This window comes from Trinickia sp. EG282A (assembly GCF_040965455.1).
GTDB lineage: Bacteria > Pseudomonadota > Gammaproteobacteria > Burkholderiales > Burkholderiaceae > Trinickia > Trinickia symbiotica.
In genome coordinates this window covers 115064-341883 of record NZ_JBFRCC010000003.1, presented here as the reverse complement: position 1 = coordinate 341883, position 226820 = coordinate 115064, and the positions used below count along the sequence as shown (strand labels likewise).

The following is a 226820-nucleotide window of genomic DNA, read 5'->3' as shown; positions in this document are numbered from 1 at the left end:
TTCGGACGAGCACGTGAAATATCAATGAAAGGCGCATGCCGGGCGCTGCGCATGACTGGGAGAATATATGTTCATTTTCTGGGGCCGAAAACTCGTCTATCGCAAGCACGGCTATGTGGCGGACTTTTGTCCAATCTGCCGGGAGCCGCGTGCGTTCAAATTGCAACGGGTCGGCTCAGCGGGCCACGTGTACAACATCTCGGTGGGCGAGGGCCGATTGGTGGGGTACCACCGGAGTTGCCTGACTTGCCGCACGCCGGTCGAAAGCGAATTGTCCACCTATGCCAGCGTGGCGAAGGCGCGCGCGGCGTTGCCCGAACTGATGGCCCAGACCTACCCCAACCTGGAATCGGCTTGGCGCGATCGGCTTGCGCTGGAAGAGCGGGTTCGCACTGCATTGCCTTCTCTGCAACCGGAAGAGCGCCGGGAATTGATTCGCGATCCATTCATTGCGCTGTCGACCAAGGTCGAGCGGTACTTCGCGTCCAGCCGTGTCAATTTGAGGGACATTCTGATGATACTGGTCGCGTTCGTGGTAATGATTATTGGATCGGTGACGGTCGGCATGATTGAACCGGCGGATTCGAACTACGGCATTTACTTCTTCATGGCGCTAGGTCTCGCCATGGTGGTCTGGCAGATCAGATCAACGTCGCGGCGTTACATGGTGCGACAGATCGTGCCGGCGCTCGCCTCGGCGCTCGCACCGTTGAAGCCGACGCGGGAGGAAATTGACGCGACGCTCAGCGAACTGCATAAGGAGCAACTCCGACTTGCAAGCAAACTGCCAGCGAAGGCCTTGTTTTCGAGGCTGGGCGAGATTGGCAAATCTACTGCGTCATAAGCCGCTCCGGCGTTGGCGGCGTGCCGTGCCAGGCGGTATTGTCCCCGCGTGCAAGACCCGACGGGGACGATCGAGGTTGATCAAAGAGCGAACAACGCTCGTACTTGAACGATAGCCGCCGCTTGTCCGAGCCGCGGATTCAGTGCTGCGGCGCACCCTCCCATGCCGGAAGTGTCGCACCGCGATAGACGGTCAGGATCGCCGACGCGACGTTGGGTTGCTGATAGCTATCCACGAGCGCCTTAACCCAGGGCGCCTTTGCATCTTTCCCATTGACCGCGATGAAATTTCGATAAGGATTGCGCTCAACCTTTTCCTGTGCGATCCGTTCCTGTGGAATTCGGATGCCCGCCTTGATCGCCCAGTCCGTATTCACGACGGCCGCGTCCACGTCGTCGATCGCGCGGCCGACGATACCGGCGTCGAGTTCCCTGATCCGAATGTGCTTCGGATTGTCGGCGATATCGCGCGCGGTCGGCAGCAGGCCGACATCGGGTTTTAGTTTGATGAGCCCGTTCGCTTGCAGCAACAGCAGCGCGCGGCCTTCGTTGCTCGGGTCGTTCGGCACGGCGATCGTCGCGTTTTGCGGCAGTGCGGTGACCGATTGCACCTTGCGTGAGTAAAGGCCGATTGGTTGCACATAGGTGAAGCCGACGGGCACGATCTCATAGTGGCGTGCTGCAATCTGCGCGTCGAGGTAGGGCTTGTGTTGGAACGAGTTGGCGTCGAGATCGTGTTGGGCGAGCGCTTCGTTCGGCTGCGTGTAATCGGAGAATGTCGTGAGCGTGACGGTGACTCCGTGCTTCGCGGCGTTGGCCGCGACCACTCGCCATACGTCCTCGTCTTCGCCCGACATGATGCCGACACGCACCGTTTGTCCATCGGCCTGCGCCGATTGCGCGCTCACGATGCCGCAAGTCAGGAGCAGGGACAGGAATGCGGCCTTGAGCGTCTTCGTTGTTTTCATACGCAAATGCGATCGAAGTGAAGGTCACGAGATCGTAAAAAGACGCGCGTTGCGGCGCAAACAATATCGAGCGCTTTTGTTATCGCGGATCAGCGCAAGCAATGAGTCACAGCACCGGCGACCGATACCACGATGCCGTCATGCCGCGATGGGGTCGCCCGCACGGCTCGCATATCGCTTATCGCTGCTTTAGAAATGAAAATTCGTTGTTTCTCCTTCGCGAGCGGGCAGCGCATCATCGCCTCTTGATGGCTATAGACGGCTTGCGGCGAATCAGCCGCGGAACGGAAAGGAGGCGCAATGGCAGCAGTGCTCGAAGAACGGCCGCTCCAAGCAGTGCTCGAGACAGCACGTGAATCGGCGGCGGCGGCAGGGTTGGGTCATGCCGGCGGCGTGGCCCCGCGCGATGCGTGGGCCATGTTTTCGGAAGGCAGCGCGGTGTTAGTCGATGTGCGAACCGCTGAGGAGCGCAAATTTGTTGGCTATGTGCCGGGCAGCGTACACGTGCCTTGGGCGACCGGAACGAGCCTCACGCGCAACCCTCGCTTCGTGCGCGAGCTCGAAGCGAAAGCCGGCAAGGACGCGGTCGTGCTGTTGCTCTGCCGCAGCGGCAATCGCTCGGCCTTGGCGGCCGAAGCCGCGGCGAAAGCGGGGTTTGCACAGGCGTTCAACGTACTGGAAGGATTCGAAGGCGATCTCGATGACGCGCAGCATCGCGGCGGCAAAAGCGGCTGGCGTTTCCATGGGCTGCCGTGGGTGCAGGACTAGAACGACTGTTGGACGGTTATTGCAGCCCAAACGTATTGGGCAGGCGTGCGTCTCGCTCCGCGTACCACGTAATTGAATATCAGACGCATTCCGGGGTGAACGCTATCGACCGCTAGCCCATGATGAACAAATAGGAGTGAGGCCGGTGGCCCTATTCGATATCGAGCCAATCCTCAGATCGCTGCAGGCGGTCCGGCAGCGATGGCGCGACGAACAAAAACGTGCAATCGAACCGGGCGGACGCGATTTGCCGTCGCGTGATGCGCTATCGGAAGTGATCAGAGCGCTCAAAGGCGTTTTGTTCCCGATGCGGCTCGGGCCGACCGATCTTCGTCAGGACAGCGAGAATTTCTACGTCGCCCATGCACTCGACGCTGCATTGCATGCTTTGCTTGCGCAAGCGAAGCTCGAGTTGCTCTATGTCGCGCGACGCGAGACGGCGGATAGCGAGCCCGCGCCCCACGGGGACTTCTTTCGGGGGGTTGACGCGCATGCGATTAAAGCAGTGCAAGCCTTCGCGCAGCGACTCCCCCAGATTCGCGCGCTCCTCGATACCGATGTGATCGCCGCCTATCACGGCGATCCGGCGGCGGGTAGCGTCGACGAAGTCCTGCTTTGCTATCCGGGCGTGCTCGCCATGATCCATCACCGGCTGGCGCACGAGTTGTACCGGCTCGGCCTGCCGTTGCTCGCACGGATCGTCGCGGAGCTTGCGCATGCGGAGACGGGCATCGACATTCACCCGGGCGCGCGGATCGGCGCGGGCTTCTTCATCGATCACGGCACAGGCGTCGTAGTCGGCGAGACGGCGATCATCGGCGAGCGGGTGCGTCTGTACCAGGCGGTGACGCTTGGAGCAAAGCGTTTTCCCCGCAACGCCGACGGTCACCTCGAAAAGGGGCTCGCGCGTCATCCCATCGTCGAAGACGATGTGGTCGTCTATGCGGGCGCGACGATACTCGGCCGCGTCACGATCGGCCGCGGCGCGACGATCGGCGGCAATGTATGGATCACGCACGACGTCGCGCCCGGCAGTCACGTCACGCAGGCCAGCCTGCGCAATGAGTCTGCCCGTTCGTCTGAGATCGCCGTGGGACTGACGATAGGAGCGCATGGATGACTGCGCTCGTCCGCAATTTCGGCGCGGCCGTGCGCGCACTTCGCGAAGCACATGGGTGGTCGCAGGAGGAACTCGCCGAGCACGCCGGGCTGAATCGCTCTTACGTCGGCGAAATCGAGCGGGGGATGGCGATTGCCTCCATCGTGACCGTCGACAAGCTCGCACGTGCGTTCGGTGTCTCGATGGCGACGCTCTTGCCCGCGCCAAGCGTCGAGAGTCTGCCCGTCCACGATCACAGTTAAAGCCTGGCGCTCCGTGTTCGAATCGACGTATCCCAGCATACGTGCATGCGGGGCCGTCACGCGTTGCCGGTTCGGCCGGACGGTGACGGCTATAGCATGTTGAGCGGTTTGTTCGGGCTCCTGATAATTCTCAGCCGTTATAAGCATTCCCGTTTTTCTTCTATCGACCTGGAGCTTACCGAATGTCGACGATAGTGAGCGGCCCGACCGCGCTCGGCGATAACGCAGCACGGCAACTTGCCAATGCCACGAAGACCGTACCTCAGCTTTCGACGATCACGCCGCGCTGGTTGACTCATTTGCTTCAATGGGTACCGGTCGAGGCGGGCATCTACCGCTTGAACCAGGTGAAGAACCCGGAGGCCGTGCGGGCCGCGTGCACGGCTCGCGAAGACGAGGGCACGCTGCCGACGACCTTCGTCCCCTACGAAGAAAACCCGCGCGAGTACTTCCTCAATGCGGTGAGCACCGTGCTCGACGTGCATACGCGCGTGTCGGATCTCTATAGCAGCCCGCATGACCAGATCAAGGAGCAACTGCGCCTGACGATCGAAACGATCAAGGAATTGCAGGAAAGCCAGCTGATCAACAACCCCGACTACGGCTTGCTCGCGAACGTTGCTGACGACCAGCGCATTTTCCCGCTGACGGGCGCGCCGACGCCCGACGATCTGGATGAACTGCTGACGAAGGTCTGGAAAGAACCGGCGTTCTTCCTCACGCACCCGCTTGCGATCGCCGCATTCGGCCGCGAATGTACGCGCCGTGGCGTGCCGCCGCCGACGGTCAATTTGTTCGGCTCGCAGTTCATCACGTGGCGCGGCATCCCGCTGATCCCGTCGGACAAAGTACCCGTCGCCGACGGCAAGACGAAGATTCTGCTGCTGCGCGTCGGCGACAAGCGCCAGGGCGTGGTGGGCCTTTATCAGCCGGGCGTCGCGGGCGAGCAGGGCCCGGGACTGTCGGTGCGCTTCATGGGCATCAACAACCAGGCGATCGCGTCGTATCTTATCTCGCTCTATTGCTCGCTTGCGGTTCATTCGCCCGATGCGCTCGCGGTGCTCGAAGATGTGGAAATCGGCAAGTACCATGAATACCCCGACACCTACCGCTAACGGACGCACGGGCGCTGCGCTGCCCGACGTTCCCGCCGCTTCCGTGCCGGCGGGGCTGCCCGACGCGGATACGCTCACGCGTCTCGCGAACGCGTTCTTTTCGACGCTGCCGGGCGCGGCCGCGCCGCATGATGGTGCTTCCGCCGTCGGCGGCCTGCCGTCCGCGTGGCCTGCCGCAGCGCCCGTTCTTCTTGCGATGTCGAACGCGGCGCCGGCCGGCTCGCCGCTCGCAGGGCCGGGCGGCACAGGCACGGGCGTGCCCGGCGCATCGCTGCCGGCGGGCCGCGTGCCGGGCGGAAATCTGCTGCCGGCCGCGCCGACGCACGTGCTGACGCTTGGCAATCGCGCACCCGCGCTTGCACCGCATGCGGCAGCGCAGAACGGCTTGCCCGACAACATGGTGACGATTGCTCCCGCGCTGGAGCCGCGTGTCGGTGGGGCGGCGCTGGGCGTGCCGCCCTTGCACGCGCACGTACCGTCGTCCGCGGCTGCGGCTGCGGCGAACGGGGCGAACTCGATCACATCGCCGACTGCAGCGCGCGACACGTCTGCAGGACAACCGTCGCCGTACTATTTTGTCGGCACGCCGGAACAGGGTTGGCAACGTCCCGCTCAGGACATCGCCCTGCCGGCAGGTGCGGGCGTGACCCCGCGGTCGTTCGGATTGCCGGGAGAAGACGATCTGCGCTCGATGCTTTCGATTCACCGTTTTTCGACGAGCGCCGAGCCGTATCGTCATGAGCAGAGCGCCGCGCCGTACTTCCTCGACGATGCCCACGCCACGCGCGATCCGCGCGGCCTAGGTCCGGCGATGCCCGTTGCTCGCCCCCCGTTCGACGTCAATGCGATTCGTCGGGATTTTCCGATCCTGCAAGAGCGAGTGAACGGCAAGCAGCTCGTATGGTTCGATAACGCGGCAACGACGCAAAAGCCACAAGCCGTGATCGATCGCCTCGCGCATTTCTATGCGCATGAAAACTCGAACATCCATCGCGCCGCGCATGCACTCGCGGGTCGCGCGACGGATGCCTACGAGAATGCTCGATCCATTGTGCAGCGTTTCATCGGCGCCGCGTCGCCGGACGAGATCGTCTTCGTGCGTGGCGCGACGGAGGCGATCAATCTGATCGCGAAGACGTGGGGCGCAAGCAACGTCGGTGAAGGCGACGAGATTATCGTGTCGCATCTCGAGCATCACGCGAACATCGTGCCGTGGCAGCAGCTCGCCGCGCAAACGGGCGCGAAGCTGCGCGTGATTCCCGTCGACGATTCAGGCCAAGTACTGCTCGACGAATACCGCAAGCTGCTTTCAGCCCGGACGAAAATCGTTTCGGTTACGCAGGTGTCGAATGCGCTCGGGACGGTCGTGCCGGTAGACGAGATCGTCGAGCTCGCGCACAGTGCGGGCGCAAAGGCACTGGTCGACGGCGCGCAGTCGGTATCGCACATGCGCGTGGACGTGCAGGCGCTTGATGCTGATTTCTTTGTGTTTTCGGGCCATAAGATCTTTGGGCCGACGGGTATCGGCGTGGTGTATGGCAAGCGTGCCATTCTCGACGACATGCCGCCTTGGCAGGGCGGCGGCAACATGATCGCGGACGTGACGTTCGAGCGGACGGTGTTTCAGCCGCCGCCGAATCGCTTCGAGGCGGGCACGGGCAATATCGCCGATGCCGTCGGCTTGGGTGCCGCGCTCGAGTATGTCGAGCGGATCGGCATCGAGAACATCGCGCGCTACGAGCACGATTTGCTCGCATATGCGACGAGCAGGCTCGTTCCGGTGCCGGGTGTCCGGCTCATCGGCACGGCACGCGACAAGGCGAGTGTGCTTTCGTTCGTGTTGAAGGGTTACGAGACGGAAGAGGTTGGCCGGGCGCTGAACGAAGAGGGGATCGCGGTGCGCTCGGGGCACCACTGCGCACAGCCGATTTTGCGGCGTTTCGGGCTCGAAGCCACGGTGCGGCCGTCACTCGCGTTTTACAACACCTGCGATGAAGTCGATGCGATGGTGTCGGTCATCCGGCAATTGTCCGCACGCAGCGGTTGACGAGTGCGGACGTCGCGCGGGCGCGTGTGCCCTCGCACTGGAAGGACCTCGTGCGCACGTGCACGCGCTCGTCGGCGCGAAAAGCATATGAGAAAACGTTGCTTCGTGCGATGCGGCGCGTTGGCTAGCATGCGCCATTCGCTGCCATCCGGGGCGGTACGACATCGATGCGGAAGACTATACTTCGGGAAGCCCGCGAGTCGTCGAGCTTCGGTAGCGGCCGTCATGCACTAATCTCATCTCGTACCATGCTTATGACGCATCGATTCTATCGGTTCTCTACGCGAATCGAGCGCGCGTTTGCGCGTTCATCCCGATTTGCTTTGACGCTTGGCGTACTCGTAGCGCAGGCAATCAGCCTCTTGCTGCAACCTTCGACGGCTTGGGCGGCGCCTTCGGGAACGCTGGTGGTTTGTACCGAAGGCAGCCCCGCCGGCTTCGATCCCGGCCAGCACACGACGAGCACCGATTTCGACGCGAGCACCTACACGGTGTACAACGAGTTGGTGCAATTCAAACGCGGCACGCTCGATCTGGAGCCGGCACTCGCCACGAACTGGGAAGTATCGGCCGATGCGCGAGCCTATACGTTCCATCTCCGAAAGGGCGTCAAGTTCCAGACGACCGCGTGGTTCCGTCCGACCCGCGAATTCGATGCCGACGACGTGCTCTTCACGTTCAATCGCATGCTTCATGCGGACGATCCGTTCCGTAAGGCTTATCCCGCCAGTTTTCCGTATTTCACCGACCTTGGCTTCGACAAGAACATCGATGCGATCGACAAAGTCGACGACTACACGGTGCGCTTCCGGCTGAAACAGCCCGACGTCATCTTCGTGCGCAATCTGGCGATGAGCTTCGCGTCGATTCTCTCGGCCGAATATGCCGCGAAGCTGAGCGCGACGCATCGCGAGGCCGATATCAACCAGTTGCCGGTCGGTACAGGGCCGTTCGTATTCCGCTCTTACCAAAAGGATGCACTGATCCGCTATGACGGAAACCCCGATTACTGGCGCCCGGAGGACGTCAAGCTCGCGCACCTGGTGTTTTCGATCACGCCTGATCCGGCCGCGCGTATCCAGAAGCTCGCAGGCGGCGAATGCCAGGTTTCGGTGTTCCCGCGTCCCGGCGACCTCGAAACGGTCAAGCGCAATCCGTCGCTCACGCTGATCTCGCGCATCGGATTCAACGTGGGCTTCGTTGCCTACAACACGCAACACTCGCCGCTCGATCGGCTCGACGTTCGGCGCGCGCTGGACATGGCCATCGACAAGCAAGCGATCATTCAAGCGGTGTTCTCGGGCAATGCGAGGCTCGCGACAAATCCGATGCCGCCCGCGCAGTGGTCCTACGACGATCAACTGAAAGATGCGCCGCGCGATTTCGCCAAAGCGAAGGCGTTGCTCGCGCAGGCCGGATTCCCGAACGGCTTCGATTTGTCCTTGTGGGCCATGCCCGTTCAACGCCCATACAACCCGAACGCTCAGCTCATGGCGCAATTGATCCAGCAGGACTGGGCGAAGATCGGCGTGCGCGCGAAGATCGTCAGCTACGAATGGGGTGAGTACAATCGGCGCGCGAAGCAAGGCGGCGAGCACGACGCGATCCTCTACGGATGGTCGGGGGACAACGGCGACCCGGACAACTGGCTCGGTACTTTGCTTGGTTGCGATGCGGTGCATGGCAGCAACGTGTCAAAGTGGTGCGACAAGTCGTTCGACGCGCTGATCGACAAGGCGCGGGCGACATCGAACGTCGATGAGCGCACCGCGCTGTATCGGCAGGCGCAGGTCATCTTCAAGGAGCAGGTGCCCTATACGCCCATCGCCCATTCGATCGTCTCGTTGCCAGTGTCGAAGCGGGTGAATGGAATGCTGCTTTCGCCGTTGGGTAGTCACCGGTTCGACGGCGTTTCGCTGAACTGATCGGCCGGCATACTCGACGGCCCGCTGCATGACGCAGTGGGCTGATTTGAATTCCACTTTTCCTTCGTTGTACGGTGCGCCAATGCGAGGTAGCGTGGCGTTTCGACCCTTGGTTCGGGAGAAACGACATGTCATCGTGCAGCACCCGGTGGCCCCCGCGAGTTGTCATCGTGCCGGGCCTGCATGGCAGCGAGGACGCGCATTGGCAAACATGGCTCGCGCGGCAATTCGCCCGGCCGATCCGCATCGTGCAGCGCGACTGGGACAATGCCGATCTGCAAGCGTGGTCGGCGACGATATGGCAACAGCTCTCGTCTGAACGCGGACCTTTCGTGCTCGCTGCGCACAGTTTCGGATGCCTCGCCGCTGCGCAGGCCATCGGGCAGGGGCTGCCGGGCGTGGCTGGCGTCCTGCTGGTTGCACCGGCTAGCCCTGCGCGCTTTGGCGTCGAGAACGAGCTGTACCGGTGGCGTCTGAACGTCGGGTCGATCGTCGTGGGCAGTGAGAACGATCCCTGGATGCCGGCCGACGGTGCGCGCGCGCTTGCGCGCGCCTGGGGCGCGGCGTTCATCAACCTCGGGCCGGCAGGACACATCAACGTGACATCCGGCTTTGGCGCCTGGCCTCGCGCGAAATACTTCGTCGATACACTCATTCACTGGGCAGCACCGCACTTCATCGAGAGCAAGGAGCCGCGCCGCGAGGAAAAGGCGGACGAGCGCGAAGCGCCGACGAATCTTTTGCCAATTGGGATGGAGTAAACTCGGCGCCTAACAATAAGGAGGGATGCCGGTTGCTTCGCGCGGGCGAGCTGCCCATGCTTCCTTCGTGGAATGGAAACGCATGGTCCCTTTACATAGCCTTGCCTCCTTTTTGCTCGCGGTGCTCCTCGTGCTCGCGATGCCAGGCCCGACGAACACGCTGCTCGCGACGGCGGGCCTTGAGTATGGCTTTCGCCAATCCGCCCGGCTCACGATAGCCGAATGCGGCGGGTATGTGATTGCAATCTCCATTTGGGGGTTGTTCTTGCTTGAGCTCGCACACAAACTGCCCTGGCTTCCATGGGCGCTACGCTTAGCGAGCGCAGTCTATATCGGTTATCTCGCCGTTCGCATGTGGAGCGCGGCGCTCGACTTGGCAGGCGGACATTCGAGAACCGTGGGCATGCGAGCACTGTTCGTTGCAACGCTATTGAATCCGAAAGCGGTACTCTTCGGCGGAACGCTCTTTCCGGCGGAAGCATTCGCCAGCGCGGCTGGCTATATGGAAGTCATGGGAGTCTTCATCGCCTTGCTCTTTCCGATTGGCTTGCTGTGGGTGGCATTCGGCGCGCAATTGAGAAAGGGGCGACTTGCATGGCTCGAGCCGACGTACCTCCTTCGAGGTGCGTCTATCGTGCTTGCTGCGTTTTCCGTCACAGTGGCTTGGTCGGCAGTTCGCTAGCTGCTTCGCCCACGCGCCATTCCTGTTTCTTTCCCGTTGTCCGCTCGGTTGAGCACGAACGTCAAGTCGGCTCGGAGTGCGCGTGAGTGCGCTCTACGCACTGTGCTGGCCGGAGATGCAGTCCCGCAACGTTCGCCGCTGCATGCCTCGCGCGTCGAAATTCGCTTCATCGAGCCATTCCTCGAAGCCTGCACGCAGCGGGGGCCATTCGTTATCGGTGATCGAGAACCATGCCGTGTCGCGGTTGCGTCCTTTGTAGACGACAGCCTGCCGGAAAATGCCTTCGAACGTGAAGCCGAACCGCGCCGCAGCGCTACGCGATGGGGCGTTCAGCGCATCGCACTTCCATTCGAAGCGCCGGTAGCCGAGTTCGTCGAATACGCGCCGCATGAGCAAAAAGATCGCTTCGGTTGCCATGCGCGTCTTCTGCAGGCGCCGCGAAAACACGATGAAGCCGACTTCGATTACGCCATTGGCTTTGTCGATACGCATCAGCGCGAGCGTGCCGACGGCCTTGCCTGTCGATAGGTCGATGACGGCGTAATGCAGCGGGTCGGGCGATGCGGCGAGGGCGGTGAGACAGTCGAGGTACGCTTCGCGGCTTTCGAATGGCCCGACTGACAGATAGGTCCAATCGCGCGCATCGGGCGCGGCACGGTAAGCCTCGTACAGATCGTCCAAGTGACGCTCGACGTTCACCCGCTCGAGCCGGCAATACCGTCCCGTTATCGGCTGATCGCCCGGGGCCCTGGCTGATTGCCAGTAGGACATCGGTTCGCCGATCGCTTGCCCGTATTCGTTGAGACGTTGGCCCACATCGTTCTCCGGTTACCTGCCTGATCATGTGTGTCAAGAACACAAGATACGGGAAACGCGGTCACTTCGTAAGAGCCACAGCAAACCTGTTCGATGGGACCAGCGTCCGATCACTCGACCAACCCGATGCGGCTGGGCGCAATAGGACGGGGCGCGGGGCCGGCGCATGGGTTATCTTGCACCGTAGAAATGGCGGTACTGCCACGCGGCCTTGTTGATCAACTCGTCGTCTGGCCACGGGCCGTTTCCAAACCGGCCTATCGATAGCGGCGCGAGATCGATAGGAGGAGCACCGTCGATGATCCACGCGGCGAGCATTTCCCCCAACGCCGGGGCGATCGAAAGTCCCGCAACATTGCAGCCGCTCGCAAAGTAAAAACCGCGAACCACGGGGGAAGGGCCGACGATGTGCTGACCATCGGCTGTCATCGTTGGCAGCCCGCCACGATGCTCGCGGACCGCCGCCTTCAAAAGGATCGGCAGCTGAGCTTCGACGTCACGAGCGTAGTGCCACAGAATCTCCGCGTCGAGCGGCAGATCCTTGACGTCAAAGTTGGCGCCCAAGCCATCCATGTCGAAGAATTTCGGATTCTCTTCGTAGACTCCCCAGAGAAATCCTCCATCGCAAGGCCTCATGTACACCGCGGCATCCATAATTCGGACCATCGGCAATTCGGCTCGGGCATCGTGCACGGGCTCGGTGACGAACAATTGCTGCGCTGTCGTTACAAGGGGAATTCGAATGCCGCTGGCTTCGGCCACTTGTCGCGTCCAGGCGCCGGCTGCATCGACGATGACTGGTGTTGCGATGTGGCCGCGTGCGGTATCGACCCCGGCCACTTGGCCGTCTTCAATCAGGACGCGCGTCACTGCGGTATTCGGCAACAAGACCGCTCCGTTTGCCTCCGCTGCGCGAGCAAAGCCGACGGCCAGTTGGGCGGGATTGAAATACATGTCGTCGCCGATGCGCATCACTGCGCCGATCCCTTTTGGTTGCAGAAACGGGTTCAGCCGGTGGGCCGCATCGGCGGAGAGTTCTTCGACATCCAGGCCGTGCCGTCGGCCGCGAAGGATGTCTTCTTGGATGACCTCCACATCCACCGGACGGCGCGCTACTTTGAGGCTTCCCGAATGCACCCAATCGAGGGGTTGACCGGATTCGTCGGAGAATCGCCTGATCTTGTGAGCCGCCAGCTTGATCAGGTCGATCATCAAGTCGCTCTTGCGCAAGCAACTGACCATGCCAGCCGCTCGCGGCGACGTCTGTGAGCCGATTTCGAGACGCTCGATCATAGCGACCCGGAGGGCGCCTCTCTTTGCGATGTGGAACGCTGTCGCCGCTCCTAGCCCGCCGGAGCCAATGACGATCACGTCTGCCGATTCGATCATCATGCTTCTCCTGTCGGCCAGAGTTGGCGCTTCAGCGCTTGCTCTGGTCACATGCAAAGCGCCGTCTGCGAGGCCAGCCGAGTTGCCTCTCGATCGACCGCCCGCCCAGGCCCGACGACGTCGATCAGCCGTCGTTCTCCACGACAGCCTGTGGCGTGTTGCGAAAGCTGATCGCCATCCGGTTGAACGCGTTCATTAAACTAATCGCAATCGTAAGATCCACGATTTCCCGTTCGTCGAATACTCGACGAGTGGCTTCATAGGCTTCGTCGGGTATGCCGGTCTGCGCAACGCGCGTCACGGTTTCCGCCCAGGCGAGGGCAGCCCGCTCGCGCTCGTCGAAGAGACTGCCCGCCTCGGCCCATGCCTGGACCAACGTCAGCTTTTCAATCTTCTGCCCTTTGGCGAGCAGTGCCCGCGTGTGCATATCGAGACAGTACGCGCAATTGTTGATCTGCGAAACGCGCAAGTAGACCAAGTCGACCAGCACCTCGGGGAGGTCGCTTTTTGCCACGTACCCGTAAACGGTGCCGAGGGCCTTCACGCCCGCCGGCGCAATTTGTGCGTAATCGAGACGTTTGCTCATTTCATTCTCCTTCCTTCAAGGGTTGCGTCAGGTTGCGATCGTTCGTATCGACGACGAATACGGCAAGCAGCTTGGCGGGTTCCGTGGAGCTGGCATTCCGGCTCACCCGATGCACCGATCCTGGCTGCTCGTAGAAACTCTCGCCAGCGTGCAACACGCGCTTGGGTCCATCGTCCACCTGCGTTTCAATGGCGCCCGATACGACGTATGCATAAATGAACGCCGACTTGGCATGCATGTGGGGTGGTGACGCTGCGCCGGGGGCATAGTCGACGACGACCGCCACCAGCGACTTTCCCGGAATATTGGAAATCGCATGCTGAAAATTCGGCGTCACAGTCTCGCCGGGAGCGCGTGCCACGGCGGGCGCCGCGATCGCGACGGCGATCGCGGCGGCCGTCGCGATGCGAGCGGAGAAGAGTAGTAATCGTAGCTTCATGTCAGTGAATCTCCTGGAAGTGCTTGTCATTCTGAGTTCGGTCTAGGCCAGAAAAAAGAACCAAGAACGAACAATTTTTCTGTACCATGCTTCGATGGTCACGCCGCTCTCTTTCAAGCTGGATCGGTTCGCGAAGACATCGCTGACCGACCAAATTTGCAAAGGCATCAGCGCCGCAATCGAAAGCGGGGTGCTCGTGCCGGGAGCACGCCTGCCGTCGTGGCTCGATCTCGCGGCTCAATTGGGGGTCGCCCGCGGTACCGTGCGCGCCGCCTACGAGAAGCTCTCCGATGCTCAACTCGTCGTCGCATCGCGCGCCGGAGGAACGCGCGTCGCGGATCGGCCTCGCATAGCGATGCAGCTGGACAAGGCGCCCGATCCCGGATCGTTCTTTGAAACGTACCTGGAGCTCACAGCTGGCCCCGCAATTTTTCAGATGGGCGTGCCGGCACAGGAAACATTGCCCGCGAAGCTCTTCACGCGGGCACGGAACTACGGCGTGCTCGCCAAATCGAGCAGATCGACGCTGTATCCGGATCCTCGCGGCGAACTCGAGCTGCGACGCGAAATCGCGGCGTACCTTGCGATATCGCGCGGCATCGTCTGCTCGCCGTCGCAGATCGTGATCACGAGCGGCTTCAGTGGCGGGCTCGGACTAACGCTTGGCGTACTCGGCCTGGAAGGACAAAAGGCATGGGTCGAAAACCCCGGGTTTCCGTTCACACGATATGGATTGGGACTCGCGAGGTTGCAGCTCGCACCGATCCCTGTCGATGCCGACGGGATCGACGTCGACTATGGCATGCAGTATGAACCGGATGCGGCGCTGGTCGTAGTGACGCCAGGGCAGCAGGCGCCGCTCGGTGTCACGCTTTCACTTGAAAGACGTCTGCGGCTTCTACAGTGGGCCGCTCAAGAGCGCGTGTGGATCATCGAGGATGACTATCTGAGCGAGCTTCAACTGAAAGCGCGCGCCGCACCTGCGCTTGCCTCGCTCGACCGCGGCGGGCGCGTGATCCATATCGGATCCTTCAGCAAAACAATCAGCCCGGCATTACGCCTCGGCTTCCTGGTCGTGCCTCCAGCGTTGGCATCGCGGTTTGCCGAAGTGACCGCTTGCCTTGCTCCGGCACCTTGGCCCTCGATACAGCTCGCAATGGCGCGATTCATGGGCGACGGGCAGTATATGCGCCATCTGCGCCGCACCAAGCGTTTCTATCTGGCTCGACGCGAGGCGTTGCTCGAGCACCTTCAGCGGCGCGGCATGGAGACGGTGACCCCCGGGCTGGCCGTGCTCTTGCGATTGCCCGACGGTGCATCGGATGTATCGATCGCGAGGGATATGTTCCAGTTCGGACTGGCGCCGGTGCCGCTGTCTCCGTGGTACGCCGTACCGGCATCGGCGCGATCGGGTCTGTTGCTTGGCGTGGCAACGGCGCCCGAACGACATCTGGTACGTTCGTGCGACCAACTGCAAGCTGTCATCGAGCGCCACATCGGCCATCAGTCCCTGACGTCGGGCTAGCTCAACGCCGTCTCCTACGTTTCTTCCGTTTCGGCGGGGGAAGCGCACCCGACCAAAAGGTCGCTATTTGGCGCTTCGCCTCAGCGGTAGCCCGGCCGCGAACCGACCCGAGCACCGCGTTCGCGCCGCTTAGCCACATGCTCAAGAACGGATTCTTCTTTGTCCAAGGGTTTTTCATGCGATCACTCAGACGCCATATCCGGACGCACGCATCAACTGCCGCGACAGCTCGCTATCGGGGCCTTCCGCGTCGAACTGCGCGCGAAGTCTCTCATCTTCCCTGCGGGTGATGCCGCGCTGCATGGCGACAATAAGCGCAAAAAGGGCCACAAAAAACATAGTTGTAAGCATCCCATTGCTCCTGGTAAGTCAGACCGGAAATATGCCCGTCGCCGGTCGAGCGCGATCGCATCGCAAGCACCGGTCTTCGTGCTCTATCCCAATGAGGCGCATAGCCCGGGCCCGGACGTGTTCAACGGCAGCTTGGCGAAGTCGGGCGGCAGGACATGCGAGCCGCCGATTCGAACCGCCCGCCAACGGTTCTACGGTAGGCCAGTCACGCGCTGCACCATCGCGTAGAGCACCGACATCTGCAAGCCGCTCTTGAGTGCATAGTTCGGGTCGTATTGATTCGAGTAGCCCCACCAGTCGAAGCACGCGTTCGGGTTCGTCGGCCCCGGCGCTGACGACGGGATCGTGTCGGGATAGACGACCACCAGTTTGTTCGTGTCGGCCCATTCATCGATGCCGGCCTCGGTGACCCAGCGGTTGCCGATGAGCGATGCCTCCTGCAGACAGCCGTGGAGGGCGAGCACGAATCCGCAAGTGTCCCCTTGCGCACAGGCTTTCGGAACGAACACGCTCCCCGTCGAGCTCATCGAAACATTTTGCGATGCTCCGAACTCAGTTTGATCGAATGTGGACAGCGTCCCGGAAAGCTTGCCGTCGTTGCGCGGTTTCAACGAGCCGAGGAACATCGTCAACCACGTCTTTACGGAATCGTAGACGGCCCCGTTCACCGAACAGCGAATCATGTAGGGGCTCCCGAGCGTGCCGCATGAAAGTTCGCCGTCAGGCGATTCCCAGCCGTGCTCGGCGGGAAACGTATTATCGAAGCGAACATTGGCCCCGTAATGCTGGTATTCCGAGTTGAGGTCGGCCATCTCGAGCGGATTGACGACTTCGTCTTGCGTGCCAGACCAGAGATAGACGGGCTGCCCGCGCAGATTCGTCGATGGATCGATGGTGCCGAGGGACGATTGCGTGTCCAGATACGCCTCGGATTCCGTGAGCGTGCTGTTGTACGACGCCTGATTCGACGGAAGCGTCAAACCGCCGCAGTTTGCCAACGCTGTCGCGGCTCCGCCGGTGCGGGCACACCAGTACACCCCGCCAGCGTAAATCGCGGCCCCTTTGAAAGTCGAAGAGTGGGCAATGTGCATCTGCACTGCCGCGAAACCGCCAGACGAAATGCCGGCAACGAAGACCTTCGCCGGGTCGATCTGGTAGCGCTGAAGTTTTATGACCTTGGCTGCAGCACGTGCGGATGCGCCGACATCCGTACTGGCCGAATCCCCACCACCCCCGCACCCGGCGAGGGCGATGGCCAATACCATTGCGGACGCTAACCGTAGGCCTAACGCCATCGTCCTCATTGTCGTCTCCTCTGCGCGCGCAACAAGACAAGCAACGTCGTCGCACCGCCCGTCGAACTACTGGCCGTTTTCAGCGTCCCACCTTGGACTCGATAATCGAAGCTATCCGCAGTAGCTGCTTGATGATTGCGGCGTGCGATATCTAGCAAGATTCGATCCTGTGGCGCGAGGCCTCCTGCTGCCCGAGCCCCATCTGCAGCGATCGACCATGGCTGCCACGCAATCTCAAAACTACTGATCAAAACTGCTAATCTACGCGGCTGACGACGCAGCTGTTCGGAGCGCGCCTGACAGGCGTGCTCGGTCCCTCATTGACCACGATCGATTCACCAGACAGACGACGATGAGCACTCCCGCATCCTCTTTTGCGCCCGACCAGTCCCTCGATATGGTCATTTTCGGCGGCGCCGGTGACTTGTCGGCGCGCAAGCTTCTTCCGGCGCTCTACATGGCGCATCTGCACGGCAGTCTGCCTGCCGACACGCGGATTGTCGCCGTCAGCCGCAGCGACTGGACGCGCGAGCGGTACCTGAAGTTCGTCGAGGACCGTTCGCGTCCGTTTGTCGACACTCACGCGCTGGATGCGCGGACTTGGGAAAGCTTCCTCGCCCGTTTCGATTACGCCTGTGTCGACATCGGCGTCGCGGCCGACTACGAGCGTCTCGTCGCGGCGACGCGCCGCGACGCGTTGCGTGTGTTCTATCTTGCGACCGCATCGAGCCTGTTCGAAACGGTCTGCGACAACCTCGCCGCTTATGGGCTCGTCGACGAGCGTGCGCGCGTTGTGCTCGAGAAGCCGCTCGGGCACGACCTGGCGTCCGCGAAGGCGATCAACGCGGCGGTCGGGCGTCACTTCTCGGAAGACCGGATCTATCGAATCGACCATTATCTCGGCAAGGAGACGGTGCAGAACCTGATGGTCTTGCGCTTCGGCAACTCGATCTTCGGGCCCCTATGGCAGGCGCCGCATATCAAGAGCGTGCAGATCACTGTCGCGGAGTCCGTCGGTGTCGGGAGCAGGGCGGGGTTCTACGACGGAACGGGCGCGATGCGAGATATGGTCCAGAACCACCTGCTGCAACTGCTCTGCATCGTCGCCATGGAGCCGCCCGTATCGCTCGATCCGGATGCTGTCCGCGACGAAAAGCTGAAAGTGCTGCGCTCGCTGCGGCCGATGACGGCCGAGACGATTGCCCGCGATACGGTGCGCGGCCAGTACGCCGCCGGCGCCGTGGACGGCGAGACGGTCAAGGGGTATCAGGACGAGGCGGGCGTACCGGCGGGCAGTAGGACGGAAACCTTCGTCGCATTGCGAGCACAAATCGACAACTGGCGCTGGGCTAACGTTCCATTCTTTCTGAGAACCGGGAAGCGCATGCGGGAGCGACGCTCCGAGATCGTCATCGATTTCGCCGACATGCCGTTTTCGATCATTCCGCGCGGCCCCTACGGTCACGCGAACCGCCTCGTGATTCAGATCCAGCCGGAAGAATCGATCCAATTACAGATGCTCGCGAAGGAGCCGGGCAGCGGCATGCACGTCCTGCCCGTGAGCCTGAATCTCGACCTTCAGCAGGCGATGACCGGGCGCAGGCCCGAAGCGTACGAGCGCCTGCTGATCGACGTGATCCGGGGACGACTGACGCATTTCATGCGGTGCGACGAACTCGAAGCAGCCTGGAGCTGGGCGGAGCCGATCCTCAACGAGTGGAAATCACTCGGCGACAAGCCGCGCAGCTATTTCGCCGGCACCTACGGGCCAGCGGCATCGTCGGCGTTGGTTGCACGCGAGAACATCGCATGGGCCGAGGATGTTTGAGCGTCGCCGAGGCTGGTTGCCAAGCGGCGTGAGCCGGCCTCAGCCTCCTGTCGCAAAGCCGGGGTACAACGCCATTCCGCCATCGACGAAGAGCGTTGTGCCGACCACGTAGTCCGCCGCATCCGACGCCAACCAAGCCGCTGCTTCGGCCACATCATCGGGTTCTCCGATCCGGTCGTAGGGAATGAGCCGCAACAGCCGATCGGCCGCATCCTGCTCTTCCCACGCTGACCGATTGATATGGGTTTTGATGGCGCCCGGCGCAATCGCATTGACGCGGATGCGTTGGGGCGCGACTTCCTGAGCGATGCTCTTGGTCAGCTGCATGATGCCGCCCTTGCTTGCGGCATAGTTGGCATGGCCAGCCCAAGGTATCAGCTCGTGAACGGAGCTGACAAAAATGAGCTTTCCCGCGGCGCGCGAAACTGAAGGATCGACGCGCTGACGAGAGAAGTATCGGACGGCTTCCCGGGCGGCCAGAAAATAGCCCGTCAGGTTCACATCGATGACCGCGCGCCATTGATCGAGCGTCATGTCGGCGATGGCCGCATCGCGTTGGATTCCGGCATTGGCCACCACGATATCGAGCCGGCCAAAGCGGGCGGCACACTGCTCGAATAGCTGCCGCACCTCTGATTCGTCGGCGACATTGGCGCGTACGGCGAAGGCCTGGCCGCCCTCGGTCACGATGGAACGTACGACGTCATCGGCCCGGTCGGAACCGCTGTAAAAGTTGACACAGACTGAGGCCCCGCATCGCGCCAGCTTCCGCGCGATGGCGGCGCCGATCCCTGAACTCGAGCCCGTCACGAGCGCCGCCTGCCCCTTCAAGGTCGTGTTGCTTTCGCCCATTTTTCGCCTCGCTTGCTGAACACGGCGTGTAGCCGATGTGGACTATCTGCTTTGTTCGCAACCTATGGGCCAGGGTGCGGTACTACGTCGCGGGCGTACAGGTACCCGCTGCGGCCCCTGCCGCACAGGATTTCATCGAGAAGCAGAACAACGCTGATCAAGCGCTGTAACCGCAGCAGGCTTCGAAACGAACTTACGGTGTGACCGCGCGAGCGCACTGCGACCCAGAGCGATGCCGGTACACGAGGTGCAGGACTATCCACTAGTGTTTGGCCGGCTCGCTCTAGGAACTGGTGCCGCGTTTCGGTGAAACGCCGCGGCCGGTGCCGCTCGTCGGGACGGCACAGGAGACTGATCATGAAAGCTTCGACTCATTTGAGCTCGCACGCCATTCCGGTGCTTCGCGCCATGATTCCACTGCTTACCGTTGGGGCATTCGCCGTCCCGGTAGCGGCGCAGCAGCAGGCGACCGTCACCCGCGCGCAGGTACGGGCCGAGGTAGCCGAGCTCATCGGGGCCGGCTACAACCCGTCGGACCGGAATCATTATCCCGACAATCTGCAGGTGGCCCAGCAGCGAGTTCAGGCGCAACGCGGCGAAAGCGGACAATCCGTTACTGAGAGCGCACCTGTCGCCGATACCTCGGGCGCAGCGATGACCAATGAGGCGGTCGGTGGCGCGAAGAGCGGGACATCCATGTCGGGCGGCCCGCAATCCGACGTAATCTCGTCGACCTGCCACGGATTCCCTGTGTGCACGTCAGCTTTCATTGGGAGATAGCTCAACTTTTCCGGGCTCCAGTTCCGCTGACATCAGACCCATCGACAGCATGGCAATAGCCATGTCGGGAGGGTTACACTCGGGTGCAGGATTCACTTCTTTCGAATTGCACTCGATTGCACCGACCGACGCGCGCGTTGGCGCGTCGGTTCGGGTCCTGGGAGTTCCAGCTGATGAGGCCCGGTTTCCAACGTCCGGTCGCGGCCCTGTACTGCCTGATCGCCCTGCTGGTCGCTCTGCTTTCGGGCTGCAGCTTCACGCGCGTTGGGCCGCCGGCGCCGATCGTGGAAGAATCCGTGATGCTGCAGCCCGAGGTGGCGGCGAGCGCGCCGCCTCCGGCCGAACCGGTCGAAGGGGCAAGCACGACCGAGGAAGCGAAAGCGCCCGCGCCAAAGAAGCCGAAGCACGTCATTTTCCATCCACGCAAGCCAGAGGAGGTGACGCCGCCGGCCCCGCCACCTTCACCGCCGCCGCCGCCACCGGCGCCTGTACCTAAGCCGCTCATTACGACAAGGCTCATTGACCGCGCCAGCACGCGGGCGCTCCTCGGCACCGAAGTGCAAAAGCCCGACGGCAAGGTGGTCGGTCGAGCCGTCGACATGGTGGCCGACGCAAGCGGCAATCCAGTCCAGATCGTGGTGAACTTGCAGGGCTTTCTCGGTGTCGGCGATCGCAAGGCGAGCTTTCCATGGTCTGCGATTCGCGTGAATCCGGCCGCCAAGACCGCGCCCATCACGATCAACCCCGTGCCGGACCACCCGAACTCCGCCCCCACGCCGGCCGAGCTGCCCATAATCGACGCGATAGTGCAGCGCCCGAACGGTTCGGAGGTTGGCCGCGTGGTCGACGTGTTCATCGACGCTGCCGCGCACCCGCAAGCGGTGGTGCTGGATGTCAGCAGCGGGATAGCGCCGCGCCATATGATCGCCGTCAACTGGTCGGCGCTGCGTTTCGTCACGAAGGAAAAGGCGCTGCATGCGCAAACCGACATGAATGAAGCGCAGGTCAACGCCTCGCCGCCGTACGCGGCCGATAAGCCCGTGCAGGCGGTATCGCCGTTCATCGCCGCCGCACCGCAACCGCCGCCGTCCCCTGCATCGCCCGCGTCGCTTGCCGGCGCCAGCGAGAAGGCGGCGGCCGTCGCGAGCAGTCCGAGGTGATGGGGGCAGTGTTGGGGGCACTTCTCAGACGGTGACGATCAACATCGATCGGAAAGCCAAACAATCACCCCTTGAGCACTTGGGAAGGGCGCGCGGCAGTGGACGCCCGCGAGCGACGGATCGACCGTGTACGTCGGCGGTTCGTCTGGAAACCTCGCGTCCGCGGGGACTATCACTCAATAGCAGCCGTGCCGGCCCATCGCGGGGCAGGCCGGCCGCTATCCACGCGCGACCGCCGGCAACGGCTGAAGGCGAGCACAAACCGCGTCGCATCGCGATGCGGCTTTGCTCGCGTACCGGGGCCTCAGCGTCTGACCAATCCCATGATCAGCGTGACGACGAAGATGATGACGAAGATGAAGAACAGGACTTTGGCAATGCTCGCCGCGCCAGCGGCGATTCCGCCAAAGCCGAATACCGCGGCAACGATGGCGATGATGAAAAATATCAGAGCGTAGTACAGCATGATGCTTCCTCCGTTCCGGTCCCATTCGATCGGGCGTACTTGGTAGTGAGCAAACGCTGTTCCCCCCGTCGATTTGGCCATTTCGGAACCCGTGCAGCGCTGGCATAATGGCGTTGATGCAGCGCACATAATCGGGGTCGCAGTTGTTTTATTTTCCCTCCGTTTTATCAGACCTTAATGTTGGTCCAAAGGTCTAGAAGTTCTGGAAGTTCTCGTAATGAAACCGGCAACAAATTCGTGGTGGTCACGAATCGGCAGATACGTGACATTCGGCGTGATCGCGGCGGTGCTCGCGGCAGCGCTGGTATGGTTCCATTGGCAACAGCACGAGCGCTACATTCAAGGCAGTCCTTCCTTGACGGGAATGGCGAATGAAATGCGAAACGATTCGTCGGCTTGGACGCGCGACGAAAAAGACGCGTCGACGGTGTTGCGCGATATTCAGGGGCACCATGTCGTTGCAATCGGCGCGGGCCGGAACGCGATTCTCGTTTCGACGACAGACGGCCGAAAGTACTTCGTCGCGGACCAAAACGCCGCCTTCGCGAGCGCCTTGATGCCCACGATCATGAAAGCGGCGAGCGACTCGTCGTTTCAACTGATCTTGCTGCCGGATGTCGACGTCGATATCGGCGCCGTGCGCTGGTCCGATGTCATCGACAGGACACGCGACGCATTGACGCTTCTCTTGCCGGTCTTCATGATGGCCGGTCTTCTATGGTTCATGCGCCGCGAGATGAAAGGCGGTGCGAGCCTGCTTCAGCAATCGCCCGAATTGAGCTTCGACGACGTGATCGGCGCGGGCGAAGCCAAAGCCGCCCTCGCCGACGTCAAGGCCTGGCTGACCGATCCGATGCAGTTCACCGGCATGGGGGTGCGCGCCCCCGGCGGCGTGCTGATGACGGGTGCTCCAGGTGTCGGCAAGACGCGCCTCGCACAGGCGCTTGCCGGCGAATGCGGGGCGAGCTTCATCGCTATCACCGGAAGCTACTTCAGCGCGAAGTACTACGGCGTCGGTATCCAGAAAGTCAAGCACCTGTTCCAGCTCGCCCGCAAGAACGCGCCGACCGTCATCTTCATCGACGAAGCCGATGGTCTCGGCAAGCGCACCGATGCCGGCGCGGGTCCCGTCGAAGCGGAGAGCAATCGCATCATCAATCAGTTGCTTGCGGAGATGGACGGCTTCGAATCGAACGCGGGCGTGATCGTGGTCGCCGCGACGAACCACCCGGACAATCTAGACGAAGCGCTGCGCCGGCCTGGCCGTTTCGATCGCACGGTGCAGGTTCGCCTGCCCGACCTCCACGATCGCGTGCACATCCTGCGCTTTTACGCTACCAAGCTGAAGTCGAAGGCGGATGATCTCGATTTCGAGCAGCTCGCGCGGCTGACGACGGGCTTGTCGCCCGCGGCGCTCTCGACGATCGTCAATCAGGCGGGCCTGATTGCGCGTAAATGCGGTGACGACAAAGTGAGCTCGACGCATTTCATCGAGGCGATCAAGATTGCGCGCATCGGCGATGTGAACGGGGCTGAACGCGCGTTGTCGGACGAAGAGCGTACGCGTATCGCGGTCCACGAAGCGGGCCATGGCCTCGTGGCTGCATTGCTCGGCACGGGCGTGCTCGAGGAGATTACGATCATGCCGAGAGGCGGTGCACTCGGCGTGGCGCTGGTGACCAAGCGCCAGGACAAGCACCTCTACCGCGAGACGGAAATGCGCAACGAGATCCAGGTGCTGCTCGGCGGGCGTAACGCGGAATTGCTCGTGCTCTCTGAGGCGTCGAGCGGTGCCGCGCAGGATCTGCAGGAGGCATCGCGGATCAGCCTCGACATGGTTTCAAAGTTCGGATTCAACGTCGACGGCAATCTGTTCAGCCTCGCGGCGCTCCCGCAGCAATATGCCGGTCTGCAACTGAAGAATGCGATTCAACACGCCAATACCCTGCTGAAGGAATTGAACGACGAGTGTTACTCGCTGCTTCGCGCGAACGAACCGGTGCTTCGTGCGATTGCGGACCGGTTGCTCGAGTGGGAGACTGTGGCAGGGGAAACCGTCTATCGCCTGATCGAAGACCATGCGGCAGCCGTGAAGGGAACGGAGCGGGTATTGACGGTGTAGCGCTGGTTCGTAGTCAATGTGGGTTAGCGATGATCAGCAGACGCCTCAAGGAACGCGATTCGGCGAGTCGTTTCAATGAAGCTGAGCTACCAGCGCGTCAGCCCCCTTGTCGATGCCGGTCTTCGCGGCGCCCAATGAGCCGAAGGCTGCCACGAGGTTCATTGCGTTGGGATATTGCTTGGACACATAGGCTTTCAGCAACTGGCCGTTGCTGCTGTCATAGATTTCCACTGCGTAGGAAACCGAACCGCTGAACGCTCCCTGTCCGCCGCGGACCGACTGCACGCCGTTATAGAGATTGCCTGCCAGGTCGAAGTGCATGAACTGCCCAACCAGCGGTTTTGTTTTTTCCGCGCCGGTCAAAGTCAGCTTGATTCGCAGTGTATTGGGGCCCGACTGTTGCGCGATTTGGAAGCGAGTGCCCAGCTTTTCCGCGAACGTCTTTCCCATGTAATCGGCAAGCTCGGTCCGGTCCTCCGCCTTCATGTCACCGAACTGGTTGTCACTGCCCTGATAGACGACGACCGGGTCCACGAGCACTCGCGTGTATCGCGACCAGGCCGCGGGGGCACTGTATTTGTACGGCACCTTGCCGGCGTCGTCGTCGCGGTTTTGCTGCATGTGTGACGACGAGGAAATACCCGTGTAGGGGACCGGCTGCACACCGGCGCATGCCGACAGCGCCAACACGGTGGCCGCAGTGAGAAGAAGCGGGACGACGTTTTTCTTGAGCATTTTGCCTTCCTTGAAAGGGCAGTTCGAGCCTAGGAAACCCTCTGTTCCGGGCGGATTCGACGAGACCGGACAGTAGCATTGCCGTGCTGCTTTGTAAACCGTCTAGACGGATTGTTTTTGTGGAACTGCGACGGTATAATTTCCTGGTCGGCTTCGCGAGCCCCCAACGCCCCGCCGCAATCGTCGCAACGCCACCGATATCGACAATGGACAATCAGACTCGCTCGGAGATCTCCCGCAGAAAAGCAATTGAAGCCGCGCTTACCATCCTGACGCGGGATGGTGTCGGTGGACTGACGTTCGATTCGCTGTCGCGCGAAAGCGGCATCAGCAAGGGCGGGCTCCTGCATCAGTTCCGTACGCGGCACGGCGTGCTGTGCGCGCTGCTCGATTATCAGCGGCAGCAGTTCGAGCAGATCGCTCGTGACTATCTGCAGAAGGAAGGCTCGACCAAGGCTGAACCAATCCTCGCGGCGCGGATCGCGATTTACCGGGAAGCCATCAAGCAGCCGCGTTCCGTGGCGCGGGCCGGTCTCGCCGCGCTGATCGAGAGTCCGGCCCTGGTCGAAGATATGAAGACGTCCGACGAAGCGATCATGCAGGCCGTGCTCGATGGCGCGTCCGACCCGGACCTGTCACTGCTGCGATACTTCGCGGCCAGCGGTATCGCATTTCACGCTTTGATGGGCATGTGGACGTTGAGCGAATCGGCTCGTACGCGGCTCTTCGACAGGCTCCTCGACGAAAAGAGCTGGGAGGTGCCGACGTCGCCCAGGAAACGTCGTTCCGCGCGGTCCTGAAGACACCCGGCCGGCAACGTTCGGCCGAGTTGCCAGTGCGGAATTCAATCCGACGTTTAGCCAATAAACAAACCGTCTGTCCGGATTTTAGTCGCTTTCCAAGCAGAGTGAGTCTGGTGCCTGCAATGAGCTGCCCGTAGTGGGCCGCGTCCGAAGCCGGAATGTCAAAGATGAATGAAGCCAAGCTTGTCGCATGTCACGAATGCGATCTGCTCCAGTGGAGGGCGCAGCTACCGGAACGCGGTACTGCCCGCTGCCGACGCTGCGATGCGGTCCTCTATCGCAGCCTGCCGGCGACGTACGATCGCGCGCTGGCGCTAACCCTGGCAGCCGCGGTTTTGTTTGTGGTCGCGAATTGCTTTTCGATCATCGAGCTGTGGGTCAAGGGCGCATTCGTCGAAACGACCTTGCTCGGGACGGTTGCCTCGCTGTGGGGCGACGGAATGTGGCCTTTGGCAGCTCTCGTCTTTGTGACGACGATCCTCATGCCTTCGTTGAACATCGGGGCAGTGATCTATCTGCTTTTACCGTTGCACATGGGGCGTTCGCCTTACCGTCCCGCGCTCGCTCTTCGGGTGCTCAAGCACGTTGCGCCCTGGGCAATGATCGAAGTACTCATGCTCGCTATGCTGGTCGCGCTCGTCAAGCTCGAGCACTTCGCGACCGTCATTCCCGGTTTTGGGATGTGGGCCTTCGGTTCGGTGATGGTGCTGCTCGCAGCCGCGGGGGTCTCGTTCAATCCGGCCGATAGTTGGGCGTGTATCGTCAGCGTCACGGATAGCAATGCCGAGTCGCTCGTATCGAGGAAGACCGCGACGGCGCCAACCGCGGCTCGCACGGGGCTGTTCATATGTCACGACTGCGGCCTTGTATCGAAGCCTTTCGCTGACTTCCAGGGTGGGATATGTCCACGCTGTGGCGCGGTGTTGCACCTTCGCAAGCCTCACAGTCTCGCCCGCACCTGGGCATTTCTATCGGCCGCGATGGTCCTCTACATCCCGGCTGTACTCCTGCCGGTCATGATTACCAGTACGGTGCTCGGTGCACAATCCGACACGATTCTGAGCGGCGTCGTATTTCTCTGGACCTCCGGGTCGTGGGTGCTTGCCATCGTCGTGTTCATCGCCAGCGTTGTCGTGCCGATGGTCAAAATCCTGTTGCTCACCTATCTCGCCTGGAGCGCTCAGTTGCGGTCTTCCGTCGTCCCGCGAATGCGAGCCCGCATCTACCGGGCGGTGGAATTGGTCGGCCGGTGGTCGATGCTCGATATCTACGTCATCACGATCCTGGTTGCGCTCGTGCAGTTCAACACGCTGGCCACGATCGATGCCGGTCCTGGCGCGATTGCATTTGGGGCGGTGGTCGTGTTGACCATGCTTGCCGCCTTGTCGTTCGATCCCCGGTTTATCTGGGATGCAGTGGAGTGGGAAGGTGAATAACTTGTCGGAACGGAAAGAGAACGAAAACGCGGTCGATTTTCCGACAGCAGTCGCTGCGAAGCGGTCGAGACGCCGTATACAGATTGTGTGGATTGTGCCGCTCGTGGCCATTCTGATTGCGGGCGGCCTGCTCGTGCAGTCGATCATGCAAACGGGGCCGACCATCATGATCCGCTTCGCGACAGCCGACGGCATCGAGGCCGGCAAGACGAAGATCAAATTCAAGAACGTCGACATCGGCGTCGTCAAAAGTCTTGCGCTTTCCGACGATCACAAGACCGTGCTTGCCAGTGCGGAAATGACTCGCAGCGCGGCCAGCATGCTAGTCGACGATACGCGCTTCTGGGTCGTCCGACCGCGTATCGCCGGCGGCACGGTATCGGGCATTAGCACCTTGCTATCCGGTTCCCATATCGGCATGGACATCGGCAGATCGGAAAAGGCTCGGCGCGATTTCGTCGGTCTCGAGTCACCGCCAGTCCTCGCCACTGGCACGCCCGGGCGAGCGTTCGTGCTCAAGAGCAAAAATATCGGCTCGCTCGATATCGGTTCCCCGATCTTCTTCCGGCGGCTGCAGGTGGGGCAGATAGTCTCGTATGCACTCGACCCCGACGGCGCGGGAATGACGGTACAGGTCTTCATCAATGCGCCTTACGACAAATACGTAACGGGCGACACACGTTTCTGGCATGCGAGCGGCGTGGACGTCAAGTTGGACACGACCGGCGTAACGATCGACACGGAGTCCATGGTGTCGATTCTTATCGGCGGCCTTGCGTTCGAGAACCCGCCTGAACCGACCAAGGGCACGAAGGCCGAGGCGCTGCACGAGTACGAGCTTTTCGCCACGCGCGCCGAGGCGATGAAGCCGCATGACACGATCGTGGACAAGTATGTGTTGAACTTCAAGGAGTCGGTGCGCGGGCTGACGGTTGGCGCCCCCGTCGACTTTCGAGGGATCGTCATTGGTGAGGTCACGGCGATCCGTGCGCACTTCGATTCGGCCACCCGGGAGTTCAGCGTTCCCGTCGAAGTGAAAGTTTATCCCGAGCGCCTGATTTCGCGCGATAACTGGCACGGTAGCGCTGGGAGCACATCGGCGGAGGGAAAGCAGTTCGCGGACTACCTCATATCGAGAGGGCTGCGGGCACAGTTGAGGACAGGAAGCCTGCTTACCGGACAACTGTATGTGGCGTTCGACTTCTTTCCGGCTGCCCCTAAGACGACGGTTGACTGGAGTAAGAAGCCGCCGCAATTACCGACGGTGCCGGGTAACCTGCAAGGCCTGCAGGAATCCATCACGAGTCTCGTCACCAAGCTCAATGCGATTCCGTTCGAGGGGCTCAGCACGGACCTGCGCAAGACGCTCGGCCATGCCGACGCGCTGCTGAAAACCATCAATACCGATATCGCCCCCGACGCAAAATCGACGCTCGCCGCGGCCCGAGAGGCGCTGTCGTCGGCGAATCGCACGTTGCAAAGCGACTCTCCCTTGCAGCAGAGCACTGCCGAGACGATGCATGAACTGTCGCGGGCGGCAGTCTCCATCCGCTCGCTGGCGGAATATCTCGAACGTCACCCCGAGGCGCTGATCCGCGGCAAGAGCGAGGACAAACCATGAACCTGTTACGAGTGTTCGCTTTGGCGATTGCTCTGGATGTTTTCGCAGTGGCTTGTACGACGTCCCCGGCCGCACGGTTCTATACGCTGAGTCCAGTCCAACTTGCTGAGCCGCGGCGCGGTGTCAAGCCGATTGCGATTGCGATTGGTCCGGTTACGGTTCCGGATTTGGTCGATCGGCCGCAAATCGTCTCCACCATCGACGCGAACCGCGTATCTATCGACGAGTTCGCTCGCTGGGCCGATCCGCTGAAGAGTCAGATTGGACGCGCGCTGGCCGAGGACCTCATGCAACTGATCCCAGGGTCGGTCGTGTCGGTCTATCCGCAGCGCGCGAGTGGCAGCGGCTACGGGGTGTCCGTTGACGTACAGAGCTTCGATTCACCGATGGGCGGTGGTGAAGTGACACTGGCAGTGATCTGGTCGGTGCGGCCGCCGAGGGGCAGTGCCGTTGATGGACGAAGTGTGGTACGAGAGGCAGTAACAGGGGTGGGCTACGATGCGCTGGTCAACGCACATAGTCGAGCCCTCGCGTCCGTGGCGAAGGATATTGCCGCGGCTACGCAGTCCGCTTTGGCGCAGCGGAACTGATGTGGAGATCGAAACCGGCAAGCAAGTGCAATCGCGGTTGCCTTTACAGCCCGTGTGCGGCCACCAAGTAGCTCATAGACTGTCACGCCGAGCGGCTTTGCCCGAAAAGCTGACGAACTGTCGAAAGCAAAAAAGCATTGGCTTAAAAAGGCATTGGCTTATATTCCGACTCCGCGCTGCCGTTCCCTTTCGTGAAGCAACTCGACAAAGGCACGCACCTTGGCCGTCCGGAACCTCGCAGCCGGAAACACTGCGTGGATGCCGCCCGAAGGCAAGCTCCAGGCAGGCAGGAGGTGGACGAGCCGGCCGGCAGCCAGGTCGTCGGAGACGGCAAAGTCGGGCAATACCGACAGCCCCGCGCCTGCGAGCACGGCCGCGCGTACCGCCAGCGTCGCATCGAGGAAGATCGACGCCTGCATATTGACCGTCTGGCGTTCGAGCTCACCTTTGGAAAAATGCCAGCGCAGGTGTTCCCGCAAGACAGTGTTGGCCACGAATGGCAACCCTTCAATCTCCCGCGGCTGCGTCAGATGCTCTATCTGAGCGCGCATGGCGGACGGTGCGACGAGCAGTTGTCGGAAGGTGCCGATCCTGCGTGCCTGCAAACCGGACTCGGTCAGCCAGCCGACCCGGATCGACAATTCAATGCCTTCGGAAACGATGTCCAGCGACTGATCGCTCAATACCGCATCGACCTTGCATTGTGGATAGCGTCGAGTGAACTCCGCGATGGCGGGGACGACGACGCCAACTCCGTAATCGAAAGGCGCAGTCAGGTGCAGCGTGCCGATCGGCTCTTCGGATGTACCGGCCAACTCATCGAAGGCGTCCTCGGCCTCGCGCAAAATCAATGAGCAACGCTGGTAGAACGATTGCCCCGCCTCAGTCGTCCTGACCGTGCGGGTCGTGCGAACCAGCAGCGAGGTGCGGAACTCGCGCTCCAGCCGCGCGACCTGCTGGCTGACCACTGCCTTGGTAATCCCCAGGCGCTCCGCGGCAGCGGTGAACGAGCCGGTTTCAACTACGGCGGCGAAATACGCCAGACGCCGCAGATTGCTCAGGTCCGCACCTATGCCGGGCTCATGATTGTTAGTCTTAGGCATACGGTATGTCAGTCATGTGTGTATTTTATTTTCAATAGGGTACTCCTAAGATGCATTAACGAACGAGATATTGCTGATGGCGAAGACTCTCTACTATCTTTTCGATCCTCTGTGCGGTTGGTGCTATGGCGCGATGCCGGCCGTAGCTCATTTGCGCGCGACAACGGATGCGGCCGTCGAACTGCTGCCTACTGGCCTGTTTTCGGGCGCGGGCGCACGGCCGATGGACGACGATTTCGCCGCCTACGCCTGGAACAACGATCAGCGCATCGAGCGACTGACCGCCCAGCGTTTTACCCAACGCTACCGCGCCCAAGTGCTGGGCGACCGCCAGCGACTGTTCGATAGTGGCCCTGCCACCGTGGCTCTCACGGCCGTGGCCCTCGCCGAACCGACTCGGGAGCTGGACGGGCTCAAAGCCCTCCAGCAGGCGCGCTACGTGGACGGGCAGGATTTGACGTCGCTGGAGATGCTGGCCGCGCTCCTGCGCTCACTGAAACTCGATGCCGCCGCTGACCGACTTGCCGCGCCTGACGTGGCGCTGCTGGACGCTGTGCGCGCCCGCATCGGCCGCGCCCGTGTACTGATGCGGGGGCTCGGCGCGCGCGGCGTGCCCGCCTTCGTCCTCGAGGCGGATGGGCAGCGTCGGCTCCTGCAAACCTCGACGATCTACACCGACCCGCAGGCACTGGCCAAACAACTTGAAACGGCCTGACCCCGCTCCCTTGTACACCGCACCTTGTATGGAAAGATGATGATGAGCCGCCGAGACGTTATCAAAACTATTGCCGCCGCTGGCATCGCAACGACCGGCGCCGCTTGGGCTCAGGGTTCCTCGCTGGCATGGCAGCACTTCCCGGCCGGCGAACACGGCTTCTTTCGCGCGCCGGTGCTGCTGTCCGCGCAGCGCGAGGCTATCCTGATCGACGGTGGCTTCACCCTGTCCGACGGTCGCGCGCTGGCCGAGGCGATCCGCGCCACCGGCAAGAAACTGACGGCAATCTACATCAGCCAGAGTGACCCGGACTACTATTTCAGCCTTGGCCCCGTCAAGGCAGCTTTCCCTGATGCCCGCGTTATCGCAGCCTCCGCAACGCTTACAGCCATCCAGGGCAACATCGAGAAGAAGTTGGCCACTTGGGGGCCACAGCTGAAGGGCAACGGCCCGCAGACCCTCGCTGACGTAGTACTGCCCACTGCGTTCGACGGTGCATCGCTCGAGCTCGAAGGCCACGCCATCCAGATCGTGGATGCAGAAGGTCTAGCCAATCGCCGCTATCTGTGGGTGCCGGATCTCGGCGCGGTGTTCGGCGGCGTACTGGTGTTCTCCGGCTTGCATGTCTGGACGGCCGACACACCGAGCGCTGAGGCACGTGCGGCGTGGATTAAAACCCTCGGCGTGATCGCAGCGCGCCAGCCCGAGGTGCTGGTGCCTGGCCACATGGCACTGGATGCTCCCACGGGCCTGGAAGCCGTGCGCTACACGCATGACTACCTGCTAGCCTTCGAGGAAGAGCTCTCCGCGGCGGCCGACAGCGCCGCGTTGATCTCCGCCATGACCCGCCGCTATCCGAACGCCGGCATGGGCGTCGCGCTGCAAATCGGCGCCAAGGTCGCCAAGGGCGAGATGAAGTGGGGGTAAGCGATGAGCGTCAACCTGGAGATCATTGGGGCTACCTAACAAACACCAGGAGCACCCGGTGGTCCAATGGTCTGGGCGAGGTTGCGCTTGGCACGGGCGAAGCTGGCGACGCTCAAGGCGGCCTATCTGTACGGCTTGCGCCAGACGCTTGCGAGCCAGGGCTGCTGCTCACGCGGTAGGCCAGCGGGCCGGTAATAGTGCTCGAGTTCGACGAAGCCCGCGTCCGCCATATATCGGCGCCACGCTTCGAGATCATGGTAAGCGCCGTAACGGCCGAGGCTCCAGCCCTCTTGATTCGCGCCTCGTGGGTTCGAGCTGAATAGCACACCCCCGGGCTTCAGCGTCGAGTACAACTGCCGAAGTACGCGCGGCAAGTCCTGACTCGGTACATGAAACAAGGCGGCGTTAGCGAAAATGCCGTCAAATTGTGCGTGCGGTAAGTCGAGGCGCAGAAAATCCTGCTGCCACACGTCGCAGCCGGTCTCGGCGCGCGCCATTGCAACGAAGCGCTCGGCCCCATCGAGCCCGACCGCGCGATGGCCCAGCGCGCTGAAGACTTTGAGATCCCGCCCCGGCCCGCAGCCAAAATCTAGAATCGCAAAAGGCGGCTCGGCATCGATGTGGCGCAGCAACGCCGCAATGTTCTGCGAGACATCGTGGTCGCGCGTGCCTTCAAGGAACTGTTCCGCATGCGCGTTGTAGTGCTGCAACGTGATGACGCTGATGTCTTCGAGTTCGCGCGGGTTGAGTTTCACGGAAATGGATCTCCAGCGCAAAAAGGGGCAAGCAAAATCTTGCGGTCCTCCTCGGCCAAGTATCATCAGCAGCATACTGTACTCCTAGTGGGATAGCCGCTTTCTCTTGGCTCACTTTCTCTAGCGCCGATCCTTCGCATCACCCGCCGCGAGCCCTTCGAGCAATGGCCGTAGCGCATCGAGCTCGGAGCCGAAGCCGCTCCAGTCTCCGGCTTTGAGCCGTTCGATGGCGCGGTTGTAGTGCGAGAGTGCCGCACGGGCGCGCGCGTCCGCGGTACCCTCGTGCGGTATCGCCATCGGAGCGGCTTCCTTGAAGAGCGCCGCCAACGCTGCACTCAATGTCTCCTCCATGACGACACGATCGCCGTAAGCAGCAATGACGCGCTTCAGCTCGGGAAGTTGCCCCGCGGTTGAACGCAAGTAAAGCGGCGAGACATAGAGGATCGCATTTCCGATCGGCACCACCACGAGATGTCCGCGGATCACACGCGAGCCCATCTGATTCCACAGCGAGATTTGCTGCGAGATCTCTGTGTCTTGTTGAATGCGTGCTTCGATCTGGAACGGCCCATAGATGAGCTTTTCCTTGGGAAAGGTGTAGGCGATGAGCTTGCCATATTCGGCTGAATCGCATCGCGCGGCCAACCACGCAATCATGTTCTCCCGTTGGCTCGGCACCATTGGCAGCATCAGCACGAACTCGGGTTCGCGTCGTCCTGGCAGCCGCATGATCGTGTAGTAGGGCGCCATCGTGGTGCCCTGCGCGCTCGCTTCATCGATACTTGCCGGCACTCGCGGGAAGTTCCAAAGATCCTCGCGGTTGTAGAACACTTCCGGCGAGTTCATGTGGTATGCGCCGTAGCGTTGCGCTTGGATCAGGAAGAGGTCTTCTGGATAGCGGATGTGTCGTTGTAGGTCCAGCGGCATTGCCGACAGAGGCTTGAACGAAGTCGGAAATATCCGCACGTAGGTGCGCACGATCGGATCAGTCGGATCGCTGACATACAAGTTGACGGTGCCGTCATAGGCGTCGATCACGATCTTGACCGCATTTCGGATGTAGTTGATGCCGTGGTCGGTACTCGCTTTCGAATAGGGGAACCAGCGGCTGGTGGTATATGCATCTTGTATCCACAGCAGTCGCCCATGACTCACTGCCATATAGGGATCGTGATCGAGCGCGAGAAACGGGGCGATCTTGCTCACTCTTTCTTGAATGTTGCGATAGAGCAGGATGCGGCTCGCGTGGGTGATGTAGCTGGTGAGCAGAATGTTGAGGTCGGCGAATCGCCAGGCGAAGAGAGCGCGTCGCGCGATGTTGCCGACCGCAACACCATCGCGGCCGTTATACGTCGTATAGGCATTTTCCATTCCCTTCGGATAGTCGAATTCGGGCACGCTGCCTTTGACGATGACATAGCCGGCCTCGCCTTCACCGAAATAGATCCGAGGCTCGTCGATGGAGGGACCCCCGTTTGCCACGGGCGGAATATCCCGCAAATAAAACGACGGCAAGCCTTCCTTTGATTTTTCGGTGACGGGCGACATCACGACCCCATTGCCGTGGGTGAACAGCAGATGCTGGTTCACCCAGGTCTGGGCATTCGCGGGAAGCAGTGCGGGCTCCAATTCGCGCGCTGACAGCATGACTTGTCGATAGCCGGTGTTGAGTTGATAGCGATCGATGTCCACCGAGAGAAATTTGTAGTAAGTCCTGATCTCCTGCAATTGCGCATAGGTGTCCATGAGCGGTCGCACATCCCAAAGGCGGATGTTGTCGATGGTCGCGCGATTGGCCGCAAGCGTTGCGGGATCCAGGTCCTCTTCGGCCGGAAACTGTGTGACCTCGATTTTGTCGAGGCCGTAGGCCGCTCGCGTCAACGCGAGGCTGTGCTCGATATACGGCGTCTCGCGCTGCAGTTCGCTTGGCTTCACGTAGAGGCTCTCGAAAAGCGCCGGATAGATGAACAAAAGCAGGAACGAGCCGCCGAAGACCGCAAGTAGAGAAATGGCGGGCACACGGTGGGTGCGCCAGCGCATGTTTGCCAGTGAGGCGACGGATGCCAAGGCAGCGACGGCGGAAAGCACCCACAGGACAGGCAACCTGACATGGACATCGGCGTAAGCGGCACCGGAAAGCACGCCGTTTTCGGCGTAAAGCAATAGAAAGCGATCGAGCCAGTAGGACCAGGCCTTCAACGCGAAGAAGAGACCAAAGAGCACGGAGCCGTGCCCCATTGCAGCGGGGGAGAACGCAATTGGCGCCGGTTCGAAGGTGATGTCGCCATGTGCGATGTAAAGCGTGCCAGCGATGAGCGTGCATCCGAGTGTCAGCAATAGGAGCCAGTTCTTGACTGCAAGGTACGCCGGCAGGGAGAAGAGATAAAAACCGATGTCGTGGCCAAAGATTGGATCGCGCTTGCCGACGGGGACTTGATGGAGATAGCGAAGTGCGATATCCCAGTTGGACACCTCGATAGCGGCGATGAGCGATCCAAGCACCACGGCGCCGCCGAGGAGGGCCAAGCGCCAAGGGGTGCGCGAGGCGATTAGATCGACGACATCGGAGAACGGTTGCGCCTCATCGCGCGGATAGATCTTCGCCGGATGCGGGTCGCGGGAGGCCGCAGCATAGTGGAGCGCCAATTTTCCCGATATCCAAAGCGCGGCGGTCGTTGCGGCAAAGGCTGCGACGAAGAGCAGTACCTTGGCGTCGACGATCGTCCAGAAGACGTCGACATAGCCGATCGATGAAAACCAGAGCCAGTCGACCAGCACGCTAACCAGGCGTCCGGCGATGATGAGGACGCCTATGATGACCGCAATCGTGATCGCATTAAGTCTTAAGCTCACGAACGTCGCTCGCGAACGCATCGACCATGCTCCTTTACCGAAGCGCGGCGTTGGTCGGCCGCGATGGGACTATTGTGCACCCTTGGGACGGCCCGGGAGTGGAGCGGCCACCGCCGGTATCGCGCTCGGGCCTCAGCTGCTTGCGCCGATTACCTCGTGGTCGTGGGACAAGGGCCTCGCGGTTTCCGGGCCCAAAAGCCCTGTGGCCCCGATCATCAGTATGCGCATCGCCGCCTCCTATACTCGAACGTACTCGGCCGAGGATGATGGGTGAATTTGGAGCACGGCTTCGCCCCACGCAATGCTCGCGCGAACATACCCGGATGCGCGGGGGCGGCCTGCAAAGACGGGTAGCCGTATCGCAAACAAGGAGGAAGAGAACGATGGCGGAATTCAGTTTGACCACCTTGTGGTGCATCGAGGCGCCGGTGCAGCCGGTGTGAACGTGGTTTGCTGGCGGACACGGATGACCGGCGATTGCTCGATCCTGCCGCACTGAGGGACGAGTGGGCTATCAACTATTCGCTTCGCCTGCTGCCCAAGCTCAACGTACAACGGTTCGCAGTGGGCGATCCATCGTGGCGGCAGCAAGCGGAACTTCCTGCGGGGCAAGCATGGTGGAGCGGGGAAGTGGCGTACGAGGGAACCTCGCAACGCGGCGGCGGCGTTGATTCACGACCAATTGGAGCAGGGCGAATGACGGCGATACATCTAAAGAGGCCGCTGCCGGGCCGGAGTGCTGTTCCCGATGTACGGTATCAATGGACAAGGCCGCCGTCCCAAACATGACTTTGGGCTAGGTTGTGAGCGTCAGCCGCGCCGAGCCGCTTCAATCGCAGCTATGTCGATCTTCCCCATGCCCATCATGGATTCGAACGCGCGCTTGGCCGCGGCTCGATCAGGATCGGCGATAGCGGTCATCAGGGCGCGTGGAGTGATCTGCCACGACAACCCCCACTTGTCCTTGCACCAGCCACATGCGCTTTCCTGGCCGCCGTTTCCGACAATCGCGTTCCATAAGCGGTCCGTTTCGGCTTGGTTATCGGTCGCAACCTGGAACGAGAAGGCCTCGTTGTGCTTGAATGCCGGGCCTCCGTTCAGGCCGAGACAAGGGATGCCCATCACCGTAAACTCTACCGTCAAGACATCGCCCAGCTTGCCCGCGGGATAGTCGCTAGGCGCGCGATGGACAGCTCCCACCGCGCTGTCCGGGAACGTCTCGGCGTAGAACTTCGCGGCGTCCAACGCGGTGCCGTCGTACCAAAGACAAATCGTGTTCTTGCTGACCATCTTGGTTCTCCTGACTTTGGACAGATACATGCATTAAAGCCGCGTACGCACTCGATATCTCGGAGCAGACCGAGGTCTAGCGCGGGCATACTGGCCGCATGAAACGACGCGGCATCCGAGTTGATGCGGCTGCCTTCTGATTTGAGCGCCCGTGACGCGAGAGGTAGAGCAGCGAAAGAGCAATGCAGCCGAGGAGCACAAGGTACTTAAGCATAAACCCACATGGCAGTGACCGTGCGCTCTCGGTTCCGGCAAATATCCGGACAAAAAATTGCGGAGCAAAAAAGCGAAGGCACGGGACGCCCCTTTGACGTTTGGCACCGGGAAGATGAGATCCATCTCAGCGACGGCAAGGCAAGGCAGCTGCCGACGTGCGAGCGCGTGCCGACTAATCTGCCGAGTGATGTTGCAGTTTGCCTACGATGCACCGACCGGCGCGTCATTACTGTAGGATACAAATCCTAGAACGATAGTTGCTGCTATCCGAGACTTTGTATCAATGCCAGTGCCCCGGACACAACGCGAGATCGCCCGCGCCTTGCTGGAGGCGCAGGGGATCGTGCGTCTTTCTGAATTTCGGGATGCCGGTATAACTGCAGCGACAGTGAGCCGCATGGAGCGAGCCGGGGAAGTGCTCCGCCTTGATCGCGGACTTTATCAGCTGCCGGACGCTGCGCTCGATGCAAATCATACGTTGGCGGAGGTCGCGAAGCGGCTACCAAAAGGGGTGGTTTGCCTGGTGTCTGCGCTTGCATATCACGGGCTCACCGACCGTCTTCCGAGCAAGGTATGGATGGCGATCGGTGTGAAAGACTGGGCGCCCACGGCTGGGGACACGCCTCTGCGCATCGTGCGCTTCACTGAAAGCCTTCTTACTCAGGGGGTGGAGATCCACGTAGTCGAAGGCGTCCCCGTTAAGGTATTCGGCGTTGCCAAGACCATCGCGGACTGCTTCCGACACCGGAACAAAATCGGCATTCCGGTGGCGATCGAAGGGCTGCAGGAGGCACTTCATCAACGCAAGGCAACTCCCGGTGCAATCGCTCGCGAGGCGGAGCGTGGGGGCGTCGCTACGGTGATTCGGCCATATCTGGAGGCACTGACCGCCAATGGCTAAGGAGCTCAGGAATATTGCGGCGTCGGTCCGCGCGAGATTGCTGCAGTTTTCGAAGGCGAACCGCCAGAGCGTACTCATTAATGTACTCAACGGCGAGACGCTGGAATTTTCGTCGCATTGTTGCGAAAGCGCCACATTCAGGCGATCGGGCTACGTCGGCGCGGCAGGTTATAACTATTTGCCAAAAGGGCCGACAACCCGAGCACAAGAGCAATCATTCCTCACCGTAATGCTCGACACTGCGGTGCCCATCGCCTACCCGGGCAAGGTCATCCTGCAATCGGGCAATACCCGTCCGCACGTCGCCCTCGCCTCCGAACAGCAGCCGTTCGAGGTGGTTGCCGAGCACCTCGGTGAGGTCGTGATAGCGCCGGCTCGGCGCGGAGGGAAACGACGAAACCAGTCTTGTCCCGGCGAGTTCATCCATTACCGCAATGACGCGGTTGCGCTGCAGGACGTAACGGTCTTCGGCAACGGAATGGCGTGCGTTTCCGGCGGCGCCGTGCAGCACGAAGTACTTCATCAGTTCGGGAGAGGTCAGTGTCTCGATCGCCTGCCACGCACGCTCGGTAGCGCTTGCTCCGTTTCGCGATGGGATTGCGAGCAGCGCGCCGCCAAGCGGCGATATCGGCGTCATGTCGCGCGTGATCGTCGGATGGAACAGCAGCCCGATACGGCCGCCTTTCTGCAATAGCGTGTGACTGTCGAGGAAACCGTAGCGATTCGACCAGTGGTAGCACATCGCTGCCTTGCCGCCTCCGAACATCTTTGCATTGCGCGTCCAGTCCATGCTGCGCAGATTGTGCGGTGACCAAGGAATCAGCGCGCGCAGATACTCGATTACGTTTCGTCCGCTTTCATTGTCGACGAGTAGCACGCCTCGTTCGTCGTACGTCATCTGTCCTTGCGCGCCGAGAATCTGCAGGAACGATTCGGCAAGTGGTAGCCCCGGCGCTGCATTCCACGTGATGCCCGCGCGTTCAAGGCTTGGGCGTTGCAGACGGCTCGCGCAGCGGATCACGTCGTCGAAGGTCCTCGGCGGGTCGAGTCCTTCCGCTTCAAAAAGATCGCGGCGATACCAGAGAAAATTGAGCGTTGGCTGCAGTGGAATCGCATAAAGCTGCCCGTCGACCCAGCCCGCCTGCCAGACGGCATCGTAGAAATCGGCCCCAGAAAAGCTCCCGCCTGCCTGCAACGGTTGCAGTTCGCACAGACGGCCGTCTCCGCAAAGTTCCGCGAGCCACGGAAACGGAATCGCGACTAGCACGGGCGCGTTGGCGCCCAGTTGGCTCCTGTCGTCGAGCGTGAGATCGAGTGTTCGGCGATACGCGTGCTGCGGCCAGGTGAGCACCCGCAGGCGATGGCCGAGAAAACGCTCGATGTCCGGACGGTTGCGCTTGAGGATGTCGAATACCGGGTCCTCGTACGCGACGAGCGTCATCTCTATCGTGTCGTCAAAACCCTCGGCGGCGGCACGCGGCCAGGCGATTTCCGAGGCAGGCGCGAGTGTCTCGGCATCGAAGCGATCGAACGATGATGTATCGCTTGCGCTGATGATAAGCCGCACGGTTTGCTCGGTGATCCGGTCGAAACGGGCCAGCAGCGCCGTCGAGGGCGTGATGCAGGTGCGATTGCCGCTTCCCGGCAGCGCGCGAAATTGCAGCCATCCTTTCGCCTTTAGCGCGAACACGATCCGGCGTGCACTCGTGCGTGCCAACCCGGACCGATCGGCGAGCGCTGTGATGGTCGTGTCCTTGCCGTCCAGGTGGTTCTGAAGGAGCGCCGCGAGGACCGGCCATAGCGTAGAAGCGTCCGCGCCGAGTTCGGCGCGCAGCAGGCCAGCCAGCGTATTCACGACAGCGAGCGTCGCACGACGGTCACGTGCATGCATTTGGAGTTCCCTTTCCGATCGCCGTCAGTGTAGCAGCGACGGCCGCCGGAATGCCCATTAATTATTGGACAACTGATTGATTACATTAAAAATAACCAAAATGGACATTGAGCGATGTGGGCTCTTGCCGGGTGTCGACATACGATGCAATCACGCCGTGCCTTGACGGTCGGCAACGACACCAAAAATGGAGACGACGATGAAACGACTGTTCCGCCTCATGGCCGCGGCGGCGTGGCTGCTTTGCAGTGTCCACGCACTGGCCGCCGGCCTCAGGTTTGTCGTGGTGACCCACGCCCCCGACGGCGATCCGTTCTGGAACGTCGTGAAGAATGGCATCGCGGACGCACAGCATGATTTCGGCGTGACGGTCGACTACCGCAATCCGTCCAACGGCGATCTCGCCGAAATGACACGTTTGCTCGAGCAGGCCGGAGCGCGTCACTATGACGGCGTCGCCACGACGATTGCCGACTTCGACGTCATCCAGCGGCCAGTGAAGACGATCGTGGAGAAGGGCGATCCGGTCATCACGTTCAACTCGGGAACGGAGCAGCAGAGCCGCCAGCTCGGTGCGCTGCTGCATGTCGGGCAGCCCGAGTACGAAGCCGGCAAAGAGGCCGGCGAGCGCGCCAAGGCAGCGGGTGTGAAGAGCTTCCTGTGCGTCAACAACAACGCAACAAATCCGCTTTCGTTCGAACGATGCCGCGGCTTCGGTGACGCAATCGGTGTGGACTTCAAAAAAGCCACGCTCGATTCCGGCAACGATCCGATCGAAGTCGAAAACAAGGTGTTCGCGGCGCTTCATGCGCATCCGGAAACGCAGGCCGTGCTCGCGCTCGGCCCAACGTCGGCGGTGCCTTCGCTGCGCGCGATCCAGAAGCTCGGCCTCGCGGGCAAGATCTACTTCGCGACGTTCGACCTCACGCCGGAAGTCGATGGAGCGATCGAAGCCGGCACCGCCGCATTCGCGATCGACCAGCAGCCCTATCTGCAGGGCTATATCCCGGTCGCGCTGCTCGCCATCATGAAGCGCGACCACACGCGCGATGTCGCCAAAGCATGCGCTGCACTCAAGGCCGATCCGAATTTCGAGCAACGCGTGCGAACGTACGGACTCGCGCCGCATTTCGTCAGCAACGGAGTGGACACGGGCCCGGGATTTGTGACCCGCACGAACGTTGCGCTCGTCGAAAAATACGCCGGCAAGTACCGCTGATCGGCTCACGACCGCGGTCAGCCGATGGGCGCCCGCTGGCCGTTCCCCATCCACGCAGCCTCTCCAAAGGATGTTTTATGTTCCAACTAGCCGTATGCGCGGAAATGGTGTTTCGCGAGCTCCCGTTCGTCGAGCGTGTTCGCGCAATTGCTCGACTGGGCTTTCAAGTCGAGATTTGGGACTGGACGAAGCACGACATTGACGCGCTCGTTTCGACCGGCGCGGTGTTTTCGTCGATGACAGGCTATATAAGTGGCGACCTCGTCACGAGGCCGGGTGCGGCGCAATTGCTGGAGACTGCCGAGCAGTCCATCGAGGTCGCGAAGCGGTTGCGCTGCCCGCGCCTGAATCTGCATGGCACGGGACTAGGCCGGCAGGGATTGCCGATGACCCCGGCCGCGGCAACGACCGGCGACATGTGGCTGGCGGCATATCGCACGCTGAGCGACGTTGCGCAGCTCGGGCGGCGTGCGGGCGTCACGTTTTGTCTTGAGAATCTGAATACCGATGTCGATCATCCGGGGGTGCCGTTCGCACGCGCCGCGGACACGCTCGCGCTCGTCGCGGCGGTGGACAGCGCGCATCTGCGGCTCAACCTCGATCTGTATCACGCGCAGATCGGCGAGGGCAATTTGATTGAACTCGTGCGGCGCGCGTTGCCGTACGTCGGCGAGATCCAGGTGGCGGACGTACCCGGCCGCTGCGAGCCGGGCACCGGCGAGATCCATTATCCGGCGATCGCACGGGCGCTGGCCGAAGCCGGCTATCGAGGAACGATCGCGCTCGAGGCTTGGGCAAGCGGCAGCAACGAGCTGTCGCTGCAGCGGTTCCGGGACGCATTTACCGTCTGAAGCGACGCCAGACAAGTAAAGAGCGCGCTCCTTCCTGTTATATCGGACTACTAATCATCAATGCGGAGTGCAACGCTCCGACGTACCTAATCATCGCCGAGGTCGTTCATATGTTGAAAATTGCGCTGCTGGGGGCTGGCCGGATCGGCCAGGTACATGCTCGATCGATCGCTGCCCATCGGGATAGCCAACTCGTTGCCATAGCGGATATCGTTGCCGGTGCGGCAAGTAAGCTTGCCGCCGAATACGACGCACAGGCTCGCTCGGTCGACGACATCCTTGCCGACTCCACGATCGACGCCGTGCTGATCGCAACATCGACGGACACGCATGCAGACCTGATCGAGCGTGCGGCGGCAGCGGGAAAGGCTGTGCTGTGCGAGAAACCCGTGGACTTGTCGCTCGAACGCGCGCTGGCGTGTCAGGCGAGCGTGAACCGCACCGGCGCCACGGTCATGATTGGCTTCAACCGGCGTTTCGATTCCAACTTCGGTGCGTTGAAAGCCGCGCTGGATGCGGGGGAAATCGGCAAGGCCGAGCTGTTGACGATCACGTCGTTCGATCCGGCGCCGCCGCCGTTGTCGCATATCCAGGTATCGGGCGGCCTCTATCAGGATATGATGATCCACGACTTCGACACGGCCTGTTGGTTAATGGGCGGTGCGCCCGCGCGAATTTTCGCCAGCGGGGCATCGCTCGTCGACCCGCAGATTGGTTCAGCGGGTGATGTCGATACCGCCGTCGCGACGTTGTCCTGGGCGGACGGGCGGATCGCCGTGATCAAGAATTCACGCCGCGCCGGCTATGGCTACGACCAGCGCATCGAACTGCTCGGCTCGGGCGGTCTGCTCACAGCGCAGAACGTGGTTGAGAATACCGTCGAAAGGATCAGCGACGCGGGCACGTTCTCGGCCAAGCCAGTCTACTTCTTCCTTGATCGTTATCTGCGTGCATACGAAGCGGAGTGGGGTGCCTTCGTCGATGCAGTGAGGGGGGGAACGTGCGCCGCCGTGACGCTGGAGGATGGCGTGCTGGCCCTCGCTTGCGCTGAAGCTGCCGCGCGGTCAGCGCAGTGCGGCAAAACTGAGTCAATTACGCCGGACTTGCGTGGCACGTGACACTGTGTCGCCGGCGCACGACGCCGCAAAAACATGTTCACGTTTGTTCGAAAATCGCTCCACGCCTCGTCCTACTGATGCCGTTCGCCTTTGCGGTAACCGCATACGCCGTCATGACGCTTTTATGGCCGCCGCATCTCGGCCTCATGGTGTTGTTTGTCGATGTGGCAGCCGGCGCTGGTTATCTCGCCGGGATGCTTGTAGTGGTCGCGATACGTCGCATCGTCACTAGCCGGTGATCGTGTTGGTGTCCGGGAGAGGACTCGGTCACACGAGAGCGACCCCGGCTGCGCTTGCAAGCGCAGCCTTTCGAGTCCTCACGCAAGGTGCGCAGGCACCTTGCAAGAGTGGGCTGACTATCTCAATAGTCTTGCGAAAGGCGATGCCACCGGCGATGGCAAGGCGGTGTGCCCGGATTTGCCTCCGAATGGACGAATAAGAAGGGCAGCAGAAGTCGATCGCTCTCAAACTCCGTTCCGCCGCCTTAACCAAGATACCGCCTCGTCCACCATCGGATGATGGCGGTTCGTATTCCACACCAGCGCCGCCGTCATAACCATCACCTTTTCCTTCAACGGCCGGACGACGACATTCTCCGGTGCCAGCTTGCGCATCGACGCCGGTACCAGCGCAACACCCTGACCGCAGCCGACATACGCGATCTGCGACGTGACCGATCGGACTTCGTGAATCACGCGAGGTGTCAATCCATGCGAGCGGCAGACGGACGTCAGCAGGTCGAAGTAGACAGGGCTGACCTGCCGAGACGACATCACCAGATGTTCGTCTGCGAGCGTCCGCAGCCTGACCCTCGGCAGTAGGGCTAGCGGATGATCCTTCGGCAGCGCGACGGCGAGCCGGTCCTCGGCGAGCGGCATCGTCGCGATCCCATTGCCGATCTCGCCGTCGACGCGGACGAACGCGAGGTCGAGCTCACCGGCCTCCAGCGCGGGAATCGCATCGACGCTGTCGATCTCGCGCACGAACACCGTGAGCTGCGGATGCGCGTGCTTCAGCGCATCGAGCAAAGGTGGCACCGTTTCTAGCATCGCGGATGTGATCGCGCCGACGTGCAGCACGCCCGACTGGCCCGCCGCGACTTCCCGCACGACGCGTTCGAGCCGCTCGACCTGGCTTGCGAACTGCCGCACGGCGGGCAGGATCGCCGCGCCCGCGGGACTTAACTGCGTGCCCTGACGGGAGCGATAGAACAGTTGCAGCTTCAGTGATTGCTCGAGCACCTTGATCTGCTCGGTCAACGGCGGCTGCGACATGTTCAGACGTTTAGCCGCCCGTCCGAAATGCTGCTCCTCGGCCACCGCGAGGAACATCCATAGCTGCCGAATCAGCCGGAAATCGATCGTATTGCTCATGTGGGTGGGTCTCTATACCGAATCGCGCCGCGGCCGCTGACCGCGGCGCCGACGCCATTATCAGGCGGCCGCGTGCCGGACCTGTGTTCCTGAAATCGTATCAGCAAGATACGAAATACAAAATTTACATATCAAATCGGCGACGTGACCATTGCCGCACCTGTCAAAAGAACTCGGCACGATGAACCAGACTTCTCTTCTCGATCGGCTAGTGTCGCTCGATACCAACACGGTCTCCGATGCGCTCGATTTCCTCGGCCTGCCGGGCGCAACGTACGGGCTACGCCCGCTGTGGGACTGCCCGAAGATCGTAGGGCGTGCGAGCACGATCCAGCTCGGCCCGAAGGCGGACTCGAAGCCGACGGTGCATCTGATTTCGCCAGTGATCGACGCAGTGACCACGGATGATCGCGTGCTGGTGATCGCCGGCGGCGCCGACGGCATCTCGTGCTGGGGCGACATCCTCGCGAATGCCGCGACCGCGAAACAGGTCCGCGGCTCGATCATCGACGGCCTTAGCCGCGACATCGAAGGCAGCGAGTCGATCGGCTATCCGGTCTACGGACGCGGCATCACGATGATCAGCGCGCGCAACCGCGTGATCCAGATCGATTCGGGCAAGCCGGTCCAGATGGCCGGTATCACCGTGCACGAGGACGACTACGTGATCGCGGACCGTTGCGGCACGGTCTTCGTGCCTGCCGAGCGCATCGAGGAAGTGCTGGCCCTGGGCGAACGCATCGCGAAGCGGCAGGACGGGATGGTCGCCGCCGTGCGCGCTGGCCGCTCGGTGGCCGAGGTCATGCACGACAACGAATTCGAAGCGATCGCGGTTCGCTGACCGAAAATTGATTTCGGAGCTCTATAGATGACAAATGTGAGAGCAAGCGCCGAAGACCGGGAACTGGTCGAGGGCTTCGCCGGCCTCGACACGCCGGGCGTGTCGGACGCAATGGACAAGCTGGGCCTGCACGGTCAGGCGCTGGGCATCATGCCGCTGACTGACTATACGAAGGTCGTCGTCGGTCCCGCATTCACGGTCAAGTACGTTCCGGCGACCATGCCGCCCGGCACGGTAGGCGACTTCATCGATGACGTCGCGGAAGGCGACGTGGTCGTGATCGACAACGACGGCCGCACCGACTGCACGGTCTGGGGCGACATCATGACCCAGTACGCGGGACTGCGCGGCATCGCAGGCACGGTGATCGACGGCGTTTGCCGCGACGTCAACAAGGCGCTCGGTGACAACTACCCGCTGTTCACGGCCGGCCGCTTCATGCGAACCGGCAAGGATCGTGTGCAGGTCGAATCGGTGAATACCACGGTAGCGATCGGCACCGCGCGCGTCGCGTCGCGCGACATCGTGGTCGCGGATGCGAATGGCGTCGTCGTCGTGCCGCGTGGCCGCGCGCGCGAAGTCGCGCAAATCGCCCGCCAGATCGAGGAAGTCGAATCGCGCATCCGCGAGCAGATCGCGCAGGGCAAGTCGCTGGGCGACGCGCGTGCCGCGCTGGGCTATCACAAGCTGCAAAGCAAGGACTGAACGATGACCGCTGCTCACGCCTATAGCAACACCGAAGTGGTGCAAGCCTGCAAGCTCGGTACCTCGACGCTTTACGAAGCGGCGGGCCTGTCCACCAGCGCCGTCGATCCGGCCATCCGCACGGTTTGGCCGGGCGCGGCGGTCGCAGGCCCAGCCTATCCGCTCGAATGCTCTCCTGGCGACAACCTGTCGATCCACATCGCGATGGAGAAGGTGCCGCGCGGCAGCGTGCTCGTCATCTCGACCGGCGGCTTCGTCGCCGGCTACTGGGGCGAGGTGCTGACCGTGGCGGCGGAAGCGGCGGGCGTCGTCGGCCTGGTTATCGACGGCGGCGTGCGCGACATCGCGGCACTCACCGCACGGCGTTTCCCGGTGTTCACGCGCGGCATCTGCATGCGCGGCACGATCAAGGCCAGCGCGCCGTCGGTCGGTCAGCCGATCAGCTTCGCCGGCACACCGGTGGCGGCCGGGGATCTGGTCGTCGCGGACGATGACGGCGTCCTCGTGATCCCAGCGGCCCACGTCGGGGAGACGCTGGCGCAGGGACAGGCCCGTGCCGACAAGGAGGCGAAGATGATGGAGGCGCTGACGCAAGGCAAATCCACGCTGGAACTGATGGGCCTCACACGCTGGAGGGACGCGTAATGACCGCGCCGGCTCAAGGTCTGAACCGTTTTCTCGCCGCGGCACGCCCGTCGGCGACCTACAAGGTCATGGATCGCGTCGCGGCGCGGCGCGCGAGCGGCGCCGCAGTGATCTCGCTGAGCGCCGGGGAGCCGGATTTCGACACGCCCGAACACGTGCGCGAAGCCGGCATCGCGGCAATCCGGGCGGGCCATACGCGCTATACGCAGGTCGCGGGGCTGCGCACGCTGCGCGAGGCGATCGCCGCGAAATTCCAGCGCGAAAACGGCCTCGACGTCGACTGGCGCGATACGCTCGTGTGCAGCGGCGGCAAGCAGGTGATCTTCAACGCGCTGGCCGCGACGCTGAACGAGGGCGACGAGGTTATCGTGCCAGCACCGTATTGGGTCAGCTACCCGGAGATCGTGCAGCTGTGCGGTGCCAAGTCCATGATCGTTCCGTGCGGCGCCGACAGCGGCTTCAAGCTCACCGCCGATGCACTGCACGCGGCGATCACGCCGCGCACGCGCTGGCTGATCCTGAACTCGCCGTCGAATCCGACGGGCGCGGTCTACGGCCGCGCTGACCTGCAGGCGCTGGCTGAAGTGCTGCTCGCGCATCCGCAGGTGCTGGTGCTTTCCGACGACATCTACGAGCACCTGATTTTCGACGGCATCGAGTTTTTCACGATCGCCCAGGCCGAACCGCGGCTGCGCGAGCGCGTGCTGACGATGAACGGCGTGTCAAAGGCCTACGCGATGACGGGCTGGCGTATCGGTTTCGGTACGGGTCCCGGCTGGCTGATCGAAGCGATGGAGAAGCTGCAGGGACAGCAGACGTCCGGCGCGTCGACGATTTCTCAGCATGCGGCGCTCGCCGCGTTGACGGGGCCGCAGGACTTCATCCGGCATTCACGTGTGGCATTCCAGCGACGGCGTGATCTGGTCGTCAAGCAGCTCACCCAGGCGCCCGGGCTGCATTGCGCATCGCCGCAAGGCGCGTTCTACGTGTTCGCATCGTGCGAAGGCCTGATCGGCAAGACGACGCCGGCCGGCACGCGTCTGGACGGCGACGAGGCCGTGGTCAACGCATTGCTCAACGAGGCTGGCGTGGCAACCGTGCATGGCAGTGCGTTCGGCCTCGGGCCACATATCCGCATCGCGTATGCGCTGGATGATGAGTCTCTGTCGCGTGCGTGCACGGCCATTCAGGGTTTCTGCAGGACGCTGGCGGATTGAGCTTCGCCGCGGCTCCGGCCTCGGTTGCCTTCGATGAATCGAAGCCGGGTTGCGGGGTACCTATGTGCAAGGTGATTTCAATGACTCTGGAATTTATCCGGTCGCAGTTCCGGCTCAACGTCGACGGCACGGCGCTGGACGTCTCGGCCATTCATCGCGACGGCGACAAATCGCCGATCGTGTTCCTGCATGGCTTCGGCTCTACGAAAGAGGACTATGCCGACATCGTGCGCCACGCGGCATTTGACGGGTATCCGTTCATTGCTTATGACGCACCGGGCTGCGGCGAAACCCGTTGTGCCGATCTGTCGCAGATCAGTATCCCGTTTCTGGTGAAAACCGCGCGCGCCTTGCTCGAACAGGTCGGTTTCGACCGCTTCCATTTGATCGGGCACTCGATGGGCGGGTTGACCTCGTTGATGCTCGCACACCAGCAGCCTGAGCGTGTGCTGAGCTTCGTCGATATCGAAGGAAACATCGCGCCCGAAGACTGCTTTCTCAGCCGACAGATCACCGATCATCCGCGGGATGACGCCGAACGGATCTTCGATGACTTCATCGAGCGGACCCGGCACGCGCCGGCGTATGCGAGTGCTCTGTACGCCGCGAGCCTGCGCCATAAGGTCCGGGCCGGAGCGGTAAGCGGAATCTTCCGTTCGATGGTCGATCTGTCGGACAACGGCGACCTGATGAACAAATTTCTTGGCCTGCCGTTCCCGCGAATGTTCATGTACGGCGAGCAAAACGCGTCGCTTTCATACCTGAGCCATATCCGCGAGCAGGGCGTCATGCTGGCCGAGATTCCTGACTGCGGACATTTCCCGATGTATTCGAACCCCGTGCTGATGTGGAACGCCATCGCCGAGTTTCATGAGCGTGCGGGCTGATCTGACCGAGCGTGAGACGGCTTGGCCGATCAGTCGTATTTTTCGCCGTTTGCGTCACTAACGTATCCCGAGCGGCCGACCACCGAGGCTCGATCGACGAGGCGGTGTCGGTGTAGAGGATGAACATCAATTTCAGACTGCTGGAGGAGACTACGATGAATTTCAAGACACAACAGCCGGTAGCTATTGCCGCGGCAGCCACGCTCTTCGCGCTGATGGCGACGAATGCGATGGCCGATCAAATCGTCAAGGTCGGCCACGTCGCGCCGCTGACCGGGCAGATCGCCCATCTCGGGAAAGACAACGAAAACGGCGCACGACTCGCCGTCGAGGAGATCAACAAGAAGGGACTCATCATTGGCGGTCAGAAGATCACGCTGCAGCTCGATGCGCTAGACGATGCGGCTGATCCGCGGACGGCGACCCAGGTGGCTCAAAAGCTGGTCGACGATCACGTCGTCGCGGTGGTTGGCCACCTGAACTCGGGCACGTCGATTCCGGCATCGAAGATTTATAGCGACGCGGGCATCGTGCAGATTTCGCCGTCGTCGACCAACCCGGTCTTGACTCGGCAGGGGTTCAAGACGACGTACCGCATGGTAGCGACTGACGCACAGCAAGGTCCCGCCCTCGCCAATTACGCGGTGAAGAACATGAAGCTCAAGTCGATCGCGATTGTCGACGACTCCACCGCATATGGCCAAGGGCTCGCGAACGAATTCGAGAAGACTGCGAAGTCGCTCGGGCTGAAAGTGATATCGCATGACGCGACCAACGACAAGGCGGTGGATTTTCGCGCAATTCTGACGAAGATCAAGGGCGAGAATCCAGATGCGATCATGTACGGCGGCATGGACGCGACGGGCGGGCCATTCGCCAAACAGGCGATGCAACTCGGGATGCGCGCGAAGGTGCTCGCCGGCGACGGCGTGTGCACGGAAAATCTGTCGGACTTGGCCGGCACGGCGACCAACAATATCGTCTGCTCTCAAGCGGGCCTCGCGCTCGAGAAAATGGCGATGGGCAAGGAATTTGAGGCGAAGTACGAAGCACGTTTCCATCAGCCGATTCTGATTTACGCACCTTTCACGTATGACGCCGTGTACGTCATCGTCGACGCAATGAAGCGCGCCAATTCCATCGATCCCGCGAAGATCCTCGCGAAGATGCCGGGCACGGATTACACCGGGATCATCGGCGAAACGACCTTCGACTCGAAGGGCGATCTCAAACACGGCGTGATTTCGCTGTACGACTACAAGGCAGGCAAGAAGATGCTGCTCGACACCGTCAGGATGTGATGCCGCTGCGAGTCGAAACGTGAAGACGGGCCACCATGTGCGCGACCCGCGCAGCCCCGTTACTCATGCTACCTTTTTCCGGAGGCCGAATTTCGGCAAGCTCTAGCCGACCGCTGACCGTTGGCGATCACGTTGGCGGCGCGCCGGCAGTCTCGTACGCCATTACGCCAAAATGACGCCAATCGCGTGATCGCAAAGAACAAGGACTGCTGCAAGCCCTTGAAAACAAAAGGCCCAGTCACGCTGAACTGCACCCCAAAAGTTGGACATCGATCCAACCTTTGGGGTGTTTTTCAAGTACAGTGAGCAGCTTCGCCAACGAGTGGTTGATGAGTACCTCGCCGAGGGTGTTGGTACGGCGACGCTGGCAGCGCGACATGGCATCGCGCGTACGGTGATTCGTGATTGGATTGGGCGCTATCGGCAGCATGGCAGTGCGGGATTGCGCAAGAAGTTCAGTCATTACGACGCGTCGTTCAGCAAAGGGTAGGCGATGACGGACCGGCGGTTTGTCCTCGCGGTCAAAGACGCCAGCTTTTGACAAGACATCGGCCCAGAGAGCGACGCCACTGCTTCACGCAGTGTCTGCATCTGATCGGGCCGGCGTAAGGCTTCCACTCCTCATCAGCGCACACTGCCCGCGCTTATCGGGCAGACTGGCATGGTATTTCGAAATCGTTGGTGGTGCGCCGGTCCGGCTTGAAAGAGAATTGCCTCGTGCTAACTTCTTTCCGACATCTATGACCGAAGCCAACCCCATTCGAAGCGAAATCGATCTGAATGCGGACGGCCTTCATACCGGCTATTTGCGCTTGCCGCATTCGGTGCACCGGTCCGCGTACGGCTGGATTCCGGTCCCGATCGCTTCAATACGCAACGGCAAGGGCCCGAGTGTGCTGCTGATGGCGGGCAACCACGGCGACGAATACGAAGGCCAAATCCTTGTCTCGCAACTGATGCGCGAAATCGACCCGCAAGCGGTGCGTGGCCAGATTATCTTCCTGCCGATGGCGAACTTTCCTGCTGCGGAAGCGGGCCTGCGCACCTCGCCGCTAGATGGCGGCAACCTGAACCGCAGCTTTCCGGGTGATCCGGCGGGCACGCCTACCCAGGTCATCGCCGACTACATCGAGAACACGCTGCTCTCCCGCGTGCAGTACCTGATCGATCTACACTCCGGCGGCAGCTCGCTCGTCTATGACGGCGCGAACATGCTGGCGATCGAGCCGCGCGACGCCGAAGAGCGCGACCGGCTGCATGGCTTGCTTACGGCGTTCGGCCTGCCGCGCGCGTTCCTGCATCCGCCCAATCCCGTGCATGCCTCGACGGCGGCGCGCCGCCAGGGCGCGATCTCGATCCTGACCGAACTGGGCGGCGGCGGCGCAGTGCAAGCTGCGCTGCTGCGCGAAGCGCGGCACGGCTTACTGCATCTGCTCGGCCATATCGACGTGCTGACCGGGCCGCTTGTGCCCGCACGGCCGCCGGGCGAGACGCGCTTCATGCGCGTCTCGGGCTCGCGGCACTACGTGTACGCGTACGAGCGCGGCGTCTATGAGCCGCTTGTTGAACTGGGCGAAGCAGTCGAAGCCGATCAGCCCGCCGCGCGGATTCACTTTCCGGATACGCCATTGCGCGAACCGGTCACGCTGCATTTCGGGGCCGCTGGGCTCGTGGTTTGCAAGCGCGCAACGGCGGCCGTGCAGCGTGGCGATTGTCTGCTCCATCTTGCCGAGCCGGACGAGTGATGCTCGCCATCCGAACCCCCGTATCGATGCGGATGCAACGAAACCGGAAACATGCAGTCGATATGGGGCAACGCGCGAAATCGATATCGAAAAAAGTTGGTTAATTGGCGAGTAACGCTCGGGTATTGTTTCTGAAAACTTACTGCAAATTCACTGAACCAGCAATTAAGAAACGATGAATAAAACCGGGCGACTCGGATGATTTCCGAACGGCCGGCTCATCCTGGGCGCTTAAACGATGGCCACGAATGACCACATTGTCGATGTTTCCCCGCTCGATCCGGCCGCACGGCCTCTAATCAACGCATTGCAGTACGAATATGCGACCCGCTACCGCGAATATCGCGCGGATAGCGATACCGCCGCAGCCGCCGAGCTTGCGCGTTATCCGGCCGAATTGTTCGCGCCGCCGGATGGCGCGTTCATCGTGCTGGTGCGCGACAGCGAAACCATCGGCGGGGGCGGATTCAAGCGCAAGGACGCGCATACCGCCGAGTTCAAGCGGATCTGGACGCATGTCGACCTGCGCCGCCAAGGCCTCGCGCGCCGCGTCGTCGATGCGCTCGAAGTGCGTGCGCTGCGCCAGGGATATCGGCGCATCTACCTGACCACCGGATTCAAGCAGCCGGAAGCCTGGGCGCTGTACACGAACGCCGGCTACACTCCCTTGTTCGATCGTTCGATTGCGCCCGAGATTCATCTGGTGTTGCCGTTCGGCAAGGATCTGCTCGAACCTGGACGGACCGATTCGCTCGACGATCTACGCCCGCTCGAGCCGCTCGGCTTCAATAAGTAACGGCGGCTTTGCACCGCCTCGGTCCGCCTTCTCCACTCGCCTTCACACCATCATGAATCCTGGTCACTACTTGGCGCGCAGGCTCGCGCCCGCGTTCTTCGCGCTCGCACTCGGCGCATCGGATGCCGCGTTGGCGGCGCATCCGCTGGACCTCAGTCCGCAGCAGGTCGGGCGCGTACGCGCGGCAACCGATGCGGCCGCGATCGGCGCTGTCCCGCAGGCGTTTCCGTTTGTCGGCAAGGATGCGCTGACCGTCGGCGTGGTGGCGGGCTTGCCACCGCTCGGCACCTATGCAACCGATGCGAAGACGCTCGTCGGATTTGATCCGGACTTGTCGCAGCTCGTCGCGGATGGCCTCGGACGCAAGCTGAAGATCGTCGCGCTGTCGTGGCCGGATTGGCCGCTCGCGCTTCAGTCGGGCAAGGTCGACGCCGTGATCGCGAACGTGACGGTGACGGAGGAGCGCAAGGACAAATTCGACTTTTCGACCTATCGGCGCGATCAGCTCGGTTTCTACGTCGCGAGCGGCAGCGCAATCAAGTCGATCCGGGAGCCGAAAGACATCGCGGGCTTGCGCGTGATCACCGACGCAGGCACGAACCAGGAAAAGATCCTGCTCGAATGGGACAAGGAGAACGTCGCGCGCGGATTGAAGCCGGTGCAGGTGCAGTACTACGACGACGCCGCGGTGCGCACGGTGGCCTTGCTGTCGGGGCGGGCCGACGTGATCCTGAGCGTGAACGCGCTGCTCGCCTACGAGGAGGCGCAGCAGGGCAAGATCCGCTCCGTCGGCGCGATCAGCGGCGGCTGGCCGCGCACCGCCGAGGTCGCGATCGCGACGCGCAAGGGCAGCGGCTTGGCGGCGCCGCTGACGATCCTGCTGAACGACTTGATCGAGGACGGCAAGTATCGTCAGGTGCTCGAGCGTTGGAATCTCGACTCGGAAGCACTCGAACGCGCGCAGACGAATCCGCCGGGTCTGCCCAAGACCTGACGGCTCGACGAGTTTCATGACGGCTGCCATGCAGCCGCCCATCCGCCATTGATGATGAGGTATGCAAATCAATGCCGGTGGGACGACGGCCGCTGCAGCGCCGCGAATTTCCCTTCAATCACAGCGAGATGCCGTCTTTTTCCGGCAATGGTTTGACGCGTCCGCGCGTATCGAAATCGAGTGATTCCAATGCAAAAATTGACAGAAATCAGGGGGCGCGTGCGCACCGGCGGGCACGCGCAACGCAAGACAGCACTCGCGCTGGCTGCGTTTATGCTGGCAAGCGGGGCCGTGCGGGCCCAGACGGCCGCTGCTCCCGCTGCGGCGAGTGGCGCGGCCGCAACGAAACAGCAGTCGACCTTCGCGGGCACGGTGCAGGATGTCGTCGTCAGCACGGGCACGCGCGAGACCGACAAGAAAGCGGCGCAAAGCTTGAGCCCCGTCGACGTGATCAGCGGCAAGGCGCTGCAGGCCACAGGTCAGACCAACCTGCGCGACGCGCTGGTGCAGCTGTCGCCGGCCATCGCGCGTCAGCAGTATGCTGGCGATGCTGCCCTGCTGACCGATGCGCTGACTCTGCACGGACTCTCCCCCGATCATGTGCTTGTGCTCGTGAATGGCAAGCGGCGCCACAGCACGGCGAACATCTCTCTAGACCCCGGACCACAGCAAGGCTCGACCGGCGTCGACATCGATATGATTCCGGTCGGCCTGATCGATCACATCGAGATTCTGCGCGACGGCGCTTCGGCGCAGTACGGCTCGGATGCGATCGCGGGCGTAATCAACATCATCCTGAAATCGAACACGCATGGCGGCTCGATCGACAACACGACCGGCCAAACCTACAAAGGCGACGGCCTGAAGCAGAGCAATTCGGCGAGCACCGGCATCGCGCTCGGCGAGAACGGCTTCGTCGATCTGAGCGCCGAATACGACCGGCAGAACCACACGGTGCGCACGGGGTTTGACAACGATTTCGGCACGGTCCCGAATGGCTTGCCGAACCCGATCGAAGGCGACCCGTCCAGCACCCGCGAAGTGGTTGGCTTCAGTGCGGGCTACTTCGTCAGCGACAACGTCGAGCTTTACGGCTTCGGCACCTACGCACACCGCAACGCTGCCGCGTATCAGAACATCCGTTCGCCGAGTTTGCTGCCCGCGGTGTATCCGAACGGTTTCACGCCGCAGGAAACCATCAACGAGAACGACTACTCGGTCACTGCAGGCGCGAAGGGCGAGCATCTGTTCGGCTGGTCGTGGGACTTGAGCACGACGTATGGCGGCGACTACATTGGCCTCGGCATGGTGGATTCCGCCAATACCGGCCTGTTCGCGGCCACCGGCTCGACGCCGACGAGCTTTCGCCTGGGCAGCCTGCAGAACACACAGTGGACCAACAACCTCGACCTCTCGCGGCCATTCCATTTCGCGTTGCTGCCGGCGCCGCTAAACGTGTCGGTGGGCGTGGAGCACCGACACGAGACCTACGCGGTCGGCGCGGGCGAGCCCGCTTCGTATCTCGACGGTGGGGCGCAGGCGTTGCCGGGCTTCGCGCCGGTCAGCGCCAGCAACAACTCGCGCGACGTGCTCGGCACCTATATCGATCTGTCTACGCGGATCACGCCGAAATGGCAGATCGAGCTCGCGGGCCGCTATGAGCATTACAGCGACGTCGGCGATACGACCAACGGCAAGATCTCGACGCGCTACGACTTCACGCCGCAGATCGCGTTGCGGGGCAGCATCAGCACGGGGTTTCGCGCGCCGTCGCTGGCCGAGGAGTATTTCACCAACTTGAATGTGTCGCCTCAATCAGCACAGGGACTTCTCGCCGCCAACTCGGTGGCGGCGCGGCTGATCGGCGCGACGCCGCTCAAGCCTGAAGAGTCGACCAACTACGACCTCGGGCTCGTGCTGAATCCGGTGCAAGGCCTGAACGTGACGATCGACGCGTACCAGATCAATATCCGCAATCGCATCGTCGCCGGCGGCACGGCGTCGGGCGCGGCAGCCATCGCCGCGATGCAGGCGGCGGGCATCGCGATTCCGTCGACCGTGCCCGCGAGTGCGGTGTCGGCGAGCTACTTCACGAACGGCGCGAGCACGCGCACCACGGGCCTCGATTTGACGAGCACCTATCACTCGAGCTTCGGTCCCTGGGGGCAGGTCGACTGGGATCTAGGCGTGAACGTGAACAACACGTCGGTTACGAAGGTCGCGACCGGCGTCAACGGCCAGTCGACGCTCAACGCGCAGCAGATCGCGTGGCTTTCTACCGCGACGCCGAAGAACAAGATCATCGTCGGCGGCACCTGGCGTCTCGATAAGTGGGCGGTGAGCCTACATGAAACGCGCTATGGCCCGACCACGACGCAGGCCACGTATTTCAGCGGACCGAACGCGTTCTCGACGACAAACTTCCTCGAGTTCCACAATTCGGCGAAGTACATCACCGACCTTGAAGTGCGCTACGACATTACGCACCACTTCCAAATCGCGGTCGGCGCTAACAATCTGTTCGACGCCTATCCGAACAAGCTGCCGGTCATCGCGCAATTGGAGGGTCTCCAGTACGACGGCACGGGTTCACAGATCAGCCCGAACGGCGGCTTCTACTATTTGCGCGCGCGATATCAGTTTTAATTGAAGAAACGATGCGCGCCATGCGCTGCTATCGATAGCACGATTTATCGCAACGCCGGGAAGAGCCATTCACCATAATCGGTATTGCTCTGTTGATGCGGTGAATCGTACCCGTTCAACCTCTTGTCGCGCGGATTCGCGTGCGCAATTTGGATTTCATTCCATGTCCTATTCGCTTTCGATTCTCGACAAAAGCCCGCTCGCGGAAGGGTCAAACGCGCACGATGCGCTGCGCTTTTCCGTGCGACTCGCTCAGCGCGCCGAGGCGCTCGGCTACCGACGTTTCTGGCTCGCCGAACATCACGGTGCACCAGGGCTCGCGAGTTCCGCGCCGGAAATCGTTGTCTCGCACGTGCTCGCGCATACGTCGCGCATCCGCGTTGGCTCCGGCGGCGTAATGCTGCAGCACTACAGCCCGTTCAAGGTGGCCGAAACGTTCAAGGTGCTCGCGGCGCTCGCGCCGGGCCGCGTTGATCTCGGCGTCGGAAAGGCGCCTGGTGGCCTGCCGCTGACGACGCGCGCGCTGCAATGGTTCCACGACAAGACAAAGAAGTCGGACTTCGAGCATCAGTTGGCCGAGCTCGACGCGTTCTTGAAATTGGGTGTCGCCGAGGATCATCCACTCGCCGGCGCCCTCGCACTGCCGGTGCCGCCGGAGGCGCCGCAGCGCATCGTGCTCGGCGGCAGCCCGGAAAGCGCGGCGCTCGCGGCGCGTTACGGCTGGGACTTCTGCTACGCCGGGCATTTTAACGGCGACGAGGCGAACATCGAGCGCTCGCTTGACACCTTTCGCAGTGCCACCGGACGCGCGCCGCTGCTCGCGCTCTTTGCGTTCGCGGCGGCGTCGCAGGCCGAGGCCGAACGTCAGATCGGACCGCTGCGTATCTTCAAGATGCGCTTCGCGAGCGGGCAGAGCGTCAATCTGCCGAGCCCGGAAGTCGCCGCGGAATTCGCGCGGCAAGCCGGCATCACCGACTACCGCCTCGACGAAACGCGCCCGCACGTGATCGCGGGCACGCCGGACGCGGTGCGCGCGCAGCTCGACGCGTTGCAAGCGCGCTATGGCATCGACGAGTTCGTGATCGATTCGCCGGTGACTGACTACTCATTGCGGCTCGCATCGGTCGAGCTGCTGGCCGGCGCGGTCCATGCCGCGGCGCTTTGAATTCCGTTCAGCCCCAATACCCGCTACCAGGACTCGACCATGTCTACTCAGCGCAACATCAATTTCGGCATCATGCTGCACGGCCCGGGCGGCCATATGAACGCATGGAAGCATCCGGCCGGCCCGGCTGATGCGAGCGTCAACATCGATTTCATGGTCGGCATTGCGAAGAAGGCCGAGGCGCATGGCTTCGCCTTCGGCTTCGTGGCCGATGGTCTTTACATCAACGAGAAGTCGATACCGCACTTCCTGAACCGTTTCGAGCCGATCTCGATCCTCTCGGCGCTTGCCACCGTCACGAAGACGATCGGTCTGGCCGGCACCGTCTCGACGTCGTACAGCGATCCGTTCACGGTCGCGCGCCAGTTCGCCTCGCTCGATCTGATCAGCGGCGGGCGTGCGGGCTGGAACGTCGTGACCACGCCGCTCGAAGGGACCGCTAAGAACTATGGAGGCTCACATCCCGATCACGCGCTGCGCTACGAGATCGCCGACGAATATCTGAGCGTCACGCAGGGCCTGTGGGACAGCTGGGACGACGACGCGTTCGTGCGCGACCGCGAGAGCGGCCGCTTTTTCGATCGCGACAAGCTGCACACGCTCAATCACGAAGGCAAATTCTTCCAGGTGGCGGGGCCGCTCAATATCCAGCGCTCGCCGCAGGGGCAGCCGGTGATCTTCCAGGCGGGCTCGTCGGACGCCGGCATCGCGCTCGCAGGCAAATACGCGGATGCTGTGTTCACGCATTCGCCGTCGCTCGAAGAGAACCGCGAGTTCCGGGAGCGCGTGCGGCAAAGCGCGGTCGAGCATGGCCGCTCGGCCGACGACGTGAAGATCTATCCGGGCATCGGGCCGATCGTCGGCGCGAGCGCTGAAGAGGCCGAGGCGAAGCACGACGCGATCCGCAATCTGCTCTCCGTCGACGAGGCGCTGGCCTATCTCGGGCGCTTTTTCGATCACCACGATTTCACGCAATATCCGCTCGACGCGCCGTTCCCCGAGCTCGGGGATCTCGGCAAGAACAGCTTCCGCTCGACCACCGACCGCATCAAGGCCGATGCGCGCAAGGACGGCCTGACCTTGCGCGAGGTCGCGCTCAACGTCGCGACGCCGCGCTCGCAGTTTGTCGGCACGGGTGAGCAGATCGCCGACAAGCTAATCCGCTGGCTCGACGCGGGCGCCGCCGACGGTTTCATTCTCGGCTTCCCGGTCCAGGCGCAGGGGCTCGACGATTTCATCGCGCACGTGCTGCCGGTGCTCGAAGCGCGTGGCCGCTACAGCCGCTCGCCGGCCGGCAAGACGCTGCGCGATCACCTCGGCCTGCCGCGACGCGAAAGCCGCTACGCGCTCGCGGAAACGGCCTGACGGCGCGCGCGAGAAGGAGCGGTTCATGAGCGATTCCCTGCTGCACACCACCGCGCCGGCCCATCTGCTCGGCGCCGACGCGCGCCAGCCCGACGACTACGCGCACTACCGGATCGTGCCCTCGCGCAATCGCGCGCGCACGGCAGGCACGCTGCTCGCAATCGCGCTGATCGTGATCGTCGGCAGCTCGGTGCTCGGCAATCCGCGCTGGGGCTGGGGCGTGTTTGCGCAATGGTTCTTTGCTGAGCCGGTGCTGTCGGGGCTCGGCCGCACGCTGCTGCTGACCGCGCTCGGCGCGAGCTTCGGCTTCCTGCTCGGGGTGCCGGTGGCGCTCGCGCGCGTATCGCATTCGCCCTTGCTCGCGGCGTGCGCGTGGGCGTTCGTCTGGGTGTTCCGCTCGATCCCGCTGATCGTGCTGCTCCTGATCCTCAACAATCTCGGCTATCTGTACGAGCACGTGTGGCTCGGCGTGCCGTTCACGCACATCACGTTCTTCGAGCAGCCGACCACCGAACTGATCGGACCGTTCCTCGCCGCCGTGCTTGGGCTTGCGCTCAATCACGCGGCGTTCTCGTCGGAGGTTATTCGCGGCGGGATTCTGTCGGTCGATCAGGGACAGCTCGAGGCGGCTGCGGCACTCGGCCTGCCGCGCGGCCGGCAAGCGTGGCGCATCGTGCTGCCTCAGGCGATGCGCTCGATTCTGCCGACCGCGTTCAACGACGTGATCGGCCTCGCGAAGGGTACCTCGGTCGTCTATGTGCTCGCGATGCCAGAGCTGTTCTACACCGTGCAGATCATCTATCACCGCAACCTCGAAGTGATTCCGCTGCTGATGGTCGCGACCGTTTGGTATCTGATCATCCTGACGGTGCTGTCCGCGATTCAGGTGCACGTCGAACGCTATTTCGCGCGCGGCGCCACTCGCAATCCGGCTCGCTCCCGCCTCGGCGCAGTTTTCGCGGGCTGGCTGGGCCGTCGAGCCGCGCTGGCGAACCCGCCAGAGGCCGCGCAGCCGGAGAGGACCGCGCCGGCGAACGACGCCGCGGACGCGGCCCGCTGGGCCGAGCGCCGCACCGGTGGCGCGGTACGCATCCATCGCGTGTCGAAGCGTTTCGGCACGCACCAAGTGCTCGACGATATTTCGCTGACGGTGCCATCGGGCAGCGTCACCGTGATACTCGGAAAATCGGGCTCGGGCAAGTCGACGCTGCTGCGCTCGATCAACCATTTGGAGCGCGTCGACGACGGCTTCATCGACATCGACGGCGAACTGGTCGGCTACCGCCGCGAGGGTCGCACGCTTTACGAGCTCAAGGAGAAGGACATCCTCGCGCGGCGTGTCGAGGTCGGCATGGTGTTCCAGGGCTTCAACCTGTTTTCGCACTTGAATGTACTCGAGAACGTCGTCGAAGCGCCGATCGCCGCCGGGGTGCCGCGCGCCGATGCCGAGCAGCTCGCGCGCGAGTTGCTGGCGCGCGTCGGTCTCGTTGACAAGCCCGATGCCTGGCCGCGCCAGCTGTCGGGCGGCCAGCAACAGCGTGTCGCGATTGCCCGCGCACTTGCGCTCAAGCCGAAGGTCCTGCTGTTCGACGAACCGACTTCCGCGCTCGATCCTGAGCTCGTCACCGAAGTGCTCGACGTGATCCGCCAGTTGGCCCGCTCGGGCACGACGCTCGTCATCGTCACGCACGAGATCGGCTTTGCGCGCGAAGTGGCCGACACGATCGTGTTTATGGATCGTGGCCGCATCGTCGAGTCCGGCTCGCCGGGGAAGGTGCTGGGGGCGCCGGAGCATCCTCGCACGCGGGAATTTTTGTCGAAGGTGCTCTGACACCGATCCGCCCGGGTTGCCGAACTACTGAACCTGATCGTCCGCGTAAAGGAATCATTTATGAGCACGCTCGAGTCTTCTGCTCTCTTGTGGCCGTTACCGCCTTCCGCGTATGCGCCCGCGCGGCCCGAGCCCTCGCCGTGGCGCGATCGGCGCGGCCTGCTGGCATCAGTCGCGCTGCACGCCGCCGCGGTCGCGGCGCTGGTCGCCTGGTCCTCGTATGTGCCGAAGAGCGCGCCGTCCGAGAAGGTGGTCACGCTGGTGCTGGAGCGGCCCGCGCCGCAGCCCCTGAAAATTGTGCCGCCGAAGGTGGAGCCGCTCAAGGAAGTGCCCCACGCCCAGCCCGAGCCGGTCCATCGCAGCGTGCCACGTGTCGTGCCGCAGCCTTTGCGCAGCGCGCCCGCGCCGCAGCCGCGAATGGTGGCCGCGCCGGCCGAGACCGCGCAGATCGGCGACGCGCCGCCCGCGCAATCGGCCACGCCTGCGCCCGTGGCCGCGCCGTCCGCTCCCCCGGCGTCGCGCGTGATCGGCCAGGAGGGCATTCCCTCCGATTACGTGAACCAGGTGTTCCAGCGCATCAACAGCAGCGCCGCCGCGCACTATCCGCGCATCGCGCGCTTCAACCACCTGGAGGGACGCGTCGGCTACCGGCTGACGCTCGCGCCCGACGGGTCGCTTCTGCACTGCGAACTGCATTCGTCCGGCGACGCAACGCTCGACGCCGCTGCGAACGACGCCATCCGCGCCGCTGCGCCGTTCCCGCGCTTGCCCGATCTGGGCGGCTCGTCGTATGTGCTGCAGGGCGCCATCGTTTATCAGGCCGATTAACCGACCAACCAACCAACCAACCGTCCAACGGCCTGCCACGCATCATCGTTGAGGACTTCACTTCATGAGCACTGTTCAAATTGCGCAGCACTTGTCCCCGTGGGGGCTTTTTTTGCAGGCCGACGCAATCGTCAAGATCGTCATGGTGCTGCTTGCGCTCGCCTCGCTCGCGAGCTGGGCGGTCATCGCCGACAAGCTGTGGCGCTTTCGCGAACTGCGCGCCCGCGCCGCGCGCTGGCAGACCGCGCTCGCGCAGCCTGACGGACTCGCCGCGCTGTCCGAGGCGCTCGCGAACGAGCCGGCCGACCCGTTCGCGCGGGTCCAAACCGCGATCGCCGCCGAATGGGACCGCAGCCACGCCGCGCAATTGACGCATACGCCCGCCGCGCGAGACGCGCTGAAGGAGCGCATCGCGCGCGTCGCGCAGATCGCCGCCGGCGTCGAAATCGAGCAGCTGCAGCGCGGCTTGCAGCTGCTCGCGACGGTCGGCTCGGTAGCGCCGTTCGTCGGGCTGTTCGGCACGGTGTGGGGGATCATCAACTCGTTCCAGGGCATCGCCTCGACCAACAACACGAGCCTCGCCGTGGTCGCGCCGGGCATTTCGGAGGCGCTGTTCGCCACGGCGCTCGGGCTGGTCGCCGCGATTCCCGCAGTGGTGGCGTACAACCGCGCATCGGGCGATCTCGGCGCGTATGCGAACCGTCTCGGCACCCTCGCGGGCATCGTCGAGGTCGAGCTGTCGCGCGCGCTCGAAGCGGGTGAGGCGCGGCTTGCGCATGCCGCCGGCGCGCCCGGCGTGAACCCGGGCGGCGGCGCGCGCAACGAGCATGCCGGCAGCGGCGTGGCCGCCGCGCACGCGGCGTTCGTCAACGGTGGCGCGGCCGTGAGCGGAGCCTGACATGGGTGCGCGACTGCGAAATCCGGGTCATCGGCCGGGCGCCGCGTTCGGCGCGCCAGTCAGCGAAATCAACGTGACGCCGCTTGTCGACGTGATGCTGGTGCTCCTGATCGTGTTCATGGTCGCGGCACCGCTGATGGCGTCCGGCGTGAAGGTCGATCTGCCGACGAGCAATGCGAAGCCGCTCAACGAAGAAAAGCCGCCGATCGCGGTCAGTCTCGACGCGCACGGCCAGGTGTACGTCGACAAGACGGCGGTCAGCGACCAGGCGCTCGTGCCGGCGCTCGCGCAGGCATCGGGCGGCGATCGCGAGCGGCGCATCTATCTGCGCGGCGACCAGTCGCTGCCGTACGGCAAGGTCGTCGCGACGATGGGGCAAATCAACGACGCGGGCTACGCGAAGGTGGCGCTCGTTTCCGAGCCGCCGCAAGCGCATTGACGTCGCGCCAATCAACATCTGAGAGGAGTTATTTCGAACCATGAGTCGAGACCTGCTGTTGCTGCTTGAACCGGGCTTTACCGATCCCGCTCATCCGGGCGAACGTTTTATCTGCCCGCATAGCGCGCCGATCGAAGGGCTGCTCGCGAGCGACCCTGCGCGCACCGTACGGCTCGATATCAAGCGCGTGCCGTTCGCGCGGCCGAGGCCCGATGTGATCGCCGCGCTCGACGAAGCGCATCAGAGTTTGCCGACCCTGGTGTTCGGCAATGAGCATCCGATCCCAGACGACGCTCAGGCCCTCGGCGACAAGCGCTTCATCACCGATACGAACCGGATTCTCGAGCTGCTGGCCGCGCGTTACGGCTTTCCGAAGGTGCATTGATACGGCAGCACGTCCGGTCTGTTGTGCAACAACTCCGGTGGAGCTCTAGTGCGCCGAGGGCCGGCATACACGGAACTGGCACTTTTCGCCAGAGTCGAGGCCGATGGCGGATCCTGCGCCGCCGCCGTTGTCGTACATCAAGGTATCGGGCGGCCTCTATCGGGATATGATGATCCACGACTTCGACACGGCCTGTTGGTTAATGGGCGGTGCGCCCGCGCGAATTTTCGCCAGCGGGGCATCGCTCGTCGACCCGCAGATTGGTTCAGCGGGTGATGTCGATACCGCCGTCGCGACGTTGTCCTGGGCGGACGGGCGGATCGCCGTGATCAAGAATTCACGCCGCGCCGGCTATGGCTACGACCAGCGCATCGAACTGCTCGGCTCGGAGGCGAGGGCCGGTTCGCCGCTATTTCAACGGACTCAGCGAACGGTTCATCGCGATTACGTCCTCGTGGCTGGGGTTTGCTCCCAGCTTCGCGAAATGCTCTGGCATCTGGTCACGCTTCTCTGCGGCTTGCCCTTTGATTGCAGCGGCGAGTGCTCGGCGCATTGTTTCCGCATCATAATCGCAGCAATACGCTGGCGTGGAGGGCTGTTGGCGCCACGAATCCTCGAGTGAGCCCGCATCGATCGGGTCAAAACCAGCCTGGTTGACGAGTGACATAACGATCTGCTTCGATCGAGGGTCGTCCCCGGCGACGGCCATGGCTAAACGGCCCGGATGGCCTTCCGGCAGCCCAAGCTTCTGGAGCGAGTACGCCAACACATTGTTGAACGCCTTGATCACGGGCCGCCCGAGTTGCCTGGAAACCCAAACGCTTTCCGTCATTCCGTCGTCAATCTCGGGAATCCGGGCGTCACGAAGGCCCGGATAGTAATTGCTGGTGTCGACGACGGGTACGTCCTGCGGCACGGCATCGAACAGACCGGACGGAAGTTCGCTCATTGCTGGCAGCGGGATGGAAAGGACGACGACGTCGACGCCAGCGACCGCCCCGTATAGATCCGCCGCTTTTGCGCCGATCTCGTCAGCAATTTTGCGCACACCTTCCACGCCATCTGCGTTTGCGACACATACCTCATGCCCTCCGGCTTTCATCTTGCGTGCAATGGTGCCGCCAATGTTACCGATTCCGATGATTCCAATCTTCACGAGAACTCCTTGAGTTTCTGCGTTTGTCAAAAAAGCGGCTTTGCACTGCGGCCCTCGATTGCGTCGTTAATCGAATGGGCGGAATCGAGGCGCGAGCAAGCGGCTGAACCTCCCCGCGACGCCAATGCGTGATTGTCGACCAAGGGGAGTGGGGTGGTCATTGCCAGGCGGTGGGCGCGGGTGACGCCTGAACGATCATTGTGACGAAGTCGGCAATGTCCTCCATTGCGCTAACGGAGTGCTGCAAGCCCCCGTCCATCGTGAGAAACCCGTGGATCGTGCCGTCGTAACGCTTGACGCGCGTGGGAACGTTGGCTTGGGAAAGCCTCTGCGCATATTGCTCACCCTCTGCGCATAGCAAGTCATATTCGGCAGTAAGCACGAACGCCGGCGGCAGGTTGTGCAGATCATCAGCATATAGAGGCGCGAACCGCGGGTCTCGCCGCTGTGTTTTTTCCGGGATATATTGGTCAAAAAACCATGCGATCTCATCTCGAGTCAGAAACGGTGGCTCGAACTTACGCATAGATTCGGAGTCGATGTCGCCGGCGACGCTCGGATAGACGAGAACCTGCGCGGAGATTGTCGGTCCCGCGGCATCTCGAGCAAGTTGCGACACTACTGCGGCAAGGTTACCGCCCGCACTATCGCCCGCCACGATGACCGGCACCGTCTTCCCGGCGATGCCTTCCATGTTGTTTGCCGCCCAGCACAACGCAGCGTAAGCATCGTCAACAGCGGCGGGAAACGGGTGTTCAGGAGCGAGCCGGTAGTCGACCGAGATGATCGCGCAGTTTGTGCGAGTGGTCAGTTTTCGGAGGACCGCATCGTAGTCCTCAAGCGTCCCTACGGTCCAGCCCCCACCGTGGTAATAAACCATTAGCGCGGAAGGCTGCTCGCAAGGCAGGTACTTCTTGACGGCAATTGCCCTGTTTGCGGCGGGCACAGTGCAGTCTTTGACGCTACAAAGCTCAGGCCCATGCAACGCGCGAGCGCTGAGGCTCCGCGTGAGCTCTCGAAGCGCGGCGACAGAAATGCTGCCGACCTTTGGTACACCGGCGGCGGCCATGGCGTCGAGAAGTTCTTGCACACGAGGATCAACCGGCATGGATCTCTCCTTCAATGATTTTGCTAGACCGGAATCTGCATCGGATCCATGTATTCGCGAATAGACGACACCTTGTTATCGCGAATCTGAACCAGGAAGTGGTACCGATTGCGATACGTTCGGCCATCGTGCCACTCGCCTTCCGCTTCCAACTCAACGGCGACTCGGTCAGCTTCTGCAGTGAGGCCAAGCACTCGGTGCTCCATTCCGTTCGGTAACACTCGATGCATATTGGTCATCATGCGACGCGTTCGTGCAGCATCCTTGGGGCCCGCGACCTTTATGCGCTCAGGGTCGCCGATGACCCACCAGGTTGCATCATCGGTGAGCAACGAGATCGCTTCCTGCATTTTCATTTCGAAGGCAAGTGCAAGGAAACGAAGTGCTGTTTGTTTGTTTGCATCAAGTTCATTACTGGGCATGTTGTTCGACGCTCGCAGATATATGTTGCAGGGGGCTCGACAGAAGGCATACCGTCTGCATTAACATTCAGTCGAAGTTGCTACGTTGCTTTCCCAACGCTGCCTCGACGCCCTTGCGCAAGTCGTCAGTGGCGGCACAGTGAGCAATGGCCGTCGCTTCCTGGGCCAACTGGTCGTCAAAACTGCCGTAGGCAGCACGGTTGAGAAGAGCCTTTGTTTTGGCCATGGCGGTGGCGGGCCCCGCGGCTAGGCGCCGCGCTAGCTTTTGGGTTGCGTCTTGTAGCTCCGATTCACCTACTACTTGCGTGACAATGCCTAACTCCATGGCCTGCCTTGCATCGAGCCGCTCTCCGAGGAGCGCGAGCCGCTTCGCGGCCTTTATGCCCATCGCTGCCGTAAGCATCCCACTCAGACCACAGTCCAACGACAAACCAACGAGCACGTGCGCGGCAATGAAATATGTGCTCTCGGCGCTGATGACGAAATCAGCCGCCAAGCATAGCGATAGCCCGGCGCCAGCCACCGCTCCACGCGTGGCAACGACGATCGGTTTCGGCGAGTCGAGCAAAACCTTGGGCAGCCGGTTGCCGATCAAGAGTTTTTGCTCGAAGGCATCGAATCGCCTTTCGGAGGAGAGGTACAGGAGCTCGCTGAAGCCTTTCAGGTCTCCACCAGCACAAAAGGCTTCACCTTCTGCCTGCATGACGATGCATTTGACCGCTGGGTCGGCGCTAGCCAAACGCACTTTATGAATCAGCTCGCTCGTGAGCTCGGGGTTTAAGGCATTGCGCGCCTCGGGACGATCCAACGTGATAGTTGCGACCCGTTCGTTGACAGCAAACTTGACGTATTCGAGCATGTTCAGTTCCTCTTTCGAACCGGAAGATCTGGCTGCAACGGCACGGGTTGCGATAGTGTTGAAGGTCTTCTTGCAGCCGGTAGCCTGTTGATCCGTAGCGTGCGGTCACAGCCGATCGAAATCACGCTGCTTCGACTTCGGCGCGCCCGTTGATGAGCACGACCACATTGCGCTCCGCTACACGCGACCTGAAACTGAAGATTTCACTGTCTCGCCAAATTTCGGTAACGACTGTCTCCCCGGGGTAAACCGGCGAGGAGAAACGCAATTGCATTGCGCGTAGCCGTTCAGGGCGGTTGTCACAGCATGTTTGCAAAATGGCGCGCGTGGCGACACCGAACGAGCATAGTCCGTGGAGGATAGGCCGCTCGAAACCTGCCTTCTTGGCTAGTTCAGGGTCGGCATGGATCGGGTTGTAGTCACCCGACAAGCGGTAGATAAGAGCGGCTTGGGGCAGCGTATCAACGGTACATTCAAAGTCTGCTGGACGCTCCGGGATCGAGTGGACCGGTGGAGCGTTGGCAATGGTGCTCCCGCACCCCCCGTCTCCGCGCAAGACGTATGTGGAGGTGACTGTGCTGACGATGTCGTCGCGATCCTTTTCGCGCAGCTGCTTTTCGAGGTACAGCATGGCACCCTTGCCGGCCCCTTTATCGATGACTCCGCTGATGCGATAGGAGCCAACGTAAGTCTTCCCCGGTTCGAGCGGACGGTGAATCGTGAATGACTGTTCGCCGTGCAGAATCTTGACCCAATCTACTTCCAGCTCGGGTTCCTTGAGCCAAGCCCCTGGATGGCTGATTACGTTAACCATGGATGGGAATACTTTTAGCCCATCCTCGTAAGTGAACTGCAGATGGTTCCTGTCACTGGCTGCTGCGCCGATACCTATGCCGAGCGAATAGAGAATGCAGTCCTGCGGGCTAATGTGCTGAGCAATCGGCGAAAACCGCTTGGCAAGTAATCTTTCGAGGTTCATAGGTCACGGTCCCTTTAGAGATCAGACTGGGTCCCAAGTGAATACATCGCGCGACCGGTCTAAGGGAGAGAACGATCCACTCAGCATCGGAATAGCGCGCTCGACACAACTCTCGACGGTCCATCCGTCGCCGGCGTGCGCCGTTCGAATAGGGCGAGGCTGCGAGAACAGATAAATTTCGTTGCTACGCACCCCGAATATCTGACCGGTGACGTCCTTTGCGCCGTCCGTAAGAAGCGCGCAGGTGAACGGCGCGATCTTGGCGGCTTCCATGCGCATGTTGATCTTCGTGCGCTCGATCCCCTCCGGAGTGTCGGTGGGAATGGTTCCTACCATACGAGTGAAAGCGAACGGAGCGATACAGTTTGAGCGGACGTTGAATCGCTGCATGTCCAGCGCGATTGCCTTCGACATGCCCACGATGCCCATTTTCGCAGCGCAATAGTTGACTTGCCCGAAATTTCCAATCAAACCGGATGTGGAGGTCATGTGTACGAACGCGCCCCCTTCTTGAGCCTTGAAATGCGGGGCGGCGGCACGTGACATGTTCCAGCTGCCCTTCAGATGCACTCGGATTACCGCATCGAAATCATCCTCGCTCATCTTGTGAAAGATGATGTCGCGGAGGTTGCCCGCGTTGTTCACAATGCCATCGAGACGTCCATATACGTCTATGGCTTGTTGCACGATTGCCTGCGCCGCATCCCACTCGGCCACACTATTCGTGTTGGCGGTCGCTATGCCGCCGAAGCTTTGAATCTCTTTAACTGTCTGGTGCGCTGGGCCGGTGTCGCTTCCCGAACCGTCGATGTTGACGCCGAGATCGTTGACGATAACGCTCGCGCCTTGGCGAGCCGCTTCAAGGGCAATGCATTTGCCGACGCCAGCTCCGGCGCCGGTGACGATGATGACTTTTCCTTCCAGAAGACGTTCCATAGGAAGATGCTCTCGACTTTAAGTTGCGGTTAGGCGGAAGCTTCCCCGGGTCAGGGGAGTCTTTGATAAATGTGCTGTATGACTATAGTATGCTTCAATACTAAGTATGCAGCGCGACCTTGGAGGCGTCAACCACGAAGTTGATGTCATTCGCAGCGCTCGTTCGCCGGGACGCCGCGGCGATGCGAGCTACCTCTATCGGAGGAGCCGCGGACGGTGCTATTTAAGGCCAGTCGCGCTTCCCGATCAGACATCGCCCGTAAGCGATCTTTTCAAGCCGTAGCCCGACGCAATGTCTGCACATTGGTCCACGTCGCAAATATCGACCATCGCCCGACAATTGCAGATGCTTGCATATCGTCTGCAACCATACTATAGTCGGGGTGACAGTCGACCGCCCGTCTCGAGTACTCGTGAACCTCATGGTCTAGGTCGCGACCCGTTTCGCGCACTGTGATTGGTGTGATGCTCGGATCCGCGTGGAAGACAACAGAAAGTAGTCGGTTTAGGAGCGACTTGGCGACGGAACTCGTCGGAAAGTTATCGTGGATCGGCAAGGAGTTCGATCATGAGTAAGATTGGATGCATCGCGGCGGTTGATCGAGAAGGTCCGCGGGTCCTGGGGCGCACATCGAGCGATCTACCCGTGATGTTTCGAGTAGTCAATCGCGTGGCGATCATTACACTGAATCGACCGTCCGCGCTCAACACATTGTCGCCAGAAATGGTGCGCGAATTGACGCTTCACATCGAGCACTGCGGGGTCGACAGAGACATAGCGGCAGTTATCGTGATGGGGATGGGCGATACGTTTTGCGCGGGCGTCGACCTTCGGACCTTGTATCTAGCCGCCATGGCAGGCGATAAGAAGTGGCGTCAGCTTATCGCCGACGAGTACCGGCTAATGTTTACCTTCCAGCAACTGAAGAAGCCGCTGGTGGCTGTAATGGACGGCTTTTCAACAGGGGGCGGCATTGGCTTGGTGCAATGCGCGTCGCTGCGCATTGTCAGTGAACGAAGCAGGTTTCAGGTAAACGGACCACGCATTGGGTTCGTTCCGGATGGAGGTGCCACATGGTTCCTGGGCAAGCTGCCGGTCGAGTTGATGCTGTATATCGGGTTGACGTCAGCAACGATAACCGGTGCCGATGCGATCGGGTGCGGTCTTGCGGACGCCTATGCATCCAGTTCGTCCCTGCGTGGATTTGAAAGGCGCTTAAATCTGCTGGATGCAAGCGACCTTCGGCAAAGCCTAAGAGAGGTATTCGTGTCTCCATCGGACGTTGCTCCGGACACCTCCTTGGCGGCTTTCCTGCCGTTGATTCGAGAACACTTCGCTGCTCATTATTCGGTTGAGCAGTGCATTGGATCGCTCTCAAATGGGTTCAGTCGTGAATCGGACGCGGCCAAGCGGGCGTGGTTTCAAGCAACGCTTGATTCCCTTCGAGCACATTCTCCACTGATGCTGAACGTGATGCGTGAAGCTTTGCTGCGCGGACGGAAAATGACGCTTGCCGAAAATTGCCGCATGGAATTCGACCTGACCATGCGCGCTATAGAGGTGGGTGATTTTTGCGAGGGGGTTAGGGCGCACGTGATTGATGGCGACAACGCTCCGCGCTGGATGTTTCCTACGCTTGAAGACGTCAATTCCGCTGTTCTGGACAAGTTCTTTTCGCCGTGGACGTGTTGCGCGCCACATCCGTTAGCGGCGCTCGCGGCATGAGAGAGGATCGGGTCGCGACACGGAAGCTCGGCCTATCTGTTGGGGGCATGGGCAGAGTGATCTATCGCAGTCATTGAATGGAATGTGAAATGAAAATACTGGTGGCGGTCAAGAGGGTCGTTGACTACAACGTCAAAGTGCGAGTCAAGTCAGACGGCACGGGTGTCGACATTGCAAACGTGAAAATGTCAATGAACCCCTTCGACGAAATTGCGACTGAAGAAGCGGTTCGTCTGAGGGAAGCCGGGATTGCAACAGAAGTGGTTGCGGTGTCCGCAGGGGGACCTCAATCGCAGGAAACCCTGCGTACCGCTCTGGCGATCGGCGCAGATCGGGCGGTTCTGATCGAGTCTGAAGAAGACCTGCAGCCGCTTGCCGTTTCCAAACTGTTGAAGGCTTTAGTGGACAAGGAGCAGCCGCAACTCATCATTCTTGGCAAACAGGCGATCGACGACGATTCGAATCAAACGGGCCAGATGCTTGCAGCCTTGGCGCACCTGCCGCAAGCGACGTTCGCGGCGAAAATCACTGTTGCTGACGGCAAAGCCACGGTGTTGCGTGAAGTGGATGGCGGCGCGGAAACGCTGTCGCTGACGCTTCCGGCTCTCATCACGGCAGACCTGCGCCTGAATGAGCCGCGCTACGTCACGCTGCCGAATATCATGAAGGCGAAAAAGAAGCCACTCGAAACGATCAAGCCTCAAGACCTTGGTGTCGATGTCGCACCGCGACTGAAAACCCTGAAGGTGGTGGAGCCGCCGAAGCGGTCCGCCGGCGTGACGGTGCCGGACGTGAAAACGCTGGTCGGGAAGCTAAAGAACGAAGCTAAGGTGTTGTGAGAGGGGACTGAGAAAATGACGAAACCGGCTAATCTGGTATTGGCAGAACACGACAACGCATCCATCAAGTCCGCGACATTGCACACCATCGCCGCCGCTCAGAGGATCGGTGGCGACATTCACGTGCTAGTGGCCGGCCACAACGCCCAGGCTGCGGCGAATGCCGCTACGGCAATCGCGGGCGTCAGCAAGGTCTTGCTCGCCGACGCGCCGCAGCTCGCCGAAGGCCTCGCGGAGAACGTCGAGGCAACGGTGCTGAACATTGCAAAGGACTATTCGCACATCCTCGCGCCTGCAACGGCATACGGTAAGAATATCGCGCCGCGTATTGCCGCGAAGCTCGATGTCGCACAAATCAGCGACATCACCGCAGTGGACAGCGCGGACACATTCGAGCGGCCGATCTACGCAGGGAATGCTATTGCGACGGTGCGATCGACCGACCCGATCAAAGTCATCACCGTGCGTACGACCGGCTTCGACGCGGCAGCGGCGGAAGGCGGCACCGCGTCGGTGGAAAACATCGACGCAGCGGCGGATGCAGGCATCTCGCAGTTCGTAAGCCGTGAAGTGACGAAGCTTGATCGTCCCGAGCTGACGTCGGCGAAAATCATCGTCTCCGGTGGTCGAGGTCTCGGCAACGGCGATAACTACAGGCAGGTGCTAGAACCCCTTGCCGACAGGTTGAATGCGGCGCTCGGGGCATCGCGCGCGGCTGTCGATGCGGGCTTCGTGCCGAACGACTTTCAGGTCGGCCAGACGGGCAAGATTGTCGCGCCGCAACTGTATGTCGCGGTCGGAATTTCTGGTGCGATCCAGCACCTCGCGGGCATGAAGGATAGCAAGATCATCGTCGCGATTAACAAGGACGCCGAGGCCCCGATTTTCAGCGTCGCCGATTATGGCTTGGTCGGAGACTTGTTCACGATCGTACCGGAACTCGTCAAAGAGCTTGGTTAGAAAAAAGCAGCTGCGCTTGCATGCGTCAATGTTTGGCGGCATGTGAAGTCCACATCAAGACGAAACCCTTATGAACTTTGCTCTTACTGACGATCAGATTGCCATACGCTCAGCCATTGAAGAAATCTGTCGGGATTTCGACGATGACTATTGGCTCAAGCGTGACAGGGATGGGGGGTTTCCTCACGAGTTCCATGCGGCCATGGCTAATGCCGGATGGCTCGGGATAGCGATGCCGGAACAATTCGGTGGCGCAGGGCTGGGCATTACCGAGGCGGCGCTGATGATGGAGACCGTTGCGGCCTCGGGCGGAGGTCTATCGGCGGCATCAGCTATACATATGAACGTGTTCGGTCTTCATCCAGTCGTTGTCCATGGCACGGATGAACAGAAAGCGCGGTGGCTGCCATCGATCATCGACGGACATCACAAAGCGTGCTTCGGGGTGACGGAGCCAAATACGGGCCTGAATACACTCAAGCTGAAAACGGCGGCTGTTCGTCAAGGTGATCGCTACATTGTGAATGGTCAGAAGGTCTGGATTTCGACCGCCCAGGTCGCCGATAAGATCATGCTTCTTGCGCGCACGACCCCCGCTGATGAAGCGGCGGCGGCAACACATGGGCTGAGCCTTTTCTATACGGATTTGGACCGTAGCAAAGTCGAAGTGCGAGAAATCGAGAAGCTTGGCAGAAAGGCCGTGGATTCAAATCAGCTGTTTATCGACGGACTGGAGATTCCGGTGGAGGATCGTATTGGCGAGGAGGGGCGGGGATTTGAGTATGTCCTGCACGGCCTCAATCCAGAGCGCATCCTTGTCGCAGCAGAGGCGACCGGTTTGGGCAAGGCCGCGCTGCGCCGGGCGTCGACATACGCAGCGGAGCGCGTCGTCTTCGACCGCCCTATCGGCATGAATCAGGGCATCCAGCATCCTTTGGCCGAGCGCTGGGTGGATCTCGAGGCAGCAACCCTTCTATATCAACGCGCGTCGTTTCTCTACGACGAAGGACGATCCTGCGGGGCGGAAGCGAACGCAGCGAAGTTTTTCTGTGCGGAGGCGGGGTTTCGGGCCTGTGAGACCGCCGTATTGACGCATGGCGGTATGGGGTACGCAAAGGAATATCACGTTGAGAGATATTTCCGCGAAGCAATGTTGCCTCGTATTGCTCCGATCTCGATTCAGTTAGCACTCAGCTTTATCGGGGAAAAGGTCCTCGGATTGCCGAAGTCTTACTAACCGTCGAGTCGTTCATCTATATCGCTTCCCATTCGACCGGCGGCGAGCCGCTCTCGCGGCTCGATCAGTGTTGATGCATTTTCACCAACGAAAACGGAAACGGAGACACAATGCACATCGGAGTGCCTGCCGAGACGCATGCGCGCGAAACACGCGTCGCCGCAACGCCCGAAACGGTTAGGAAGTTCGTGGCGCAAGGCCATAGGGTCACTATTGGTAGCGGCGCAGGAACAACCGCCAACTTTCAAGATGAGGCGTTTGCTGCTGCTGGTGCGGAAATCGTTGATGCAGCTACAGCTTTCAGTGGCGACCTGGTTCTCAAAGTCCAGTCGCCGACCGAGTCGGAACTGTCCTGGCTCAAGCGCGGCGCGGTTTTGATCGGCATGTTGGATCCATTTAACGCCGAAAGTGCGCAAAAGCTTGCTGCAGCCGGCGTGACCGCCTTCGCTCTCGAAGCGGCGCCGCGTACAACGCGCGCGCAAAGCCTGGATGTGCTGTCGTCGCAGGCAAACATTGCGGGCTACAAGGCAGTGCTCGTCGCCGCGTCGTTGTATTCGCGCTTCGTGCCGATGCTAATGACGGCGGCGGGCACCGTGAAGGCTGCGCGCATGCTGATTCTCGGCGCAGGCGTCGCGGGCTTGCAGGCGATCGCGACTGCAAAGCGGCTGGGGGCGGTGATCGAAGCGTCCGACGTACGCCCGGCGGTCAAGGAGCAGATCGAATCGCTCGGTGCGAAATTCCTCGACGTCCCGTACGAAACCGACGAAGAGCGGGAGGCTGCTCAAGGCGTAGGCGGCTATGCCCGGCCGATGCCGCAGTCTTGGCTGACGCGGCAGGCTGAACTGGTGCATGAGCGTGCGAAGCAAGCCGACATTGTGATCACCACGGCGCTGATCCCCGGGCGCCCCGCGCCCACCCTGATCTCCGTGGAGACTGTCCAGTCGATGAAGCCAGGCTCGGTGCTCGTCGATCTCGCGGCTGGCCGCGGGCCGGACATCGACGGAAGGAAGGGAGGCAACTGCCCGCTGACGGTCGCCGATCAAGTGATCGTGCACAACGGCGTGACCATCGCCGGCTACACGAACCTCGCATCGATGGTCGCATCGGACGCCTCCTCGCTGTATGCGCGCAACGTGCTCGATTTCACAAGGCTGATCATCTCGAAGGAAGGCGCGCTGACCGTCGACCTGACAGACGACATTGTCGCCGCGACGCTGCTCTGCCGCGACGGCGAAGTGACCCGCAAATAACGGAGGAGACCATGGAAGTCATCAATCACACGGTGATCAACTTGATCATCTTCGTCCTGGCGGTGTACGTCGGCTACCACGTGGTGTGGAACGTCACGCCTGCGCTGCATACGCCGCTGATGGCCGTGACGAACGCGATCTCCGCAATTGTGATCGTCGGCGCAATGCTCGCGGCGGCGCTCACCGTCGGTGCGGCCGGCAAGGCCTTCGGCACGCTCGCGGTCACTCTCGCGGCCGTCAACGTGTTCGGTGGTTTCCTCGTGACGAGGCGCATGTTGGAGATGTTCCGCAAGAAGGAGCCCAAGCGTGTCGAGCGCGGCGAGGAGGGCGCGCGATGAGCATGAACATTGTCACGTTGCTGTACCTTATCGCGTCCGTGTGCTTCATTCAGGCGCTCAAGGGCCTGTCGAATCCGCGGAGCGCGCGGCGCGGCAACGTTTTCGGGATGGCGGGGATGACCATCGCCATCCTCACGACGGTCGCACTGATCGTCAAGCAGGCGGCCTGGCTCGGCGCGAATCTCCCGCTCGGCATAGCGCTCGTGCTCGGCGCGCTCGTGGTCGGCGGCGGGGTTGGCGCGTTCGTCGCCGCGCGAGTCGAGATGACGAAGATGCCGGAACTCGTCGCGGCGATGCACTCGCTGATCGGTCTCGCGGCGGTTTGCATTGCGTATGCGGTGGTGTCGGAGCCGGAAGCGTTCGGGCTCGTGCCGCGGGACGCCATCGCATTGAACTTCATCCCGTACGGCAACCGGGTCGAACTGTTCATCGGCACCTTCGTAGGCGCGATCACGTTCTCCGGGTCCGTGATTGCGTTCGGCAAGCTATCGGGTAAGTACAAGTTCAGGCTGTTCCAGGGCGCGCCGGTCGTCTATGCGGGCCAGCACCTAATCAATCTGATGCTCGCGCTCGCGATGCTCGGCTTCGGCATCCTGTTCTTCATCACGCAGTCGTGGCTGCCGTTCGTCATCATGACGGCGATCGCATTCGTGCTCGGCGTACTGATCATCATCCCGATCGGCGGGGCGGACATGCCGGTGGTCGTGTCCATGCTGAACTCATACTCAGGGTGGGCCGCGGCTGGCATCGGCTTCTCGCTGAACAACGCGATGCTGATCATCGCCGGGTCGCTCGTCGGCTCGTCGGGTGCGATCCTCTCGTACATCATGTGCCACGCTATGAACCGGTCATTCTTCAACGTGATCCTCGGCGGCTTCGGTGGCGACGCGGCCGCTGGCGGAGCGGCCGCTGCGCAGGAGCAACGCCCGGTGAAATCGGGCTCGGCGGACGACGCGGCGTTCATGCTCGGCAACGCGGAATCGGTCGTCATCGTGCCGGGCTATGGTCTTGCCGTCGCCCGCGCGCAGCACGCCCTGAAGGAATTGACGGACAAGCTGATCGAGAAAGGCATTGACGTGCGCTATGCGATCCACCCGGTCGCGGGGCGAATGCCGGGGCACATGAACGTGTTGCTCGCGGAAGCTGAAGTGCCGTACGAGATTGTGCTCGAGATGGAGGACATCAACGGCGAATTCGGTCAAGTGGACGTGGTGCTGGTGCTCGGGGCGAACGACGTCGTGAACCCGGCCGCGAAGAACGATCCGCAATCGCCGATCGCGGGCATGCCGATCATCGAGGCGTACAAGGCGCGCACGGTGATCGTCAACAAGCGTTCGATGGCGGCGGGCTATGCGGGCCTCGACAATGATCTCTTCTATATGGACAAGACGATGATGGTCTTCGGCGACGCCAAAAAGACCATCGAGGAAATGGTCAAGGCGGTAGCTTGACCCTACGACCCATATCGAGTCCGCGCAGTAACACGCTAACCATGGAGTGAGGAAGGCATAATGCCTAGCGACACGCTTGTCGACCAATACGGCCCACGCGATTCAATGGAATACGACATCGTGATCGTCGGCGGCGGCCCAGCCGGTCTTTCGGCCGCGATCCGGTTCAAGCAGTTAGCCGCTGATAGTGGAACCGAGATCGCCGTGTGCGTGCTGGAAAAGGGATCCGAGATTGGCGCCCACATTCTGTCGGGGGCCGTAATGGATCCGCGCGCGATCGCCGAGCTGTTCCCCGACTGGAAGGAACGGGGCGCGCCGCTCACCGTCGAAGTGACGGAGGACCGCTTCCTGTTCCTGTCCGAGAAGAGCGCGGTCGCGACGCCAAACTGGGCGCTGCCCGGCAACTTCAAGAATCATGGCAACTACGTAATCTCGCTGGGCAACGTCACGCGCTGGCTTGGGCAACAGGCCGAGGCGCTCGGCGTCGAGATTTTCCCCGGCTTCCCGGCCGCCGAAATTCTCTACAACGATGACGGCTCCGTGAAGGGCGTTGCGACTGGCAATATGGGTGTGGCCAAGGACGGTGAGCCGCTCGATAACTTCCAGCTCGGCATGGAGCTACACGCAAAGTACACGCTGTTCGCCGAAGGCTGCCGCGGCCATCTCGGTCGTCAGTTGATCTCGAAGTTCGAACTCGACGCGAACGCCGATCCGCAGGCATACGGGATCGGCATCAAGGAATTGTGGGAAGTCGATCCCGCGAAGCACAAGCCGGGCCTCGTGATCCACACGGCCGGCTGGCCGCTCAAGTCGGATACGTATGGCGGCTCGTTCCTGTATCACATGGACAGCAACCAAGTGGTGGTCGGCTTTGTGGTCGGTCTCGGCTACACGAATCCGTACCTGTCGCCGTTCGAGGAGTTCCAGCGCTACAAGACGCACCCGTCGATCCGTGCGTTCCTCGAAGGCGGCAAGCGTGTGTCGTACGGCGCGCGAGCGATCACGGCCGGCGGCCTTTTGTCGTTGCCCAAGCTCGTATTCCCTGGCGGTGCGTTGCTTGGCGACGAGGCAGGCTTTCTAAACGCATCGCGCATCAAGGGCAGTCATGCGGCGATCAAGACGGGGATGCTGGCTGCCGAAGCCGCGTTCGCCGCGGTTCGCACCGGCCGCCGGGCGGACGAACTGAGCGCATACCCCGACGCATTCATGCAGTCCTGGCTGTATCGGGAGCTGTATCGCGCGCGCAACTTCAAGCAGTGGATGGCGAAGGGACTGTATCTTGGCACGCTTATGGTCGGGCTCGAGCAGAAGGTGATGCGCGGTAACGTGCCGTGGACGCTACATCACAAGCATGCGGATCACGAGATGCTGAAGCCGGCTTCGCAGTGCGAGCCGATCGCTTACCCGAAGCCCGATGGCAAGCTGACATTCGACCGCCTATCCTCGGTGTTTATCTCTAACACGAACCACGGGGAGAACCAACCGTCGCACCTGACGCTCAGGGACGCGAGTGTGCCCGTAAATGTAAACCTGCGAATATACGCGGGGCCAGAGAGCCGGTTTTGCCCGGCGGGCGTGTATGAATTCGTAAAGAACGACGACGGCAGCGACCGGCTGGTGATCAACGCCCAGAACTGCGTGCATTGCAAGACCTGCGACATTAAAGACCCGACGCAGAACATCGTGTGGGTTCCACCCGAAGGCGGCGGCGGGCCGAATTATCCCAATCTATGATCTCAGTGGGGCCGAACAGTGAACGCCATCCACATCCGATCGGGTCCGTAGGCGGCGTAATTATCTATCCAGTGCAGGCTGTCGGCGCCACGCGACATGCGCAAATCGGTCAGCCGTCGGGTCAGGGTTTGAAACGCGAGGCGCAGTTCGCCGCGCGCAAGCTGATTGCCGACGCATAGGTGGATGCCGGCACCAAAGCTCAGATGACTCGCACTGTTCGGGCGATCCAGGTTGACGTCCGCCGGACAGCCGAATTGGCGTGGGTCGCGGTTCGCTGCGCCGAACCGTACCTCGACCATCGAGCCGGCAGGAATGGTCACACCCCCAATCTCGACATCGATAAGCGCTCGCCGAAACAGTGTCTGCAGGGGTGCGGTCACACGCAACGTCTCTTCGACGAACGCACGCGCCCGATCGGGGTTTAGGTGGATTTCATCGACGAGTTCAGGGCGCTCGATCAGCGTCTTCATGCCAAGCGCGAGGGTCGTCGTGGTCGTCTCGTTGCCCGCGACCAAGATCTGCAAGATCAAGCTCTGCAACTCGCGCATGTCGAGCCGACGCCCATCGGTGTCGAGGTTTGCCAGACGGCTCAGGAGCTTGTCGTCGGGCGTCGCGCGCACACGTTCGATTTGGCGTGCCATGTATTGCTGCATTTCAATCAACTCGCGCGCGAGATCGACCTGTTGTTCTGGCGTGAGCAGCGGGTCAAGGCTTTGCATGGCGACGTCCGACCACCGCTTGAATCGCTCCCGGTCTTCGCGTGCCACGCCCAACTGCTCGGCAATCACGTACATGGGTAGCGGCACTGCGAACGCGTCGAGGAAGTCAATCTCGAACTGGCCTGCGAAGCCGTCGATCAGCTCGTCAATGAGCTCCTGAATTCGGGGCTCCAGGCTCGCTACCTTCTGCGTCGTGAAGACCTTATCGACGAGTGTGCGATAGGTGCGATGGCCTGGCGGGTCGTTCGACACCAGCGTGTTCATGGGCAGCCAACCTTCCGTCTCGAACAGACGGTTGGCTTCCAATGCCCAACGATCGCCCATCACCCCCGTGTTGTTGCTCAGCGCAGCGACATTCAGCATCGCTTTGCGCACGTCGTCGTACCGCGTGAGGATATAGTGGCCGGACTTCGGATCGCGGTACACCGGCTGCTCTTCGCGCAGACGGTCATACGCCGCAAACGGGCATGCATAGACTTCACGGTCGGCGAAGCTGATCGGCGGGTTACTGGCTTCGATGCTCATTATTTCTCCTTGCACCCGAGCTTCGGGCGATGGGTCACGCAGGCCTCGTCGAATGGCGCGGGCCTCGTCTGGTCGGCCTTCAATTCGGCCGTTACAAAAATGTCAAGAGCGCGTCGTTATGGACGCCGATGACTTCAACTCCGTTGCATGTCAGCGTGCGCGCTCGTCCACCGGCAGCTCAGATCAGCTGGCCGTAGGCGAGCGCTTCGCCCGCCGCGGCCCGCACCGTGCGGTCTTAGTTTGCGGCGGTGTGAACGTCTGCCGCTGCAGTCAGGCCAGCCAGTCTGCCGAAAATTAATGCATTGGCGATACCAATCCCCCCACCGACGTAGCGGCGTCCCATGGTGCATCCAAGCACTTCGCCTCCCGCGTAGAGGCCAGGAACCGATCGACCATTCGCGTCCAGCACCCTGCCGAAATTGTCGATATCCAGTCCGGCGTGGCATGAGACGATGGTCGAAGCCCGAATCTCCAGTGCATAGAACGGCGGGGTCCGGAACGAGTACATCTTTTTCGTCTTCTTGAAAAACTCGGGATCATCGCCCGTTTCAGCGTATTCGTTGTAGCGATCTAGCGAAGCGCGTAGAGCCTCAGCGGAGATATCTGCGCGGTGCGCGAGTTCTTCGATCGAGTCGGCCACTTTCACTCTGCCGGTTTCCACGTGCCTGCGGATGACATTGACGCGCCAGCTTTCCGATCCAGGATCATTGATGTAGTGTTTCACCACATTCTCGTCGGCGCAGGCCTCGGCAAGTGCCGGCTCGTCGAAAATCGCGAAACATCGCATTTCAGGCTGTTCGTTCACCAGGTAGCCCGAGACCGCATAGGAAGCATCCTCCGCAATGAAACGGCGACCGTCGCGATTGACGACCATCGCCCAGTCGGGAAGAAACGCTTCAGTATCCTTGACGAAATTCGGGCTACATACGAGTAAGCCGTTGTCAATTCCGGTAACATTGGCGCCCGCGCTCTCGCCGAGCTTGATACCGTCGCCCATATTGAACGGCACCTTTTCATAGAAGGAATACACACGGCTGCCGTGGGCCGCGGCGGTCGGCCAAAGCCGTTTGATCATCTCTGAGTTGTTTCCAAATCCGCCCGTGGTGACGATGACTGCCTTTGCACGCAATTCCGTTCCTGCAGCGCGAACCCCGCACACGCGCCCCCCCTCGACGATCAGTTCAGAAACTCGCGACCCCAGCGCCACTTCCACGCCGTTCGCGCCCGCATCGTTGGCAAGCGACTGTACGATGCCAATTCCTGCGCCAATGCTTTGATGTCCACGCGGGCACCCGCCCACACCGGATTCCACAACGGCGCTTGGCGGGAACTCATTGCCAAGTTCAATCAACCAGTCGATGATGGAAGCGCCACCCTCGCACATGATTTTTGCGAGCGCGGGCCGTATTGACCATTGATTAAGGGACATCATGTACTGGAACATCGCCTCCGGTGAGTCGACAATGCCGGCATCCCGTTGGACACGGGTACCCGCCGCATAAACAACGCCGCCCGCAAGCGCGGTGGCGCCTCCCAGCATCTTGTCGGCTTCCAGGATCATCACGGACGCACCATTCCTTGCCGCATGGCACGCCGCGGACAATCCGGCACCTCCACCACCGATCACAATCACGTCAAAGTCAATTGCCACAGTCGGTTACCTCGTTTAGGTATTTGTGAAGTGCAGCTCAATTCAAAAGGGATCTGCGGGCGGGGCTCGAGTTCTACCTCAGTCGGGGTGTTGGTTCATCGTGGCTCCGGATCAGCGGTTTTACGGGCTCGGAAAAAAGGAGTAGTGGAAAGCCGCGAGCATCTGTTCACACCGGTGTAGCGGGCGCTTGCTTGAGGGGCAGGGAAGCGTCCGCCAGCAGGGCCGGCTCGATCTTTGCGCCATTGGCGACCAACGCGCGCCCTTGCACGAAGTCGCGAGCGGCATTGACGCAGTCGAGCGCGATCACTCGCCCGCGCCGCAGGTAGACAACCGAGAAGCTCCGTGTCGACATGTCGCCGCGGACCACGGTCTGGTCGTAGTCCGTCGACAACCCCACGGTCTGCAACTTCAAGTCGAATTGGTTCGACCAGAACCACGGCACCGCGTGGTATGGACGTGGATCGCCGACGATCGTGCGCGCCGCTGTGGTGGCCATGTCCACCGCGTTCTGAACCGATTCGAGACGAACGTGAGCGCCGTCGGCGAACGAGTTCGGGTGGAGCGCGCAGTCACCAACGGCCAGGACGTCGAGCAGACTGCTGCACGCGAACGCGTCGACTGTGACGCCGTTGGACCCCGCGGCGCCAGCCGCGATCAGGGGCTCGACGGCAGGGTCGATGCCGATGCCCACCACTACCATCTCCGCAGGTAATACGCTGCCATCGGCGAGCCTGACACCGGTGGCCCGGCCGTCGCATGTCTCGACGGCATCGACCATCGCGCCGAGCTTAACGACGACGCCTCGCGCGCGATGTTCAGCCTCATAGAACCGTGACAGCGCTTCACCGGCCACGCGTGCCAGCACCCTTTCGCGGGCCTCTAGCACGGAGACCGACTTGCCTTTCGCCACCAGCGCCGCGGCTACTTCCAGGCCGATGTAACCGCCACCGACGATGACGACATGCTGAACGCCGGTCATTGCGCGCTGGATTTCGTCCGCATCGGCACGCGTGCGCAGACCATGGACACCCTTGGCCTCCGCGCCCGGGCAGTTCAGAGGGCGTGGCCGTCCACCGCAGGCCCATACCAGCCGACCGTAACCGAAGGTCTCGCCGCCCGCCGTCCGCACAGTGTGTGCGGCAGGGTCGACGACGACGACACGATGGCCGCTCAATACCTGCACATTGCGTTCAACCCAGAACGATGCCGGACGGATCAGCAGCCGGTCGAATGGCTTTTCTCCGCTGAGGAATTCCTTCGAAAGCGGGGGCCGCTCATAGGGCAGTTCGGGCTCGTCACCGAGCAGGGCGATGCTGCCGTCGAAACCCTGCTGGCGCAGCGCCAGTGCCGTGTGGGCACCGGCATGGCCCGCCCCCACGATCAGCGCGTCATACGAACGGCCCATGTCACGCCTCCTCGGCGATAGTCACGCGTAAGCCATCCAGCGCCTCGGTGAACGGAATCTGACACGACAGGCGAGATGTCGCGTCGCGTGATCGGGCACTGTCGAGCAGATCGCTCTCTTCGCCGCTCATCGGCGGCAGCCGGTCTGCAAACGCCAGATCGATGTGCACATGGCAGGTTGCACACGAGCAACACCCACCACACATCGCGAGCATTTCGTCGATGCCATGATCGCGTATCAGTTCCATGACTGAACGGCCATCACCGGCCTCGATGACCGACTCGGCGCGATTGCGCTGGATCACGACGAGGCGGGCCATCAGGCGCGCCTCACCGGTTGAGCGTCTGGACAGACGCCGAACCGCTTTGGGCGGCCGGGTAGAACTTGGCTGGCTAATGGCGTCATTGGCATCGTGTCTCCTAGCCCGCGCAACTGTGAGCGCATCTGGTTATAAATCGTACCGTACAGTACGATATGGTATCGTACATAGCGAGCGGGCCGATTGTCAAGGTGGCGCATAGCAAGCCGAGCTCGCGGCGCGATGGTGAAAAGGAGACGGGAACAGTGGCGATCAGAAACTTGAAGAAACGACAAGCGATCCTGCAGGCGGCGTACCAGTTATTCCGTGCAAACGGCTTCGAGAGGACCTCGATATCTGCGATAGTGGCCGTCGTCGGTGGGTCCAAGGGGACGATCTATGCCCACTTCGGATCAAAGGAGAAGCTTTTCGTCGATTGCATGTTCTCCGTACCCGAGTACTCGATGGCCCGCATGCTCGAAGGCCTGCGCGCCGAAAGCAACGATCTGGACGCGCAGTTGCGGGAGTTCGGCGAATCCTTTCTCCGCCTAGCGTGCACTTCAGAGGTAGTCTCGGTTCGGCGCCTGATGATCAGCGAGGCGCAGCGCGGCGGCGTTGGCCGGATGTTCTACGAAAGATTCCAGACTTTTCAGCAGGAACTCGCGTCCTTCGTTTCGAGGTGGATGGCACACGGGCGGTTGCTCCGAGCCGACGCGCACATTGCCGCCACGCAGCTGCGCCTGCTCCTCGAGGCGGAGGTGATCGACCCGCTGCTGCTATGTGCGACCGACGGCCCGATTGCCGACGTCGATGTCCGGCGCATGTCCAGCCGTGCCATCGACACGTTCTTGCGCGCCTACGCACCGAAAGCTGTACAGACTACCGAACCGGCGCCCCAAGGCGCCCCGGCTCAGTTCGCGCCCGGTGGCTGATGCTGATACAGGCGTTCGCGCAACTCGCGTCGAATCAGCTTGCCCGTTGGCGAACGGGGCAACTGATGCACGAATTCGAAGCGGGCCGGAGCCTTGATGCGGCCCAGCCGCGCCTCGCACCACGCCGGCAGATCGCGTCGAAGCGCGTGCTCGTCGTCTCCGGCCACGGCGACAACGAACGCGACAGGACGTTCGCCGAACTTCTCGTCCTCGGTGCCGATTACGCCCACGTCTGCCACGCCCACCATTTCCAGCAGTGCGGCTTCGATCTCCTGTGGATAGATATTCACGCCACCGGAGATGATCACGTCGTCCATGCGGTCGGTCAGGTATAGATAGCCTTCCGCGTCGAGGTAGCCGATGTCGCCAAGCGTCTGGTAGCCCTGCGGGCTCGTTCGATCCGCCGTCTTGTTCGGATCTCCGAAGTATTCGAACGGTGTCACGCCAGAGAAGTAGATGCGTCCCGTGCAACCTGGTGCCAGCTCGCGGAATTCTTCGTCCAACACGTGCGGCACGCCCTTGACGGTGCGCCCGACCGAGCTTGGATGGGTCAGCCACTCCTGCGTGCTGATCATCGTAAGGCCCACGCCTTCCGAGCCCGAATAGTATTCGACCAGGATCGGCCCCCACCAGTCGATCATCGCGCGTTTCACTTGCGGTGGACACGGCGCGGCCGCATGCAGCGCCACGCGGTGCAAGGGCGACCGGAAGTCCCGGCGTGCTGATTCAGGCAGTTGCAACAAGCGCTGGAACATAGCAGGCACCCATTGCGAGTGCGTGATGTGCTGCGTCGCGAGCAGCTGGAGCGCCTCGGCCGCATCGAACTTGCGCATACCGATTACGCAGCCGCCCGCAGCGGTAACCGCCAGTGCCGCCCGTAATGGGGCTGCGTGATAAAGCGGCGCCGTGGACAGATAACGCACGCCGTGGTCGAAGCCGAAGAGCGGAATCAGGTCGGCCGCAAAGGTCGGGGTTGCCCGTTGATCGGCCGGCGGTAGAGGACGCCAGACGCCCTTTGGCGCCCCCGTGGTGCCTGACGTGTAGAGCATCAAGGCGCCAGGTGCTTCACCGACTCGCGGTAACTCGCTTTGGTCTGCCATGTCCTCGCTCAGCGATCGGAAGCCCGGCACCGCATCACCGTGCCAGAACCAGTGCGCCACCGCAGCGCAGTGCGCAGGCAGTTTCGCCACATGGGTTTGCACCGATCGGTCGGCAACCACCAGACGGGCTCTGCAATTTGTGATGATGGCGGCCGCATCGGGCAGCGCGAGCGTGGTGGCAATCGGCGTGTAATACAGACCGCTGCGCCAGGCGGCCCAAGCCATGACCAGCGTGAACGGCGAGTTGGTCAGGCTGGCCGCGACATGGTCGCCACGCTTCAGCCCTAGGGCGTCGAAAAGCCGCGCCAACTGATTTGCCTGAAATTCCAGCTCGGCATAGGTGAGCACGGTATCGCCGATCTGAACGGCAATTTGCTCGGGGTGGCGCTGTGCCCAATGGCGTAGATCATAGATCATGGCGGTAAATTGTAATGGAGAGGGGGCTGCGCCACGTCAGGCCGATCCTAGGCGATCGCGATGCACACCGCCCCCCCGTGCGAGGTCAGCTCAGGTACTGATTCAGTTTGGCCAGGTATTGCCGGATGCGACTTTCCGCCCCACGCAGCCGATCGCCTCGTAGCTGCTCCATCGCACGCCTCGCTAGTAGCGGTCTGCGAAGCTTCATTGCCTGCAAGAGGCGGACAGTGTCACATATTTCTCAGGGATCGCGGCGAAACGCTAGGAATCTACAATATGGTATTGTACGATACGATTATCGCTATCGCGCAACCGATGCTTTATAAGGCGCCGGCGGATCGAATGGGATGGTGCTGACTTTGGGCGAGGTGTCGTGCGGACCTCGATTCGCTCGAATCTGCGCCGCCCTTTTTCTGAACAAACGGTAAGTGAGGGCACTGATGAGCATGGGACGTCTGGCTGGAAAGGTCGCGATTGTCACGGGCGGTGCGTCGGGGATGGGCGCTGCCACAGTAAAACGATTTCGAGCCGAAGGTGCGGAAGTGTTTGTGGCCGATATTCAGGAAGATCTTGGCGGCGAAGTGGCCAAGGAAACGGGGGCGACCTTCGCGCGCCTCGACGTTGCGAGCAATGAGGACTGGATAAGCCTGGCTGCTCAGGTGGAGAAACGCTTTGGGCGCCTTGACGTTCTATTCAACAACGCGGGAGTTGTAGGCGGCGAGAACACCGTGGATCGAATCGATCTCGCTGTATGGAATCGTCTAATTTCGATCAATCAGACTGGGGTGTTGCTCGGTTGCCACCACGCCGTCAAGTTGATGCGCCGGAATCCGGGGGGGTCTTGCGGTTCTATCATCAACACGGCGTCTACCGTGTCATACGTGGCGTTGAGTCATGACATCGCGTACAGCGCGACTAAGGCAGCGGTGCGGAATCTCACGAAGTCCGTCGCTGTTTGGTGTGCTCAGGCCAAGACAAACATTCGGTGTAATTCCATTCATCCTGGGCCCATCGACACGGCTATTTTTTCGCATGCCGTGCCCGCGGGGACCGATATGGCCCCGATCATGAAGGCGCTGAACGCGATGGCCCCCGTGGGGCGCATGGGTCGGCCCGAGGAGATTGCCGCGGCTGCAGTCTTTTTTGCGTCGGACGAAGCACCGTTCGTCACAGGCGCCGAATTGGTCGTCGACGGGGGCATGATGTCGGTGCATCCCGACCTTCCGCGAGAATAACCGTCGTTCAGCGACGCGTCGATAGGGGCAGGCCTGATGGCCTGTTCGCGTCTCGCGATGGGCGGGGGCCCACACAATGACCATTGTCGTCACTGATTTCATCAAGGCGCCTATCGAGCGAGTGTGGATGATCGTCGCCGACTTTGGCGGGCTCAAGCGGTGGCACCCGGAAGTCATACGGTGCGAGACCGTTGGCCACGGTGTGGGCGCCTTACGGACGGTGCACTTCCATGACTGGTGGGCGACCGAGCGGCTTGAGCGACTGGACGGTCTCGAGCACGTCATCAAGTACACGGTCGTCGAATGCAGTCTGGTGGCGAACATTGGCGTAAAGGGTTGCATTACGCTGACACCCCTTAGCGCGGAATCCACTCGCATCGACTGGGTGGCCGGCTTGGATGCTCGTAGTGAACATGCCGCGGATGTCAACATGGCGCTCAAGGCCTACTATCCCACCCGCATTGGTCATCTGAAGGCAGCGCTTGGCTTGCTCGGCTAGATTCAACGACGTCATGCGATGCGGCTATCGCCCTACGTGTGAGCGGGCTCTCATCTCGTAGTCCCGTATCGGCGCCAGTCCAACGGTAGGACATTCAGCGATCGATTTTTGTCGCGCGTACACAAGGAACGAAATGGATCTCGGTATTCGAGGGCGAAAAGCGATTATCAACGGGGGGAGCGCCGGGCTTGGTCTGGGAACAGCCTATGCGCTGGCTCGCGAAGGCGTCGACCTTTTCATCTCGGCTCGTAACGAAGCAAGGTTGAACGATGCCTGCGAAGCGATCCGTCGCTCCACCGGCGCGAAGGTTGTAGCTGTAGTCGCAGACCACGCGACGACGGAAGGCCGAGCGCGAATTCTAGCTCGCTGCCCGGAGCCGGATATCCTCGTTGGCACCTGCTCGCCACCGCCCTACATTGAGGATTTTCGCTCGATCTCGGAACATGACTGGCGTCGCAATTTCGAGCTCACAATCATTTCTCCGGTCGAGTTCATGCGATGTGTGGTAGACGGCATGGCTGAACGCAAGTGGGGGCGCATCTTGAACATTGCTACAGCAGCGGCCAAGTTCCCCCACCCTTGGCGAATCTTGTCGGGCGCACCGCGGTCCGCATTGACTAATTACTCTGTTGCGGTGGCTCGACAGGTTGCTCAGTACAACGTCACCATAAACACGCTGCTTCCTGCGATGCACGATACAGACGGGATTCGAGCTATCTACGGTGCTAAGGCAGCCGAAAACGGCACGGATGTGGATTGGGAGATAGCCGAGGCAGTGCGATCGATACCGATCCCTGCGGGCAGGTTTGGTTCGGCGGACGACTTTGGTTGCATCGCGGCGATGTTTTGCGCTGAGCAAAGCAATTACATCACCGGGCAAAGCCTGGTTATCGATGGCGGTGTGACGAATTCTGTGTTCTGACGCGCTCGTCGCGTCAAAGACGACTTCACTGCTGGGCTAGCATTAGCCAGCGAGGCCGGGATGCGGTGGCGACCGCATGGGCGGATTTTCCGTTATTCAATGGACGAGGAGAGTAACCGTGAGCAAGCGTGACGTAGTGGTCCTTTCGGCGGTCCGGTCGGCAATCGGAAGTTTCGGCGGATCTCTCGCCGACATGGAGCCTCCCGAGCTTGCCGGCATCGTAATGAAGGAAGCCGTCGCGCGCTCCGGTGTCGACCCGCTTGCGGTCAACTACGTGACGGTAGGCAATACGATTCCCACCGACAGCCGATTCGCCTACGTGGCCCGCGTGGCGGCCATCAACGCGGGACTCCCGATGGATTCCGTTGCGATGTCAGTTAATCGGCTTTGCTCCTCCGGCCTCCAGGCAGTTGTGACGAGTGCCCAGAGCGTGTTGCTCGGTGACTGTGACTTCGGCATCGGCGGCGGCGTCGAGGTGATGAGTCGCGGCGGCTATTTATCCACCGCGATGCGCTCGGGCGCGCGCATGGGGGACACGAAACTAGTCGACACGATGGTCGCCACGTTGACCGATCCGTTCGGCGTGGGTCATATGGGTATCACGGCCGAGAACCTGGCGGCCAAATGGAGCATAACGCGTGAACAGCAGGACATGCTGGCCGTTGAGTCGCATCGTCGTGCGGCACGGGCAATCGCGGAAGGGCGGTTTGAATCGCAGATCGTTCCCATCGTTAAGAGAACAAAAAAGGGGGAAACGATTTTCGACACCGACGAGCACGTGAAACCGAACACGTCGCTGGATATCCTTGCCGCGATGAAACCGGCGTTCAAAAAGGACGGGTCGGTTACCGCGGGCAACGCCTCGGGCATCAACGACGGAGCGGCCTTTCTCGTCATTGCTGATTCCGCGGCGGCGGCCGCGGCCGGCCACAAGCCGATCGCCAGGCTGGTGTCTTACGCTGTGGCTGGGGTGCCCAACGACGTTATGGGCGAAGGCCCGATTCCCGCTACGCGGCTGGCGCTGAAAAGGAGCGGACTTGAGCTCCATCAGATGGACGTGATCGAGAGCAATGAAGCTTTTGCCGCGCAGGCTATTGCGGTGGCACGCGCGCTGGAACTCGACATGGAAAAGACAAATCCGAATGGGGGTGCCATCGCGTTGGGTCACCCCATCGGCTGCTCTGGGGCTTTCCTTGCCACCAAGGCGATCCACGAGCTGCATCGCACTGGCGGCCGATACGCGCTAGTCACGATGTGCGTCGGTGGGGGGCAGGGAATCGCGGCCATCTTCGAACGTGTGTAGGGCTCAAGAGGAGACGGAATCCGAACTACGCGCGACGACGTCGCGCTGAGTGCTGACCAGCCCTTGCTCACGGTAACAGATGACGAGGCGATGGGGTCATCAGAACGCGTATATCGATGCACTTGCCTTGATAATAGATGCATGGTTCCTCGGGTAGGGCGGGCCGAGAGAAGACCGCGAAACAGACGGCGCTTACAATACCTGCCGCCACAATCATCACAATTGCTCGAGTGCGTCGCTTCATTGCAGTCTCCTCCTGGCTTTTCCGGAGTTTCACAATCTTTGCGTCCTGTCCTTCGCGTATGCGGGATGGGATGATCCGAACCGTGCAGGGTGACGGTTTGCCGCGTTCCTTGCGGTAAGCGCTTATCCCTCGGAGGCGGAAACTGGGATCACCTTGCTGCTGATTGAATCGCTCGGACCGGCGTGGGCTGCGCTGGCCGCAATCCGCTCTTCCGGCGCCGTACCGTAGATGGTGGTCCGCTGTCGAGGCAGCCGACCCGCGGACGTGATGAGCGCCGACAGCGCTGCAGGCGTCATCTCCTGGCCGTGGACGGCACCAGCGCTGCGGGTGATCGACTCATTCATGAGCGTGCCGCCCATATCGTTCACACCCGCCCGGAGTGCGGCCTGTGCACCGAGCGGCCCCATCTTGACCCACGATGTCTGAATGTTCCCAACGTGCGGATGGAGCACGAGTCGCGATACGGCATGCATGAGCAACGCTTCGCGAAACGTCGGGCCCTTGCGCGATCTGCCTTTGCGATAGATCGGCGATTCCATGTGGACAAACGCAAGCGGGACGAATTCGGTGATGCCCCCGGTGTCGGCCGCGAGGTTCCGCAGCCGGAGAAGATGGCGGGCCCAGTGTTCCAGCCGCTCGATGTGGCCGAACATGATCGTGGCTGTGCTCTTTAGGCCCAGACTATGAGCAACGGACATCACTTCCAACCATTGATCCGTCTTCAGTTTGTCGGGACAAAGCGTAGCCCGCACTTCGTCGTCAAGGATCTCTGCGGCCGTCCCCGGGAGCGTGCCGAGGCCGGTATGCTTCAAGCGCGACAAATATTCTTTGAGCGGCAGGCCGAGCGTTTGAGCACCTTGCCAGATCTCGAGTGGCGAGAAAGCGTGAACGTGAATGTCGGGCGCGGCCGCTTTGACGGTCTTAAGAATCGAGAGGTAGCTTTCCCCCGTATACGACGGATGAATGCCGCCTTGCAGACAAACCTCCGTCGCGCCTCGTTCCCATGCTTCGCGAACGCGATTGCCGATCTCGGCTTGATCGAGGTCATATCCGGCGCCGCGGTGGGCGCGTTGGCCTTTGGAGAACGCACAGAATTGACAGTGGAAGTAACAGATATTGGTGTAGTTGATGTTGCGCGTGACCACGTAGCTCACCGTATCGCCGCAGTGGGCTCGCCGCAATTGATCTGCCGCGTGGCAGACGTGTGCAAAGTCCTCGCCCCGTGCCTGGAACAGTCGGATCACATCTTGCTCGCCTAGCGCGCCTCCATTGGCTGCGCGCCGGACGATCTCGTCCAGATCCGGGCTGACCAGTGCACGATCGGCTTCGCGCAAGTAAGAGAGGTCGGCGGCCGGCGGGGGCACCTGGCCTCCCGCCACCCAATCGTCAATACGCGCAAAACCCTCGGTGTCGATCTTGCGGAGCACGGCGGTACGCAGTCCTTCGTCGACCCAACGGGCGATGTCAGCGGCGAATCGAGGGTAGATAGTCAACCGCTCTTGCAGGTACTTGCCGCTCGCCAGTGTTTCCCGGGTCAGCTCTTCGAGATGAGGCCAAGGGGCTTCGGGATTGACGAAATCCGCAGTCAAAGGCGACACGCCGCCCCAGTCGTTGATGCCGGCTTCCAACAGTGTGCGCAGCACGCCTGGGGAAAGATTGGGAGGCGCTTGGATCCCCATGTCCGAGCCGAAAATGATCCGGGCGACTGCGATCGTCCAGCACAATTCATCGAGGCTTGGCTCGCTGGTACCGGCCATCGGAGTGCCTGGTTTCGCTCGGAAATTTTGAACGATGACTTCCTGTAGATTGCCGTGGCGAGCGTGTATCTCGCGTAACGCTAGCAGCGCTTCGACGCGCTCGCGCCGGGTTTCTCCGATACCTATGAGAATCCCGGAAGTCATGGGCACGTTTTGCCGTCCTGCAGCCTCGAGCGTGGCGAGCCGCGCGGCGGGGATTTTGTCGGGACTACCGAAATGGGGCATCCCACGCTGGCAGAGCCGATCGGACGCGGATTCCAGCATGATGCCCATCGAAGGCGCCACGCGGCGTAGCTTGGTGATCTCCTCATCGGAGAGACAGCCGGCGTTGACATGCGGAAGCAGTCCGGTCTCCCTGAACACCGCTGCGGCAACGTGCACCACGTAGTCAATGGTCGTTTCGAAGCCCAGCTTATCTAATGCTTCCCGCGCAGCGGGATAACGCAGTTCCGGTTTTTCTCCAAGGGTGAACAGCGCTTCGTTGCATCCCATGCGGGCGCCTGCACGGGCTGTCTCGAGCATCTCGTCGAGCGTCAGGTATGCTGTATGGACGGATGGAGACTGCCGTGAAAAGGTGCAGTAGTGGCAGACGTCCCTGCAAAGCCGCGTGACCGGCAAGAACACCTTACGGGAATAGGTGACAACATTACGCGCGCCACGGTCGCGAATTTCCGTCGCCGCGGCCAACAGCAGTGGCATGTCATCGCAGGCGGCGAGCATGAGCGCCTCCCTTGCGGACGGCAGAGCCCCGCTCGCGGCGGCGCGAATCAAAGATTGAATATCGGTCATGGTGCGGCCTCGATTTCATTCCCGAATACCGGGGTGGCGATTTTGGCGAGAAATGCGGCAGTGTGTGGACTGCACGCGTTCGTTCGTGCAGCGGCCCTGAGTATCTCGAGATCGTCTGCGGTGTCCACGTCGAGCGCGGTAGCAGGCATCTCAACGTTGGCGACGACGCGATGCTGCCGAACGCATTCGTCGACGTGCAGAGCATGACTATTTGTCCCGTAGTGGTAAGTGAATGCGTCTGGCCGCTCAGCTAGACAAATATTGGTACCGCCATCGCGCGAACGGGCAAGCACGACGCGCCCCTTGCCGCTGAGATTGCTCCAGGTACCGAGCACACGTGTGAGGGCACTTGCAGTCAGCAGCGGCAGGTCGGCATGCACGACCAGCAGCGCGGTCGCGCCTCTTGCGGCCGCGACTCGCGCGGCGCCGGCGATCGCGGCATTCAATCCCGGTGCCCCAGCGACGGTCCTTTCGTCAAGCCAGACCGCGCCGTTGCGGGCTGCCAGTTGCTGAACCGCAGGCGAATCCGACAGCACGCAAACGTGCTCAGCAACCTTCGCGCTTTGCAGGGCGGAGATCACGTCTTCGGACATGGCGCGAGCGAGTTCGGCGCGGGCGGCGGAACTCAGGGTGGCCGCCAGCCGACTCTTCGCCATGGCAAAGTCTTTGACGGGCACGACGGCCCAAATCACGTCAGCGCGAGAGCTCATGGGAATATGCGATCACGGACCGTGCGAGACGCAGTTTGTCGTCGTCGTTGTTCATCAATGTCGGCATAGCCTCGCACGCGAGGCCCAGCTCGCGAATGCGAGCGACCTCATCACTGTCCGTCTCGTCGACGATGAAGGCGGTGACGAGATCGCGGTAGTGCTTTGCTACGGCAAGCGACGAGATCGGCAGTCCGAGCTCGCTCATCATCTTTGCAGCGGGGCCCTTGACGGCCTTGCCGCCGATGATGGGTGACACCGCGACGATAGGTGTGTGGATGGACCGCAGCGCTTCCTCGATGCCGGGAATGGCTAGCATGGGGGCAATACTGACGAAGGGATTCGACGGGCAGAAGATCACCGCGCGAAGATGGGGGGAGTCAAGTCCGGCACGCAGCTCGGGATGCATGGCGGCGCTGTCCGCTCCAGCGAAGTGGAAACCCGTGACGCGAGGTTCGCAGCGACGACGTACGAAGTAGTCTTGAAAAGGCAGTTCGCCTTCCGCTGTATGGACGATGGTGCTCACAGGGTCGTCGGACATGGGCAACAAGCGCTGCGCAATGCCGAAGGCGGCGCACATCTCGGCTGTGACCTCGCTCAAGCGTGCCCCTTCGCGCAGCCGCTGAGTGCGATATAGATGCGTTGCGATGTCGCGGTCGCCGAGACGGAACCAGTCCGGGCCACCAAGCTCGGACAGTGCCTCCAGGCAGCTCCATGTCTCGCCCTCTACGCCCCAGCCCTGTGATCGATTCGCCCTGCCGCAAAGGGTATAGGTGATGGTATCGAGGTCCGGGCAAATATGTAGACCGAGGTGGTCGAAGTCGTCGGCTGTATTGGCGACTATAAGCAGTTCGTCGGGCGGTAGAGCGCGTGCAAGGCCGAGCGCGAGTTTTGCGCCTCCGACGCCGCCGGAGAACGCAATCGTGCTTATTTTCTTCATCGGAACAAGTCCTCACTCTTCGGGCGAATCAACGCCTTGCCGTCAGCGCGGCTGCAGCGGAAGCGAACGCCACGTGCGAGTACGACCGGCGTGCCTTCGTCGGCCTGCCCCATCAAGAGGGAGCCGGCGGCAGCTAATTCATCGACGATGGCAATTTGCGTCCGTTCAAGTTTGCGCCCAAACAGGTCGGGTTGGCCCACCATGTCGCGCACCGGCTCGATGCCCGCACACCCGATCGCGAAGCCCACGACGCCGTTGCGCCAAGCTCGTCCGGCTGAGTCGTTGATGATCACGGCAATATCGACGTTGCAGCGTGCGCGCACCGTATCGCGCAGAGCTTGAGCCGACATATCGGGATCTACCGGCAACAGCAGCACGCGCGGATCTTCATTGTCATCGGACGTGATGTTAGAGCGGTCAATGCCTGCGTTCGCGTGTACATACCCAAGCCGATGTTCGACGATGATCACGCCCGGCCGTTGGCGCACCACCTCACGCGATTCCTTCAAGATCAGCTCCACCACTCGTGGATCCTTCTGGGTAGTGGTGGCGAGTTCGAGGGCCGCGGCAGACGGCGTGATTTCCGACAGCCGTGCGTAGCGGCCCTCCGCTTTGGACACCACCTTTTGCGCGAGGATTACGACGTCGCCATTGCTCGGTTCAAGCCTGGCTCGCGCGTAGCCGTCTAATACGATCTGTGCGAGATCGTCTCCTGGCTCAATCGCGGGGATTTCCGGCAGTGCGGTTAGCGTCAATTGGGTCGGCACGGTTGACTCGCTTTGGTACGGTTTCCGCAGATAACGGTCGTGGGACGTGCCGGCTAAACACCCGTAATACGGATCCCGGCATGGCATTTGAACTGGCGATTGATCGTGATCAGCACCGATGTGAGGGCTTCCGCCGCCGCAGCGTTGTTGATCGGGCCGGCCTGGAAGCCGCGCATGCCGCATGCTTCGACAAGTTTCACGACCGCCGCCCGGGCCTCAGGGTCGTTGCCGCAGACGAGCACATCGCAGTTGAGATCGTGCCCCGACTGCAGGTGATCGGCCGCAACGTTCTGAAATGCCGATACCACGCGCACGGCATCGCCAAGAAAGGCCTGCGCGGCCTGGCCGGCGGAGCCGGACGGTGGCAACTGGACGGTGCCGACCTTGGGCGGCACGAGCGGTACTGTAACGTCGACCAGAATCTTGCCGTTGATATGTTCTTTGATAGCCGCTAACGTACCCTGCTGATGGCTGAACGGAACAGTCAGCACGACGATATCGGCAGCGTCGGCTGCGGCAACATTGTCCATGTCCGTCAAGTGCGCGCGAGCGACCCCTCGCTCGGCGAGAACGCTGCGCAGGCGGTTGCAAGCCGCTGCCGCCTTTTCACGATCGCGTGAACCGATGATCACTGGGTATCCTGCCTCGATCCATCGAAGCGCAAGCCCTGATCCGAGGTCACCGGTGCCACCAATGACGGCTAAAGAAGGTTTGGTTTCCATGCTTCAACTCCTGACATAGTCCGAGGGTTGACGCCGTCGTCTGCTGGCTCGCGTTTCTGACGAGCGGTGTTCAGCGCCGTTCGTTTTCCGTTACTCGAGGTGCCGAAGCAGGACATCGTCAGACATAAAGGTCTGCGTAGCCGTCGACATCACGTTGGCACGGCCTCTCCGTGGACAACGATCGAATCGGTCTCTGGGAAAGTGGGTCGCATATGCGAAACGACAGTGTGTCTCCGATGCAGGCTGCGCTGTAGCGGATCAACCGGATGCGACTACCCACACAAAAAACATAATGGCGCCCACGATGCTTCCGAGGAAGGCAAAGAAGTCCTGCTGTTCGCCGATTTTTTTGCCGATGGCGAGGCTCACGAATCCTCCGAGTGCGGTGACTCCGAAACAGACGAACAACGCCGCGCTCACGGAGATGACGAATTCCATCAGACCGTTCGAAGGATTGTCTGCCAGGTACCATCGGACGCCTGCACCCAAGATGCCCAAAGCAGCGAGGACACCATACAGCGGGGCGTCGCCATGTCGAAGTGTCATCTGCATCGTCTCCATCGATATAATTTATAAGCGCCGCCTTCGACTATTAACCGTACTACCTACTACAGTCGAGGTTGCCGAGGCACTTGCGATATGCACCTCAAGTTATGGACATGTGCATACCGTATGTACACATACAATACTGTCGGAGAACCATGACGTCAAGGCGATATTCGCTTGACGTTCCTGATGGTGGAGGAGCTTTGCGGGTGATTGATTGGCTGCGTACGAGGGGGCGTGGCCCGGGCTTTTGCAGCGTGCGACCGCCAATCGGCCATGTGAGCGACGTCTGAGACGGAGAGCGCCGAGGGAGAGCGTTGTGGCGGGACGTCGGAAATGCCTGCTAACATATGGTAAACACGTATGTCATGGTTTCCGTGAAGGGCTCGAACTTCGGCCCGGAACGGGGTAAGCGAACATTCAAGGATGACGGATGAACCAAAAGGCAGAGTTGCCGGCCCGCAAGAAGAAGACGAGCGCGCCGGCAAACAATAGCGTGCAGCAAAATCGGGAAGAAGGCGGCTGGGATCAGAGGCTCGGTTTTTTGATGCACGATGTCTCACGATTGCGCCGCACCGCCTACGACGGCTATATGAAGCCGCTGAATATTACGCGCTCGCAGTGGTGGGTGCTGATCTATCTCGCTCGCCACGACGGCATGATTCAAAGTGACCTGGCTAAGTTGCTAGAGTTGGGGAAGGCCGCTCTTGGGGGACTGATTGACCGGCTCGAGGCTTCTGGCCTGGTCCGCCGTGGCGCGGATGACGCTGATCGGCGCGCCAAGCGAATCTATTTGTCGCCTGCGGGCGCGAAACTGATTAAGGAAATGCAGGTACGCAGCGATCAGATGAACGAGCGTATTCTCGAAGGGTTGAGCGCTGAAGACCGCGAAAATCTGACGAACTTGCTAACCCGCGTTAAACGAAATCTGCAAGCTATCGTCCGCGACAATGAGTGACGCTCGGCCATTTCAGATCTCATTACAAGTTGCGATGCGTGAACGTCGGCGCCTCGCAAGGCCACGTCGAAGTGAGTCCAGAAAGCTCGCCGCGCGCGCTGAGCAAAGAAAAGCTTGAGGGTTAACGCGGAGATTTCCGCAATCGACGTGGCCTTCGGGCCGGCGTCGTTGTTATTCATGTCGGCGTTCCCAGTTCGCTCCTCAAGGACACTTTTAGCCAGGTTCGAACGTCTTTCTCAAGCAGTTCCAATCAACGGGGCTGGCCGGCATAAAGCGCCGAGGGCATGGACTCGCTCGGCCGCGCTCGAGCGGCTTCATTCGCGGCCTATCAAAAAGGTGCTGTCAGCCTAATCGAAGTCTCGCAGGCGGAGGAAAGCTTGTTGTGCACGTCCGATGGGCGGGTCCAGGCACAAGCGGAATCGGCTCGCGCGGCGGTCGCTGCGTTCAAGGCGCTCGGTGGCGGCTGACAACCGAATGAATCCATGACCGTAGCAACCCAGTAAGGACCGCGTACAACGCGCGTCGCCGAAAATACTACCCTGCTCGATCAAGACGCGTTCGCGATGCGACTGGGGGCAAGTACGTCCGACATGCCAAACAATGCCTTGCAGTTGGTATGGCATTGATATAGTATGCAAGCGAACTGTTATGCCGATGATCGGTGCTCGAGCCGTTCCCGGCCACTGCTACAGCGTGCGGCGAACATTGCGGAGGGGCCTTAGACATGGCCGGACTATGGTTTGACGAGTTTGAGGTTGGGCAAGTGTTCAGGCACGACGTGCGGAGGACTGTCACAGAGACGGACAACGTCATGTTCAGCGCAATGACTCATAATCCAGCGGCAATTCACTTGGATAGGGAATACGCGAGTACAACGGAGTTCGGCCGCCCGTTGATGAATAGCATCTTCACTCTGGGGCTTATGGTCGGCATTTCCGTCAGTGACACGACGTTAGGTACCACGGTTGCAAACCTCGGGTGGGACGAAGTCCGCTTCCCAAAGCCTCTCTTCGAGGGCGATACCGTTCGCGTCGAGACCGAAGTGCTTGATTTGCGCAAAAGCAACTCGCGTCCGGACAATGGAATCGTTGTCTTTCGGCACATGGCTTTCAATCAGCGGGAAGAGATCGTGGCCACCTGCAAGCGGTCAGCGTTGATGTACTGTCTGAGCGCGAAAAAGTCGTGATCGCGAGAAAGAAACAAAAATTGAGGCACAAATGATTGAAAGATCTCTTTTCTCGGCGGATCACGAAATATTTCGAGAGTCGGTGCGGAGGTTCATAGCGACTGAAATTGCTCCGTTTCATATGGAGTGGGAACGCCAAGGTATTGTCCCGCGTAGCATCTGGGAGGCCGCCGGTCGGGCAGGTCTGCTCGGGTGTTCAATCCCCGAGGAATACGGAGGGGCGGGGGGCGATCACCTCTTTGATTTTGTATTGGTCGAAGAACTTGCACGCGCGGGCGTTACCGGACCCGGTTTTGCAGTGCATAACGAGATGGTGATGCCCTACGTCCTGGCGTTCGGGACTGAAGAGCAAAAGCGCCACTGGCTGCCAAAGATGGTTAGGGGCGAGGCGATTGGCGCCCTAGGTCTCACAGAGCCGCACGCCGGCAGTGACCTGAAGAGTATCCGGACCCGCGCAGTACGCGACGGCGACTCATTCGTCATTTCGGGACAGAAGGTGTTTATCTCGAATGGCCAACTGTGCGATGTGATCGTGTTAGCAACGAAAACCGATCCAAAGGCCGATACAGGTGGCATCTCGCTGTTCATCGTTGAGGCCTTTCGCGAAGGGTTTAAGCGTGGCCGCCGGTTGGAAAAAATTGGCCTGAAGGCTCAGGATACCTCTGAGCTTTTTTTTGAGGATGTCCGTGTTCCGGCGACCAATCTGCTTGGACCTGAAAACGGCGGCTTCAAGTTGCTGATGAAAAATCTCGCTCAGGAGCGTCTCACCCAGGCTGTCCGCTCTGCGGCGGTGGTGGAGGCTGTTCTCGATTGGACTGTCGAGTATGTCGCCGATCGTAAGATGTTCAATCAGACTTTGGCAGAGTTTCAAAACACTCAGTTCAAGCTTGCCGACTTGAAGACGGAAGCCACCGTCGGACGGGTCTTCGTCGATCGTTGCATGGAGTTGTTCATGGCCGGCAAGTTGGATGGCACTGATGCTGCGATGGCCAAGCTGTGGCTTTCGAATCTCCACGGACGTGCCGTCGACGAATGTCTTCAGTTCTTCGGTGGCTGGGGTTACATGTGGGAGTATCCGATCGCGCGCGCGTTCGCGGACGCGCGCGTCACTCGGATCGCCGGCGGCTCGATAGAGGTTATGAAGCACATCATTGGCCGTAGTCTCTTCTCCGTCTCCAGTAAGAGCGCAAAGTGAAATCTCATCTAGCGAGCGGGTCAGATCTGCAGCAAGAGCCTGTAGGCGAATGCGCGGGCAAGGTTGCCGCGCTGCGTTCCATGCTGTTCGTGCCCGGCGACAGCGAACGAAAGATTGCAAAGGCGATTTCATCGCATGCCGATGCGCTCATTCTCGATCTGGAAGACTCGGTCGCGTCGTCTAGGACTCACGTCGCTCGCACTATCGTGCTCGAGTACCTGCAATCTCGGCCGCAATCGCAGCGCAAGGGGCAGCAAATTTGGGTTCGGATTAATGCCCTGTCGAATCCCTCCGCGCTTCACGACCTTGCGGTGGTCGCGGGGGCGCCGGACGGTATCGTTTTGCCTAAAGTCCATTCGTCGCACGACGTGACTCGCCTTGGGCATTATCTCGATGCCCTTGAACTGCGCGAAGGCGTCGCTGCGGGATCGATTCGAATACTACCGGTGGCGACCGAGACGCCTCAGTCGCTGTTCACGCTGGGCGGATACAAAGGGTGTGGCCCGCGGCTTACCGGCTTGACGTGGGGCGCGGAAGACATAGCCGCGGCGCTTGGCGCGAGCAACAATCGGCGGCCAAACGGCGAATACGATACGGTATATGAGTTGGCGCGAGCGCTCTGCCTTATCGGTGCGGCCACCGCGGACGTGCAGCCGGTGGATACCGTATTTGTCGACTTCCGTGATTCCGCGGGCTTGGAGGCAGAGGCGAATTTGGCTAGACAAGCCGGGTTTACCGGAAAATTGGCGGTTCATCCGAATCAGATTGACATCATCAACCAGGCGTTCACCCCAAGCGATGATGAGATATCTTGGTCACGGCGCGTGGTGGAAGCGTTCGCGAGCAATCCGGGTGTAGGAACGATAGGCCTGGATGGAAAGATGCTCGACATGCCGCATCTAAAGCGAGCACATAAAATTCTGGCGGTGGCCGCGAGTTTGCATGGTGGGGGCGACGACCGGAGCTAAGTGCCCAGTTATTTACGAGCGCCGTCACGATGACAAGATTGCTTGAGCATTCAGCGCCGCCTGGTGAGTCGGTGATACCCAAAGCGAAGCATGCAGCGCGGCAAGTCATTCATCGGCGCTGGAGGCCGATCCCGTGCCCTCGCTTTCGCGCTTGAGCACAAGCAAGTTTCGCTTCACTTGCTGCAACAGCTCGGCGAGTTGCTGGCGACGGCTGTGATCGAGATCGGCCAGAATTCGCTCGTTCATCTCATGGCTCATGGCACGCATCTGATTCACGAGACCGTTGCCGGAGGGCGTTAGGTAAACGCGCTTGACGCGTCGATCCCACCCGTCTGCGCGTCTTTCGATAAAGCCCGACGCTTCTAGTCGGTCAACAAGCCCACCCAAGGCTGCTTTGCCCAGTTCGAGAACGTTAGCCAAATCGCTTTGCATCATGCCGTCATGACGAGAGAGATGGGCGATGACCCACCACTGCGAGCGAGTCACCCCAAGGGGTTCTACGAATGAGTCGAAAACGAGCCGCCTCAATCGTGAGACGTCGTGCATGAGGAACCCTAGCCGTTGATCCCAGTTTTCCTCGTCCCTCGACCCTTCCGCATATGGCCGGGTCTTCTCGCGCGTGGTATCGGCAACGGTTGACGTCGTTCTGATCGCGGTCTCGTTATCCATTCCTCTTTCCCTGGCAGGTCAGCCATTTACTAGGTAGTGACACCTACGTGTCAGGCGTAAACAGTATAGTACCATACGATATCCTTTAGATAAAGTATGACCCTAGAGTCGGCCGTTCAGCGGGACGACCGTCAGACTCTCCGATGAAAGATGCCTCGGGTAGAGGCACGGGGTTTCGCAAAACGGTTGCGCAGCACCCTGTATTGGATATGAGGACACGCCAATGCGATCGCGGCGTAGGGACCCCAGGTTGGAGATCTCCTGCACTCGCGCAGCTGCTCTCGTCGGCTCAATCATCTTTTGACATTAGCGTATGGTATGCTAGCATACGTATAGCACTGGAGGAGACGTCAGTGCATGGCGGGAAACGTTGCGTCATAGACGATCGATGTACCGCACAGACGGAAAAATATAACTTGGTACAGGAGGCGGTCCCATGTTGAGGAAAGTCGCTAGACGCTCCAGCGGTTTATTTGGAGCATTGTTCGCAGTCTTAACGATTTCCGCCGCAGTCTGGCCAGGGATCGCCCATGCGTATAAGTTCGACACTGGTATTCCAGACCTTAGCGTCCAATGGGATAACACCTTTAGCTACAACCTTGGAATTCGCGCGCAGGACTGCGACCCCGACATCTGCGGAAACGGGAAGGGGGCGGGCGATGTTTCAGCGCACCAATCGGATCGGAAGTTCGCGAAAGCCGGGGATATCGTTACCAATCGGTTCAGCCTGTTATCCGAATTCAGCGTCATCTACAAGGGTGACACCGGCGTCCGTTTCAGCGGGGACGGCTGGTACGATGCGGCTTACACTGGCGGCCCGAAAGGCGATCCGTTTTTCCTGTCACAGGGCATAAACGCGTTTCGAAACAATCAGTACACAAGCTATATCGATCGCTGGAACCGGGGGCCATCTGGCCAATTGCTCGATGCGTTTGGCTTCACCAGGCTCCACTTGGGCTCGGTGCCGGTCGACGTCAAGGCCGGCCAGTTCAACCAGTTTTGGGGTGAGTCGATATTCTGCTTCGTCTGTGGCGTTGCATACAATCAGGGTCCCGTTGACATACGGAAGGCCCTGACGGATCCGAGTGCGCAAGCCCAAGAACTCTTCCTTCCCCGGCCTCAACTTTCGTTTTCTGCAACCATCAATCCTGAGCTTGCGCTTGCTGCGCAATATTTTCTCGATTGGTCGCCTTCTCGGCTCCCCGATGGTGGAACGTACTTCGGCGCCGCAGACCTTCTGACCCTTGGGGGTGGGACTCTAGTGCCGTTTCTTGGTGCTCCCGCGGTCTTTCAAGGGCAGCAAAAGCCTGCGCACATGGCAGGTGATTTTGGCGTGGCTGTGAAGTGGCGTCCGGCCTGGCTTGATGGGACGGCCGGATTTTACTATCGGCAATATACCTCGACGTTTCCCCAGTTGGTCATTGATAGTGCTTCCGGCGGAAACTTGAATGTCGGTGTCGATTATCGTGCGCCGCGCGAGCGAATGTATGCATTCAGTCTTTCGAAGCAGATCGGAGGGATTTCGTTCGCAACGGACCTGACTTATCGCAATAACGCGGAGCTGGCAGCAACGCCGTTCTCAAATGTCGTTGCTGCTAATGCTGCCGGTGCTGACTGGATTCCGAGGGGGAATGTGTTTTCAGGCGTGGTGAACATGATTGACTATTTTGGGAAAACTCCGCTATTCGATTCGGCGACGTTTATCGCAGAAGTCAATTATGCCTGGTTGCAAGGTGTTACTCACGATCCATTCAATCTGTACTACGGGCTGAAGCAAAACTGCGGGTCTGACGGCGTCGCAACGCACCATGGCTGCCCTACGCGAAATGCAGTAGGCATCTCGGCCCAGTTCGAGCCCATCTGGTACGAGGTTTTCTCAGGTGTAAACCTGAGCATGCCGATCTTCTTCAGCACAGGCCTTTCCGGAAATTCACCGGTGCTTTTCGGGAGTAATCAAGGCGAGGGATCGTATAGTGTCGGACTCACGTTCGATGTTAAGTCGAAATATAAAGTTTCGCTAAAGTATATCGGCTATCTCGCGCTGCATAGTAACGATAACTTGGGCGTCGCCTCAAATAGCAATTCAAGTCTCGGCAAGTATTGGGATAGAAACTGGGTTTCGTTGACATTCCAGTCTACCTTTTGAGCGGAACGATATGGTGCGACCGGGATTCCCTCCGAAGGGGGAGCGGTCGCACTCGAGCTAGGACTTTATAGGATCACAGACAAGTGGTGCGGGCAAACGTCAGTGGTACTTCGGACGGATAAGCTGAGCGCTATTGGTGCGCAGTTGCTCGACAACACGCTGTTGTTTCTTAGCCATCGGTCGAATAGGTTTTCAGGTTGAACACGCCCACTGGCGGTTTAGTGATCCGGTAGCGATTGACAAAAGGACGATCAATGTCAGTTTCTAGCAGCGTGTGGGATGTGGCCATACGAAATTGGAGCAGTAGCTTGATGCGCATTTGCTCGGGCATCGTTGTCTTTCTTATGGTCACATGCGCGAGCGCGCGCGCATTCGAAAATCCGGTGGACGTCCCCGCCATGCCGACGTCAATGGCCGCCCATGCGCCGCTTATTGGCGTGGCTCAGGCGGGGCATCGGATCGTGGCAGTGGGGCTTCGGGGGATTATCGTCTATTCGGACGATGGCGGCCGGACATGGGTCCAAGCAAGGGTGCCCGTGAGCGCTGACCTAGTCGCGGTTTCGTTTTCGGACGCGAAGGACGGATGGGCCGTCGGTCATGGCGGTGTTGTTATTCATAGCGATGACGGCGGAACAACCTGGGTCAAGCAGACGGACGGTAAGCACCTTTCGGAACTGGCGGTGAATTACTACAAGCGGATGATTGCCGACAACCAATCCGCGGAAGTAAAGCGGGCTTTCGACGATGCTAAGGCGTCTGCTTCTGACGGTAGCCCCGAGGCTCTGCTCGACGTTTTTTTCGAGAGTAAGAAGAGTGGGTTCGTCGTCGGTACGTTTAATCGCGTGTTTCACACGGAAGACGGCGGAAAGAGTTGGATTCCATGGATGGAGCGCACAAGCAATCCGGACGATTTCCATTTTTATTCCGTCCATGGCGGCGGCGGTCGAATTCTCTTGACCGGAGAGCATGGCATGGTTTGGGAACTGAATCGCGACAAGCAATTGTTCGAACCGAAGCCGACACCCTATAAGGGAACGCTATTCGGTTCCGTCGAATCGGGAAGCGATATTGTCGTCTACGGCATGCGGGGTAGCCTCTTTCGGAGCTCCGACGGATGCACGACATGGGAGAAGGTCGAGGTACCTAGCCGCGCGGGCATCACTGGTGGCGTGGTGCTTTCGGACGGTTCGTTCCTTTTAGTCGATCAGGGCGGAACTGCGCTACTTAGCCGGGACGGTGGGAAATCGTTCCGATCGGTGAAGCTTAAGTGGCCCATGCCCTACTTTGGGGTTGGCGGAGTTGTCGATGACAAGGTTGCGCTCGTGGGTCTGAATGGCGTGGTCGTCGAGGATGTTCCTCCGTCTTCGGGCACTGCGGCACGCAGCGTGAATTGAGCGCAAGCCGGCAAAGTTCTAACGGAAAGGCTCTAGATATGGTCGCAATCTCAAAGACCGATGCGATGGCAGTGGTCGCGGATCCGAGTGACTTCAACAAGAGGTCAGGAAACTTTCTGGAGAGGTTGATATTCAACCACCGAGGGTGGGTGATCTTCGGTAGTGCGTTGTTGACGGCGTTCTTTGCGTTTCAGTTGCGCGGCCTAACTATTAGCGCTAGCTACGACAAGATGCTGCCCTTGTCTCAACCGTACATCAAGAATTTCATCGCCAACCGGGGTGAGTTGCGGGGATTGGGTGATAACGTGCGTGTTGCCGTCGAGAACCCCCGTGGCGACATTTTCGATCCCGCATACCTTCAGACGCTGGGAAAGGTAAACGACGAACTGTTTTTGTTGCCGGGCGTCGACCGTGCGTGGATGAAATCAATTTTTACGCCCGTTGTGCGCTGGACGGAGGTGACGGAGGAGGGATTTGTCGGGGGACCGGTGTTGCCCGATATCTTCAACGGCTCCCAGCAGTCGATCGCACAATTGCGCCTGAACATCGTGCGGGCAGGCGTAGTCGGAAGCTTGGTCTCCAATGACTATCGATCGAGCATGATCGTCGTCCCTCTTTTGGCGAAAGATGCGGAAGGCAAGCCACTGGACTATCACGCGCTTTCCTCGAGGCTGGACGAAATTCGTAAGCGGTACAGCCGGGTGGAGGCTGATGGCCAGCCGCAGGTGAGAATCCATATTACCGGCTTCGCGAAACTAGTCGGCGACCTGATCGATGGCCTCGGGAAAGTCATGTACTTTTTCCTGGCGGCTGCATTCGTCGCAAGCGTCGTTATCTATTTGTTCACCCGCTGCATTCGCAGCACGGTGCTGGTGGTAGCGTGCTCGTTGATTGCGGTTGTCTGGCAGCTTGGAATTGTGGCCGTGCTGGGCCACAGCATTGACCCTTTCTCTGTTCTCGTGCCCTTTCTGGTGTTCGCTATCGGAGTCTCTCATGGTGCCCAGAAAATGAACGGCATCATGCTCGACGTCGGGCGGGGAACGCACAAGTGGGTCGCAGCGCGCTACACGTACCGTCGGTTGTTTCTCGCCGGCATGACGGCACTGCTGGCCGATGCGGTTGGCTTTGGCGTGCTGATGATTATTGACATTCCGGTAATCCGTGAGTTGGCCATGACCGCAAGCCTCGGTGTGGCCGTGCTTATTTTCACCAACCTGATACTCCTGCCGGTCTTACTTTCCTATCTGGGTGTCAGCAAGTCCGCGGCCAAGCGGGCAGTGAGGCAGAGTCAGGAGGAGAACCGTGGCCAGGGATTTGGGAAGATCTGGAGCGTCTTGGACCGGTTCACGGAACGTCGATGGGCAACTGCCGCTTTAGTAGGCGCGGTGGGCCTCGGCATTGTGGGCTATTTGGGCAGCCGTGGCCTTCAGGTGGGTGACCTCGACGCCGGCGCACCCGAGCTGCGGCCCGATTCCCGCTACAACAGGGACGACGCGTTCATCACGTCCCACTACAGCATCTCGAGCGACGCTTTCGCTGTGATGGTGAAAACACCACCGGGTCAATGCCGCTCATTCGCAACGCTAGTAGAAGCGGATCGGCTCGGGTGGACTCTCGAACAGCTGCCTGGCGTGCTGCGTACGGCGTCGCTGGCCGATACCGTTCGCCTCTATACCATGGGTGATTTCGAGGGTAACCCTAAATGGATGACGATCAGTGAAAGTCAAGGTTTGATCGATCCCCAGGTCACCAATGCATTGCTCTGGAATTCGGAATACTTGAACAACGACTGTTCTGTATTGCCGGTTGTCGCCTATCTATCGGACCACAAAGCCGCAACACTCGATCGGGTCACGGAAGCCGTGAAGTCATTTGCTGCCGCTCACGATACGCCCGATCGAAAGTTTCTGCTCGCGGCTGGAAACTCGGGTGTTGAGGCAGCGACCAACATCGTCGTTAGGGAAGCGAATCGCGCAATGTTGTTCTACGTCTACGGAGCTGTCATTTTGCTGTGCCTGATTACCTTTAGAAATTGGCGGGCCGTTGTCGTAGCGATACTTCCTTTGGCACTCACATCAATTCTGGCTGAGGCCGTCATGGTTGGGCTCGGCATTGGCGTAAAGGTGGCGACCCTGCCGGTCGTAGCCTTGGGTGTCGGCATCGGCGTCGATTACGCGCTCTATCTGCTCAGCGTACAGCTGGCGCAGCAGCGCCAAGGATCAAGTTTGCAAGAGGCATACAAGAATGCCGTTGCCTTCACGGGCAAGGTTGTGGGCCTTGTCGGTGTGACGCTTGCGGCCGGTGTGGTTACGTGGGTTTGGTCGCCGATCAAGTTCCAGGCTGACATGGGCATCATGCTTACCTTCATGTTCCTGTGGAACATGCTCGGTGCACTTGTGCTCATCCCGGCACTGTCCCACTTTCTCCTCAAGGATGTTCGAGTGAAAACCACAATTTGCACCAATTCATCTGAGGCATAAGGAAACCACCATGAACCAAGCTCGACTTCAACCAGACCGGAGTACGCTGGTGGAGATTTATCGGCGAATGGCACTCGTCAAGATGAACGATGAGAGATTCCGCGCGGTCATCAAGTCCGGTAAATTGGCAATGACCTACTACTCCCCACGAGGTCAAGAAGTAATCCCATCCGCATTGTCGGTGCACCTCACGAACGACGATTATCTTTGTACGATTTATCGCGGCATTCACGACATGCTGGCGAAGGGCGTTCCCTCGAAGCTGCTGTGGGCAGAACTCGCCGGCCGTGAAACGGGCACCTGTAAAGGAAAGGGCGGCCCGATGCATGTGACTCATCCGGCGAGCGGGGTCATGGTGACGACCGGTATTGTCGGCAGCAGCATGCCGATTGCGAATGGCTTGGCCCTTGCAGCGCAGATTCGTGGCGAAAAACGCATCGCCGTGGCGACGTTTGGCGACGGGGCGAGCAACATTGGTGCATTTCACGAGGCGCTGAATCTGGCTTCACTATGGAAATTGCCGGTCGTCTTCCTCTGTCAGAACAATCGCTTCGCGGAACACACCCCGTACGCTACCGGAACATCGATTGGTCGCATCTCAGATCGCGGAGCCGCCTACGGCATGCCGTCGATCCACGTTGACGGCAACGATCCGGTCGCCATGTGGCAGGCTGCCGGTGAAGCCGTTGCGCGAGCTCGAGAAGGAGGCGGACCGACCCTCATCGAGGCGATGACGTTTCGCTTTCATGGTCATGTGTTCGGCGACGCCGATGGTTATATGGATCCGGCAGAGAAGGCTTCCGCCATCGAGAACGACCCCGTCCCGCGCTACAGGTCTTGGCTGATTGAGCACGCCCACGCTAGTGAGAACGAACTGACAGGCATCGAACAGGCCATCGAAGCCGAAATCGACGCAGCGATTGAATACGCGCTTGCCAGTCCGTATCCCGACGTCGCTGAATTGCGCCGCGATGTCTATGCTCAGGAGATCGAAGTATGAATGCTCCAAAAATGAACTTGGTTCAAGCTGTGAACCTCGCCCTTGACGATGCGCTGTCGTCCGACCAGAACGTGATCGTCTTTGGCGAAGACGTCGCGGACCGCCAAGAGGGTGGGGTGATGGGTGTGACGAAGGGTTTGTCGACGAAGCACGGAGATGTTCGTGTGCGGTCGACGCCGATTTCGGAGCAGGCGATCATAGGCGCCGCGATCGGGGCTTCGCTTGTCGGCATGCGACCGGTAGCGGAAATCATGCTCATGAATTTCACTACCGTGGCGATGGACATGATCGTCAATCACGCGGCGAAGCTGCGGTTCATGTCCGGTGGCCAGACACATGTGCCCATCACGATCCGCACGATGACGGGTGCCGGATTCGGTGTTGGCGGTCAGCATTCCGATTTTCTCGAGGCCTGGTTTGCCCACACGGCTGGGCTAAAGGTGGTGGCGCCGTCCACGCCCGCTGATGCCTACGGTCTTTTGTTGTCGTGCATCGAGGACGACGACCCATGCATTTTCATCGAGAACATGGTGACCTATTGGAACGATGGGCCAGCTCCCGAGCGCGGCGTTCGAATTCCGCTTGGTAAGGCCAAGATTGTTCGCGAGGGCGCTGACGCAACGATCATCGCGTACAGCCGCCAGGTGCTGGACGCTTGTGCGGTTGCCGAAAAATTGCAGAACGAGGGGATCTCCGTCGAGGTCGTCGACCTTCGCACAGTGGCACCGTTCGATGCTGAAACGATACTTGATTCGGTTGCGAAGACTCGGCGAGCGATCGTCGTGCACGAGGCCGTAAAGCCGTTCGGCGTGGGTGCGGAAATTTCCTCGCGTATTCACGAAGAGTTGTTCGGCCAATTGAAGGCACCCGTGCAGCGGGTCGCGTCGGCCTTCTGCCCAGTGCCGTTCACCAAGCCACTTGAAACCGCCTTTGTCCCGAGCGTCGGCCAGATTGAGGCAGCCGTTCGCAAGACACTTGGCTAATCCGAATTCAACACGCTCTCAGGGGGACTGTCTATGAGTACCGATGTTCTTATGCCCAAGCTGGGCTTTTCGATGAACGAGGGAACGCTCGTCGAATGGCTGGCGGCCGATGGGGCAGCAATCAGCGAGGGGCAGCCGTTGTATGCGTTGGAAAGCGACAAGTCGGTTCAGGAAATCGAGGCACCTGCTTCTGGGACGCTGAAGATAATTGCTAGCGTCGGCGAGGTTTATCCGGTGGGCGAGCTGCTCGCCCAGATCGGCTGAGATGAGAGTATAGAACTGATGAGCCCATCATCTGGACTTTACGGCGATCTACCGCCTTGGCCTGAGGTGGATTTCGCGGCTTTCGGAGAAACCGAAACCGTACCGCTGTCGCGAATCCAAAAACTGACGGCTGGGTACCTATCGCGGAATTGGTTGGCGATTCCGCAGGTGACGCACCACGACGAGGCCGACATCACTTCCCTGGACGCTTTTCGAGCGCGGCTAGCGGAGGACGCCGGCGCACGAGTGACCCCTTTGGCATTCATCGTCAAGGCATTGGTGGAAGCGCTGCGACAGTTCCCGCGCTTCAATGCCTCTCTCGATGCAAGCGGCCAGAGTCTGATCGTCAAGAAGTATTTCCACATAGGCGTCGCCGTGGACACGCCATCAGGTCTGCTGGTTGCCGTGATACGCGACTGCGACAAGAAAGGTGTTGTGGAACTCGCTGGTGAGATCGGTGCGGTTTCTTCGCGCGCACGTCAGAAGGGGCTGCCGATGGGCGACATGGTCGGGGGATGCATGACGGTCAGTTCACTAGGCAATATTGGTGGAACCGCATTCTCTCCGATCATCAATGCCCCTGAGGTGGCGATCCTAGGCGTCACCAAGGCGCAATGGAAGCCACTTCGCGACGGTGATGCGATCGACTGGCGGCTGATGTTGCCGCTATCGCTCACTTACGATCACCGTGTTATCAACGGCGCAGACGCAGCACGGTTCGCTGTGTTCGTTGCCGATGTGCTGAGCCGGCCGGAGTCATTGATGAAATAGGCGCAGCGAAGGAACATAGATGGGATGGTTCCGCATTTATCAATTCAAGTGATTTGCAAGGAGTTTTTATGTCTTCCAAATGGGTGCGCGACGCTAACTGTTTTGTTTCGAGATTTACTGTGGATCCGGAGCGGAGAGCTGAATTTCTCGCTGCACTGGATGAACTGGCTGGCAATGCCGCGAACTGGTACGACGAAGGCTGCAATTTCGCATTTCATGGATGGGGCCGAAACCCTAACGAATGGGTGGCGATCGCTTCATGGAAGTCGGAGGACTACGTGAACAAGATGCGCCAGACGGCTTGGTACAAGGACACTCAGCAGCGGATGCTCGAGTGCAGCTCGCATCCGATGATCATGGAGCAGTTCAGTGGCATGAACGTCGATCGCTCGGTATTTACGCGATACCCCGCCGGAAGCTCTCAAGTGCACATGAAAACGAAGACCCTCGACGTGATCTTTCTCTAGCCATTAGTCGCCATCGAGCTCGCGCCTCGAATGTCGGACGCGAGCGACGCGTGGCGGTTGCGTCAATGCATACAAATAGTTTTGGAGGAAATGAGCATGCGCAAATTCAAACGCGGTCACGCCGAGGTGCGAGGTGTCGTAGATGCTCCGGCTGAACAAGTTTGGGAATTGCTAACCGACTGGGATGCCCTGCTGACTTGGTGGATCAAGCCCGAAGAGGGAGGCCGCCCGGGTCCGGATCTCGCGAGCGTCGAGTTGGTGGGAGGGCCGCACGACGTGCCTCGGACGCGCGTCGTTCGCCATGTAACGGGGTCGACTGTCGACGAAACCCTGCTCGTTCAGAACGATGAGACACGGCGCATCTACTACAACATGGTGTACCGGCCGAACCCTGGCGGTGCGGTGCTGCGTAGCGAATTCGAGAACTACTTGGCGACCACGATGGTGGACACCTTGCCCGATGGCAAGACCTTGATGACATTCAAGGCCGAGTTCGACGTTGTAGAGCCTGCCGATCTCGATCTCATGCGTTCGATCATTGAGAGAACGTGGACAGATGCGATCTTGCAAGGTTTTCGACGTTTTTTTGCGAGGACCAAGGCGTCGTAGCGTGGCGTCCGTGTGAAGCCTGTTGGGCAAGTTAATCCATATCAAAGGGCGTGCAGTTTTGAAGAAGGCCGCCGCCTTGGAGGAGGCATAGAATGATCCGCAAGACAACCCATATCGTCTCGGCCTTGCTCGCCGTGATCTTCTCCGGCCAGTGCATGGCCGCAGTTAGCGCGGCAGAAGCGCAGAAACTGAAGGGCCCCGAGCTGACACCCATTGGTGCAGAGGCCGCCGGCAATAAAGAAGGTACTATTCCGGCATACACGGGCGAAGGTCTTAAGACGCCCGCGGAATTTGGTAGCGACAAATCGGACCCGTACAAACGTCCCGATCCCTTCGCTAACGAGAAGCCGCTATACACCATCACCGCGCAAAATGCCGCGCAATACGCAGACAAGCTCGACGGCATGATCGATATGTTTAAGAGATATCCCAATTTCCGGATGGATATTTATCCCACCCATCGCACGATCGTATATAACAAGACGGTGATCGCCAATACGATGAAGAACGCGACCGAGTGCAAGGGGGAAGACGGTGATCTTCGACTGGAGGGGTGTTGGGGAGGATTCGCCTTTCCAATTCCTACCAACGGCACACAGGTTATGTGGGACCACCTAACGACTTATATTGGTTATGCATGGGGGGGATATTCGAATTCCTACGTGGTGTCCGCGAATGGTTCTTCTTATCTTGTGCAAGGCAACAAGGTTTCGGAGCAGTCTCCGTATTTTGATCCAAAGGCCACGGCGCCGGCGACGGGAAAGACTATCTATTGGGCGTTTAGAGACGACACCGACGCGCCGTCGAGCCAATCCGGACAGAAGCTCGTGCTGATCGATTCTCTCGATCATGTTCGTCGGGCTTATCAGTACATTCCCGGCCTGCGCCGCGTTAAGCTCGCTCCGACTCTGGCCTATGACACCCCGAGTCCAGCCGCCGGGGGAGCGGCAACGATGGATGATGCCGAGGTCTTCCAAGGTGCCGTCGACCGCTATGACTGGAAGCTGATCGGCAAGAAAGAAAAGTACATCATGTATAACAACTTCAAGCTCGCCGACCATACGAGCTGTGATGACAAGAAGCTCCTAACCAAGAACTTCGCGAATCCAGATTGCGTGCGCTGGGAGTTGCATAGGGTTTGGGTGGTGGAAGGAAAACTTAAGCCGGGGTTCCGCCATATCTATGCGCGCCGGATGATGTACTGGGATGAAGATAGTTTCAGTGCGGGCTTGTCTGAAAATTACGATGCGGCCGGAAAACTCTATCGTATCGTTACGGCCCTCAGTATTCCGTTCTACGTGAGCGAGGGGGGCGGGGCGCTGGGCGACGATACGTTCAATTATGATCTCCAAACCGGTGTTTGGTCAGCGCAGGGCGCCTTAGGTAACGTCGGCGCAGGAGTCGTGCACCAAGAGCCGAAGGATATGAGCTTCTTCTCCCCCGACACCATGGCCGGCGAGGGCATCCGCTAGCTTGGCGCATATTTTGGTGCCCCTCCCGCAGAATCGCGCTACGGGTGGGGTTTTATGCCACAGCGCTTTCGTGGATATGCTCGCCGTGCGGCCCTCGGCCTCGGGGCAGACGATGCGAACGATGGGACGCAGATATATCGGAGGCGAAATCGGCATCGCTAATGCGTTGACGTTCGGGCGTCTTGCCGGGTTGAACGCTGCCCGGGACTGCTCGACGTTGTAGGGTTTCATACTTATGGATCACGTACCTGTAATCGATTCTCCGGACGGCCCGACTGTTCTTTCGTTCGATGGCTCCGGCCGACGTTCCGTAAGGCGATACAAGCCAGACGCCGTTAGCCATTACACGATTGAGCGTCTTCTACGCGCCGCGATCGCCGCGCCGTCCGCACACAACCGGCAACCGTGGCGATTCGCCGTGATTGATGCGTTCGACCGAAAGGCGGCATTGGCTACATCAATGGGCGAGCGTCTACGGAGCGACCGCCTGCGGGATGGCGACAAGGCAAGCGACGTGGAGCGTGACGTCGAGCGATCCTATGCTCGAATCACTTCTGCTCCGGTAATCATCGTCGTATGCATGACGATGGAAGATATGGATACCTATCCGGATCCGATTCGCAGCCGGTGCGAACAGTTGATGGCGGTACAAAGTACGGCGATGGCGGGCGCTAACCTGCTGTTGGCCGCCCACGCAGTCGGCTTAGGCGCGTGTTGGCTATGTGCTCCATTGTTCTGCCCCGACGTTATAGCCGAGGTTCTAGGTTTGCCGGCGCACTGGCAAGCGCAAGGGCTGATCACTCTTGGGTATCCCTCGGCCCCGGCCAAGCCGTTCCTAAGACGCTCAGTCGACGAAGTCGCTATGTTCGTTCGCGGCGACACTGACGAAAGACGTAGTAAGTGAGCGTCAAGCTAAAGGCAACCGGCAATCTCACGCCAGGAACGCGATAAACCCTCGCGGAACGCGGGGGCTGCAACATCGATCAACGCCTTGGCGCGTTCGTGGACACTTGCGCCAACCAGGCGGGCGACCCCGAATTCGGTGACGATGTAGTCGACGTCGACGCGCGAGAGTGTCGCGATCGACCGCTCGCTCAGCTGAGGCACCACGCGTGATCCCGTTCCGGCACTGTGTGTCGCCGAAAGCGCGACGATGCTCCGCCCGCCGTTGGAAAGGCGTGCCCCACGCGCGAAATCGGGTGCGCCGCCGGGCCCGCTAATGGAGCGGCCATCAGCATGCTCGAGATTGCATTGCCCGAACAAATCGACTTCAAGTGCCGAATTGACCGAGATGAAACAGTCTTTGCCGGCCAACGTCTGCAGGTTGTGCGTCACCTCGCAACCGACGACCTGAAGAGCTTCACATTCGGCTGCCCATCGGTAGAGCGATTCGGATCCTACCAGCACGCAGCAGGCGTGGATAACACTTTCATCGATTGCGCCCGCCGCGGCCAGATCGACGAAACCATCGGAAAGCATGCCTGAATGAAATCGGAGGTTGCGACGGTCTTTGAGCTGAAGGCAGAGGGCCGCCGGCACTCTACCTAGCCCGATCTGAACTGTTGATCCGTCGTCGATTAGGGAGGCAACGTGGCGCGCTACCAATATCGAGCTGTCGTCGAGTGGCGTGACGTACTGCGGGAGCGCCGAATCAACCTCGCATACGTAATCGAACCGCGAATATGGAACGGTCGCTGCTCCGGACACCCGCGGCGTGCGTTGGTTTATCAGGGCGAGGATACGTCGGGTTCTACCGATCACGGTCGGGACAAATTCCACGGCCGGCCCAAGGGAGCACAACCCTTGCTCATCGGGCGGCGAGACCTGGAGCACCGTCAAGTCCAGCTCGACGTTTTCCCTGATGTGGCGAACGAATCCCGCATACGTGACAGGAAGGAAACGATAGCGCTCGTCGCGTTGTGCATCGTGCAACCCTGGCTGCATGAACAAGCCGCTAACGGCTGCGGTGGGATGGAATCGATCGATGTCCAGCTTGTTGATTCCGGGAACGTAGCTCGTGAGAATGTGCGCGTGCTGTGTACGGTTGGGCTCGCGCAGCAACGCAGACATGAACGCGGAAGGTTCGCCGCTCGACCCCGGAATGAATATGTGGTGCTGCGGCTTGACCAGTTGGGCAAGCTCGGCCTCCGCGATGTACTCAGCCATAGTTGTTGTACCTGCCCGCGCACCGGTTCCCGCTGCCCTGCGGCAACCGGCCACGCGGGTCGTTAGAGAAGACCGAGAATCGAGATCGCCGCAACCCCGAGGTAGGGAACGCCGCCTAGGTTATGCGTGAGTCCGACAGTTGGATTGTCCAACTGGCGCTCGCCAGCGCGATGCAGCAATTGGTTGTAGATTTCGTAGGCCATGCGCAGTCCCGATGCGGCGATGGGATGGCCGAAGCACTTCAGGCCCCCGTCGATTTGACAGGGGACACTTCCATCAGCATCGTAAAAGCCATCGAGAACGTCGGTTACGGCTCTGCCTTCGCCTGAGACGAACAGATCTTCCATCGTAACCAGTTCGGTAATCGAAAAGCAGTCGTGAACCTCCATCAGGCTCAGCTGCTCGCGCGGGTTCGTAATGCCCGCTTCCTCATAGGCACGTCGAGCTGCGTGGCGCGTCGTTCTGACGTAGCTCCCATCCCACTGCGTTGTGTGCGACTCAATACCGGAGCTGCTGGCGAGTTGAATTGCCTTGATCGCCACCAGATCCTGTTTCCCCAGAGACCTGGCGATCTCGGGTGTAGTGACGATTGCGCACGCCGCTCCATCGCTCACACCGCAGCAGTCGAATAGGCCAAGCGGCTCCGCGATCATCGGCGCACCGAGGATCTGGTCCATCGTTACCTTCTTGCGGATGTGCGCCTTTGGGCTCTTGACGCCGTTCTCGTGGCTCTTCCACGAGACATGGCCGATCGCTCTCTTTAGATCTTCGTGCGATACCCCGTGCCTGGCGCGATATCCGGCCGCCAATTGGGCAAAGCCGGCTGGCGCGGAACCCAGAGGCAGCCAAAGGTCGTTCAGCGTTCCTTTGTAGGGCGCAGGAAGGCCGCCATAGCCAGTGTCCTTCAGCTTTTCCGCGCCAATCGCTAGGGCGATATCTACCGCGCCCGATGCCACCGCGTAGACGGCACCGCGCAACGCCTCGGTGCCGGTAGCACACATATTCTCCATGCGGCTCACCGGCACGCCTTCCAGACGCAGTGCAAGAGACGCCGGAATCGAGGAATTGCCTACGTTGATTTCGTCGAGACAGGATCCGTACCACGCGGCGTCGATTTGCTTCCGTTCAATCCCGGCATCGACCAGCGCTTCTTCAAAAGCCTCCGCCATGAGCTGATGCGTGCCTACATCCCAGCGTTCGCCAAATTTCGTACATCCCATGCCAAGAATGGCGACCTTGTCCTTGATGCCAGATGCCATGATTGCGCCCCTTATGCTTGTACCGGTGAGGTTTTCCAGAAATAACGCGGATATCCACGGTCTTTGTCTACGTCTTTGATCCGGAATACCACCTTGAGCGGGGTGCCCACCTCGAGCCCGGCTGCGCCGACGTCGACGGTCTCGGTCAACAGGCGAGCGCCGTTCTCGAATTGCGTGAAACCGACGTAGAGTGGCGGCGCTGGATGATACGAGAGCCAATCGGCGGTATAAGTGAGCACGTGGCACTTCTCATCCACTAGAGAGAGTTGGTGGAAGTTTTCGCTCGGTGCTGCGCACGAAGCATTGACGCAGTAGGCTAATTGAGGGAATTGGATTGTCCCGCATTTGGCACATTTGCCCGCCATGAAGTGGGCCAGTTGAAAACTGGACCGGTATTGTTCGGTTAGGGCTGTCTTAAGCACCTTCTCGCCGCGCATGCCCCACTCGAGTTCGATGGCTTCATCATAGGAGAGCATGCGCAGATAGGCATCGTGGGATTGTGCGTCGGCCAGCGCGCCGTTAATGCCACGGCGGGGTGAGAAGGACTTTAACGCGTCCGTTGTCCGCAGAACGAGCACATCCACGCCTTGGCCGAAACTGGCTATTACGATGACTTCGCCAGGGGCGGCGCGCTCGAGCACGTGCGCAAGCATGAGCAACCCGTGAGCGGTACCGGTGAAACCACAGTTCTCGCTAAGGTTGTCGGCTTCTGCTTCAGGAGGAATGCCGAGACTCTTTGCGATCATCGCGGCGATGCCCTTCATTGGTGTTGCCAAAATGAAATGGCTGACCTCGGCAGCAGGGATACCTGCTTGCGTCAACGCGGCGCTTACGGCTTGCGGAACCAGCTTTGCGTAGCCTTCGTCGCGAATCCAGCGCTCTTCCCAGACATAGTCGTATTTGGCGTTCGCCGCGCGGAAGTGATCGACGAACATTGCGTTGCGGCTAGAAGATCCGATCACATGCGCCAGAACGTTTTCGCTACCGAGAGTGAATGCCGCGGCGCCGGCTCCGTAGCCGATCTCCTGCGTGCTGGCCGGTTTGCCGCGAGGGCGGTCGCTTGCGACAAAGAGCGCGGGCCCCGATGCTGATTGCAGGGCTGCAAGAAGACCGGCAGTACCGGCGCGCTGCGAATAACCTAGGTCCATTGTCCTTGCGTCGGCAGGCAAACCGAGGGCTCCTGCGACGATGGCCGAGTTCTGCAAATCGGCAAACGGCATGGTGGTGGACGCCATAGACACAGCAACAAAATGGGACGTTGGCTTGGTGTCGAGCGCATCCCGTGCCGCCTCGACAGCCATCGTTACGGCGTCTTCGTCCCAACTGCAGAATGCCCGCTGGCCCTTGCTCAGGGAGCGAAGGCTAGGCGCCATCCATTTATGCGCGGCGGCGATGGCGGCTCGCTGCATCCGGAGCCGCGGTATGTAGCCTCCGAAGCCCGTGATTCCATAGGTGTTGTTCATCGACACTTGTCGCCCTTCACGTTGATTGGCCAGTTCCTGCTGCGGTAGGAGCAAAAGAAGTATGCAAGGATACGATACACTACGAGAATAGATGGGTCAACCGACGTGGAGTGATAGGTGCCCCGCTGCTGAATTCGTTCGACGTCTGCAAAGTGCTAACTGCCAGCGTCATATGTAATGTGCCAAGGGTGCACGACTTGGTGCGCCGGTTGGCCGGTCGAGGTGCAGGAGGGCGCTGCAGAATCGGAGGGGTGCATGGTTTCCGGTGCCAGTGCCATGCCGACTGCGGTCCTTGACAGCGCCCTCCCGTGCATTAATCTTTACAGAATATGCAGTGCCAGATAAAGTATGCATCAACACGGTATGATTGCATACCAAATTTGAGTGCTGGCGATCAAAGGCCGGGTGGGGATCGCACCCGTTCAGATGTTGTCTCCTGAGGTGGTTATGAGTTCTCCGTTGGACCGCGAATCGAAGAGCATTATCGAAAATACGTTGCTCCGCTTCATCGCAGAATCTTATGAGCCAAGCGCACGGCATCAGCGCGTGAGACAAGGCCACGTGGATTGCTTGCTGCACTGGGGGCTCTTGGCGCAGCTCGGCGTGCTCGGGCTACCTTTCGAAGAAGTTTTCGGGGGCCTCGGCGGAGCCAGTGCCGATATCGCCGATGCTGTGACAGTATTGGCTAAAGGCTTGATCTTCGAGCCCTTCATCGAATCAGCGGTGATTGCTGGCACTGTACTCGCGCGTGGTCGAGATCCGGAGCAACGGGGGCACGCTGTCACGCAAGCGATCGAGGGCGCGAGCGTGACGGCGATGCTTGGCGGCCGCTCAGGCGTGCCGGACCAGCTCTCTTTCAAGAAAACCCAAGAGGGTTACCGCTTATCTGGGAATTTGTCGCTCATTCCCTTCGCGGAACAGGCTGATTTCTGGCTGCTGATGGCGGTTGACAGCGATGGCACACCTGCGATTTTTCGGGTTCCCCGTTCAGAGACACGGGCGCATGTCGCCGGCTATCGCCTTATGGACGGTAAGCCGGCTGCTGACATTCGTTTCGATGACACGGCTATTCCATTATCGACCGCATGGGTTCAAGGGGAGGCTGCTCGAGAGGCCATGGACCTCGCAAGCCGGCGGGCCGTGAGCGCTTACTGCACGGACGCGGTCGGTGTTATGGCATTGCTTTTGGAAGTGACAGGCGAATATCTACGTACTCGGGTCCAGTTCGGCGTCGCTATCGGGACGTTTCAGGCATTACAGCACCGGTATGCAGATATGCACATGGGTCTCGTTCAGGCCCAAGCCATTACGCGCGAGCTTGCCGGCCGCGTCGATGCGGCGACATCGGGGGACCACGCTTGGCTTTGTTTTGCTGCATCCTCGGTGGTCGAGCGGGCAGCGAAATTGGTTGGTCAGGAAGCCATTCAGATGCATGGGGGCATGGGCGTGACCGACGAACTGATCGTCAGTCATTGCAATGCAAGGCTGGTGGTCTTGACGCGGCTGATACGCGCTTGGGTCGACCAAAGCGCGGCTTCGGGTAGCTAGGCGAAGCCGTCTGCTGGGTAGTGGCCTGGACGAGCGTAGAAACATCAGGAGAGTGCGATGGAGAGTGGTGTAGATTCGGAATTCGACGAGGCCGCGTTTCGGCGAGAGGTCAGGGCGTTCGTGCGTTCCGAACTTGCTGCCGAGACCAGGTACCGGGTAGAAAACGGCCTTTACCTGGAGAAAGCCGACTACGTTGGCTGGCAAAAGGCGCTGCACCGTCGCGGTTGGTTCGCGGCGAATTGGCCCGTGGCGTTCGGCGGACAGGGCTGGTCAATGCGAAAGGAGCACGCCTTTTTGCAGGAGTGCGCTCTCAATGCGGCGCCCATGATCATTCCTTATGGCGTCAGCATGGTCGGCCCCGTGCTCTACACCTTCGGCAATGAAGAACAGAAACGTCGATACCTGCCAGGTATCCTCAGCAGCGACACGTGGTGGTGCCAAGGATACTCGGAGCCGAATGCCGGGTCGGACTTGGCCTCGTTGTCGACGGCGGCAGTGCGCGATGGGGAGTGCTACGTCGTCAACGGTACCAAGATGTGGACGACAGAAGCGCATTGGGCGGACATGATGCATTGTCTCGTTCGCACAGATGGTTCCGGCAAAAAGCAGCAAGGCATTAGCTTTCTTTTGATCGACATGCGCACGCCCGGCATCACGGTCGAACCTATCGTGACGCTGGATGGCGAGCACCATACGAATCAGGTGTTTTTCGACAACGTTCGTGTGCCCGCCGAGAACCTGGTTGGTGCCGACGGCGAAGGCTGGAAGATTGCAAAATTCCTGTTGTCGCGAGAGAGAACTTCAATTGCGGATACTGGAAGCAGGATCCGGCAAATGCGGCAGATCAAGGAGACCTTCTCCAATTATGCCGCTCGAATGCCGGATGTGGAGCGAACGCTTGCGCGGGCGCGGATGATGGAGATCGAAGCCAGTCTCACCGCGTTGGTCGCCTTGGAGCGCCATTACTTCGATGAATGGGAAGCTGGGCGCGATGACGGCGTCGGCGCATCGGTTCTTAAAGTGCTCAGCACGGAATTGCTGCAGCGGATGACCGAGTTCTGGCGAGATGCGCTTGGTGTGTACGGGGCATGCTATGACCCGACCTGTCGCAGAGACGGAGGGCTTGGCGCATCAGAGCCATGGCGACAGGCCGCGGCAATCAACTACGCCTACCTCTACGGCCGATGCTGGAGCATCTTCGGCGGTTCCAACGAAATTCAGCGCAACATCATTGCGGGCGCGTTGTTGCGCCGGTAGTTCATTGCAAGAGGATGTGAATATGAGCGAACCCCTTGTGCTGGCTTCGGAATCCGATGGGATTTTCGAACTGGTATTGAACCGCCCGTCCAAACTGAACGCCATCAACGGTGAGATGTACGATGCGTTGATCGTACAGACGGAGCGCTTTGCTACCGAACCTTCGCTGCGTGTGATGCTGATTCGCGCGCGCGGCAAGTACTTCAGCGCGGGTGTCGATCTCAACAGCGAACTCGGCCCCGATCCTAGTCTGGCGAGCCCGACGGCGTTCCGCCAATGGTACCGAGAAGGCCGTGGCAGCTTGCACCCGCTGCTCGATCGCTTCGAGGTCATCGAAAAGCCTATTGTCGTTGCTCACCATGGTCCATGCCTTGGTGGTGCGCTGGAGATGTCGCTATCCTGTGATTTCCGCCTCGCGGCACAAAGCGCCCGTTATGGTTTGCCGGAGACAGCATTCGGCAATATTCCCGGGTCTGGCGGTACGAGCCGGATGGCTCGGCTGGTGGGGCCTCAGTGGGCGCGCTGGTTCATCATGGCGAACCTGCAAATGGATGCTGCCAAAGCCGAGCGTATCGGCCTGATCCACGATGTCTATTCCGACGAGGAATTCGAAGCGAGGGTACGGGAGTTCTGTCTCAATTTGGCAAAGCAACCCGCCGAAGCGATCGGCGCCGCCAAGCTCGCCATCGAATTGTGCGCTGACCTTGACCGGGCTCAGGCGCGCAACGTGGAACGCATCGTGGCCAGCGGCCTGTTTTTCGGCGATGAATTCCGCAACCTGTTCGCCGCACTGCGCGAAAAACTTGGCAAAAGGTCTTAAGCGGAGTTCCGGTCAGACAACTGGTTGGCGAGCGCGTTCATCAATCGGCTCGCGCCAAGCCGGAACCAAGCAATGAAGCGCTCCTTTGGAGGCGACAGGAGGGACATGAAAGGGAACGAGGGTGGTTCGTCTCTGGCGGAAAACATCGCGAACGTTGAAGTTAAGCTGTCGCGTACCGCCACGTGGAGTGGTCTTGAAACGAACGCGAGTTACGGCCCGGCAGACGCCGCGAAGGTTGACTACGAACGTGATCTCGGTGATCCGGGACAATATCCGTATACGCGTGGTGCGTATCCTCAGATGTACCGAAGCCGCATGTGGACCCTGCGCAATATTGTTGGCTTCGGGGCGCCGGAAGACACGCGCGGTGGAATCGAACGTGCGCTGCAAATGGGCACGGCGGGTATCAATATCGTTGTCGATACGCTCGGACAGGAGGCGATCGACGCTGACCACCCCGCGCTAACCAACGACGCCGGCCAGGAGGGCTGTTCGATCTCGTGCGTGCGAGACATGGAGGTGTTGCTGCAAGGTATCGACGTGACCCAGCAGGACGTTGCATGGCATAGCACCATGATGACTTATCCGCTGGTCGCGGCGCTGGCACAGAAGCAGGGGAAGGACATGACGAAGCTGCAAGGTTCGCACATGCCGGACCATCTGCAACTGAGACTTGCCGGTTGGAGCGAAAAAATCGTTCCCGCGGAGCTGGGCCACCGGACGACAGTGGACTGCATCGAGTACAGCGCCAAGAACAGTCCTCGCTGGGCTCTGGGGTGCCCACAGGCGTACGACATGCGCGAGCGAGGCCTCGGTGCAGCCGGCGAAATCGCCGTAGGCATGGCGATCGTCAACCAGACGCTTATGGACCTTGGCGCACGCGGCATGACAGCGGATCAGGTGTGCCCGAGTATGGCCTGGGTGTCGCCGTCGGACATCGACTTCTTTGAGGAAATAGCGAAGTTTCGCGCTTTACGACGGATTTGGGCACGCACCATGAAGGAACGTTTCGGAGCGAACGATCCCCGCGCGCAACGGCTACGGATCGCATGTCATACCTCCGGTCGCTCCCTGGTGTACCAGCAACCGCTCAACAATCTGTCCCGTGCCGCCGTGCAGACGCTGGCAGCACTGCTCGGTGGGGTGCAATCAGTCGAAACCTGTACCTACGATGAACCGGTCTGCATTCCCACTGAAGAAGCCCGGGAACTGGCTACGCGCACCCAACAAATTTTGGCGCACGAAATCGGGGCGGCGCGCGTCGCTGATCCGCTCGGCGGAAGCTATTACATCGAGAGCCTCACCAATCAAGTCGAAGCCGACGCGTTGGCGATGCTTGGAAAGATCGAGGATATCGGGTTGGTCAAGGCCATCGAAGATGGCTACATCGAAGGTTTGATGGATGAGTTCAACTACAACCAGAAGCAAGAACTCGACAGCAAAAAGCGGATACAGGTTGGGGTGAACGCATTTGTTCCGAAGGACGAGCCGCCTCCAAAGCGCTTTTCGTTCGACCAGCGGATGATGGCGAGCCATCTACAACGGTTCAAGGAAATGAAGGCGGCCCGCGACCAACCGCAGCTCGCGGAAAGAATCCAAACACTCTACCGCGTGGCGAAGCGCCGCGAGAATTCACACCAAGCCATGATTGACGCGTTGATCGCGGATGCTTCCATTGGCGAGGTTTGGGGTACGGTGCGTGTGGCGAATGGCCTGCCGTACGATCCCTTCAGGCTGATCGAATCACCTTTTACCTATACCGAGAGCTGAGTGAGATATGACCGGTGAAAGGAAAATTCGCTGCCTACTTGGAATGCTTGGCACGGACGTGCATACCAAGGGAATCCGCACGCTGGCGCAGCTGTTTCGAGACAATGGGATCGAGGTGGTGTACCTAGGTGAGCACAACACTGTCGATGGTATGGTGAACGCAGTGATCCAGGAAGACGTCGATCTCGTCGGCATCAGTTTCTCGATCGCTACCTATCTGCACTACGCAAAAGAGCTCATCGACGCAATGAACGCGCGTGGTGTCGGCAACGTGCCAGTCATGGTGGGTGGCCTCGTGCATCCGGATGACCACGAGCAGCTGCGGAAAATCGGCGTATCAGGAATATTTGGTCCCGGGTCCGCTACGTCGGAGATATTGGCCTTTGTTCGCAGCGCTTGCCTGCCACCTGTGCAATGAGTGAACTTGAACGGATGTCAGTTGCTCAACAGGTCGACGCCGTCCTGTCGGGGAATCTACGTGCCGTTGCACGGCTCATCACGAGAGCTGAAAACGGAGATCCATCTATCCGTGACGTCGTGAAGCAGCTTTACCGCCATGGAGGGCGAGCGCAACTGATTGGGATCACTGGTCCTCCAGGAGCAGGCAAGAGCACATTGCTAGATCAGCTCATTGCGACGTATCGACGACACGGAAAGCGAGTTGCAATCCTCGCCGTGGACCCGTCGAGTCCTTATTCGGGCGGTGCATTATTGGGCGATCGGGTCCGTATGAATCGTCACGATTCGGATCCGGCCGTCTTCATTCGAAGTATGGCGTCGCGCGGAGCGCTCGGTGGCCTCGCAATGGCGGCAGGCGACGCCCTGACTATCATGGACGCGATGGGCTGGGATGTCATCGTCGTGGAGACGGTGGGCATAGGCCAAAGCGAAATGGGCGTCATGCGCTACGCGTCATGCATCGTTCTTTTGCAAACTGCTTTGAGCGGTGACGAGACGCAGTTATCGAAGGCCGGCGTTCTCGAGATCGGGGATATCTTCGTTGTCAACAAGGCCGACGTTGCCGGAAGCCATCGAATGGTCAACGCACTTAGGGAGATGGTCCACTCGCGCAATGACCAGAACACTTTGAAAGGGTGGTATCCCGATGTCGTCGCAACCGAAGCTACCACCGGACGCGGAGTCGATGAGTTGTACGAAAAGATTCAGCGGCGCTTTGACTTCCTGAGCGCGCATCCCGCGGCCGCGCAGGAATTGTCTTTGACTCAATTAAGAGCTCGCGCGTTCGAGATTGCAAAGGACGTCATAGGTCGTCGCATCGAACGTGAACTAGACGAACATGGCGGCGATCCTCAGCTGCTGTTGGACGCATTGAATAGAGAGATCGATCCCTATGATCTCTCGGACCGATTGTTTAACAAAGCCTCGGCTTGATGCAATTCCTGCACGGACTGATGGGTTGCCACTGATGCGGTCTCCCGCAAGGCATTGCCGTTTGCGGGATAGAGCCGGCCCCAAGGCCGATAAGTCGTCTTGCAACATACGTGGCCCTGCTGGCCGCCGGCTACCGGCTTTGGCCGAAGATTTCGAGTACTCAATAGACAGGACGGAAAATGGACGTGGAACAGACCTGGCTTGCGCAAGAGCCACGATTCAAGGAAGGGGTGGCGATCGTTACCGGGGGAAGCGGCGGTATCGGCCGCGAAATCGCTCTGACGCTGGCGCGCGCGGGAAGCGACGTCGTCCTGACGTACGGGCGAAATAGAAAGGCGGCGGAAGAGGTTGCGGGACAGATAGCGGCCATGGGGCGAAAGGCGGAGGTCGCAGGGCTGGCGATTCAGGATGCGGCAGGCGTGTCCAGGTTCATCGATGATGTGACGTCGCGCCATGCATCTTTGCACTCCGTCGTCTACGCCTCGGGCCCCGGGTTGCACATGGAGTTGATTGGCGATATCGATCCGGTCAAATGGGCAAATATCATGGCCGTCGACGTCAACGGCTGCTTCAACCTTGTGCATGCCACGCTGCCGCACGTCCGCAAAGCTCGCGGCGCTTATGTTGCCATAATCACCGCAGCGGTTGAACGTGTGCCGGCCAGAGATATCCAATCCGCAGCACCGAAGGCCGCTATCGAAATGCTCATGCGCGGTGTAGCGAAGGAGGAGGGACGCAATGGCGTACGAGCCAACTGCGTTGGCCCCGGTTGGGTGGCCGCGGGCTTAGGGCAGCAGGTCATCGAACAGGAATTGACGCCCGAAGCGGTGGCGATGATCAAGAAGAGCATTCCGCTACGTGCCCTGGGCGAGGCCCGCGATATCGCGGACGCCGCGCTGTTCTTGCTCTCTTCGCGTGCGCGCTACATCACGGGTCAGTCGCTCGCTGTCGACGGCGGCATGCAAATCTGATCGAGACGGGAGCGGCCGCGACCGGTGAATCGCGGCGGCGCCCCGTTATTGACAACTGATCCCGCCGTCTACGACAAATTCAGCGCCCGTCGAAAAACGCGATTCGTCGCTGGCCAGAAGAAGCACGATATTCGCGACCTCGTCAGGTTCACCCCACCTCGCAGCGGGCGTCGCCGCGATAAAACGAGCGATGCTCGCTTCCGATTCTGGTGTGGGGGTGGTCATCGGCGTAGTGATCATACCGGGATGGACCGAATTGACCCTGATGTTATGCGGTGCGAGTTCGATAGCAGCTGATTTGCTCATGCCGCGCACGGCGAATTTCGACGCCGTGTACGGTAGAACGTGACTTGCGCCGAACAGACCCGCGACCGACGAAATGTTGATGATGGATCCTCCGCCGGCGCGCTTCATCGATGGAATGACGGACTTCATGCCAAGGAAGACGGAGACCTGATTGACGTCGATAACGCGTCGATAGTCGCGTTCTTCCATTTGTTCGATAGCGCCATAGGCCACAATGCCGGCATTGTTGACCAGCACAGAGACGGGGCCAAACGTTTCCTCTGTCGCACGGACAACCTGCTTCCATTCGTCTTCCTTCGTTACGTCCTGGTGAAGGTAGCGCGCGTTTTCTCCCAGCGAAGAGGCGGTCGCTTCTCCGATCGCGTCGAGCACGTCGGTCAGGACGACCTTTGCCCCTTCCTGAACCAATCGGCGTGCGTGAGCGGCGCCCATGCCCTGCGCCGCGCCCGTCACGATAGCAACTTTCCCACTCACTCGACCCATTTGAGTCTCCTTCAGATATATGCGTTGGCCAAGGGCGCGGCTTGGCGCTGCGCACGCCCCGGCGGCACTCCCGATATCCTCTTCAGCCCGTTCGGGCGGGAGTCCGTTGGTTCTTCACGCCGCCGTGCGTCGCTTTGCCAAATATTTGTTGAGTCCGTCGAAAATCGCATCGTAGACTGCTTCGACGGTGTTGCGCACCGCGTCCCCATTGCCTGGGTCGACAACGTCAAAGGTAGATGTAATCGTCATGCGGCACCGATCTTCCGACATAGGATCCACATGCCATGAGGCGAGGTAATTCCGCACCCCCAATAGGAACCCATCGCTAGCGTTGTAGTAGAGCCGGTGTGCCAAATGATCTTCATGAATCAGCGTCTCGCGATTCACGACAGGGAGGCCGGCACCATCGGCGTTCGATCGCTCGATTACCTTCGTACGTGGCACCTTGCCTTTCTCACCCTCGAGGTAGGCTCTGCCGGCCTTCATCCCTTCCTCGGCGACATCGTTGCCCCACCAATCCAGGTTTCCCCAGTCGGTGAGCAATTTCCAGAGTGGCTCCACGTTGCTTTCGATGATTCCCTCTCGCATGCCGGAGCCACGTTGCACCTTAGACATTTTGAAAAATCCTCCTCGCTGAGACCACTTCATACTGAGAGACAGCCGACGCGGGCATCGCACGGCCGCTTGTTGCCAATTTCGCTCGCGATCGCTCTGCTCGGAATCAAGTGCTGACGGCTTCAGGCGGAAGAGTCGGTCGAACCTTCCGCCTCGCAATCTTCCAACAACCACTGATTTTGAGATACTCGTCCTCGTACTTGATTTGATAGCGAGTTCGCTCGTCACTTTTGGACAGCACGTCAACGATGCTGAAGGCGGTCCCGCGAGCCGCATCGCGCTCGAGCGACCAAATGATGTGATTGCTCATCAGGTGCACCACATGCTGTGTCGTACTGACGATTTCTCGACCGTAGCGACGGATGGCCTCATGGCCTTCCAAGAGACCGGTGCCTAGCTCTGTCTCATCGAGGATCGCAGTTGGAGTGAAAACGTCTACCCAGCTATCGATATCAAAACAATCGATGAAATAGGCGTAACGGTGAGTCAATTCCTGGATAGCCAAGTGATCTTCTACGTTCATTGGAACCTCGGGGAGATGTTAACTAGCTCGAAGAGAAACCGCGTTATCCGGGAAACTGCAATGATTTCAAGTTCGCAGCGTGGCTATGGGCGGCCACCGTCAACGCGGATCAGCGCTCCTGTCGTGAAGCTCGCGTGTGCGGATGCAAGATACATGACGGTCGATACAATCTCTTCGGGTTCGCCGTACCGCTTGATTGCCGACTTGATGTTCTTCTCTTTGTCCGGCGACCACGACTTTGCAATGTCGGTTCGAAAGCTGCCCGGAAGTATCGCGTTGACGCGAACTTTCGGAGCATATTCGAACGCATGCGCGACGGTGATCGCATTCAGTGCGGCTTTGGCGCCCGCGTAAGGTGCATATTCGGGTTGTGGGCGGATCGAGCCGATGGAAGAGATGTTGATAATGCTTCCTCCGTCGCCTTGCACCATACGGCTCCCAACCAGTGCGGTCATTCGGAAGGGGCCCTTTAAATTGACACCGACTACCTTGTCGAACAGTGCCTCGGATGTTTCGAGCGAGCTGTCGGAGAGGGGGGACATTCCAGCGTTGTTGACCAAAACATCGACCTTGCCGAAGCGCTCGTAAGCGGCATTGACGAGCTGCTCGCAATCATCCCAATGACCCAGGTGCGCGCCGATGCCTAAAGCGCGCCGGCCTAATTCCGCTTCTATCTGCGCGGCCAGCCGCTCGCAGTTGTCTGCGTTACGGCTAGCGATAACGACGTCGGCGCCTTGTTCGGCGAACGACCGGACGATGGCTGCGCCCAGGCCGCGGCTACCGCCGGTGACCAGAGCAACCTTGCCGCCGAAATCGAAATATTGCTTCATGCTGGGCACCTATTCGGGAGCGGTAAGCGTTCTTCGCGCGAGAGCGGCGATAGCAGCCACGCGATCCTGGGTATGTACGATGCGTCGGTTCGCGTTCGTTCCCGCCGATGCACGCTTCAAGATGCCCTGGATCATCACGGCATATCTGAATTGAACGAAGCTCAGATAGAACTTCAGATTGGGTATAGCGCTGATACCGGAGCGACGACAGTAGCGCTCCAGATAGCTTTCCATACTGGGAATGCCGAGCTTACTCAGGTCGAGCCCGACTAGCGTCGTTGCGGTGCCTTCCACGTAGCCGGTCGGTTCCCACCAGGCACGTGTGTTATGTGCTAGGTCGACATAGGGATTCCCCAGTGTCGAGAGCTCCCAATCGAGCACCGACCGAACTTTGGCCTCCGTCGGGTGAATCATGGCGTTGTACAAGCCAAAGTCGCCGTGCAGGATGGCCGTCGGTTCATTGTTAGGAAGCCGATCGTGGAGTGCCTTCATCAACCAGTCGATATCGGGCACATCCTCGAGCTTGGATTCCTCGTAAATGGTGCACCAGCGCTTCAGATTGCGGGCGGTAAAGCCGCTCTCTCTGCCGAACGTCTCTAGGCCGAGCGCTCGATAGTCGAGCTGATGTAGGTTGGCGAGAAAGTCGTTCAACGAGTCATAGATGAGCGTTCGATGCGCTTTGTCTACGCCCGGCAGATCGGCGTTCCAGAATACTCGTCCCTCGACGAACTCGGTAACATAAAACGCTGAGCCGATGACACCTTCGTCCTCGCAATAGAGGGCGGGGCGGGGTACCGGAAATCCGATTTCCGACAGCGCTTTCGTGATTCGGTACTCGCGATCGATCGCATGAGCAGACTGCAGTAATGGGCCTGGCGGGCGCCGGCGCAAAACGTAGCTCTTGTCTCGTCCGCTCAGCTTATAAGTGGGGTTAGACTGTCCACCCTTGAACTTTTCGACGCGGAAGTCTTTTCCCAATCCTTCCAACTGCGGGGCGAGGAACGCCGCGAGCCTATCGACGTCCAGCGCAAGATGTTCGGGGGGCGCTTCTGTGCCGCTCAGCATTTCCTGACGATCATTCATGCGCGCATACCTCGTTCGCTTTCGGCGAGGCGTACTTCTTCAGTTCGTTGCGTGCAACAACTCGGTTGTGGACTTCGTCGGGCCCATCGCCGATACGCATGACCCTCAGGCGCGCGAAGGTGTACGCCAAGCCGAAATCGTCGCACATGCCCGCTGCGCCGTACGCTTGCTGGACGACGTCACACAAACTTTGAGCCAGTTCGGGAACGATCACCTTGATCTGCGAAATCTCGCTGCGGGCATTCTTGACGCCGACCGTATCCATCAGCCAAGCCGTCTTATATACGAGAAGCCTGCTCATTTCGATGTTAATGCGAGCGCGCGCAATGCGGTCTTGCCAGACGCCTTCGTCCGAAAGGCGCTTGCCGAATGCCACCCGCGAAGAAAGCCGCGTACATAACTTTTCGAGGAGCCGTTCCGAAACGCCGATGATCCGCATTGCGTGATGTATACGGCCTGGCCCCAGGCGGCCCTGCGCGATTTCGAAGCCTCTTCCTTCACCAAGTATGACGTTCTCGGCGGGCACACGGACATTCTCAAAGACGATCTCGCCGTGCCCGTGCGGGCGGTCGTAGTAGCCGAAGATCGGCAGCGGCCGGACGATCTTCACACCGGGCGCGTTGGGTTCCACCAAGACCTGCGTCTGTTGCTTATGGCGTGGAGCGTTCGGATCGCTTTTTCCCATCACGATCATGATTTTCATGCGCGGGTTGAAAGCGTTGGTGATCCACCACTTCCTGCCATTGATGACGTACGTATCCCCATCGCGCTCTATCCGGGTCTCGACATTGGTGGCGTCGGAAGACGCCACAGCCGGCTCGGTCATTGCAAAGCAGGATTTGATCTCACCGGCCAGCATGGGCTTCAGCCACTTTTCCTGCTGCTCAGGGCTGCCGAATAGCGACAGGACGTCCATATTGCCGCTGTCCGGAGCGTTGCAGTTGAACACTTCGGATGCCCAGTGGACTCGACCTAACGCCTCCGCAATCGGCGCATAGTCTACGTTGCTCAGGCTTGGCCCGTGGCGCGGGTCATGGATATGCATGTTCCATAGCCCGGCTTCTCGCGCCTTGTTCTGGAGTTCCAGCATGATGGGGGGAACTCGCCATGGATCGTCGCACTCATGCCCGAGCTGTTCCTCGTAGAGTTCCTCGTTCGGATAAACGTGCTCATCGAGAAACGTCTGTACTCGTGCGAGCCACTCTCGCCCGCGCGAACTAAAGCCGAAATCCATGTAGGGCCCCCCTTCGTCGACCTGTGCGGAATAGCGCGTTAAACGAATTCCACTCCAAGGGACTGAGTCGGAAGGTGAACCTGCGACTTCCCAGCCGGATAGAGATCAAAGACGCTCCGATCCACCTTCATGCCGCTGAATTGCTCAATGATCATCGGCCCGGTGCAACATTCGAGCATGCGCACGCTATGCTTTTGGAACTCGGGCTCCTTCCGCAGCCTCTCAAGGATTTCCTCGCTCTTCCACGCAGCGATGACCACCCATGTATTCGGATCGCGGGCCCATCCGTGGAATGCGAAATGAGCATGCTCCTCGTACCAAGGTTCTGCGAACGTGAACATGTCATTGAGTGCCGACAAAAACTCTTCACGGCGAGCCGGATCCACCGGGTAACGCGCCAAAAAGCAATTCGAATTATGAAACCAACCTTTCGCCATTTTTTGTCTCCGAGTATGAGGCATGCCAACTGCAGTGCCCCTAATTAAGAAACCAAGTATTTGTGCTCGGCCAAGGATCATTTGCGACCAATGAGCCGATCGATCTCGGCATGGTAGTGCCGGATACGGCACTCCGATTCCGATAGCACGTAGCCGTCAAACGCCATGGACTCGATACCTTTTTGAACTTCCGGCACTCGCACGGCGTCTTGCGCCAGCACAGAGCCGAAATCGGCAAGGGTTTGCGGAATGATCTTTGCCGGTCGCTCCGATCCATCCCAGCCCGGCGGCGACATGGCCTCGGGCCCGAATTGACCAGGGTCCATGACCATGTCCTGCGTTCCACCGACGGGCAGACATAGCGAGATCGCCCGGTAGTAACTTTTGCTCGGATCGCTCTCGTGCGGCGAAAAAATCTGGATCAGAAGCGCATCGCTGAATGCGTTGATGGTGATGTTAGGGAATACAAAATAATTCCAATCGTCGTTGATTTGCGCGTCGCTGAGATCGTCGAAATGCGAGTACCCGTGGCGCTTGGCCCACTTCCTCCGGACATCCACTAGCGCCTTATAGTACTCGTGGCCTTTCAGGTGGACGTAGTCGTCCGGGTTGCCGCCATAGAACTGCAGGAAGCCTTTGAGCGCATCCGTCACGGTTTCGCGGTCCTCGTTCCTGCTTGTCACGTATCCGACAGGAATGATCATCCGACTGTTCCCGTTGGCGTAAAGGTCGTACTGGCACTCGAGGGTCTCAGTGAAAGTCAGCAGCTGCGGATGGACGTCGTCGGCGTGATAGAACTCGATAAAAGCGTCGAGCGCTGTTTTCCAGTTCGCGTTCCAGCAGGTTTCGATGTCGCGGATTACACGGTACTTTTCGAAGGGGTAGGGCGCCAAGTGCTTCGGAATGTTATCCAAATGCTCCGCGAGCGACTTGCCGGAGGGAGCTACACTGATGAAAACGAGGCTGTTCCAGACGCCACAGCGGATAGGCTTCAGTCCCGGGCGATGCGCGACGGCTTCCTTGCGGAAGAGAAACTCGTCACGGATTTCGACATTCTTGCCATCGAGACCAAACTTCCACCCGTGAAAGTCGCATTGAAAGCAGCTTCCGCTACCGGCATTGCCGAAATCGGTATGAACGATACGGTTGCCGCGATGCGGGCACAGATTGAAATACGCGGCAATACCGTCATCGCCCTCCGCGTTGCGGACGACAATGAACGATTCCTTGCCGAGTTCGACCTTGAACCAGTCGCCGATGTTCGGGATGTCGTGCGCGAGCCCGGCGAACACCCAGCTCTTCGTCCACATATGCTCCCACTCGAGCGCCGCTTCCTCATGCGTGTAGTAACGGCGCGGGTCGATGCGAGCCTTACCGTTATCGACATAGGGCGCCTTTGCGGCGGGGCTGCCGGGTTCCGCGTCAGGATAAGCCACAAAGCCCGTTTTGTAGTCGTAATTCATTGTCCCCTTCTCCTCGCAAAAAGCAGTTACTGGCTGCCAAGTGATCTCACCTGCGCCATGAAGTTCATGTCCGAGTTCCTTCCTCAGCTACGAGTCCCGGAAAAGTGCGCAGGTAAGCGATAAACTCTTGACCCACGCCCTGATCCTGCAGGTGCTGTACAGCGATTGGCTGAGACGGAGAGTCGTACTCTGGATTACGCCGCACTTGTTCAGGGAAGTCGTGACGCAAGATGCCCGCGCGGCCGATCGTGACAAAATCGCAGCCGGCTTCGATCACGCTTGCCGCCAGAGCCGCGCTCATCACCTTGCCGGCGGCGCCGAGCCGCACGTTCCCACGCGGTAGTTCCGTGAAGTAACTCAACAACGTGCGCCCCTGGAATTCCTCCTCATGGGGTTGCTTCGTCACGTCCCACAATGACAGGTCCAGATAATCGATCTGCTCCTTCCGCATGATTTCCGTTGCGAGGTCCCGCACCTCGGCAAGGCGCATTCCGAAGCGCTCCGGCGATAGCCGAAGGCCAATCTGAAAATCGTCGCCGCACTGACTGCGGATCCCGTCGATGACTTCCAACATGAGCCGCGAGCGATTTTCGAAGCTTCCGCCGTAGCGGTCATCCCGCTGGTTGATAGTCGGAGACAGAAATTGCGCCAAGATGTAGCCGTGAGCGCCATGTATCTCGACCCCATCGAATCCTGCCGTTTCCGCACGGAGGGCGGCCGCGATGAAGTCATCCCGCAGCTGTTCGACTTCCTTCAAGTTCAGCGACCTGGCGCCGTTACGCGAGTTTTCCGAAGGGGAGACAGGGGTGCCAATCAGTTCGGGTGAAGCGCGATCGCCACCATGATAGAGCTGCACTGCTGAAAGGCTGCCGTGCGCGCGAACGGCGCTCGCGAGGCGGGAGAGTCCCTCAATGTGCAGATCCTCGAAAACACCGAGCTGCCCCGGATACCCTTGCCCAACCTGTTGGACAGGCGCAGCCGCGGTCATCACCAGTCCAAAACCCCCTTCGGCGCGCATCTCCAGCCAGCGGATCTCGTCGTCGGACAGGCGACCGTCAGGGAAGCTTTGCTGGTTCGTTAGCGGTGCAAGCATGAAGCGATTCTTCATGGCCGGGCCCCGCGTCAGTGCCAGGGGCTCAAAGAGTCCGGCATGCGACATCTGCATCTCCAGTTCGCGTCAGTCCGCTGCCTTGAGCGGTTTGCCCAGCGGTGATAGGCGGCGTCCGCATCGAGAACAATCGCACGTTGCCCAGATTGCGATCCCCGGCAGTCAGATCAAAACCCGGCACCGTCGAATCTCCGTTGGGCGGATGACCCTGCCCTGTCGCAGAAGACAACTCGATTGTCCATACGTGATACGGTAGCATACGATACGTAGACGTACAATGTGATTTTGGCCCGCGAGTTTCGCTGTATCAGTGCTGCTCACGCTCGGCTGTTCAGTCCTACCTTCTCATCGGGCGAAGCAGCCAGAGCGATAGGGGGGCCGCTGGTCTCCGGAGTGCCGATGGAGCAGCAATGCACAACTAGACCGGTCGCTCATCATGCTTGGGCCTTTACCAGGTCGCGCAGGACGAACTTTTGCACCTTGCCTGTGGCGGTGACCGGCATCGCGTCGAGGAAGCGCCACACCCGCGGTACCTTATGGCGTGCGATGCGGCCATCCAGAAATGCGCTGAGCGCGTCCGCATCGCAGTTGTGCCCTTGCTTGAGAACAACCGCGGCGGCTACCTGTTCGCCCCATCTTTCATCGGGCACGCCAAAGACGGCCGACTGCAGCACTGCCGGATGTTGTGCCAGCAAGTCCTCGATCTCGCGAGGGTAAATGTTTTCGCCGCCACGGATGATCATGTCCTTTAGACGGCCTGTTATTTGAACGTAGCCATTCGGGAGCAGGATGCCGACGTCGCCTGTATGCACCCAGCCATCCGCATCGATTGCCTCCCGCGTTTTTTCCGGCATACGAAAGTATTCCAGCATGCGACAGGGCGTCTTCACGCAGATCTCGCCCGGCTGCCCGACCGGCACTGCAGCACCGTCGAGCCCGATGATTTTCACTTCAGACATCGACAGGGGGGCGCCGACGCTCTGCGTCAACAGTTCAATGCCGTCGCCCCGGCGCGAAAGGCACATCGCGCCGCCGGCTTCGGTCTGGCCGAACACGACCATCGGTTCGCAGCCAAAGCGTTCATGTATCAAGCGGATCAATTCGGGGACGACGACGGTGCCGCCGGTGATCAACAGCTCCAGCTGCGAGAGGTCGGTCCGATCGAACTGCTCGCTTTCTATCGCGGCGAGAATCATCGTCGGCACAGCCATTGTCATTCGGACGCGGTAACGCTCGAGCGCATCGAGCATCGCTTCGGGATTAAACTCGGGCAAGAGTACCTGTGTTCCGAGGCTTGCCATGCAACCGAGCGTCATGGTCACACTTCCGCCGACATGGAACATTGGCATCACCGTGAGCCAGGCGGAGCCCTCGGCCATGCCCATGCGCGCTTGCGTAAACCGGGCGTTGTTCACGACACCCGCATGGCTGAGGACGGCGCCCTTTGGTTTTCCCGTTGTGCCAGAAGTGAAAATAATCAATGCAGGCGCTTCGGGCTGCACCGTCGGAAGCAATGGTGACGCGTCGGCTGCGCTCGCCACGAAACTCGACCAGGCGTCAAGATAGAACACCGATTCGAGTTTGGGGAGTTCTGGCCGTACTGCTTCCAGCACAGCGACGTTGTCCATCTTTCGGAATGCGCGCTCAAGAAAGATGCCGCGCACCTCGGCCTGCTCGAGGAGATACTTCAATTCTTGGCCGCGGCATGCCGGATTTAGTGTGACAAGAACGATGCCGGCCAGAGCAGCACCTAGGTGCAACATCAGCAAGTTGGAACTTGCGCCCGCCCAAGTGGCGACACGGTCGCCAGGGGCGAAGTGGACGAGGAGCGCGGCAGCTGCTCGTTCGGCCTCGGCCTGTAGTTCGCTATACGTCCAGCGCTGTTCCTCTCGCCCTTGCGTGGATGCCGGGACGATTAGAGCCGTTAGTTCAGGCCGCTGCCGGCTCGCAGTGCGCAGCAGGTCGCCGATCGACCAGGGCAGTAAATCCAGCTCGGGCTCGCCGATCATATGAGGGTGTCTCCGTATCTTGTTCGATGCGCCAGATTGCACTTGGTAATGTACAACAAGGTATGGTTGGATACAATAATTAAGTGTTGATTCGGCGGAACGATGCTGAGGGCATGACGTTTCATGTCGGATCCGTTCCGGGATTTGGGCTCGCCCTGCATGCGCTGCTCGGCGCAGCCATGTGGTCAGCTGTACTACCACCACCTATACATGGGGGCGTGCGGTTGCCGGGCGAAAAACGACCATCGCCTCGTGTGGTGCGCTCGCGCGAGTCGGGTTGAGATCGATTGACATGATCGTACTGAGTATATATGGTATTGTTGCATACCATGTTGACGGTGCTGCTCGAAGCACGGCAGTGCATATTTCGCCGCCCGCCACGCGACCGAAAGATCCAGGCTACTAGGAGATCGAACTCATGAAAATCGGCATTATCGGCACGGGCCACATCGGGAAGACGCTAGTCCAAAGGTTGAGCGCAGCGGGGCACGACGTGAAGGTTGCAAACTCGCGCGGCCCGGACAGTATCGGGGCCGACGTGCTGGCCTTCGGGGCGCGCCCGGTCCTGTCTGCCGAAGCTGTGACCGATGTCGACGTCTTGATCCTCTCGATTCCCCTAATCCGCATTCCCGACATCGCGCCGGTTATCGCCACCGTTTCGGCGGAAACAGTAGTCATTGACACGTCGAACTACTATCCGGCGCGAGATGGCAACATTGGCCCCATCGAATCCGGCCAGGTGGAGAGCCTTTGGGTTGCGGAGCGGTTGGGCCGTCCGGTCGTCAAGGCGTGGAACGCCATCGGTTCCGACTCTTTCGCGAAGAAGGACAAACCTGCGGGGAGTCCCGGACGTATCGCTATCCCGGTTGCCGCCGACAGCGACGCGGACCGCAAGGTCGGAATCGCGCTCGTGGAGGACACGGGGTTCGACGGATTCGATGCCGGCACCCTTGCGCAATCGTGGCGACAGCAGCCCGGTGCGCCGTGCTATTGCACGGATCTCTCGCGCGAGGAGATGCCTGCCGCGCTGGCCACCGCGGAAGTAGCGAGATTGCCCAAGCGCCGCGACCTGTCGTTCGCCGCGGTCATGGAGCGGATTGAGGGAGTCGCAACGAACCCGGATGCCGCATACCTCGTCCGCCTCAATCGTGCGTTGTTTATGTGATCACTCGTCACACGCCCTCATGAGGCACGGCGCTGCATGTTTGGTCCGACGGTTGGACGCTCCCGACAGCGAATTCCGATTTGGCGCTGACCTGATCTGAGGCAAATGGAAGCAGCTCGTTTTCTCGAGCGTGCATTGCGCACCTAGGCAAAATTCTGAACGGAGTTCCCATGCCATTGATCGGCCTTACTCTTGATCGCACGACTCACCAATTACCGGCTGAAAAGCTTTCCGATTTGGTTAAGAAGATAGAGCGACTGGGTTTCGAAAGCGTTTGGTTGCTCGACTCGTTCGGGCGTGAACCGTTCCTTGCGTGCGGATTCATGCTTTCGCAAACCCACACATTGAAGGTCGCGACAGGGGTTGCAACCGTCTATGGCCGCGATCCGACCGGAGCTGTGCAAGCACTTCAAACCTTGTCCGAGTTTTACCCTGGCCGATTCATCATGGGCCTCGGCGCCTCGAACCCGATTGTGATAGGCAAGCGCAAGGGCGAGTGGGTGGCACCACTGCCGAAGATGACCGCATATCTTGAAGAGATGGCGGAGGTCAAACTCATTTCCGCCAAGCCGGAGCTGATGGCGCCCTTGTACATCGCGGCCCACGCGCCGGGTTTGCAAAAACTTGCAACCAAGCATGCTCAGGGCATGGTCACATGGATGATGCCCACCGCCGTGATCAAGGAAGCGCGCGAACGTGTCGGGTCTGGCCTGAACATCACCTCCCAGATTATGTGCGTGATGAGTTCGGATGCGAACGAGGCCCGAACAATTGCCCGCACATATCTATCGATGTACCTCGCGCTTCCGTATTATCAGGCCGCGTTTGAGAAGGCCGGCTTTGAAGCGAGTGATTGGAGCGAGGGAGGAAGTGATCGACTCATCGATTCCCTCACTGCTTGGGGAAGCCCTTCCGACATCCTTGCACGAGTTGAGGAGTTCGGAACGGCCGGCGCGGACCGGGTGGTCCTCAACGTAGTTCGCGAAGACGAAACTCAACGCATAACAGGGAAGCCGCCCGTCATCATCGGGGAGTGGGACGGTATTGAGGCGCTTTCCGCAATTCTTCATAAGACGCAGTAGGGGCAGCCGTCTTACCGTTTACAACATCGACATTCACCAAAGGCGATTCCATCGGTCTCGGCTGCTTGGATTTCTGCCTGGAGACATGACGCCTGCAACGTTATGCCTCGACCAGGAGGTAATAAGAATGGGACGTTTGTCTGGAAAGGTTGCGGTTATTACGGGAGGCGCGTCGGGGATAGCTTACGGCGTTGTGGAGATGTATGTGTCCGAGGGCGCCAAGATCATCGTTGCAGATATCCAGGCGGAGAAGGGTGCGCAGTTAGAGCGGCGCTTTCCTGGGACGGTCTGTTTCAACGCCTGCGACATCCGCAACGAAGAGGACATTGCCCGGACGATGGCGATGGCAGAGGAGAAGTTCGGCGGTCTTGATGTCGTCGTTCATGCAGCGGCCTCGGTGGATCACAAGCAAAAGATCGCCGACATGACGGTTGAGGATTGGGACGACGGACAGGCGAATCTTTTGCGCAGCCACGTGATGTGCATAAAGCACGCAGTCGGCCCGATGCAACGGCGTGGCGGGGGCTCCGTGATACTGGTTTCGTCTGCTGCCGCGGAGAACTTCTCGCCAGCTGCAAGCGTGCTGTACGTTGTTTGCAAAGGCGCCGTGCTTTACTTGGCGCGCTGGGCCGCTTTTGAACTCGCCAGCAGCAAAGTCCGAGTGAATGCGATCGTTCCTGGCCCCTTTGCGACGTCGATGTGGGGGCAGCTTGTCGGGGCGAGCAGGGAGGTGGCCGATGCCATGCCGGTGCATCTCGACGAAATGATGGCGGGTTCGCAGCCGCTGCCAAGAGCCGGCAAACCCCAGGATATCGCCTATGCGGCGACCTACCTCGGTTCAGACGAGGCCAGGTTTGTGACTGGGGCGCAGCTTGCGGTGGATGGCGGCCTCTCGGTCTTCCGACCCGCTGTGCCGAAAGAAAAGATCATGGATTACCTCCAGAGAGCGAAGGTGCAGGCCGAGGAGGATTTGCGATCCATGGGGAAGTCGGCCTAGCGCGTCTTGCATTGAATGTCGCTATCCAAGTTACCGGGAGTAGCGCACATGCACTCGCGGCTGATGGCGAGATGTGTTGTTGAATCTTACTAATTGCGCGACGAACAGCCCCCCGCGCGGCGGAATTGGCGGACATTCTCATGTCGAGACAGCACGTGCGCGATATGAAGCGCGAGATCAAGGTTGGAATGGTTTCCGGCTGCGCGCCTGAGGCAGGTGCTGCGGCTCGGACTGCAGCATTAAAGCTGTTGGATCGGAGTATTGCCTTTGGTCATTGCCGCCTTGCCGTTATCCGGTTTTTGATCGCTGCGGAGGTTGGGGCAGCCTTTACGCTGGATCGCGTCAGATACTGTGAGGTCGCAGTGACGAAATGTAACGATGCTTCGCTTAGTCAGTCGTTTTCGACGGCCTTGAAAACGATTTTAGTTTTTAAACCGGCAGATTCTTTGTGAATGGGAATTGCCTGACGAGGACGATATGGGTAACCGTCTCAGCAAAATTGCGACGCGCACAGGTGACGACGGGACTACCGGGCTGGGTGACGGTAACCGAGTTCGTAAGGACAATGCACGAATCGCGGCGATTGGAGAAGTTGACGAACTTAACTCGCACATTGGCATTTTGCTATGCGAGGGTATGCCCGATGACGTACGGAAGGCTCTCATTGCCGTTCAACACGACCTTTTCGATCTGGGCGGTGAGCTGTGCATACCAGGTCACGCCATGATATCGGATGAGCACCTGGCGCGGATCGACCGGTGGCTGTTGCAGTACAACGCCACCATTCCCCCGCTACAAGAATTCATTCTACCGGCAGGTTCTCGGCCAGCAGCGCTTGCGCATGTGTGCCGAACGGTATGTCGTCGAGCCGAGCGTTCGATCGTGGCGCTCGGGAACATCGAACAAATTAACGCGGCGCCGCGTCAGTATGTGAACCGTCTGTCGGATCTGCTCTTTGTACTGGCGCGTGTGCTAAATCGCACGGACGGAGGCAGCGACGTGCTGTGGCATCATCAGCGGGTGGCTGGCTGAGCATAGGCGATTGGGTCGGTGTCGGGCAGATCCGCGATGGTGCCTTATTTCGGGGCGATGCTGCATATCGTCGTGCTGCCGACCAGCGCGAGTGGTCGGAGTATTCGCAATCGAACTGAAAGCATGCACCGAGCGGACCGGAGTTGCGAAGATGGCTGGAGTGGTTACATGCGCTGCTGCCGCGAGAAATCGATTATATGCGGCGCTTGATGACTAAGAGTCGGCGAGTGAACCTGAGGCTTGTCAACTTCAGCCGTCGTGTGTAGATGACTTTGCGTACTATCGGCGGGTAGGCGAAGAACTGGATGACTTGCTCCTAAGCCGCTGTCGTGTTCAGATAAGGTCGGCTGCCCGAAGGGCAGCGGCAGTGTCGCCGTAGATCACTTCCAACTTTCGCGTTTTCCCATCGACGATCGTCCATATCTCGACCATCCGAAACGAGATTGTCTTCCCCGATTTTCTGCCGGTGATGGTGAGTTCCCCCACCAAGATCACGTCGTCGCCATCGGCAATCATTTTGTGCTGGGTGAATTTCGGGTTGGAAAAATGCTCCTTCACCAGACCCATGAGCCTTGAAAAACTGTCGATACCCTTATGGACGCCTCCATACGGCAGAGAAGCAGCCTCGTGGATCTCAGTCTCGGCCGTGAAGCTGGCCGTGAAGCCCTGGCGGTCTCCGCGCGCGTTGGCCGCGTAAGCGGCTTTAACAATCTGGATATTTTGCTGTTCGACCGACACGCTCACATCCTCCTTTGAACAAGACCACCCGCGAAACGAGGCTTGGCGGGCCGACCATCGGTTATTGATTTATGTCTCGACGTTCTTGCGACGGCTAGCGGAGCTTCGCGATCACGTCGTTGCCGAAGCGATTTATCGCGTCGAGCTTTTCGTCAATCGAAAGTCGGGAAGAGGGTAAGAGCACCACCCCGTAGTCCGTGACCCCAATTTCTTCTAGTCGACGAAAGTGATCGAGGTCCACGCTTCCTTGCCCGCCCGTTTGGAAATCCGACTCCCGCGCATGGATTTGAAAGTCGCCGCCTTCTTTTCCGTACTCGCGCCGAAGGCTGGTCAGCGTTTCGACAGTTTCCTTCATCATGTCGAACTTCATATTGACGGCTGTCCAGCCATCGCCGATCCGAGCCGCTCGCCGCAAAGCGGGCTTGGAATGACCTCCGATCACAACCGGAACGGGCAGAGTGGGCGTAGGATTGATTCTGATCGGACCAAATTTGTTGTGTTTGCCTTCATAGGAGAAGACCTCACCAGTCATAAGGCCGCGCAATATCTCAATCGATTCATCCAATAATTCCCCCCGCGCTTCCCACGGAAGGTTGTTATAGACATAGTCTTCCGCCCAAGGCCCGATGCCAGCTCCATAGATGTAGCGGTTGTTTGAAATCACAGCGAGAGACGCAATCTGCTTGGCTAGAAGGATCGGCTGGCGAGACGCGGTCTTCAGGACGTTCGAAAATAGCTTTATTCGGCTCGTTTGACCAGCAAGCCAGGCAAGGACAACAAAGGTTTCTACGAACGGCGTATTTTTGATGTAATCTCTAATGACCTTGGTTTCGTTGTAGGGATACGTAGAGTCGGTTTCTTCCGGGTAGAAAATGCTATCCGGTATGGAAAAGATGTCGAAGCCGGCGTTTTCCGCTGCAACGGCCATAACCGGCCAATCTTCATAATCGCCGTGAGTGACTGATAGATTGAAGCGCAATGTTATCTCCTTGTTCGCCTTGAGAATCCGGCTTGAATAGAATGGTCGCCCCGACTCGCGTCACGCCAAGTGCGAAGCTCGGTGCCGGTGGAACGCCGACAGACTCACCAAGCGATATGCTTGAAAGTCACCGTTGATTCATTTGTTTATCACATCCGCTGCGCATACTGCTTTTCGAAATGCACATTGAGACCTCGGATCATGGAGTCGTAGACTGCTACGAGCGTTGAACGAAGCTTGTCGATATCGCCGGTCTCCATCACGTCGAAATTCGCTTCGACTTTGATATGGCAACGATTATTTGGAAGCGGATCGAGAGCCCAATTGGCGATGTAGTTCCTGATGCCGTGCAGGAAGCCGTCCACGCAATCGTAATAGAACCTGTAGGCCGTTCGGTCTTCACGCAGCAGAACTTCGCGGTTCACCAGCGGGAGGCCGCTTCCCTCCACGTTGGAGCGAGTCATTACGCGAACACGAAACTGTGCGTTCTTTTCGCCCTCGAGATGGACTTTACCGAGCTCCATTCCCTCCTCGGTCACATCGTTGAGAAGCCAATCGAGATTGGCCCAGTCGAGCAGCAAGTCCCAGACATCGTCGATGTTCGCGGAAACCTCGCCCTCGAAGTCAGCTTTTCCCCTCTGCACTTTGCTCATCGGAAACCCCTCAAGATCTGATTGTCAAACGGTGGCTCGATCGAGTAGGGCGGCTTAGCAGGCACTGACAATTTCCATGGTGCCGCCGCGCGTCACCGGTCTCGAAGATAAGCCGCCGCTAAGCCGCTTTTATGACGCCGCGTTCGTCGACGCCTTTAACTTCCACGTCGCCACGGCCGGCACGGCGGGCGATTTGCTCGAACAAGCGGACATAGCCTGTGCGCGCGATCTTCCATTGGCCGTTCACACAGCGGTAGTCGTCGTAGTAATAGCCGGCGCCGGTGATTTCCTCGCCACCGGTCAGGTTCCTCACCGGGTCAGGTACGGGACCCTTGAAGTGAACGATATCTTGCAGCCGCCAAGTACCCTTGGCGGTGTCCGGACCGGTCAGCTCGATCTCCGGCTGCAGCGCGATGTGACTGCTGTAGACGACCGGAAGGAACCAAGCCTTGAGCCTCGCGATGATATTGTCGGGGCCCTCTGCGGTGAACTTTCCTTGGTTGTACCAAACGCTTGCATCATCGGTGAAGCAGCTGCGAAGCAACTCCCAATTCTGGGTATCGACTGCACGCAGGTAGCGGTATTTGGTCTGGCTGATCTCATGCAGCGCAGTAAACTCGTCGAGCGTCATCGTGCGATTCTCCAACTGTTGTAGAGCGTCGGGGGGGGCGGGCGAACTGCACACGGACCCCGGGCTAGGTATTCGCAACTGAATTTCCTACGACTCCGGAATCGGCCGTTCTGCTGCGCCGCGCAGACCGTCGGCATCTTTCGCCGCCGAGGCGCCAGCCAGACGACCAAAGGTAAGGGCGTTCGCCACGCCGATGCCGCCGCCGACATACCGTCGGCCCAGAGTACACCCCAACACCTCGCCGGCCGCGTATAGGCCCCGGATGGCTGTCCCGCTTCGGTCGAGCACGCGGCCGTCATTGTCGATGTCGAGGCCGGCATGGCAGGACGTGATCGTGGAAGCGCGCATCTTCACGGCATAGAAGGGACCTTTGCGGATCGGATAAAACTTGCTGGTCGACTTGAGGAAATCCTCGTCCTTTCCGGCATCGGCAAACTGGTTGTAGCGCTCGACCGTCGCAATCAGACCGGGCGCGTTGATGTCTGCTCGCTGAGCTAGCTCCTCAAGCGTGTCGGCCGTCTTCACCCGCCCTTCCTGAATTTTGCGACGGATCACGCTGACCCTCCAGCCTGCCGGACCCGGATCGTTCACGTAGTGCTTGACCACGATGTCTTCCGCGCAAGCCTCGCGAAAGGCTGCGTCGTCGAAGATGACAAAGCAGTGCATGCCGGGCTGGTCGTTGATCAGATAGCCGGAGATCGCATAAGAGGCGTCCTCCGGCGCAAAGCGTTGCCCGTAGCGATTCACCACCATCGCCCACTCGGGAAAGAAAGCCTCTAAGTCATATGGCGCCAGAGCAGAGTTGGGTGTCAACAGGCCGTTGTCGATGCCGGTGATCCGCGCGCCAACATCCTCGGCGATCTTGATGCCGTCCCCCACATTGAAAGGCACCTCGTGGTAGATGGAGAAGACACGCTCGCCGTGCGCAGCGGCCGTTGGCCACAAACGTTCGATCATTTGCGGACTGTTCCCGAATCCACCGGTGGTGATTACGACGCTCGAGGCGCGCAGTTCGGTTCCCTCCACGCGAATGCCGACAACGGCCCTGTCTTCCACGAGTAGTCCGCCGACACGCGAGCCCAGAGCGACCTCGACGCCAAGAGGGCCCGCGTGGTTGATCAGGGACTGGACAATGCCATAACCGCTGTTGATGGACTGATGCCCACGCGGACAGCCGCCGACCCCGGATTCCACGATGAGGTGCGGTGGGAACTCATTACCCAGCTCGATCAGCCAATCGATGATGGAGGCGCCTTCGTAGGCCAAGATACGGGCCAGGGCCGGCCGGATGGACCACTGGTTAAGGCTCATCAAGTGGTTGAACATCGCCTCCGGCGTGTCTTCAATACCTGCCGCGCGCTGCGGGGCAGTTCCAGCAGCATAAACCACACCGCTGGACAGAGCGGTTGCTCCCCCCAGTTTGGTGTCCGCCTCGACCAGCATTACAGAGGCGCCCGCCTTGGCCGCCGCGATAGCCGCTGAGAGGCCCGCGCCACCTCCGCCCACGACGATGACGTCATAGTCCATCCCACACCTTTCCAATTTGGCTTCGCGCCCCTTTGGCGCCGCGCCGACCGCCGCGGTCAGAAGCCGCCCAGTCAGTCAGCAACTCCAAAATCTGGTCGACTGACGCGTCGACGGTACCCAGCACCTCGGCGTGGCCTCTCCGAGACTTCCGCATATGGTTTGCCTCTCTACAGGAAAACGACGTTGGGCGTCTTCGTCTTCATGCACCTGAGAACTGCCAGCACGGTACATGTCGACCGCTGATGGTTTCGATGATAACATTAAGTATGCTAGCATACGATATCGAGACAATCAAATCGGGGTTTACCGAGAATTCAAGGGAAAGCTACATCGATCATCCCCCTTTGAATCGGAAACTGCCAGCAGAGTACATGTCGACCGACGATAACGTCAATACTTGCATACGGTATGTATCGATACTATAGATGTAAAAAGGCTGGAGTGGGCCGGGAATTTAGTCCGGCCGATCACGAGTTGGCGCGCCGCTAACGCGAGGCGTATGCGGGGCGGGCACGAGTCCGCAACGCGTTACCACCACGCAACGCACCTGCTGATGTTCGGCGTGATCCCGTTGGGGGCGATCATCTGGCTTGTGGCGCCGGTGCCGCTACCGATCTACCCATTTCTGGCCGGTCTCGTTGATGACGGTGATCGCGGTATGGAACATGGCCAAGTACTTAAGAAATACTCCTAGGCTTTAATTTGCCGCCCTATACTGCGACGACAAAAAAGGAGGACGGGCAGCCCATGCAGCGACGTGTGGTGGTTCGGCGCTCGCCTGTGCACGGGCGCGGCGTGTTCGCGTTGCGGGCAGTTGAGCCTGGCGAACAGTTATTCGAGTACAAGGGCGAGGTCATCGCCTGGAGGACAGCCATCAGGCAACACCGGAAGAGTGGTGCTACTGGCCACACGTATTTCTTCGGCTTGTCCGACGGACGCGTGATCGACGGCGGGCGAGGGGGAAATAGCGCACGCTGGCTGAATCACTCATGCCATGCCAACTGCGAGGCAATTGAGATCGAGGACCGTGTGTTCATCTACGCATCGCTGGCGATCGCGCCGGGCGAGGAACTGTTTCTGGATTACCAGTTGACTGTTGACGATCCGGCGGACGAAGAAACAAGATTGAGCTATGTGTGCCGATGCAACGCGCTGGGATGCCGCGGCACGATGCTGGCTGTCGGGTCGTGAGACGGCAGGCGCAGCACTCCCGTGGTCGTCGCGCTTGTAGTCGTTGAGATCGACCTCGGTCGACTCGGCATATCGGACCATTCCGGGGCGGCTTGCTGTCCAGCTCGTCATCCAGGCTGGACATAGGCGATCAAACGACTCGTCGACTTCACGAGCGCCCGCAGAAAATCGGGCAGTTCTGGTTCGAGGAGGTGAGGGTAGTGCTTCGCCTTCGGGGCGGCTTTCAGGATGACCTTCAGTTCGGACGCGGGATTGAATTCGCACTTGCCGCGCGCGATCGCCTGACTGAAGATCTCGCGCAGCCAGCCGCGGGCCTTCTTCGATACGTTCAGGGCGTCGCGCTTTTCGAAACGTTCCTGGACGCGTGTGCGCAGTCTGCGCGCGTGATGTTGACCAGCTCGATCGAACCGAGCTCGGGCAGAATGTCGTTGTCGAGGTACGTCCGGATCTTATCGAGCGTCGAGGCGGACCGACCCGCATCCAGTTTGCTCTTGTAGCAGAGCTCCGCGGCTACCTTAAACGTGCCGTCGTCGCTGCTATCCGCTCGCTGTCGGTCTATCCGTCGTTTTGCGCGCGGATCGGCGCCGTCGGCAACAAGGGGCCGGTATGCCGCTGCCTGCTGCCTCGCTTTCTGGAGCGTGACGTCGGGGTAGCGTCCCAACAAGATACGCGGCTGCTTGCCGTGCAGGCGATAGCGGAAATGCCAGAACTTGTTGCCCTCCGGCGTGATCCTGAGAACCAAACCGTCGCCATCGGCGACATCGTAGGGCTTTGGCTGAGGCCGGGCTGCTTCGACTTCGCCGACGGTGAGAGGCATGGTGAGTACATTTCTTGATCTTGAACTTTCAATGTACTCAAAAACGTACTCACCAGCACGTGGCTTGCCGTATTCCCGCTTAGACAGCAATAAACAAAAAACCCCGCAAATTCAATGATTTACGGGGTCTTCTGGACTTCTCTAAACAGCCTTGTGGTGCCCAGAAGAGGACTCGAACCTCCACGGTGTTGCCACCGCTAGGACCTGAACCTAGTGCGTCTACCAATTCCGCCACCTGGGCAAGGTGTCGTGCAGCAAAGACCGTCATTATATCGGCCTGGTAATTGCTGTCAAGCGATTCGTCGGGCGAACGGCGAGCGGCTCCGGGCACCGTCCCATGCGCCGCGTTCGAGCCTCAGCGCCCGCGAGCGCGTGGGCGCCACCCCATACGTTGCGGCCCGCCTAAACCCGCGTCCGTCCGTCCTTTCCCCAGTGCTAGAATTGCGCGGATTGCCATGTCTGAACCACCGAGACAAGAACAAACCACCAATATCGATCAGCGCCCTTGAGCAAATATCCGTACCCGATCCCGAGCCGCGAAGAGATTCTCGGCGTGCTGCGCACCAGCGACACGCCGGTTACCGCAAACGACATCGCCGAGAGTCTGTCGATCAAGCGCCAGGAGCGCGAAGGCTTCTTCAAACGTCTCGGCGCCATGGAGCGCGACGGCCAGATCCGTCTCGACAAGCGCGGCTACTATCAGCTGACTCACCCGTCGAACTTCGTGGCGGGTCGCGTGCAGGGCCATCGCGACGGCTACGGCTTTGTCGTGCGCGACGACGGGCAGGACGATCTCTTCCTGCCGAACGCCGAGATGCAAAAGGTCATGCACAACGACCGCGTGCTCGCGCGGATCGTCGGCTACGATCGGCGCGGACGTCCCGAAGGCCACGTCGTCGAAGTGACCGAGCGCGCGAACAAGCGCGTGATCGGACGGCTGCTCAGCGAGAGCGGTGCGCTCATCGTCGCACCGGAAGACAAGCGGATCGCGCACGATATCCTCGTCACGCAAAACGTCAAGAAGGCGAAGGTAGGGCAGGTCGTCGTCGCGGAGTTGACCGACTTCCCGAGCCGCCATTCGCAGCCGCTCGGCCGCGTGATCGAGGTGCTCGGTGACATCGACGACCCGGGCATGGAGATCGAGATCGCCGTGCGAAAATACGGCGTGCCGCACGAGTTCAGTCCGGACGCGCTAGCTGAGTCGGCCAAGCTGCCGGACGAGGTGCGGCTGGCCGACCTGCGCCATCGAGTCGACCTGCGCGACGTGCCGCTCGTCACGATCGATGGCGAGGACGCGCGCGACTTCGACGATGCCGTCTACTGCGAGCCGATGAAGGTCGGCCGCGTCGACGGTTTCCGTCTCATCGTCGCGATCGCGGACGTCTCGCATTACGTGCAACCGGAAACGGCGCTCGACATCGATGCGATCGAGCGCAGCACCTCGGTCTACTTTCCGCGCCGCGTCATTCCCATGCTGCCGGAGAAGCTATCCAACGGCCTGTGCTCGCTCAATCCGCAAGTGGATCGCTGCGTGCTCGTCTGCGACATGGTCATTACAGGGCGCGGCGAGATCAAGGGTTATCAGTTCTATCCGGGCGTGATGCACTCGGCGGCTCGGCTTACCTACACCGAAGTCGCCGCGATCCTCTCCAATACGAAGGGGCCGGAGGCCGGCCGGCGCGCCGCGCTCGTGCCGCAACTACAGGATCTTTACGCTGTCTTCAAGGCGCTCTTCGCCGCGCGGCAAAAGCGCGGCGCGATCGACTTCGACACGACGGAAACGTACATCGTCTGCAATGCGCAGGGCAAGATCGAGCAGATCCTGCCGCGCCAGCGCAACGATGCGCACAAGCTGATCGAGGAGTGCATGCTGGCCGCGAACGTCTGTGCGGCCGACTTCTTGAAACGCAACAAGCACCCCGGTCTTTATCGCGTCCACGCGGGCCCGACGGCCGAAAAGCTCGAGAATCTGCGGACGTTCCTGCGTGGCATGGGCCTCACGCTCGGCGGCGGTGACACGCCTCATGCGAGCGACTACGCGGCGCTGATGGCGCAGATTCGCGACCGTCCCGATGCGCAGATGCTGCAGACGATGCTGCTGCGCTCGATGCAGCAGGCCGTCTACAGTCCGGACAACATCGGCCACTTCGGCCTCGCGTACGACGCCTATGCGCATTTCACGAGTCCGATTCGGCGCTATCCGGATTTGCTCACGCATCGCGCGATCTACGCGATTCTTTCGGGCCGCAAATATCAACCGCGCGCGCCCGAAGGCGTCATATTGAATACGGCGCTTTCGCCGCGCGCACGCGCGTTGCAGCAAGCCGACGAGCAAACGGCGCGTCCGAACGGCCGCACGAATACGGCGATCTGGGAAGAGCTCGGGCTCCATTGCTCGGCGAATGAGCGGCGTGCCGACGAAGCCTCGCGCGACGTCGAAACGTGGCTCAAGTGCTACTTCATGCGTGACAAGCTCGGCGAGGAATATGGCGGGATGATCAACGGCGTCACGTCGTTCGGCATTTTCGTTCAGCTAGACGCGCTCTTCATCGAAGGCCTCGTTCACGTCACCGAGCTCGGATCGGACTACTTTCAGTACGACGAAATCAAGAACGAGCTCCGCGGCGAACGCACCGGTATTCGCTATCGGCTATCCGATCGCGTGCGCGTGCAGGTGAGCCGCGTCGATCTCGACGCGCGCAAGATCGATTTCCGTCTCGTGCGCGATACGCCGATGAAGTCGGCGATCGCGGCCCGCCCGGCGCTCGTCGAGCGCTCGGTTGGCGAGACCACCGACATCGGTCCTCGCGTGCGCTCGCTGACGAACGACGAAAGCGTGCGGCGCAAGAAGGCTGCGCCAGGCAAGTCGGCGGCGGTCAACGAAGCGCGGGCGGCGCGGGTGCAGGCCGCGAAAAAACGGGGCGTGGCGCCGAAGCCGGCTGCCAAGGCACGCGCGCGCAAGAAAAACTGAATATGGCACGTCTCAAAGTTCTCTACGGGTTTCATGCCGTGACGGCACGCTTGCGTCACGATCCATCGACGGTCGAGGAAGTTCTTTACGACGCCACACGGCGCGATCGTCGCATGCAGGACTTCCTGCATACCGCGAAAGAAGCGGGCGTTCGCCTGATCGCGGCCGACGAAACAAGGCTTTGGGGGCTCGCGCATACGGAGCGCCATCAAGGCGTCGTCGCTCGCGCGACCGATCTGCCGCTTGCGCAGAACCTGGCGGAATTGCTCGACGGCATTGAAGGTCCCGCGCTTTTGCTCGTGCTCGACGGCGTGACCGATCCGCACAACCTCGGCGCATGTCTGCGCGTGGCCGACGCCGCGGGCGCGCATGCGGTCATCGCGCCGCGCGATCGCGCCGTCGGGCTCAATGCGACAGCGGCCAAGGTCGCGAGCGGCGCCGCCGATACGGTGCCCTATATTACGGTCACGAATCTCGCACGCGCGTTGCGCGAGCTGAAGGATGCCGGGGTATGGGTCGTCGGCACGGCAGGCGATGCCCCGGCCGGTCTCTACGCGACGAAGCTCGATGGTCCTGTCGCCCTCGTCATGGGCGCCGAAGGCGAGGGCATGCGGCGCTTGACTCGCGAGACGTGCGACGAGGTCATGCACATCCCGATGGCTGGCACGGTCGAAAGCCTCAACGTCTCCGTGGCAAGCGGCGTCTGTCTGTTCGAGGCCGTTCGGCAGAGGGCGGCCAAGCCACTTCCCTGATCGATGAACTGTTTCCCATGAATCAAGACGAACTGAAGCGCCTCGTCGGCCAGGCAGCGGCCGACTACGTCAACACGCATGTGCCGGAAGGCTCGGTGATCGGCATCGGCACCGGCTCGACAGCGAACTGTTTCATCGATGCGCTCGCCGCGCGCAAGGATCGCTACCGCGGCGCCGTGTCGAGTTCAGTGGCCACGACGGCACGGCTCGAGCAGCATGGCATTCGCGTGTTCGACCTCAACGAGATCGAATCGCTGCCGATCTATGTCGACGGCGCGGACGAAATCGATGCGAGCGGCGCGATGATCAAGGGCGGCGGCGGCGCGCTCACGCGCGAAAAAATCGTCGCGTCGGTGTCCGATGTGTTCGTCTGCGTCGCTGACGCGTCGAAGCGCGTCGAGATGCTGGGCCGGTTTCCGTTGCCCATCGAAGTCGTTCCGATGGCGCGCACGGCGATCGGCCGTCGCGTGCTGGCGATAGGCGGCGTGCCCGTGCTTCGCGTGCGGCAGGACGGCACCCCGTACGTCACGGACAACGGCAACGAGATCATCGACGTAAAGGAGCTACGGATCGACGATCCGCGCGCGCTCGAAGCCACGATCAACGGATGGCCAGGCGTCGTGACCGTGGGGCTTTTCGCCGCGCGTGGGGCGGATCTTTGTCTGCTCGCTTCGGACCAGCGTGTCGAGACGATCGACTATCGCGGCTGAGCGCGGTCCGATCCGCGAATGATGCGTGCGTCTTGGCGTGCCCAGAGCGCCAGGTTTCAGGTCACCGTATTCGTCTGACGCAGGCTCGGGAGCAGCCGGTCGAACTCGCGCTTGACGAGACCGTAGCATTCGCATGCGCGCGATTCGAGCCCTTTGCGGTCGAGGACCTTGATATGGCCGCGGCTGTGATAAATGAGCCCTTCCTCGTGGAGCTTGCCGGCTGCCTCCGTGATGCCTTCTCGCCGCACGCCGAGCATATCGGCGATCATCTGCTGCGTCACGGCGAGCTCGTTCGTCGCGGCGCGATCGATCTCGATCAGCAGCCAGCGACAAAGTTGCTTGCTCAACGAGTGATGGCGGTTGCATGCCGCCGTTTGAGCGACTTGAGTCAGAAGCGCTTGCATATAAAGCAACATGAGCCGTCGCAGCAGGTCGGACCGTGCGATTTCTTGTTTCAGTTGCTGCGCGCTCATGCGGTAGGCGAACCCGGCGCATTGGACTTGCACGCGGCTCGGCATCGTTTCTCCGCCCGTCAACACTTGCACCCCCGCCATGCCTTCGCGGCCCACCGCGGCAAGCTCGACCGAGCCCCCATCCTCCATCATCGACAGAATCGAGATGATCGCTGTCGTCGGAAAGTAGACGTGGTGGATCTTATGGCCGCAATCGCAAAGCAGCTGTTCGGTGCGAAGATGAACAAGCTCGAGATGCGGGGTCAGCGCTTGCCACTCATGCGGCGGCAGCGCGCCGAGAAGGTGGTTGCCGTGAAGGTCGGATTGTAGTGTCAACATGATCGGTCCTCGAATGAATGCCACGTCATGCGCGAAGCGCACGTGCTCTTGCGGCTCATCGTTGCTCGGGCCGGTAACGGTTAACGGCTCGTACTTCCGGGTTATTTTGCGAAGGAGCCAAGATTCTTCGCGAAGTACCCACCCCCGTTCCGGCGTTGTTTGCCTCTCCCTGGCCGTGGCTGCCACGTCGTCTGTGCGGCAGCACTCAGTTGCGGGCGAGGTTCAGCGAGGATCGTGCCAAGCCCCGGTACGACGGCGCCGGACAGGGCAGCGGCTATGTTGCGGCGCGGTGCGTTGAGATTCCCCCGCCTTTTTGTTTCAAATCTGCACAATCGCGATGGTGGGTGGCGGTCCTCACAAACCGCTTTGGATCGGTGAGCTAAGCGCTTGACGGGATTGGCATTTCCCCGTGTCGAGCGGCCCTCTACGAGCCGCTGGCCGGGGCTCGACGCGCGATCCGAGAGGAGGGCGGCCGCGTTGCGAATTTGATTCAGTTATGTTGCATCGGTCACATTGGATGCCCCGCCAGCACCTCTTCTTTGACCCGCGAAAGCCGCCTGCAGCAAGGGGAAGGGGCGGATTGGCCGGTTCAAACGCGACGTATCGCGGCGTGCGAACGACTGGGAGCAAACGCCATTTGATGGCGTAGTTTGTCGGCACGCATGTAAAAAAACGATCGCGGCACGAGTGACTCATTGTTGAGACGTGTCGAGTGTTGGATGCCGAATAAGGTTTCGCACGAGTGTCGGGTCGCTAGCAACAATGAGTGCGATTGCGAACGGAAACCCCTTTCTCCGAGACGTACCGTGCAACATGACGATTCGTCTTACCTGGGCCTGCGGCTCGTCGCTGCGTGTATGAAACGCGGCCATCGTGCAGTGTTCATTCAAGCAGCGCTCGTCGTCGAATTGGGAACCGCATTGCGTAGTACTGCGAAGTAATTTTCGAGGGTGTGGAGTTGCGGCGCGTGCCACCGTTCAAGCACATTCGACATCGGTACGATCAGAGGGATAACCCTGTCAGGCGTTTCCCAATAGCGTATCGAATTTGGTCGAAGCACCGTATTCATATACCCGAAAGCGCTATGCGAGGGTTTTGAAACGAAACAGCAAGGACAGGCGTCGGTCGGCGCATCGGGGGAAGTCATGGAGCAGGGCAAGGACCGTTCACTGGTCAGCAAGGTAATGGACGGGCTCGTCTCAGGGATCGTCGAAGAAAAATATGGGGCGATTCTTCCGCCGCAAGACGTGCTTTCGAAGGAATTCGACGTCAGTCGGACCGTCATGCGCGAAGCGTTGTCGATGCTGCTCGCGAGGCACATGTTGGACGTGCGTCCCAAAGTCGGCACCCGGATTCGGTCGATGCGCGACTGGCGGATGATCGATGAGGACGTCGTCAACTGGCGGTTTCGCGCTAAGCCCGATCCGCTTTTCATGCGCGACGTCATCGAGTTCCGGATGCTGATCGAGCCTCGCGCGGCCGCGCAGGCAGCCGCGCGCGCGAGCGTCGCCGATGTCGCCGCGATCCGTGAGGCGTTCGATCTGTTCAAGGGGCTCGCCCCCGGCGATACGGGCTACGCGTCCGCGAACGAACTGTTGCATACGCGCATCGTCCATGCGAGTGGCAATCAATTCTTTCAGCAAATGGCAGCCATCATCCGTGGAGCCTTGCAGGCGACGCAACCTATGCTCGCGGAGAAGGCCGGCGCGTGGGAAATATCCGTGCAGACTCACGAGCGCCTCGTGTCGGCGATAGAGCGGCGCGATCCGAAGGACGCCGAAGCCGCCGCGCTCGCCCTCATCGAACTGGCGGCCGACGAGATCAGTCGCGAGTTCGCCGTCGAGGTGCCGAGCCGGCATTAGCGATCAGCGGCCGGCCGGGTCCGTCCGTCCCGATGCCGGCCCGCGCGCCGCGCACTCAGGCGAGTTCGCGCGGCGTTAGGCATGTCGACAGTCAATGGCGCGTCGGCAGCGCGAGGCGTCGCTCATACCAATGCTGGACCCATTCCAGGACCTGACAAAGGACCCAGTAGACGGCCGCGGCCGCGAGGTAGAGCGGTAGCGGTTGATAGGTCGTCGCGATGATTTCCTGAGCACTGCGCAAGAGCTCCGTCACGGTGATGACCGAGACCAGCGATGTGTCCTTGATGAGACTGATGAGGCTGTTCGAGAGGCTCGGCACGGCGATCCGCAGCGCCTGCGGTCCGATAACGTAGCGCAGCGTCTGCCGCCGCGAGAGCCCCAGGCTATATGCGGCGAGCCATTGGCCGCGGTGAATGCCGTTGATCGCGCCACGCATGCTTTCGGACAGATAGGCCGCAACGTTGGCCGAAAGCGCGATCACGCCGGCCGGCGTCGGATCGAGCGAAAGGCCGACGCTCGGCAGGCCGTAATAGACGACGAAGATCTGTACGAGCAGCGGCGTGCCGCGCATGATGCTGACGTAGGTACGAGCGATCCCGACGAGCGGCTTGCGATGGCTGATGCCCATTAACGCGATGACGGTGGCGGCGAGGAGGCCGAAGATCATCGAAAGCACCGCGAACTTGATCGTCAGGACGGCGCCCTGCGCGAGCGCGGGCAGCGATTGGGCGAGCAGGGAAGTCGTGGACATGACGTGGGTTTGTTATCTCGTACTCAGCGCATTGAACGTGTAGCCGGCGGGCGTCGATACAAAGGCGGGGCCCCACATCATATACGCGCCAATACGAAAGGGCGGCATCGCAACGATGCCGCCCTTGCACGGTTCAACTCGTGATTCGTTACTTGGTCGTGCCCGAGGTCCTCGGCGTGGGCTTCGTCACGTCGATGCCAAACCACTTCTCGGAGATCTTCGTGAATGTCCCATCCGCTTCGAGTTGCTTCATGGCGTCGTCGATCGCCGCGGCGAACTTCGGATTGCCCTTGCGGAACGGGATGGCCGACGGCGTGCCGCCCGACACCTGGGCGCCCGCGCGCAGCGGCAGATCCGAGCCCTTCAGCAGGTAAGCCACCATCAGCTTGTCGTTGAGTGCGGCGTCGAGGCGTCCGGCCGCGAGATCGCGCAGATATTCCGGCGCGCCGGGGTAGGTCTTGACGTCGATGCCGGGAACGGCCTTCGCCATCTGCTCGTAGTTCGTGCCGAGGCCGAGGCCGAGCTTCTTGCCCTTCAGGTCATCGAGCGATTTGAACTGGCGCGTGTCGTTCTTGCGCTGAATCAGCTCGGCACCCGAGTACGTATAAGGGGGCGAAAAGTCGAGCACTTTCTTGCGCTCGTCGGTGGCGCCGACCTGATTGACGATCACGTCGAACTTGCCCGCCTGCAGACCGGCGATGATCCCGCTCCACTCCGTCGTGATGAACTCGGGCTTCACTCCGAGCTTGGCAGCGACGGCTTTCGCGATATCGACGTCGAATCCGACGAGATCCCCTTTGGCATCTTTGGAGTCGAACGGGGGAAACGTTCCCTCGAGGCCGATGCGCAGCGTCCCGCGCGCCTTGACCTCGTCGAGCAAGTCGGCGGCGTGGGCCGTGGCCGCGACGAAAGCCGCTCCGATGAGGCCAGCCGTCAGGATCTTCTTCAACGTCGTTACTTTCATTCGGGTCTTCTCCTTGCCTCACAGGCATCGATGTGGGGAGCAATCATAGCGATAACTCAATCGCCTTTTAAATATCGTTTGCCTATTTCTATATGACAGGTGCTGGGGCCGCTCTCTGAGCGATCGCCTCGACGCACTCGCCCACGAGGGCCGGTCCTCGATAGATGAAGCCCGTATAGAGCTGGACGAGCGACGCACCGGCGGCGAGCTTCGCGACGGCATCCTCGCCAGAGGCGATACCGCCCACGCCGATGATGGCCACCGCATCGTCGAGCCGCTCGCGCAGCTTCGCGATGACCCGGTTCGACGCCTCGAACACGGGCCTTCCGGACAGGCCACCCGTTTCTTCAGCATGCGGCAGGCCCGTGACCGCCGCGCGCGAGAGCGTCGTATTGGTTGCGATGACACCTTCCACGCGGTGCCGCAACAGCGTATCGGCGATCGAATCGATCTGCTCGTCATCGAGGTCGGGCGCGATCTTGAGCGCGAGCGGCACGAGTTTGCCGTGCAGATCGGCGAGACGCTGTTGCTTGTCCTTCAGCGCGCCGATCAGCGCATCGAGCTCGCTCGCGCCCTGCAGCTGACGCAAGTTTTTGGTGTTCGGCGATGAGATGTTGATCGTGACGTAGCTCGCGAACGGGTAGACGCGTTCGAGGCAGTACAGATAGTCGTCGGCGGCGCGCTCGATGGGAGTATCGGCGTTCTTGCCGATGTTCAGGCCGAGCGGGCCGCGGTAGCGAGCCGCCTGGACATTCTTGACGAACTGATCGACCCCACCGTTGTTGAAGCCCATGCGATTGATGAGCGCACCGGCCTCGGGCAGCCGGAAAATGCGCGGACGCGGATTCCCGGGCTGCGGACGCGGCGTGACGGTGCCGACTTCGATGAAGCCGAACCCGAGCGCGGCAAGCCCGTCGATGCAGGCGCCATCCTTGTCGAGGCCGGCCGCGAGGCCGACGGGATTGCGGAAAGCGATGCCCATCGCGGTACGCGGCAGGTCGTGCACGTGTGTCGCAAGCAGTTTGGCGAGCCCGGTGCGGCCGGCCGCACCGAGCGCGCGCAGCGTCAAATGATGAGCGTCCTCCGCATCCATGCGAAAGAGGCGGGTGCGGGCGAGCGGGTAAAGGGAGCTGAGCACGTCGAGTTGGCGGCGAAAAAATGAAGGCGCGCTATTTTACCGGCTTCCGCGCGCGAGCCCGAGACGCGCCGCAGCATCCGTCGCGATGCGTCAGCCGCGCCGCGCGCGCCATGCCGCGTCGACGGGGGGCAAGCCGCCCTCGGCGGCGCCCGTGGCCGGATCGAGCCGGGTCCAGCGGCCGTCGGACAGCCCCTCGAGCGGCCGGAAATTCGCTTTGTAGGCCATTTTGGGGCTCTCACGGATCCAGTACCCGAGATAGACGTAGGGCAACCCCAGGCTGCGCGCCTGTTCGATCTGCCAGAGGATGTTGTAGGTGCCGTAACTGGTGCCCGGCGCGTCGGGCTCGAAGAACGTGTAGACCGAGGACAGCCCGTCGCCGAGAATGTCGATCATGCTGACCATGCGCAGCACGCCCTGTTCGGCCACCGCCATTCCCGGCGCGGCCGCGGCCGGTTCGCGAAACTCGACGAGGCGCGAATTGATCCGGCTGTGCAGCAGGAACTGCTCGTACTGATCGCGGCTGTCGCGGTCCATGCCGCCGCCCGCGTGACGCGCCGCCTGATAGCGCATGTAGAGCGCGTAATGCTCTTCGTCGTAATGCAGCGGGGAAACGGTCGCGGCGAGGTTCGCGTGCTTTTTCCAGACGCGCCGCTGCGTGCGGTTCGGCGAGAAAGCTTCAACGGGTACGCGCACCGGAACGCACGCGCGACAGCCTTCGCAATAGGGGCGATAGGTAAAGACGCCCGAGCGGCGGAAGCCGGTTTTGACCAGCTCGGTATAGACGTCTGAATTGATCAGGTGGCTCGGCGTCGCGACTTGCGAGCGCGCAATGCGTCCCTCCAGATAGCTGCAGGGATAGGGCGCCGTTGCATAGAATTGCAGCGCGGAAAGGGGGGATAACGGCAGCTCGTTGGGGTGCGTCATTGCGGCTCTCGAAGCATCGTCCCTCTCAATCTTATGCAAGCCGCTCCGATGCTTCAGCGGGCTTGGTCGCTTTGCGCGGCGTTCGGCAGCACTTGGAGCAGAGCGGTCTTGTCGAAGCGCCACGGAATCGGAGCTTCGGCGACAGCCGCCCGCACGTGCGCCACGAAGGCCTTGCGCGCGATCTCGCGACCGCCGAGCGACGCCAGATGCGACGTATTCTGCTGGCAGTCTATCATTTCTACCCCGTGGCCGCGAAGGTGCCCGACCAGGGCGGCGAGCGCGATTTTCGACGCGTCGCTGACCTCGGCGAACATCGATTCGCCGAAAAACATGCGCCCGAGCGAGACGCCGTAGAGCCCGCCGACGCGTTTCCCGTCGAGCCATGTTTCGACGCTGTGCGCTTCGCCGACGCGATGCAAGGACGAGTAGGCGTCGATGATTTCCGCGGTGATCCAGGTGCCGCGCTGCCCGCGCCGGGGCGCTTGCGCACAGGCGCGCATGACGCCGGCGAAATCGTGATCGACGCGAATCTCCCAGCGCGCCTCGCGCAGCACGCGCCGCAGGGTCTTGCGTAGCGACGGCGAGACTTTGAACTCGCCGGGCACGAGGATCATGCGCGGATCGGGAGACCACCAAAGGACGGGCTGCCCATCCGAATACCAGGGAAATATGCCGCGGCGGTAGGCATCGACGAGACGCCAAGGCAGCAGATCCGAGCTCGCCGCGAGCAGGCCCGGCGCACCGCTCACCGGGCCCAGCGCGTGCTCGACGGGCGGGAAGGGATCATCGGGTCCGAGCCAGGGAACCATCGGCGAAGTACGTTTTGGAGGGGAGATCGACGGTCGGCGAGATCAGCCTTCGCGCAGCGAGCGGAAGATGTCCCCGGTGTGCAGGCCGTAGCTGCCTACCGAGCGATCGGCGAAAAAGAAGCGCAGCGTCTGCCCGACCGTGGGAAACGCGATGTCGTCCCACGGAATCTCGCCTTCGTCGAAGAGCCGAACTTCGAGACTTTCCTCGCCCGCCTCGATGTCGATATCGAGCAGGCGCGCCAGATAGAACAGATGCACCTGATGCACGTGCGGCACGTTGAGCAGCGAGAAAAGGTGCTGAACCTCGACGCGCGCACCGGCTTCCTCGAGCGTTTCGCGCGCGGCGGCTTCGGCCGTCGTCTCGCCGATTTCCATGAAGCCGGCAGGCAGCGTCCAGTAGCCGTAGCGCGGCTCGATCGCACGACGGCACAGCAGCACCTTGTCTTCCCAGACCGGCACGGTGCCGACTACGTTGCGTGGGTTCTGGTAGTGCACGGCCCCGCAGTTCTCGCAGACGAACCGCTCGCGATTGTCTCCGGGCGGTATGCGTAGGCTGACAGGGTGGCCGCAGGCTGAACAGAATTTCATGGATAGCGCGCGCTTGAGGGTGATGGGAGTTTATCACCGGGCGCAGCACGCGCCGCATGGCGGCGGCGATTCGGACGGAAGCTCCGGCGCGCAGCCGCCTTATCGGGGCCGCGATGCCGGCACGAAAACCTGGTTGCAGAACCGGAGTCGAGCGCGAAGCGCCGACCCGGTGGAATGACGGCGTCAGCTGAACAGCTTCAGCGCTTGCCGTAGCGTATTGACGACGCCCCATGCGAGCGGGATCAGGACATACGCCCAGAAGACGACGATCGCGATGCGGTTGGTCCGATGAGCGGGGGTCGGTGGAGTGCTCATGAGTCGTCTCCTTACAGTTCTTTCGCGAGCTGCGCTTCGGTCATGTGGTGCTTCTCATCCACGCGCGTGACGAGCAGGTTGCAGATGAAGCCGATGACGAGCAGGACCGCCATGATGTGGACCGTCATCGTGTAAGCATCGGCTTTCGCCACGCCGTGAGCGACCTCGTAGGCGCGGATGTAATTGACGAGCACCGGGCCTGCCACGCCCGCGGCTGACCATGCCGTCAACAGCCGGCCGTGGATGCCGCCGACGAAGGCGGTGCCGAACATGTCGGCCAGATACGCGGGTACGGTCGAAAAGCCGCCGCCATACATCGACAAGATCACGCAGTAGGCCAGCACGAAGAGTGCAATGTTGCCCGCGGCCGCGAAACTCGGCACGAGATAGTAGAGCACCGCCCCAAGCACGAAAAAGACGAAGTAGATGTTCTTGCGACCGACCCAGTCAGACGCGGACGCCCATACGAACCGTCCCCCCATGTTGAAAAGCGAGAGCAGGCCGACGAAGCCGGCCGCGGCCGCGGGCGTCACCGTGTTCTTGAAGCTTTCCTGAATCATCACCGAGGCTTGCCCGAGGATACCGATGCCGGCCGTCACGTTCAGGAAGAGCACGAGCCAGATCAGGTAGAACTGGCGCGTCTTGAGGGCCTCGTCGATATGAACGTGGTTGCGCGTGATCATCTTGTGCGACGTGTCGGGCGGCGTCCATCCGGCCGGCTTCCAGTCGGGCGCCGGAACGCGGATCGCGAGCGCCCCGATCGACATCGAGATGAAGTAGGCGATGCCGAGCACGACGAACGTCTGTGCCACGCCGACGCTCGTCGCGCTCTTGAAGTGACTCATCAGCGCGACGGAGAGCGGTGCGGCGATCATCGCGCCGCCGCCGAAGCCCATGATCGCCATGCCCGTCGCCATCCCGCGGCGATCGGGGAACCAGCGAATCAGCGTCGAGACGGGCGAGACGTAGCCAAGGCCGAGTCCGATCCCGCCTATCACGCCATAGCCGAGGTAGAGGAGGACGATCTGGTGCAGCCACACGCCGACAGCCGAGACCAGAAAGCCGCCGCCGAAACAGCATGCCGCCGTGAACATCGTGCGGCGCGGGCCCGCATGCTCGAGCCACTTGCCGGCGAAAGCGGCGGACAGGCCGAGGAACACGATAGCCAGCGAGAAGATCCAGCCGAGCGTCGTGAGCGACCAGTCGTCCGGCGCCGATTGCGTGATGCCGATCACCTTCGTGAGCGGCCCGTTGAAGACAGAGAAGGCGTAGGCCTGCCCGATGCAAAGATGCACGGCAAGCGCCGCGGGCGGCACCATCCAGCGCGAGAAACCCGGGCCCGCGATGGTGGCCTGCTTCGAAAAAAACGAGGGCGAGCCACCGGATGGCTCGGTAATGCTACTGCTCATCGTGGTCTCCTGCATGTCGTCCGGAACGGGCTGTCCGTGTGGATTTTTGTTCTCACGAGACAGACGCACTGCCTCGTCAACGATAAGGGGACGGAAAGCGATACGCAATAGGAGCCGGTACTACATAAAGTTCTGGCCGCAGGGATGGCGGCGCATGTAACAGCAGGGCCTGCGCGCTGATTTTGCGCGCTCGGACGGGGACGCTCGGGCGACTCGATACACCGGACGGGTGGGTTCGCGCGAAAACAAAAAAAGCCCGAAAGCGAATGCCATCGGGCTTTTCCGGAATTTGGACGACGGTAGAAGGACTGCTTGGTTGCGGGGGTAGGATTTGAACCTACGACCTTCGGGTTATGAGCCCGACGAGCTGCCAGACTGCTCCACCCCGCGTCCGTCGAAAAAGTGATTATAGGGGAAAACGAGTACACTGTGCAAGCCCGATTTTGCGAAGCGTCGGCCAATCAGCTCAACCAACTTACGCCATGGATATCGACCACGACTTGAACACGATCGCGACGCAGGAACAAACCCTTGTTTTCCCGCGCTTCGATGCCGCCCGCGCGTGGCAGATCGGTGCTTTTCTGCACGAAATCGCCACGGCGCGCGGGCTCGCGCTCGCGATCGACGTCTCCACATTCGGTCAGCCGCTCTTTTTCAGCGCGCTCGAAGGCGCGACGCCCGACAATGCCGCATGGGTACGTCGCAAGCGCAACGTCGTCGCGCACTTCAGACGAAGTTCGTACGCGATCGGCCTGCGTCTTCAACATGCCGGCGCGACGCTCGCCGATAAGCACGGCCTGCCTGTCGAAGATTACGCCGCGCATGGCGGCGCGTTTCCCCTTACCGTGGCCGGTGTCGGAGTCATCGGTTCGGTGACCGTTTCGGGCTTGCCGCAGCGGGCCGATCATGAGCTCGTCGTCGAGGCGCTTTGCGCCGAGCTCGGCCACGACTACGCGCTGCTCTCATTGGCAAAAGCGTGAGCGGCGGGGCGGCGCAAGCCGCTTGCGTTCTTCTCGTTCTATTTCTCTTTAACCTCGACGCGTACGCCAGTGTGGGCCACGATGCGTCGGCTTTCTTCGCCGGTGCGCTCGGATGCATCCTCCCAAAGGCTGATGGCTTTGGGGATGTCGATCCCCCGATGTTCCGCGCGATCGAACCAGGCGGCGGCCGCGGCCGTTTCGTCGACCTCCCGGTCGTCAATGAAGTACTTGTGCATAGTGGGTCATGGAGCTGAATGGGAACGAGCGCGCATACCCGCGCCCGGACGGGAGCGATCGAAAGCAAGCTTGCAGGCCGCCGACATCGCCTTTTCGCAGTCGCAGCAAGAATCGAGCGCGTGCATCGTTATCACGGCTCCCCGCCCGCCTCCGCACGTGCTACCGTTGGCATTTCCCGCGTAATCTCGACGTTTCCCATGCCCGCGCCTCCGTCCGGTGGAATTGCTTGCGACGAGTTGCAAACCCGAGTGGTCAATCGAATCGGCTTCATCGAGCTGAACCGTCCGCGCGCGCTCAATGCGCTTTCGTTGCCGATGATCCGCGCCATGCGCACGGCGCTCGACTCGTGGCGTGACGATGCGAGTGTGCTCGCAGTCGTCGTCCATAGCCCGCATGCGCGTGCGTTTTGCTCCGGGGGCGATCTGCGCGAGCTGTACGAAGCCGCGAAGCGCGGCGATACAGCCGCGCGCGACAGCTTCTTCGCCCAGGAGTACTTGCTCGACCATGCGATCTTCATCTATCCCAAGCCGTACGTCGCCTTGATGAACGGCATCGTCATGGGAGGGGGCATGGGCATTTCGCTCGGTGGACATCGCACCGGCGGTCTGCGCGTCGTGACCGAGTCGACGCGCATGGCAATGCCCGAGACGCGTATCGGCTTTTTCCCCGACGTTGGCGCGAGCTGGTTTCTTGCGCGTACGCCTGGCGCGATCGGCCCCTATCTCGCGGTCACGGGCATGACGATCGACGCGGCCGACGCGCTTTACGCGGGACTGGCTGATGTTCGCATCGACGAGGCGGCGTTGCCCGGCCTCCTCGACCGATTGCGACACGAACCGTTCGTTGACGGCGCGAGCGTCGTCGACAGCGTGAGGCGGGTGGCCGAGTCGGCGCCGGGCGGCGCCGGTTCTCGCACAACCAGTTCTCTGGCCGCTTCCCGCGCATGGATCGATCGCCATTTCGGCCAACGCGACGTCGCGCATATCCTCGCGTCGCTCGAGAGTGAGCGAGAGGACGGCGCGCGCGAGTGGGCAGCCGAAACGATCGCCGTCATGCGAGAGCGCTCGCCGCTGTCGATGGCGGTTTCGCTCGAAGTCGTGGCGCGCGCTGAAGGATCGATGGCTGAATGCTTGCGGCGCGATCTCGATCTCACGCGCTCGACGTTCGAGCGCGGCGATGCCGTCGAAGGCGTGCGAGCACGCATCATCGACAAAGACAATCGGCCCCGCTGGCGTATCGCTCGCATCGAAGACGTGACCCGCAGCGATGTCGAGCGCATGTTCGTCAGCCCCTGGTCCGCCGGCGATCACCCGCTTCGCCGGCTGAGCGGCTGATTATTCGTCGGTCTCCGTTTCGGACATGAAGGCGCGCATGAAAACGAGCGCGCCCCAGCCCCAAACCGCGTTGGCAGCGAACCCTTCTGCCAGGGGCGGCAACATGTTGCCGCTCGGCCAGATGCCGCGTACCGGATCGACGACGAAGATGCGAGCAGCGGTAAGCGAGATGCCCCCGAAAAGACAAGCCTGAACCCACGGCGCCACGCGTTCGGGCGACACGCGCAGGAGCCAGGCCATCAAGACGGCCCAGACCGCGCTCCACAGTGCGTTCGCGACGAACTCGGGAATGCCGAGCGGTGCAAACGGTTCGGTCGAAAATCCGCCCGTCGAAATGAAGCCGGCAGTATGCAAGAGGCCCAGCGTGGCCTCGTGAAAGAACAATGCGGCCAGAAAGCCGGAAAGGAGCGGAAGGATGACTTTTTGCATGAATTGAGCCGGGGCGGCCGCAGGGAGGGCAGCGGCTCGCGGCCCGCGATGGCCGGAAAACGAGCGACATTATAGGGGCGCGCCTCGCCCCGCGGGCGAAGTGCTAGCATGGTTTCAGCACTCGTATGCCAGACAGGAGACGGCCATGTCCAAATCCTTGAGCCCGGAAGCTATCGAAGCGCTTCGGCGCTTGAACGAGGTCGGAGTCGGGCAGGCGCCGCCGCTCGTCTCGATGGCAGTAGCCGCCGAACTGCTCGGTGCGGGGCTTGCCGACGAGAACAGTAGCGGCGCCGTCGAGATCACTTGCGAGGGGAGGAAGTATCTGTCGGGCGATTGCGATTAGGCCTGCACTCGCTTTGATTCCCAAGTGAACTGGCCGCGGCCGCCGCGCCGCGCGCGTCACGACGAGGCGGATGGCTCGCCTTCGCTCTCGGAGTCCGCTTCGGCCGCATCACGCGTTTCAGGCAGCGCTGCCCACACCAGTAACACGGCGAGCGCGCCTGCCGCGGCAAGGCACAGGAAGCTCGCCGTGTTGCCGAAACGGTCGGCAACGAATCCCGCGACGAGTGTGGACAACGTCGCGCCGATACCGGCCGTGAGGCCGAAGAGCCCGATGCAAAGGTTGTAGTGCCCCTTGCCACCCGCGACGTCGGCCGCGATGAGCGGCAACATGACCCCGAACACGGCGGCGCTGATGCCGTCGAATGCCTGGATCGGCGCGAGCAAATAGGGGCTCGAGATGCTCGCGAGCAGCAGGGCCCGAACGGGCAACGCGGCGAACCCGAAGATCAGCAGCGGGCGCCGGCCCCAGCGCTGCGCCGAGCGCCCCACCCAAGGCGAGAGGGCCGCCACGACGATCTGCGGCACGATGATGCAGGCCGCGATGATGAGTTGGACGTTGTCGCTCATGTGCGTCGTCACTTCGCCCGCGGCGAGGTTCAGCATCGCCGCATTGGACAAGTGAAAGAGCGCGATACAGGCGGCGAAAATGAGCACGCGCCTATCGCGCAGCAACTCGCTCATGCTGCCGCGCTTCTCGGGCGAAGTGGGCATGCCGGGTGCGTCCCCGACCGGCTCGATCAGCGACAGTGCGAACAGCGCGGGGAGCGTCAGTCCGGCGGTCAACCAGAACACGCCACGCGCCGACGAATACTCGCCGACGGCACCCATCAAGCTCGCGGCCACGGCACTGCCGATCGATGCAAACCGCGCGTTTCGGCCAAGCCGATCGCCGAGCGCGTGGCGACCGACGAGTCCGAACGAAATCGCCGCGATGGCCGGCGTGAGCATGCAACTGGCGAAGCCGTGAAACACTTCGGCGGCGAAGACGGGGATCAGCGTTGGACTTGCCGCGAGCAGCAGGGCGCAAGCCGCGATCGCAAGGATCGCGGCGGCGCCGGCGGCTTTCTTGTTGCGCAGGGCGTCGATCAGCGCACCCGCGGGGACTTGACTCAGCATCGCCGTGGCGGTGCCGACGCTGAGGGCGATGCCGATCTCTCCCTGCGTCCATTTGTTCGTCGTCAAATACGACGCGATGAACGGGCCAAAGCCCGTCTGGACATTGGCGAGAAAGAAATTCAGCCAATCGAGTGCGCGAAGACTGCGTAAGGTTGCCATCTGCGCGTTCGTCACCGTGAAGAGGCTGTGCTCGTGGCCGCGGGCTTTGCCGGCGGCGGCGCGGGCGAGATTGCGCGTACGGGCTGATCGGGCTCGTAGCTCGGCGCCGCCTCGACTTGCGCATCCGAAAGGTCCGCCTGGACGGTCAGCCCGTCGTCCTTATTTTTGCGCACGAAGCGCAGCGCCGACCAGTCCGCCACGATTCGGCGCCGCTGGTGGATGAGGCTGCCCACGTCGAGCACGGCAGCTTGCGGCGCCGCATGGTTGTCGATGAGCACATCGGTCACGCGACCGACGCGCGAGCCGTCGCCGCGCTCGACCGTCGCGTCGATGAGACGCAGCAGCGGGGCATCGTCATGGGCGGCGCTCGCCGAGGCCGGGCCATGTTTTTTCAGCGCCTCGGCCGCCGGCGGCTGTCCGTGCGGCACATCGAGCGTGATTGCCGTCTTTTTCGGCGCCATGTTAAACGTGAAGGCGCTCCAAGGGAAACGGATCTTCCGATCGCCGATTCCCATGAAGCCCGACAGATTGACGAGCATTTCGATCGGCTTGCCTTCTTTATCGACGAACATATCGATGGCGCGGCCGATGACTTTGCCGTCGGGCCGCTGCACGCGCGCGTCGAGCAGACTGCGCGTATCGTTCGACGACAGCAGCCGCGTCGTGACGATCGGCGTCGGTGCGACGGGTGCCGGAGGCGGCGGCGTCTCGGCCGGCGGAGCGCGATGCGGCGGCGGGCGCCGATGCACGGGGCGCGGCGGCGCTTTATGAGTCTCGGGCGCTTCCGCGTGCGTGGAAGGCGGGTTTGCGGGCTCGGGCGCCGACGCTTCGGAAGCCGCCTCTGGAGGCGATTCGGTTTCGGGTTCGGGCGACGGGGCGGGCTGCTCCGTGACCGGCGGCGGCTTCGGAGCGAACCAGGTGCTGCAACCGGCAAGGACTGACAGCAGTATCCAGGCGAGAATCCACCGGATCACGTGTTGACGGGGAACTCCGCCGCTCATCGATCAACGCTCCTTCTTTTGGCTTGGGTGCGCGAGCCGGCCGACGAACGAGGCGCCGCGGCCGGCCCGGCATGCGCGGGCTACATTCTAGCGGCTCGCCGACACGCGCTGCGCGTCGGAGGAAGAATGAGGCGGGCAACGCCATTGCGATAAAATGCCGAATTCGCTCGTCGATCTCTTCGCCATGCCGTTAAATTCCGTTTCCAGTCCGCGCCGCGTGTCCGTCGCGCCGATGATGGATTGGACCGATCAAGGCCGGCTTCGCCTTACGTAGAAAGAGACGGCAGGCGGCGTTTCGTTTGTAGCGCCGGTGTAGCAGGGATATGCAGCAGCTCAGAGTTCCTTCCGCGGCGGAAGCTTGTCCGCCGATAGCTTTTTTAAATCAGACGCGAGTCTTGACGCCATATAATTCGATGGTCATTTACCTGACCGGGCGGAGAATGCGCCGGATGTGGTGCACCACACTGTCCGATCACAAGACCAGCCTCAAGTTGTATCCAGTTGCCGCCGTTAAGGCGGCATGCAGCTTGCTGACCGATGCGCAGTGGGGCTAAGGACATGATGGTTCAAGCACAAGAGTCGAAGACGGCCGAAGGCCGTATCTTCAACGAAGTAATTTTGCTTTTATGTCGTCAACGCGAGGAAGCGGTCACGAAGGCGCTGCTCGAGCTCAAATCCCAGCTAGATGACATCTACCACGGTAAGACACGTCCGTCCGATTACGCGATGTGCCAGATGGGTCTAGCGTTGATTGACTTTGGGCTCGGCGATCACGATGAGGCCAGACGGCTGGGCGCGAATGCACAAAAAATCTGCGGTGGTGAGGAACATATAGTGAGCAATGCCATGGTTATGTTCTCGAACATGGGTGACCTGGAAGCCGCTCACAGGAGCGCGAGAGACACCTGGAAACACGCTACCGGGAACATCACCATCCTCAAGGCGGCGGCAGGCGTCTTTGAGAGGGCATTGGACTTCGGCGCGATGGCCGAATGTATCGATGCGATTGTGAATTTAGAGTCGTCTGAGGACCAAGCTCGCATCTTTGCGGCCCGAAAGGCACTCGCTGTTGGGCTGGCCTCGCGTGCAGAGCACGCGCATCTTTCGCCGAAGGATCTTCTCGCGCGCGCGACCTGTGCAGTGAGGGCGATTCAATCGAATGATCGAAAGATCTTCTGGATTGCGCTGCGCGGCTCACATCCCAATGCAGTCACGCTCGAATTCCAGGTGAATGCGCCACATGATGTATGCGCTGAATTGAACTTCGCGGTGGCCGACGCGCTGACATCGCAGTTCAACGACACCGGCGTAGACGTGATTACAATGGCGGTGCGGTCATATCCGGGTAGCCCACAATTTGTTCGGTCGATCGAAATAAGCCACGCATGACTGTCTCATCTGCAGATTTCCTGGCATTCGCAACGGTGTGCCGCAATAACAATGCGGCCACTGAGATCGACTTTCGGAACTGCGTTAGTCGGGCCTATTACGGCATCTATCACGCGGCATTGCCGGTGGCGGACGTGCATTGTCCGGATCCAAATGCGCATCTGGGCATGGGCGATCACGAAAGGCTAAGCAAGCGGTTTCTAGCGTCGACAATTCCCGGGGCAAAGAGCATTGGGTATGTACTGCAAGCAATGAAAAGCGCTCGTCACCGGGCTGACTATGATCTAGCAGATACCGTAGTCGTCGGGGATGCTGACCAGGCGCTGGCTAATGTAAAGGCCTATTCGTCTCATCTTGCTCGGCTCCAAGCGCAGCAACCCGTTCAGTCTGCGGCACCGAAACTCGTGCCTGCTCCAAAGAAAAATCCATAAGCCGTGCGGAAATAATCGGTAGCTGGCGAATTCGATGGTAGCGCTGCTCGGATTCTTTCACCGCGGCAGCGCGAAGTACATCGATATAGGCCGCCAAGTCCTCTACATGCACACACTTCGCGCCTTTTTGCGAGGTCCCCATGCGCACGAGCGGCAAGCGAATCTCGCCGCCCGAGATTTTCCGCAGCAGTGTCGGCACAGCTAAAGGTGCCAAATAATCACGGCACTTCGTCGAAGATGAGGGCGGACGCACCCATTGCCACCGCGGCCGCGCGCGGGCGCTATTGCAACTGACGCTAACACGGCGTAACGCTGAATGATCAATGCTCCACAGTAAAAGGCTGAAACCGTGCAACTTAGGAGCTTACAGCCCTTTTCTGGTCTATATCCAGCAACAGGCGCAGGTACGCGGTTCCGGCGCTCAAAATGTGGACCGCCAAGTCGATTGGCGGGGCGATTGGTGCGGCCGTGTCTTGCCCGTGCCGATAGAGATGTAGTCCGTCGATCCACTCACCAAACGATATGAATGTAGCCGTTATGACTTGATCGGCAATTTGGTCAGAGTCTATGACCTTTAACGCGACGTCTTTCAATAGCTTTTGCGCGCAGTATTTATTTAGATTCTTGGTCGTGACCATCTGCTTCGCGAGAATTTCGAGTGCCTCGAATATCAATCGAACAGCCGACTTGGTGTCCAGTGCGGCAGGCTCGAGATATGAGTGCGCTTGTTCGAAAACAGCACGCACCGCTGCATACTTGACGTCGCCCAAGGCTCTGATCATCGTTGATCGATTATGCTCAAATTCGGCATCGACGAGATAATGAACCCCGCAACGCTCGTCCAATCGATATGAGACGTTCTCTTCGCGCATTGCACGCTCGACGAAATCTTTCCATGAACGGGCCTTTGCCGCATACGTGAGGTCTCTAGTGCCACGGTGAGTGAAGAAGCGCCATATCAGGGTTACAACGCTCAGCACACGCCCGACTGAGATGTCGCACAAAGCCGCACGCCAATTTTGCCAGGCGAAGCGTGAGACGTACCCGGTCTCAACTGCTAGGTACTCGGAAAGCGCAACTCTGTCGTCATGAAACCGGGCGTACATGTAATTCGCAAGTCGCTCTCGAAATTCACTACTATCAAGAGCTGGCGCTCCACGGTCTTGATATACGTGAGTGAATAGTTGTCCGACCGGTGTCACTTCATTCATGGCATCTCGAAGTATAAAATCGGTCCTCTAATTCTAACCGACTCCGACCTAAAGCAGACAAATGCAGCAGTTGCGCCAGGAATCGGACCGATGCGGAGAGTGGCGCGACAATGCGGAGCCACTCCCAAACTGGCACCGACAGGCTTTGCGCAAACTGCAGGTAGCCCTGGCTGGCAATCTGGCTGCCCCGCTTTGCACCGATTGCCGCGTCCCGGATTTTCTGTAGCACCTGCTTCTTCGTACGGCCAATGTCACGCGTCGACTCGCGGATATGGCGGCCGATGACCTAGGAAAGTGGTGGATCGCCCTGCTTCGCGGTATCCAGGCTGCCAAGCTGTGACAACTCGCGCTTGCGCTTGTCGAGCCACGCCCGAGCCGCCGGTTTGCGGTCGAACGTCTTTCGCCTCCGTGAGACAACCTGTTCCCGTGCCTTCGGCGGATCTGCGCGGTGTACCCTATACTTCCGTCGCTGCGCTTGCGCGATTCGATTGTTCCTATGGCTCCTCGGTGCTACGCGGCAGTTTTCGGTGCGACACCGTAGCACTAAGCCCAAAAAACTAGCAAAAACGGCCGCAAATGACATCGAATCGCGCAGCCTGCAATCCACCGGAAACCCTTGATGTCGCAGGAAAGTTTAATGAAATCAATGCCCCGGCGTGTTTCAGTCGCGCCGATGATGGATTGGACCGATCGCCACTGCCGCTACTTTCATCGCCTCATTTCGCGCCATACGTGGCTTTATACCGAGATGGTGACGACGGGTGCGCTGCTCTTCGGCGACGTCGCGCGCCATCTTGCTTTCACGGAGGACGAGGCGCCCGTTGCGCTGCAACTCGGCGGCAGTGAGCCAGGGGACCTTGCGCGCGCCGCGAGGCTCGGCGAGCAGTGGGGCTACGACGAGATCAATCTCAATTGCGGCTGTCCGTCCGAGCGCGTGCAGCGCGGGGCGTTCGGCGCGTGCCTCATGAAGGAGCCGCAGCTTGTCGCGGATTGCGTAAAGGCGATGCGCGATGTCGTGACGACGGTTCCGGTGACGGTCAAGCACCGGATCGGCGTCGATGAAGTAGAAGAGTATGCGTTCGTGCGTGACTTCGTCGGCACAGTGGCGGAAGCGGGCTGCAGCGTCTTCATCGTTCATGCCCGCAATGCGATCCTCAAGGGTTTGTCGCCGAAGGAAAATCGCGAGATTCCGCCGCTCAAGTACGACTATGCGTATCGACTCAAACGCGACTTTCCGGAACTCGAGATCGTCATCAACGGCGGCATCAAGACGCTGGACGAAGCCGAGGCGCATTTGCAGCATGTGGACGGTGTGATGCTCGGCCGCGAGGCGTACCACAATCCCTACCTGCTCGCCGATGTGGACAAGCGCTTCTACGGCTCCAATGCCGTGGCCCCGACGAGGGACGAAGTCGAAGCGGGCCTCATCGCCTATTGCGCGACGGAGCTTGCTCGCGGTACCTACCTCGGCGCCATCACGCGTCACGCTCTTGGGCTCCACCGCGGCATCGCGGGCTCGCGCGGCTGGCGGCGCGTGCTTTCCGACAACAAGCGGCTGGCGGCAGCCGATCTCTCGATTTTTGACGAGGCGCACACACATTTGCGCGAGCCGGCGGAAATTCCCGGTTGAGGGGACTAGGCAAGTCCGAATAGGGTTTGTATAATCTCGCTTCTTCGTCGGTGCCGCTTGGTTTCGGGGCACTGAACGACAAGTCTCAGTGGTGGCCGTAGCTCAGTTGGTAGAGTCCAGGATTGTGATTCCTGTTGTCGTGGGTTCGAGTCCCATCGGCCACCCCAGTAGAATTCAAGCAGCCAGCCCGGTTTCGATGACCGGGCTTTTTGCATTCTGGACTGGTGTAAGCTGGGTTTAACCCAGCGGTTGCGTTGGCTTTGTCAGCATGCATTAGCCATGGTTCAGGCTCCCAAATAGCTTGGTTCGCGGTCAGGCAGGGCAGGTGTTGGCTCACCTGTTCCGGCCACTTCTGCCTGATACCGTCAGCCGGCGGTCGAACTACTTCGCGGCCTCTAGGCGCACCACGGCTCGGCTTCCCGTCGCTTCCGCATAGCGGGACAGCGTGCGCAACGACGGCATCGAGCGACCACTCTCCATGCGCGCGATGGTCGACTGCGTCGTTTGCATTCTCTCGGCCACCTGTTCCTGAGTCAGTCCGGCACGCACGCGAGCGGCGATGAGTTCGCGTGCGACGGCAAATTCCGGCGCCTGCGCCTCGTACTCGGCTTGGGTAGCCGGGTCCGCTAGCAGGCGCTTCTTCAGGTTTGCAAGGTCAGTCATCGTTCAATCCTCTTTCATGCGGGCGTAAGCTGTTTCGATGGCGTGGTGCGGGGTCTTCTGTGTCTTCTTCACAAACACGTGCAGCACAACCACCCGCTGCCCGGTCCTAGTTACGTATATCGCGCGCGCAATGCCATCCCGGCCCGTCATGCGGATTTCCCATAGCTTCCCCTCCAGCGGGCGCACATGAGGCATCCCCACACGCTGCGGTCCGAACTCCGCCAGCATTTCCGCGATGTGCAGAAACCGGGCGCGCATATCGGGCGGCAGCGCCAGCAATTCAGCTTCGGCCTCGGGTATCAGTTCAACGTGCCACGTCATTAGTTTATCTCTTTTTTGCTATGTTTGCAGATTGCTGACTGACCGCCTGCGGACCCGGTTGGCTCCGGTTCTGCTCGGGCTTGAAGTCGCTGCCGGCCTCGTTGAGAATCCATGCTTCCAGCTTGTCGTGCCACATGCGCAGGTCGATCGGGGAGCAGATTGTAGTGGCGCTCAGCGTTGGCGGACGGCTTATGGCCCATATTTGCGCCTTAATGCCAGACGGGACTTCCGCCCATTCGGCCAGATTCGAGAATGAGCGCCGCAAACCGTGCAGCGTCACGGACGCAATGCCGGCAATCTTGCAGACTCGATGCAAGGCGTTGTTCGGCGCGGGTAGCCGGCCTGCGCTCGCCAACTGGCTGCCCCCTACGCCGATTTGCAGTAGCTTCTATGCGAGACGGGGCTTTCACTTCTAGTGGTACGATCTCCAAGTGATGGTGCGCTCGGCGCGCCTGAGTGCCAACGCCATCGCCGTTCGGGTTCCACTGGATAATCAACATCATGAGCAAGCAAAAGACCGACCCCAAACTGGAGCAGGCGCTGACGCGCGGCGATCTCGCGATTCGGCAGGCCAACTCGGCGCGTGCCACGGCATTGCTGCGCGCGCTTGCGAAAATGGTCTCCGAGGCCTGCGCGACGATCGGCGTCGAGGCGTTCACGTCGATCCCCGACGGAGATCGCATCTACGATCCGGCGGCCGGCCTTTGGCCGCAGAAACTGGTCATTTCGCTCGATGGACCGGTCGAGACGTCCGACCCGGACGAACTGCGCACGGTCTGGTTGCGAGCCGATACGCCCGAAGTCGTATTTCGGTGCGAGTGGCAACGCGCGGACGGCAAGATCGGCCGGCACGAAGCGAGGCCTTTTGCGATGGTCGGCTTCATCACCGATGTCGACATTCCCTGGGGCGACGACGAGCAATGATCGCGCGCGTGCGCGAGCGGTAGCCGTGCGGCAACGCGGCGCGGGCTATCGCATCATCCGCCGGCGAAAGAGCGCCGCGCAGGCGAAGAACGGGACGATCACGTAGGCGGCCAACACGGCCAGATGCAGCGGTGCGTCCGCGATTGGACGATCGAGCATCGCTGGCCGGATCAATTCGACGGCGTGGGCGAGCGGAAGCGCCAGGGCGGCTTGCTGCACCGGTTCGGGCAGCTTCGAAAGCGGAAAAAAGATGCCCGATAGCAGCAGCATCGGCGTGATGACGAGCGTCTGATAGAACATGAAGAAATCGTAAGAGGGCGCGACCGCGGTGACGACCATTGCCAGGCTGGCGAAAGCGATGCCGGCGAGTGCGATGACGGGTAGGGCGAGGAGCATCGACGGAAATTGCGCGTAGCCGAGCACACCCGCGACGAGCATGATCGCAGCGCCGGACAGAATGGCCTTGCTGCCGGCCCAGGCGATTTCGCCGACGACGATGTCGCCGAGCGTGAGCGGCGTATGCATGATCGCCTCCCAAGTTCGTTGGACATGCATGCGCGAGAATCCTGAATACATCGCTTCGAAGCTCGCGGACATCATCACGCTCGAAGCCACTGTGCCCGCGGCGAGGAACGCGATGTACGGCACCCCGTCGACCTGACCGACCATCAGCCCCAAACCGAAGCCGAGACCGAACAAATAGATCATGGGATCGGCCAGATTGCCGAACATCGAGGCGAGCGCGAGCTTGCGCCATACGAGGTAATTGCGGCGCCAGACCGAAAGCCAGTTGGCCGCGTTGGCCGGCAGCGCGAAACGAAATCCATGCGCACGCCGCGCACCCGCTGCCCGGCGTTCGGCTTCTGTTTGGTAGGAAGGTGTATCCATAGCTGATTTTTGGGTCGCGGTCGCCTTGTCTCGTGCCGTCACTCTTGCATCTCTCGGCCGGTAAGCCTAAGAAAGACGTCTTCGAGATTGGCGGGCCGATGCAGATAGCGCAGTCCCGCCCGGCCGGCGAGTCGCGCGTTGACGGGGCCCGCGTCGCGCACGTAGCAGAACAGCGTCTCGCCGCTGATCTCGGTGCGCGTGGCCAAAGGCGCGAGTTCGTCGCGAAGCGCCGCGGGCGCCGCGCCGTAGACTTCGATGACGTCGCAGCCGATTTCGGCCTCGACGAGCGCGCTGGGCGCACCTTCCGCGATTTTGCGTCCCTCTTCGATGATGCAGAGTCTGTCGCAAAGCCGCTCGGCTTCTTCCATGAAGTGCGTCGTCAGCAGGATCGTCTTGCCGCGCCCAAGCAGGGAGCGAAGCCGCTCCCATATGAGGTGGCGCGCCTGCGGGTCCAGGCCGGTGGTCGGCTCGTCCATGACGAGGACATCCGGGTCGTTGATCAGCGCGCGCGCGAGCGTAAGGCGCCGCTTCATTCCGCCCGAGAGCTCGCTGACGCGCGCGTCAGCCTTGTTCTCCAAGCGGGCAAACTCGAGCAGCGTGGGTACCATGGCCCGCGTCTTGCTCGCGGATAAGCCGAAGTAGCGCCCGAATACGAGCAGGTTTTCGCGGACGGTGAAATCGGGATCGAGGTTGTCGAATTGCGGAACGACTCCGATTCGTTGCCGCGCAAAACGAGCGCGGGTAGGAATCGTCTCGCCGCAAAGCCTGATGGTGCCGGCGTCCGGCTCCGCGATGCCGAGCAGCATCTTGAGAGTCGTCGTCTTCCCGGCACCGTTGGGCCCGAGCAGGCCGAAGCACTCGCCGGTTCGAACATGGAACGTCAGGCCGTCGACGACCGTTTTATCGCCATAGCGTTTTTCCACTTCCAGGAATTCGATCGTGTTGTTCGACATGGGTGCAAGTGAGCGATTTCGCACGAGACCAGTGCAGGCGGCGATCCATTCTATTGCATCGGGGAGCAGCGCTTGGTCCGCGTCCGCGATGAAGGAGCGCGTTGTTGCGCCGCAGCGTGTCGACCCGGCTTGCGCCGGCGCGCGACTACGCGTTTTCCATCGCTTGCAACCGCGGCGGCGACGCAGGATTATTCAAACGAATGTCTGCGGTTTGCGCGGATAGGAGGCCACGATGGCGTGTTACAACAAGATTCTGCTGTGTTACGACGGCACCCGCGAAGGTCGCAAGGCATTGCGCTGTGGCGCCAATCTCGCGCTCGATCTACAGGCGGAGACGCATCTCCTTTCAGTCGTGGATATGCGCACGAGCATCGCGCAAAGCGCGGGCCTCTTGACCGATGTCGCCTGCGGACGCTTCGAGGACGCCGCCCGCGAGATTCTTCAGGAAGGGGTCGACTGGCTGACCGAGCGCGGCGTGACGGCGCACGGTCATTTTGCGTTCGGGCACCCTATCGACGAGATTGCACGGCTCGCGGAGGAGTTGAAGGCCGACCTCGTCGTGGTCGGCCACCGCGCGCGCAGCGGGTTGTCGCGATGGTGGATGGGCGCGGGGAACACGCAATTGCTCGATCGCGTCTCGTGCAGCATTCTCGTGGCCGTTTCGACGGCGCACGAAACAGAACCGCTGGCTGTCAGCCCGTCGGCCGCGCAGACGTCAGCCAAGGCCGGCAGCGAGACATAGGGCAGGCCCGACAAGGCGCGTGCGGCGTCCTATCTATCGAGCAGCAAGCGGCGGCTTAGCGTCGAGCGACGCCGCCTCGGCTATTGCTGGTTCAGATCGACCGCCGAGAGTCTCCAGGAAAACCACCCATCGCGGCGCAGGATCACGCTATACGGTGCGCTCGCGGCGTCATGCCGATAGGTGACGACAAATTCGTCGATGCCGCGATAGTGTGCTCCGACGCGCTTCGGCGCAGCCGGGGCGTTCTCTGCCGGCGCTGGGGTCGCTTGGCTCGACGGCGGCGCAGCGGGCGCGGCAGCGGACTTACCAGCGGACGGTGCCGTTGGCGGAGCGGGCGGCGAGAGCGCCTCGCTCGGCTCGCCGCGCGGCGGCATGCCGTTCAGTAGCGCTGCGACGCCTTCAGGCGTCGCATAGTTGTCGACGAGCGGACCAATCAACGCCATGCCTACGAGTGCGCCGAATGCGGCGAGCGGATGCTCGCGCTTTTGCGATTCCACGCGTCGGGACAGCAATTGCGACAACTGCTGCTTGAGGCTCGCACGCAGCGCCGGATAGTCGACGTAGCGGTCGACCGTTTCGGCATCGCGTGCATCGGCGGCTTGCTTCAAGCGGTCGAGAACGAGGTAGGGGGTGGCGTAGATGTACGCGAGGATGGCGAATACGACAATCGCCGCGATTACGATCGCGACGGCGGCGAGCGGCTTGCCGCGTGCACGATTGGGTCTGTCATTTGTCGTCACTGGGCGCATTTCCTTGAGTAAGCAGAGCGAAACCCGATGGACCGGCGATGTGGCAAAACGTTTCCCGGTCCTGGCGTCGCTCGATGACCGAATGTCCGGCTGACTCTCGAAGTCGCGCCCTTCCCCAACGAAATCGCGCGGCGGTATCAGCCGAGCCGCGCCGCGCGCATCCCTGCGCGTTCTTCGTCGATACAGCGGTCGATCATTCGGCAAACGGCGTCGATCGTGCCGACGAGAATCACGCGCGACGCGCCATGATAGACCCGTACCGGCGCCCGCTGCGCCGGTTGAGCATGTAACGCGCTGTTGAGCGAGACACGCGCGAAAGCCGGCATCGATGAGGGCCGCTCGTCGAGGGCAAGCGTGCTGTGCCGGCTCGCATCCGCTGCGGGCGCCGCTTCGAGCGGCGGACATGGCACCAGACTGCGCAAGTGGCGCAGGCGGCCGAAGCGGCGAAACGGCATGAGGCGGGCGAGGCGGTCCATGGTAATTCCCTTGGGCGTTCAGAATTCGGTGGGACGGATGAGGCCGACGGCGATGCCTTCGAGCGCGAACTCCGCGCTGCCGGCCTGGACGAAAATATTTTCGTAGTCGGGATTCTCCGCAATCAGCTCGACGCCGTTCGACCGGCGCTTGAAGCGCTTGACGGTGACGTCGTCCCCGAGGCGGGCTACGACGATCTGGCCGTCTTTCGCCTCGGTTCGCTTTTGCACGGCGAGCAGATCGCCGTCTAGGATTCCCGCGTCGCGCATCGAAAGCCCTCGCACTTTTAGCAGGTAGTCGGGCTTGCTCGAAAAGAGCGCGGGATCGCATGCGTAATGTTGCGAGATGTGCTCCTGCGCGAGGATCGGGCTGCCTGCCGCGACGCGGCCGACGAGCGGCAGCGAGAGCTGCATCAATGCCGCATGCGGGAGCGTCAGCTGCCGCGGCGCATCGTCCGACGCCAGCAGCCGAATTCCTCGCGAAGCGCCCGCCGCCAGCTCGATCACCCCTTTTCGAGCGAGTGCGCGCAGATGCTCCTCCGCCGAATTCGCCGAGCTGAAGCCGAGTGCCGCGGCGATCTCGGCTCGCGTTGGCGGGTACCCGCTCTGCTCGATCGACTGGCGGATCAAATCGAATACCTGCTGCTGTCGTGCGGTGAGTTTGGTCATGGCGACACTGTATGAATAGACAGGTGTCTGTATTTTTATACAGTATTCGGCGGAACACAAGTGGCACGTCCCCCTTTTTTGGACGACGCCTTCGCGCCGCCGCGACCTTCTTATCTGTTTTTCATATAAAGGAATTCGAAATCCTTCGTTTGGATCATAAGGGCGCGTGGCTAGACTAGCTCGTCATTCAAAATTGATGCAATGCGGCCAGGAGTCAGAAGAAATGGTGGAAAGGGGAAGCGAGTGGTCGGGCAAGCGGCGGCGCCTGCTTGGCGGCATGGTGGCCGGCGCGGCCGCGGCGATGTTGGGGTTTGCCGCCGAGGCGCAAGCGGAGACTACGCTGCTGAACGTTTCCTACGATCCCACCCGCGAGCTCTATCAGGCAGTCGACAAGGCATTCGCCGAGCAATGGAAAGCGAGCACGGGCGAGGGCGTCTCGATTCGTCAGTCCCATGGCGGCTCGGGCGCGCAGGCGCGCTCGGTCCTCGCGGGACTGCAGGCCGACGTCGTCACGCTGGCGCTCGCCTACGACATCGATGCGCTGGCGAGTAAGGGGCTCCTCGCGCGTGACTGGCAAAAGCGTCTGCCCAACAACGCGGCGCCATACACCTCGACGATCGTCTTTCTCGTGCGGCACGGCAATCCGAAGCGCATCAAGGACTGGGACGATCTCGTGAAGCCCGGCGTTTCGATTGTCACGCCGAATCCGAAAACTTCCGGCGGCGCGCGCTGGAACTACCTCGCCGCGTGGGTCTACGCGGTCAACCGTCCGGGCGGCAACGAGCAGAAGGCGAAAGACTTCGTCGCGCAGCTTTATCGCAATGCCGGCGTGCTCGATTCCGGCGCGCGCGGCGCCACGACGAGCTTCGTGCAGCGCGAGCTGGGCGACGTTCTGATCGCATGGGAGAACGAGGCATTTCTCGCGCAGAAGGAATTCGGCGCGGACAAGTTCGAGATCGTCGTTCCGTCAGTGAGCATTCTCGCGGAACCACCCGTCGCCGTCGTCGACGGGGTCGTCGATAAACGGGGGACGCGCAAAGTGGCCGAAGCCTATTTGCGCTTCCTCTACAGCGACGAGGGACAAAAGATCGCCGCGGCCAACTTCTACCGGCCGCGATCGGCGAACGTGCCTGCCGAGCTCACGGCGAAGTTTCCGAAGCTGAAGCTCTACACGGTCGACACGGCCTTCGGCGGCTGGGCCAATGCCCAGAAGGTGCATTTCGCCGACGGCGGCACGTTCGACTCGATTTATCAGCCTCACTGAAGCTCAACGACTGAAAGGCATCGACGATGTTCGCTTTTCGCAGGCCCGGCGTATTGCCCGGCTTCGGCATGACGCTAGGCATCACGCTGGCTTACCTGGGCCTGGTGGTGTTGATCCCGCTCGCGGCCGCGTTCCTGAAGGCCTCGACGCTCGACTGGACGCAGTTCGTCGCGGCCGTGGCTTCCCCGCGCGTGCTGGCCTCTTATCGGCTGACGTTCGGCGCCGGCGCGATCGCGGCCCTCGTGAACGGGGTCTTCGGCCTGCTCGTCGCCTGGGTTCTCGTGCGGTACCCGTTTCCCGGCAAGCGCCTCGTCGATGCGATCGTCGATTTGCCGTTCGCGCTGCCGACGTCCGTCGCAGGCATCGCGCTCGCCGCCATCTACGATCAGCACGGATGGATCGGCCGTTGGCTCGCGCCGCTCGGGCTGAAAGTGGCCTTCACGCCGCTCGGGGTCCTCGTCGCGCTGACGTTCGTCGGGCTGCCGTTCGTCGTGCGTACCGTCGAGCCTGTGCTGCAGGATTTCGAGCACGCGCAGGAGGAAGCGGCGGCCTGCCTCGGCGCCTCGTCGTGGCAGACGTTTGCGCGTATCGTGCTGCCCGCGTTGGCGCCGGCGCTGTCGACCGGCGTCGCCCTTGCGTTCGCCCGCGCGCTCGGCGAATACGGCTCGGTCATCTTCATCGCCGGCAACATCCCGATGAAATCCGAGGTCGCATCGCTGCTCATCATCACGAAGCTCGAGCAGTACGACTATGCCGGCGCGACGGCGCTCGCCGTCGCGATGTTGGTCGCTTCTTTCGCGATGCTCTTCGCGATCAACGCGCTGCAATGGCATTGGCAACGCCGCACGAGCCGCAACGGCAGGGGCAGGGGCAGGGCGAGCAGCGCGAGCAGCGCGAGCACCGCGCCGCGTTCGGCGCCGACGGCCGGGCAGGGAGCGATCGGATGAGCCGCATCGCCGTTCCGATCGAAACGAGCGGGGCCGGGCAAGCCAGCGCCCGCTCGAGTGGCGCGACCTCCTCGACTGCTCGCCGTCGCGCCGGGGCAAGCGCGAGCGTCGCGCGCTGGGCGTTGACGGGCATTGCGCTCGCGTTTCTCGCGCTCTTTCTCGTCGTGCCGCTCGTGGCCGTGTTCAGCGAGGCGTTCAGCAAGGGCGTCGCGTACTACTTCGAGGCGCTCGCCGAGCCCGACGCGCGCGCCGCCATCGCGCTCACGCTGACCGTGGCGGTAATCGCGGTGCCGCTCAATCTCGTCTTCGGCCTCGCCGCATCGTGGGCCATCGCGAAATTCGAATTTCGCGGCCGCGCATTGCTGACGACGCTGATCGATTTGCCGTTTTCGGTCTCGCCCGTGATCTCGGGCGTGCTCTATGTGCTGCTCTTTGGCGCGCAAGGCTGGTTCGGCCCGTGGCTACAAGCGCACGATCTGCAGATCATCTTCGCGGTGCCCGGCATCGTGCTGGCGACGATCTTCGTCACGTTCCCGTTCGTCGCGCGCGAGCTCATTCCGCTCATGCAGGCGCAGGGCAAGGAAGAAGAAGAGGCGGCGCGCGTACTCGGCGCGTCGGGCTGGCAGATCTGGCGCCGGGTGACGCTGCCGAATGTGAAGTGGGGGCTCATCTACGGTGTGATCCTTTGCAACGCCCGCGCGATGGGCGAGTTCGGCGCCGTCTCCGTCGTCTCCGGGCACATTCGCGGCTTCACCGATACGATGCCGCTGCATGTCGAGATTCTCTACAACGACTACAACTTCGCGGCCGCATTTGCCGTCGCCTCGTTGCTTGCGCTGATCGCGCTTGCGACGCTTGCCGTGAAACTCGTCGCCGAGCGTCGGCTCGCGGGCGAGGGCGCGAGCGCAACACTTCCCTGACGAAAGGTACTGGAATGAGCATCATCGTTCGCAATCTGCACAAGCGTTTCGGCGATTTCGTCGCGCTCGACGGCATATCGCTCGAGTTCGCGCGCGGCGAGCTCGCGGCGCTGATCGGTCCGTCGGGCTGCGGCAAGACCACGCTGCTGCGCGTGATCGCCGGACTCGAGGCGGCGGACGAAGGGGAAGTGGTGCTCAACGGTCGCGACGTGGGGGCGCTCGACGCGCGGGAACGGCAAGTCGGCTTTGTGTTTCAGCACTACGCGCTCTTTCGCCACATGACGGTGTTCGAGAACATCGCGTTCGGGCTGCGCGTCAAGCCGCGTCGCGAGCGTCCCTCGGAGGCGGTCATTCGCGCGAAAGTCAACGAGCTCCTGGGACTGGTGCACCTGGGACATCTCGGCGACCGGTATCCGGCCGAGCTCTCGGGCGGCCAGCGGCAGCGCGTCGCGCTTGCGCGGGCGCTCGCCGTCGAGCCGAGCGTCTTGCTGCTCGACGAGCCGTTCGGCGCGCTCGACGCGAAGGTGCGCAAGGAACTGCGCGACTGGCTGCGCCGGCTTCATGACGAGCTTTCGATCACCACGATCTTCGTCACGCACGATCAGGAGGAGGCGCTCGACGTCGCCGACCGGATCGTCGTCATCAATCATGGCCGCATCGAACAGGCGGGCAGCCCCCAGGAAGTCTATGACGAGCCGCGTACGCCGTTCGTTTATGCGTTCCTCGGCGCGGCCAACCGCGTGGCGGGCAGCGTCGAGCCGCACGGTTTCGTTCCTCACGGAGCGAGTGCGCCGCTCGTTGCCGCATCCACGCTGGCGGAAGAGGCTGGCGCGCCGGCCGCGGCTTCGGGTCCGGCATTCGCCTACGTGCGCCCGCACGACCTGCAGATCTATCCGCACGCGGTCGCGCGTAGCGATGGCGTGGCGGCCGACGTGCGGCGCGTCGTGGCGCGCGGGGGCTCGGTTCGTGTCGAGCTTGCCGGCGCCGCTGGCCCGCTCGAGGCGGAGATCGCGCGCGAGGCCTGGCACGCATTGCAGCTCGCCGAGGGCGACCGCGTGACGGTCGTGCCGCGCTCGGCGCGCGTCTTCGAAGCGCAGTAAAGAAAAACCAAGAGAGGCCTTTATGAACTTCCAGCAACTGCGCTACGTGCGCGAGGCAGTGCGCCGCAACTTGAACCTGACGGAGGTGGCGAATGTGCTCTATGCCTCGCAATCCGGGGTCTCGAAGCAGATCAAGGATCTCGAGGACGAGTTGGGCGTCGACATCTTCGTGCGGCGCGGCAAGCGGCTGACAGGGTTGACCGAGCCGGGCAAAGCCGTGCATCGGCTCATCGAGAGGATGCTGCTCGACGCCGAAAACGTGCGCCGCGTCGCGCGCCAATATGCCGACGAGGACACCGGGCATCTCGTCGTCGCCACGACGCACACGCAGGCTCGCTACGCGCTCCCACAGGTGATCCGGGAGTTCAAGGAGGTCTTTCCCAAGGTGCATCTCGCTTTGCGCCAGGGCAGCCCGCGCCAGATCGCGCAGATGCTCGTCGAGGGCGAGGCCGATATCGCGATCGCGACGGAAGGCCTCGATCGATACTCCGACATCGTCACGTTCCCGTGCTACTCGTGGCATCACATTGTGGTCGTGCCCAAGGGTCACCCACTTGCCGCCGTGAAGACGGTGACCCTCGAGGACGTTGCCGAGCACCCGATCATTACTTACGAGCGCGACATCACCGGCCGTGCTCATATCGACGAAGCGTTCGAGAAAACCGGAAGACTCCCCGACGTGGTGCTCACCGCGATCGACGCCGACGTGATCAAGACGTATGTGGAGCTCGGCATGGGGATCGGTATCGTGGCGGCGATGGCCTACGATCCGAAGAGAGACTCCGAGCTCGTCGCGCTCGAGTCGCAGCATTTGTTCGAAGCGAGCACGACGCGCGTCGGGCTGCGCAAGGGCGCGATCCTGCGCGCGTACGCCTACCGGTTCATCGAAATGTTCGCACCCCAGCTCGCCGGCACCGACATCACGGGCCGACTGCGCGAAGCGGCTTAAACGCAGCGAGTTTTTCTACGCCATTCCTCACGGCGCCGCGCCGCGCGCCGTATAGAATGGCGGCCATGGACACAATCAGCACCTCGAACTCGGCGGTTTCGCCCGACCCGGCCGCGCTGCCGCGCATCGCCGTTCTCGCGACGGGCGGCACGATAGCGGGTTCCGCCGCCGATGCCGCCCAGACGGCCGGCTACCAGGCCGGCGTCGTCGGCGTCGATCGCCTGCTCGCGGCGGTCCCCGCGCTCGCGAACATGGCGAACATCGAAGCGGAGCAAGTCGCGAGCATCGACAGCAAGGACCTCGATCTTTCCCTGTGGACAGTGCTCGCACGGCGCATCGGCGAGCTCGCGTCACGCGCCGACATCGACGGTATCGTCGTCACGCATGGCACCGATACGCTCGAAGAGACGGCATACCTGCTCCATCTGACGGTGAAAACATCGAAGCCGATCGTCATGACGGCCGCGATGCGCCCGTCTTCGGCGCTCTCGGCTGATGGGCCGCTCAATCTGCTCGGCGCCGTCACGGTGGCGGCCACGCGTGAGGCGTGGGGAAGAGGCGTGCTCGTCGCGTTCAACAACCGTATTCATAGTGCGCGCGACATCGTCAAGACGAGCACCTATGCCGTCGATGCGTTCCAATCGCCCGAGGTCGGCGCGCTCGGCTGGGTTCAGGATGGGCGTGTCGAATTTCAGCGCAGCGTCGTCCGCCCGCATACGGCGGCCACGCCGTTCGTCGCCGACGCCGGCTGGCCGGGCGTGGAGATCGTCTCAAGCTACGCCGGCGTGACGCGCACGGCCGTCGATGCGTTGATCGCGGCTGGCGTGCGCGGCATTGTCGTGGCCGGTACCGGGAATGGGTCGGTCCATGCGACCGTTCAAGCCGCTCTTGCCGAGGCGGTCCGGCAGGGCATCGCGGTGGTCCGCGCGTCGCGTGTCGGCTCGGGGCATGTCATGCGCAACGGAGCCGCGCCCGACGATGCGCTCGGCTTCGTCACCGCGGGCACGCTCAATCCTTACAAGGCTCGCGTGCTGTTGATGCTCGCGCTGGCGGTGGGAATGGGGGAGCGCACACTGCTGCAACGCGCTTTCGACACCTACTGAAAGAACGCAGGGCAATCCGACAGACGGACACCCGACGACGACGTCTGACCGACCAAGGCTTCCCCGTCGTCGCCGGGCGCCGCTGCGGACCCCGCTTCGCCGCCCTCAGCCCGAAAGCGGCGTTCCTGCTTACCTGATCACGCCTCGATCTCGAACCCGGCCATGATTTCGAGGGCGCGAATGATGGCGGAGTGATCCCACCCGCTGCCGCCGTGCGCCGCGCAGACGCTGAAGAGCTGCTGCGCGCTCGCCGTATGAGGCAACGCGATGCCGAGCTTGCGCGCGCCGTCGAGCGCGAGGTTCAGGTCCTTCCTGTGAAGCTCGATGCGAAAGCCCGGGTTGAAGGTGCGCTTCGTCATGCGCTCGCCATGCACCTCGAGCACGCGCGACGAGGCGAAGCCGCCCATCAGCGCGCGCCGTACGCGCTCCGGATCGGCACCCGAGCGCGCCGCGAAGAGCAGCGCTTCCGCCACGGCTTCGATGTTGAGCGCCACGATGATCTGATTGGCGACCTTGCAGGTCTGTCCGGCGCCGTTATCGCCGATGAGCGAGACGTTCTTGCCCATCAACTCGAAGAGCGGCTTGGCGCGTTCGAACGCCGCCTCGGGGCCGCCGACCATGATCGTCAGCGTCGCGTCGCGCGCGCCGACTTCGCCTCCCGATACCGGCGCATCAAGATAGTCGCACCCGAGCTCATTGATCCGCTTGGCGAACGCCTGCGTTTCGAGCGGCGAGATGGAGCTCATGTCGATGACGAGCTTCCCCTTCGAAAGGCCTTTCGCGACGCCATCGTCGGCGAAAAGCACGTTGGCCACATCCGGCGTGTCGGGCACCATCGAGATGATGACTTCCGCTGCCGCCGCAACGGCCGCCGAATCGGTGACCACGGTGGCACCCTCGCGCAGATCGTCAGGAACGGGGTGCTTGCCGTTGAGGACGAGGGTATGGCCTCCCTTCAGAAGGTTGCGCGCCATGTGCGAGCCCATGATGCCGAGGCCGATAAAGCCGATCTTTGCCATGTCGATATTTCCGTCAGTCAGTCTGCTCTGGTTGCTGAATCGTGATGGATCGACTTCGATTCTCAGCTCGAGTGTGCCGAGTCCATCGGATGATGAATGGTGCCGCTATACCGCGCCGTGCGCTATCGGGCAGCGGCGCTTGCGCGGCCGGCGACGGTCCGCAGCCAGCCCAGGCCGTCGTGCGTTGTCGTGCGCGGCTTGTACTCGCAGCCGATATAGCCATCGTAGCCGAGACTGTCGATGAACTCGAACAGGAACGCGTAGCTGATCTCGCCGGTGCCCGGCTCGTGACGGCCGGGATTGTCGGCGAGCTGCATATGAGCGATACGCGGCAGATTGGCCTTGATCGTTGCGGCGAGCTCACCCTCCATCCTTTGCATGTGATAGATGTCGTACTGCAGGAAGAGGTTGTCCGAGCCCACATCGCGGATGACGTCGAGTGTTTCCTTCGAGCGGTTCAGCGCGAACCCTGGAATATCGTAGGCGTTGCAGGGCTCGACGAGCAACCGGATCCCGTCGCGTGCGAGCGCGGCAGCGGCGAAGCGCAGATTGTCGACGAGCGTCGAGCGCGCCCGCTCGGCATCGACGCCGTTGGGACGGATGCCGGCAAGGCAGTTCACCTGGCGCACCTTGAGGGCCTTCGCGTACTCGATCGCGCGGCCCACGCCGTCCTGGAATTCGCCGACCCGATCAGGCAGGCAGGCGATGCCGCGCTCGCCCGCTTCCCAGTTGCCGGCGGGCAGATTGTGCAGAACCAGGCGCAGCCGGTTTGCCTCGAGCCGTTCGGCGAGCTCGGCGGCGCCAAACGGGTACGGAAACAGAAACTCGACGGCATCGAAGCCGGCACGCGCTGCCGCCTCGAAGCGATCGAGAAACGGCACCTCGTTGAACAACATTGTCAAATTCGCTGCGAATTTCGGCATGATGCAGATCTCACTGGTCGGTCAGGTGGGAAGAGCCGTCGGCGCATCGTCGAGCGATTCCGCGAGCGGCTCGAATTCGTTGACGGCGTCGATCTCCGCGCCCATCGCGATGTTGGTCACGCGCTCGAGAACCACTTCGACGACGACGGGAACCTTGAACTCGCCGAGCATCGTCTGCGCTTTTTCGAGGGCGGGCTTGATGTCCTCGGGCCGGAATACGCGCAGCGCCTTGCAGCCGAGGCCTTCCGCCACCGCCACGTGATCGACGCCATAGCCGTTCAATTCCGGCGCGTTGATGTTCTCGAACGCGAGCTGCACGCAGTAGTCCATGTCGAACTGCCGCTGCGCCTGGCGAATCAACCCGAGATACGAGTTGTTCACGACGACGTGCACGTAGGGCAGGTTGAATTGCGCGCCGACCGCAAGCTCTTCGATCATGAACTGGAAGTCGTAATCGCCCGAAAGCGCGACGATCGGACGCTGGGGGTCGGCCGCGCGCACGCCGAGCGCGGCGGGGATCGTCCAGCCGAGCGGGCCGGCCTGTCCGCAGTTGATCCAGTTGCGGGCTCGATAGACATGGAGGAACTGCGCGCCGGCGATTTGCGAAAGGCCGATCGTGCTGACGTAGCAAGTGTCGCGGCCGAAGACCTTGTTCATTTCCTCGTAGACGCGTTGCGGCTTGACCGGCACGTTCTCGAAGTGCGTCTTGCGATGCATCGTGCGCTTGCGCTCGCGGCATGCCTCCGCCCACTCGCCGCGGTCCTTCAGCCGGCTTTGCGCCTTCCATTCGCGCGCCACTTCGACGAAGAGCTCGAGCGCGGCCTTCGCATCGGAGACGATGCCGAGGTCCGGGCCGAACACGCGCCCGATCTGTGTCGGCTCGATATCGACGTGGACGAACTTGCGCCCCTTCGTATAGACATCGATGCTGCCCGTGTGGCGGTTCGCCCACCGATTGCCGATGCCAAGCACGAAGTCCGATGCGAGTAACGTCGCATTGCCATAGCGGTGCGAGGTCTGCAGGCCGACCATACCCGCCATCAACGGATGATCGTCGGGTATCGCGCCCCACGACATCAGCGTCGGAATGACAGGCACGCCGATGGTCTCGGCGAATTCGACGAGCAGTTGCTCCGCCGCCGCATTGATCACGCCGCCGCCCGATACGATCAGCGGGCGCTCGGCGTCGTTGAGCATGTGCAGCGCGGCCTCGATCTGCCCCCGCGTCGCTCGCGGTTTGTAGACAGGAAGCGGCTCGTAGGTAGCGATGTCGAACTCGATCTCGGCGAGTTGGACGTCGATCGGCAGGTCGATCAGCACGGGCCCGGGGCGGCCCGAGCGCATGAGATGGAACGCTTGCTGGAAAACGCGCGGCACCAGCGCCGGCTCGCGCACCGTCACGGCCCACTTCGTCACGGGCTTCGCGATCGATTCGATGTCGACAGCCTGGAAGTCTTCCTTGTAGAGGCGCGCACGCGGCGCCTGGCCCGTGATCGCGAGGATCGGAATCGAATCGGCCGAAGCGGAGTAGAGGCCCGTGATCATATCGGTGCCGGCGGGGCCGGACGTACCGATGCACACACCGATGTTGCCCGGCGCGGCGCGCGTATAGCCCTCGGCCATGTGCGAGGCGCCTTCCACATGGCGCGCGAGCACGTGACTGATGCTGCCCGCTTTCTTCAGCGCGGAGTAGAGCGGATTGATCGCGGCGCCCGGGACGCCGAATGCCGTGTCGATACCTTCCTTCTCGAGAACGAGCACGGCTGCGTCGACAGCTCTCATTTTCGGCATGGATGTCTCCTTCATGTCTATGGGCGTTCGAGTCGTTACTTTAGGAGCGTGCCGAAGGTTTGATAAGATCGCGGAAAGTCGCGTTTTTCGATACAAAAAGTATCGAATAGGGTGCAAGGGGACTGACGATGGATCGCTTCAAGCAAATCGAGACGTTCGTGCGCGTGGCCGACGCGGGCAGCCTCGCCGCGGCGGCGCTCGAGGAGGGCGTTTCGCCCGTCATTCTGGGCCGGCGCATCGACGCGCTCGAAAAGCGCCTCGGGGTCAAGCTCATGTATCGCTCGACGCGGCGTCTCGTCGTCAGCGAGGAGGGCGCCGCGTTCCTCGAGCGTTGCCGCGGACTGCTCGCCGACTGGGACCACGCCGAAAACGAGCTCGCCGCCGGCCGGCGCTCCGTGAGCGGGCATCTGATCGTGTCGGCGCCGGCCGCCTTCGGCCGCAAACACGTCGCGCCGCTCGCGCCGGCGTTTCTGGCGGACAAACCCGATCTCAAGATGTCGTTCAATCTGACCGACCGCGTCGTCGACCTGGTCCGCGAGGGCTACGACCTGTCGATCCGCATTGGCGGAGCGGTCGATCCGAGTTTCGTGGCAGTCAAGCTTGCAGCGAATCGCCGCGTCGTTTGCGGCACACCGGAGTATTTCGCGAAGCACGGCCGACCGAGAACGCTCGACGAGCTGCTCGAGCACAACTGCCTCGCGTTCAATTTACAAGGGGGACAGAACCGCGGCTGGTATTTCCGCCGTAACGGCAAGCTGGTTACCGTGCGCGTGACGGGCACGCTCGACTGCAACGACGGCGAGCTGCTGCACCGCTGGGCGGCCGAGGGGCTCGGGCTCGGTTGGCGCTCGACGTGGGAGATCGCCGAGCAGCTCGCGCGCGGCGAGCTGGAAACGGTGCTCGATGAGTTCGCACTGCCCGATTACGACATCCTCGCCGTCTATCCGCAGCAGCGATATGTCCCCGCAAAGGTGCGTTACTTCATCGACTACCTCAAGGGCGTCTACAACCGGCCGGGATATTGGGGCGGGGCGCCTTCGCCCGTGGCCTGCCCGGCGGCTTGAGCGCGGCCCGAATTTACGCTACAATCGCCGGCTTCTCACTTGCCACACCGGCTCTGACGCCCGGGTGGCTTCTATCCACAAGGAGTGCGTATGCGTCACTACGAAATCGTCTTCGTCGTGCACCCCGACCAGAGCGAGCAGGTGCCCGCGATGATCGAGCGGTACAAGTCCACGATTACCACGCGCGGCGGTCAGATCCACCGCATCGAAGACTGGGGCCGTCGCCAGCTGGCCTACATGATCGAGAAACTCGCGAAGGCTCACTACGTCTGCATGAACATCGAATGCGACCAGGCAACGCTCGAAGAGCTCGAGCACGCGTTCAAGTTCAACGACGCCGTGCTGCGTCACCTCATCGTCAAGATGAAGAAGGCCGAGACCGGCCCGTCGCCGATGATGAAGGAAGTGCAGCGCGAAGAAGCCAAGAAGGCGGCTGCCTCGCAGTCGTCCGAAGCGCAGGCTTGACAACGGTTTGACGTTACGAGCCGCCAAGGTCTCATGGATTCCAAGCCGCTTCCGTGAACAGGCTGCAACTCACGGCCAGCGTGATCGAGCGCGAGCCGCTGCGCTATACGCCGGCTGGCGTGCCGATCGCAAGCTGCACGTTGCAACACCGCACGGAAGTCGTCGAAGCCGGCATCGCCCGGCTGGTCGAATTGACGATGCCCGCGCTGGCCGCGGGTGTCGCGAGCGGCAAGCTCGAAAGCTGTGAAATGGGCGTCGAGACGCTGTTCACGGGTTTTCTGGCGAAGAAGAGTCGCAATGCGAGAACCTTGGTGTTTCACATCACAGAATTGCAGGACATTGGAAAGGACTGAACATGCCCCGTCCCACTGGTAAAAAGTTCGACAAGCGCCGCCAGCAGCAAAACCCGCTCTTCAAGCGCAAGAAGTTCTGCCGCTTCACGGCAGCCGGCGTCGAGTACATCGACTACAAGGACATCGAAACGCTGAAGGACTTCATCGGCGAAAACGGCAAGATCACGCCGGCTCGTCTGACGGGTACGAAGGCCCACTATCAACGCCAGCTCGATACGGCGATCAAGCGCGCCCGCTTCCTCGCGCTGCTGCCGTACACCGATCTGCACAAGGCCTGATCAGACGGCGCTACAAGGAGAATTCGAATGCAAATCATCCTTTTGGAAAAGGTTGTCAACGTGGGCAACCTCGGCGATATCGTCAAGGTCAAGGACGGCTTCGCGCGTAATTTCCTGATTCCGCAAAAGCTCGCCCGCCGCGCCACGAAGGAAGCGATCGCCGAGTTCGAAGTGCGTCGCGCCGAGCTCGAGAAGTCCGCCGCCGACAAGCTCGCCGCCGCGCAAGCGCTCGGTGAGAAGTTGTCGGGCCTCACGGTCCAGATCGCGCAGAAGGCCGGCGTCGACGGTCGCTTGTTCGGCTCGGTCACGAACGCGGACATCGCCGAGACGCTGACGAAACAGGGCTTCGCTGTCGAAAAGGCGCAAGTCCGCCTGCCGCAAGGCCCGCTGAAGATCGTGGGCGATCATCCGGTGCAGGTTTCGCTGCATACGGACGTTCTCGTCGACGTCACGGTGTCGGTGCTCGGCGAGCACGCCTGAGCGCGGTCCATCGCGATCCAAAAAGGGCAGCCGTGGCGCTGCCCTTTTTCCGTTTATGGCGCGCTGGCACAGGCCCGGTCATTTCGCCATAATCCCATCCCATGAACGCACCGTCCAAAGATCCCCAACTCGAGTCGCTGAAGGTCCCGCCGCATTCGATCGAAGCCGAGCAGTCGGTGTTGGGCGGGTTGTTGCTCGACAACGCCGCATGGGACCGAATCGCGGATTTCCTCTCGCAAGGCGATTTCTATCGCTACGACCATCGCATCATCTACGAGCACATCGGCCGCCTCATCGCCGCGACGCGGCCGGCCGACGTGGTCACCGTCTATGAATCGCTCGTCAGTTCGGGAAAGGCGGACGATGTCGGCGGGCTCGCCTATCTGAACGCGCTGGCGCAAAACACGCCGAGTGCGGCCAATATTCGCCGCTATGCGGAGATCGTACGCGACCGGGCGGTCTTGCGGCGGCTCGTCTCGGTGGCCGATGAAATCTCGGCTGACGCGTTCAACCCGCAGGGCAAGGAAGTGCGGCAGTTGCTCGACGAGGCCGAATCGAAAGTCTTTTCGATCGCCGAGGATGGTGCGCGCGGCACGCAGGGATTTTTGGAGATCGGCCCGCTGCTGACGCAGGTCGTCGAGCGGATCGATACGCTTTACCATACCGAGAACCCGAGCGATGTGACGGGGACGCCGACAGGCTTCGTCGATCTCGACCGGATGACGTCGGGGATGCACGGCGGTGAGCTCATCATCGTCGCCGGACGGCCAGCCATGGGCAAGACGTCCTTCTCGATGAACATCGGCGAATACGTCGCGATCGAATACGGTCTGCCCGTCGCCGTCTTCTCGATGGAAATGCCGGGGACGCAGCTCGTCATGCGGATGCTCGGCTCGGTCGGGCGTCTCGATCAGCATCGCATGCGCACGGGACGGCTCACTGACGAGGATTGGCCGAAGCTCACGCACGCTGTGCAAAAGATGAGCGAGGCGCAACTCTTCATCGACGAAACGGGCGGCCTCAACCCGATGGAACTGCGTTCGCGTGCGCGCCGGCTCGCGCGCCAGTGCGGCAAGCTCGGGCTCATCATCGTCGACTATCTGCAGCTGATGTCGGGGACCTCGCCGGGCGAAAACCGCGCGACCGAGATTTCCGAAATCTCGCGATCGCTGAAGGGCCTTGCGAAGGAGCTCGACGTGCCGGTGATCGCGCTCTCGCAGCTCAACCGAAGCCTCGAGCAGCGGCCCAACAAGCGTCCCGTCATGTCGGACTTGCGCGAATCGGGGGCTATCGAGCAGGACGCCGATGTCATCCTCTTTATCTATCGCGACGAGGTTTACAACCCTGACAGCCCCGACAAGGGCACGGCGGAAGTCATCATCGGCAAGCAGCGTAACGGACCGATCGGCCCCGTTCGGCTGACGTTCCATGGTCAATTCACGAAGTTCGACAACTTCGCGGGAGCGCAGAACTTCTACGGCGGAGAGTGAGCCGCGGAGAACGCATGACAGGACAGATCATGTCCGGCGCCGCACGCCGGCCGACCCGCAGCCTGCTGGTACGCAATGCGGACGTGCTCGTGACGATGGACGACGCACGCCGCGAGATCGCCCATGGCGCGCTCTATGTCGAGGATGGCCGCATCGTTGCCGTCGGTGCGTCAGCCGACTTGGCTGAGCACGCGGACGCCGCTGACGAGGTGCTCGACCTGGCGGGCCACATCGTGATTCCGGGGCTCGTCAACACGCACCATCACATGTTTCAAAGCCTGACGCGCGCGCTGCCCGCCGCGCAGGACGCCGAGCTGTTCGGCTGGCTGTCGTCGCTGTACCCGGTGTGGGCGCGGCTTACGCCGCCGATGATCGAAACTTCGACGTTGGTTGCCATGGCCGAGCTCATGCTCTCAGGTTGCACCACGTCGAGCGACCACCTCTACATCTACCCGAACGGCTGCCGTCTCGACGACAGCATCGCCGCCGCGCAACGTATCGGCATGCGTTTTCATGCGAGCCGCGGCAGCATGAGCGTCGGCCGTAGCGCCGGCGGATTGCCGCCGGACGAAGTCGTCGAAAGCGAAGATGCGATTCTTGCCGACACGCGCCGGCTCATCGAGACCTATCATGACGACGGCCGCTATGCGATGCTGCGCGTCGCGGTCGCGCCGTGCTCGCCGTTTTCGGTCAGTCGGCCGCTGATGCGCGAATCGGCCGCACTCGCGCGCAGCTATGGCGTCTCGCTGCACACGCATCTGGCCGAGAACGTCCACGACGTCGCCTACAGCCGCGAAAAGTTCAGCATGACGCCGGCCGAATACGCCGAGGATCTGGGCTGGGTTGGGCACGACGTTTGGCATGCGCACTGCGTGCAGCTCGACGATGCGGGAATCGCGCTCTTCGCGCGCACGGGTACCGGCGTCGCGCATTGCCCCTGTTCGAACATGCGGCTCGCGTCGGGCATCGCGCCGGTGCGGCGCATGCGCGATGCCGGCGTGCCGGTCGGACTCGGCGTCGACGGCTCGGCATCGAACGACGGCGCGCAGATGCTCGGCGAGGCGCGTCAGGCGCTTTTGCTGCAGCGGGTCGGCTACGGGCCGTCGGCGTTGACGGCGCGCGACGCGCTCGAGATGGCGACGCGCGGCGGCGCGCGCGTGCTTGGCCGCGACGATCTCGGTGCGCTCGCGCCCGGCATGGCGGCGGACTTCGTCGCCTTCGAGCTGCGGACGCCGCAGTTTGCCGGCGCGCTCCAGGATCCGGTCGCGGCGCTCGTATTCTGCGCGCCCGCGCAGGCTGCGTTGAGCGTCATCGACGGGCGCGTCGTCGTGCGCGAAGGACGGCTGACGACGCTCGAAATCGAGCCGGTGCTCGAGCGGCACAATCGCTACGCGCGAGCGCTGGTACTAGCCGATTGAAAGCGTCGGGGAACGCGGTCGCCTATGCCGCGAGGACCTGCCCGCCACGCGGCGAAGCGTCGCGCGCTTGCGTCACGAGCATGCGATCGTGGGCGGCGTCAGGACGCTTTCCGGTAAACTGTCGGCCGTCACAAAGATGTCACAAAGAGACGCCGCGCGGCAGACAGATCACGATATGCGCGACGAGCCCGCAAGCGCAGTCCGGGACTGAGTGGCATGCCCGCTAACCGCTTGAATTCATTGCATTGATACTGATTCCATGTTTGGTCGCTTCATGCCCACCGAGGGCAAATTCTTCGAAATCTTCGACGCGCATGTGAAGTGCATCGTCGCCGCGAGCGAGGAGCTCGAACTCCTCATCGACAATCTCGGCGACGCCGAAGTGCATAAGCAGCGCGTGCAGGCCAATGAAAAAGCGGCGGACAAGCTCACGCACGAAACGATCGACCTGCTGCACAAGACGTTCATCACGCCGCTCGATCGCGACGAAATCCACAAGCTCATCACGACCATGGACGACATCCTCGATTTGATGGAGGACGTCGCCACCGCGATTTCGCTTTACGACGTCCAATCCGTGACGTCGGAAGCGAAGCAGCTCGCCCACATCTGCACGGGCACGGCGAAGCAGGTGCAGAAGGCCGTCAACATGCTGTCGGACCTGAGCCAGGCGCGCGCGATCCTCGCGGCCTGCGAGGAGATCGATCGGCTCGAATCGGATGCGGACCGCGTCCTGCGCGCGGCGCTGTCCAAGCTCTTTCGCGAAGAGGACGACGTCAAGACGCTGATCAAATTGAAAGCCGTCTACGAGCTGCTGGAAACCGTCACCGACAAATGCGAGGATGTGGCGAACATCATCGAAGGCATTGTCCTGGAAAACGCCTGAAAGAGCGGACTTCGAACGATGCATTCGATTGAGATCACCGTGTGGGTGCTCGCGGCGCTCATCGCCGTCGCACTCGCCTTCGACTTCATGAACGGCTTTCACGACGCGGCGAACTCGATCGCCACCGTCGTCTCGACGGGCGTGCTGAAGCCTCAGCAGGCCGTTGCCTTTGCGGCCGCCTGCAACGTCATCGCGTACTTCCTCTTTCACCTGAAAGTCGCACAGACCATCGGCAAAGGGACCATCGACCCCGATATCGTCGATCACTACGTCGTCTTCGGCGCGCTCGTTGGCGCGATCGCCTGGAACGTCGTTACTTGGCGCTTCGGCATTCCTTCGAGCTCATCGCATGCGCTGATCGGCGGGCTTGTCGGCGCGGCGCTCGCGAAGTCGGGTTGGTGGGCGCTCAATTTCGATGGGCTGCTGAAGACGGTGATCTTCATCGTCGTCTCGCCGTTGCTCGGTTTCGTGCTCGGTTCGTTCTTCATGTTGAGCGTGTCGTGGATCTACTTCCGGACGCCGCCGAGCAAAGTGGACCGGCGCTTCAGGCGGCTCCAGTTTTTGTCCGCGGGTCTATACAGCCTCGGCCACGGCGGCAACGACGCGCAAAAGACGATCGGCATCATCTGGATGTTGCTGATCGCGACGGGCTATGCATCGACGACATCGTCGGCACCGCCGATCTGGGTCGTCGGCGTCTGCTATCTGTCGATGGGGCTCGGCACGCTATTCGGCGGATGGCGAATCGTGCGGACGATGGGGCAGAAGATCACGAAGCTGAAGCCTGTCGGTGGCTTTTGCGCGGAAGCGGGTGGAGCGCTCACGCTGTTTCTCGCATCGGCGCTCGGCGTCCCCGTGTCGACTACGCATACGATCACAGGGGCGATCGTCGGCGTGGGCGCCACGACCAAGCTTTCGGCCGTTCGCTGGGGCGTGGCAGGCAATATCGTCTGGGCGTGGATCTTGACGCTCCCGGCCTCCGCGTTGATTGCCGCGGCGGCCTGGTGGTGCGGTCATCGGCTCTTTTGAGCCGGTGGCGAGCTCGACAGACCGAAGTCGAGCTCAGCGAAGCTTCGGCCGAGCGACAGGCCGTACGCCCATGCGCTCGATGGCCGCGCGGATACCCGAAAGCAATTTGCCGGCTTCGTATCGCGCATCGTGTTCGAGGCGAGCCACGACAGTTTCGTAGGCCGTCCTGATTCGGTCGAGGATTGTTTGGCAGTCCTCACGATCGAGCCCTAACCGCTTGCCGTAGGAGAAAAGGTCTTCATCGACCGGGAACGTTTTTGTCTTGTTGAGGCTCAATGCCATTCGCCCGTCCAGCCACGCATAGACATCGGTGCAAACGACGTCGTACACGGGCGCCAGGCGCCGTGGGCCGGTCGGATCCTCATAGACGAGACCGATGTTCTTCATATGCGCGTCTCCGTCTCGAAGCAGGCATGAGAGCGCGACCCGCTGAAATAGCTTCCGCTTTTCCCCGATCGCTCCGCCCGTGTAGATGTCGACGGCCTTCGCAATCATCTCGTAGCTGCCTTCGTATTTCGCTTTGCCGGTCAGCACGCTCATGTCCTCGAAGCCAAGTGGCGCGCCGTCGGCTAGTCGATCGAAGCGGGCCATCACGAAGAGCAGGCCATCGTCCGATAGCCAAAACTCGGGAACGTCGAGCCCCGCTTCTTTTGCGACCGACATGCAAAAGAATTCGTTGCGCGCCACGCCCGGGAAATCGTCTCCTTCAGCTTTGACGATGACGGTTTTCAGAGGCAGGGCGGCGCGTTCCCGCGCCTGACTGGCGTTGACATCGACAATCGGCACGACCGTTTTCGGCTGAATGCCGGAAATGCCTGAGCCGAGGGCGTACTTGTCCACCAGGTGCTCGAAGAGCCTCGCGGACGGCGAGGAAAGCAATTCGTCGAGACGCTCGCCGTCCGTATGCGGCAACGACTCGCCTGGCAGTGCGTAGGTGAGCCTGCCGATCTGGTTTCGCCCGGCGAGAAACAGCAGGAACATGTCGCTTGGCGCGCCGTAGCGCGCCAAACGCTCTTCGATGATGAGCCGCAGGTAACCCTCGGGGCGATTCATGGCGAACACGCCCATCAGATCGCCGCTCGAATAGCTCTGCTGGCGCACGGGCATCGTGAGCGATACGGCTGTGGCGTCCGAGACCTGCTTGTAGTTGAAGACGAATCGGCTTTCCTTGGTCAGCAAGCCGCTTTCGCCCTGCGGAGTGTGCACCTCCAGTTGTCGAACTTGCCTGAACAGTCTCTCGATGTCGAACGGTTCCAGCGCGGTCATTCGTCGTCCCTGAACACGGTGGAAAGTTCTTCGAAAACGACGGTGTCCATCGGGCGAATGACCAGTTCATAGCCCAGCGCGTTGACGATGCGGCATAGCTCCCGTACGCCGATATTTTCGGCGCCTTCGGCGTTCGTGATCGTGCGTCTCGCCACGCCGGCGCGGTCAGCGAGCACTTGTTGACTCAGTTTGCGCTCGCGCCGTGTCGAGCGAAGCGTCTTCGCGAGACGTTCGACGTTCGTGATCGGGTTCTGCTGGGACAGTTTGCGCGCTTTCATGCGCAAAATTATAGCCTCAACGCGTGATTGCGCAAACTAATGCGCAAACTCGTATGCGATCGTTTCGGCACGGCGCCAGGGCCAAGTGCTATTGTGCGCCGGCGGCGAACCTTGCGATCGGGTCGTCGCTCGTCGATGTCGGGGCCGGCTGAACGTCGAGGGGAACGCCCGACGCTCGCATGATCTGCACGCTCGGCGTCGTCTGCGGCGCGACCGGATTTGCGCCCGCCCCTTGGGCCTGGCGCTCGGCCATCGAGGCGGCTGGAGGAGGAGGCTCGAACGCATCCGCGGCGGCATCGATCGCGTCGCGCGGGCCACTTGGAGTTGCCGAGCTGCCGCCGATGCCACCGTTGGCCGCGGCCGGCCCGGCGCTTGCCGGGACGTCTTGTACGACAATCGGTTGAGCTTGCGCCGAGTTCGCCGCCGGCTGAGCCGGAGTCACACGCGGCGAAGCGACATAGGTCGGGGCATCGAAAGGAGACGGCCGCTCGAGCGGCGGCGCCACGCGCCGGATTCCGTCAAATCGCCTGGCCCAATACGGGTTCGTCAGATAGTCGAGCCGCACGGTGCCGCCTGTCGAGGGCGCGTTCACGAAACGCAGCTTGCCCACATAGATTCCCACGTGAGAATGCGGTCTGCCGGTCGTATTGAAGAAGACCAGGTCGCCGGGTGCGATTTCGTCGGGCTCGATCGATTGCCCGCGCTGGCTGATGTCTGCCGTGGTACGAGGCAGCTTCACGTCCGCGGCACGCGCGAGGACATACTGCACAAGGCCACTGCAATCGAACCCGCTCGTGGGCGTATTCCCGGCCCAGCGATAGGGCACACCGACCAGGCTCATCGCCTCGATCGAAATTTCCTCGCGTCCGATGCTGTGATCGATGAAATTCGGCAGGCCTGGCGGCCTCGTGCGCAACGCGTCGCCGCTCGCCGCTTCGCTGCCGCCCGAACGTGCGGACCGCGGCGGCGCGCTCGAGCACGCGGCGAGCGACAGGACGACCAGCACGAGGAACCAGAGTCGGCGCATGGCAGGGACGGAAAGCGAACCGATGTTCGCTTTCACTTTCGGGACTCGACAGACGAATGATTGATGCGCCCGATAGTAGCCGCACCGCCGGGCCTTTCGCAAGAAAACTTCAGAAATTACTTGAAGTTCGGCCGCGAAGCGTTGCTAAGCCGCACGCCCAAGAAAAAGCGCCCGGCTGAGAGCCGGGCGCCGTGGCCAGGTGATTTGCCGGAGGGCCGCGGGCGGCGCTGTGGTTGCAGCCGCGGGCCGCTCCGATCTCCGATCAGAGGATGTCGGACGCGTAGTCGGCAAGCCGCGAGCGTTCGCCGCGCGCCAGCGTGACGTGCCCGCTGTGCGCCCAGCCCTTGAAGCGATCGACGACGTAGGTGAGTCCCGAGCTGCCTTCCGTCAGGTATGGCGTATCGATCTGCGCGATATTGCCGAGGCAGACGATCTTCGTTCCCGGACCGGCACGGGTGACGAGCGTCTTCATCTGCTTCGGCGTGAGGTTTTGCGCCTCGTCGATGATGAGGTACTTGTCGACGAACGTGCGGCCGCGCATGAAGTTCATGCTCTTCACCTTCAGGCGCGAACGGATCAACTCTTGCGTTGCCGCGCGCCCCCACTCGCCGGCGCTGTCGTCGGTCTTCTGCAGTACCTCGAGGTTGTCGTCGAACGCGCCCATCCAGGGCTGCATCTTTTCCTCTTCGGTGCCGGGCAGAAAGCCGATGTCCTCGCCGACGGGAACGGTCGCGCGCGTGACGATGATCTCGTTGTAGCGCTTCTCGTCGAGCACCTGTGCCAGGCCGGCTGCGAGCGCGACGAGCGTCTTGCCCGTGCCGGCCTGTCCAAGCAGCGTCACGAAGTCGATGTCGGGGTTCATCAGCAGATTGAGCGCGAAATTCTGCTCGCGATTGCGCGCCGTGATGCCCCAGACGTTGTTCTTGTGGTGCGAGTAGTCGCGCAGTGTCTGCAACAACGCCGTCTTGCCGTTCAGTTCGCGCACGATCGCGTGAAACGTCGGCTCACCGTTTTGCGGCTCGAGATAGAGGAACTCGTTGACGAGCAGGCTCGGCGAAAGCGGCCCGGTCACGCGATAGTAGGTCGTGCCCGTCTTCGTGTCCTGCCAGCTCTCCATGCCCTTCGCGTGCTTGGTCCAGAAGTCCTGCGGCAGCTCGCGAACACCCGAAAACAGCAGATCCTTGTCCTCGAGCACCTGGTCGTTGAAATAGTCTTCGGCGGGCAGGCCCAGTGCATGGGCCTTGATCCGCATGTTGATGTCTTTCGAGACCAGGACGATTTGCCGGTCGACGCGGTCGCGCTGGAGCGCCCGGACGACGCCCAGGATCTGGTTGTCGGCTTTGCCCTGCGGCAGACCTTCGACGGGCTCGATATCCGTCAGCTTCGTCTGAAAATAGAGGCGTCCGAGCGCTTCCCGGCTGCCGAGCCGCGAGAGCGGGAGCCCCTCGCCGATTGGCCCGGCGTTAGCCACGAGTGCATCGAGCGTGCGGCTGACCTGGCGGGCATTGCGCGCGACCTCGGACATCCCTTTTTTGTGGTTGTCGAGTTCCTCGAGCGTCATCATCGGCAGATAGACGTCGTGCTCTTCGAAGCGGAACAGACACGTCGGGTCGTGCATCAGCACGTTCGTGTCGAGAACGAAGAGCTTGCGGACCTCGGTTTCGGGCCCGGCCTTGCGCGCCCGGCCGGCGCCTTTCGCAGCCGAGGGCGCGGTGGCCGGGGCCGGCGCCGCACCCGTAGGCGCCTCTTGGCGCGCGAGCGGTGTCGGAGCGGGCGCGGGCCGCAGCAGCGCGGCCATCTGTTTCGCTTTGCGGCCGCGCACGGGCGGCGAGGCTTCTTCCGCGGCAGGCGAGGCGGTGGCGGGCGCCGGTACGGACCGCAGCGTTGCGGCGGCGTTCGCGGCGCGCGTCATCGGCTCGGCGACGTTGAGTTGGCCGCCCGTCGCGCCATATTCGGCCGCTTCCGCATGCTCCCCAACGGTGCCTTGTTTCCTCGCGTTTTTCGCAGGCCTTGCTTTGGCCTTGAACTCATCGGGCGGCAATAGTGTGCCGAGCTTGCTGGGCGGGGTGGGCAAAGGCATGGTGTCCCTCTAAGAATCGGGTCGCATATCGTACGCCGCCGGCTAAAGGGAAACGCTCGTCGCAGCTTATGGCCGTCGAGCGGCGTCCCGGTCGACCGGGCGGCGCGGTGTCAATTTGGAAACGCCGGTTCGCCTTAGATTTCGATCGGCTCCTTGACTGATGAGCGCGGCCGATCGCAACGGATAGCCGCGAGGAAATAAAAAAGCCGCCGCTCCTCAACCAACGGAGCAAGCGGCTCGACGATTTCGAGCATCGCGCGGCGCCTCACGGGTGCAAGGCTTACGGCATCCAGCGAGCCGGCGCGGCGGCGACGGAAACAAGATGAACGGGAACTCATTGCAACGCAATATAACGCGCGTCAGAGGCCTTGTACAGCTTCGAGAATTTCGTCGACATGGCCGGGCACCTTGACGCCGCGCCACTCGTGTCGCAGCACGCCGCCGGCATCGATGACAAACGTCGAGCGCTCGATTCCGCGGACTTCCTTGCCATACATCTTTTTCATCTTGATGACGTTGAAGAGCGAGCAAACCGCTTCGTCGGTATCCGAGACCAGCGCAAACGGCAATTCGAGCTTCGCCTTGAAGTTTTCGTGTGAGCGCAGACTGTCCCGCGACACCCCGACGATCTCCGCGCCAGCCTTCTTGAACTTCGGGTACAGATCGCGAAACTGCAGCCCCTCGGTCGTGCATCCGGGCGTGTTGTCCTTGGGGTAGAAATACAAGACCACCTTCTTGCCCCGCAAGCCGGACAGCGTGAAATCACCGCCGGTCGCCGGGGCGGTGAAATCGGGGACAGGTTGGTCGACTGCAATGGGCACCTCATTCTCCTTATTGTTTCTCGTTGCGCAAATCGTCGTGCGTATTGCCGAGGGTAGATCCGAGCGGCGGCGGCCGACGCTTTCAGTCGGGCTGTACGATGAGCTCGCCCGAGCGGCCCGGGATCTCGCCCCACGCCACAGGGTACGATGGCAGCGAGTCGCGGTCCAGCGCCGCATGGTAGTCGCCCATCGTCGCAAACGTGTGACCTTGCGCGTGCCAGCCCGCGAGCAGTTGCTCGAACACGGGCGCGAGCTTTTGCCCTTCGAGCTCCGCATGCAGCGTGAAGACCTGATCGTGCGGATTACGTTCGGTCGCGGCCAGCAAGCGGGACGCGACGTTCGTCGCATCGAGGTCGTCGACGCCCAGCAGCTCGTCGAGCGTCGGCAAGGTCGTCGGAAGCTGCACATGCGCCAGCATGCGGTTGCCGACCACGGGGCGGTAGGGCGCATGGCCGCGGCCGTCCGAAGCGTAGCGCATGCCCCAGGCATCGAGCTGCGCGAACGCGTGCTCGTTCATCTGCCACCCCGCGGAGCCGTGCGTTGCGGGCGCTTGCCCGAAAATGTCGGCGAAGCGCTCGTAGCTTTTTTGCATTTGACGGGCGGTCCACTCGCGCGACTGGCGGCGGACGTTGTCCTGCCAGTAGACGTGATCCCACGTATGGATACCGCATTCGAAGCCGGCCTCGTGTATCGCGCGCATCTCGGACGCCGCCCGCACGCCGATGTCGGGCCCGGGCAGCAGCACGCCGTAGGCCAATTGCCGAATGCCGTAGTGCTCGACGACGGACGTGCGAGAGACCTTTTTCAGGAAACCCGGCCGGAAGACGCGACGCAACGCCCAGCCGGTATGGTCCGGGCCAAGGCTGAACAGGAAGGTCGCGCGCGCCTTGTAGCGGTCGAGCATGCGCGCGAGGTTAGGCACTCCCTCACGCGTGCCGCGCAGCGTATCGACGTCGATCTTGAGGACGATGCGAGCCAAGCGACGGCCGTCCTTATTGCTGCTGTTCGACGAGCGCGCGGGCGTCCGCCACATGTCCGCGATAGGCCTCGAAGATCTTGCGCAGCGCGTCGTCGAACGTCGTTTCGGGAGCCCAGCCGAGATCGGCCATTGTGTTGTCGATCTTCGGCACGCGGTTTTGCACGTCCTGATAGCCCTTACCGTAGTAGGCGCCCGACGACGTTTCGACGAGTTTCACGGCCTTGGCCGACTCGGCGTACTCGGGATATTCGGCCGCGAGCGCGAGCATCTTGTGCGCGAGCTCGCGCACCGAGTAGTTGTTGCTCGGGTTGCCGATGTTGTAGATCTTGCCCGAAGCAACGCCGTTCGGATTCTCGATGATCTTCATGAGCGCGCTGATGCCATCGCCGATATCGGTGAAGGCACGCTTTTGCGAGCCGCCGTCGACGAGGCTGATGTTCTCGCCGCGCACGATGTGGCCGAGGAACTGCGTGACGACGCGCGAGCTGCCTTCCTTCGGCGTATAGATCGAGTCGAGGCCCGGGCCGATCCAGTTGAACGGGCGAAACAGCGTGAAGTCGAGACCTTCCTGCATGCCGTAGCCCCAGATCACGCGGTCCATCAGCTGCTTCGCGCAGGCATAGATCCAGCGCGGTTTGTTGATGGGCCCATAGACGAGCGGCGACGCTTCCGGATCGAACTCCTCGTCGGCGCACATGCCGTAGACCTCGGAGGTCGACGGAAACACGAGGTGCTTGCCGTACTTCACGGCCGAGCGGACGATCGGCAGATTCGCCTCGAAGTCGAGCTCGAAAACGCGCAGCGGCTGCTGCACATATGTGGCGGGCGTGGCGATGGCGACGAGCGGCAGAATCACGTCGCACTTCTTCACGTGATACTCGACCCACTCCTTGTTGATCGTGATGTCACCCTCGAAGAAATGCATCCGCTCGTGATCCACGAGGTCGCCCAAGCGGTCGGTCTGCATATCCATGCCGAAGACTTGCCAGTCGGTCGTCTCGAGGATCCGCTGCGACAAGTGGTGGCCGATGAAGCCGTTGACGCCGAGAATCAGGACTTTTTTCGTGGAACCTTCGGTTTTCATGAATGACGGGAAGAATGAGTGAGCTGGAGGAACTGCGAAGGGGTGATGACGAGCGGCTTGCCGTCTTGCGCGCACCACAGTTCGGAAATCTTGATGGCGCGTGCGTCGCCGCAAACGCCAAACAGCGCATTATCGCTTACGTGCAGACCCGGCGGCAAATTCGCGAGGGCGGCGCTGGCGCTCGCGCCGACCGGCACGAGACGCGCCCGTGCGACGATGAAGCGCGTGTTGCCGACGTCGGTGAACGCGCCCGGGTACGGCGGCGCAACGGCGCGAATCAGGTTGTAGACGCGCTCGGCCGGCTGCGCCCAGTCGATGCACCCGTCCTCGGGCTTGCGTCCGCTGTAGTAGCTGCCTTGCGCGAGGTCGTTGGGCAGGTGCGGCGCGGCGCCGGCGAGCAAGGCCGGCAGGACGCGCCAGAGTGTCTGCTCGGCCGCGACCGTCACTTTGTCGAATACTTGCTGTGCCGTATCGTCGGGCAGGATCGGCACGCTTGTCTGACCAACGATCGCGCCCGCATCGGGCTTCGCCGTCATCTCGTGCAGCGTCGCGCCGGTTTCCGTCTCGCCATTGAGAACGGCCCAATTTGTCGGCACGCGGCCCCGGTACTTCGGCAGCAGCGACCCGTGGACGTTATAGGCGCCGCGCGGCGCGAGCGCGAGGACGTCGGCCGGCAGCATGTGCCGGTAGTAGAACGAAAAGATGAAATCGGGCTGCGCGCGCCGTACGGCCGCGCGCAGCTCGTCGCCGTTCGGATCCGTGGGCGTGACGGTTTCGATGCCATGCTCGGCCGCCACGGCGGCGACACTGCCGAACCAGATGTTCTCGTTCGGATTGTCTTCGTGCGTGACGACGAGAGCGACATCGACGCCGCGCGCGAGCAGCACCTGCAAGCAGCGAACGCCGACGTTGTGATAGGCGAAGACTACGGCGCGCGGTTTCATCATGCCTCCCGCCGGGCCGCCCCAAGGGAGGCATGCGCCCCCTCGGGGGGCAGCGAACGAATGTGAGCGTGGGGGCCGTTCATCATGCCTCCCGTCCCCCAAGGGGACTTCCTTCGGGGCGCCGGTTCCGCCCAAGGGAGGCATGCGCCCCCTCGCGCCCCGCAGGTGCGCCGCAGGCGCGCCCAGGAAGTCCCCGTGTGGGAGCGGGCAGCGAACGAATGTGAGCGTGGGGGCCGTTCATCTCTCGCGCTCTCCCTGGACGACGCGTTCGGGCTCGCCCGCGGCGCGCGTCGTCAGCGCGCTCGATGCCACCGTATCGCTCTCGCGCGCCCCGAGCACTGTTTGCACGAGATATCGCGGGCGCGCGCGCACCTGCTGATAGATGCGGCCGATGTACTCGCCGAGCAACCCGAGCGCGAAGATGATGACGCCGAGCATGAAGAACGTAATCGCAAACAGCGTGAACACACCCTGAACTTCGGCGCCGATCACGAAGCGGCGAATGACGAGCAGCAGGAAGAGGCCCGCCGATCCCATCGAGAGGATGACGCCGATGAACGAGAGCCACTGCAGCGGCACGACGGAAAAGCCGGTGACGAGATCGAAATTGAGCCGGATGAGGCTGTAAAGCGAGTATTTCGAAACGCCGGCGAACCGCTCCTCATGCGCGACTTCGACCTCGATCGGGTTTTGTGCGAACGTGTAGGCGAGGGCGGGGATGAACGTATTGACTTCGCCGCAGCGGTTGATCGTATCGATGATCTGACGGCTGTAGGCGCGCAGCATGCAGCCCTGGTCCGTCATCCTGATGCGCGTGATGCGCTCGCGCAACCGGTTCATCGCGCGCGAAGCCTTGCGCCGCCAGAGCGTGTCCTGACGATCGCGCCGAATCGAGCCGACGTAGTCATATCCTTCGCGCATCTTCGCGACGAGCTTGCCGATCTCCTCGGGCGGGTTTTGCAGATCGGCGTCGAGCGTGAGCACGATCTCGCCGCGCGACTGCTCGAAGCCGGCGAGGATCGCCATATGCTGACCGTAGTTGCCGGCGAGCAGGACGACGCGCGTCGTATCGGGCCGCGCGCGGAACTGCTCGGCGAGCATCGCCGCCGATTTGTCGCGGCTGCCGTCATTGACGAACAGAACTTCATAGCTTTCGCCGAGCGCGTCGAGCGCCGGATAGAGGCGCGCGAAGAGCGCCCCCAAACCCGCCTCCTCGTTGTAGACGGGGATGACGACGGAGACAGCCGGGCGTGTCGAGCGATGTTCCATGTAGCTCATTATTGTTATTTTCCGTAGTGTTCGCAGATTTCGTCGACGGCGTCTACGACGCGCGCCACGTCGCCATCCGTCATCTGCGTGAAGAGCGGTAGCGTGAGCGTCGACGCGCCGAAGCGCTCCGCGTGCGGAAACATGCCCGGCGCAAAGCCGCGCGCGCGGTAGAGCGTGAACAGATGAATGGCCGGGTAATGCACGCCGGTGCCGATGCGGTAGGTCTCGTGCATCTTCTGCATAAAGCCGGCCCGATCGAGCGAGAGGCGCTCGAGCGGCAGCGTGATCTGGAACATGTGCCAGTTGGTGTTCTCGAAGTCGGCCAAGGGCAGGCCGACGCCGAGCTCGCGCGCGGCGCCTTTGCCGAAGCGTTCGAAATAGACCCGAGCGAGCGCGCGGCGCTTCGCCGTGAACCGATCGATCTGCGCGAGCTGCCCGAGGCCGACGCGTGCGGCGACGTCGGTCAGATTGTATTTGCCGCCGAGCAGGTCGCAGTCCATGCCGTCGAAACCCTTGCGCGTGATGCCTTGCAGCCGGTACTTGCGGGCGAGCTCGGCCTCCCGCTCGTCGTTGAGCACCAGTGCGCCGCCTTCGATCGACGTCACGTTCTTGTTCGGATGAAAGCTGAACGAGACGATGTCGCCGAGCCTGCCGATGCGCTCGCCGCGCCATGTCGAGCCGAGCGCTTGCGCGGCATCTTCGATCACGCGCAGCTTGTATGCGCGGGCGATCTCGTAGAGCCGGTCCATGTCGACGGGCAGGCCTGCGAGATAGACCGGGATGATCGCCTTCGTGCGCGGCGTGATCGCCTTTTCGAGAAGGCCGAGGTCGATATTGCGCGTGCGCGGATCGATGTCCACGAACACAGGCGTCGCGCCGACTTCGAGGATCACATTGGCCGTCGCCACCCACGACGCGGGTGTCGTGATGACCTCATCGCCTGGCTGCACGCCGGCGATCCGCAGGCCGACTTCGAGCGTCGCCGTGCCCGAGTTGAACGTGCGCACGGGCCGGCCGCCGCAATACGCCGACAGCGACTTCTCGAACGCCTCGTTCTGCGGGCCGGTCGTGATCCACCCCGAGCGCAGCACATCGGCTACGCCCTGAATCGTTTCTTCGTCGATTTCGGGGCGGACGAACGGCAAGAAGGGAGGAAATTCCTGGGTCATGATCGAATGGATAGTTTTAGCTGCGCGCCAGTACGAGCACGCCGACGAGAATGATCGCGATGCCGATGAGTCGCTGCATCGTGAGCACCTCCCCAAACAGATACCAGGCCGCGAAAGCGTTGACGACGTAGCCGAGCGAGAGCATCGGATACGCGACCGATACATCGACGCGCGAGAGCCCGATGATCCACACGCCGACGCTGACGACGTAACAGGCCAGCCCGCCGATGATGGGCACCTGCATCGCGAGCTTGAAGCCGATAGGCACAATGTTCGCACGGGTGAAATCGAAGTGTCCAACGGCTGAGACGCCGGCTTTGAGCAGCAGTTGCGCGCCTGCGTTCAGCATTACGCCCGTCAGAATACAAATCAAGGAAATCGGGTTCATCGATAAGGTGTCACGTGGGTGGCGGATTTGTTTTTGTGCGTTGCAGCGCGGTGAGCCCCGTGGCGACGGCCCACCGCCGGGCTCACGGTTTTTCGACGACGACGCGGCGCTCGTCGCGCGCGATCACGCGCATCGGCACGTGTTTTGCCGCCAGCGCGTCATAGCGTTCCGGCGGCATCAGCGCGAGCGCGTAACGGTCGGCGTCCCAGCGCCGGACCCATTCCGCGATGGTCGGGACCCATTTCTCCGGCTCCTGGTGCACGCCGAAGTCCAATTCGCTCGGGTCCTCGACCATGATCATCGTGTGGCCGACGTAAAACGGCATCGTGTGATCCAGGACGCCGACCGAATAGAACGGGGTATCGGCGGGCAGGCGCGCGAGCTCGGCCTTGACCGCCGGCGCGATCAGCGCGCCCGAGCTGTGCCGGCCGAACGCCTCATGACCCGTGCCCGCGATCGTCGCGAGCATGAGCCAGGCCGCGCCGAAAACGGCGGCCGAAGGCAGCGCCGAGCCGCGCGCTCGGCGCGCGAGCCAAAGCGCGGCAAGCGTCAGGACGAACGCGACGCCGACGGCAGCGAACACCCAGACGCGAAACTCGCGATAAAGCGCGTTGGGCGTGTGAGCCGAGCCCATCCGACCGAGGAAGATCGCGCCGATTGCGACGGCGACGAGCAGCACGGCGTAGCCGACGAGGTGGCGCCGCCAGGCTTCGCGCGACACCCTCGGAAGATAGGCGCCGATGACGAGCGCGAGCGCGGGCGCGATCGGGAGCACATACGAGACGAGCTTCGAGTGCGAGACGCTGAAGAAGACGAAGATGAACGCGGACCAGACGAAGAGTAGCGTCGCCGGCCTGAAGCCGTTCGGGCGGGCCGCCCCGCGAGCGGCATGGCGCATGCTTTGCACGGCGACCGAGAGCCAGGGCAGAAAACCGACGAGCACGACCCAGACGAAGTAATGAATGGGCCCCGGACGGTGCTGATCGGGCGTCAGGTAGCGCTCGAACTGCTGAACGACGAAAAAGAAATGGAAAAACTCGGGATTGCGCAACTGCACGAGGACGAACCAGGGCGTCACGATCGCGAAGAAGATGACGAGGCCGCTTGCGAGGTGAAGTCGCTTCCAGATCGCCCAGTCGCGTGCGATCGCCGTGTAGAGGACGAGCGTCGCGCCAGGCAGCAGGATGCCGATCAACCCCTTCGACAGCACCGAGAGCGCCATCGACGCCCAACAGGCCCACATCCAGAGCCGGGCTTCCCGCTTGCCGGCCGCGCCGCTTTGCGCGATCAGCATCGACGAGAGCGTGAGTTCCATCCAGAACGACAGACCCATGTCGAGCGTGTTGAAGTGGCCCATGAGGCTCCAATAGGGCGCGCTCGCGAGCACGAGCGCCGCGCCGAAGCCCGCCGCCGGCCCGAAGAGCCGCCGGCCGGTGTAGCCGGCGAGCAGCACGCCGGCGAAGCCGGTGAGGGCCGTATAGAGCCGAGCCTGCCATTCGCCGATGCCGAACCACGCGAACGTCAGCGCGTTGGCCCAGGTCTGCAGCGGTGGCTTCTCGAAGTACTTATAGCCGTTGTAGCGCGGCGTGATCCAGTCGCCCGTCAGGAACATCTCGCGGGCCATCTCGGCATAGCGCCCTTCGTCGCTCGGCACCAGGTGGCGCCAGCCGAGCGGCACGAACCAGACGAGCGCGAGTGCCGCCACGATGAGCACGAGCGCAAGGGTGATTCGCGTCGCGGGCAGCGACGAAGTGCCCGTGTCAAACGAGGCGATCGAGTCGGCCGGCGCGGCGCCGGCCTCGCGGGAAGAACGTTGCAGCGGCATGAAATCGTGATCCGTCTAGCGAAGCCGCGCATGCGGCAAAGGGAAGGGCCGGCGCGCCGAGCGATCCGGAGCCGGGTGCCGCGATGCGGCGTGAACTGGCAAACCGGCGCTCATTGCTCGATGAGGAGCGCCGCGGCCACTCGGCGGCCTTCGGCCATCAGAATGTTGTAAGTGCGGCAGGCGGCCATGAAATCCATCGCCTCGACGCCGATGCGCTGCGCGATCAGGGCGGCCGTTAGCCGCGGGTGCGGAAAGCGCAGCCGCGTGCCGCTGCCGAATACGACGACCTCGGGTTCGCAGGCGCGCACGAGCTCGAAGTGCTCGGGCGTGAGCGCTTCGAACGAGGCAACGGGCCAGACGATGACCGGCGCGTCGGGCACCACGACGATGCTGCTTTCGTGACGCTCGAGATTGATGTCGACGTAATGGGCGCCGTAACCCGTGACGGTGTTGAGGGCGCCGCTCGAATCCTGATGTAATTTCAAATCGGTTGAGTCCGTGGTTCCGGGGCCCGCCGCCCGGCGACAATTCGCGAAGACGAGCCGGACGCGGGCCGAAAAAGCGTTTTCGCGGCAGTTGGTGCGTTGCGAAACTCGGCCAAAATCCGCTAAATTATAACTTTTTAGCCGCCGAGCGGCGCCCTCGCATCGCGGCTGCCGCACGGAATTCGTCGAGGCGCCGCCGAAAAAGCGTCAAAAGCGCTTTCCGATGCTTACCAAGCCGCGCCGCGCTCGTCGAGCGATCCCGCGCCGCCGCGGCCGGACGAAACGCGAAACAACGCAAGCCGGCTGCGCGCTATGCCTTGACCGTCGTGCATCGAGCCGCCCGCGCGGCGTCGTGCCTTCCACCTTTTTTGTGGCCTACCCTGGGGAACCGTGTCCGCCGTGAAACCGATTCAGAAATCGAACAAACTGCTGAACGTCTGTTACGACATCCGCGGACCCGTTCTCGAGCATGCCAAGCGGCTGGAAGAGGAAGGCCACAGGATCATCAAGCTCAACATCGGCAATCTCGCGCCGTTCGGGTTCGATGCGCCCGACGAGATCATTCAGGACATGATCCGCAATCTGCCCGTGTCGTCGGGCTATTCGGATTCGAAGGGTGTCTTCGCGGCGCGCAAGGCGATCATGCACTACACGCAGGAAAAGGGCGTGACGGGCGTGGAGCTCGACGACATCTACCTCGGCAACGGCGCTTCGGAACTCATCGTGATGGCGATGCAGGGGCTCCTCAACAACGGCGACGAAGTGCTGCTGCCGGCGCCCGACTATCCGCTCTGGACCGCCGCCGTGAGCCTCTCGGGCGGCGTGCCCGTGCACTATCTGTGCGACGAGTCGAACGCCTGGATGCCCGATCTCGACGACTTGCGCGCGAAGATCACGCCGAACACGCGCGCGCTCATCATCATCAACCCGAATAACCCGACGGGCGCGCTCTACTCGGACGAGCTGCTGCTCGACATGCTCGAGATCGCCCGTCAGCACGGCCTCATCGTGTTCGCCGACGAGGTCTACGACAAGATCGTCTACGACGGCAAGAAGCATACCTCGGTGGCGGCGCTCTCCGAAGATGTGCTGACGGTCACGTTCAACAGTCTCTCGAAGAGCTACCGGTCGTGCGGTTACCGGGCCGGATGGATGGTCGTCTCCGGCTTGACGGGCGAGAACCGCCGGCGTGCCGCGGACTATTTCGAAGGGCTCGGCATTCTCGCGTCGATGCGGCTCTGCCCGAACGTGCCGGGCCAGTATGCGATTCAGACGGCGCTCGGCGGCTACCAGAGCATCAATGATCTCATCGTGCCGGGCGGGCGCCTGCACAAGCAGCGGCAAATCGCTTACGAGATGCTCAACGCGATTCCGGGCGTCAGTTGCGTGAAGCCCGAAGCGGCGCTGTACATGTTCCCGCGGCTGGACCCGAAGGTCTATCCGATCGAAGACGACCAGAAGTTCGTGCTCGACCTGTTGCTCGAGGAGCGCGTCCTGCTCGTGCAAGGCTCGGGATTCAACTGGCCGCGGCCCGATCACTTCCGCGTCGTGTTCCTGCCGAACTCGGACGACCTCATCGATTCGCTGAACCGCATTGCGCGTTTCCTCGACGGCTATCGCAAGCGCCACACCGCCTGACGGGCCGGGCCAGGGGCGCGCGGCTCGTCAGTCACGCGCCATGGCCCGACGCCAGAGCATGTCGCTCTTATAACGCTTCCCCATTTGTTGACAAACGCTGCATGGAACCGATCAAAGTTGGCCTGTTGGGCTTCGGCACGGTAGGCAGCGGCACCTTCACGGTGCTGCGCCGGAATCAGGAAGAGATCAAGCGTCGCGCCGGGCGCGGCATCGAGGTCGCTCGCATCGCGGTGCGCAATCCGGCCAAGGCACTCGCCGCGCTCGGCGAAGCAGCCGGCAGCGTGGCCGTCGGCAGCGACTTCGATGCCGTCGTCGACGATCCCGGCATCGGCATCGTCGCCGAGCTGATCGGCGGTACCGGCATCGCGCGCGAGCTCGTGCTGCGCGCCATCCAAAACGGCAAGCACGTGGTCACGGCGAACAAGGCGCTGCTCGCCGTGCACGGCACCGAGATCTTCGCGGCTGCGCGCGCGAAGGGCGTCATGGTCGCGTTCGAGGCCGCCGTGGCGGGCGGCATTCCGATCATCAAGGCGTTGCGCGAAGGGCTGACGGCCAACCGGATCCAGTACATCGCCGGCATCATCAACGGCACGACGAACTACATCCTCTCGGAGATGCGCGAGCGCGGCCTCGATTTCGCCGCGGCGCTCGCGGGCGCGCAGGCGCTCGGCTACGCGGAGGCGGACCCGACGTTCGACATCGAAGGCGTCGACGCCGCGCACAAGCTCACGATCATGAGCGCGATCGCATTCGGCGTGCCGATGCAGTTCGATCGCGCCTATATCGAGGGAATCTCCAAGCTCGACGCGACCGATATCAAATACGCCGAAGACCTCGGCTACCGGATCAAGCTGCTCGGCATCACGCGCCGCACCGAGCGCGGCATCGAGCTGCGCGTCCATCCGACGCTCATTTCGGCGAAACGCCTGCTCGCGAGCGTCGAAGGCGCGATGAACGCCGTCGAGGTGCATGGCGACGCCGTCGGCGCGACGCTCTACTATGGAAAGGGTGCCGGCGCCGAGCCGACGGCGTCGGCCGTCGTCGCCGATCTCGTCGACGTGACGCGTCTGCACACCGCGGATCCGGAGCACCGCGTGCCGCATCTCGCATTCCAGCCGCAAAGCCTGTCTGACACGCCGATCCTGCCGATCGACGAAGTGACGAGCGGCTACTATTTGCGTTTGCGCGTGGCCGACGTCACGGGCGTGCTGGCCGACATCACGCGCCTTTTGGCCGATGCCGGCATCTCGATCGATGCGATGCTCCAGCGCGAGTCAGAGCAGATTCAGGCGGATGGCGAGACCGACGTCGTCATCATCACGCACGAAACGCTCGAACGGAACGTGAACACGGCGATCGCTCGCATCGAAGCGCTCGCGACCGTCGTCTCGAGCGTGACGAAGCTGCGCATCGAGGCGTTGAACTAGGCCAGACATCATGAACTACATCTCGACCCGCGGCGCCGGCATCGGCGAGCGCCACACCTTCTCCGACATTCTTCTCGGCGGTCTCGCGAAAGATGGCGGCCTCTACCTGCCGGCCGATTACCCGCGCGTGTCGGCCGACGAGCTCGCGCGCTGGCGTGCGCTGCCCTATGCCGATCTGGCGTTCGAAATCCTCTCGAAGTTCAGCGACGACATCGCGCCCGACGATTTGCGCGCGCTCACGCGCCGCACCTATCGTGCCGACGTCTATTGCAACGTTCGCGCGGACGAGGATGCGAGCGCGATCACGCCGCTGAAAACGCTCGGCGTCGAGGGCGGCGCGCCGCTCTCGCTGCTCGCGCTCTCGAACGGTCCGACGCTCGCGTTCAAGGACATGGCAATGCAGCTGCTCGGCAACCTGTTCGAGTACGCGCTTGCTAAAGAGGGGCGCACGCTTAACATTCTCGGCGCGACTTCGGGCGATACGGGAAGCGCGGCCGAGTACGCGATGCGCGGCAAGTCCGGTATTCGCGTATTCATGCTCTCGCCGCACCGGAAGATGAGCGCGTTCCAGACCGCGCAGATGTACAGCCTGCGGGAGCCGAACATCTTCAATCTCGCGATCGAGGGCGTGTTCGACGACTGCCAGGATATCGTGAAGGCTGTTTCGAACGACCACGCGTTCAAGGCGCGCCAGCGGATCGGCACCGTCAACTCGATCAACTGGGCGCGTGTCGTCGCGCAGGTCGTCTATTACTTCAAGGGCTACTTCGCCGCGACACGCTCGAACGATGAGCGCGTGTCGTTCACCGTGCCCTCGGGCAACTTTGGGAATGTCTGCGCAGGCCACATCGCGCGGATGATGGGGCTGCCGATCGAAAAGCTCGTCGTCGCGACGAACGAGAACGATGTGCTCGACGAGTTCTTCCGCACGGGCGCCTATCGCGTGCGCGGCGCGGCGCAGACCTATCACACGAGCAGTCCGAGCATGGATATCTCCAAGGCGTCGAACTTCGAGCGTTTCGTCTTCGATCTGCTCGGGCGCGATCCGGCACGCGTGCTGCAGCTTTTCCGCGATGTCGAGGAGAAGGGCGGCTTCGATCTTGCCGCGAGCGGCGACTTCGCGCGCGTGCGCGAATTCGGCTTCGTTTCGGGGCGCAGCACGCATGACGACCGCATCGCCGCGATCTCGGACGTCTTCGCGCGTTACGGCGTGATGATCGATACCCATACGGCCGATGGCCTCAAGGTGGCCCGCGAGCATCTGCAGGCGGGCGTGCCGATGATCGTGCTCGAGACCGCGCAGCCGCTCAAGTTCGGCGAATCGATACGCGAGGCGCTCGGGCGCGACCCGGAGCGGCCCGCGGCCTTCGAGGGTCTCGAGGCGCTGCCGCAGCGGTTCGAGGTGCTGCCGAGCGACGCGGAGCGCGTGAAGGCGTTCATCGCGACGCATACCGGCCTTTGAGCGATCGACCGAACGGCCGGGCGGCGTGCGGCGTCTCACGTGAACCGGCGTGCGTCGTTACAATGACAGCCTTGCTGCCAAAAAACTCGCGCTATTCAGATGTCCTCGTCTCAATCCGCTGCTGCCCGCCCGCCGCTCGTCCCGACCGCTGAGGCGCTCGCGAGGCTGCTCGCGGCCGCCCGGCCGGTGAGCGGCACGGAAACGATCTCGACGCTCGAGGCGGGAAACCGCGTGCTGGCGGCCGACGTGGTTTCCGCGCTCGACGTCCCTCCGATGAATACGAGTGCGATGGACGGTTATGCCGTCCGCATCGCCGACCTTGCGGGTGGCCCGCGCCTGCCCGTCTCGCAACGGATCGCGGCCGGACACGCGGCCGAACCGCTCGCGGCCGGCACGGCGGCACGAATCTTCACGGGTGCGCCGGTTCCGCCGGGGGCCGACGCCGTAGTCATGCAGGAGCAGACGGAAGCCGCCGGCGATGCCGTCACGATCCTGCATACTCCGACGCCCGGCGAATGGATCACGGCGCAAGGCGCCGACATCAGCCGCGGCTCCGTCATCCTGCCGGCTGGCACCCGGCTTACCCCACAGGCGCTCGGCTTGGCCGCTTCGACCGGCTGTGCGCGACTGACAGTGTCGCGCCGCGTCAAAGTCGCCGTGTTCTTCACCGGCGACGAATTGACGATGCCGGGCGAGCCGCTTGCGCCCGGCGCCATCTACAACTCCAATCGGTTCACACTGCGCGGTCTGCTCGAGCGGCTCGGCTGCGAGGTCACGGATTATGGAATCGTGCCCGATCGCCTCGATGCGACGCGCGCCGCGTTGACCGAGGCGGCCCGCGAACACGACCTGATCCTGACATCGGGCGGCGTTTCCGTCGGTGAAGAGGATCATGTGAAGCCGGCCGTCGAGGGGCTCGGACGCCTCGATCTCTGGCAGATTGCGATGAAGCCGGGCAAGCCGCTCGCGTTCGGCGCGGTACGGCGTGGGGCCGCGGACGAGACGGCGGATCGGCAGACGGTGGCCGACTCGGGCACGGGCGCGGACGAGGCTTTTTTCATCGGCCTGCCGGGCAATCCGGTATCGAGTTTCGTCACATTTCTGCTTTTCGTGCGCCCATTTCTGCTCCGGCTATCGGGCGTGCGCGACGTATCGCCGCGGGCGCTTACGCTGCGCGCCGATTTCGCTCAGACGAAAGGGGACCGGCGCAACGAGTTCTTGCGCGCGCGCATCAACGCGGCGGGCGGCCTCGACTTGTTTCCCAATCAAAGCTCGGCGGTGCTGACTTCCACGGTTTGGGGCGATGGTCTCATCGACAATCCGCCCAATCATGCGATCAGCGCGGGGGAACTCGTTCGTTTTCTGCCGTTTTCCGACCTGCTCGGCTGACGCAACGGCGGCAGGCGATACCGATCCCGGACCGAACCAGGACGATCACCTCGACATGAGAATTGAACTGAAGTATTTCGCGAGCGTGCGCGAGGCACTCGGCCTTTCGCATGAGGTGGTCGAGCTGCCCGACGGCGTCGCCACGATCGGCGACCTGCGGGCCTGGCTTCGCACGCGAGGCGACACCTGGGCCGATGTGCTTGCGGAAGGGCGCGCGCTGCGGATGGCCTGCAATCATCGGATGACCGACGCCTCGGCGCGTGTCACCGACGGTTGCGAAGTGGCTTTTTTTCCGCCCGTGACCGGCGGCTGACCATCGTTAGGGGCCGAGGAGAATTGAAATGAACGCGTCCCACCCGAAACAGTGAGCGCCAAGGAAGGAGGTGGATCCTCACAGGCCAACGGCATCAAAGTGCCCAAGTGGAAAATGCAAGCATTTCCCGGCAACCGGAGGATCCACGATGAACAGTATGGCAGTGGGCGTGGACATCGCCAAGAACGTGTTCCAGGTGCATTACGTCGATCAGGAAAGCGGAGAGATCGTGAATAAGCCGATCAAGCGCGCGAAGTTTCTGGAGCATTTCGCGAACCGTGCTCCTTGCTTGATCGGGATCGAAGCGTGTGGCGGGGTACATCACTGGGCCCGGCAACTGACGCGGATGGGGCACGAGGTCAGGCTGATGCCGGCGGAATTTGTGAAGGCGTTCAACATTCGCAACAAGAACGATGCGGCGGACGCACGGGCGATCTGGCTGGCAGTGCAGCAGCCGGGCAAGCCGGTGGCGGTGAAGACGGAAATGCAGCAGGCGATGTTGGCGTTACACCGCATGCGTGAACAGTTGGTGAAATTCCGCACGATGCAGAGCAACGGCCTGCGCGGGTTGCTCATGGAATACGGCGAGGTGATGAGCAAGGGACGGGCGAAGCTGGACAAGGAAATACCGGCCGCGCTCGGCCGGCTAGCAGAGCGCTTGCCGGCGGCGCTGATCGACACTTTGCGCGAGCAGTGGAAGGGATTGGCGAGGCTCGACGAGCAGATCACCGAGATCGAGCGCCGGATGCGCGAATGGCAGAAGGAAGACGGAGCAGTGAAGGCGATCAGTGAGATTCCTGGTGTCGGACTGCTGACAGCAACGGCGGCGGTGGCGATGATGGGCGATCCAAAGGCGTTTAGCTGCGGGCGGGAATTCGCCGCTTGGGCAGGGCTCGTGCCCAAGCAGACCGGCTCGGGCGGCAAGGTGAATCTGCACGGGATCAGTAGGCGTGGGGACACTTATCTGCGCACGCTACTGATTCATGGCGCGCGAGCGGTGTTGACACATGCTAAGGAGCCCGGTCCGTGGGTCGAGCAGATGAAGAAGCGGCGGCCAGCGAATGTCGTGATCGTCGCGCTGGCCAACAAAATGGCGCGGACGATCTGGGCGGTGCTCGCCCATGACCGGCCGTACAGCAAGGACTACTTAAGCGTGAAGCCGGGCTGAACGGCTCACGCGAGGTAGAAGATCAACGTGTAACACAGGGTGAACGTCGAAAGGTTGCGCAGCAATCGAGTGTGATGACAAACCAGGTAGGACCGGGACTCGCTAAACCTGAATGGTTCGAAGAGCTTCGAGCTCGCCAGGAGAATGAGGTGCGAGTCAGCGAATTTCATAGGGGCCCGCAGCGGCAGGATCGGCTGCAACAAGGCCGGATATAGAGCTGCAGCCCATCCTGACTGTCTGAACACACGAAAACTGTTGCAAGCGGGACGCGTTCATATAGGAACCATGACTGTCCGCGTCCAGACCGCCGATTTCGACTTGACCGCCGAAGTTGCGGCGCTGCGCGCGCAAAATCCGAAAGTCGGCGCCGTGGCCTGCTTCATTGGGACTGTGCGCGATCTGAACGAAGGCTCGGAGGTCGCGGCGATGGAACTCGAGCACTACCCGGGCATGACGGAGAAGGCGCTCGAGGCCATCGTCGACGAAGCGCGGCTGCGTTGGCCGGGCTCGGATGTGCTGATCGTGCACCGGGTGGGGAAGCTCTATCCGCTAGACCAGATCGTATTGGCCGCCGCGACGGCGTCGCATCGGCACGATGCGTTCGCCGCCTGCGAATTCGTCATGGACTACCTGAAGACGCAGGCACCTTTCTGGAAAAAGGAAACGACTGAAGCCGGCGAGCGGTGGGTCGATGCGCGTGCCTCGGACGATGAAGCGCTTGCCCGTTGGGGACTGTCCGCAGGCAACGCGCGGCCGCGGCAACCGTCTGAATCGTGCCCATCCACGTCCGGTGAGGGAGTGTCGGAAAAAGGCGACGCTGCGCGAAATTGAGCGCGCGATACCGTTATCGGGCCCGCTAGCCGGCTGTGCGGATCCTGTCCGGCCGCTCGGCTATTCAGGCAGCGTCGTTGTCATCGGACGAGCTTCGCCCGATTATCTTTGCTGGAAACGGCTCGCGCCTTACGCCACTGCGCCGTTCATCGTGAGAATGCGGTTCCAGGTCGTTGCGCTGTTGCTTTGGCGCCACACGCTCGAGCAGTGCTCTTTGCTCGGGCGGAATCTCGTAGCCCCAGCCGAATCGGCTCAACTGCAGGCTTTGCGCGATTCGCAGCGCCGGCTCCATGAAGCGGACCGCCGCGGCGGGCTCGTAGCGCTCACAGACGGTATCGAGAAAGAGATGCAGCCAGCGGCTAAAATGCCGCGGCTCGACCCCTTCGAGCGGTTGGTGGGCCTGCTGGACGTTGCCGCGATAGCGCTTGTCGCCGAGCACGAGGCTGCCCCAGAACCGGCACATCTTCGGCAGGTGGTCATCCCATCGTCCGTGCAGGACGGCCTCGAAAACGGGCGCAAGCAGCGCGTCGGCCCGGACTCTGTCGTAAAACGCGTAGACGAGCTCGCGGATATTCATTTCGGTGGGGTCGAGGTAGCGTGCGGACGCCTCGGATTGCGCCGTTGCGGGCGCCGAAGCGCAGGTGTGAGTCGGGGCCGTCATGACGATCGGAAAATGCGCAGAGACGAGCGGCGAGAAAAGGTGACGCGACGAAACGCTCCCACCATACTGCAAGAGTCGCCCGGAACGCGCACGGGTCGAGTGCTTTCTCTGCCTGAAGGTGTATAAAACGTACATGTTATGCTGAAGCGTATGCGCGCACAACCTTTACGAGCGCGCGGTCTTTGTCGCCGGGGAAGCCATTCGCCGGCTTGTTCCTGCATCGCCAGAGTATCCGAATGAGACTGACTGACTACACCGACTACGCGTTGCGCGTGATGCTGTTTCTCTCGCTTCATCGCGACGGCCTTTCGACGATTCAGGACATTTCGGACGCCTACGGAATCTCGAAGAATCATCTGATGAAGGTCGTGCAGCAGCTCGGCGAGCTTGGCTGGATCGACACGGTGCGCGGGCGCCATGGCGGCCTGAGACTCAACGAGCGCTCGCTCGGTTTGACGATCGGGCAGGTCGTGCGGGAAACGGAGACCGATTTCGCGCTCGTCGGCTGCTTCGAACGCGAAAGCAGCGAAGTCCGGCCGTGCGTGATCGAGCCTCGATGCCGGCTCAAGCAGGTCTTCAAGGCCGCGCAGGAAGCGTTTCTCGCGGAACTCGACCGGCATACGCTCGGCGAGCTCGTGGAGCCCGTGGCCGCGCCGCTTGCGGCGCTGCTCGGCCTGAGCGCCGAAGTCGTCGTCCCGCTCAAGGGGCCCGTCCGGCCACTCGCGAACGGAGTTCCCGACAGTTGACCGCCGGCGCTTGAAACGAGCGCCGCGCGCCTCATCTTGGTGGTAGTCCAAATTGGAGGTCTCTTGATGAGAATCGACAAATTCACCACCAAATTCCAGGAGGCGCTGGCCGACGCGCAGAGCCTTGCCGCGGGTCGCGGCCAGCAGTATCTGGAGCCGGTGCACGTGCTCGCGGCGCTGATCGCTCAAGAGGACGGCTCGGCGCGCTCGCTGCTTTCGCGCGCGGGCGTTCATGTGCAGGCATTGCAAACGGCTCTGAACGATGCGATCGCGCGGCTGCCCCAAGTACAGGGGACCGACGGCAACATCCAGGTGAGCCGCGAGCTCGCCGGCCTCTTGAATCAGGCCGACAAGGAAGCGCAGCAGCTCAACGACACTTACATCGCGAGCGAAATGTTCCTGCTCGCCGTCGCCGACGACAAGGGCGAGGCGGGCCGGCTCGTGCGCCAGCATGGTCTGACGCGCCGTGCGCTCGAAACGGCGATCGTGGCCGTGCGCGGCGGCGCGCAGGTGCACAGCGCCGATGCGGAAAGCCAGCGCGAGGCGCTCAAGAAGTACACGATCGACCTCACCGAACGCGCGCGCGCCGGCAAGCTCGATCCCGTGATCGGTCGCGACGACGAAATTCGCCGCGCGATCCAGATCTTGCAGCGGCGCACGAAGAACAATCCCGTGCTGATCGGCGAACCGGGCGTCGGCAAGACGGCCATCGTCGAAGGCCTCGCGCAGCGGATCGTCAACGGCGAGGTGCCCGAACCGCTGAAGAGCAAGCGCGTGCTGGTGCTCGACATGGCCGGACTGCTCGCGGGCGCCAAGTACCGCGGCGAATTCGAAGAGCGCTTGAAGGCGGTCCTGCACGATATCGCGCGCGACGAGGGCCAGACGATCGTCTTCATCGACGAAATTCATACGATGGTCGGCGCCGGCAAGGCCGAGGGCGCGATCGATGCGGGCAACATGCTGAAGCCCGCGCTTGCGCGCGGCGAACTGCATTGCATTGGTGCGACGACGCTCGACGAGTACCGCAAATACATCGAGAAGGACGCGGCGCTCGAGCGGCGCTTCCAGAAAGTGCTCGTGGAAGAGCCGACCGTCGAGGCGACGATCGCGATCCTGCGCGGCTTGCAGGAGCGCTACGAGTTGCACCACGGCGTCGAGATCACCGACCCGGCCATCGTTGCCGCGGCCGAGCTCTCGCATCGCTACATCACCGACCGGTTCCTGCCGGACAAGGCGATCGATCTCATCGACGAAGCGGCTTCGAAGATCAAGATGGAGATCGACTCGAAGCCCGAGGAAATGGACAGGCTCGACCGGCGCCTGATCCAGTTGAAAATCGAGCGCGAGGCGGTCAAGAAGGAGAAGGACGAGGCGTCGCAAAAGCGACTGCAATTGATCGAAGAGGAAATCGAGCGACTCAATCGCGAGTATTCGGACCTCGAGGAAATCTGGACGGCCGAGAAGGCGGCCGTGCAAGGCAGCGCGCAGCTGAAGGAAGAAATCGACAAGACGCGTGCCGAAATCGCGCGTTTGCAGCGCGAGGGCAAGCTCGAGAAAGTGGCGGAATTGCAGTACGGCAAATTGCCTGAACTCGAAACGCGGCTCAAGCAGGTGACACAGGCCGAGGCGAAGGAGCAGCATAATCCGTCGCGGCCGCGGCTCTTGCGCACGCAGGTTGGCGCGGAGGAAATCGCCGAGGTTGTTTCTCGCGCAACGGGCATCCCCGTCTCGCGGATGATGCAAGGCGAGCGTGAGAAGCTGCTGCAGATCGAAGCGAAGCTGCACGAGCGCGTGGTCGGGCAGGATGAGGCGATCAGCGCCGTCGCGGATGCGATCCGCCGCTCGCGCGCCGGGCTCGCCGATCCCAATCGGCCGTACGGCTCGTTCCTCTTCCTGGGGCCGACGGGGGTCGGCAAGACCGAGCTTTGCAAGGCGCTGGCCGCGTTCCTCTTCGACTCCGAAGACCACCTGATCCGCATCGACATGAGCGAGTTCATGGAGAAGCACAGCGTCGCGCGGCTGATCGGCGCGCCTCCCGGCTATATCGGCTACGAAGAGGGCGGCTATCTGACCGAGGCCGTACGCCGCAAGCCTTATAGCGTGATCCTGCTGGACGAGGTCGAGAAGGCGCACCCGGACGTTTTCAACGTGCTGCTGCAAGTGCTCGATGATGGCCGGATGACCGACGGTCAAGGACGCACCGTCGATTTCAAGAACACGGTCATCGTCATGACGTCGAACCTGGGCTCGCAGATGATCCAGGCGATGTCGGGGCAGCCGCAGGAGGAAATCAGGGAAGCGGTCTGGAGCGAAGTCAAGCAACAGTTCAGGCCCGAATTCCTGAACCGGATCGATGAAGTCGTCGTCTTCCACTCACTCGATCGGAAGAACATCGAGGCGATCGCGAAGATACAACTGCAGCGCGTGCATGACCGGCTTGCGAAACTCGACATGCAGCTCGTCATCTCGGACGAGGCGCTCGAGCAGATCGCGAAGGTCGGCTACGACCCGCTCTTCGGCGCCCGCCCGCTCAAGCGAGCGATTCAGCAGGAGATCGAGAATCCGGTCGCCAAACTGATTCTCGCGGGCCGGTTCGGGCCGAAAGATGTGATCCCGGTCGAGTTCGAGGACGGTAAGTTCGCGTTCGAGCGAGTCGTGCACTGAAGTCGCGGCGCCCCTGGGAGGCTGACGCTTTCGCCAAAGGGGCTGCATTTGGGACGCCTACAGGCATGCCCGAAGAAAGGCTCGCTGAAAGTCTGAGGCGGCCGGGTAAGCGATGCCCGGCCGCCTTTTTTGTTGCTCAATAGCGGGACGGCGCAAAAACTTGCACGAAGGCTGTTGACTTCGTGTGCACTCGAAGCCTTAACGTTGGAGGTGTCATGTCGGAAGCACTCACGATCGGCCGTATGGCCGCCGCGCTTGGCGTGTCGACGCACACGCTGCGCTATTACGAGCAAGCCGGGCTGATGCAGCCGGTTTCGCGCACGAGCGCGGGCCACCGCCTCTACGCGCGCGACGACATCGAATGGCTACGGTTCGTCATGCGGCTCAAGGCGACCGGTATGCCGATCGCGGGTATGCAGGAGTTCGCCGCATTGCGTGCGCGCGGTGAGAAGACAGTCGGCAAACGGCTCGCGCTGCTGATCGAGCATCGCGCTGCGGTGCTCGGCGAGTTGCGGCAGTTGGAGGCCAATCTCGCTGTGATCGACGAGAAGATCGCTCATTACGAACGCCTTGCCCAGGACATGACGGATCGGCGACCCACGCCTCAACCTCACGACAAGGAATTGCGATGGCACAAGCAGACAATCGACCCCACGACGAACGCTACACCCGAGGATGGGCCAAGCTGAAGGAAATCGACGGTCATGCGGGCGAGCGCGTCATCGAGGCGCTCGATCCCATTGCACCCGATTTCGCGCGACTCCTGATCGAATTCCCTTTCGGGGATATCTACAGTCGGCCGGCGCTCGACCTCAAATCGCGTGAAATCGCGACGATCGCGGCGCTCGCCGCGCTCGGCAACGCCGCGCCACAACTCAAAGTGCATATCGAAGGCGCGCTCAATGTCGGCTGCACGCGTGAGGAGATCGTGGAAGTCTTTATCCAGATGGCCGTGTATGCCGGCTTTCCCGCGGCGCTCAACGCGCTTTTCGCGGCGCGCGAAGTCTTTGCCGCGCGCGACGCTCAGGAGTCCTGATCGACGGAGCTGAGGGGCTCACTCGACGTTCCCGTGCCGTCGGTCACCGCGGCTTCTAGCGCATAGCGCGTGCTGATCGAGCGCCAATGCAGAAAGAGGCCGCAGCCGGCGGCGGCGAGACTGGCAGCGCTTGCGGCCCAAAAGCCGCGCGCTCCATTGAGCCATGCGGGCACGTTGCCGAACACGTTGAACCCGATCAGATAGCCGCCGCCCAGGCCAACGCCCCATAGCGCGATCGCATAGATGATCGTCGGCACGACGGCGACGCGATAGGCGCGCAACACAAAGGCTGTCACCGTCTGGAACGTATCGAAGAGGTGATAGACGAGCATGATTGGAATGAGCGGCATCGCGGCGGCCAAGACCGCCGCATCCGGCGTATAGGCCGCGATGATCGAGGGCCGCAGCAAGAAGCTGATGGCCGCATAGCAGCAGCCGATCGTGCACGCCGTCGCAATGCCGCGACGGGCGAGTCTGCGCGCCTCATCGTGGTTGTGCGCCCCGATCGCATGGGCGACCAGCGTCGATGTCGCGACGCCGATCGACATCGGCGTCATATACAACACGGCGCCGAAATTGCCGGTGATTTGATGGCCCGCGAGCGTCGTCGTCCCGAAGCGGGCGATGAAAAGCGCCATGAACGCGTAGGACGAAACTTCGATGAGAAACGAGAGCCCCATCGGCAGGCCGAGCTTGAGCAGCCCCGCTTGCCTGCGCCAACTGGGCCAACAAAATTGCTTGAAAATTCCGAACGGCGCAAACACCTCGAGCCGCACGAGCAGGACGAGCCCGATGACGGCGAGCGCGAAGTTGACGACGGCGCTTGCCAGCGCGCAGCCGGGGCCGCCGAGCGCCGGCACGCCGAGCCCGCCGAAGATGAACCAGTCGTTGAGCGCGATTTTGGCGGCGAGACCCGCGACTTGCAGCATCATCACGAGCCGCGGCATGCCGATGCCGTTGGCGAGCCCCGAATAGACGCGGAATGCGAGCGCGGCGGGCAACCCGATCGCGGTAATGCGCAAATAAAGGTCCGTGCGATCGTAGAGCGCGGGCGGCACGTGCGCGATGGCGAGCAGCGGCGCCGGGAAATACATGATCACGAAACCGACGATGGCTAGTGCGGCTGCGAGCCAGAGCGCCTGGCGCGCTTCCTCGCCGATCTCCGTGTAACGCCGCGCACCGAACAGCTGCCCTGCTATCGGCTGCAGCGCGAGCACGACCCCCGTCAAGCCCAGATAGACCGAGACGTAGATCGAATTGCCGAGGCCGAGGGCGGCCAGATCGATGGCCGAGTAGCGACCGACCATCGCCGTATCGATGACGCCGAACGCGATGATCGCGAGCTGCCCGATCAACACGGGCCAGGCGAGGGCGGCGATCTTGCGAATGTCTGCGAGCATTGAATTAGCCATTTGCGGTGCGCCCATGGATCAATGACGTTTTACCGATGCCTGATCAGGGGCTTCCGATGCGGCGGCGCCACTTTCGGACGATCGACGCGCACGTAGAGGCGGAAGCGCTCGTCGCGGTCGGCTGCGCGCCGGCCTTCCCAGACGAGCTGCCAAATGTAGCTCGGCATCGGGCTCGGCGCGCTGAAATCCTGCGTATCCTGGCGCAGCAGCACATCGCAATCGCCGCTGAAAGAGAACTGCATGTCCGCGAAGTAGGCAAACGAGGCGAGCTGCGCATCGCCGAGACGCACCGGCGAGATACAGGTGTAATCATCGGGAAGATGCTGGGCGATCTGCAACGCGACGTCGCGGTAGGTCCGGCTGTAGTTGACGATCGGCAGCCACAGCGTCATCAGCAGAACCCACATTAGCGTCGTGCCCGCGCTCGAGAGCACGACGCTGCGCCAAAGCACGTTCGGGTGCCGCGAGATGCGCCAGCGCACGAGCGCGAACCAGCAGACCGTCACCGCGATCGCGCAGACGAACGAAAGGGCGTCGAAATGCGGCGTGAAGCCCGGCACGAGGCGGCTCAAATTGCGCGCGAGCGGATGCGGGAAACCCGTTTGCGACGCGAGCCAGACTAGCCAGACGAACGTGCTCAGTATCGTGAAGCTGAGCACCGCGAACCAGTCGATCGCGTTGATCGCGCTGCGTTTCATCGTCGGCAGCGCGAACGCGGCCAGCGTGGCGAGCGCCGGCAGCAGCAGAATGTAGAGCCGGTTTGTCTGATGGCTCTGCAAGATGGACAGGATGAGAACCGGCACGATCACCGCGAGCGGTACCGCGACATGAGGCTTGTTCCGCAAGCCGCCCCAGCTATACCACGCCCACGCGGCGAGCGGCCACGCGGGCCACGTGAAGAGCGGCAGGTTCTTGAACGCGTAGATCACGACATGGCCGGGCGGCGGCGAGAATCGATTGATACTGCCGTTCAACCATTGCTCGACGAACCAACGTGCGTCGCCATCGCGATAGAGCCCGAGAACGGCGGTGGGCCAGGCGGCCGCCAACACGAGCGCGAGCGGAACACCTACGGCGAAGAGCCACGGCGAACGAGCTTCGCGCACGAACGCGGTCATCACGAGCGTGCCGAGGAGCAAAGCGGCGACGAGCAGCGGATTGCCCGTGAACCCGACGAGGCCGAGCCCGACGCCCCAGCAGATGGCCCCTTGCAATGGCTTGTCGAGGCCGCGCACGAGTCCATAGACGACGAGCGCGATGCTCATGAACTGCGCGAGCTGCGGTGTCGTTTCGTGGCCGCGCTCGGCAAGTCCGAAAGAGGCGAGCAGGATCAGCAGTGCCCCGTCGGCGAGCGTGCGCCCGTAATCGCGCGGCTCCGGCTCGCCGCCGAATGCGTACTTGAAAGGCTGGACCTCGGGGCGCCGTCCGAGCAGATAGGCTGCGTGCCAGACGAGCGCGCAGGTCAAGCAAAACAGGATACCGGTCGAGACGCGCGATGCGTCGGCCGCATCGACCCACGGCGCGAGCAGGCGAATCGCCATCGCACCAAGCCAGTAGCCGCCGGGGCCGCTTTCCGTAATGAACTTTCCGACGAGGTTCGGCAACAGCCAGTCGTGTGCGTCGCCGTTCGCCATCGTCCACATCACGCCGAAACCCGCTGCGTCCTCGTTTTTCCACGGATCGCGGCCGAAGAGGCCAAAGGCGGCGTAGACGATCGAAATCGCGAGCAGGAGCCAACGCGGCAGGGCGCGAGTCGCGGAGGCGGTGAGGCGGACGACGGTTCTCATGCGGATGGGCGGCGATCGTTGTATTTGTCCGCGTTTCGAGATGCGGCATGGTAGAGGGCGGCGATGCCCGGTGCCCGCGCGGCGGGATGGGCCGCTCGCAGGCGCCGGTCAATCGGTCGGCTCACCGGCTGACCGGCGGCGCATACGCCATTGCGGCATTCACGAGCTGCAATGAAAAAAGGCAGCCGAGGCTGCCTTTTTTCTCGCCCCACGGCCTTTTCGTTGCCGCTCGACGGATGGCGTGGCGTTACTTCGCTGCCTTCGCAGCGGCGCGTGCACCGAACTTCTTGTTGAACTTCTCGACACGGCCTGCCGTGTCCATGATCTTTTGCTGGCCCGTGTAGAACGGGTGCGATTCCGACGACACTTCGATCTTGGCGAGCGGGTACGTCTTGCCCTGGTAGTCGACGGTTTCGCGAGTTTGGATAGTGGAGCGCGTCACGAACATGAAGCCGTTCGACATGTCCTGGAAAACGACTTCGCGGTAATTGGGGTGAATGCCTTCTTTCATGGTCTTTCCTTCAGTCTGGCGGTAGCCAGCCCACGCGTTCGGGGTTTCGCTACGCTCCTCGACGCATGATGCTGCGATGCGCGGGAGCGGCAAACTTGGCGCGAGCCACTTGCCCAAGGTCGAAAAACGGTGATTGTGCCACAGAATCAGACGGTTGACGAATTATTTGGACTTTTCGCCGAGCCGGTGACGACGGGACTGCCACCGAGCACGCCGGTGCGGGCCGGATCCTGCCGGTAATAGCGCGCGAGCAGCCTGTAGAGCTCCGGATACTCCGTCTCGAAGGCATGCGGCGTGACGAAGAGCGCTTCGCTGCATACCGCGAAGAACTCCGAAGGATGATCGGCGGCGTACGGGTCGATCAGCGATTCGCGCTCGAAACGTGCCCAACGGCGCTCGGGAACGGCGTCGACCTTCGCGCAGAATTGATCGTAAGCGTTGTCGAAGACGTCGGCCCACGCTTCAGAATCGAGCGGCGCGTGCCAGCGGCGGAAGAGCGGCGGATGGCCGTCCGCTTCTCCCGTGAGCATATCGATCTTGTGCGCGAATTCGTGAATGACGACGTTGTAGGCTTCCTTGCCGTCGGACATCTGCGCGTCTTCCCACGAGATCAGCACGGGGCCGCCTTCCCAGGCCTCGCCGCTGGCGTCGTGCTCGACCTCGTGCACGACGCCGGCTTCGTCCTCCACCGTCTTGCGGATCACGAACTCGCCGGGGTAGACGATGACGCCCACCCAGCCGCGATAAAGATCGAGGTCGAGGTTGAGCACGGGCAGCGATGCTTGCGCGGCGATCGCGACTGTCATCGCATCGGTGAGCTCGAGCTCATGCGCGGGGGAGAACTCCTTTCGCGCGATGAAAAGGCTCGTCAGCTCGCGCAGCCGCTCGAGATCGGCCGCGTCGAGATAGGAGAGAAACGGCAGGCGATCGACCGTTTCGCGCCACAACGAATCCGGTATCGCGTAATGGCGGAGCGCGCGTTCGCGCCGCCTGCTATCGAGCCAGTGTGTGAGCCTCGAGAACATTGGAGCCGCCGGCCGCGCGCAACGGATTGCCGGGAGGCGTCAGCCGCCCCGGCGCATCAATTCGAAGAACTCGGAATTGCCCTTCGTCTGCCGGATCTTGTCGAGCAGGAATTCCATCGCTTCGACCTCATCCATGTCGTGGATGAATTTGCGCAGCACCCAGATCTTTTGCAGGATCTCAGGCTTGATCAGCAGTTCCTCGCGACGCGTGCCGGACTTGTTGAGGTTGATCGACGGATAGACGCGCTTTTCCGCAAGCCGGCGCTCCAAGTGCACTTCCATGTTGCCGGTGCCCTTGAACTCTTCGTAGATGACGTCGTCCATCCGGCTGCCCGTTTCGATCAGCGCCGTGCCGATGATCGTTAGCGAGCCGCCTTCCTCGATGTTGCGGGCCGCGCCGAAAAAGCGTTTCGGCCGCTGCAGCGCGTTGGCGTCGACACCGCCGGTCAGCACCTTGCCCGAAGCAGGAATCACGGTGTTGTACGCGCGCGCGAGACGCGTGATCGAATCGAGCAGGATCACGACGTCGTGCTTCATTTCGACGAGGCGTTTCGCCTTCTCGATCACCATCTCGGCGACCTGCACGTGACGCGTGGCTGGTTCATCGAATGTCGACGCGATCACTTCGCCCGCCACCGAGCGCTGCATTTCCGTCACTTCCTCGGGCCGCTCGTCGATGAGCAGCACGAACAGCACGACATCGGGATGGTTCTGCTTGATCGCATGCGCGATGTGCTGAAGCATGACCGTCTTACCCGACTTCGGCGAGGCGACGAGCAGCCCGCGTTGTCCCTTGCCGATCGGGGCGATCATGTCGATGATGCGGCCGGTGACGTTTTCCTCGCCGCGCATCTCGCGCTCGAGCAGGAGCGGCTTGTTCGGGTGCAGCGGCGTGAGGTTTTCGAACATGATCTTATGTTTCGAAGCCTCGGGCGGCTGCCCGTTGACTTTATCGACCTTCACGAGGGCGAAGTAGCGCTCGCCGTCTTTCGGCGTGCGCACTTCACCTTCGATCGTGTCGCCCGTGTGCAGATTGAAGCGCCGGATCTGCGAGGGGCTGATGTAAATGTCGTCCGTGCTCGCGAGGTACGACATTTCCGGCGAGCGCAGGAAGCCGAAGCCGTCCGGCAGAACTTCGAGCGTGCCATCGCCGAAAATGGTCTCGCCGGTTTTGGCGCGCTTTTTGAGAATGGCGAACATCAGTTCCTGCTTGCGCAGCCGGTTCGCGCTTTCGATCTCGAGGCCATTCGCCATCTCGATCAATTGAGACACGTGCAGAGAC

Annotated in this window: 218 protein-coding genes, 3 tRNA genes and 3 pseudogenes (1 of these 224 cut by a window edge); 125 read left to right on the top strand and 99 right to left on the bottom strand. The window is 61.5% G+C overall.

The features are described from left to right. Positions 1-67: 67 nt before the first annotated feature. Positions 68-844 carry a hypothetical protein gene (locus AB4Y31_RS16045; RefSeq protein ID WP_368674758.1) on the top strand — a complete coding sequence of 259 codons (777 nt, stop codon included), beginning with the start codon at positions 68-70 and terminating at the stop codon, positions 842-844. Positions 845-983: 139 nt separating this feature from the next. On the opposite strand, the gene AB4Y31_RS16040 is transcribed toward AB4Y31_RS16045, so the two are convergent. Further along, positions 984-1811, bottom strand: a complete 828-nt coding sequence (locus AB4Y31_RS16040) for a MetQ/NlpA family ABC transporter substrate-binding protein (RefSeq protein WP_368674757.1) — start codon at positions 1809-1811, stop codon at positions 984-986. Positions 1812-2111: 300 nt separating this feature from the next. Here AB4Y31_RS16040 and AB4Y31_RS16035 point away from each other — a divergent pair, with 300 nt between their 5' ends. The 8 genes from AB4Y31_RS16035 to AB4Y31_RS16000 all read left to right on the top strand — a co-directional run bounded on the left by AB4Y31_RS16035 (position 2112) and on the right by AB4Y31_RS16000 (position 10471). Then, positions 2112-2579 carry a rhodanese-like domain-containing protein gene (locus AB4Y31_RS16035; RefSeq protein WP_368674756.1) on the top strand — a complete coding sequence of 156 codons (468 nt, stop codon included), beginning with the start codon at positions 2112-2114 and terminating at the stop codon, positions 2577-2579. Between the two features lie 145 nt (positions 2580-2724). Then, positions 2725-3699, top strand: a complete 975-nt coding sequence (epsC, locus tag AB4Y31_RS16030; protein WP_368674755.1) for a serine O-acetyltransferase EpsC — start codon at positions 2725-2727, stop codon at positions 3697-3699. Further along, positions 3696-3941: a helix-turn-helix domain-containing protein gene (locus tag AB4Y31_RS16025; protein ID WP_018438572.1), complete on the top strand. Its 246-nt coding sequence runs from the start codon at positions 3696-3698 to the stop codon at positions 3939-3941. Before epsC ends, AB4Y31_RS16025 begins: the two co-directional genes overlap by 4 nt. A gap of 182 nt (positions 3942-4123) precedes the next feature. After that, complete coding sequence (locus AB4Y31_RS16020; protein WP_018438571.1) at positions 4124-5056, top strand: family 2A encapsulin nanocompartment shell protein; 933 nt, start codon at positions 4124-4126, stop codon at positions 5054-5056. Next, the gene (locus AB4Y31_RS16015) at positions 5031-7103 is read left to right on the top strand and encodes a family 2A encapsulin nanocompartment cargo protein cysteine desulfurase (RefSeq protein ID WP_368674754.1); all 2073 of its coding nucleotides are present in this window, start codon (positions 5031-5033) and stop codon (positions 7101-7103) included. The genes AB4Y31_RS16020 and AB4Y31_RS16015 overlap by 26 nt, the downstream gene beginning before the upstream one ends. 254 nt (positions 7104-7357) lie before the next feature. Further along, a complete protein-coding gene (locus AB4Y31_RS16010; RefSeq protein ID WP_368674753.1) occupies positions 7358-9028 on the top strand; it encodes an ABC transporter substrate-binding protein in 1671 nt (556 codons plus the stop codon). A 128-nt stretch (positions 9029-9156) separates the two neighbouring features. After that, entirely contained in the window at positions 9157-9789 is a 633-nt protein-coding gene (locus tag AB4Y31_RS16005) for an RBBP9/YdeN family alpha/beta hydrolase (RefSeq protein WP_368674752.1), read from the top strand. Between the two features lie 82 nt (positions 9790-9871). Beyond that, positions 9872-10471 (top strand): LysE family translocator, encoded by a 600-nt coding sequence (locus AB4Y31_RS16000; RefSeq protein ID WP_368674751.1) that lies wholly within the window; start codon positions 9872-9874, stop codon positions 10469-10471. Between the two features lie 93 nt (positions 10472-10564). On the opposite strand, the gene AB4Y31_RS15995 is transcribed toward AB4Y31_RS16000, so the two are convergent. The 4 genes from AB4Y31_RS15995 to AB4Y31_RS15980 form a co-directional block, all read right to left on the bottom strand. Continuing rightward, positions 10565-11287: a GNAT family N-acetyltransferase gene (locus AB4Y31_RS15995; protein WP_368674750.1), complete on the bottom strand. Its 723-nt coding sequence runs from the start codon at positions 11285-11287 to the stop codon at positions 10565-10567. A gap of 171 nt (positions 11288-11458) precedes the next feature. After that, a complete protein-coding gene (locus AB4Y31_RS15990) occupies positions 11459-12676 on the bottom strand; it encodes an NAD(P)/FAD-dependent oxidoreductase (RefSeq protein WP_368675305.1) in 1218 nt (405 codons plus the stop codon). A gap of 124 nt (positions 12677-12800) precedes the next feature. Continuing rightward, positions 12801-13262 carry a carboxymuconolactone decarboxylase family protein gene (locus AB4Y31_RS15985; protein WP_368674749.1) on the bottom strand — a complete coding sequence of 154 codons (462 nt, stop codon included), beginning with the start codon at positions 13260-13262 and terminating at the stop codon, positions 12801-12803. Position 13263: 1 nt separating this feature from the next. Further along, entirely contained in the window at positions 13264-13701 is a 438-nt protein-coding gene (locus tag AB4Y31_RS15980) for a cupin domain-containing protein (RefSeq protein ID WP_368674748.1), read from the bottom strand. A gap of 94 nt (positions 13702-13795) precedes the next feature. Between AB4Y31_RS15980 and AB4Y31_RS15975 the strand changes: the two genes are divergently transcribed. Further along, on the top strand, positions 13796-15226 hold the full coding sequence (locus tag AB4Y31_RS15975) for a PLP-dependent aminotransferase family protein (RefSeq protein WP_368674747.1): 1431 nt from the start codon (positions 13796-13798) through the stop codon (positions 15224-15226). Positions 15227-15412: 186 nt separating this feature from the next. Here AB4Y31_RS15975 and AB4Y31_RS15970 read toward each other — a convergent pair whose 3' ends face one another. After that, entirely contained in the window at positions 15413-15577 is a 165-nt protein-coding gene (locus tag AB4Y31_RS15970; RefSeq protein ID WP_020565959.1) for a hypothetical protein, read from the bottom strand. Positions 15578-15768: 191 nt separating this feature from the next. Next, positions 15769-16881 carry a prolyl oligopeptidase family serine peptidase gene (locus AB4Y31_RS15965; protein WP_368674746.1) on the bottom strand — a complete coding sequence of 371 codons (1113 nt, stop codon included), beginning with the start codon at positions 16879-16881 and terminating at the stop codon, positions 15769-15771. A 343-nt stretch (positions 16882-17224) separates the two neighbouring features. Here AB4Y31_RS15965 and zwf point away from each other — a divergent pair, with 343 nt between their 5' ends. Continuing rightward, positions 17225-18700 (top strand): glucose-6-phosphate dehydrogenase, encoded by a 1476-nt coding sequence (zwf, locus tag AB4Y31_RS15960; protein WP_368674745.1) that lies wholly within the window; start codon positions 17225-17227, stop codon positions 18698-18700. A 39-nt stretch (positions 18701-18739) separates the two neighbouring features. On the opposite strand, the gene AB4Y31_RS15955 is transcribed toward zwf, so the two are convergent. Beyond that, entirely contained in the window at positions 18740-19552 is an 813-nt protein-coding gene (locus AB4Y31_RS15955) for a glucose 1-dehydrogenase (protein ID WP_368674744.1), read from the bottom strand. Positions 19553-19909: 357 nt separating this feature from the next. Here AB4Y31_RS15955 and AB4Y31_RS15950 point away from each other — a divergent pair, with 357 nt between their 5' ends. Both AB4Y31_RS15950 and AB4Y31_RS15945 read left to right on the top strand, forming a co-directional pair. Further along, positions 19910-20332 (top strand): DUF4148 domain-containing protein, encoded by a 423-nt coding sequence (locus AB4Y31_RS15950; protein WP_368674743.1) that lies wholly within the window; start codon positions 19910-19912, stop codon positions 20330-20332. Between the two features lie 173 nt (positions 20333-20505). Further along, positions 20506-21492: a PRC-barrel domain-containing protein gene (locus tag AB4Y31_RS15945; protein WP_368674742.1), complete on the top strand. Its 987-nt coding sequence runs from the start codon at positions 20506-20508 to the stop codon at positions 21490-21492. Positions 21493-21796: 304 nt separating this feature from the next. Here AB4Y31_RS15945 and AB4Y31_RS15940 read toward each other — a convergent pair whose 3' ends face one another. Beyond that, a complete protein-coding gene (locus AB4Y31_RS15940) occupies positions 21797-21958 on the bottom strand; it encodes a DUF1328 family protein (protein ID WP_020565957.1) in 162 nt (53 codons plus the stop codon). Between the two features lie 217 nt (positions 21959-22175). Here AB4Y31_RS15940 and AB4Y31_RS15935 point away from each other — a divergent pair, with 217 nt between their 5' ends. After that, entirely contained in the window at positions 22176-24080 is a 1905-nt protein-coding gene (locus tag AB4Y31_RS15935) for an AAA family ATPase (protein ID WP_368674741.1), read from the top strand. A 72-nt stretch (positions 24081-24152) separates the two neighbouring features. Here AB4Y31_RS15935 and AB4Y31_RS15930 read toward each other — a convergent pair whose 3' ends face one another. Next, on the bottom strand, positions 24153-24815 hold the full coding sequence (locus AB4Y31_RS15930; protein WP_368674740.1) for a DUF3313 domain-containing protein: 663 nt from the start codon (positions 24813-24815) through the stop codon (positions 24153-24155). Between the two features lie 206 nt (positions 24816-25021). Between AB4Y31_RS15930 and AB4Y31_RS15925 the strand changes: the two genes are divergently transcribed. The 4 genes from AB4Y31_RS15925 to AB4Y31_RS15910 all read left to right on the top strand — a co-directional run bounded on the left by AB4Y31_RS15925 (position 25022) and on the right by AB4Y31_RS15910 (position 29265). Beyond that, positions 25022-25615 carry a TetR/AcrR family transcriptional regulator gene (locus AB4Y31_RS15925; protein ID WP_368674739.1) on the top strand — a complete coding sequence of 198 codons (594 nt, stop codon included), beginning with the start codon at positions 25022-25024 and terminating at the stop codon, positions 25613-25615. A 170-nt stretch (positions 25616-25785) separates the two neighbouring features. Then, positions 25786-27054: a paraquat-inducible protein A gene (locus AB4Y31_RS15920; protein ID WP_368674738.1), complete on the top strand. Its 1269-nt coding sequence runs from the start codon at positions 25786-25788 to the stop codon at positions 27052-27054. Next, positions 27029-28675: an intermembrane transport protein PqiB gene (locus tag AB4Y31_RS15915; RefSeq protein ID WP_368674737.1), complete on the top strand. Its 1647-nt coding sequence runs from the start codon at positions 27029-27031 to the stop codon at positions 28673-28675. The genes AB4Y31_RS15920 and AB4Y31_RS15915 overlap by 26 nt, the downstream gene beginning before the upstream one ends. Then, positions 28672-29265, top strand: coding sequence for a membrane integrity-associated transporter subunit PqiC (locus tag AB4Y31_RS15910; RefSeq protein ID WP_368674736.1), 594 nt, complete (start codon positions 28672-28674; stop codon positions 29263-29265). Before AB4Y31_RS15915 ends, AB4Y31_RS15910 begins: the two co-directional genes overlap by 4 nt. A gap of 158 nt (positions 29266-29423) precedes the next feature. On the opposite strand, the gene AB4Y31_RS15905 is transcribed toward AB4Y31_RS15910, so the two are convergent. Continuing rightward, positions 29424-30368 carry a LysR substrate-binding domain-containing protein gene (locus tag AB4Y31_RS15905; protein WP_368674735.1) on the bottom strand — a complete coding sequence of 315 codons (945 nt, stop codon included), beginning with the start codon at positions 30366-30368 and terminating at the stop codon, positions 29424-29426. Positions 30369-30444: 76 nt separating this feature from the next. Between AB4Y31_RS15905 and AB4Y31_RS15900 the strand changes: the two genes are divergently transcribed. Further along, a complete protein-coding gene (locus AB4Y31_RS15900) occupies positions 30445-31083 on the top strand; it encodes a DsbA family protein (RefSeq protein WP_368674734.1) in 639 nt (212 codons plus the stop codon). A 39-nt stretch (positions 31084-31122) separates the two neighbouring features. After that, the gene (locus AB4Y31_RS15895; RefSeq protein ID WP_368675304.1) at positions 31123-32010 is read left to right on the top strand and encodes an MBL fold metallo-hydrolase; all 888 of its coding nucleotides are present in this window, start codon (positions 31123-31125) and stop codon (positions 32008-32010) included. Positions 32011-32132: 122 nt separating this feature from the next. Here the strand turns inward: AB4Y31_RS15895 and AB4Y31_RS15890 are convergent, their stop codons facing one another. Further along, positions 32133-32765, bottom strand: coding sequence for a bifunctional 2-polyprenyl-6-hydroxyphenol methylase/3-demethylubiquinol 3-O-methyltransferase UbiG (locus AB4Y31_RS15890; protein ID WP_026229273.1), 633 nt, complete (start codon positions 32763-32765; stop codon positions 32133-32135). A 120-nt stretch (positions 32766-32885) separates the two neighbouring features. After that, positions 32886-35639, bottom strand: a complete 2754-nt coding sequence (locus AB4Y31_RS15885) for a UPF0182 family protein (protein WP_368674733.1) — start codon at positions 35637-35639, stop codon at positions 32886-32888. Between the two features lie 429 nt (positions 35640-36068). Here AB4Y31_RS15885 and AB4Y31_RS15880 point away from each other — a divergent pair, with 429 nt between their 5' ends. Next, positions 36069-36407, top strand: coding sequence for a type IV toxin-antitoxin system AbiEi family antitoxin (locus AB4Y31_RS15880; RefSeq protein ID WP_368674732.1), 339 nt, complete (start codon positions 36069-36071; stop codon positions 36405-36407). 21 nt (positions 36408-36428) lie between these two features. Here the strand turns inward: AB4Y31_RS15880 and AB4Y31_RS15875 are convergent, their stop codons facing one another. Continuing rightward, positions 36429-36908, bottom strand: coding sequence for a VOC family protein (locus tag AB4Y31_RS15875; protein WP_368674731.1), 480 nt, complete (start codon positions 36906-36908; stop codon positions 36429-36431). A 499-nt stretch (positions 36909-37407) separates the two neighbouring features. Here AB4Y31_RS15875 and AB4Y31_RS15870 point away from each other — a divergent pair, with 499 nt between their 5' ends. Beyond that, entirely contained in the window at positions 37408-38025 is a 618-nt protein-coding gene (locus AB4Y31_RS15870) for a type IV toxin-antitoxin system AbiEi family antitoxin domain-containing protein (protein WP_368674730.1), read from the top strand. Between the two features lie 214 nt (positions 38026-38239). Here AB4Y31_RS15870 and AB4Y31_RS15865 read toward each other — a convergent pair whose 3' ends face one another. After that, the gene (locus AB4Y31_RS15865; protein ID WP_368674729.1) at positions 38240-39916 is read right to left on the bottom strand and encodes an ABC transporter substrate-binding protein; all 1677 of its coding nucleotides are present in this window, start codon (positions 39914-39916) and stop codon (positions 38240-38242) included. A gap of 220 nt (positions 39917-40136) precedes the next feature. Here AB4Y31_RS15865 and AB4Y31_RS15860 point away from each other — a divergent pair, with 220 nt between their 5' ends. From AB4Y31_RS15860 to iolG, 3 genes are all read left to right on the top strand, one after another. Further along, positions 40137-41135, top strand: a complete 999-nt coding sequence (locus AB4Y31_RS15860) for a sugar ABC transporter substrate-binding protein (protein WP_368675303.1) — start codon at positions 40137-40139, stop codon at positions 41133-41135. Between the two features lie 77 nt (positions 41136-41212). Continuing rightward, the gene (locus AB4Y31_RS15855; protein ID WP_368674728.1) at positions 41213-41986 is read left to right on the top strand and encodes a TIM barrel protein; all 774 of its coding nucleotides are present in this window, start codon (positions 41213-41215) and stop codon (positions 41984-41986) included. Then, the gene (iolG, locus tag AB4Y31_RS15850; protein WP_368674727.1) at positions 41926-43104 is read left to right on the top strand and encodes an inositol 2-dehydrogenase; all 1179 of its coding nucleotides are present in this window, start codon (positions 41926-41928) and stop codon (positions 43102-43104) included. Before AB4Y31_RS15855 ends, iolG begins: the two co-directional genes overlap by 61 nt. A gap of 464 nt (positions 43105-43568) precedes the next feature. Here the strand turns inward: iolG and AB4Y31_RS15845 are convergent, their stop codons facing one another. Continuing rightward, the gene (locus AB4Y31_RS15845) at positions 43569-44477 is read right to left on the bottom strand and encodes a LysR substrate-binding domain-containing protein (protein ID WP_368674726.1); all 909 of its coding nucleotides are present in this window, start codon (positions 44475-44477) and stop codon (positions 43569-43571) included. A gap of 181 nt (positions 44478-44658) precedes the next feature. Here AB4Y31_RS15845 and AB4Y31_RS15840 point away from each other — a divergent pair, with 181 nt between their 5' ends. From AB4Y31_RS15840 to AB4Y31_RS15750, 19 genes and pseudogenes are all read left to right on the top strand, one after another. Then, positions 44659-45318, top strand: a complete 660-nt coding sequence (locus AB4Y31_RS15840) for an RraA family protein (protein WP_368674725.1) — start codon at positions 44659-44661, stop codon at positions 45316-45318. A gap of 27 nt (positions 45319-45345) precedes the next feature. Further along, a complete protein-coding gene (locus tag AB4Y31_RS15835; RefSeq protein WP_368674724.1) occupies positions 45346-46023 on the top strand; it encodes an RraA family protein in 678 nt (225 codons plus the stop codon). 3 nt (positions 46024-46026) lie between these two features. Next, positions 46027-46668 carry an RraA family protein gene (locus AB4Y31_RS15830; protein ID WP_368674723.1) on the top strand — a complete coding sequence of 214 codons (642 nt, stop codon included), beginning with the start codon at positions 46027-46029 and terminating at the stop codon, positions 46666-46668. Next, entirely contained in the window at positions 46668-47885 is a 1218-nt protein-coding gene (locus AB4Y31_RS15825; RefSeq protein ID WP_368674722.1) for a pyridoxal phosphate-dependent aminotransferase, read from the top strand. Before AB4Y31_RS15830 ends, AB4Y31_RS15825 begins: the two co-directional genes overlap by 1 nt. Positions 47886-47965: 80 nt before the next feature. Next, positions 47966-48772 (top strand): alpha/beta fold hydrolase, encoded by an 807-nt coding sequence (locus AB4Y31_RS15820; protein WP_368674721.1) that lies wholly within the window; start codon positions 47966-47968, stop codon positions 48770-48772. A gap of 155 nt (positions 48773-48927) precedes the next feature. After that, positions 48928-50073, top strand: coding sequence for a branched-chain amino acid ABC transporter substrate-binding protein (locus AB4Y31_RS15815; RefSeq protein WP_368674720.1), 1146 nt, complete (start codon positions 48928-48930; stop codon positions 50071-50073). Positions 50074-50335: 262 nt separating this feature from the next. Continuing rightward, positions 50336-50563, top strand: a complete 228-nt coding sequence (locus AB4Y31_RS15810) for a transposase (RefSeq protein WP_368674719.1) — start codon at positions 50336-50338, stop codon at positions 50561-50563. A gap of 250 nt (positions 50564-50813) precedes the next feature. Continuing rightward, positions 50814-51818: a succinylglutamate desuccinylase/aspartoacylase family protein gene (locus tag AB4Y31_RS15805; RefSeq protein WP_368674718.1), complete on the top strand. Its 1005-nt coding sequence runs from the start codon at positions 50814-50816 to the stop codon at positions 51816-51818. Positions 51819-52056: 238 nt separating this feature from the next. Next, the gene (locus AB4Y31_RS15800; RefSeq protein ID WP_368674717.1) at positions 52057-52614 is read left to right on the top strand and encodes a GNAT family N-acetyltransferase; all 558 of its coding nucleotides are present in this window, start codon (positions 52057-52059) and stop codon (positions 52612-52614) included. Positions 52615-52666: 52 nt separating this feature from the next. Next, positions 52667-53608, top strand: a complete 942-nt coding sequence (locus AB4Y31_RS15795; protein ID WP_018438538.1) for an ABC transporter substrate-binding protein — start codon at positions 52667-52669, stop codon at positions 53606-53608. 189 nt (positions 53609-53797) lie between these two features. Next, on the top strand, positions 53798-56254 hold the full coding sequence (locus tag AB4Y31_RS15790; protein ID WP_368674716.1) for a TonB-dependent receptor plug domain-containing protein: 2457 nt from the start codon (positions 53798-53800) through the stop codon (positions 56252-56254). A 163-nt stretch (positions 56255-56417) separates the two neighbouring features. Further along, positions 56418-57419, top strand: a complete 1002-nt coding sequence (locus AB4Y31_RS15785; RefSeq protein ID WP_368674715.1) for an LLM class flavin-dependent oxidoreductase — start codon at positions 56418-56420, stop codon at positions 57417-57419. Between the two features lie 39 nt (positions 57420-57458). Beyond that, positions 57459-58784 (top strand): LLM class flavin-dependent oxidoreductase, encoded by a 1326-nt coding sequence (locus AB4Y31_RS15780; protein ID WP_368674714.1) that lies wholly within the window; start codon positions 57459-57461, stop codon positions 58782-58784. Positions 58785-58809: 25 nt separating this feature from the next. Next, positions 58810-60615 (top strand): amino acid ABC transporter permease/ATP-binding protein, encoded by a 1806-nt coding sequence (locus AB4Y31_RS15775; RefSeq protein WP_368674713.1) that lies wholly within the window; start codon positions 58810-58812, stop codon positions 60613-60615. Positions 60616-60675: 60 nt separating this feature from the next. Further along, the gene (locus AB4Y31_RS15770) at positions 60676-61443 is read left to right on the top strand and encodes a TonB family protein (protein WP_368674712.1); all 768 of its coding nucleotides are present in this window, start codon (positions 60676-60678) and stop codon (positions 61441-61443) included. A 64-nt stretch (positions 61444-61507) separates the two neighbouring features. Next, positions 61508-62341 (top strand): MotA/TolQ/ExbB proton channel family protein, encoded by an 834-nt coding sequence (locus AB4Y31_RS15765; RefSeq protein WP_368674711.1) that lies wholly within the window; start codon positions 61508-61510, stop codon positions 62339-62341. A 1-nt stretch (position 62342) separates the two neighbouring features. Then, positions 62343-62780 (top strand): biopolymer transporter ExbD, encoded by a 438-nt coding sequence (locus AB4Y31_RS15760; protein WP_018438531.1) that lies wholly within the window; start codon positions 62343-62345, stop codon positions 62778-62780. A 40-nt stretch (positions 62781-62820) separates the two neighbouring features. Next, positions 62821-63165 carry a DUF3088 domain-containing protein gene (locus tag AB4Y31_RS15755; protein WP_368674710.1) on the top strand — a complete coding sequence of 115 codons (345 nt, stop codon included), beginning with the start codon at positions 62821-62823 and terminating at the stop codon, positions 63163-63165. Between the two features lie 103 nt (positions 63166-63268). Further along, a pseudogene (locus AB4Y31_RS15750) lies at positions 63269-63553 on the top strand (Gfo/Idh/MocA family oxidoreductase); the annotation flags it as partial. 21 nt (positions 63554-63574) lie between these two features. Here the strand turns inward: AB4Y31_RS15750 and AB4Y31_RS15745 are convergent. The 6 genes from AB4Y31_RS15745 to AB4Y31_RS15720 form a co-directional block, all read right to left on the bottom strand. After that, positions 63575-64321 carry an NADPH-dependent F420 reductase gene (locus AB4Y31_RS15745; RefSeq protein WP_368674709.1) on the bottom strand — a complete coding sequence of 249 codons (747 nt, stop codon included), beginning with the start codon at positions 64319-64321 and terminating at the stop codon, positions 63575-63577. Between the two features lie 157 nt (positions 64322-64478). After that, positions 64479-65429, bottom strand: a complete 951-nt coding sequence (locus AB4Y31_RS15740; RefSeq protein WP_368674708.1) for an alpha/beta hydrolase — start codon at positions 65427-65429, stop codon at positions 64479-64481. Between the two features lie 23 nt (positions 65430-65452). Beyond that, complete coding sequence (locus tag AB4Y31_RS15735) at positions 65453-65851, bottom strand: nuclear transport factor 2 family protein (RefSeq protein ID WP_368674707.1); 399 nt, start codon at positions 65849-65851, stop codon at positions 65453-65455. Between the two features lie 67 nt (positions 65852-65918). Then, positions 65919-66710 (bottom strand): enoyl-CoA hydratase/isomerase family protein, encoded by a 792-nt coding sequence (locus tag AB4Y31_RS15730; RefSeq protein WP_368674706.1) that lies wholly within the window; start codon positions 66708-66710, stop codon positions 65919-65921. 121 nt (positions 66711-66831) lie between these two features. Continuing rightward, positions 66832-67689, bottom strand: coding sequence for a MaoC/PaaZ C-terminal domain-containing protein (locus AB4Y31_RS15725; protein WP_368674705.1), 858 nt, complete (start codon positions 67687-67689; stop codon positions 66832-66834). A 21-nt stretch (positions 67690-67710) separates the two neighbouring features. Further along, a complete protein-coding gene (locus tag AB4Y31_RS15720; protein WP_018438522.1) occupies positions 67711-68625 on the bottom strand; it encodes an SDR family NAD(P)-dependent oxidoreductase in 915 nt (304 codons plus the stop codon). A 568-nt stretch (positions 68626-69193) separates the two neighbouring features. Between AB4Y31_RS15720 and AB4Y31_RS15715 the strand changes: the two genes are divergently transcribed. The 8 genes from AB4Y31_RS15715 (at position 69194) to AB4Y31_RS15680 (ending at position 78160) form a co-directional block, all read left to right on the top strand. Further along, a complete protein-coding gene (locus AB4Y31_RS15715; protein WP_368674704.1) occupies positions 69194-70351 on the top strand; it encodes an enoyl-CoA hydratase/isomerase family protein in 1158 nt (385 codons plus the stop codon). Between the two features lie 89 nt (positions 70352-70440). Continuing rightward, on the top strand, positions 70441-71190 hold the full coding sequence (locus AB4Y31_RS15710; RefSeq protein ID WP_368674703.1) for an electron transfer flavoprotein subunit beta/FixA family protein: 750 nt from the start codon (positions 70441-70443) through the stop codon (positions 71188-71190). A gap of 15 nt (positions 71191-71205) precedes the next feature. Further along, entirely contained in the window at positions 71206-72150 is a 945-nt protein-coding gene (locus AB4Y31_RS15705) for an electron transfer flavoprotein subunit alpha/FixB family protein (RefSeq protein ID WP_368674702.1), read from the top strand. Positions 72151-72220: 70 nt separating this feature from the next. Further along, a complete protein-coding gene (locus AB4Y31_RS15700) occupies positions 72221-73387 on the top strand; it encodes an acyl-CoA dehydrogenase family protein (RefSeq protein ID WP_368674701.1) in 1167 nt (388 codons plus the stop codon). A 110-nt stretch (positions 73388-73497) separates the two neighbouring features. Further along, positions 73498-74637 carry a Re/Si-specific NAD(P)(+) transhydrogenase subunit alpha gene (locus AB4Y31_RS15695; protein ID WP_368674700.1) on the top strand — a complete coding sequence of 380 codons (1140 nt, stop codon included), beginning with the start codon at positions 73498-73500 and terminating at the stop codon, positions 74635-74637. Between the two features lie 11 nt (positions 74638-74648). Further along, the gene (locus AB4Y31_RS15690) at positions 74649-74975 is read left to right on the top strand and encodes an NAD(P) transhydrogenase subunit alpha (RefSeq protein ID WP_368674699.1); all 327 of its coding nucleotides are present in this window, start codon (positions 74649-74651) and stop codon (positions 74973-74975) included. Further along, positions 74972-76426, top strand: coding sequence for an NAD(P)(+) transhydrogenase (Re/Si-specific) subunit beta (locus tag AB4Y31_RS15685; protein WP_368674698.1), 1455 nt, complete (start codon positions 74972-74974; stop codon positions 76424-76426). Before AB4Y31_RS15690 ends, AB4Y31_RS15685 begins: the two co-directional genes overlap by 4 nt. Before the next feature lie 60 nt (positions 76427-76486). Next, the gene (locus AB4Y31_RS15680; RefSeq protein ID WP_368674697.1) at positions 76487-78160 is read left to right on the top strand and encodes an electron transfer flavoprotein-ubiquinone oxidoreductase; all 1674 of its coding nucleotides are present in this window, start codon (positions 76487-76489) and stop codon (positions 78158-78160) included. Between the two features lie 2 nt (positions 78161-78162). Here the strand turns inward: AB4Y31_RS15680 and AB4Y31_RS15675 are convergent, their stop codons facing one another. The 4 genes from AB4Y31_RS15675 to AB4Y31_RS15660 form a co-directional block, all read right to left on the bottom strand. Continuing rightward, a complete protein-coding gene (locus AB4Y31_RS15675) occupies positions 78163-79404 on the bottom strand; it encodes a cytochrome P450 (RefSeq protein WP_368674696.1) in 1242 nt (413 codons plus the stop codon). Between the two features lie 235 nt (positions 79405-79639). Next, entirely contained in the window at positions 79640-81055 is a 1416-nt protein-coding gene (locus tag AB4Y31_RS15670; protein WP_368674695.1) for an FAD-dependent oxidoreductase, read from the bottom strand. Between the two features lie 166 nt (positions 81056-81221). Next, the gene (locus AB4Y31_RS15665; RefSeq protein WP_368674694.1) at positions 81222-82460 is read right to left on the bottom strand and encodes an NAD(P)/FAD-dependent oxidoreductase; all 1239 of its coding nucleotides are present in this window, start codon (positions 82458-82460) and stop codon (positions 81222-81224) included. Between the two features lies 1 nt (position 82461). After that, complete coding sequence (locus AB4Y31_RS15660; protein ID WP_368674693.1) at positions 82462-82779, bottom strand: 2Fe-2S iron-sulfur cluster-binding protein; 318 nt, start codon at positions 82777-82779, stop codon at positions 82462-82464. Between the two features lie 191 nt (positions 82780-82970). On the opposite strand from AB4Y31_RS15660, the gene AB4Y31_RS15655 reads away from it, so the two are divergent. Further along, positions 82971-83690 (top strand): TetR/AcrR family transcriptional regulator, encoded by a 720-nt coding sequence (locus AB4Y31_RS15655; protein WP_368674692.1) that lies wholly within the window; start codon positions 82971-82973, stop codon positions 83688-83690. Here AB4Y31_RS15655 and AB4Y31_RS15650 read toward each other — a convergent pair. Next, on the bottom strand, positions 83669-85207 hold the full coding sequence (locus tag AB4Y31_RS15650) for an AMP-binding protein (RefSeq protein WP_368674691.1): 1539 nt from the start codon (positions 85205-85207) through the stop codon (positions 83669-83671). The two genes, AB4Y31_RS15655 and AB4Y31_RS15650, sit on opposite strands and share 22 nt — an antisense overlap. A 440-nt stretch (positions 85208-85647) precedes the next feature. On the opposite strand from AB4Y31_RS15650, the gene AB4Y31_RS15645 reads away from it, so the two are divergent. The 4 genes from AB4Y31_RS15645 to AB4Y31_RS15630 all read left to right on the top strand — a co-directional run bounded on the left by AB4Y31_RS15645 (position 85648) and on the right by AB4Y31_RS15630 (position 89166). Continuing rightward, complete coding sequence (locus AB4Y31_RS15645; RefSeq protein WP_368674690.1) at positions 85648-86442, top strand: SDR family NAD(P)-dependent oxidoreductase; 795 nt, start codon at positions 85648-85650, stop codon at positions 86440-86442. 76 nt (positions 86443-86518) lie between these two features. Then, entirely contained in the window at positions 86519-86941 is a 423-nt protein-coding gene (locus tag AB4Y31_RS15640) for an SRPBCC family protein (RefSeq protein ID WP_368674689.1), read from the top strand. A 133-nt stretch (positions 86942-87074) separates the two neighbouring features. After that, the gene (locus AB4Y31_RS15635) at positions 87075-87863 is read left to right on the top strand and encodes an SDR family oxidoreductase (protein WP_368674688.1); all 789 of its coding nucleotides are present in this window, start codon (positions 87075-87077) and stop codon (positions 87861-87863) included. A 76-nt stretch (positions 87864-87939) separates the two neighbouring features. Further along, entirely contained in the window at positions 87940-89166 is a 1227-nt protein-coding gene (locus AB4Y31_RS15630; protein WP_368674687.1) for an acetyl-CoA C-acyltransferase family protein, read from the top strand. Positions 89167-89532: 366 nt separating this feature from the next. On the opposite strand, the gene cofH is transcribed toward AB4Y31_RS15630, so the two are convergent. From cofH to AB4Y31_RS15600, 6 genes are all read right to left on the bottom strand, one after another. Continuing rightward, positions 89533-91887, bottom strand: a complete 2355-nt coding sequence (gene cofH / locus AB4Y31_RS15625) for a 5-amino-6-(D-ribitylamino)uracil--L-tyrosine 4-hydroxyphenyl transferase CofH (protein ID WP_368674686.1) — start codon at positions 91885-91887, stop codon at positions 89533-89535. A 65-nt stretch (positions 91888-91952) separates the two neighbouring features. Then, positions 91953-92666 carry a 2-phospho-L-lactate guanylyltransferase gene (gene cofC / locus AB4Y31_RS15620; protein WP_368674685.1) on the bottom strand — a complete coding sequence of 238 codons (714 nt, stop codon included), beginning with the start codon at positions 92664-92666 and terminating at the stop codon, positions 91953-91955. Further along, positions 92650-93603, bottom strand: a complete 954-nt coding sequence (cofD, locus tag AB4Y31_RS15615) for a 2-phospho-L-lactate transferase (protein ID WP_368674684.1) — start codon at positions 93601-93603, stop codon at positions 92650-92652. Before cofD ends, cofC begins: the two co-directional genes overlap by 17 nt. Next, positions 93600-94370 carry a coenzyme F420-0:L-glutamate ligase gene (cofE, locus tag AB4Y31_RS15610; RefSeq protein WP_368674683.1) on the bottom strand — a complete coding sequence of 257 codons (771 nt, stop codon included), beginning with the start codon at positions 94368-94370 and terminating at the stop codon, positions 93600-93602. Before cofE ends, cofD begins: the two co-directional genes overlap by 4 nt. Before the next feature lie 53 nt (positions 94371-94423). Then, positions 94424-95092: an NADPH-dependent F420 reductase gene (gene npdG, locus AB4Y31_RS15605; protein WP_368674682.1), complete on the bottom strand. Its 669-nt coding sequence runs from the start codon at positions 95090-95092 to the stop codon at positions 94424-94426. A 258-nt stretch (positions 95093-95350) separates the two neighbouring features. Continuing rightward, positions 95351-95644, bottom strand: a complete 294-nt coding sequence (locus tag AB4Y31_RS15600) for a hypothetical protein (RefSeq protein ID WP_146013332.1) — start codon at positions 95642-95644, stop codon at positions 95351-95353. Between the two features lie 427 nt (positions 95645-96071). On the opposite strand from AB4Y31_RS15600, the gene AB4Y31_RS15595 reads away from it, so the two are divergent. From AB4Y31_RS15595 to AB4Y31_RS15575, 5 genes and pseudogenes are all read left to right on the top strand, one after another. Then, positions 96072-96596 (top strand): MarR family winged helix-turn-helix transcriptional regulator, encoded by a 525-nt coding sequence (locus AB4Y31_RS15595; protein ID WP_018438495.1) that lies wholly within the window; start codon positions 96072-96074, stop codon positions 96594-96596. A gap of 275 nt (positions 96597-96871) precedes the next feature. Next, positions 96872-97063, top strand: a pseudogene (locus AB4Y31_RS15590) (TolC family protein); the annotation flags it as partial. Positions 97064-97320: 257 nt separating this feature from the next. Beyond that, entirely contained in the window at positions 97321-97782 is a 462-nt protein-coding gene (locus tag AB4Y31_RS15585; protein ID WP_368674681.1) for a MaoC family dehydratase, read from the top strand. Between the two features lie 31 nt (positions 97783-97813). Then, positions 97814-98977 carry an acyl-CoA dehydrogenase family protein gene (locus AB4Y31_RS15580; RefSeq protein WP_368674680.1) on the top strand — a complete coding sequence of 388 codons (1164 nt, stop codon included), beginning with the start codon at positions 97814-97816 and terminating at the stop codon, positions 98975-98977. A gap of 80 nt (positions 98978-99057) precedes the next feature. Next, the gene (locus AB4Y31_RS15575; RefSeq protein ID WP_368674679.1) at positions 99058-99945 is read left to right on the top strand and encodes a CoA ester lyase; all 888 of its coding nucleotides are present in this window, start codon (positions 99058-99060) and stop codon (positions 99943-99945) included. Between the two features lie 105 nt (positions 99946-100050). Here the strand turns inward: AB4Y31_RS15575 and AB4Y31_RS15570 are convergent, their stop codons facing one another. Then, positions 100051-100614, bottom strand: a complete 564-nt coding sequence (locus AB4Y31_RS15570; RefSeq protein WP_368674678.1) for a MarR family winged helix-turn-helix transcriptional regulator — start codon at positions 100612-100614, stop codon at positions 100051-100053. A 436-nt stretch (positions 100615-101050) separates the two neighbouring features. Between AB4Y31_RS15570 and AB4Y31_RS15565 the strand changes: the two genes are divergently transcribed. The 11 genes from AB4Y31_RS15565 to AB4Y31_RS15515 all read left to right on the top strand — a co-directional run bounded on the left by AB4Y31_RS15565 (position 101051) and on the right by AB4Y31_RS15515 (position 113104). Then, on the top strand, positions 101051-102760 hold the full coding sequence (locus tag AB4Y31_RS15565; RefSeq protein WP_368674677.1) for a DUF1302 domain-containing protein: 1710 nt from the start codon (positions 101051-101053) through the stop codon (positions 102758-102760). A 254-nt stretch (positions 102761-103014) separates the two neighbouring features. Beyond that, complete coding sequence (locus AB4Y31_RS15560) at positions 103015-104154, top strand: WD40/YVTN/BNR-like repeat-containing protein (RefSeq protein ID WP_368674676.1); 1140 nt, start codon at positions 103015-103017, stop codon at positions 104152-104154. A gap of 38 nt (positions 104155-104192) precedes the next feature. Continuing rightward, a complete protein-coding gene (locus AB4Y31_RS15555; RefSeq protein ID WP_368674675.1) occupies positions 104193-106634 on the top strand; it encodes an RND family transporter in 2442 nt (813 codons plus the stop codon). Positions 106635-106644: 10 nt separating this feature from the next. After that, on the top strand, positions 106645-107634 hold the full coding sequence (locus tag AB4Y31_RS15550) for a thiamine pyrophosphate-dependent dehydrogenase E1 component subunit alpha (protein WP_368674674.1): 990 nt from the start codon (positions 106645-106647) through the stop codon (positions 107632-107634). Continuing rightward, the gene (locus AB4Y31_RS15545) at positions 107631-108617 is read left to right on the top strand and encodes an alpha-ketoacid dehydrogenase subunit beta (protein WP_035469241.1); all 987 of its coding nucleotides are present in this window, start codon (positions 107631-107633) and stop codon (positions 108615-108617) included. The genes AB4Y31_RS15550 and AB4Y31_RS15545 overlap by 4 nt, the downstream gene beginning before the upstream one ends. 51 nt (positions 108618-108668) lie before the next feature. After that, positions 108669-108881 (top strand): biotin/lipoyl-containing protein, encoded by a 213-nt coding sequence (locus AB4Y31_RS15540; protein WP_020566437.1) that lies wholly within the window; start codon positions 108669-108671, stop codon positions 108879-108881. Between the two features lie 18 nt (positions 108882-108899). Further along, entirely contained in the window at positions 108900-109652 is a 753-nt protein-coding gene (locus tag AB4Y31_RS15535; RefSeq protein ID WP_083925749.1) for a 2-oxo acid dehydrogenase subunit E2, read from the top strand. Positions 109653-109720: 68 nt separating this feature from the next. After that, positions 109721-110119, top strand: a complete 399-nt coding sequence (locus AB4Y31_RS15530) for a putative quinol monooxygenase (RefSeq protein ID WP_258187486.1) — start codon at positions 109721-109723, stop codon at positions 110117-110119. 96 nt (positions 110120-110215) lie between these two features. Beyond that, a complete protein-coding gene (locus AB4Y31_RS15525; RefSeq protein ID WP_368674673.1) occupies positions 110216-110728 on the top strand; it encodes an SRPBCC family protein in 513 nt (170 codons plus the stop codon). A 92-nt stretch (positions 110729-110820) separates the two neighbouring features. After that, positions 110821-112200 (top strand): DUF1329 domain-containing protein, encoded by a 1380-nt coding sequence (locus AB4Y31_RS15520; protein ID WP_018442711.1) that lies wholly within the window; start codon positions 110821-110823, stop codon positions 112198-112200. 235 nt (positions 112201-112435) lie between these two features. Further along, positions 112436-113104, top strand: a complete 669-nt coding sequence (locus AB4Y31_RS15515; protein ID WP_368674672.1) for a nitroreductase family protein — start codon at positions 112436-112438, stop codon at positions 113102-113104. 8 nt (positions 113105-113112) lie between these two features. On the opposite strand, the gene AB4Y31_RS15510 is transcribed toward AB4Y31_RS15515, so the two are convergent. From AB4Y31_RS15510 to AB4Y31_RS15500, 3 genes are all read right to left on the bottom strand, one after another. Further along, positions 113113-114366, bottom strand: a complete 1254-nt coding sequence (locus AB4Y31_RS15510) for an acetyl-CoA hydrolase/transferase family protein (protein WP_368674671.1) — start codon at positions 114364-114366, stop codon at positions 113113-113115. Between the two features lie 62 nt (positions 114367-114428). Beyond that, entirely contained in the window at positions 114429-115625 is a 1197-nt protein-coding gene (locus tag AB4Y31_RS15505; protein ID WP_368674670.1) for an acetyl-CoA acetyltransferase, read from the bottom strand. A gap of 11 nt (positions 115626-115636) precedes the next feature. Then, a complete protein-coding gene (locus AB4Y31_RS15500) occupies positions 115637-117088 on the bottom strand; it encodes a 3-oxoacyl-[acyl-carrier-protein] synthase III C-terminal domain-containing protein (RefSeq protein WP_368674669.1) in 1452 nt (483 codons plus the stop codon). A 384-nt stretch (positions 117089-117472) separates the two neighbouring features. Here AB4Y31_RS15500 and AB4Y31_RS15495 point away from each other — a divergent pair, with 384 nt between their 5' ends. The 7 genes from AB4Y31_RS15495 (at position 117473) to AB4Y31_RS15465 (ending at position 124846) form a co-directional block, all read left to right on the top strand. Beyond that, on the top strand, positions 117473-118636 hold the full coding sequence (locus AB4Y31_RS15495; RefSeq protein WP_368674668.1) for an acyl-CoA dehydrogenase family protein: 1164 nt from the start codon (positions 117473-117475) through the stop codon (positions 118634-118636). 57 nt (positions 118637-118693) lie between these two features. Then, positions 118694-119893: an acyl-CoA dehydrogenase family protein gene (locus tag AB4Y31_RS15490; RefSeq protein ID WP_368674667.1), complete on the top strand. Its 1200-nt coding sequence runs from the start codon at positions 118694-118696 to the stop codon at positions 119891-119893. 22 nt (positions 119894-119915) lie between these two features. Continuing rightward, the gene (locus tag AB4Y31_RS15485; protein WP_368674666.1) at positions 119916-120713 is read left to right on the top strand and encodes an enoyl-CoA hydratase/isomerase family protein; all 798 of its coding nucleotides are present in this window, start codon (positions 119916-119918) and stop codon (positions 120711-120713) included. 72 nt (positions 120714-120785) lie between these two features. Continuing rightward, the gene (locus tag AB4Y31_RS15480) at positions 120786-122483 is read left to right on the top strand and encodes a methylmalonyl-CoA mutase family protein (RefSeq protein WP_368674665.1); all 1698 of its coding nucleotides are present in this window, start codon (positions 120786-120788) and stop codon (positions 122481-122483) included. A gap of 7 nt (positions 122484-122490) precedes the next feature. Next, the gene (locus tag AB4Y31_RS15475) at positions 122491-122901 is read left to right on the top strand and encodes a cobalamin B12-binding domain-containing protein (protein ID WP_368674664.1); all 411 of its coding nucleotides are present in this window, start codon (positions 122491-122493) and stop codon (positions 122899-122901) included. Beyond that, on the top strand, positions 122898-123875 hold the full coding sequence (gene meaB, locus AB4Y31_RS15470; RefSeq protein ID WP_368674663.1) for a methylmalonyl Co-A mutase-associated GTPase MeaB: 978 nt from the start codon (positions 122898-122900) through the stop codon (positions 123873-123875). The genes AB4Y31_RS15475 and meaB overlap by 4 nt, the downstream gene beginning before the upstream one ends. 230 nt (positions 123876-124105) lie before the next feature. Continuing rightward, the gene (locus tag AB4Y31_RS15465; RefSeq protein WP_368674662.1) at positions 124106-124846 is read left to right on the top strand and encodes an SDR family NAD(P)-dependent oxidoreductase; all 741 of its coding nucleotides are present in this window, start codon (positions 124106-124108) and stop codon (positions 124844-124846) included. 45 nt (positions 124847-124891) lie between these two features. On the opposite strand, the gene AB4Y31_RS15460 is transcribed toward AB4Y31_RS15465, so the two are convergent. From AB4Y31_RS15460 to AB4Y31_RS15415, 10 genes are all read right to left on the bottom strand, one after another. Next, on the bottom strand, positions 124892-125635 hold the full coding sequence (locus AB4Y31_RS15460) for a glucose 1-dehydrogenase (protein ID WP_368674661.1): 744 nt from the start codon (positions 125633-125635) through the stop codon (positions 124892-124894). 114 nt (positions 125636-125749) lie between these two features. Continuing rightward, positions 125750-126250: an SRPBCC family protein gene (locus AB4Y31_RS15455; protein ID WP_368674660.1), complete on the bottom strand. Its 501-nt coding sequence runs from the start codon at positions 126248-126250 to the stop codon at positions 125750-125752. A 106-nt stretch (positions 126251-126356) separates the two neighbouring features. Further along, positions 126357-126773 (bottom strand): nuclear transport factor 2 family protein, encoded by a 417-nt coding sequence (locus AB4Y31_RS15450; protein WP_368674659.1) that lies wholly within the window; start codon positions 126771-126773, stop codon positions 126357-126359. Between the two features lie 83 nt (positions 126774-126856). Next, on the bottom strand, positions 126857-127603 hold the full coding sequence (locus AB4Y31_RS15445) for an SDR family NAD(P)-dependent oxidoreductase (protein WP_368674658.1): 747 nt from the start codon (positions 127601-127603) through the stop codon (positions 126857-126859). A 9-nt stretch (positions 127604-127612) separates the two neighbouring features. After that, positions 127613-128686 carry a phosphotransferase family protein gene (locus tag AB4Y31_RS15440; protein ID WP_368674657.1) on the bottom strand — a complete coding sequence of 358 codons (1074 nt, stop codon included), beginning with the start codon at positions 128684-128686 and terminating at the stop codon, positions 127613-127615. After that, on the bottom strand, positions 128679-129920 hold the full coding sequence (locus tag AB4Y31_RS15435; RefSeq protein WP_368674656.1) for an acyl-CoA dehydrogenase family protein: 1242 nt from the start codon (positions 129918-129920) through the stop codon (positions 128679-128681). The genes AB4Y31_RS15440 and AB4Y31_RS15435 overlap by 8 nt, the downstream gene beginning before the upstream one ends. A gap of 38 nt (positions 129921-129958) precedes the next feature. Continuing rightward, positions 129959-130357: a putative quinol monooxygenase gene (locus tag AB4Y31_RS15430; RefSeq protein ID WP_368674655.1), complete on the bottom strand. Its 399-nt coding sequence runs from the start codon at positions 130355-130357 to the stop codon at positions 129959-129961. 77 nt (positions 130358-130434) lie between these two features. Then, entirely contained in the window at positions 130435-131820 is a 1386-nt protein-coding gene (locus tag AB4Y31_RS15425; protein WP_018442691.1) for an SRPBCC family protein, read from the bottom strand. Between the two features lie 64 nt (positions 131821-131884). Next, the gene (locus AB4Y31_RS15420) at positions 131885-132979 is read right to left on the bottom strand and encodes an NADH:flavin oxidoreductase (protein ID WP_368675302.1); all 1095 of its coding nucleotides are present in this window, start codon (positions 132977-132979) and stop codon (positions 131885-131887) included. A gap of 383 nt (positions 132980-133362) precedes the next feature. After that, a complete protein-coding gene (locus tag AB4Y31_RS15415; protein WP_368674654.1) occupies positions 133363-134937 on the bottom strand; it encodes a class I adenylate-forming enzyme family protein in 1575 nt (524 codons plus the stop codon). A 418-nt stretch (positions 134938-135355) separates the two neighbouring features. Between AB4Y31_RS15415 and AB4Y31_RS15410 the strand changes: the two genes are divergently transcribed. From AB4Y31_RS15410 to AB4Y31_RS15390, 5 genes are all read left to right on the top strand, one after another. After that, positions 135356-136102 carry an NADPH-dependent F420 reductase gene (locus AB4Y31_RS15410; protein WP_368674653.1) on the top strand — a complete coding sequence of 249 codons (747 nt, stop codon included), beginning with the start codon at positions 135356-135358 and terminating at the stop codon, positions 136100-136102. 170 nt (positions 136103-136272) lie between these two features. Next, positions 136273-137184, top strand: coding sequence for an LLM class flavin-dependent oxidoreductase (locus tag AB4Y31_RS15405; protein WP_368674652.1), 912 nt, complete (start codon positions 136273-136275; stop codon positions 137182-137184). A 127-nt stretch (positions 137185-137311) separates the two neighbouring features. Then, positions 137312-138181, top strand: a complete 870-nt coding sequence (locus AB4Y31_RS15400) for an SDR family NAD(P)-dependent oxidoreductase (protein ID WP_368674651.1) — start codon at positions 137312-137314, stop codon at positions 138179-138181. Between the two features lie 164 nt (positions 138182-138345). Next, positions 138346-138633 carry a hypothetical protein gene (locus tag AB4Y31_RS15395; RefSeq protein WP_368674650.1) on the top strand — a complete coding sequence of 96 codons (288 nt, stop codon included), beginning with the start codon at positions 138346-138348 and terminating at the stop codon, positions 138631-138633. A 25-nt stretch (positions 138634-138658) separates the two neighbouring features. Next, entirely contained in the window at positions 138659-139213 is a 555-nt protein-coding gene (locus tag AB4Y31_RS15390) for a cob(I)yrinic acid a,c-diamide adenosyltransferase (RefSeq protein ID WP_368674649.1), read from the top strand. Positions 139214-139546: 333 nt separating this feature from the next. Here AB4Y31_RS15390 and AB4Y31_RS15385 read toward each other — a convergent pair whose 3' ends face one another. The 5 genes from AB4Y31_RS15385 to AB4Y31_RS15365 form a co-directional block, all read right to left on the bottom strand. Continuing rightward, a complete protein-coding gene (locus tag AB4Y31_RS15385; protein WP_368674648.1) occupies positions 139547-139951 on the bottom strand; it encodes a nuclear transport factor 2 family protein in 405 nt (134 codons plus the stop codon). A 94-nt stretch (positions 139952-140045) separates the two neighbouring features. Next, positions 140046-140930, bottom strand: a complete 885-nt coding sequence (locus AB4Y31_RS15380) for a TIGR03619 family F420-dependent LLM class oxidoreductase (protein ID WP_368674647.1) — start codon at positions 140928-140930, stop codon at positions 140046-140048. A 149-nt stretch (positions 140931-141079) separates the two neighbouring features. Then, on the bottom strand, positions 141080-141583 hold the full coding sequence (locus tag AB4Y31_RS15375; protein ID WP_368674646.1) for an SRPBCC family protein: 504 nt from the start codon (positions 141581-141583) through the stop codon (positions 141080-141082). Between the two features lie 118 nt (positions 141584-141701). Beyond that, positions 141702-142214: a nuclear transport factor 2 family protein gene (locus AB4Y31_RS15370; RefSeq protein WP_368674645.1), complete on the bottom strand. Its 513-nt coding sequence runs from the start codon at positions 142212-142214 to the stop codon at positions 141702-141704. An 87-nt stretch (positions 142215-142301) separates the two neighbouring features. Further along, positions 142302-143741 (bottom strand): FAD-dependent oxidoreductase, encoded by a 1440-nt coding sequence (locus AB4Y31_RS15365; RefSeq protein WP_368674644.1) that lies wholly within the window; start codon positions 143739-143741, stop codon positions 142302-142304. A 481-nt stretch (positions 143742-144222) separates the two neighbouring features. On the opposite strand from AB4Y31_RS15365, the pseudogene AB4Y31_RS15360 reads away from it, so the two are divergent. Further along, positions 144223-144442, top strand: a pseudogene (locus tag AB4Y31_RS15360) (hypothetical protein); the annotation flags it as partial. Positions 144443-144488: 46 nt separating this feature from the next. Beyond that, the gene (locus AB4Y31_RS15355) at positions 144489-144932 is read left to right on the top strand and encodes an SET domain-containing protein (RefSeq protein WP_368674643.1); all 444 of its coding nucleotides are present in this window, start codon (positions 144489-144491) and stop codon (positions 144930-144932) included. A gap of 328 nt (positions 144933-145260) precedes the next feature. Here AB4Y31_RS15355 and AB4Y31_RS15350 read toward each other — a convergent pair whose 3' ends face one another. Both AB4Y31_RS15350 and AB4Y31_RS15345 read right to left on the bottom strand, forming a co-directional pair. Then, the gene (locus AB4Y31_RS15350) at positions 145261-145749 is read right to left on the bottom strand and encodes an Arm DNA-binding domain-containing protein (RefSeq protein WP_368674642.1); all 489 of its coding nucleotides are present in this window, start codon (positions 145747-145749) and stop codon (positions 145261-145263) included. A gap of 154 nt (positions 145750-145903) precedes the next feature. Further along, positions 145904-145990, bottom strand: a tRNA-Leu gene (locus AB4Y31_RS15345). Positions 145991-146254: 264 nt separating this feature from the next. Between AB4Y31_RS15345 and rnr the strand changes: the two genes are divergently transcribed. The 3 genes from rnr to rpiA are packed head-to-tail and all read left to right on the top strand — an operon-like array spanning position 146255 to position 150182. Beyond that, complete coding sequence (rnr, locus tag AB4Y31_RS15340; protein WP_368674641.1) at positions 146255-148720, top strand: ribonuclease R; 2466 nt, start codon at positions 146255-146257, stop codon at positions 148718-148720. 2 nt (positions 148721-148722) lie between these two features. Further along, the gene (gene rlmB / locus AB4Y31_RS15335; protein ID WP_018442075.1) at positions 148723-149472 is read left to right on the top strand and encodes a 23S rRNA (guanosine(2251)-2'-O)-methyltransferase RlmB; all 750 of its coding nucleotides are present in this window, start codon (positions 148723-148725) and stop codon (positions 149470-149472) included. Between the two features lie 17 nt (positions 149473-149489). Next, positions 149490-150182 (top strand): ribose-5-phosphate isomerase RpiA, encoded by a 693-nt coding sequence (gene rpiA / locus AB4Y31_RS15330; RefSeq protein ID WP_368674640.1) that lies wholly within the window; start codon positions 149490-149492, stop codon positions 150180-150182. A gap of 56 nt (positions 150183-150238) precedes the next feature. Here the strand turns inward: rpiA and AB4Y31_RS15325 are convergent, their stop codons facing one another. Next, a complete protein-coding gene (locus tag AB4Y31_RS15325; protein WP_368674639.1) occupies positions 150239-150973 on the bottom strand; it encodes a Crp/Fnr family transcriptional regulator in 735 nt (244 codons plus the stop codon). 1145 nt (positions 150974-152118) lie between these two features. Between AB4Y31_RS15325 and AB4Y31_RS15320 the strand changes: the two genes are divergently transcribed. Then, entirely contained in the window at positions 152119-152835 is a 717-nt protein-coding gene (locus AB4Y31_RS15320) for a FadR/GntR family transcriptional regulator (protein WP_018442072.1), read from the top strand. A 91-nt stretch (positions 152836-152926) separates the two neighbouring features. Here the strand turns inward: AB4Y31_RS15320 and AB4Y31_RS15315 are convergent, their stop codons facing one another. The 9 genes from AB4Y31_RS15315 to AB4Y31_RS15275 form a co-directional block, all read right to left on the bottom strand. Beyond that, positions 152927-153586 carry an amino acid ABC transporter permease gene (locus AB4Y31_RS15315; protein WP_018442071.1) on the bottom strand — a complete coding sequence of 220 codons (660 nt, stop codon included), beginning with the start codon at positions 153584-153586 and terminating at the stop codon, positions 152927-152929. Positions 153587-153734: 148 nt separating this feature from the next. Continuing rightward, the gene (locus AB4Y31_RS15310) at positions 153735-154550 is read right to left on the bottom strand and encodes a transporter substrate-binding domain-containing protein (protein ID WP_368674638.1); all 816 of its coding nucleotides are present in this window, start codon (positions 154548-154550) and stop codon (positions 153735-153737) included. An 88-nt stretch (positions 154551-154638) separates the two neighbouring features. Continuing rightward, positions 154639-155688 (bottom strand): quinone-dependent dihydroorotate dehydrogenase, encoded by a 1050-nt coding sequence (locus tag AB4Y31_RS15305; protein WP_368674637.1) that lies wholly within the window; start codon positions 155686-155688, stop codon positions 154639-154641. A gap of 90 nt (positions 155689-155778) precedes the next feature. Next, complete coding sequence (locus tag AB4Y31_RS15300) at positions 155779-156612, bottom strand: arginyltransferase (RefSeq protein WP_018442068.1); 834 nt, start codon at positions 156610-156612, stop codon at positions 155779-155781. 53 nt (positions 156613-156665) lie between these two features. Further along, positions 156666-157421, bottom strand: coding sequence for a leucyl/phenylalanyl-tRNA--protein transferase (aat, locus tag AB4Y31_RS15295; protein ID WP_368674636.1), 756 nt, complete (start codon positions 157419-157421; stop codon positions 156666-156668). 42 nt (positions 157422-157463) lie between these two features. After that, positions 157464-158009 (bottom strand): NUDIX hydrolase, encoded by a 546-nt coding sequence (locus tag AB4Y31_RS15290; RefSeq protein WP_026229928.1) that lies wholly within the window; start codon positions 158007-158009, stop codon positions 157464-157466. Between the two features lie 183 nt (positions 158010-158192). Next, positions 158193-158324 carry an oxalate:formate antiporter gene (locus AB4Y31_RS15285; protein WP_368674635.1) on the bottom strand — a complete coding sequence of 44 codons (132 nt, stop codon included), beginning with the start codon at positions 158322-158324 and terminating at the stop codon, positions 158193-158195. An 11-nt stretch (positions 158325-158335) separates the two neighbouring features. Further along, the gene (locus AB4Y31_RS15280) at positions 158336-159733 is read right to left on the bottom strand and encodes an OFA family MFS transporter (protein WP_368674634.1); all 1398 of its coding nucleotides are present in this window, start codon (positions 159731-159733) and stop codon (positions 158336-158338) included. A gap of 313 nt (positions 159734-160046) precedes the next feature. Continuing rightward, positions 160047-160123, bottom strand: a tRNA-Met gene (locus AB4Y31_RS15275). 92 nt (positions 160124-160215) lie between these two features. On the opposite strand from AB4Y31_RS15275, the gene AB4Y31_RS15270 reads away from it, so the two are divergent. Further along, positions 160216-160713, top strand: a complete 498-nt coding sequence (locus AB4Y31_RS15270) for a heme-degrading domain-containing protein (RefSeq protein WP_368674633.1) — start codon at positions 160216-160218, stop codon at positions 160711-160713. 38 nt (positions 160714-160751) lie between these two features. Here the strand turns inward: AB4Y31_RS15270 and AB4Y31_RS15265 are convergent, their stop codons facing one another. Continuing rightward, entirely contained in the window at positions 160752-160949 is a 198-nt protein-coding gene (locus AB4Y31_RS15265) for a hypothetical protein (protein ID WP_368674632.1), read from the bottom strand. A gap of 198 nt (positions 160950-161147) precedes the next feature. On the opposite strand from AB4Y31_RS15265, the gene AB4Y31_RS15260 reads away from it, so the two are divergent. Next, the gene (locus AB4Y31_RS15260) at positions 161148-162284 is read left to right on the top strand and encodes an enoyl-CoA hydratase/isomerase family protein (RefSeq protein ID WP_368674631.1); all 1137 of its coding nucleotides are present in this window, start codon (positions 161148-161150) and stop codon (positions 162282-162284) included. Here the strand turns inward: AB4Y31_RS15260 and AB4Y31_RS15255 are convergent, their stop codons facing one another. Then, positions 162285-162713, bottom strand: a complete 429-nt coding sequence (locus tag AB4Y31_RS15255) for a hypothetical protein (RefSeq protein ID WP_368674630.1) — start codon at positions 162711-162713, stop codon at positions 162285-162287. Positions 162714-162858: 145 nt separating this feature from the next. On the opposite strand from AB4Y31_RS15255, the gene AB4Y31_RS15250 reads away from it, so the two are divergent. Beyond that, entirely contained in the window at positions 162859-163056 is a 198-nt protein-coding gene (locus AB4Y31_RS15250; protein ID WP_368674629.1) for a hypothetical protein, read from the top strand. Positions 163057-163112: 56 nt separating this feature from the next. Here the strand turns inward: AB4Y31_RS15250 and AB4Y31_RS15245 are convergent, their stop codons facing one another. Together AB4Y31_RS15245 and AB4Y31_RS15240 are read right to left on the bottom strand one after the other, a co-directional pair. Beyond that, on the bottom strand, positions 163113-164330 hold the full coding sequence (locus tag AB4Y31_RS15245) for an MFS transporter (protein ID WP_368674628.1): 1218 nt from the start codon (positions 164328-164330) through the stop codon (positions 163113-163115). Between the two features lie 11 nt (positions 164331-164341). Next, positions 164342-165331 (bottom strand): PRC-barrel domain containing protein, encoded by a 990-nt coding sequence (locus AB4Y31_RS15240; protein WP_368674627.1) that lies wholly within the window; start codon positions 165329-165331, stop codon positions 164342-164344. A gap of 558 nt (positions 165332-165889) precedes the next feature. On the opposite strand from AB4Y31_RS15240, the gene AB4Y31_RS15235 reads away from it, so the two are divergent. After that, positions 165890-166720: a hypothetical protein gene (locus AB4Y31_RS15235; RefSeq protein ID WP_368674626.1), complete on the top strand. Its 831-nt coding sequence runs from the start codon at positions 165890-165892 to the stop codon at positions 166718-166720. A gap of 327 nt (positions 166721-167047) precedes the next feature. Here the strand turns inward: AB4Y31_RS15235 and AB4Y31_RS15230 are convergent, their stop codons facing one another. Beyond that, positions 167048-167404, bottom strand: coding sequence for a pyocin activator PrtN family protein (locus AB4Y31_RS15230; protein WP_368674625.1), 357 nt, complete (start codon positions 167402-167404; stop codon positions 167048-167050). A 103-nt stretch (positions 167405-167507) separates the two neighbouring features. Beyond that, entirely contained in the window at positions 167508-168362 is an 855-nt protein-coding gene (locus tag AB4Y31_RS15225) for a hypothetical protein (protein ID WP_368674624.1), read from the bottom strand. 637 nt (positions 168363-168999) lie between these two features. Here AB4Y31_RS15225 and dusA point away from each other — a divergent pair. Both dusA and AB4Y31_RS15215 read left to right on the top strand, forming a co-directional pair. Continuing rightward, positions 169000-169992, top strand: coding sequence for a tRNA dihydrouridine(20/20a) synthase DusA (gene dusA / locus AB4Y31_RS15220; RefSeq protein ID WP_368674623.1), 993 nt, complete (start codon positions 169000-169002; stop codon positions 169990-169992). A gap of 91 nt (positions 169993-170083) precedes the next feature. Beyond that, positions 170084-170159: transfer RNA gene (locus AB4Y31_RS15215), tRNA-His, on the top strand. Positions 170160-170373: 214 nt separating this feature from the next. Here AB4Y31_RS15215 and AB4Y31_RS15210 read toward each other — a convergent pair. Continuing rightward, the gene (locus AB4Y31_RS15210; protein WP_368674622.1) at positions 170374-170655 is read right to left on the bottom strand and encodes a helix-turn-helix domain-containing protein; all 282 of its coding nucleotides are present in this window, start codon (positions 170653-170655) and stop codon (positions 170374-170376) included. A 3-nt stretch (positions 170656-170658) separates the two neighbouring features. Continuing rightward, positions 170659-170976 carry a type II toxin-antitoxin system RelE/ParE family toxin gene (locus AB4Y31_RS15205; RefSeq protein WP_368674621.1) on the bottom strand — a complete coding sequence of 106 codons (318 nt, stop codon included), beginning with the start codon at positions 170974-170976 and terminating at the stop codon, positions 170659-170661. A gap of 501 nt (positions 170977-171477) precedes the next feature. On the opposite strand from AB4Y31_RS15205, the gene AB4Y31_RS15200 reads away from it, so the two are divergent. Beyond that, entirely contained in the window at positions 171478-171900 is a 423-nt protein-coding gene (locus AB4Y31_RS15200; RefSeq protein ID WP_018442054.1) for a hypothetical protein, read from the top strand. A 45-nt stretch (positions 171901-171945) separates the two neighbouring features. On the opposite strand, the gene AB4Y31_RS15195 is transcribed toward AB4Y31_RS15200, so the two are convergent. Both AB4Y31_RS15195 and nodI read right to left on the bottom strand, forming a co-directional pair. Then, on the bottom strand, positions 171946-172788 hold the full coding sequence (locus AB4Y31_RS15195) for an ABC transporter permease (protein WP_368674620.1): 843 nt from the start codon (positions 172786-172788) through the stop codon (positions 171946-171948). A gap of 38 nt (positions 172789-172826) precedes the next feature. Next, complete coding sequence (gene nodI, locus AB4Y31_RS15190; RefSeq protein ID WP_368674619.1) at positions 172827-173765, bottom strand: nodulation factor ABC transporter ATP-binding protein NodI; 939 nt, start codon at positions 173763-173765, stop codon at positions 172827-172829. A gap of 208 nt (positions 173766-173973) precedes the next feature. Between nodI and AB4Y31_RS15185 the strand changes: the two genes are divergently transcribed. Then, complete coding sequence (locus tag AB4Y31_RS15185; protein ID WP_018442051.1) at positions 173974-174483, top strand: universal stress protein; 510 nt, start codon at positions 173974-173976, stop codon at positions 174481-174483. Positions 174484-174563: 80 nt separating this feature from the next. On the opposite strand, the gene AB4Y31_RS15180 is transcribed toward AB4Y31_RS15185, so the two are convergent. The 3 genes from AB4Y31_RS15180 to lexA all read right to left on the bottom strand — a co-directional run bounded on the left by AB4Y31_RS15180 (position 174564) and on the right by lexA (position 176374). Beyond that, on the bottom strand, positions 174564-175232 hold the full coding sequence (locus AB4Y31_RS15180) for a DUF2939 domain-containing protein (protein ID WP_368674618.1): 669 nt from the start codon (positions 175230-175232) through the stop codon (positions 174564-174566). Positions 175233-175369: 137 nt separating this feature from the next. Continuing rightward, positions 175370-175708: a hypothetical protein gene (locus AB4Y31_RS15175; RefSeq protein ID WP_368674617.1), complete on the bottom strand. Its 339-nt coding sequence runs from the start codon at positions 175706-175708 to the stop codon at positions 175370-175372. A gap of 18 nt (positions 175709-175726) precedes the next feature. After that, positions 175727-176374: a transcriptional repressor LexA gene (gene lexA, locus AB4Y31_RS15170; protein ID WP_018442048.1), complete on the bottom strand. Its 648-nt coding sequence runs from the start codon at positions 176372-176374 to the stop codon at positions 175727-175729. 223 nt (positions 176375-176597) lie between these two features. Between lexA and AB4Y31_RS15165 the strand changes: the two genes are divergently transcribed. The 6 genes from AB4Y31_RS15165 (at position 176598) to AB4Y31_RS15140 (ending at position 182657) form a co-directional block, all read left to right on the top strand. Continuing rightward, positions 176598-177638, top strand: coding sequence for a sulfate ABC transporter substrate-binding protein (locus AB4Y31_RS15165; RefSeq protein WP_368674616.1), 1041 nt, complete (start codon positions 176598-176600; stop codon positions 177636-177638). 26 nt (positions 177639-177664) lie between these two features. Next, a complete protein-coding gene (cysT, locus tag AB4Y31_RS15160) occupies positions 177665-178585 on the top strand; it encodes a sulfate ABC transporter permease subunit CysT (protein ID WP_368674615.1) in 921 nt (306 codons plus the stop codon). Next, a complete protein-coding gene (cysW, locus tag AB4Y31_RS15155; RefSeq protein ID WP_368675301.1) occupies positions 178582-179505 on the top strand; it encodes a sulfate ABC transporter permease subunit CysW in 924 nt (307 codons plus the stop codon). The genes cysT and cysW overlap by 4 nt, the downstream gene beginning before the upstream one ends. Before the next feature lie 14 nt (positions 179506-179519). Further along, positions 179520-180605 (top strand): sulfate/molybdate ABC transporter ATP-binding protein, encoded by a 1086-nt coding sequence (locus AB4Y31_RS15150; RefSeq protein ID WP_368674614.1) that lies wholly within the window; start codon positions 179520-179522, stop codon positions 180603-180605. A gap of 22 nt (positions 180606-180627) precedes the next feature. Further along, complete coding sequence (locus AB4Y31_RS15145; RefSeq protein ID WP_018442043.1) at positions 180628-181554, top strand: CysB family HTH-type transcriptional regulator; 927 nt, start codon at positions 180628-180630, stop codon at positions 181552-181554. Positions 181555-181619: 65 nt separating this feature from the next. After that, entirely contained in the window at positions 181620-182657 is a 1038-nt protein-coding gene (locus tag AB4Y31_RS15140; protein WP_368674613.1) for an asparaginase, read from the top strand. 137 nt (positions 182658-182794) lie between these two features. On the opposite strand, the gene AB4Y31_RS15135 is transcribed toward AB4Y31_RS15140, so the two are convergent. The 3 genes from AB4Y31_RS15135 to gcl form a co-directional block, all read right to left on the bottom strand. Continuing rightward, positions 182795-183676, bottom strand: coding sequence for a 2-hydroxy-3-oxopropionate reductase (locus AB4Y31_RS15135; RefSeq protein WP_368674612.1), 882 nt, complete (start codon positions 183674-183676; stop codon positions 182795-182797). 122 nt (positions 183677-183798) lie between these two features. Next, positions 183799-184599, bottom strand: coding sequence for a hydroxypyruvate isomerase (hyi, locus tag AB4Y31_RS15130; protein ID WP_368674611.1), 801 nt, complete (start codon positions 184597-184599; stop codon positions 183799-183801). Between the two features lie 21 nt (positions 184600-184620). After that, positions 184621-186390, bottom strand: coding sequence for a glyoxylate carboligase (gcl, locus tag AB4Y31_RS15125; RefSeq protein ID WP_368674610.1), 1770 nt, complete (start codon positions 186388-186390; stop codon positions 184621-184623). Positions 186391-186518: 128 nt separating this feature from the next. Here gcl and AB4Y31_RS15120 point away from each other — a divergent pair, with 128 nt between their 5' ends. The 9 genes from AB4Y31_RS15120 to AB4Y31_RS15080 all read left to right on the top strand — a co-directional run bounded on the left by AB4Y31_RS15120 (position 186519) and on the right by AB4Y31_RS15080 (position 193853). After that, the gene (locus AB4Y31_RS15120; RefSeq protein ID WP_368674609.1) at positions 186519-187454 is read left to right on the top strand and encodes a LysR family transcriptional regulator; all 936 of its coding nucleotides are present in this window, start codon (positions 186519-186521) and stop codon (positions 187452-187454) included. 90 nt (positions 187455-187544) lie between these two features. Then, entirely contained in the window at positions 187545-187919 is a 375-nt protein-coding gene (gene rpsF / locus AB4Y31_RS15115; protein WP_018442037.1) for a 30S ribosomal protein S6, read from the top strand. Positions 187920-187972: 53 nt separating this feature from the next. Continuing rightward, on the top strand, positions 187973-188272 hold the full coding sequence (priB, locus tag AB4Y31_RS15110) for a primosomal replication protein N (RefSeq protein WP_368674608.1): 300 nt from the start codon (positions 187973-187975) through the stop codon (positions 188270-188272). Positions 188273-188274: 2 nt separating this feature from the next. Then, a complete protein-coding gene (rpsR, locus tag AB4Y31_RS15105) occupies positions 188275-188550 on the top strand; it encodes a 30S ribosomal protein S18 (protein ID WP_018442035.1) in 276 nt (91 codons plus the stop codon). A 27-nt stretch (positions 188551-188577) separates the two neighbouring features. Beyond that, positions 188578-189030, top strand: coding sequence for a 50S ribosomal protein L9 (rplI, locus tag AB4Y31_RS15100; protein WP_368674607.1), 453 nt, complete (start codon positions 188578-188580; stop codon positions 189028-189030). Positions 189031-189131: 101 nt separating this feature from the next. Further along, the gene (locus tag AB4Y31_RS15095) at positions 189132-190520 is read left to right on the top strand and encodes a replicative DNA helicase (RefSeq protein WP_018442751.1); all 1389 of its coding nucleotides are present in this window, start codon (positions 189132-189134) and stop codon (positions 190518-190520) included. 14 nt (positions 190521-190534) lie between these two features. Further along, positions 190535-191938 (top strand): 8-oxoguanine deaminase, encoded by a 1404-nt coding sequence (locus tag AB4Y31_RS15090; RefSeq protein ID WP_368674606.1) that lies wholly within the window; start codon positions 190535-190537, stop codon positions 191936-191938. 259 nt (positions 191939-192197) lie between these two features. Next, a complete protein-coding gene (locus AB4Y31_RS15085; protein WP_018442753.1) occupies positions 192198-192824 on the top strand; it encodes a DUF47 domain-containing protein in 627 nt (208 codons plus the stop codon). An 18-nt stretch (positions 192825-192842) separates the two neighbouring features. Further along, a complete protein-coding gene (locus AB4Y31_RS15080) occupies positions 192843-193853 on the top strand; it encodes an anion permease (protein WP_368674605.1) in 1011 nt (336 codons plus the stop codon). A gap of 33 nt (positions 193854-193886) precedes the next feature. Here AB4Y31_RS15080 and AB4Y31_RS15075 read toward each other — a convergent pair whose 3' ends face one another. The 13 genes from AB4Y31_RS15075 to AB4Y31_RS15015 form a co-directional block, all read right to left on the bottom strand. Further along, positions 193887-195119 carry a type II toxin-antitoxin system HipA family toxin gene (locus tag AB4Y31_RS15075; RefSeq protein ID WP_368674604.1) on the bottom strand — a complete coding sequence of 411 codons (1233 nt, stop codon included), beginning with the start codon at positions 195117-195119 and terminating at the stop codon, positions 193887-193889. Then, the gene (locus tag AB4Y31_RS15070) at positions 195116-195397 is read right to left on the bottom strand and encodes a helix-turn-helix domain-containing protein (protein ID WP_368674603.1); all 282 of its coding nucleotides are present in this window, start codon (positions 195395-195397) and stop codon (positions 195116-195118) included. Before AB4Y31_RS15070 ends, AB4Y31_RS15075 begins: the two co-directional genes overlap by 4 nt. A gap of 88 nt (positions 195398-195485) precedes the next feature. Further along, positions 195486-196424, bottom strand: a complete 939-nt coding sequence (locus AB4Y31_RS15065; RefSeq protein WP_368675300.1) for an NlpC/P60 family protein — start codon at positions 196422-196424, stop codon at positions 195486-195488. Positions 196425-196686: 262 nt separating this feature from the next. Next, positions 196687-198504, bottom strand: a complete 1818-nt coding sequence (locus AB4Y31_RS15060) for a PhoH family protein (RefSeq protein WP_368674602.1) — start codon at positions 198502-198504, stop codon at positions 196687-196689. A 359-nt stretch (positions 198505-198863) separates the two neighbouring features. After that, on the bottom strand, positions 198864-199325 hold the full coding sequence (locus tag AB4Y31_RS15055) for a peroxiredoxin (protein WP_018442759.1): 462 nt from the start codon (positions 199323-199325) through the stop codon (positions 198864-198866). 82 nt (positions 199326-199407) lie between these two features. Further along, positions 199408-200304 carry a polysaccharide deacetylase family protein gene (locus tag AB4Y31_RS15050; RefSeq protein WP_368674601.1) on the bottom strand — a complete coding sequence of 299 codons (897 nt, stop codon included), beginning with the start codon at positions 200302-200304 and terminating at the stop codon, positions 199408-199410. A 13-nt stretch (positions 200305-200317) separates the two neighbouring features. After that, on the bottom strand, positions 200318-201388 hold the full coding sequence (locus tag AB4Y31_RS15045; protein ID WP_018442761.1) for a bifunctional UDP-4-keto-pentose/UDP-xylose synthase: 1071 nt from the start codon (positions 201386-201388) through the stop codon (positions 200318-200320). After that, positions 201385-202332 (bottom strand): formyltransferase, encoded by a 948-nt coding sequence (locus AB4Y31_RS15040; protein WP_368675299.1) that lies wholly within the window; start codon positions 202330-202332, stop codon positions 201385-201387. The genes AB4Y31_RS15045 and AB4Y31_RS15040 overlap by 4 nt, the downstream gene beginning before the upstream one ends. 237 nt (positions 202333-202569) lie before the next feature. Next, positions 202570-203610 carry a glycosyltransferase gene (locus AB4Y31_RS15035; protein ID WP_368674600.1) on the bottom strand — a complete coding sequence of 347 codons (1041 nt, stop codon included), beginning with the start codon at positions 203608-203610 and terminating at the stop codon, positions 202570-202572. 5 nt (positions 203611-203615) lie between these two features. Then, positions 203616-204770, bottom strand: a complete 1155-nt coding sequence (locus tag AB4Y31_RS15030) for a DegT/DnrJ/EryC1/StrS family aminotransferase (RefSeq protein WP_368674599.1) — start codon at positions 204768-204770, stop codon at positions 203616-203618. A 16-nt stretch (positions 204771-204786) separates the two neighbouring features. Further along, positions 204787-205158: an EamA family transporter gene (locus AB4Y31_RS15025; protein ID WP_368674598.1), complete on the bottom strand. Its 372-nt coding sequence runs from the start codon at positions 205156-205158 to the stop codon at positions 204787-204789. Positions 205159-205240: 82 nt separating this feature from the next. Continuing rightward, positions 205241-206983, bottom strand: a complete 1743-nt coding sequence (locus AB4Y31_RS15020) for a glycosyltransferase family 39 protein (RefSeq protein ID WP_368674597.1) — start codon at positions 206981-206983, stop codon at positions 205241-205243. 110 nt (positions 206984-207093) lie between these two features. Beyond that, positions 207094-207468, bottom strand: coding sequence for an Mth938-like domain-containing protein (locus AB4Y31_RS15015; protein WP_368674596.1), 375 nt, complete (start codon positions 207466-207468; stop codon positions 207094-207096). 390 nt (positions 207469-207858) lie between these two features. Between AB4Y31_RS15015 and AB4Y31_RS15010 the strand changes: the two genes are divergently transcribed. The 7 genes from AB4Y31_RS15010 (at position 207859) to moaE (ending at position 215696) form a co-directional block, all read left to right on the top strand. Further along, positions 207859-209106, top strand: a complete 1248-nt coding sequence (locus tag AB4Y31_RS15010) for a pyridoxal phosphate-dependent aminotransferase (RefSeq protein WP_368674595.1) — start codon at positions 207859-207861, stop codon at positions 209104-209106. A gap of 101 nt (positions 209107-209207) precedes the next feature. Continuing rightward, on the top strand, positions 209208-210533 hold the full coding sequence (locus AB4Y31_RS15005) for a homoserine dehydrogenase (protein WP_368674594.1): 1326 nt from the start codon (positions 209208-209210) through the stop codon (positions 210531-210533). Between the two features lie 10 nt (positions 210534-210543). Then, on the top strand, positions 210544-211995 hold the full coding sequence (gene thrC, locus AB4Y31_RS15000; protein WP_368674593.1) for a threonine synthase: 1452 nt from the start codon (positions 210544-210546) through the stop codon (positions 211993-211995). A 99-nt stretch (positions 211996-212094) separates the two neighbouring features. After that, on the top strand, positions 212095-213384 hold the full coding sequence (gene glp, locus AB4Y31_RS14995) for a gephyrin-like molybdotransferase Glp (RefSeq protein ID WP_368674592.1): 1290 nt from the start codon (positions 212095-212097) through the stop codon (positions 213382-213384). Between the two features lie 55 nt (positions 213385-213439). Continuing rightward, positions 213440-213697 carry a molybdopterin converting factor subunit 1 gene (moaD, locus tag AB4Y31_RS14990; protein WP_018442772.1) on the top strand — a complete coding sequence of 86 codons (258 nt, stop codon included), beginning with the start codon at positions 213440-213442 and terminating at the stop codon, positions 213695-213697. A gap of 148 nt (positions 213698-213845) precedes the next feature. Beyond that, complete coding sequence (locus tag AB4Y31_RS14985) at positions 213846-214865, top strand: IS110 family transposase (RefSeq protein WP_368675298.1); 1020 nt, start codon at positions 213846-213848, stop codon at positions 214863-214865. A 285-nt stretch (positions 214866-215150) separates the two neighbouring features. Further along, positions 215151-215696: a molybdopterin synthase catalytic subunit MoaE gene (gene moaE / locus AB4Y31_RS14980; protein WP_368674591.1), complete on the top strand. Its 546-nt coding sequence runs from the start codon at positions 215151-215153 to the stop codon at positions 215694-215696. 64 nt (positions 215697-215760) lie between these two features. On the opposite strand, the gene AB4Y31_RS14975 is transcribed toward moaE, so the two are convergent. Beyond that, positions 215761-216273 carry a group III truncated hemoglobin gene (locus tag AB4Y31_RS14975; RefSeq protein ID WP_368675297.1) on the bottom strand — a complete coding sequence of 171 codons (513 nt, stop codon included), beginning with the start codon at positions 216271-216273 and terminating at the stop codon, positions 215761-215763. 320 nt (positions 216274-216593) lie between these two features. Here AB4Y31_RS14975 and AB4Y31_RS14970 point away from each other — a divergent pair, with 320 nt between their 5' ends. From AB4Y31_RS14970 to AB4Y31_RS14955, 4 genes are all read left to right on the top strand, one after another. Further along, positions 216594-217103, top strand: coding sequence for an Rrf2 family transcriptional regulator (locus AB4Y31_RS14970; RefSeq protein ID WP_018442775.1), 510 nt, complete (start codon positions 216594-216596; stop codon positions 217101-217103). 66 nt (positions 217104-217169) lie between these two features. Beyond that, entirely contained in the window at positions 217170-219767 is a 2598-nt protein-coding gene (gene clpB, locus AB4Y31_RS14965) for an ATP-dependent chaperone ClpB (RefSeq protein ID WP_368674590.1), read from the top strand. Positions 219768-219982: 215 nt separating this feature from the next. Next, on the top strand, positions 219983-220456 hold the full coding sequence (locus tag AB4Y31_RS14960) for a MerR family transcriptional regulator (protein ID WP_368674589.1): 474 nt from the start codon (positions 219983-219985) through the stop codon (positions 220454-220456). Next, positions 220396-220803 carry a carboxymuconolactone decarboxylase family protein gene (locus tag AB4Y31_RS14955; protein WP_368674588.1) on the top strand — a complete coding sequence of 136 codons (408 nt, stop codon included), beginning with the start codon at positions 220396-220398 and terminating at the stop codon, positions 220801-220803. Before AB4Y31_RS14960 ends, AB4Y31_RS14955 begins: the two co-directional genes overlap by 61 nt. Here AB4Y31_RS14955 and AB4Y31_RS14950 read toward each other — a convergent pair. The 5 genes from AB4Y31_RS14950 to rho form a co-directional block, all read right to left on the bottom strand. After that, entirely contained in the window at positions 220791-222203 is a 1413-nt protein-coding gene (locus tag AB4Y31_RS14950; RefSeq protein WP_368675296.1) for an MATE family efflux transporter, read from the bottom strand. The two genes, AB4Y31_RS14955 and AB4Y31_RS14950, sit on opposite strands and share 13 nt — an antisense overlap. Positions 222204-222244: 41 nt before the next feature. Next, a complete protein-coding gene (locus AB4Y31_RS14945) occupies positions 222245-224002 on the bottom strand; it encodes an ArnT family glycosyltransferase (RefSeq protein ID WP_368674587.1) in 1758 nt (585 codons plus the stop codon). Positions 224003-224249: 247 nt separating this feature from the next. Further along, on the bottom strand, positions 224250-224513 hold the full coding sequence (locus AB4Y31_RS14940) for a type B 50S ribosomal protein L31 (RefSeq protein ID WP_020566292.1): 264 nt from the start codon (positions 224511-224513) through the stop codon (positions 224250-224252). Between the two features lie 146 nt (positions 224514-224659). After that, on the bottom strand, positions 224660-225538 hold the full coding sequence (locus tag AB4Y31_RS14935; protein WP_368674586.1) for a zinc-dependent peptidase: 879 nt from the start codon (positions 225536-225538) through the stop codon (positions 224660-224662). Positions 225539-225577: 39 nt separating this feature from the next. Continuing rightward, on the bottom strand, positions 225578-226820 hold the 3' portion of the coding sequence (gene rho / locus AB4Y31_RS14930; protein ID WP_018441614.1) for a transcription termination factor Rho. 20 nt of this gene lie beyond the right edge of the window; the window shows 1243 of its 1263 coding nt (coding positions 21-1263); its start codon lies off the right edge, out of view; its stop codon occupies positions 225578-225580.

Excerpts from the sequence above, each read along its gene's own strand:
- AB4Y31_RS16045 (WP_368674758.1), top strand. The coding sequence starts at position 68 with ATGTTCATTTTCTGGGGCCGAAAACTCGTCTATCGCAAGCACGGCTAT.
- AB4Y31_RS16040 (WP_368674757.1), bottom strand. The coding sequence starts at position 1,811 with ATGAAAACAACGAAGACGCTCAAGGCCGCATTCCTGTCCCTGCTCCTG.
- AB4Y31_RS16035 (WP_368674756.1), top strand. The coding sequence starts at position 2,112 with ATGGCAGCAGTGCTCGAAGAACGGCCGCTCCAAGCAGTGCTCGAGACA.
- AB4Y31_RS16025 (WP_018438572.1), top strand. The coding sequence starts at position 3,696 with ATGACTGCGCTCGTCCGCAATTTCGGCGCGGCCGTGCGCGCACTTCGC.
- AB4Y31_RS16020 (WP_018438571.1), top strand. The coding sequence starts at position 4,124 with ATGTCGACGATAGTGAGCGGCCCGACCGCGCTCGGCGATAACGCAGCA.
- AB4Y31_RS16015 (WP_368674754.1), top strand. The coding sequence starts at position 5,031 with ATGAATACCCCGACACCTACCGCTAACGGACGCACGGGCGCTGCGCTG.
- AB4Y31_RS16010 (WP_368674753.1), top strand. The coding sequence starts at position 7,358 with ATGACGCATCGATTCTATCGGTTCTCTACGCGAATCGAGCGCGCGTTT.
- AB4Y31_RS16005 (WP_368674752.1), top strand. The coding sequence starts at position 9,157 with ATGTCATCGTGCAGCACCCGGTGGCCCCCGCGAGTTGTCATCGTGCCG.
- AB4Y31_RS16000 (WP_368674751.1), top strand. The coding sequence starts at position 9,872 with ATGGTCCCTTTACATAGCCTTGCCTCCTTTTTGCTCGCGGTGCTCCTC.
- AB4Y31_RS15990 (WP_368675305.1), bottom strand. The coding sequence starts at position 12,676 with ATGATCGAATCGGCAGACGTGATCGTCATTGGCTCCGGCGGGCTAGGA.
- AB4Y31_RS15985 (WP_368674749.1), bottom strand. The coding sequence starts at position 13,262 with ATGAGCAAACGTCTCGATTACGCACAAATTGCGCCGGCGGGCGTGAAG.
- AB4Y31_RS15980 (WP_368674748.1), bottom strand. The coding sequence starts at position 13,701 with ATGAAGCTACGATTACTACTCTTCTCCGCTCGCATCGCGACGGCCGCC.
- AB4Y31_RS15975 (WP_368674747.1), top strand. The coding sequence starts at position 13,796 with ATGGTCACGCCGCTCTCTTTCAAGCTGGATCGGTTCGCGAAGACATCG.
- AB4Y31_RS15970 (WP_020565959.1), bottom strand. The coding sequence starts at position 15,577 with ATGCTTACAACTATGTTTTTTGTGGCCCTTTTTGCGCTTATTGTCGCC.
- AB4Y31_RS15965 (WP_368674746.1), bottom strand. The coding sequence starts at position 16,881 with ATGAGGACGATGGCGTTAGGCCTACGGTTAGCGTCCGCAATGGTATTG.
- zwf (WP_368674745.1), top strand. The coding sequence starts at position 17,225 with ATGAGCACTCCCGCATCCTCTTTTGCGCCCGACCAGTCCCTCGATATG.
- AB4Y31_RS15955 (WP_368674744.1), bottom strand. The coding sequence starts at position 19,552 with ATGGGCGAAAGCAACACGACCTTGAAGGGGCAGGCGGCGCTCGTGACG.
- AB4Y31_RS15950 (WP_368674743.1), top strand. The coding sequence starts at position 19,910 with ATGAAAGCTTCGACTCATTTGAGCTCGCACGCCATTCCGGTGCTTCGC.
- AB4Y31_RS15945 (WP_368674742.1), top strand. The coding sequence starts at position 20,506 with ATGAGGCCCGGTTTCCAACGTCCGGTCGCGGCCCTGTACTGCCTGATC.
- AB4Y31_RS15940 (WP_020565957.1), bottom strand. The coding sequence starts at position 21,958 with ATGCTGTACTACGCTCTGATATTTTTCATCATCGCCATCGTTGCCGCG.
- AB4Y31_RS15935 (WP_368674741.1), top strand. The coding sequence starts at position 22,176 with ATGAAACCGGCAACAAATTCGTGGTGGTCACGAATCGGCAGATACGTG.
- AB4Y31_RS15930 (WP_368674740.1), bottom strand. The coding sequence starts at position 24,815 with ATGCTCAAGAAAAACGTCGTCCCGCTTCTTCTCACTGCGGCCACCGTG.
- AB4Y31_RS15925 (WP_368674739.1), top strand. The coding sequence starts at position 25,022 with ATGGACAATCAGACTCGCTCGGAGATCTCCCGCAGAAAAGCAATTGAA.
- AB4Y31_RS15920 (WP_368674738.1), top strand. The coding sequence starts at position 25,786 with ATGAATGAAGCCAAGCTTGTCGCATGTCACGAATGCGATCTGCTCCAG.
- AB4Y31_RS15915 (WP_368674737.1), top strand. The coding sequence starts at position 27,029 with ATGCAGTGGAGTGGGAAGGTGAATAACTTGTCGGAACGGAAAGAGAAC.
- AB4Y31_RS15910 (WP_368674736.1), top strand. The coding sequence starts at position 28,672 with ATGAACCTGTTACGAGTGTTCGCTTTGGCGATTGCTCTGGATGTTTTC.
- AB4Y31_RS15905 (WP_368674735.1), bottom strand. The coding sequence starts at position 30,368 with ATGCCTAAGACTAACAATCATGAGCCCGGCATAGGTGCGGACCTGAGC.
- AB4Y31_RS15900 (WP_368674734.1), top strand. The coding sequence starts at position 30,445 with ATGGCGAAGACTCTCTACTATCTTTTCGATCCTCTGTGCGGTTGGTGC.
- AB4Y31_RS15895 (WP_368675304.1), top strand. The coding sequence starts at position 31,123 with ATGATGAGCCGCCGAGACGTTATCAAAACTATTGCCGCCGCTGGCATC.
- AB4Y31_RS15885 (WP_368674733.1), bottom strand. The coding sequence starts at position 35,639 with ATGCGTTCGCGAGCGACGTTCGTGAGCTTAAGACTTAATGCGATCACG.
- AB4Y31_RS15875 (WP_368674731.1), bottom strand. The coding sequence starts at position 36,908 with ATGGTCAGCAAGAACACGATTTGTCTTTGGTACGACGGCACCGCGTTG.
- AB4Y31_RS15870 (WP_368674730.1), top strand. The coding sequence starts at position 37,408 with ATGCCAGTGCCCCGGACACAACGCGAGATCGCCCGCGCCTTGCTGGAG.
- AB4Y31_RS15865 (WP_368674729.1), bottom strand. The coding sequence starts at position 39,916 with ATGCATGCACGTGACCGTCGTGCGACGCTCGCTGTCGTGAATACGCTG.
- AB4Y31_RS15860 (WP_368675303.1), top strand. The coding sequence starts at position 40,137 with ATGGCCGCGGCGGCGTGGCTGCTTTGCAGTGTCCACGCACTGGCCGCC.
- AB4Y31_RS15855 (WP_368674728.1), top strand. The coding sequence starts at position 41,213 with ATGTTCCAACTAGCCGTATGCGCGGAAATGGTGTTTCGCGAGCTCCCG.
- AB4Y31_RS15845 (WP_368674726.1), bottom strand. The coding sequence starts at position 44,477 with ATGAGCAATACGATCGATTTCCGGCTGATTCGGCAGCTATGGATGTTC.
- AB4Y31_RS15840 (WP_368674725.1), top strand. The coding sequence starts at position 44,659 with ATGAACCAGACTTCTCTTCTCGATCGGCTAGTGTCGCTCGATACCAAC.
- AB4Y31_RS15835 (WP_368674724.1), top strand. The coding sequence starts at position 45,346 with ATGACAAATGTGAGAGCAAGCGCCGAAGACCGGGAACTGGTCGAGGGC.
- AB4Y31_RS15830 (WP_368674723.1), top strand. The coding sequence starts at position 46,027 with ATGACCGCTGCTCACGCCTATAGCAACACCGAAGTGGTGCAAGCCTGC.
- AB4Y31_RS15825 (WP_368674722.1), top strand. The coding sequence starts at position 46,668 with ATGACCGCGCCGGCTCAAGGTCTGAACCGTTTTCTCGCCGCGGCACGC.
- AB4Y31_RS15820 (WP_368674721.1), top strand. The coding sequence starts at position 47,966 with ATGACTCTGGAATTTATCCGGTCGCAGTTCCGGCTCAACGTCGACGGC.
- AB4Y31_RS15815 (WP_368674720.1), top strand. The coding sequence starts at position 48,928 with ATGAATTTCAAGACACAACAGCCGGTAGCTATTGCCGCGGCAGCCACG.
- AB4Y31_RS15805 (WP_368674718.1), top strand. The coding sequence starts at position 50,814 with ATGACCGAAGCCAACCCCATTCGAAGCGAAATCGATCTGAATGCGGAC.
- AB4Y31_RS15800 (WP_368674717.1), top strand. The coding sequence starts at position 52,057 with ATGGCCACGAATGACCACATTGTCGATGTTTCCCCGCTCGATCCGGCC.
- AB4Y31_RS15795 (WP_018438538.1), top strand. The coding sequence starts at position 52,667 with ATGAATCCTGGTCACTACTTGGCGCGCAGGCTCGCGCCCGCGTTCTTC.
- AB4Y31_RS15790 (WP_368674716.1), top strand. The coding sequence starts at position 53,798 with ATGCAAAAATTGACAGAAATCAGGGGGCGCGTGCGCACCGGCGGGCAC.
- AB4Y31_RS15785 (WP_368674715.1), top strand. The coding sequence starts at position 56,418 with ATGTCCTATTCGCTTTCGATTCTCGACAAAAGCCCGCTCGCGGAAGGG.
- AB4Y31_RS15780 (WP_368674714.1), top strand. The coding sequence starts at position 57,459 with ATGTCTACTCAGCGCAACATCAATTTCGGCATCATGCTGCACGGCCCG.
- AB4Y31_RS15775 (WP_368674713.1), top strand. The coding sequence starts at position 58,810 with ATGAGCGATTCCCTGCTGCACACCACCGCGCCGGCCCATCTGCTCGGC.
- AB4Y31_RS15770 (WP_368674712.1), top strand. The coding sequence starts at position 60,676 with ATGAGCACGCTCGAGTCTTCTGCTCTCTTGTGGCCGTTACCGCCTTCC.
- AB4Y31_RS15765 (WP_368674711.1), top strand. The coding sequence starts at position 61,508 with ATGAGCACTGTTCAAATTGCGCAGCACTTGTCCCCGTGGGGGCTTTTT.
- AB4Y31_RS15760 (WP_018438531.1), top strand. The coding sequence starts at position 62,343 with ATGGGTGCGCGACTGCGAAATCCGGGTCATCGGCCGGGCGCCGCGTTC.
- AB4Y31_RS15755 (WP_368674710.1), top strand. The coding sequence starts at position 62,821 with ATGAGTCGAGACCTGCTGTTGCTGCTTGAACCGGGCTTTACCGATCCC.
- AB4Y31_RS15740 (WP_368674708.1), bottom strand. The coding sequence starts at position 65,429 with ATGCCGGTTGATCCTCGTGTGCAAGAACTTCTCGACGCCATGGCCGCC.
- AB4Y31_RS15735 (WP_368674707.1), bottom strand. The coding sequence starts at position 65,851 with ATGCCCAGTAATGAACTTGATGCAAACAAACAAACAGCACTTCGTTTC.
- AB4Y31_RS15730 (WP_368674706.1), bottom strand. The coding sequence starts at position 66,710 with ATGCTCGAATACGTCAAGTTTGCTGTCAACGAACGGGTCGCAACTATC.
- AB4Y31_RS15725 (WP_368674705.1), bottom strand. The coding sequence starts at position 67,689 with ATGAACCTCGAAAGATTACTTGCCAAGCGGTTTTCGCCGATTGCTCAG.
- AB4Y31_RS15720 (WP_018438522.1), bottom strand. The coding sequence starts at position 68,625 with ATGGAACGTCTTCTGGAAGGAAAAGTCATCATCGTCACCGGCGCCGGA.
- AB4Y31_RS15715 (WP_368674704.1), top strand. The coding sequence starts at position 69,194 with ATGAGTAAGATTGGATGCATCGCGGCGGTTGATCGAGAAGGTCCGCGG.
- AB4Y31_RS15710 (WP_368674703.1), top strand. The coding sequence starts at position 70,441 with ATGAAAATACTGGTGGCGGTCAAGAGGGTCGTTGACTACAACGTCAAA.
- AB4Y31_RS15705 (WP_368674702.1), top strand. The coding sequence starts at position 71,206 with ATGACGAAACCGGCTAATCTGGTATTGGCAGAACACGACAACGCATCC.
- AB4Y31_RS15700 (WP_368674701.1), top strand. The coding sequence starts at position 72,221 with ATGAACTTTGCTCTTACTGACGATCAGATTGCCATACGCTCAGCCATT.
- AB4Y31_RS15695 (WP_368674700.1), top strand. The coding sequence starts at position 73,498 with ATGCACATCGGAGTGCCTGCCGAGACGCATGCGCGCGAAACACGCGTC.
- AB4Y31_RS15690 (WP_368674699.1), top strand. The coding sequence starts at position 74,649 with ATGGAAGTCATCAATCACACGGTGATCAACTTGATCATCTTCGTCCTG.
- AB4Y31_RS15685 (WP_368674698.1), top strand. The coding sequence starts at position 74,972 with ATGAGCATGAACATTGTCACGTTGCTGTACCTTATCGCGTCCGTGTGC.
- AB4Y31_RS15680 (WP_368674697.1), top strand. The coding sequence starts at position 76,487 with ATGCCTAGCGACACGCTTGTCGACCAATACGGCCCACGCGATTCAATG.
- AB4Y31_RS15675 (WP_368674696.1), bottom strand. The coding sequence starts at position 79,404 with ATGAGCATCGAAGCCAGTAACCCGCCGATCAGCTTCGCCGACCGTGAA.
- AB4Y31_RS15665 (WP_368674694.1), bottom strand. The coding sequence starts at position 82,460 with ATGGGCCGTTCGTATGACGCGCTGATCGTGGGGGCGGGCCATGCCGGT.
- AB4Y31_RS15660 (WP_368674693.1), bottom strand. The coding sequence starts at position 82,779 with ATGGCCCGCCTCGTCGTGATCCAGCGCAATCGCGCCGAGTCGGTCATC.
- AB4Y31_RS15650 (WP_368674691.1), bottom strand. The coding sequence starts at position 85,207 with ATGATCTATGATCTACGCCATTGGGCACAGCGCCACCCCGAGCAAATT.
- AB4Y31_RS15645 (WP_368674690.1), top strand. The coding sequence starts at position 85,648 with ATGAGCATGGGACGTCTGGCTGGAAAGGTCGCGATTGTCACGGGCGGT.
- AB4Y31_RS15640 (WP_368674689.1), top strand. The coding sequence starts at position 86,519 with ATGACCATTGTCGTCACTGATTTCATCAAGGCGCCTATCGAGCGAGTG.
- AB4Y31_RS15635 (WP_368674688.1), top strand. The coding sequence starts at position 87,075 with ATGGATCTCGGTATTCGAGGGCGAAAAGCGATTATCAACGGGGGGAGC.
- AB4Y31_RS15630 (WP_368674687.1), top strand. The coding sequence starts at position 87,940 with ATGGGCGGATTTTCCGTTATTCAATGGACGAGGAGAGTAACCGTGAGC.
- cofH (WP_368674686.1), bottom strand. The coding sequence starts at position 91,887 with ATGCTCGCCGCCTGCGATGACATGCCACTGCTGTTGGCCGCGGCGACG.
- cofC (WP_368674685.1), bottom strand. The coding sequence starts at position 92,666 with ATGAGCTCTCGCGCTGACGTGATTTGGGCCGTCGTGCCCGTCAAAGAC.
- cofD (WP_368674684.1), bottom strand. The coding sequence starts at position 93,603 with ATGAAGAAAATAAGCACGATTGCGTTCTCCGGCGGCGTCGGAGGCGCA.
- npdG (WP_368674682.1), bottom strand. The coding sequence starts at position 95,092 with ATGGAAACCAAACCTTCTTTAGCCGTCATTGGTGGCACCGGTGACCTC.
- AB4Y31_RS15600 (WP_146013332.1), bottom strand. The coding sequence starts at position 95,644 with ATGCAGATGACACTTCGACATGGCGACGCCCCGCTGTATGGTGTCCTC.
- AB4Y31_RS15595 (WP_018438495.1), top strand. The coding sequence starts at position 96,072 with ATGAACCAAAAGGCAGAGTTGCCGGCCCGCAAGAAGAAGACGAGCGCG.
- AB4Y31_RS15585 (WP_368674681.1), top strand. The coding sequence starts at position 97,321 with ATGGCCGGACTATGGTTTGACGAGTTTGAGGTTGGGCAAGTGTTCAGG.
- AB4Y31_RS15580 (WP_368674680.1), top strand. The coding sequence starts at position 97,814 with ATGATTGAAAGATCTCTTTTCTCGGCGGATCACGAAATATTTCGAGAG.
- AB4Y31_RS15575 (WP_368674679.1), top strand. The coding sequence starts at position 99,058 with ATGCTGTTCGTGCCCGGCGACAGCGAACGAAAGATTGCAAAGGCGATT.
- AB4Y31_RS15570 (WP_368674678.1), bottom strand. The coding sequence starts at position 100,614 with ATGGATAACGAGACCGCGATCAGAACGACGTCAACCGTTGCCGATACC.
- AB4Y31_RS15565 (WP_368674677.1), top strand. The coding sequence starts at position 101,051 with ATGTTGAGGAAAGTCGCTAGACGCTCCAGCGGTTTATTTGGAGCATTG.
- AB4Y31_RS15560 (WP_368674676.1), top strand. The coding sequence starts at position 103,015 with ATGTCAGTTTCTAGCAGCGTGTGGGATGTGGCCATACGAAATTGGAGC.
- AB4Y31_RS15555 (WP_368674675.1), top strand. The coding sequence starts at position 104,193 with ATGGTCGCAATCTCAAAGACCGATGCGATGGCAGTGGTCGCGGATCCG.
- AB4Y31_RS15550 (WP_368674674.1), top strand. The coding sequence starts at position 106,645 with ATGAACCAAGCTCGACTTCAACCAGACCGGAGTACGCTGGTGGAGATT.
- AB4Y31_RS15545 (WP_035469241.1), top strand. The coding sequence starts at position 107,631 with ATGAATGCTCCAAAAATGAACTTGGTTCAAGCTGTGAACCTCGCCCTT.
- AB4Y31_RS15540 (WP_020566437.1), top strand. The coding sequence starts at position 108,669 with ATGCCCAAGCTGGGCTTTTCGATGAACGAGGGAACGCTCGTCGAATGG.
- AB4Y31_RS15535 (WP_083925749.1), top strand. The coding sequence starts at position 108,900 with ATGAGCCCATCATCTGGACTTTACGGCGATCTACCGCCTTGGCCTGAG.
- AB4Y31_RS15530 (WP_258187486.1), top strand. The coding sequence starts at position 109,721 with ATGTCTTCCAAATGGGTGCGCGACGCTAACTGTTTTGTTTCGAGATTT.
- AB4Y31_RS15525 (WP_368674673.1), top strand. The coding sequence starts at position 110,216 with ATGCGCAAATTCAAACGCGGTCACGCCGAGGTGCGAGGTGTCGTAGAT.
- AB4Y31_RS15520 (WP_018442711.1), top strand. The coding sequence starts at position 110,821 with ATGATCCGCAAGACAACCCATATCGTCTCGGCCTTGCTCGCCGTGATC.
- AB4Y31_RS15515 (WP_368674672.1), top strand. The coding sequence starts at position 112,436 with ATGGATCACGTACCTGTAATCGATTCTCCGGACGGCCCGACTGTTCTT.
- AB4Y31_RS15510 (WP_368674671.1), bottom strand. The coding sequence starts at position 114,366 with ATGGCTGAGTACATCGCGGAGGCCGAGCTTGCCCAACTGGTCAAGCCG.
- AB4Y31_RS15505 (WP_368674670.1), bottom strand. The coding sequence starts at position 115,625 with ATGGCATCTGGCATCAAGGACAAGGTCGCCATTCTTGGCATGGGATGT.
- AB4Y31_RS15500 (WP_368674669.1), bottom strand. The coding sequence starts at position 117,088 with ATGAACAACACCTATGGAATCACGGGCTTCGGAGGCTACATACCGCGG.
- AB4Y31_RS15490 (WP_368674667.1), top strand. The coding sequence starts at position 118,694 with ATGGAGAGTGGTGTAGATTCGGAATTCGACGAGGCCGCGTTTCGGCGA.
- AB4Y31_RS15485 (WP_368674666.1), top strand. The coding sequence starts at position 119,916 with ATGAGCGAACCCCTTGTGCTGGCTTCGGAATCCGATGGGATTTTCGAA.
- AB4Y31_RS15480 (WP_368674665.1), top strand. The coding sequence starts at position 120,786 with ATGAAGCGCTCCTTTGGAGGCGACAGGAGGGACATGAAAGGGAACGAG.
- AB4Y31_RS15475 (WP_368674664.1), top strand. The coding sequence starts at position 122,491 with ATGACCGGTGAAAGGAAAATTCGCTGCCTACTTGGAATGCTTGGCACG.
- meaB (WP_368674663.1), top strand. The coding sequence starts at position 122,898 with ATGAGTGAACTTGAACGGATGTCAGTTGCTCAACAGGTCGACGCCGTC.
- AB4Y31_RS15460 (WP_368674661.1), bottom strand. The coding sequence starts at position 125,635 with ATGGGTCGAGTGAGTGGGAAAGTTGCTATCGTGACGGGCGCGGCGCAG.
- AB4Y31_RS15455 (WP_368674660.1), bottom strand. The coding sequence starts at position 126,250 with ATGTCTAAGGTGCAACGTGGCTCCGGCATGCGAGAGGGAATCATCGAA.
- AB4Y31_RS15450 (WP_368674659.1), bottom strand. The coding sequence starts at position 126,773 with ATGAACGTAGAAGATCACTTGGCTATCCAGGAATTGACTCACCGTTAC.
- AB4Y31_RS15445 (WP_368674658.1), bottom strand. The coding sequence starts at position 127,603 with ATGAAGCAATATTTCGATTTCGGCGGCAAGGTTGCTCTGGTCACCGGC.
- AB4Y31_RS15440 (WP_368674657.1), bottom strand. The coding sequence starts at position 128,686 with ATGAATGATCGTCAGGAAATGCTGAGCGGCACAGAAGCGCCCCCCGAA.
- AB4Y31_RS15435 (WP_368674656.1), bottom strand. The coding sequence starts at position 129,920 with ATGGATTTCGGCTTTAGTTCGCGCGGGCGAGAGTGGCTCGCACGAGTA.
- AB4Y31_RS15430 (WP_368674655.1), bottom strand. The coding sequence starts at position 130,357 with ATGGCGAAAGGTTGGTTTCATAATTCGAATTGCTTTTTGGCGCGTTAC.
- AB4Y31_RS15425 (WP_018442691.1), bottom strand. The coding sequence starts at position 131,820 with ATGAATTACGACTACAAAACGGGCTTTGTGGCTTATCCTGACGCGGAA.
- AB4Y31_RS15420 (WP_368675302.1), bottom strand. The coding sequence starts at position 132,979 with ATGTCGCATGCCGGACTCTTTGAGCCCCTGGCACTGACGCGGGGCCCG.
- AB4Y31_RS15415 (WP_368674654.1), bottom strand. The coding sequence starts at position 134,937 with ATGATCGGCGAGCCCGAGCTGGATTTACTGCCCTGGTCGATCGGCGAC.
- AB4Y31_RS15410 (WP_368674653.1), top strand. The coding sequence starts at position 135,356 with ATGAAAATCGGCATTATCGGCACGGGCCACATCGGGAAGACGCTAGTC.
- AB4Y31_RS15405 (WP_368674652.1), top strand. The coding sequence starts at position 136,273 with ATGCCATTGATCGGCCTTACTCTTGATCGCACGACTCACCAATTACCG.
- AB4Y31_RS15400 (WP_368674651.1), top strand. The coding sequence starts at position 137,312 with ATGGGACGTTTGTCTGGAAAGGTTGCGGTTATTACGGGAGGCGCGTCG.
- AB4Y31_RS15395 (WP_368674650.1), top strand. The coding sequence starts at position 138,346 with ATGAAGCGCGAGATCAAGGTTGGAATGGTTTCCGGCTGCGCGCCTGAG.
- AB4Y31_RS15390 (WP_368674649.1), top strand. The coding sequence starts at position 138,659 with ATGGGTAACCGTCTCAGCAAAATTGCGACGCGCACAGGTGACGACGGG.
- AB4Y31_RS15375 (WP_368674646.1), bottom strand. The coding sequence starts at position 141,583 with ATGAGCAAAGTGCAGAGGGGAAAAGCTGACTTCGAGGGCGAGGTTTCC.
- AB4Y31_RS15370 (WP_368674645.1), bottom strand. The coding sequence starts at position 142,214 with ATGACGCTCGACGAGTTTACTGCGCTGCATGAGATCAGCCAGACCAAA.
- AB4Y31_RS15365 (WP_368674644.1), bottom strand. The coding sequence starts at position 143,741 with ATGGACTATGACGTCATCGTCGTGGGCGGAGGTGGCGCGGGCCTCTCA.
- AB4Y31_RS15355 (WP_368674643.1), top strand. The coding sequence starts at position 144,489 with ATGCAGCGACGTGTGGTGGTTCGGCGCTCGCCTGTGCACGGGCGCGGC.
- AB4Y31_RS15350 (WP_368674642.1), bottom strand. The coding sequence starts at position 145,749 with ATGCCTCTCACCGTCGGCGAAGTCGAAGCAGCCCGGCCTCAGCCAAAG.
- rlmB (WP_018442075.1), top strand. The coding sequence starts at position 148,723 with ATGGCACGTCTCAAAGTTCTCTACGGGTTTCATGCCGTGACGGCACGC.
- rpiA (WP_368674640.1), top strand. The coding sequence starts at position 149,490 with ATGAATCAAGACGAACTGAAGCGCCTCGTCGGCCAGGCAGCGGCCGAC.
- AB4Y31_RS15325 (WP_368674639.1), bottom strand. The coding sequence starts at position 150,973 with ATGTTGACACTACAATCCGACCTTCACGGCAACCACCTTCTCGGCGCG.
- AB4Y31_RS15320 (WP_018442072.1), top strand. The coding sequence starts at position 152,119 with ATGGAGCAGGGCAAGGACCGTTCACTGGTCAGCAAGGTAATGGACGGG.
- AB4Y31_RS15315 (WP_018442071.1), bottom strand. The coding sequence starts at position 153,586 with ATGTCCACGACTTCCCTGCTCGCCCAATCGCTGCCCGCGCTCGCGCAG.
- AB4Y31_RS15310 (WP_368674638.1), bottom strand. The coding sequence starts at position 154,550 with ATGAAAGTAACGACGTTGAAGAAGATCCTGACGGCTGGCCTCATCGGA.
- AB4Y31_RS15300 (WP_018442068.1), bottom strand. The coding sequence starts at position 156,612 with ATGACGCACCCCAACGAGCTGCCGTTATCCCCCCTTTCCGCGCTGCAA.
- aat (WP_368674636.1), bottom strand. The coding sequence starts at position 157,421 with ATGGTTCCCTGGCTCGGACCCGATGATCCCTTCCCGCCCGTCGAGCAC.
- AB4Y31_RS15290 (WP_026229928.1), bottom strand. The coding sequence starts at position 158,009 with ATGAAATTCTGTTCAGCCTGCGGCCACCCTGTCAGCCTACGCATACCG.
- AB4Y31_RS15285 (WP_368674635.1), bottom strand. The coding sequence starts at position 158,324 with ATGAGCACTCCACCGACCCCCGCTCATCGGACCAACCGCATCGCGATC.
- AB4Y31_RS15280 (WP_368674634.1), bottom strand. The coding sequence starts at position 159,733 with ATGAGCAGTAGCATTACCGAGCCATCCGGTGGCTCGCCCTCGTTTTTT.
- AB4Y31_RS15270 (WP_368674633.1), top strand. The coding sequence starts at position 160,216 with ATGGATATCGACCACGACTTGAACACGATCGCGACGCAGGAACAAACC.
- AB4Y31_RS15265 (WP_368674632.1), bottom strand. The coding sequence starts at position 160,949 with ATGCACAAGTACTTCATTGACGACCGGGAGGTCGACGAAACGGCCGCG.
- AB4Y31_RS15260 (WP_368674631.1), top strand. The coding sequence starts at position 161,148 with ATGCCCGCGCCTCCGTCCGGTGGAATTGCTTGCGACGAGTTGCAAACC.
- AB4Y31_RS15255 (WP_368674630.1), bottom strand. The coding sequence starts at position 162,713 with ATGCAAAAAGTCATCCTTCCGCTCCTTTCCGGCTTTCTGGCCGCATTG.
- AB4Y31_RS15250 (WP_368674629.1), top strand. The coding sequence starts at position 162,859 with ATGTCCAAATCCTTGAGCCCGGAAGCTATCGAAGCGCTTCGGCGCTTG.
- AB4Y31_RS15245 (WP_368674628.1), bottom strand. The coding sequence starts at position 164,330 with ATGGCAACCTTACGCAGTCTTCGCGCACTCGATTGGCTGAATTTCTTT.
- AB4Y31_RS15240 (WP_368674627.1), bottom strand. The coding sequence starts at position 165,331 with ATGAGCGGCGGAGTTCCCCGTCAACACGTGATCCGGTGGATTCTCGCC.
- AB4Y31_RS15235 (WP_368674626.1), top strand. The coding sequence starts at position 165,890 with ATGATGGTTCAAGCACAAGAGTCGAAGACGGCCGAAGGCCGTATCTTC.
- AB4Y31_RS15225 (WP_368674624.1), bottom strand. The coding sequence starts at position 168,362 with ATGAATGAAGTGACACCGGTCGGACAACTATTCACTCACGTATATCAA.
- dusA (WP_368674623.1), top strand. The coding sequence starts at position 169,000 with ATGAAATCAATGCCCCGGCGTGTTTCAGTCGCGCCGATGATGGATTGG.
- AB4Y31_RS15210 (WP_368674622.1), bottom strand. The coding sequence starts at position 170,655 with ATGACTGACCTTGCAAACCTGAAGAAGCGCCTGCTAGCGGACCCGGCT.
- AB4Y31_RS15205 (WP_368674621.1), bottom strand. The coding sequence starts at position 170,976 with ATGACGTGGCACGTTGAACTGATACCCGAGGCCGAAGCTGAATTGCTG.
- AB4Y31_RS15200 (WP_018442054.1), top strand. The coding sequence starts at position 171,478 with ATGAGCAAGCAAAAGACCGACCCCAAACTGGAGCAGGCGCTGACGCGC.
- AB4Y31_RS15195 (WP_368674620.1), bottom strand. The coding sequence starts at position 172,788 with ATGGATACACCTTCCTACCAAACAGAAGCCGAACGCCGGGCAGCGGGT.
- AB4Y31_RS15185 (WP_018442051.1), top strand. The coding sequence starts at position 173,974 with ATGGCGTGTTACAACAAGATTCTGCTGTGTTACGACGGCACCCGCGAA.
- AB4Y31_RS15180 (WP_368674618.1), bottom strand. The coding sequence starts at position 175,232 with ATGCGCCCAGTGACGACAAATGACAGACCCAATCGTGCACGCGGCAAG.
- AB4Y31_RS15175 (WP_368674617.1), bottom strand. The coding sequence starts at position 175,708 with ATGGACCGCCTCGCCCGCCTCATGCCGTTTCGCCGCTTCGGCCGCCTG.
- lexA (WP_018442048.1), bottom strand. The coding sequence starts at position 176,374 with ATGACCAAACTCACCGCACGACAGCAGCAGGTATTCGATTTGATCCGC.
- AB4Y31_RS15165 (WP_368674616.1), top strand. The coding sequence starts at position 176,598 with ATGGTGGAAAGGGGAAGCGAGTGGTCGGGCAAGCGGCGGCGCCTGCTT.
- cysT (WP_368674615.1), top strand. The coding sequence starts at position 177,665 with ATGTTCGCTTTTCGCAGGCCCGGCGTATTGCCCGGCTTCGGCATGACG.
- cysW (WP_368675301.1), top strand. The coding sequence starts at position 178,582 with ATGAGCCGCATCGCCGTTCCGATCGAAACGAGCGGGGCCGGGCAAGCC.
- AB4Y31_RS15150 (WP_368674614.1), top strand. The coding sequence starts at position 179,520 with ATGAGCATCATCGTTCGCAATCTGCACAAGCGTTTCGGCGATTTCGTC.
- AB4Y31_RS15145 (WP_018442043.1), top strand. The coding sequence starts at position 180,628 with ATGAACTTCCAGCAACTGCGCTACGTGCGCGAGGCAGTGCGCCGCAAC.
- AB4Y31_RS15140 (WP_368674613.1), top strand. The coding sequence starts at position 181,620 with ATGGACACAATCAGCACCTCGAACTCGGCGGTTTCGCCCGACCCGGCC.
- AB4Y31_RS15135 (WP_368674612.1), bottom strand. The coding sequence starts at position 183,676 with ATGGCAAAGATCGGCTTTATCGGCCTCGGCATCATGGGCTCGCACATG.
- hyi (WP_368674611.1), bottom strand. The coding sequence starts at position 184,599 with ATGCCGAAATTCGCAGCGAATTTGACAATGTTGTTCAACGAGGTGCCG.
- gcl (WP_368674610.1), bottom strand. The coding sequence starts at position 186,390 with ATGCCGAAAATGAGAGCTGTCGACGCAGCCGTGCTCGTTCTCGAGAAG.
- AB4Y31_RS15120 (WP_368674609.1), top strand. The coding sequence starts at position 186,519 with ATGGATCGCTTCAAGCAAATCGAGACGTTCGTGCGCGTGGCCGACGCG.
- rpsF (WP_018442037.1), top strand. The coding sequence starts at position 187,545 with ATGCGTCACTACGAAATCGTCTTCGTCGTGCACCCCGACCAGAGCGAG.
- rpsR (WP_018442035.1), top strand. The coding sequence starts at position 188,275 with ATGCCCCGTCCCACTGGTAAAAAGTTCGACAAGCGCCGCCAGCAGCAA.
- rplI (WP_368674607.1), top strand. The coding sequence starts at position 188,578 with ATGCAAATCATCCTTTTGGAAAAGGTTGTCAACGTGGGCAACCTCGGC.
- AB4Y31_RS15095 (WP_018442751.1), top strand. The coding sequence starts at position 189,132 with ATGAACGCACCGTCCAAAGATCCCCAACTCGAGTCGCTGAAGGTCCCG.
- AB4Y31_RS15090 (WP_368674606.1), top strand. The coding sequence starts at position 190,535 with ATGACAGGACAGATCATGTCCGGCGCCGCACGCCGGCCGACCCGCAGC.
- AB4Y31_RS15085 (WP_018442753.1), top strand. The coding sequence starts at position 192,198 with ATGTTTGGTCGCTTCATGCCCACCGAGGGCAAATTCTTCGAAATCTTC.
- AB4Y31_RS15080 (WP_368674605.1), top strand. The coding sequence starts at position 192,843 with ATGCATTCGATTGAGATCACCGTGTGGGTGCTCGCGGCGCTCATCGCC.
- AB4Y31_RS15075 (WP_368674604.1), bottom strand. The coding sequence starts at position 195,119 with ATGACCGCGCTGGAACCGTTCGACATCGAGAGACTGTTCAGGCAAGTT.
- AB4Y31_RS15070 (WP_368674603.1), bottom strand. The coding sequence starts at position 195,397 with ATGAAAGCGCGCAAACTGTCCCAGCAGAACCCGATCACGAACGTCGAA.
- AB4Y31_RS15065 (WP_368675300.1), bottom strand. The coding sequence starts at position 196,424 with ATGCGCCGACTCTGGTTCCTCGTGCTGGTCGTCCTGTCGCTCGCCGCG.
- AB4Y31_RS15060 (WP_368674602.1), bottom strand. The coding sequence starts at position 198,504 with ATGCCTTTGCCCACCCCGCCCAGCAAGCTCGGCACACTATTGCCGCCC.
- AB4Y31_RS15045 (WP_018442761.1), bottom strand. The coding sequence starts at position 201,388 with ATGAAAACCGAAGGTTCCACGAAAAAAGTCCTGATTCTCGGCGTCAAC.
- AB4Y31_RS15040 (WP_368675299.1), bottom strand. The coding sequence starts at position 202,332 with ATGAAACCGCGCGCCGTAGTCTTCGCCTATCACAACGTCGGCGTTCGC.
- AB4Y31_RS15035 (WP_368674600.1), bottom strand. The coding sequence starts at position 203,610 with ATGAGCTACATGGAACATCGCTCGACACGCCCGGCTGTCTCCGTCGTC.
- AB4Y31_RS15030 (WP_368674599.1), bottom strand. The coding sequence starts at position 204,770 with ATGACCCAGGAATTTCCTCCCTTCTTGCCGTTCGTCCGCCCCGAAATC.
- AB4Y31_RS15025 (WP_368674598.1), bottom strand. The coding sequence starts at position 205,158 with ATGAACCCGATTTCCTTGATTTGTATTCTGACGGGCGTAATGCTGAAC.
- AB4Y31_RS15020 (WP_368674597.1), bottom strand. The coding sequence starts at position 206,983 with ATGCCGCTGCAACGTTCTTCCCGCGAGGCCGGCGCCGCGCCGGCCGAC.
- AB4Y31_RS15005 (WP_368674594.1), top strand. The coding sequence starts at position 209,208 with ATGGAACCGATCAAAGTTGGCCTGTTGGGCTTCGGCACGGTAGGCAGC.
- thrC (WP_368674593.1), top strand. The coding sequence starts at position 210,544 with ATGAACTACATCTCGACCCGCGGCGCCGGCATCGGCGAGCGCCACACC.
- glp (WP_368674592.1), top strand. The coding sequence starts at position 212,095 with ATGTCCTCGTCTCAATCCGCTGCTGCCCGCCCGCCGCTCGTCCCGACC.
- moaD (WP_018442772.1), top strand. The coding sequence starts at position 213,440 with ATGAGAATTGAACTGAAGTATTTCGCGAGCGTGCGCGAGGCACTCGGC.
- AB4Y31_RS14985 (WP_368675298.1), top strand. The coding sequence starts at position 213,846 with ATGAACAGTATGGCAGTGGGCGTGGACATCGCCAAGAACGTGTTCCAG.
- moaE (WP_368674591.1), top strand. The coding sequence starts at position 215,151 with ATGACTGTCCGCGTCCAGACCGCCGATTTCGACTTGACCGCCGAAGTT.
- AB4Y31_RS14975 (WP_368675297.1), bottom strand. The coding sequence starts at position 216,273 with ATGAATATCCGCGAGCTCGTCTACGCGTTTTACGACAGAGTCCGGGCC.
- AB4Y31_RS14970 (WP_018442775.1), top strand. The coding sequence starts at position 216,594 with ATGAGACTGACTGACTACACCGACTACGCGTTGCGCGTGATGCTGTTT.
- clpB (WP_368674590.1), top strand. The coding sequence starts at position 217,170 with ATGAGAATCGACAAATTCACCACCAAATTCCAGGAGGCGCTGGCCGAC.
- AB4Y31_RS14960 (WP_368674589.1), top strand. The coding sequence starts at position 219,983 with ATGTCGGAAGCACTCACGATCGGCCGTATGGCCGCCGCGCTTGGCGTG.
- AB4Y31_RS14955 (WP_368674588.1), top strand. The coding sequence starts at position 220,396 with ATGGCACAAGCAGACAATCGACCCCACGACGAACGCTACACCCGAGGA.
- AB4Y31_RS14950 (WP_368675296.1), bottom strand. The coding sequence starts at position 222,203 with ATGCTCGCAGACATTCGCAAGATCGCCGCCCTCGCCTGGCCCGTGTTG.
- AB4Y31_RS14945 (WP_368674587.1), bottom strand. The coding sequence starts at position 224,002 with ATGAGAACCGTCGTCCGCCTCACCGCCTCCGCGACTCGCGCCCTGCCG.
- AB4Y31_RS14940 (WP_020566292.1), bottom strand. The coding sequence starts at position 224,513 with ATGAAAGAAGGCATTCACCCCAATTACCGCGAAGTCGTTTTCCAGGAC.
- AB4Y31_RS14935 (WP_368674586.1), bottom strand. The coding sequence starts at position 225,538 with ATGTTCTCGAGGCTCACACACTGGCTCGATAGCAGGCGGCGCGAACGC.